Origin of the sequence: Shewanella sp. DAU305 (assembly GCF_026802235.1) — a bacterium.
Classification (GTDB): Bacteria; Pseudomonadota; Gammaproteobacteria; order Enterobacterales; family Shewanellaceae; genus Shewanella; species Shewanella baltica.
In genome coordinates this window covers 2,306,861-2,537,546 of sequence record NZ_CP113808.1, presented here as the reverse complement: position 1 = coordinate 2,537,546, position 230,686 = coordinate 2,306,861, and the positions used below count along the sequence as shown (strand labels likewise).

172 protein-coding genes, 16 tRNA genes, 3 rRNA genes, 3 pseudogenes and 1 other annotated feature (2 of these 195 cut by a window edge) are annotated in these 230,686 nt (G+C 45.8%); of the genes and pseudogenes, 87 read left to right on the top strand and 107 right to left on the bottom strand.

The features are described from left to right. The 4 genes from OX890_RS10810 to OX890_RS10795 form a co-directional block, all read left to right on the top strand. Positions 1 to 1,042, top strand: partial view of a citrate synthase gene (locus tag OX890_RS10810; protein ID WP_071939348.1) — the 3' portion only. The gene continues 245 nt to the left of window position 1, outside the view; the window shows 1,042 of its 1,287 coding nt (coding positions 246-1,287); its start codon lies off the left edge, out of view; the stop codon is at positions 1,040 to 1,042. 299 nt (positions 1,043 to 1,341) lie between these two features. Beyond that, positions 1,342 to 2,406 (top strand): efflux RND transporter periplasmic adaptor subunit, encoded by a 1,065-nt coding sequence (locus OX890_RS10805; RefSeq protein WP_268649199.1) that lies wholly within the window; start codon positions 1,342 to 1,344, stop codon positions 2,404 to 2,406. Positions 2,407 to 2,418: 12 nt separating this feature from the next. Beyond that, positions 2,419 to 5,676: an efflux RND transporter permease subunit gene (locus OX890_RS10800; protein WP_126491764.1), complete on the top strand. Its 3,258-nt coding sequence runs from the start codon at positions 2,419 to 2,421 to the stop codon at positions 5,674 to 5,676. After that, on the top strand, positions 5,673 to 8,720 hold the full coding sequence (locus OX890_RS10795) for an efflux RND transporter permease subunit (RefSeq protein WP_126491763.1): 3,048 nt from the start codon (positions 5,673 to 5,675) through the stop codon (positions 8,718 to 8,720). The genes OX890_RS10800 and OX890_RS10795 overlap by 4 nt, the downstream gene beginning before the upstream one ends. Before the next feature lie 130 nt (positions 8,721 to 8,850). Here OX890_RS10795 and yqfB read toward each other — a convergent pair whose 3' ends face one another. After that, positions 8,851 to 9,168 carry a N(4)-acetylcytidine aminohydrolase gene (gene yqfB / locus OX890_RS10790; protein WP_126491762.1) on the bottom strand — a complete coding sequence of 106 codons (318 nt, stop codon included), beginning with the start codon at positions 9,166 to 9,168 and terminating at the stop codon, positions 8,851 to 8,853. A gap of 362 nt (positions 9,169 to 9,530) precedes the next feature. Between yqfB and OX890_RS10785 the strand changes: the two genes are divergently transcribed. After that, entirely contained in the window at positions 9,531 to 9,728 is a 198-nt protein-coding gene (locus tag OX890_RS10785; protein ID WP_011847029.1) for a DUF2986 domain-containing protein, read from the top strand. 179 nt (positions 9,729 to 9,907) lie between these two features. On the opposite strand, the gene OX890_RS10780 is transcribed toward OX890_RS10785, so the two are convergent. Beyond that, positions 9,908 to 11,455 carry an MATE family efflux transporter gene (locus OX890_RS10780; RefSeq protein WP_126491761.1) on the bottom strand — a complete coding sequence of 516 codons (1,548 nt, stop codon included), beginning with the start codon at positions 11,453 to 11,455 and terminating at the stop codon, positions 9,908 to 9,910. A 47-nt stretch (positions 11,456 to 11,502) separates the two neighbouring features. After that, the gene (locus OX890_RS10775; protein ID WP_126491760.1) at positions 11,503 to 12,357 is read right to left on the bottom strand and encodes an ion transporter; all 855 of its coding nucleotides are present in this window, start codon (positions 12,355 to 12,357) and stop codon (positions 11,503 to 11,505) included. Between the two features lie 172 nt (positions 12,358 to 12,529). On the opposite strand from OX890_RS10775, the gene OX890_RS10770 reads away from it, so the two are divergent. The 3 genes from OX890_RS10770 to OX890_RS10760 all read left to right on the top strand — a co-directional run bounded on the left by OX890_RS10770 (position 12,530) and on the right by OX890_RS10760 (position 14,522). Further along, positions 12,530 to 13,042 carry a L,D-transpeptidase family protein gene (locus OX890_RS10770; protein WP_049765989.1) on the top strand — a complete coding sequence of 171 codons (513 nt, stop codon included), beginning with the start codon at positions 12,530 to 12,532 and terminating at the stop codon, positions 13,040 to 13,042. 176 nt (positions 13,043 to 13,218) lie between these two features. After that, positions 13,219 to 13,884, top strand: coding sequence for a VOC family protein (locus tag OX890_RS10765; RefSeq protein ID WP_126491759.1), 666 nt, complete (start codon positions 13,219 to 13,221; stop codon positions 13,882 to 13,884). A 377-nt stretch (positions 13,885 to 14,261) separates the two neighbouring features. After that, complete coding sequence (locus tag OX890_RS10760; protein WP_006081993.1) at positions 14,262 to 14,522, top strand: DUF5062 family protein; 261 nt, start codon at positions 14,262 to 14,264, stop codon at positions 14,520 to 14,522. A 152-nt stretch (positions 14,523 to 14,674) separates the two neighbouring features. On the opposite strand, the gene OX890_RS10755 is transcribed toward OX890_RS10760, so the two are convergent. Then, positions 14,675 to 15,538: a M23 family metallopeptidase gene (locus OX890_RS10755; RefSeq protein ID WP_126491758.1), complete on the bottom strand. Its 864-nt coding sequence runs from the start codon at positions 15,536 to 15,538 to the stop codon at positions 14,675 to 14,677. Between the two features lie 400 nt (positions 15,539 to 15,938). Further along, complete coding sequence (locus OX890_RS10750; protein ID WP_126491757.1) at positions 15,939 to 16,811, bottom strand: 6-carboxytetrahydropterin synthase; 873 nt, start codon at positions 16,809 to 16,811, stop codon at positions 15,939 to 15,941. A gap of 813 nt (positions 16,812 to 17,624) precedes the next feature. Between OX890_RS10750 and OX890_RS10745 the strand changes: the two genes are divergently transcribed. Continuing rightward, positions 17,625 to 18,659, top strand: coding sequence for a cytochrome-c peroxidase (locus tag OX890_RS10745; RefSeq protein ID WP_126491756.1), 1,035 nt, complete (start codon positions 17,625 to 17,627; stop codon positions 18,657 to 18,659). A gap of 122 nt (positions 18,660 to 18,781) precedes the next feature. Here OX890_RS10745 and yejK read toward each other — a convergent pair whose 3' ends face one another. Next, positions 18,782 to 19,810 (bottom strand): nucleoid-associated protein YejK, encoded by a 1,029-nt coding sequence (gene yejK, locus OX890_RS10740; protein ID WP_126491755.1) that lies wholly within the window; start codon positions 19,808 to 19,810, stop codon positions 18,782 to 18,784. Positions 19,811 to 19,887: 77 nt separating this feature from the next. Here yejK and OX890_RS10735 point away from each other — a divergent pair, with 77 nt between their 5' ends. Beyond that, a complete protein-coding gene (locus tag OX890_RS10735; protein ID WP_011847036.1) occupies positions 19,888 to 20,106 on the top strand; it encodes a YejL family protein in 219 nt (72 codons plus the stop codon). A 66-nt stretch (positions 20,107 to 20,172) separates the two neighbouring features. Beyond that, the gene (locus tag OX890_RS10730; RefSeq protein WP_268649198.1) at positions 20,173 to 21,960 is read left to right on the top strand and encodes a DUF3413 domain-containing protein; all 1,788 of its coding nucleotides are present in this window, start codon (positions 20,173 to 20,175) and stop codon (positions 21,958 to 21,960) included. A gap of 304 nt (positions 21,961 to 22,264) precedes the next feature. Here OX890_RS10730 and OX890_RS10725 read toward each other — a convergent pair whose 3' ends face one another. Continuing rightward, positions 22,265 to 23,371, bottom strand: coding sequence for an NADH:flavin oxidoreductase/NADH oxidase (locus OX890_RS10725; RefSeq protein ID WP_063884047.1), 1,107 nt, complete (start codon positions 23,369 to 23,371; stop codon positions 22,265 to 22,267). Between the two features lie 118 nt (positions 23,372 to 23,489). On the opposite strand from OX890_RS10725, the gene OX890_RS10720 reads away from it, so the two are divergent. Next, positions 23,490 to 24,356: a LysR family transcriptional regulator gene (locus OX890_RS10720; RefSeq protein WP_063884048.1), complete on the top strand. Its 867-nt coding sequence runs from the start codon at positions 23,490 to 23,492 to the stop codon at positions 24,354 to 24,356. A gap of 212 nt (positions 24,357 to 24,568) precedes the next feature. On the opposite strand, the gene trmY is transcribed toward OX890_RS10720, so the two are convergent. Next, positions 24,569 to 25,165 (bottom strand): tRNA (pseudouridine(54)-N(1))-methyltransferase TrmY, encoded by a 597-nt coding sequence (gene trmY, locus OX890_RS10715; protein WP_006086220.1) that lies wholly within the window; start codon positions 25,163 to 25,165, stop codon positions 24,569 to 24,571. 398 nt (positions 25,166 to 25,563) lie between these two features. Between trmY and OX890_RS10710 the strand changes: the two genes are divergently transcribed. From OX890_RS10710 to OX890_RS10690, 5 genes are all read left to right on the top strand, one after another. Then, complete coding sequence (locus OX890_RS10710; RefSeq protein WP_076499596.1) at positions 25,564 to 26,481, top strand: tyrosine-type recombinase/integrase; 918 nt, start codon at positions 25,564 to 25,566, stop codon at positions 26,479 to 26,481. A gap of 324 nt (positions 26,482 to 26,805) precedes the next feature. Next, positions 26,806 to 27,471, top strand: coding sequence for a recombinase family protein (locus OX890_RS10705; RefSeq protein ID WP_263203102.1), 666 nt, complete (start codon positions 26,806 to 26,808; stop codon positions 27,469 to 27,471). A gap of 847 nt (positions 27,472 to 28,318) precedes the next feature. After that, complete coding sequence (locus tag OX890_RS10700) at positions 28,319 to 28,582, top strand: hypothetical protein (protein ID WP_263203100.1); 264 nt, start codon at positions 28,319 to 28,321, stop codon at positions 28,580 to 28,582. A 76-nt stretch (positions 28,583 to 28,658) separates the two neighbouring features. After that, positions 28,659 to 29,450 (top strand): hypothetical protein, encoded by a 792-nt coding sequence (locus tag OX890_RS10695; RefSeq protein WP_268649197.1) that lies wholly within the window; start codon positions 28,659 to 28,661, stop codon positions 29,448 to 29,450. 226 nt (positions 29,451 to 29,676) lie between these two features. Beyond that, positions 29,677 to 30,297, top strand: coding sequence for a hypothetical protein (locus tag OX890_RS10690; RefSeq protein WP_268649196.1), 621 nt, complete (start codon positions 29,677 to 29,679; stop codon positions 30,295 to 30,297). A gap of 176 nt (positions 30,298 to 30,473) precedes the next feature. On the opposite strand, the gene OX890_RS10685 is transcribed toward OX890_RS10690, so the two are convergent. Then, the gene (locus OX890_RS10685) at positions 30,474 to 32,771 is read right to left on the bottom strand and encodes a hypothetical protein (RefSeq protein WP_268649195.1); all 2,298 of its coding nucleotides are present in this window, start codon (positions 32,769 to 32,771) and stop codon (positions 30,474 to 30,476) included. A gap of 466 nt (positions 32,772 to 33,237) precedes the next feature. Next, positions 33,238 to 33,314 (bottom strand) — tRNA-Pro (locus OX890_RS10680). Positions 33,315 to 33,772: 458 nt separating this feature from the next. Between OX890_RS10680 and OX890_RS10675 the strand changes: the two genes are divergently transcribed. Beyond that, positions 33,773 to 36,007, top strand: coding sequence for a sensor domain-containing diguanylate cyclase (locus OX890_RS10675; protein ID WP_012587443.1), 2,235 nt, complete (start codon positions 33,773 to 33,775; stop codon positions 36,005 to 36,007). A gap of 231 nt (positions 36,008 to 36,238) precedes the next feature. Here the strand turns inward: OX890_RS10675 and OX890_RS10670 are convergent, their stop codons facing one another. Next, positions 36,239 to 37,717 carry an alpha/beta hydrolase gene (locus tag OX890_RS10670; RefSeq protein ID WP_126491747.1) on the bottom strand — a complete coding sequence of 493 codons (1,479 nt, stop codon included), beginning with the start codon at positions 37,715 to 37,717 and terminating at the stop codon, positions 36,239 to 36,241. A 350-nt stretch (positions 37,718 to 38,067) separates the two neighbouring features. Between OX890_RS10670 and OX890_RS10665 the strand changes: the two genes are divergently transcribed. Then, entirely contained in the window at positions 38,068 to 38,610 is a 543-nt protein-coding gene (locus OX890_RS10665) for a DUF6942 family protein (protein ID WP_268649194.1), read from the top strand. Positions 38,611 to 38,812: 202 nt separating this feature from the next. Here OX890_RS10665 and nadE read toward each other — a convergent pair whose 3' ends face one another. The 10 genes from nadE to dapA form a co-directional block, all read right to left on the bottom strand. After that, complete coding sequence (gene nadE / locus OX890_RS10660) at positions 38,813 to 39,643, bottom strand: ammonia-dependent NAD(+) synthetase (RefSeq protein WP_006086216.1); 831 nt, start codon at positions 39,641 to 39,643, stop codon at positions 38,813 to 38,815. Positions 39,644 to 39,844: 201 nt separating this feature from the next. Further along, positions 39,845 to 41,149, bottom strand: a complete 1,305-nt coding sequence (locus OX890_RS10655) for an inosine/guanosine kinase (protein ID WP_006086215.1) — start codon at positions 41,147 to 41,149, stop codon at positions 39,845 to 39,847. Positions 41,150 to 41,627: 478 nt separating this feature from the next. Beyond that, a complete protein-coding gene (hemH, locus tag OX890_RS10650; RefSeq protein ID WP_268650583.1) occupies positions 41,628 to 42,647 on the bottom strand; it encodes a ferrochelatase in 1,020 nt (339 codons plus the stop codon). 111 nt (positions 42,648 to 42,758) lie between these two features. Continuing rightward, positions 42,759 to 43,403, bottom strand: a complete 645-nt coding sequence (adk, locus tag OX890_RS10645; RefSeq protein ID WP_006082054.1) for an adenylate kinase — start codon at positions 43,401 to 43,403, stop codon at positions 42,759 to 42,761. A gap of 140 nt (positions 43,404 to 43,543) precedes the next feature. Then, positions 43,544 to 44,407 (bottom strand): co-chaperone YbbN, encoded by an 864-nt coding sequence (locus OX890_RS10640; RefSeq protein WP_126491744.1) that lies wholly within the window; start codon positions 44,405 to 44,407, stop codon positions 43,544 to 43,546. Positions 44,408 to 44,610: 203 nt separating this feature from the next. Further along, positions 44,611 to 46,524, bottom strand: coding sequence for a molecular chaperone HtpG (gene htpG, locus OX890_RS10635; protein WP_006082056.1), 1,914 nt, complete (start codon positions 46,522 to 46,524; stop codon positions 44,611 to 44,613). A gap of 192 nt (positions 46,525 to 46,716) precedes the next feature. Beyond that, the gene (locus tag OX890_RS10630; protein WP_107404358.1) at positions 46,717 to 49,812 is read right to left on the bottom strand and encodes an efflux RND transporter permease subunit; all 3,096 of its coding nucleotides are present in this window, start codon (positions 49,810 to 49,812) and stop codon (positions 46,717 to 46,719) included. Beyond that, on the bottom strand, positions 49,809 to 50,891 hold the full coding sequence (locus OX890_RS10625) for an efflux RND transporter periplasmic adaptor subunit (protein ID WP_006082058.1): 1,083 nt from the start codon (positions 50,889 to 50,891) through the stop codon (positions 49,809 to 49,811). The genes OX890_RS10630 and OX890_RS10625 overlap by 4 nt, the downstream gene beginning before the upstream one ends. Positions 50,892 to 51,260: 369 nt before the next feature. Next, entirely contained in the window at positions 51,261 to 52,358 is a 1,098-nt protein-coding gene (gene bamC / locus OX890_RS10620; protein WP_006082059.1) for an outer membrane protein assembly factor BamC, read from the bottom strand. Between the two features lie 3 nt (positions 52,359 to 52,361). Further along, on the bottom strand, positions 52,362 to 53,246 hold the full coding sequence (gene dapA, locus OX890_RS10615) for a 4-hydroxy-tetrahydrodipicolinate synthase (RefSeq protein WP_126491742.1): 885 nt from the start codon (positions 53,244 to 53,246) through the stop codon (positions 52,362 to 52,364). Positions 53,247 to 53,418: 172 nt separating this feature from the next. Between dapA and OX890_RS10610 the strand changes: the two genes are divergently transcribed. Then, complete coding sequence (locus OX890_RS10610; protein WP_006082061.1) at positions 53,419 to 53,970, top strand: glycine cleavage system protein R; 552 nt, start codon at positions 53,419 to 53,421, stop codon at positions 53,968 to 53,970. Between the two features lie 3 nt (positions 53,971 to 53,973). Further along, positions 53,974 to 54,441 (top strand): thioredoxin-dependent thiol peroxidase, encoded by a 468-nt coding sequence (gene bcp, locus OX890_RS10605; RefSeq protein ID WP_006086208.1) that lies wholly within the window; start codon positions 53,974 to 53,976, stop codon positions 54,439 to 54,441. A gap of 245 nt (positions 54,442 to 54,686) precedes the next feature. Here the strand turns inward: bcp and OX890_RS10600 are convergent, their stop codons facing one another. Beyond that, on the bottom strand, positions 54,687 to 55,304 hold the full coding sequence (locus OX890_RS10600) for a LysE/ArgO family amino acid transporter (RefSeq protein WP_006082063.1): 618 nt from the start codon (positions 55,302 to 55,304) through the stop codon (positions 54,687 to 54,689). Between the two features lie 125 nt (positions 55,305 to 55,429). Between OX890_RS10600 and OX890_RS10595 the strand changes: the two genes are divergently transcribed. Further along, the gene (locus OX890_RS10595) at positions 55,430 to 56,365 is read left to right on the top strand and encodes a LysR family transcriptional regulator ArgP (RefSeq protein WP_107404355.1); all 936 of its coding nucleotides are present in this window, start codon (positions 55,430 to 55,432) and stop codon (positions 56,363 to 56,365) included. Between the two features lie 231 nt (positions 56,366 to 56,596). Here OX890_RS10595 and htpX read toward each other — a convergent pair whose 3' ends face one another. Beyond that, positions 56,597 to 57,460, bottom strand: coding sequence for a protease HtpX (htpX, locus tag OX890_RS10590; RefSeq protein ID WP_012089480.1), 864 nt, complete (start codon positions 57,458 to 57,460; stop codon positions 56,597 to 56,599). Positions 57,461 to 57,746: 286 nt separating this feature from the next. On the opposite strand from htpX, the gene pepE reads away from it, so the two are divergent. Both pepE and OX890_RS10580 read left to right on the top strand, forming a co-directional pair. Next, a complete protein-coding gene (gene pepE, locus OX890_RS10585; protein WP_268650580.1) occupies positions 57,747 to 58,460 on the top strand; it encodes a dipeptidase PepE in 714 nt (237 codons plus the stop codon). A gap of 532 nt (positions 58,461 to 58,992) precedes the next feature. After that, a complete protein-coding gene (locus tag OX890_RS10580; protein WP_268650578.1) occupies positions 58,993 to 60,582 on the top strand; it encodes a glucan biosynthesis protein G in 1,590 nt (529 codons plus the stop codon). A 566-nt stretch (positions 60,583 to 61,148) separates the two neighbouring features. Here OX890_RS10580 and OX890_RS10575 read toward each other — a convergent pair. The 11 genes from OX890_RS10575 to OX890_RS10525 all read right to left on the bottom strand — a co-directional run bounded on the left by OX890_RS10575 (position 61,149) and on the right by OX890_RS10525 (position 69,060). Further along, positions 61,149 to 61,235 (bottom strand) — tRNA-Leu (locus OX890_RS10575). Between the two features lie 140 nt (positions 61,236 to 61,375). Further along, positions 61,376 to 61,462 (bottom strand) — tRNA-Leu (locus OX890_RS10570). Between the two features lie 49 nt (positions 61,463 to 61,511). After that, positions 61,512 to 61,585, bottom strand: a tRNA-Cys gene (locus OX890_RS10565). Positions 61,586 to 61,629: 44 nt separating this feature from the next. Next, positions 61,630 to 61,705 (bottom strand) — tRNA-Gly (locus OX890_RS10560). A 220-nt stretch (positions 61,706 to 61,925) separates the two neighbouring features. After that, positions 61,926 to 62,474 (bottom strand): CDP-diacylglycerol--glycerol-3-phosphate 3-phosphatidyltransferase, encoded by a 549-nt coding sequence (pgsA, locus tag OX890_RS10555; RefSeq protein ID WP_006082068.1) that lies wholly within the window; start codon positions 62,472 to 62,474, stop codon positions 61,926 to 61,928. 47 nt (positions 62,475 to 62,521) lie between these two features. Next, complete coding sequence (uvrC, locus tag OX890_RS10550; RefSeq protein ID WP_268650608.1) at positions 62,522 to 64,351, bottom strand: excinuclease ABC subunit UvrC; 1,830 nt, start codon at positions 64,349 to 64,351, stop codon at positions 62,522 to 62,524. Positions 64,352 to 64,454: 103 nt separating this feature from the next. Beyond that, the gene (uvrY, locus tag OX890_RS10545) at positions 64,455 to 65,099 is read right to left on the bottom strand and encodes a UvrY/SirA/GacA family response regulator transcription factor (RefSeq protein ID WP_006082070.1); all 645 of its coding nucleotides are present in this window, start codon (positions 65,097 to 65,099) and stop codon (positions 64,455 to 64,457) included. A 419-nt stretch (positions 65,100 to 65,518) separates the two neighbouring features. Next, positions 65,519 to 65,609 (bottom strand) — tRNA-Ser (locus OX890_RS10540). Positions 65,610 to 66,167: 558 nt separating this feature from the next. Next, positions 66,168 to 66,258 (bottom strand) — tRNA-Ser (locus OX890_RS10535). Positions 66,259 to 66,438: 180 nt separating this feature from the next. Then, complete coding sequence (locus OX890_RS10530) at positions 66,439 to 68,436, bottom strand: methyl-accepting chemotaxis protein (RefSeq protein WP_126491738.1); 1,998 nt, start codon at positions 68,434 to 68,436, stop codon at positions 66,439 to 66,441. 533 nt (positions 68,437 to 68,969) lie between these two features. Next, positions 68,970 to 69,060, bottom strand: a tRNA-Ser gene (locus tag OX890_RS10525). Positions 69,061 to 69,281: 221 nt separating this feature from the next. On the opposite strand from OX890_RS10525, the gene OX890_RS10520 reads away from it, so the two are divergent. Together OX890_RS10520 and fabA are read left to right on the top strand one after the other, a co-directional pair. Beyond that, positions 69,282 to 71,015, top strand: coding sequence for an AAA family ATPase (locus OX890_RS10520; RefSeq protein ID WP_126491737.1), 1,734 nt, complete (start codon positions 69,282 to 69,284; stop codon positions 71,013 to 71,015). Between the two features lie 74 nt (positions 71,016 to 71,089). Next, positions 71,090 to 71,605 carry a bifunctional 3-hydroxydecanoyl-ACP dehydratase/trans-2-decenoyl-ACP isomerase gene (gene fabA, locus OX890_RS10515; protein WP_006082073.1) on the top strand — a complete coding sequence of 172 codons (516 nt, stop codon included), beginning with the start codon at positions 71,090 to 71,092 and terminating at the stop codon, positions 71,603 to 71,605. Positions 71,606 to 71,728: 123 nt separating this feature from the next. On the opposite strand, the gene rmf is transcribed toward fabA, so the two are convergent. From rmf to rlmKL, 5 genes are all read right to left on the bottom strand, one after another. Continuing rightward, the gene (gene rmf, locus OX890_RS10510) at positions 71,729 to 71,905 is read right to left on the bottom strand and encodes a ribosome modulation factor (RefSeq protein WP_006082074.1); all 177 of its coding nucleotides are present in this window, start codon (positions 71,903 to 71,905) and stop codon (positions 71,729 to 71,731) included. 187 nt (positions 71,906 to 72,092) lie between these two features. Beyond that, complete coding sequence (locus tag OX890_RS10505; RefSeq protein ID WP_268650576.1) at positions 72,093 to 73,919, bottom strand: DUF3466 family protein; 1,827 nt, start codon at positions 73,917 to 73,919, stop codon at positions 72,093 to 72,095. A gap of 28 nt (positions 73,920 to 73,947) precedes the next feature. Next, positions 73,948 to 75,873, bottom strand: a complete 1,926-nt coding sequence (locus tag OX890_RS10500; RefSeq protein ID WP_006082076.1) for an ABC transporter ATP-binding protein — start codon at positions 75,871 to 75,873, stop codon at positions 73,948 to 73,950. Between the two features lies 1 nt (position 75,874). Beyond that, positions 75,875 to 76,129, bottom strand: coding sequence for a glutaredoxin family protein (locus OX890_RS10495; protein WP_268650575.1), 255 nt, complete (start codon positions 76,127 to 76,129; stop codon positions 75,875 to 75,877). After that, on the bottom strand, positions 76,122 to 78,251 hold the full coding sequence (rlmKL, locus tag OX890_RS10490; protein WP_259541595.1) for a bifunctional 23S rRNA (guanine(2069)-N(7))-methyltransferase RlmK/23S rRNA (guanine(2445)-N(2))-methyltransferase RlmL: 2,130 nt from the start codon (positions 78,249 to 78,251) through the stop codon (positions 76,122 to 76,124). The genes OX890_RS10495 and rlmKL overlap by 8 nt, the downstream gene beginning before the upstream one ends. 257 nt (positions 78,252 to 78,508) lie before the next feature. Between rlmKL and OX890_RS10485 the strand changes: the two genes are divergently transcribed. The 6 genes from OX890_RS10485 to OX890_RS10460 all read left to right on the top strand — a co-directional run bounded on the left by OX890_RS10485 (position 78,509) and on the right by OX890_RS10460 (position 79,393). Then, a tRNA-Met gene (locus tag OX890_RS10485) sits at positions 78,509 to 78,585 on the top strand. A gap of 41 nt (positions 78,586 to 78,626) precedes the next feature. After that, positions 78,627 to 78,703: transfer RNA gene (locus tag OX890_RS10480), tRNA-Met, on the top strand. A gap of 144 nt (positions 78,704 to 78,847) precedes the next feature. Beyond that, a tRNA-Met gene (locus OX890_RS10475) sits at positions 78,848 to 78,924 on the top strand. A 47-nt stretch (positions 78,925 to 78,971) separates the two neighbouring features. After that, positions 78,972 to 79,048, top strand: a tRNA-Met gene (locus OX890_RS10470). A gap of 144 nt (positions 79,049 to 79,192) precedes the next feature. Beyond that, positions 79,193 to 79,269 (top strand) — tRNA-Met (locus OX890_RS10465). Positions 79,270 to 79,316: 47 nt separating this feature from the next. Next, positions 79,317 to 79,393 (top strand) — tRNA-Met (locus tag OX890_RS10460). Positions 79,394 to 79,577: 184 nt separating this feature from the next. On the opposite strand, the gene OX890_RS10455 is transcribed toward OX890_RS10460, so the two are convergent. The 10 genes from OX890_RS10455 to OX890_RS10410 all read right to left on the bottom strand — a co-directional run bounded on the left by OX890_RS10455 (position 79,578) and on the right by OX890_RS10410 (position 89,490). Beyond that, on the bottom strand, positions 79,578 to 79,991 hold the full coding sequence (locus OX890_RS10455) for a hypothetical protein (RefSeq protein ID WP_006082079.1): 414 nt from the start codon (positions 79,989 to 79,991) through the stop codon (positions 79,578 to 79,580). Between the two features lie 236 nt (positions 79,992 to 80,227). Then, positions 80,228 to 80,719 carry a GNAT family N-acetyltransferase gene (locus OX890_RS10450; RefSeq protein ID WP_268650574.1) on the bottom strand — a complete coding sequence of 164 codons (492 nt, stop codon included), beginning with the start codon at positions 80,717 to 80,719 and terminating at the stop codon, positions 80,228 to 80,230. A gap of 436 nt (positions 80,720 to 81,155) precedes the next feature. After that, positions 81,156 to 81,755, bottom strand: coding sequence for a recombination mediator RecR (gene recR, locus OX890_RS10445; RefSeq protein WP_006082081.1), 600 nt, complete (start codon positions 81,753 to 81,755; stop codon positions 81,156 to 81,158). A 12-nt stretch (positions 81,756 to 81,767) separates the two neighbouring features. Then, the gene (locus OX890_RS10440) at positions 81,768 to 82,097 is read right to left on the bottom strand and encodes a YbaB/EbfC family nucleoid-associated protein (RefSeq protein WP_006082082.1); all 330 of its coding nucleotides are present in this window, start codon (positions 82,095 to 82,097) and stop codon (positions 81,768 to 81,770) included. 223 nt (positions 82,098 to 82,320) lie between these two features. Beyond that, positions 82,321 to 85,749: a DNA polymerase III subunit gamma/tau gene (gene dnaX / locus OX890_RS10435; RefSeq protein ID WP_268650573.1), complete on the bottom strand. Its 3,429-nt coding sequence runs from the start codon at positions 85,747 to 85,749 to the stop codon at positions 82,321 to 82,323. 37 nt (positions 85,750 to 85,786) lie between these two features. Then, the gene (gene apt / locus OX890_RS10430; protein WP_086010671.1) at positions 85,787 to 86,338 is read right to left on the bottom strand and encodes an adenine phosphoribosyltransferase; all 552 of its coding nucleotides are present in this window, start codon (positions 86,336 to 86,338) and stop codon (positions 85,787 to 85,789) included. A gap of 267 nt (positions 86,339 to 86,605) precedes the next feature. Further along, the gene (locus OX890_RS10425) at positions 86,606 to 86,974 is read right to left on the bottom strand and encodes a YbaN family protein (RefSeq protein WP_126491731.1); all 369 of its coding nucleotides are present in this window, start codon (positions 86,972 to 86,974) and stop codon (positions 86,606 to 86,608) included. 354 nt (positions 86,975 to 87,328) lie between these two features. Then, positions 87,329 to 88,075: an HvfC family RiPP maturation protein gene (locus OX890_RS10420; protein WP_126491730.1), complete on the bottom strand. Its 747-nt coding sequence runs from the start codon at positions 88,073 to 88,075 to the stop codon at positions 87,329 to 87,331. Then, a complete protein-coding gene (locus OX890_RS10415; protein WP_126491729.1) occupies positions 88,075 to 88,944 on the bottom strand; it encodes an HvfB family MNIO-type RiPP peptide maturase in 870 nt (289 codons plus the stop codon). The genes OX890_RS10420 and OX890_RS10415 overlap by 1 nt, the downstream gene beginning before the upstream one ends. Positions 88,945 to 89,058: 114 nt before the next feature. After that, positions 89,059 to 89,490: an HvfA family oxazolone/thioamide-modified RiPP metallophore gene (locus OX890_RS10410; protein ID WP_259580685.1), complete on the bottom strand. Its 432-nt coding sequence runs from the start codon at positions 89,488 to 89,490 to the stop codon at positions 89,059 to 89,061. A 269-nt stretch (positions 89,491 to 89,759) separates the two neighbouring features. Between OX890_RS10410 and OX890_RS10405 the strand changes: the two genes are divergently transcribed. Both OX890_RS10405 and OX890_RS10400 read left to right on the top strand, forming a co-directional pair. Further along, positions 89,760 to 90,713, top strand: a complete 954-nt coding sequence (locus OX890_RS10405; protein WP_011847064.1) for a tRNA-dihydrouridine synthase — start codon at positions 89,760 to 89,762, stop codon at positions 90,711 to 90,713. A gap of 246 nt (positions 90,714 to 90,959) precedes the next feature. Beyond that, positions 90,960 to 91,319, top strand: a complete 360-nt coding sequence (locus OX890_RS10400) for a TraR/DksA C4-type zinc finger protein (protein ID WP_011847065.1) — start codon at positions 90,960 to 90,962, stop codon at positions 91,317 to 91,319. Between the two features lie 105 nt (positions 91,320 to 91,424). Here OX890_RS10400 and OX890_RS10395 read toward each other — a convergent pair whose 3' ends face one another. From OX890_RS10395 to OX890_RS10380, 4 genes are all read right to left on the bottom strand, one after another. Next, positions 91,425 to 94,085 (bottom strand): TonB-dependent receptor, encoded by a 2,661-nt coding sequence (locus tag OX890_RS10395; protein WP_126491726.1) that lies wholly within the window; start codon positions 94,083 to 94,085, stop codon positions 91,425 to 91,427. 432 nt (positions 94,086 to 94,517) lie between these two features. Continuing rightward, positions 94,518 to 96,236 (bottom strand): bifunctional UDP-sugar hydrolase/5'-nucleotidase UshA, encoded by a 1,719-nt coding sequence (gene ushA / locus OX890_RS10390; protein ID WP_006086184.1) that lies wholly within the window; start codon positions 96,234 to 96,236, stop codon positions 94,518 to 94,520. Between the two features lie 363 nt (positions 96,237 to 96,599). Further along, positions 96,600 to 97,271 (bottom strand): alpha/beta hydrolase, encoded by a 672-nt coding sequence (locus OX890_RS10385; protein WP_107404340.1) that lies wholly within the window; start codon positions 97,269 to 97,271, stop codon positions 96,600 to 96,602. A 135-nt stretch (positions 97,272 to 97,406) separates the two neighbouring features. Then, a complete protein-coding gene (locus OX890_RS10380) occupies positions 97,407 to 97,634 on the bottom strand; it encodes a DUF3389 family protein (RefSeq protein ID WP_006082094.1) in 228 nt (75 codons plus the stop codon). A gap of 252 nt (positions 97,635 to 97,886) precedes the next feature. Between OX890_RS10380 and OX890_RS10375 the strand changes: the two genes are divergently transcribed. Then, positions 97,887 to 99,830 (top strand): M1 family metallopeptidase, encoded by a 1,944-nt coding sequence (locus tag OX890_RS10375; protein WP_259580680.1) that lies wholly within the window; start codon positions 97,887 to 97,889, stop codon positions 99,828 to 99,830. Positions 99,831 to 100,025: 195 nt separating this feature from the next. Here the strand turns inward: OX890_RS10375 and OX890_RS10370 are convergent, their stop codons facing one another. Together OX890_RS10370 and OX890_RS10365 are read right to left on the bottom strand one after the other, a co-directional pair. Then, entirely contained in the window at positions 100,026 to 100,514 is a 489-nt protein-coding gene (locus OX890_RS10370) for an FKBP-type peptidyl-prolyl cis-trans isomerase (RefSeq protein ID WP_006082096.1), read from the bottom strand. Positions 100,515 to 100,634: 120 nt separating this feature from the next. Then, positions 100,635 to 101,951 carry a lytic murein transglycosylase gene (locus tag OX890_RS10365; protein WP_172599575.1) on the bottom strand — a complete coding sequence of 439 codons (1,317 nt, stop codon included), beginning with the start codon at positions 101,949 to 101,951 and terminating at the stop codon, positions 100,635 to 100,637. Positions 101,952 to 102,382: 431 nt separating this feature from the next. On the opposite strand from OX890_RS10365, the gene OX890_RS10360 reads away from it, so the two are divergent. Beyond that, positions 102,383 to 102,742, top strand: a complete 360-nt coding sequence (locus OX890_RS10360) for a DUF2750 domain-containing protein (RefSeq protein WP_006082098.1) — start codon at positions 102,383 to 102,385, stop codon at positions 102,740 to 102,742. Between the two features lie 51 nt (positions 102,743 to 102,793). After that, the gene (locus tag OX890_RS10355; protein WP_126491724.1) at positions 102,794 to 103,435 is read left to right on the top strand and encodes a hypothetical protein; all 642 of its coding nucleotides are present in this window, start codon (positions 102,794 to 102,796) and stop codon (positions 103,433 to 103,435) included. Between the two features lie 184 nt (positions 103,436 to 103,619). Here the strand turns inward: OX890_RS10355 and OX890_RS10350 are convergent, their stop codons facing one another. Together OX890_RS10350 and OX890_RS10345 are read right to left on the bottom strand one after the other, a co-directional pair. Further along, positions 103,620 to 104,564: a chemotaxis protein CheV gene (locus OX890_RS10350; protein ID WP_012089505.1), complete on the bottom strand. Its 945-nt coding sequence runs from the start codon at positions 104,562 to 104,564 to the stop codon at positions 103,620 to 103,622. 316 nt (positions 104,565 to 104,880) lie between these two features. Then, on the bottom strand, positions 104,881 to 105,495 hold the full coding sequence (locus tag OX890_RS10345) for a class I SAM-dependent methyltransferase (protein ID WP_012089506.1): 615 nt from the start codon (positions 105,493 to 105,495) through the stop codon (positions 104,881 to 104,883). 101 nt (positions 105,496 to 105,596) lie between these two features. Here OX890_RS10345 and OX890_RS10340 point away from each other — a divergent pair, with 101 nt between their 5' ends. The 5 genes from OX890_RS10340 to OX890_RS10320 all read left to right on the top strand — a co-directional run bounded on the left by OX890_RS10340 (position 105,597) and on the right by OX890_RS10320 (position 109,212). Beyond that, positions 105,597 to 106,148, top strand: coding sequence for an LON peptidase substrate-binding domain-containing protein (locus tag OX890_RS10340; RefSeq protein ID WP_012089507.1), 552 nt, complete (start codon positions 105,597 to 105,599; stop codon positions 106,146 to 106,148). 145 nt (positions 106,149 to 106,293) lie between these two features. Beyond that, positions 106,294 to 106,956, top strand: a complete 663-nt coding sequence (locus tag OX890_RS10335) for a sigma-70 family RNA polymerase sigma factor (protein WP_268650572.1) — start codon at positions 106,294 to 106,296, stop codon at positions 106,954 to 106,956. Then, positions 106,949 to 107,671: a ChrR family anti-sigma-E factor gene (locus tag OX890_RS10330; RefSeq protein WP_268650571.1), complete on the top strand. Its 723-nt coding sequence runs from the start codon at positions 106,949 to 106,951 to the stop codon at positions 107,669 to 107,671. Before OX890_RS10335 ends, OX890_RS10330 begins: the two co-directional genes overlap by 8 nt. 806 nt (positions 107,672 to 108,477) lie before the next feature. After that, positions 108,478 to 108,651, top strand: a complete 174-nt coding sequence (locus tag OX890_RS10325) for a hypothetical protein (RefSeq protein WP_006082106.1) — start codon at positions 108,478 to 108,480, stop codon at positions 108,649 to 108,651. A gap of 300 nt (positions 108,652 to 108,951) precedes the next feature. Next, the gene (locus tag OX890_RS10320; protein WP_259580670.1) at positions 108,952 to 109,212 is read left to right on the top strand and encodes a hypothetical protein; all 261 of its coding nucleotides are present in this window, start codon (positions 108,952 to 108,954) and stop codon (positions 109,210 to 109,212) included. 72 nt (positions 109,213 to 109,284) lie between these two features. On the opposite strand, the gene OX890_RS10315 is transcribed toward OX890_RS10320, so the two are convergent. Beyond that, positions 109,285 to 110,289, bottom strand: a complete 1,005-nt coding sequence (locus OX890_RS10315; protein WP_268650570.1) for a pyridoxal-phosphate dependent enzyme — start codon at positions 110,287 to 110,289, stop codon at positions 109,285 to 109,287. A gap of 285 nt (positions 110,290 to 110,574) precedes the next feature. Between OX890_RS10315 and OX890_RS10310 the strand changes: the two genes are divergently transcribed. Continuing rightward, on the top strand, positions 110,575 to 110,982 hold the full coding sequence (locus OX890_RS10310) for a YccF domain-containing protein (protein ID WP_006086172.1): 408 nt from the start codon (positions 110,575 to 110,577) through the stop codon (positions 110,980 to 110,982). A gap of 4 nt (positions 110,983 to 110,986) precedes the next feature. Here the strand turns inward: OX890_RS10310 and OX890_RS10305 are convergent. From OX890_RS10305 to OX890_RS10295, 3 genes and pseudogenes are all read right to left on the bottom strand, one after another. Next, positions 110,987 to 111,942: pseudogene (locus OX890_RS10305) on the bottom strand (alpha/beta fold hydrolase). Further along, the gene (locus OX890_RS10300) at positions 111,939 to 112,967 is read right to left on the bottom strand and encodes a M14 family zinc carboxypeptidase (protein ID WP_268650568.1); all 1,029 of its coding nucleotides are present in this window, start codon (positions 112,965 to 112,967) and stop codon (positions 111,939 to 111,941) included. Before OX890_RS10300 ends, OX890_RS10305 begins: the two are co-directional and overlap by 4 nt. 171 nt (positions 112,968 to 113,138) lie before the next feature. After that, on the bottom strand, positions 113,139 to 113,885 hold the full coding sequence (locus tag OX890_RS10295) for a substrate-binding periplasmic protein (protein WP_259541514.1): 747 nt from the start codon (positions 113,883 to 113,885) through the stop codon (positions 113,139 to 113,141). A gap of 270 nt (positions 113,886 to 114,155) precedes the next feature. Here OX890_RS10295 and OX890_RS10290 point away from each other — a divergent pair, with 270 nt between their 5' ends. Continuing rightward, the gene (locus tag OX890_RS10290; RefSeq protein WP_071939308.1) at positions 114,156 to 114,428 is read left to right on the top strand and encodes a PGPGW domain-containing protein; all 273 of its coding nucleotides are present in this window, start codon (positions 114,156 to 114,158) and stop codon (positions 114,426 to 114,428) included. A 102-nt stretch (positions 114,429 to 114,530) separates the two neighbouring features. Here OX890_RS10290 and OX890_RS10285 read toward each other — a convergent pair whose 3' ends face one another. Both OX890_RS10285 and OX890_RS10280 read right to left on the bottom strand, forming a co-directional pair. Further along, the gene (locus OX890_RS10285) at positions 114,531 to 116,243 is read right to left on the bottom strand and encodes an AMP-binding protein (protein WP_126491716.1); all 1,713 of its coding nucleotides are present in this window, start codon (positions 116,241 to 116,243) and stop codon (positions 114,531 to 114,533) included. A 139-nt stretch (positions 116,244 to 116,382) separates the two neighbouring features. Further along, a complete protein-coding gene (locus OX890_RS10280) occupies positions 116,383 to 116,763 on the bottom strand; it encodes a DUF6508 domain-containing protein (RefSeq protein WP_006082114.1) in 381 nt (126 codons plus the stop codon). Positions 116,764 to 117,040: 277 nt separating this feature from the next. Between OX890_RS10280 and OX890_RS10275 the strand changes: the two genes are divergently transcribed. The 3 genes from OX890_RS10275 (at position 117,041) to OX890_RS10265 (ending at position 119,751) form a co-directional block, all read left to right on the top strand. Next, positions 117,041 to 117,502: an EVE domain-containing protein gene (locus OX890_RS10275; protein WP_126491715.1), complete on the top strand. Its 462-nt coding sequence runs from the start codon at positions 117,041 to 117,043 to the stop codon at positions 117,500 to 117,502. A gap of 122 nt (positions 117,503 to 117,624) precedes the next feature. Continuing rightward, complete coding sequence (locus OX890_RS10270) at positions 117,625 to 117,969, top strand: hypothetical protein (RefSeq protein WP_011847087.1); 345 nt, start codon at positions 117,625 to 117,627, stop codon at positions 117,967 to 117,969. Between the two features lie 510 nt (positions 117,970 to 118,479). Next, complete coding sequence (locus OX890_RS10265) at positions 118,480 to 119,751, top strand: lipopolysaccharide biosynthesis protein (protein WP_107948031.1); 1,272 nt, start codon at positions 118,480 to 118,482, stop codon at positions 119,749 to 119,751. 127 nt (positions 119,752 to 119,878) lie between these two features. Here OX890_RS10265 and OX890_RS10260 read toward each other — a convergent pair whose 3' ends face one another. Next, positions 119,879 to 120,673: a TIGR00266 family protein gene (locus OX890_RS10260; RefSeq protein WP_126491714.1), complete on the bottom strand. Its 795-nt coding sequence runs from the start codon at positions 120,671 to 120,673 to the stop codon at positions 119,879 to 119,881. A gap of 303 nt (positions 120,674 to 120,976) precedes the next feature. Further along, positions 120,977 to 121,891, bottom strand: coding sequence for a LysR family transcriptional regulator (locus OX890_RS10255; protein ID WP_006082119.1), 915 nt, complete (start codon positions 121,889 to 121,891; stop codon positions 120,977 to 120,979). 214 nt (positions 121,892 to 122,105) lie between these two features. On the opposite strand from OX890_RS10255, the gene OX890_RS10250 reads away from it, so the two are divergent. Both OX890_RS10250 and hppD read left to right on the top strand, forming a co-directional pair. After that, positions 122,106 to 123,266, top strand: coding sequence for a homogentisate 1,2-dioxygenase (locus OX890_RS10250; protein ID WP_126491713.1), 1,161 nt, complete (start codon positions 122,106 to 122,108; stop codon positions 123,264 to 123,266). A 97-nt stretch (positions 123,267 to 123,363) separates the two neighbouring features. Further along, a complete protein-coding gene (gene hppD, locus OX890_RS10245; RefSeq protein WP_259580653.1) occupies positions 123,364 to 124,404 on the top strand; it encodes a 4-hydroxyphenylpyruvate dioxygenase in 1,041 nt (346 codons plus the stop codon). 115 nt (positions 124,405 to 124,519) lie between these two features. Here hppD and OX890_RS10240 read toward each other — a convergent pair whose 3' ends face one another. Then, positions 124,520 to 125,104, bottom strand: a complete 585-nt coding sequence (locus OX890_RS10240; protein ID WP_268650567.1) for a sugar O-acetyltransferase — start codon at positions 125,102 to 125,104, stop codon at positions 124,520 to 124,522. A gap of 357 nt (positions 125,105 to 125,461) precedes the next feature. On the opposite strand from OX890_RS10240, the gene OX890_RS10235 reads away from it, so the two are divergent. After that, a complete protein-coding gene (locus OX890_RS10235) occupies positions 125,462 to 126,085 on the top strand; it encodes a LysE family translocator (RefSeq protein WP_268650607.1) in 624 nt (207 codons plus the stop codon). Positions 126,086 to 126,204: 119 nt separating this feature from the next. Here the strand turns inward: OX890_RS10235 and OX890_RS10230 are convergent, their stop codons facing one another. Next, positions 126,205 to 127,617 (bottom strand): GNAT family N-acetyltransferase, encoded by a 1,413-nt coding sequence (locus OX890_RS10230; RefSeq protein WP_268650566.1) that lies wholly within the window; start codon positions 127,615 to 127,617, stop codon positions 126,205 to 126,207. 108 nt (positions 127,618 to 127,725) lie between these two features. Between OX890_RS10230 and ggt the strand changes: the two genes are divergently transcribed. Further along, complete coding sequence (ggt, locus tag OX890_RS10225; RefSeq protein WP_268650565.1) at positions 127,726 to 129,465, top strand: gamma-glutamyltransferase; 1,740 nt, start codon at positions 127,726 to 127,728, stop codon at positions 129,463 to 129,465. Positions 129,466 to 130,118: 653 nt separating this feature from the next. On the opposite strand, the gene OX890_RS10220 is transcribed toward ggt, so the two are convergent. After that, positions 130,119 to 131,942, bottom strand: coding sequence for an NACHT domain-containing protein (locus OX890_RS10220; RefSeq protein ID WP_126491708.1), 1,824 nt, complete (start codon positions 131,940 to 131,942; stop codon positions 130,119 to 130,121). Positions 131,943 to 132,322: 380 nt separating this feature from the next. Between OX890_RS10220 and OX890_RS10215 the strand changes: the two genes are divergently transcribed. Further along, the gene (locus OX890_RS10215; RefSeq protein WP_172599573.1) at positions 132,323 to 132,466 is read left to right on the top strand and encodes a hypothetical protein; all 144 of its coding nucleotides are present in this window, start codon (positions 132,323 to 132,325) and stop codon (positions 132,464 to 132,466) included. 1,025 nt (positions 132,467 to 133,491) lie between these two features. On the opposite strand, the gene OX890_RS10210 is transcribed toward OX890_RS10215, so the two are convergent. Next, the gene (locus OX890_RS10210) at positions 133,492 to 135,141 is read right to left on the bottom strand and encodes a dipeptidase (RefSeq protein ID WP_268650564.1); all 1,650 of its coding nucleotides are present in this window, start codon (positions 135,139 to 135,141) and stop codon (positions 133,492 to 133,494) included. A gap of 410 nt (positions 135,142 to 135,551) precedes the next feature. On the opposite strand from OX890_RS10210, the gene OX890_RS10205 reads away from it, so the two are divergent. The 4 genes from OX890_RS10205 to OX890_RS10190 all read left to right on the top strand — a co-directional run bounded on the left by OX890_RS10205 (position 135,552) and on the right by OX890_RS10190 (position 139,860). Next, positions 135,552 to 137,756, top strand: coding sequence for a M3 family metallopeptidase (locus OX890_RS10205; RefSeq protein ID WP_268650563.1), 2,205 nt, complete (start codon positions 135,552 to 135,554; stop codon positions 137,754 to 137,756). 482 nt (positions 137,757 to 138,238) lie between these two features. Next, the gene (locus OX890_RS10200) at positions 138,239 to 138,715 is read left to right on the top strand and encodes a hypothetical protein (RefSeq protein WP_041411193.1); all 477 of its coding nucleotides are present in this window, start codon (positions 138,239 to 138,241) and stop codon (positions 138,713 to 138,715) included. Between the two features lie 311 nt (positions 138,716 to 139,026). Continuing rightward, positions 139,027 to 139,476 carry an acetyltransferase gene (locus OX890_RS10195; protein ID WP_107948056.1) on the top strand — a complete coding sequence of 150 codons (450 nt, stop codon included), beginning with the start codon at positions 139,027 to 139,029 and terminating at the stop codon, positions 139,474 to 139,476. Beyond that, on the top strand, positions 139,477 to 139,860 hold the full coding sequence (locus OX890_RS10190; RefSeq protein WP_268650562.1) for a GCN5 family acetyltransferase: 384 nt from the start codon (positions 139,477 to 139,479) through the stop codon (positions 139,858 to 139,860). Positions 139,861 to 139,970: 110 nt separating this feature from the next. On the opposite strand, the gene OX890_RS10185 is transcribed toward OX890_RS10190, so the two are convergent. Further along, a protein-coding gene (locus OX890_RS10185; RefSeq protein WP_268649517.1) for an IS3 family transposase occupies positions 139,971 to 141,130 on the bottom strand; the annotation gives its coding sequence in 2 pieces (ribosomal slippage) (positions 139,971 to 140,881 and positions 140,881 to 141,130; 1,161 coding nt in all). Between the two features lie 180 nt (positions 141,131 to 141,310). Further along, positions 141,311 to 143,455, bottom strand: coding sequence for a M3 family metallopeptidase (locus OX890_RS10180; protein ID WP_268650561.1), 2,145 nt, complete (start codon positions 143,453 to 143,455; stop codon positions 141,311 to 141,313). 708 nt (positions 143,456 to 144,163) lie between these two features. Between OX890_RS10180 and OX890_RS10175 the strand changes: the two genes are divergently transcribed. After that, positions 144,164 to 146,209, top strand: a complete 2,046-nt coding sequence (locus OX890_RS10175) for a bifunctional 2',3'-cyclic-nucleotide 2'-phosphodiesterase/3'-nucleotidase (RefSeq protein ID WP_268650560.1) — start codon at positions 144,164 to 144,166, stop codon at positions 146,207 to 146,209. Between the two features lie 205 nt (positions 146,210 to 146,414). Next, positions 146,415 to 147,164 (top strand): DUF2057 domain-containing protein, encoded by a 750-nt coding sequence (locus OX890_RS10170; protein WP_268650559.1) that lies wholly within the window; start codon positions 146,415 to 146,417, stop codon positions 147,162 to 147,164. 483 nt (positions 147,165 to 147,647) lie between these two features. Here OX890_RS10170 and rrf read toward each other — a convergent pair. The 6 genes from rrf to gmhB form a co-directional block, all read right to left on the bottom strand. Further along, positions 147,648 to 147,763, bottom strand: a 5S ribosomal RNA gene (gene rrf / locus OX890_RS10165). Between the two features lie 189 nt (positions 147,764 to 147,952). After that, positions 147,953 to 150,857, bottom strand: a 23S ribosomal RNA gene (locus OX890_RS10160). A 367-nt stretch (positions 150,858 to 151,224) separates the two neighbouring features. Next, positions 151,225 to 151,300, bottom strand: a tRNA-Ala gene (locus tag OX890_RS10155). Between the two features lie 138 nt (positions 151,301 to 151,438). Continuing rightward, positions 151,439 to 151,515: transfer RNA gene (locus OX890_RS10150), tRNA-Ile, on the bottom strand. Positions 151,516 to 151,663: 148 nt separating this feature from the next. Further along, positions 151,664 to 153,207, bottom strand: a 16S ribosomal RNA gene (locus OX890_RS10145). The 16S, 23S and 5S rRNA genes sit together here with 2 tRNA genes alongside, the layout of an rRNA operon. 598 nt (positions 153,208 to 153,805) lie before the next feature. After that, a complete protein-coding gene (gene gmhB / locus OX890_RS10140) occupies positions 153,806 to 154,354 on the bottom strand; it encodes a D-glycero-beta-D-manno-heptose 1,7-bisphosphate 7-phosphatase (protein ID WP_259566818.1) in 549 nt (182 codons plus the stop codon). 468 nt (positions 154,355 to 154,822) lie between these two features. Between gmhB and OX890_RS10135 the strand changes: the two are divergent. Both OX890_RS10135 and OX890_RS10130 read left to right on the top strand, forming a co-directional pair. After that, positions 154,823 to 155,493: pseudogene (locus OX890_RS10135) on the top strand (GntR family transcriptional regulator). A 91-nt stretch (positions 155,494 to 155,584) separates the two neighbouring features. Next, positions 155,585 to 156,652, top strand: coding sequence for a ketoacyl-ACP synthase III (locus tag OX890_RS10130; protein WP_006082137.1), 1,068 nt, complete (start codon positions 155,585 to 155,587; stop codon positions 156,650 to 156,652). A gap of 87 nt (positions 156,653 to 156,739) precedes the next feature. On the opposite strand, the gene OX890_RS10125 is transcribed toward OX890_RS10130, so the two are convergent. From OX890_RS10125 to OX890_RS10070, 12 genes are all read right to left on the bottom strand, one after another. Beyond that, positions 156,740 to 157,336, bottom strand: coding sequence for a lecithin retinol acyltransferase family protein (locus OX890_RS10125; protein ID WP_268650606.1), 597 nt, complete (start codon positions 157,334 to 157,336; stop codon positions 156,740 to 156,742). A 255-nt stretch (positions 157,337 to 157,591) separates the two neighbouring features. Further along, on the bottom strand, positions 157,592 to 158,278 hold the full coding sequence (locus OX890_RS10120; protein ID WP_012089530.1) for an exonuclease domain-containing protein: 687 nt from the start codon (positions 158,276 to 158,278) through the stop codon (positions 157,592 to 157,594). 1 nt (position 158,279) lies between these two features. Continuing rightward, the gene (locus tag OX890_RS10115; RefSeq protein WP_268650558.1) at positions 158,280 to 160,127 is read right to left on the bottom strand and encodes a DUF294 nucleotidyltransferase-like domain-containing protein; all 1,848 of its coding nucleotides are present in this window, start codon (positions 160,125 to 160,127) and stop codon (positions 158,280 to 158,282) included. Between the two features lie 223 nt (positions 160,128 to 160,350). Continuing rightward, a complete protein-coding gene (locus tag OX890_RS10110) occupies positions 160,351 to 162,087 on the bottom strand; it encodes a sodium:solute symporter family protein (protein WP_268650557.1) in 1,737 nt (578 codons plus the stop codon). 11 nt (positions 162,088 to 162,098) lie between these two features. After that, positions 162,099 to 162,365 (bottom strand): DUF4212 domain-containing protein, encoded by a 267-nt coding sequence (locus tag OX890_RS10105; protein ID WP_106650870.1) that lies wholly within the window; start codon positions 162,363 to 162,365, stop codon positions 162,099 to 162,101. 614 nt (positions 162,366 to 162,979) lie between these two features. Continuing rightward, positions 162,980 to 163,600: a thiol:disulfide interchange protein DsbA/DsbL gene (locus OX890_RS10100; protein WP_268650556.1), complete on the bottom strand. Its 621-nt coding sequence runs from the start codon at positions 163,598 to 163,600 to the stop codon at positions 162,980 to 162,982. Between the two features lie 122 nt (positions 163,601 to 163,722). Beyond that, complete coding sequence (locus tag OX890_RS10095) at positions 163,723 to 164,586, bottom strand: SDR family oxidoreductase (protein ID WP_268650555.1); 864 nt, start codon at positions 164,584 to 164,586, stop codon at positions 163,723 to 163,725. Positions 164,587 to 164,642: 56 nt separating this feature from the next. Further along, positions 164,643 to 165,848, bottom strand: a complete 1,206-nt coding sequence (locus OX890_RS10090; RefSeq protein WP_126491687.1) for an HD-GYP domain-containing protein — start codon at positions 165,846 to 165,848, stop codon at positions 164,643 to 164,645. A 225-nt stretch (positions 165,849 to 166,073) separates the two neighbouring features. Then, positions 166,074 to 166,571 (bottom strand): DUF2919 domain-containing protein, encoded by a 498-nt coding sequence (locus OX890_RS10085; RefSeq protein WP_126491686.1) that lies wholly within the window; start codon positions 166,569 to 166,571, stop codon positions 166,074 to 166,076. A 228-nt stretch (positions 166,572 to 166,799) separates the two neighbouring features. Further along, on the bottom strand, positions 166,800 to 168,857 hold the full coding sequence (ligA, locus tag OX890_RS10080; RefSeq protein ID WP_126491685.1) for an NAD-dependent DNA ligase LigA: 2,058 nt from the start codon (positions 168,855 to 168,857) through the stop codon (positions 166,800 to 166,802). Between the two features lie 103 nt (positions 168,858 to 168,960). Beyond that, on the bottom strand, positions 168,961 to 170,043 hold the full coding sequence (zipA, locus tag OX890_RS10075) for a cell division protein ZipA (protein WP_126491684.1): 1,083 nt from the start codon (positions 170,041 to 170,043) through the stop codon (positions 168,961 to 168,963). Between the two features lie 23 nt (positions 170,044 to 170,066). Then, the gene (locus OX890_RS10070; protein WP_126491683.1) at positions 170,067 to 173,483 is read right to left on the bottom strand and encodes a chromosome segregation protein SMC; all 3,417 of its coding nucleotides are present in this window, start codon (positions 173,481 to 173,483) and stop codon (positions 170,067 to 170,069) included. 221 nt (positions 173,484 to 173,704) lie between these two features. Between OX890_RS10070 and cysZ the strand changes: the two genes are divergently transcribed. Then, entirely contained in the window at positions 173,705 to 174,484 is a 780-nt protein-coding gene (gene cysZ, locus OX890_RS10065) for a sulfate transporter CysZ (RefSeq protein WP_006082150.1), read from the top strand. Between the two features lie 173 nt (positions 174,485 to 174,657). On the opposite strand, the gene OX890_RS10060 is transcribed toward cysZ, so the two are convergent. Both OX890_RS10060 and OX890_RS10055 read right to left on the bottom strand, forming a co-directional pair. Further along, complete coding sequence (locus OX890_RS10060; RefSeq protein ID WP_012089534.1) at positions 174,658 to 175,779, bottom strand: beta-ketoacyl-ACP synthase III; 1,122 nt, start codon at positions 175,777 to 175,779, stop codon at positions 174,658 to 174,660. Continuing rightward, complete coding sequence (locus OX890_RS10055; protein WP_126491682.1) at positions 175,776 to 177,023, bottom strand: RDD family protein; 1,248 nt, start codon at positions 177,021 to 177,023, stop codon at positions 175,776 to 175,778. The genes OX890_RS10060 and OX890_RS10055 overlap by 4 nt, the downstream gene beginning before the upstream one ends. A gap of 251 nt (positions 177,024 to 177,274) precedes the next feature. Here OX890_RS10055 and cysK point away from each other — a divergent pair, with 251 nt between their 5' ends. The 5 genes from cysK to OX890_RS10030 all read left to right on the top strand — a co-directional run bounded on the left by cysK (position 177,275) and on the right by OX890_RS10030 (position 184,851). Then, positions 177,275 to 178,243, top strand: coding sequence for a cysteine synthase A (gene cysK / locus OX890_RS10050; protein WP_006085400.1), 969 nt, complete (start codon positions 177,275 to 177,277; stop codon positions 178,241 to 178,243). Between the two features lie 203 nt (positions 178,244 to 178,446). Continuing rightward, entirely contained in the window at positions 178,447 to 179,520 is a 1,074-nt protein-coding gene (locus OX890_RS10045) for a methyltransferase (protein WP_107404302.1), read from the top strand. A 152-nt stretch (positions 179,521 to 179,672) separates the two neighbouring features. Then, complete coding sequence (locus tag OX890_RS10040) at positions 179,673 to 180,677, top strand: TDT family transporter (RefSeq protein ID WP_126491680.1); 1,005 nt, start codon at positions 179,673 to 179,675, stop codon at positions 180,675 to 180,677. Positions 180,678 to 180,859: 182 nt separating this feature from the next. After that, positions 180,860 to 181,618, top strand: coding sequence for an IS5-like element ISSod6 family transposase (locus tag OX890_RS10035; protein WP_126491679.1), 759 nt, complete (start codon positions 180,860 to 180,862; stop codon positions 181,616 to 181,618). 581 nt (positions 181,619 to 182,199) lie between these two features. Further along, positions 182,200 to 184,851, top strand: coding sequence for a TonB-dependent receptor plug domain-containing protein (locus OX890_RS10030; RefSeq protein ID WP_107404299.1), 2,652 nt, complete (start codon positions 182,200 to 182,202; stop codon positions 184,849 to 184,851). Between the two features lie 153 nt (positions 184,852 to 185,004). Here the strand turns inward: OX890_RS10030 and focA are convergent, their stop codons facing one another. Next, complete coding sequence (focA, locus tag OX890_RS10025; RefSeq protein WP_126491678.1) at positions 185,005 to 185,997, bottom strand: formate transporter FocA; 993 nt, start codon at positions 185,995 to 185,997, stop codon at positions 185,005 to 185,007. Positions 185,998 to 187,261: 1,264 nt separating this feature from the next. Between focA and pflB the strand changes: the two genes are divergently transcribed. After that, entirely contained in the window at positions 187,262 to 189,544 is a 2,283-nt protein-coding gene (gene pflB, locus OX890_RS10020; RefSeq protein WP_006082158.1) for a formate C-acetyltransferase, read from the top strand. 63 nt (positions 189,545 to 189,607) lie between these two features. Beyond that, positions 189,608 to 190,348, top strand: coding sequence for a pyruvate formate lyase 1-activating protein (gene pflA, locus OX890_RS10015; protein ID WP_063884797.1), 741 nt, complete (start codon positions 189,608 to 189,610; stop codon positions 190,346 to 190,348). A gap of 43 nt (positions 190,349 to 190,391) precedes the next feature. Here pflA and yfbV read toward each other — a convergent pair whose 3' ends face one another. Beyond that, positions 190,392 to 190,835 carry a terminus macrodomain insulation protein YfbV gene (yfbV, locus tag OX890_RS10010; protein ID WP_086012247.1) on the bottom strand — a complete coding sequence of 148 codons (444 nt, stop codon included), beginning with the start codon at positions 190,833 to 190,835 and terminating at the stop codon, positions 190,392 to 190,394. A gap of 141 nt (positions 190,836 to 190,976) precedes the next feature. Here yfbV and ackA point away from each other — a divergent pair, with 141 nt between their 5' ends. From ackA to OX890_RS09990, 4 genes are all read left to right on the top strand, one after another. Further along, on the top strand, positions 190,977 to 192,176 hold the full coding sequence (gene ackA, locus OX890_RS10005) for an acetate kinase (protein WP_006082161.1): 1,200 nt from the start codon (positions 190,977 to 190,979) through the stop codon (positions 192,174 to 192,176). 111 nt (positions 192,177 to 192,287) lie between these two features. After that, complete coding sequence (gene pta / locus OX890_RS10000) at positions 192,288 to 194,441, top strand: phosphate acetyltransferase (RefSeq protein ID WP_126491677.1); 2,154 nt, start codon at positions 192,288 to 192,290, stop codon at positions 194,439 to 194,441. A gap of 483 nt (positions 194,442 to 194,924) precedes the next feature. Continuing rightward, positions 194,925 to 195,359 (top strand): hypothetical protein, encoded by a 435-nt coding sequence (locus OX890_RS09995; RefSeq protein ID WP_126491676.1) that lies wholly within the window; start codon positions 194,925 to 194,927, stop codon positions 195,357 to 195,359. Between the two features lie 628 nt (positions 195,360 to 195,987). Next, on the top strand, positions 195,988 to 196,212 hold the full coding sequence (locus OX890_RS09990; protein ID WP_006082164.1) for a hypothetical protein: 225 nt from the start codon (positions 195,988 to 195,990) through the stop codon (positions 196,210 to 196,212). Positions 196,213 to 196,475: 263 nt separating this feature from the next. On the opposite strand, the gene OX890_RS09985 is transcribed toward OX890_RS09990, so the two are convergent. Then, positions 196,476 to 197,393: a class I SAM-dependent methyltransferase gene (locus tag OX890_RS09985; RefSeq protein WP_126491675.1), complete on the bottom strand. Its 918-nt coding sequence runs from the start codon at positions 197,391 to 197,393 to the stop codon at positions 196,476 to 196,478. A 6-nt stretch (positions 197,394 to 197,399) separates the two neighbouring features. Then, positions 197,400 to 198,509, bottom strand: a complete 1,110-nt coding sequence (locus OX890_RS09980) for an AI-2E family transporter (RefSeq protein ID WP_268650554.1) — start codon at positions 198,507 to 198,509, stop codon at positions 197,400 to 197,402. Between the two features lie 98 nt (positions 198,510 to 198,607). On the opposite strand from OX890_RS09980, the gene folX reads away from it, so the two are divergent. The 3 genes from folX to gltS all read left to right on the top strand — a co-directional run bounded on the left by folX (position 198,608) and on the right by gltS (position 201,703). Beyond that, positions 198,608 to 198,970, top strand: a complete 363-nt coding sequence (gene folX, locus OX890_RS09975; RefSeq protein WP_006082167.1) for a dihydroneopterin triphosphate 2'-epimerase — start codon at positions 198,608 to 198,610, stop codon at positions 198,968 to 198,970. An 86-nt stretch (positions 198,971 to 199,056) separates the two neighbouring features. After that, positions 199,057 to 199,950, top strand: coding sequence for a TIGR01777 family oxidoreductase (locus OX890_RS09970; protein ID WP_063884793.1), 894 nt, complete (start codon positions 199,057 to 199,059; stop codon positions 199,948 to 199,950). A gap of 529 nt (positions 199,951 to 200,479) precedes the next feature. Further along, positions 200,480 to 201,703 carry a sodium/glutamate symporter gene (gltS, locus tag OX890_RS09965; RefSeq protein WP_126491673.1) on the top strand — a complete coding sequence of 408 codons (1,224 nt, stop codon included), beginning with the start codon at positions 200,480 to 200,482 and terminating at the stop codon, positions 201,701 to 201,703. Between the two features lie 135 nt (positions 201,704 to 201,838). On the opposite strand, the gene lepB is transcribed toward gltS, so the two are convergent. From lepB to OX890_RS09950, 3 genes are all read right to left on the bottom strand, one after another. After that, a complete protein-coding gene (gene lepB, locus OX890_RS09960) occupies positions 201,839 to 202,501 on the bottom strand; it encodes a signal peptidase I (RefSeq protein WP_268650553.1) in 663 nt (220 codons plus the stop codon). A gap of 289 nt (positions 202,502 to 202,790) precedes the next feature. Continuing rightward, the gene (locus OX890_RS09955; RefSeq protein WP_268650552.1) at positions 202,791 to 205,304 is read right to left on the bottom strand and encodes an ABC transporter permease; all 2,514 of its coding nucleotides are present in this window, start codon (positions 205,302 to 205,304) and stop codon (positions 202,791 to 202,793) included. 2 nt (positions 205,305 to 205,306) lie between these two features. Next, on the bottom strand, positions 205,307 to 206,035 hold the full coding sequence (locus OX890_RS09950; protein ID WP_006082172.1) for an ABC transporter ATP-binding protein: 729 nt from the start codon (positions 206,033 to 206,035) through the stop codon (positions 205,307 to 205,309). A gap of 79 nt (positions 206,036 to 206,114) precedes the next feature. On the opposite strand from OX890_RS09950, the gene OX890_RS09945 reads away from it, so the two are divergent. Both OX890_RS09945 and OX890_RS09940 read left to right on the top strand, forming a co-directional pair. Continuing rightward, positions 206,115 to 206,672 (top strand): arylesterase, encoded by a 558-nt coding sequence (locus OX890_RS09945; RefSeq protein ID WP_259579279.1) that lies wholly within the window; start codon positions 206,115 to 206,117, stop codon positions 206,670 to 206,672. A 145-nt stretch (positions 206,673 to 206,817) separates the two neighbouring features. Then, positions 206,818 to 207,885 carry a DUF3083 family protein gene (locus OX890_RS09940; protein WP_268650550.1) on the top strand — a complete coding sequence of 356 codons (1,068 nt, stop codon included), beginning with the start codon at positions 206,818 to 206,820 and terminating at the stop codon, positions 207,883 to 207,885. A gap of 90 nt (positions 207,886 to 207,975) precedes the next feature. On the opposite strand, the gene OX890_RS09935 is transcribed toward OX890_RS09940, so the two are convergent. The 4 genes and pseudogenes from OX890_RS09935 to OX890_RS09920 form a co-directional block, all read right to left on the bottom strand. Then, a complete protein-coding gene (locus OX890_RS09935; RefSeq protein ID WP_268650549.1) occupies positions 207,976 to 208,701 on the bottom strand; it encodes an AcvB/VirJ family lysyl-phosphatidylglycerol hydrolase in 726 nt (241 codons plus the stop codon). A gap of 7 nt (positions 208,702 to 208,708) precedes the next feature. Then, a complete protein-coding gene (gene mprF / locus OX890_RS09930; RefSeq protein WP_268650548.1) occupies positions 208,709 to 211,261 on the bottom strand; it encodes a bifunctional lysylphosphatidylglycerol flippase/synthetase MprF in 2,553 nt (850 codons plus the stop codon). Between the two features lie 614 nt (positions 211,262 to 211,875). Further along, positions 211,876 to 212,892 carry a protease SohB gene (gene sohB, locus OX890_RS09925; protein ID WP_259505287.1) on the bottom strand — a complete coding sequence of 339 codons (1,017 nt, stop codon included), beginning with the start codon at positions 212,890 to 212,892 and terminating at the stop codon, positions 211,876 to 211,878. A 111-nt stretch (positions 212,893 to 213,003) separates the two neighbouring features. Next, positions 213,004 to 215,486: pseudogene (locus tag OX890_RS09920) on the bottom strand (VolA/Pla-1 family phospholipase). A gap of 262 nt (positions 215,487 to 215,748) precedes the next feature. Between OX890_RS09920 and OX890_RS09915 the strand changes: the two are divergent. After that, positions 215,749 to 216,486, top strand: coding sequence for a YciK family oxidoreductase (locus tag OX890_RS09915; protein ID WP_006085424.1), 738 nt, complete (start codon positions 215,749 to 215,751; stop codon positions 216,484 to 216,486). Positions 216,487 to 216,549: 63 nt separating this feature from the next. On the opposite strand, the gene rluB is transcribed toward OX890_RS09915, so the two are convergent. The 5 genes from rluB to rnm all read right to left on the bottom strand — a co-directional run bounded on the left by rluB (position 216,550) and on the right by rnm (position 220,443). Next, the gene (gene rluB, locus OX890_RS09910; protein ID WP_006082181.1) at positions 216,550 to 217,425 is read right to left on the bottom strand and encodes a 23S rRNA pseudouridine(2605) synthase RluB; all 876 of its coding nucleotides are present in this window, start codon (positions 217,423 to 217,425) and stop codon (positions 216,550 to 216,552) included. After that, positions 217,418 to 218,014, bottom strand: coding sequence for an SMC-Scp complex subunit ScpB (scpB, locus tag OX890_RS09905; protein WP_268650547.1), 597 nt, complete (start codon positions 218,012 to 218,014; stop codon positions 217,418 to 217,420). The genes rluB and scpB overlap by 8 nt, the downstream gene beginning before the upstream one ends. Positions 218,015 to 218,017: 3 nt before the next feature. Further along, positions 218,018 to 218,806: a segregation and condensation protein A gene (locus tag OX890_RS09900; protein WP_268650546.1), complete on the bottom strand. Its 789-nt coding sequence runs from the start codon at positions 218,804 to 218,806 to the stop codon at positions 218,018 to 218,020. Positions 218,807 to 218,965: 159 nt separating this feature from the next. Next, positions 218,966 to 219,586, bottom strand: coding sequence for an L-threonylcarbamoyladenylate synthase (locus tag OX890_RS09895; protein ID WP_006082184.1), 621 nt, complete (start codon positions 219,584 to 219,586; stop codon positions 218,966 to 218,968). Continuing rightward, positions 219,583 to 220,443 carry an RNase RNM gene (rnm, locus tag OX890_RS09890; RefSeq protein WP_268650545.1) on the bottom strand — a complete coding sequence of 287 codons (861 nt, stop codon included), beginning with the start codon at positions 220,441 to 220,443 and terminating at the stop codon, positions 219,583 to 219,585. The genes OX890_RS09895 and rnm overlap by 4 nt, the downstream gene beginning before the upstream one ends. 210 nt (positions 220,444 to 220,653) lie before the next feature. Beyond that, positions 220,654 to 220,761 (top strand) — a sequence feature (Trp leader region). A gap of 98 nt (positions 220,762 to 220,859) precedes the next feature. Here rnm and OX890_RS09885 point away from each other — a divergent pair. From OX890_RS09885 to OX890_RS09845, 9 genes are all read left to right on the top strand, one after another. Beyond that, positions 220,860 to 222,554, top strand: a complete 1,695-nt coding sequence (locus tag OX890_RS09885) for an anthranilate synthase component 1 (RefSeq protein ID WP_268650544.1) — start codon at positions 220,860 to 220,862, stop codon at positions 222,552 to 222,554. A gap of 9 nt (positions 222,555 to 222,563) precedes the next feature. Beyond that, a complete protein-coding gene (locus OX890_RS09880; RefSeq protein WP_268650543.1) occupies positions 222,564 to 223,166 on the top strand; it encodes an aminodeoxychorismate/anthranilate synthase component II in 603 nt (200 codons plus the stop codon). Next, positions 223,163 to 224,236, top strand: coding sequence for an anthranilate phosphoribosyltransferase (trpD, locus tag OX890_RS09875; protein WP_268650542.1), 1,074 nt, complete (start codon positions 223,163 to 223,165; stop codon positions 224,234 to 224,236). Before OX890_RS09880 ends, trpD begins: the two co-directional genes overlap by 4 nt. A 4-nt stretch (positions 224,237 to 224,240) precedes the next feature. After that, positions 224,241 to 225,728: a bifunctional indole-3-glycerol-phosphate synthase TrpC/phosphoribosylanthranilate isomerase TrpF gene (gene trpCF / locus OX890_RS09870; protein WP_268650541.1), complete on the top strand. Its 1,488-nt coding sequence runs from the start codon at positions 224,241 to 224,243 to the stop codon at positions 225,726 to 225,728. A 187-nt stretch (positions 225,729 to 225,915) separates the two neighbouring features. Continuing rightward, positions 225,916 to 227,106 carry a tryptophan synthase subunit beta gene (trpB, locus tag OX890_RS09865; protein WP_012089560.1) on the top strand — a complete coding sequence of 397 codons (1,191 nt, stop codon included), beginning with the start codon at positions 225,916 to 225,918 and terminating at the stop codon, positions 227,104 to 227,106. A 5-nt stretch (positions 227,107 to 227,111) separates the two neighbouring features. Beyond that, complete coding sequence (gene trpA / locus OX890_RS09860) at positions 227,112 to 227,933, top strand: tryptophan synthase subunit alpha (RefSeq protein ID WP_012089561.1); 822 nt, start codon at positions 227,112 to 227,114, stop codon at positions 227,931 to 227,933. 383 nt (positions 227,934 to 228,316) lie between these two features. Continuing rightward, the gene (locus OX890_RS09855) at positions 228,317 to 228,727 is read left to right on the top strand and encodes a glycerate kinase (protein WP_268650540.1); all 411 of its coding nucleotides are present in this window, start codon (positions 228,317 to 228,319) and stop codon (positions 228,725 to 228,727) included. A 236-nt stretch (positions 228,728 to 228,963) separates the two neighbouring features. Then, positions 228,964 to 229,248 carry a DUF2798 domain-containing protein gene (locus OX890_RS09850; protein WP_006082193.1) on the top strand — a complete coding sequence of 95 codons (285 nt, stop codon included), beginning with the start codon at positions 228,964 to 228,966 and terminating at the stop codon, positions 229,246 to 229,248. Positions 229,249 to 230,094: 846 nt separating this feature from the next. Beyond that, a protein-coding gene (locus OX890_RS09845; RefSeq protein ID WP_268650539.1) for a lysine N(6)-hydroxylase/L-ornithine N(5)-oxygenase family protein crosses the window boundary here: on the top strand, positions 230,095 to 230,686 show its 5' portion. The gene runs 914 nt beyond the window's last position; the window shows 592 of its 1,506 coding nt (coding positions 1-592); it begins with the start codon at positions 230,095 to 230,097; its stop codon lies beyond the right edge, outside the window.

Genomic DNA, 230,686 nt, shown 5'->3' with positions numbered 1-230,686 from the left:
TTACCTAGACCTGTGTTATCTGCTGCTTTACGGTGAACTGCCGACAAAAGCGCAATATACTGAGTTTGTACATACAGTTAAAACCCACACTATGGTTCACGAGCAGCTAGCCTTCTTCTTTAGAGGTTTCCGTCGTGATGCTCATCCTATGGCCATGTTATGTGGTGTGACGGGTGCATTATCTGCATTTTACCAAGACTCTCTGGATGTTAACGATCCACGTCACCGTGAAATCGCCGCTTATCGCTTAGTCTCAAAAATGCCTACGATAGCAGCCATGTGCTACAAGTATTCTTCAGGCCAGCCATTCGTGTACCCACGTAATGACTTAAGCTATGCGGGCAACTTCTTAAGCATGATGTTTGCTGTGCCATGTGAAGAATACATAGTTAACCCTATCGTTGAACGTGCAATGGACAGGATCTTCATTTTACATGCGGATCATGAACAAAACGCATCGACTTCAACCGTACGTTTAGCCGGTTCTTCAGGTGCTAACCCATTTGCGTGTATCGCAGCGGGTATCGCGTCTCTTTGGGGCCCTGCACACGGCGGCGCTAACGAAGCCTGTTTGCAAATGTTAGAAGAAATCGGTTCAGTTGACCGCATTCCTGAATTCATTGAACGTGCTAAAGACAAGAACGACCCATTCCGTCTGATGGGCTTTGGACACCGTGTTTACAAAAACTTTGACCCACGTGCCAAAGTTATGCGTGAAACCTGTCACGAAGTGCTGAAAGAACTGAAAGTTAACGATCCACTATTGGATGTGGCAATGGAGCTTGAGCGCATTGCGCTTGAAGACGAATACTTCATTTCTAAGAAGCTGTATCCAAACGTCGACTTCTACTCTGGCATCATCATGAAAGCCATTGGTATTCCAACCAGTATGTTCACTGTGCTGTTCGCACTGGCACGTACTGTTGGCTGGATTGCACACTGGAAAGAAATGTTAGATCAACCAGGCCACAAAATCAGCCGTCCACGTCAGTTATACACTGGCGAAACTGCGCGTGATTTCGTCGCACAAGACAAACGCTAAGTCCCACGACTTACGCATTAAAAAGCGCCTGAGGGCGCTTTTTTCATATCAAACAATCCCCCTTTGACACTCCCCTTGTTAGACAAAATACATTGTTGCAATTGCCTACTTGCGTAACCGCTGTTAACCGCCTTTAGTTATTCTCATCACTTTTTAAACTTTTTAGCTACATTTAGTGAAATCCGCACATTAGCCTTAACTTAAATACAGCTTAACTATATGAAATTAAGCTATATTTAATATTGGCACGGTTTCTGCTATCAAATGGCATCACAATAAAGACAACAGGTAACACACTTATGGAAAAGTCAAACATTGCTAAATTCGCCCTACCCCTGCTAATGATTTCAATGCTAGCAGCCTGTGGTAAGGAAGAAGTGGCTAAAAAAGAAGAAAAATATGCCATTCCCGTCGAAACCACCACAGTGATGCAAGGAAACGTTTCATCTTTCTACAGCACAACAGCCACCTTAGAAGCACCTCAAGAAGCCAATGTCGTCAGCCGCATTTCTGGACTCATTGAATCATTGGCCGTTGAAGAAGGTGACCGCGTGCAGAAGGGTCAAGTGCTCGCCGTTATCGATGCCAAAAGACAGCAATACGATTTAGACCGCTCAGAAGCCGAAGTAAAAATTATCGAGCAGGAATTGAATCGTCTGAAGAAAATGGGCAACAAAGAATTTATCAGCGCAGATTCGATGGCCAAACTTGAATATAACTTGCAAGCCGCCATCGCCAAGAAAGATCTTGCCGAGCTACAAGTCAAAGAAAGCCGCGTACTGTCCCCTATTAGCGGCGTCGTCGCTAAACGTTATGTGAAAGCAGGCAACATGGCGAAGGAATTTGGCGACTTGTTCTACATAGTCAATCAAGATGAACTCCACGGTATAGTCCATCTGCCAGAGCAACAACTTGCCAGCTTAAGACTCGGCCAAGAAGCACAAGTGTTCAGCAATCAACAAAGTAAAAATGCTATCCATGCCAAAGTGCTACGGATAAGCCCGATTGTTGACCCACAAAGTGGCACGTTTAAAGTGACATTAGCCGTACCGAATCAAGAGGCGCGCCTAAAAGCAGGCATGTTTACCCGTGTTGAGCTTAAGTATGACACCCATGAAAACGTGATTACCGTTCCCTACAGCGCTCTGATTAACCAAGATAACAGGCAAGCTCTGTATGTTATCGATGGCACTAATGCTAATCGCCGTGAAGTCGAAATTGGCTACCGTGAAGGTGACTCTGTAGAAGTGATTGCAGGCATTAACCCAGGTGAACAAGTCGTGACCCGTGGCCAGCAAAACTTGAAAGACCAATCCTTAGTCGAAGTGATCACCCCACTCGATCTTGATTCCGCTAAGAACTGATAGGAGCCTTTCATGTCAATTATCAGCACTTCCGTTAAACGGCCAGTCACGGTATGGATGTTCATGCTGGCAGTGATTTTATTCGGTATGGTGGGATTTTCCCGCTTAGCGGTGAAGTTACTGCCAGACTTAAGCTATCCCACATTAACCATCCGCACTATGTATGACGGTGCGGCGCCAGTAGAAGTTGAACAGCTCGTCTCTAAACCGATTGAAGAAGCCGTTGGCGTGGTCAAAGGCTTACGTAAAATCAGCTCTATTTCGCGCTCAGGCATGTCAGATGTAGTGCTCGAGTTTGAATGGGGCACCACAATGGACATGGCGAGTTTAGATGTGCGCGAAAAACTCGACACTATCGCCCTGCCTTTGGACGTTAAAAAGCCATTATTGCTGCGTTTTAACCCCAACCTTGACCCGATCATGCGTCTCGCGTTGTCTGTACCCAATGCCTCAGAAGCCGATCTTAAGCAAATGCGCACCTACGCAGAAGAAGAGCTTAAGCGTCGCTTAGAAGCGCTTTCTGGCGTCGCCGCCGTGCGTTTATCCGGTGGTTTAGAGCAAGAAGTACACATTCAGCTCAATCAAGAAAAACTATCGCAACTTAATCTCAATGCCGACGACATTAAACGTCGTATTAATGAGGAAAACATCAACCTCTCTGCCGGTAAAGTGATCCAAGGTGATCGCGAATACTTAGTGCGCACACTTAACCAATTCAATTCATTGGATGAACTTGGCCAAGTGATCGTCTATCGCGACGAGCAAACCTTAGTACGTTTGTTCGAAGTCGCTACGATTACGGATGCCTATAAAGAGCGCAGCGATATCACCCGTATCGGTAGCCAAGAATCGATTGAACTGGCGATTTATAAAGAAGGTGATGCTAACACTGTCGCCGTCGCCAAAAAACTGCGCGATGAACTCGTCAAAATTAATCAAGATCCTAAGCAAAACAAACTCGAAGTGATTTACGATCAATCCGAGTTTATCGAAAGTGCGGTCAGTGAAGTCACCTCTTCGGCGCTGATGGGCAGTTTATTATCTATGCTGGTGATTTACCTGTTCCTACGTAACATCATCCCGACACTGATTATTTCCATCTCGATTCCCTTTTCAGTCATCGCCACCTTTAACATGATGTATTTTGCCGATATCAGCTTAAACATCATGTCATTAGGCGGTATCGCGCTGGCCATTGGTCTATTAGTCGATAACGCTATTGTGGTATTAGAGAACATTGACCGCTGTCGCAGCGAAGGCATGAGTAAGTTAGACGCCGCAGTCACAGGCACGAAAGAAGTAGCTGGCGCGATTTTCGCCTCCACACTGACGACCCTTGCGGTATTTGTGCCCTTAGTCTTTGTCGATGGGATTGCCGGCGCCCTGTTCTCCGACCAAGCGCTAACAGTCACGTTTGCCCTGTTGGCCTCGCTATTAGTCGCCTTAACCTCTATCCCTATGCTGGCATCACGCGAAGGCTTTAAAACCTTACCCGCACTGATAAAAACCACGCCTAAGGATAAACCCACCACGAAAATGGGTAAGTTTAAACACTATAGCGCGACTGTGTTCTCCTTCCCTATTCTATTAATTTTTAGTTACTTACCAAGTGCATTGTTGACCTTAGTGCTGATTTTAGGCCGCTTCTTCTCCTGGCTAATCGGTCTTATCATGCGTCCTTTGAGTTCAGGATTTAACTTTGTCTATCACAGTATCGAGAAGGTTTATCACAAGCTGCTGGCCTCGGCGCTGCGTCAACAAATGACCACGCTGCTGCTCACCATTGCGATAACGGGCGCGTGTATTAGCCTGTTACCTCGCCTAGGTATGGAGCTTATTCCGCCGATGAATCAGGGCGAGTTTTATGTGGAAATCTTATTGCCTCCGGGTACGGCGGTGAGTGAAACCGACAAGGTTTTACAACAACTCGCGTTGTCTATTAAGGACAGACCCGAAGTCAAACATGCCTATAGCCAAGCCGGTAGCGGTGGTTTGATGACCTCGGATACTGCTCGCGGTGGTGAAAACTGGGGCCGCTTACAAGTGGTGCTGACAGATCACAGTGCCTATAACGCGATCACTCAAGTGCTGCGTGATACCGCGCGCCGCATTCCTGAACTTGAAGCAAAAATCGAGCAACCTGAGTTATTCAGCTTCAAAACGCCACTGGAGATTGAGCTCACTGGCTACGATTTGAACTTGCTCAAGCGCAGTGCCGATAGCCTAGTCAAAGCATTATCCGCATCGGATCGTTTTGCTGACGTGAATACCAGTCTGCGCGATGGTCAACCTGAGCTGAGTATCCGTTTCGATCATGCAAGGTTAGCGGCGCTCGGAATGGATGCGCCAACAGTTGCGAACCGCATTGCACAGCGCGTTGGCGGTACTATTGCCAGCCAATACACGGTACGTGACCGTAAGATTGATATTCTGGTGCGCAGTGAACTCGCCGAGCGCGATCAAATCAGCGATATCGATGCCTTAATCATCAACCCGAACAGCAATCAACCTATTGCTTTAAGTGCGGTTGCCGAAGTGTCATTACAATTAGGCCCCTCGGCGATTAACCGTATCAGCCAGCAACGTGTGGCACTGGTGTCGGCTAACCTCGCCTACGGTGACTTAAGCGATGCGGTGGCACAGGCGCAGCAAATACTGTCGCAACAGGTGCTACCGGCTTCGGTACAAGCCCGCTTTGGGGGTCAAAATGAAGAAATGGAGCACTCATTCCAGTCACTCAAAATTGCCCTTATCTTAGCGATTTTCTTAGTGTATTTAGTGATGGCGAGTCAGTTTGAGTCACTGTTGCATCCCTTGCTTATCCTCTTTGCCGTGCCTATGGCATTGGCGGGTAGCGTGCTGGGCCTGTATATCACCCAAACCCATTTGAGTGTGGTGGTGTTTATTGGCCTTATCATGTTGGCGGGTATCGTGGTGAACAACGCGATTGTGCTTGTGGATCGCATCAACCAACTGCGCAGTGAAGGCGTTGAAAAACTCGATGCTATTCGCGCCGCCGCTAAATCGCGCCTACGCCCCATTATGATGACAACGCTCACCACCACCTTAGGCTTATTGCCGATGGCGCTGGGGTTAGGCGATGGTTCAGAGGTGCGTGCACCTATGGCGATTACAGTGATCTTTGGTCTGAGTTTATCCACTTTACTGACCTTAATTGTGCTGCCAGTGCTCTACGCCCTGTTCGACCGTAAAGTGTATGACGTTGCAGCAACAAATATCGCGCATGACGTTGAGGAGGCTCGCCCATGAACCTCACCCGTTTAGCCATTAAGCGTCCCGTGACCACCAGCATGTTCTTCTTTGCTATCTTGCTGTTTGGTCTCGCCTCGAGTCGTTTGTTACCGCTGGAAATGTTCCCCGGTATCGATATTCCGCAGATTGTGGTGCAAGTGCCCTACAAGGGCTCAACCCCCGCTGAAGTAGAGCGCGATATCACCAAAGTGCTGGAGGAATCCCTCGCCACTATGGGTGGGATTGATGAGCTCGAATCAGAATCTTCCCAAGAAGGTTCTGAAATCGAAATCAACATGAAGTGGGGTGAAAACGTTGCGACTAAGAGCCTAGAAGCGCGGGAAAAAATCGATGCGGTGCGGCATTTACTGCCAAAGGATGTTGAGCGAGTCTTTATCCGCCAATTCTCCACCGCCGACATGCCTGTGCTCACGATACGTATATCGAGCGACCGCGAGCTGTCAGGCGCATTCGATTTACTCGATAAACAGCTTAAACGTCCGCTTGAACGTGTTGAAGGTGTCTCTAAGGTCAGCCTGTACGGCGTTGAACAAAAGCAGATTGAAGTGCGCATCAATGCCGACCGTCTTGCCGCCAGTGGATTTTCAGCCACCGACTTGCAAGCTCGCCTCGGCAGAGAAAACTTTGTGATTAGCGCTGGCACACTCAGGGCCAGTAACATCGTTTATCAAGTGTCGCCCAAGGGCGAGTTTAGAAACCTTGAAGATATCAAAGCACTGGTGCTGATCCCAGGATTGACCTTAGGCGATATTGCAGATGTGCAGTTTGCCTTGCCAGAGCGTATCGAAGGGCGCCATTTAGATCAGCACTATGCTGTCGGTTTAGATGTGTTTAAGGAATCAGGCGCTAACTTAGTCGAAGTGTCTGAACGCGTACTAAAAGTCATAGAACTAGCGAAGCAAGATCAACAGTTCCAAGGTATTCGTTTGTTTATCATGGAAGATCAAGCCTCTGGGGTTAAATCATCCCTGATGGACTTACTGTTTTCGGGTTTAATCGGTGCCCTGCTGTCCTTTGTGGTGCTGTACTTGTTCCTGCGTAATCTGAAAATGACCTTAGTGGTCGTGTCGTCTGTGCCGATTTCAATCGGTATGACGCTCGCCGCCATGTATTTACTCGGTTACAGCTTGAATATCCTGTCTATGATGGGACTCTTGCTCGCCATTGGTATGTTAATTGATAACGCTGTGGTGGTGACCGAGAGCGTGCTGCAGGAGAAACAAGGCAAATCACCCAAGGATAATGAAGAGTCAGTGATGACTGGAGTCGATAAAGTGTCCCTCGCCGTATTGGCGGGCACTATGACCACTGCCATCGTATTTTTACCCAATATTTTTGGCGTGAAAGTGGAGCTGACAATTTTCCTAGAGCATGTTGCCATCGCGATTTGTATCTCGCTTGCGGCATCGCTACTGGTTGCTAAAACCTTGATCCCTTTGATGTTGACTAAGTTCCACTTCGACATCGCGCCCGAAAAGGATGCCGGTAAGTTACAGCGCTTCTACAACAATACGCTTAACTGGGTATTGCTGAGGCCTTGGCGTTCAGGCTTTATTGCGGTGGCCATTCTCGCGTCCACCGCCCTGCCGCTGTCTATGGTCAAACAGGATCAAGAAGACAGCCAGAGCAAGGAGCGGATTTACATCAACTATCAAGTGGAAGGTCGGCATAATCTCAATGTCACTGAGGCAATGGTCAATCAAATGGAAGAGTATCTTTATAAGAATAAAGAGGAATTTCATATTGATTCTGTCTACAGCTACTACTCATCCGACGATGGTTCATCGGTGATATTGCTGAAGAAAGACTTACCTATGCCATTGGATGAGTTGAAAAAGAAAATCCGCAGCGGCTTCCCTAAGTATTCGATCGCCAAACCACAATTTGGTTGGGGCAATGACAACTCTGGTGTGCGCGTGACGCTCACAGGTCGCTCAACCTCTGAGCTGATTAACTTAAGCGAACAAGTGATCCCTTTACTGCAAAATATCAAAGGAATGCAAGATGTTCGCTCTGAGCTTAACGGTGCGCAACAGGAAGTGGTTATCCGCATCGATAGGCAAATGGCGGCGCGGTTAGATTTAAAACTCAATGAAATCGCTTCGAGTATCTCTATGGCACTGCGTGGTTCACCGCTGCGCTCGTTCCGTCACGATCCCAATGGCGAACTGCGCATCGAAATGGCCTATGAGAAAGAGTGGCAAAAGTCGCTTGAAAAACTCAAGCAGTTACCGATAGTGCGCATCGACCAAAGGGTGTACACCTTAGATAACTTAGCGAAGATTGAAATCCAACCTCGCTTCGATACGATTAAGCACTTTAATCGCCAAACCTCTTTGTCGATTGGCGCTAACTTAGAAAACCTCACCACGGAAGAAGCGCAAACTAAGATCAAGCAAGTGATGGAAAATATCCATTTCCCTAATGGTTACGACTATTCATTACGCGGTGGATTCGAGCGTCAAGATGAAGATCAGAATGTGATGGCAACCAATATGCTATTGGCTGTCGCGATGATTTACATCGTTATGGCGGCGCTGTTTGAGTCTCTGTTATTACCGACGGCGATTATCACTTCAATCCTATTTTCTATCACAGGTGTATTCTGGGCGCTGTTCATCACGGGCACGCCTATTTCTGTGATGGCCATGATAGGCATATTGATTTTAATGGGAATTGTGGTGAATAACGGCATAGTTCTGGTGGATCAAATTAACCAGATGACGCCGGATCTCGACAAATTGTCCGCCATCATTCGAGACGTGTGTATCACGCGTTTGCGCCCAGTATTGATGACAGTGGGCACCACAGTGTTGGGCTTAGTTCCACTGGCGATGGGTGAAACCCAAATCGGTGGCGGCGGCCCGCCGTATTCGCCCATGGCAATCGCCATTATTGGTGGCTTGTCGTTCTCGACTTTGACTAGCTTGTACTTAGTGCCCTTGTGCTACCAAGCCTTGTATCGAATGCGCCATCGTGCCGCCATTCGTTTAGGCCAAGCCGACCGCGTAGCTCAAAAGCTACTACCTTGGACAGTGTAGCCAGCTAGCACAACTGAATATGCTTTTGAAGCACATGACATTGAAACAAATGAACAAAAAGGCTGCAGCGCAGCCTTTTTTATTTACGCATTTAGCGAGAATTTCTCACTGCACATTTTACTGTGACAGATTACTGCGACAAAATCCTAAAGCGGATCATAAACAATTGCTCAAGGCCGGGATAAATCTCTGCAATCACATCGCGTAGCTGTGGCAGAGTCATATTCTCTTGTTTGGCATGCATCTCGGTGAGCTCAGTTAACTTTACTGGCGTGACATCGATAATCTGGATATCACAAAACCAGCGGTCAGTTTCGAAGGTGGACACAGGCAGAATTTGCCCCGTTATCACATGGGATTCGGCTTCATCGCGCAGGGTAATGGTCTTCGTGCCACTTAAGATATCGTGTTCAAAACGCTCGAAAAAAGTGATTTTAGTGAGTAACACAGCTTATCCTCGGGTAGTACAGGAGCAATAAAAATGACATTGGCGTCAGTTTATTGCACTAATAATCCGGGGCAATATAATGGCTTTTAACGCCAACTGACAGCATATAGCGCAAAATACTCGACATCGATTGCACTCATCCCTGTACAGCCCTTTGAGTCAAACTCACGTGAAAACGGGCTATTACCAAATTGACCGCCAAATTAGTCGACAAAAAGTTGCAGTTCTTTTCGACAGTTTTCAGTAAAACAATTCAGCAAAACATAGTCAGTTAGCTCAGATTGAGTTAGAATCCGCCCTCAATTGAGCCCTTGGCCTCATATTCCTGCGCATAGCGGGTGCGAAACGAAATTAGAGACGTCATGAACAAGAAACAAAAGATCATCAAGAAAATAGCTAAACGCGCTAAGGCCAGACTGAATAAAGTCGATCCCGTGACTATCGGCTCACCAGCGAAATCAGGTTACATCTCTAAGGCCGATCGCGCAAAAATGGCGGCATTAGAAGCCACGACTGAACAAGTCGAAGGCCAACAAGACGCGCCAAGCATTGAAGAATAAGCAGTACTGAAGAATAGGCGTACCGCAGAATAACGCTTTCTAGCGGCGTATTGTTGTGCATTGTTAACCCGACTAGATTAACTGCAAACGCCGCTTCAAACAAAAATGCCACAAGCAATCTTGTGGCATTTTGTTTTTCTGTATTCAGCCGGCTTTGGCAAACCACATAGCCTCTAAAGTCAGTTCGGCTTTTTACCTTCTTCCAAATACGTTATCGGCAATACCGACTCACTCTCTTGCTCCTCGGTTAATTGCGCCATCTGCACGCAGGAGGATGAAAGCGGATTAGTCGCGCTCGGCAAGTTCTCCGCCACACAGTTAGCGATTTCTTCTTCCTCAGTCAGCGCAACATTGTGGGGAGCGGCATTGACGCCACCGACATTCGCCATCGAGGAGAACTGGGCCTGCGCCGCCACTTTATCCACTAAACGATAAGCAACCCACACACCTAAGGTGCCAAACAAAATAGACCCGAATATTTGCCCAATCAATACGCCGTAAACTCCGCCCCAGAGTGCACCAAAATACACAAAAGGCACTGTGCCTAATGTGGCTTTACCGACGTTAAACAGGGTGGAATATTTAGCCTTGCCGAGGTTATTAAAGGACGCATTTGCCACAAATAAAATCCCCGAAAAGATAAAGAATACCGCTATATAACTGCAGAAGAAGTGGATAAGGTCGGCGCTGTCGCCCTTCATATCAAACACATTGACCAAATGCGACTTAAGCACAAACAGCAACAGAGACATCACCAACACATACACAGTACAAAACTGGATGGCGCGGGTTAAACTCTCGCGCACTCGGTCAAACTGCCCCGCACCAAAGTTTTGCCCAACAATAGGGCCAATCGCGCCCGAGAGCGCAAAGATCATCCCAAAGGTCACTGGGATTAAGCGCCCTAATACCGCCCAGCCAGCCACATAAGCGTCACCGAAATCGGCAATGGCTCGGGTCACAAAGGCATTACCGATAGGCGTCGCCACATTGGTTAACATCGCAGGGCCCGCAATGGCAAAAATGGGTTTTAGATCGGCGACAAAATGCGCCTTATCGAAATGACCTAACAACTTATGCTTCACCACAACGCCGCGGCCAGCAATTAAAAATACCGCCACCCGCGCTAAGACTGATGCCAATGCTGCGCCTTCTATCCCCATGGCGAACATGAAGATAAAAATCGGGTCGAGCACCGCATTGACTCCGCCGCCCGCTAAGGTCGACATCATGGATAACTTTGCATCACCCACGGCGCGCAAAGCCCCGCCGAGCGCCATCGCAAGACAAATAAAGGGCAAGGAAGGCACTAAGATATACAAGTAGCTGGCCGCAAGCTCAGCCGTATGGCCACTTGCGCCCACTAAGGCAACCAACTCAGGGATGAAGGTAGTGACCACGGCGGCCACCAGCACGCTAATCAGCGTTGTCACCACTGCGCTATTGAGCAATAACCGCTTTGCCAGCACCACATCTTTTGCGCCAATCGAGCGAGACACTAAAGCGCCTAAAGCAATTGATAAGCCTATCCCAATGGACGTAGTGAAAAAGGAGATACTGCCCGCATAACCCACAGCCGCAGCAAGCTCATGCTCCCCCAATAAGCTCAGGAAAAAAATATCCAGTAAATCCACCACAAATAAGGCAGAAATCCCCACCGCGGCGGTCGAACTCATCACTAAGATGTGGCGTAATATGGGGCCTTCAACAAACTTGGCTTGCGTCATACGTGTGTTTTACCTGCAAAAATAATAAGTGTCAGCCAACGCAATAACTAAGCGCCTTTTTCAACGGGGGTATCTAGACTATCTAACTCGCATCCGCAACGGCTACAGTACATGGCATCAAGATCGTGACCGGTTTTATGGCATTGATTGCACGAGCGTAAATCTCGATGACGCCCTACTTCTTGGGAGATTTCCGCAGTTAAAATCCCAGTTGGGATCGCGATAATTGAGTAACCAATCAGCATAGTAAAAGCCGCAATCGCCTGTCCTAATCCCGTTTTCGGGGTGATGTCGCCATAACCGACAGTGGTAATCGTCACAATCGTCCAGTAGACAGATTTAGGAATTGAACTAAAACCATTATCAGGCCCTTCAACCACATACATTACCGCACTGAGCACCATAACGATCAAACTGACCGAGAAGAAAAACAAAAATACCTTACGGCTCGACTGCATCATCGCCCTAAGCAGCACATTTCCTTCACTCAAATAACGCAGTAATTTGAGTACGCGGAAAATCCTAAATAACCTCAGTATCCGGATGACTAAGGTAAAGTTGGTGCCAGGGATCAGTAACGCCAGATAACTTGGCAATACCGATAATAAATCGACGACGCCATAAAAACTGCGGGCATATAACACAGGATGAGTCGCACAGTACAAACGTAGACCATATTCAATGGTAAAAATGACAGTAAAGACCCATTCCAAGACGCGAATAATCTGCCCATATTCACGATGGAACATTTCTACCGTATCGAGGAACACCAAACCGACACTCAGCACAATGCACACCATTAAGGCGATATCAAAATAGCGGCCAGCGGGGGTATCAGTGCCAAAAATAATGGTACGTAATTGACGTTTTAATGGGCTTTCGGATTCGATATTTTCAGACATACAAACTTTGACTTCCTTGCAACAAACTAAGTAACACTGGGATTACACCATAAATATCCCACGAGTCTGCCATGCAATTGCACTCAGCTCAAAATTATCTACTCACAGCAGGATAAAATTGCGGTATGATGCCGAAAAAAGCCAACAACTAGTGTTAATTTTCGAGGACTTCATGCGCGCCACCCTACTTTCCACATTGACCTCCCTCACTGTGACTATCGCGGCACTCGTTTCACCCGTATTACATGCCTCTGGCATGGGTAAAGTGGATCTTGTGGTGATCACAAAATCCGAATCCAGTATGGCTTTATTGCGCGATGGCAAAATACTCAAACAATATCGCATTGCTATGGGTGACTTGCCCGCAGGACACAAATTAAAGGAAGGCGATCAACGCACACCACAGGGGCGTTATACCTTAGATTATAAAAAGCCCGACAGTGCCTATTATAAATCGATCCATATTTCCTATCCCAACGAAGAAGATAAACTCAGAGCCAAAGCTTTAGGCATTAGACCCGGTGGCATGATCATGATCCACGGTCAGAACCCTAAGTCGCCGCTGCCGCCAGAACAAGCCCAGCAATACAACTGGACCGACGGCTGTATCGCGATAACCAACGCCGAAATGGATGAAGTGTGGAAAGTTGTCGATGAAGGAACACCGATTGAGATTTGGCCGTAACTTTAGCCAACTTCCCGATGGCGACACGCCAAATAGATAATTGCACGATATCAAACACGCCCAGCTTAATGGGCGTTTTTATTTAACCATTTACATCATATCGTTAGCTGTACTATCCCCGTTATTTTGTGTAAGGGATAAAAACTTACGGCAATAATAAATAACTTGGAGTCTTTATGTCATCATCCAATGAAGCTGCCACGCCGCAGAGCACAAACATCAGCTATGAGCAATTAACCCAAAGCTGGCCCGCCTTCGAAGCACAGATTTTAGCCTTACTTGAAACCTTAGACTTAGCGGATAAAGCACTGGTTTGCGATCATGTCGCGCTGCGTGTCAATTCCATCGCCAGTGCCGATGCCCTGCGCGATGCCTTTAGCTGCGTCGGTAAGATCATTTCAGACAATATCATCAATGGCCGTACGATTCTGATTATCGAACTGGATACCCCACTCACGCTCGGTCAATTCAGCATTGCCTGTGTTGAACTTCCCTACCCCAGCGACAAAGTCTATCCGCAGGAAGGCTGGGAACACATAGAGCTAGTCATTGATTCAAAAGCAACAGAGTGCGATACCCTGAGCCAAGATTTGCTCGCCCTGTGTCCCAAACTCAGCGCTTTACTGCCATCTGAACAGGCTGCTGAGCCAGTTCTGTCAAGCTCACCAGACTTGAGTTCACAAGGCTTAGCATCCCTTGCTGGGATAAAAATTAAGATGAGCTCGCCCAAAGGGGATAAAGAGCGTTTAGCCAATCCGACTATCGCCTTTAAACGCGATGATGTGTGCATTAAAGTGCATCCCCATGGCATAAAAGCGGTGATCGCCAGCGAGCAAACGTAGCTGGAAATATTTTAGGCGAGCTTAAAATCTGAAAGAAGAGAAACTGAGCTTAGATTTCCATTGGCACTTGCCGCACTCGCCTTAGCGAATACCTGAGTTAAAATCTGAATTAAAAACTTAGTTAAAAACTTAGTTAAAAACTTAGTTAAAAACCACAAGAATGCCTAAGTGATGACCTGAGTTGATGACTATTTAATCAGACTCAGTGTTCAGATTATTTTTAGGTCCGTTTTTTGGTGGTTTTGTCAAAAATTGCCAAAATTAAATCTAGAAAACAGCATATTTAGCGTAACTTAGGATGTATAACTCGCAGATGCCATCAGGCACACATTATCGAGTCCACTTAATGGATTCGATGTGCAAACAGAGGATCGCCAATGAAGCCACACAAGAACGAAGCGCAAATATTGAAGTTCGCCATGGAAATCGGTGTTGGATATGCCAAAAAACGCGGATATGCGGACTTCGACAAGGGCATCTCGCCCAAAGACAAAGTGGAATGTATTTACCGTTTATTGGTCACAGACAACTTGATCCAGCCACTGGCCAAAGATAAAGAAGATGGGCCAAACATGAAACACAAACTGATTTTGTGGATCACCCGCCAGCTACCCGCCGATCATCCATTGTTGAAGTAATCTTTTTAAGCTAATCGATTGAAACTCATTATCTGCAAGCGGACAGTTCAAACGAGTCTAGAAAAATCCAACTCACTGAGTGCTAAGGATAAGAATCATAAAAAATGGCGCATCATTGCGCCATTTTAGTGAGCATGAACTGTATATCGTACCTAGCCCTTTTTAGCCGCTTTGTTAGCTTTCTCATTCGCCAGCACAGTTGCCATGGGTGGCACTATGGTCGTGGGATCGAGGCGCATTTGATACCAGTTCACTCGCCAATCTAAGTGCGGGCCATTAGCACGGCCTGTTGCGCCCACCTCAGCCACGGCTTGACCTTGCTTAACCACTTCACCCGCGTTGACGTACAGCTTACTCAAGTGCAAAAAGCTTGAACTCACGCCGTAACCATGATCGATCACCATAGTCCCACCCGAATAAAACATGTCGGGCACAGACAGGCTTATCACACCATCGGCGGGCGCCACCACTACAGTGCCAGTTTTCGCCGCCACATCCACGCCAAAGTGCGGATTACCGGGCACGTCGTTATAAATACGTTGGCTTCCATAAACCCCTGAAATACGCCCCGTCAGCGGCCAAATAAACTCTTGTAAAAAGGCCGTTTGCTCGCTAAATGTTGCCCGTGCCGCTTTGACCTGCGCCGTGTCTTTCGCTGCTCTTTCCTGCGCGACAGGATCGGGCTTCATAATCTTCGAGCTAATGCCCTTCACACTTTGAATGTTGTACTCACGCTTGGCCAAAGTTAAAGGCTTAACCTCAGTCAAACCATCGGGATAAACCAAGGTTAACTGCTGACTCAGTTCGCCATCGCGATCAAAACCAAAGGCAAAATGACCGTCGGGCGTGACCTTAATGGCAGCACCATTTAAACTAATCTGAGTGCCCGCTGGCGCTTGACCACGCATTAATGCGCCTTGCTCTAGCTTGCCTTGCAAACTTACCGCTGCTTGTACCTGAGGCGCCATAAGCACTAAGCCCAAGGTTAACCATGCCGTTAAACGATTTCCCAACATCTTATTTCTTCCCGAAACGTTTCCAAAACCAATAGTTTCCAAAATCTGAGTTCCTAATATTCTACTCTTGGACATCTTCACAAAAATCCTTATCGATGGTCAACTCAGGGCAATGCCAAATGAATGCGTTCTGCACGACACTAACGCATCACCAGCACATCACTGACTCATCGCTAACACTGAATCGCTAAACACTACCAATTAAACATGTGTGCCACGTTAACCTAACCCGCCATAAAAATCGATCTACAGCGGCCTAAATAGCTAATGATGTATTGCATACAATAGCAATCACGCTTTATCTAAGGTTATGAAGACACAAAAAAGCCCCGACAATCTGCCGAGGCTCTTTCAGCAAGTAATTTATATTTACTCGACTCTATTTACCCAAACTTAGCGCTTATCCCTTAGACACAATCGCGCCTTTACCCACACCTTCAAATGCCACCACTTTAAACTGACTACCAGGCACTTTAGCGACGAGTGTCGTGGCAATATAGTCGGCTAACAATTCAACCGTCGTGTCGTGGGGAATTAAATCACAGCCTTCCTTTGGCATCGCCAATTGGAAATCCCCTTGGGGCGCTTGATAGTGAAAACCATAATGGCTGTCGTCGGTGATCCGCGTTTGCGACGATAGATTGAGGGTTTCAACAGAAACCAAATCCTCTTCACTGCCTAAATAAATATCGTGCCAGCGCTTGGCCCAATACTCATCCCACTTTGGTGCTGGGCTGCCATTTTCAAACACATGAATTGGGCTACGATGTCCATGGGCGATACGCTGGCAATTACCATCATGTTTACGTAAACCATGGCTGTAATGATAATAAGGCGTATCGAGGATTTCATGTCTCAAAGTGAGCGTGATCCCTTCGACATTCTTAGGTAAGGCTTCGCGTAACGCTTTCTGTAAAAAGGCATTCACGCTTGGAATATCAATTTGTTCGGTCGGTACTAAGGCAAAGGCTTGGGAAGGACAGGCCAAATGGATTTCACCTAACTGGCTATCAAAATCCATCCACACTCTATCGCCCTGTTGCTGCCAACGCACACTGCTGCACGCCGTAGGCACAAGTAAACGATGATCGGCCACCGCATCTATGGTCTGCTTGATGGTGCGTTTCACCTTAGCAAAATCGAGCACCATGTTTTGCTCGTCTAATCCGCCCTCAAGCAGAACATCGACAATCCAACTCTCTCCCACCATGCCGCGCTTTGGGCACAAATAGGAAAAATCGATCACAGTTAAATCTTTGACAAACAGTTGCATTAACGCTCCTCGGCAGAAAAACAGTCCACCTACTTAATTTGAAAGCACCACTTAGCGATGGCCGAGCGTGCTAACTTGAGTACCCAAAACGAGTAAACTCAACATGAATGGAGATTCTAATCAATTCCGCCGCTTGTCGCGACAAATGAATCAGCTCTGCCGCAAATTTGTATTAGGTTGAGTCTCTATTTTTGTATCAGGTACGCAAAAATCCAGCAATGATACTTAATGCTTAGTTTAGTACCCCTTTCTAGGCTCAAACTCAGATAAACATTCAAGGCCAGAGCTTCTTCGACCCCAGAGTAGTATTCAACCCAGAGCTGTATTGGGATCCCGTTTTATTAAGACCCCACAGTGTATTAAAACGCATTAAAACTTTTGCCCCGCACTCAAGCCAAGTATTGCATTAACTCTAACAAAAAGTGCATTTGCCCAAAAATGAGTCCACCATTTTCAACGCTAACGCTGCCAATATCCCACGCCTTAACACGCCCGCGTCCAGGATTTTGCTTGTTTGGGTTTATCAATACTCTAATCGTGCGATATGTTAATCGAGAAAAAAGGGTAATCATCAGATATTGATAGACAAAAAAGTCACTATGCATCGACCTTGCCGATTAACAGATAAAACCCTAACCGAAACAGGATTCAACCTAGCAAAATAACACAGTCAAAACAGCGAATGAGATCGCAAAAGCTTAATCCGCAACAGCGATAGACCCAATCGAAACAAGGTGTTATCAATTATTAACATTAACCTCTACCATCCCTTTGTAAACCACAATTTAATTAAGGTTATACAGGGAAAACAAGATGACCAAACTCACATCTATTGCTATTTTCATTGCGGGTATTTTCGCCAGTGCCCATGCCATCAGTGCTGAACCCATCGAAGTGATAAAAGCGGTGAAAGTCACCGAACCGGAGAAAGTTGAACTCGGTAAAATGCTGTTCTTCGAACCAAGACTATCCAAATCGGGCTACATCTCCTGTAACTCTTGCCACAATTTAGCCACTGGCGGAGTCGATGCCCTACCAAGCTCTGTTGGCCATAATTGGCAACAAGGCCCGATTAACTCGCCCACAGTGCTCAATGCCAATTATATGCTGGCGCAATTTTGGGATGGCCGCGCCAGTGATTTACAAGCGCAAGCCGCTGGCCCTATCGAGAATCCGAAGGAAATGGGCTATAGCCATGCACTCGCGACACAAACTATTGCCTCTATGCCTGCCTATCGGGCGCATTTTGCCAAAGTCTATGGCGATGAAAACGTCACGATTGATCGCTTAACCGATGCGATTTCCACCTTTGAAAAAACCTTAGTCACGCCAAATAGTCCGTTCGATCAATATTTATTGGGCAAGCAAGATGCGATCAGTGTGGATGCCAAAGCGGGTTACCAACTCTTTAAGAGCAAAGGGTGTGTAAGCTGCCATAACGGTCCAGCCGTCGGTGGCACTATGTATATGAAGATGGGATTGATTAAACCTTTCCACACCAATAATCCCGCCGAAGGTCGTATCGCAGTCACAGGTAAAGAAGCCGATAAGTTTGTCTTTAAAGTGCCGACACTGCGCAATATTGAACTCACCTATCCCTACTTCCACGACGGCAGTGTCTGGACCTTAGAAGAAGCGGTGAACACTATGGCCGATATTCAATTAGGCCAAAAACTGTCGGACAAAGAAAATCTAGAGATGGTCGCCTTTCTCGTCTCGTTGACGGGAGATCAACCTCAGATCACCTTGCCGATTTTGCCACCATCCAACAAGAACACACCGCGACCAGTGCCTTTTAGCCATGATCCAATGAGTAGCAAGCCAGTTAGCAGTGAGTCATTAAAGTAGTAACAATCACTAAATCGACAACGCTATTTAGGACGGGTCAGACCCAACAAAAAGGCCAAGAGTAAACACTCTCGGCCTTTTCACGTTCGTTACCTTGATTAAACCAACAGGTTTATCGTGGCTTATTCGCCTTTAAGACGACGGTCGAGCTGATCTTTTAAGTTTGCAGGTACACCTTTGATTAAAATCGTGTCCGAGATGGGATCGTAAATCACCCGTTGACCTAAGTGGCCGCCATCAAAACTTAAGGTTACGCCGCCGCCAGTACCTGAAAACTTCTTCAATTGGCGCAGGGTCGATTTATCGGCAGGAAACTCTTCATCGAGATCATAACTGCCGCCACGGGCAAAATCGTAGAAAGAATCCATACCTTGGTCGGCTAACTCATCGGCCAAGTCTTTGATCTCAATGTCAGCGCCTTCATCGAAGCGCTCACTGCAATATTCAAACACTTTATTGCGGCACTGCTGACGCTCGTCTTTCGTCAGCTCACTGCTGGCAACAAAATCTTCAACCGCATTCATTAAGGTTTTGTTTTGCGCCTTAGTGTTAACGCCTTCGACGCAGCCCATAAAGTCGAGGAAAAAGTCAGCGACTTTGCGTCCCGCACGGCCACGGATAAAGGAAATATATTTACGCGAGTCTTTATCGGCTTGCCACTCGGTTAAATCGATACGTGCCGCCAGTTGGATATTGTTTAAATCCAAATGATTATTTTGCGACAGTTCCATATCGTCTAGCACAGTCATCGATGACTTAGCATTTAATAAGGCGACAAACAGATAATCGCTGGTGATGCTGGTGTAGCAAGACATCAGCAAAAAACCGCCTTGGCTGAAATCGTACTTCGACAATTCTTCTTGCAGTAATTTACTGGCTTGGCCAGAAAATTCCACAAATCCTAAATCGCCGCTACGGTATTGAGTTAGCGCATTGGCAAAAGCAGGATTGGCCTCACCGTCGTCGCCATGAATCCCAAAATAGCCAAAACCTTTACCGGCCTTTCCCGTATAAGTCTGGTGTAACTCGTCGAGCATCACCTCGACCGCCTGACCGTTCAGCAGAGGTTGAGGACGCAAACGGCAGCGTAATTGCCCCTGACTGTCCTGAGAAATCTCGTGAATAATTGCGTGTTCGATGTTAATACTCATAAGCCCTGATAGTGATACTGGGATAAATCCGCTATTATATGCCGCTAATCCATTCCAAAGTGAAACATTTTTTGATTATGGCAATCCAATCGAAATACTCAAACACCCAAGTTGAATCATTAATCGCCGAAATATTGGCTGTGTTAGAAAAGCATAAAGCACCGACTGACCTGAGCCTGATGGCATTGGGTAACTGCGTGACAAACCTGCTAGAACGTAAAGTGCCAAGCGAATCGCGCCAAGCCGTGGCCGAACAATTTGCAAAAGCACTCGCACAATCGGTTAAATCCCAGTAAGTTAACTGGGTAATAATCATCAAAAGAATATAAGATACAAGGCCTTTTAGGAATAAGCGGATCACTATGGTCGAGCGAAAAAAGCAAATGAGCCGCGATCGGGTTTCCCGGCTCATCAACTGGGGGCATTGGTTCGCCTTCTTCAATGGCTTATTAGCCATGATAGTCGGAAGCCGATACCTTGGCAGCGTGGGTTATCCAGAAACTTGGTATGGCTGGTTTTATCTGAGCGTCAGCACTATTGGTCAGTTTAGCTTTCTCGCCTTTATCGCCTATTTGATCTGCCTATTTCCACTAACCTTGATATTGCCCTATTCAAAGATATTAAGAGGTGTCGCGGCGGTGATCGCGACCTTAAGTCTTTGTATCTTATTGTACGATACCATTGTTTACGCCGATTACGGCATGCACTTGAGCCCCTTCGCCTTCGATTTAGCTTGGGCGGATCTCAATGCCCTGCTCCGTGGTACTTCTTATATCGTCACCCCGTTGGCCATCATCGCCATTGAACTGACCATGGCGAACTTTTTGTGGAAACGCATAGAGAAAATCCAAAAACTCAATTTAGGCAATAAAGTTATCACCTTAGTGTGTATCTGTTTTATCAGCAGCCACTTGATCCACATTTGGGCCGATGCCGCTGATATCACCGAAATTACCCGTTTCGACGATACTTATCCTTTATCTTATCCCGCGACTGCTCGCTCCTTTATGGAAAGTCACGGTATCGATGGTTCATACCAAGGCGATGACGTCAATCACAACACCAGTGTACTCAGTTATCCAGAGCAGCCACTCACCTGCCAAGCCGACACGAACATCAACGTGTTGATGATTACCATCGACAGTTTGCGGGCGGATATGGTCGATGGTAAAAGCATGCCGTTCCTACACCAATACACTGAAAATAATCAATCTTTTACCCAGCATTTCAGCGGCGGCAACCAATTTAGAACGGGCATGTTTTCGCTACTCTACGGCCTGCAAGGCAGTTATGGCGATGCGCGAATTTTTAATAGCACCAGTCCGCTAATGACCAGAAGCTTCCAGCAAGCGGGTTATGAACTGGGGCTTTTCCTGCCTGAAACCAATCTTAATTTGCGTTCTTCACAGGCAATGTTTAATGACTTTAATCCTGTGATTGCCAAAGAAACCAATGGCAGCGCCGATGCCGATTTGCACACAGTGGCCAGTTTTAACGAGTGGCACAGCATCCAAAATAAACCTTGGTTTGCGCTCGTTAACTTAAAAGCGCCAGAAAATTTTGATACTCCCGTGGGTTTTCTGGGTATCGAAACAGTGAAAGCCAATACCGACCTGATGCCAGCGCAAAAAGTACTGTTTAATCAATATCGCCAATCTCTGTATTTTGTCGATCAACAACTCAAGGCAATGCTGGCCAATGTGTCCAACGACACCTTAGTGATTATCACTGGGGTCAATGGCAAAATGTTCACCAGCAATAGTGATGAAGCTAATCGAAACCTGTCACCACAGAGTGTCAAAGTGCCATTAGTGATCCACTGGCCGAATACGGGTGCTTCTAAGGTCAAATACCGCACCAGCCATTACGGCATTGCGCCGACTTTAATGACCCACGTGCTAGGTTGCACCAATAACACGACAGATTACAGCGCTGGCCGCAGCCTATTACAACCTGACAAAGAAACGTGGATCTATATAGGTGATAGCCGTATTTTTGCTATCTATCAAGAAGCGGAAGTGACAGTGATTGACCGCCACGGCAAATACCGTATTTACGATGAAAACTATGAACATAGGCTCAATAAGAAAATGAGTGCGCCTGAGTTGATTGAAGTGATGCGCGAAGGTCGACGTTTCTATAATCACTAATCTCAATCCTCTGCTTGAAGAAGCCCCACTCCCTGCGGATTGGGGCTTTTTTATTCCCCTAGCGACAGAAGAAATGCTTAGAAATCAGAGTTCATCACAAGATGATTAACCGATTCCCCTTCCACCTGAGTTTGCGTATCCCCAAAACAAAAAGCCGCTATCCAGAGATAACGGCTTTTTAGACTAGGGCTAAATATTAAGAACTTAACTTACGCCAATCCACAATAAAACTAAGTCACAATCAAACCAATCAACCATAAAATTAGCTCGCAATGAACTCTCTCACGATCAAGTCTATTCGTAATCAATCGGCTTTAACCGTGGAGTAGCGCTCCAACCAATGGGCGTAGGAAGCGGGTAATACCCAAGATGGGCGCGCAATCTTTAAGGTTTGCGCCGCTTGATATGGCCAATGTGGATTCGCTAAAAAGGCTTTACCTATCATCACTAAATCCATTTGTTCATCTTCAATGGCGGCATTGGCGTGCAGTGGATTATCCATGCCCCAAGACGTCGCAACAGGGAAACCCACTTCTTGTCGAACCCGCGCAGCAATAGGCGCTAAGAATGCAGGGCTCCAAGGAATATTTGCCGTCGGCGTTGAAAAACAAATACTGACGTTTAACATATCGAGCCCAGCTTGCTTAAATTGCTTCACCAAGGCGATTGATTCAGTTAGCGTTTCTTCATCTTTATGGTCGAATTCAATCACGCCAAATCGCGCCGTTAAAGGTAAATGCTGTGGCCAAACGTCTCTTACCGCTGTAACCGTTTCGAGCAAAAAGCGTCCCCGCCCTTCTGCACTACCACCATATTGGTCGGTGCGTTCATTGGCATAGGTTGAAAAGAAACTTTGGGCTAAATAACCGTGGGCGAAATGCAGCTCTAACCATTCAAATCCTGCGGCTAAGGCCCGTTTTGCCGCCGCCACAAAGTCTGCTTTAACGCGCTCAATGTCCTCAATCGTCATAGCAGTTGGCACTTTAGGTAAGTTTGCACCAAAAGCAACAGCAGACGGCGCAATCGGTTGCCAGCCTTGTCCTTCACCATTGGGAATATGATCATCGCCTTCCCACGGGATATTGGCACTCGCTTTACGGCCTGCATGACCAATCTGAATCCCCGCCACTGCGCCGGCATTTTTAATCGCGCTGGCGACCTTAGCTAGGCCTTGGGCTTGTTCGTCATTCCATAGTCCAAGGCATTTGGGGGTAATGCGTCCTTCAGGAGAAACTGCAGTGGCTTCAACTACAACGAGACCCGCTCCGCCACGGGCAAGGCTAGTATAATGCACCTGATGCCAGTCGTTTATGAGTCCGTCCGTGGCTTGATATTGGCACATGGGCGCAACGGCAATACGATTTTTGAGGGTAATGTCTTTAAGTTTGAAGGATGAAAATAGATCGGCCATGGGTGTTTCCTGTGTCAAATAGAATCAAAAAGGAATGGAATACTGAATGACGACAGACTAGCCTTATCGTGTCATAATTAAAAGCACGCACAGATTATAGAGTTGATAAAGTTTGCTTATGATAAATCCACAGTGGTTACACACTTTTGCTGTTCTGGTCGAGAAAGGTAACTTCACCCGAACTGCCGAAGCCATTGGTATCACCCAAGCGGCCGTGAGCCAACATATTAGTCGTTTAGAAGAGGAATACGGCACACTGTTTTTACGCCGCCCCCGTCAACTTGAAATCACTCCGATTGGCGAAAACCTGCTGACCTACGTTAAAGACGTCGAATGCGCGCAAAAACGCTTACAGCAGAAACTGATCCATGATGATGCTGAGGTCGGCGACATTAGCCTTATCACTCCGGGGAGCATTGGTTTAACACTCTTTCCGTTGTTAATCGAACTTCAACAAGCCTTTCCGGCGTTAAACATTCGCCACCGTTTTGCCCCTGACAGTGAGATAGTCGCCTCGGTATTAGCCAATGAACATGAAATCGGCATGGTGACCTTAAAACCTTCCGATCCTCGCATTCACAGCACGCATTTCACCGAAGAGCCGCTTGAGCTCGTCGTACCTGCGTGCCACAAACAAAATGAATGGGTTGATTTACAACGGCTAGGGTTTATCTCCCATCCCGATGGCGAGGCCATGGCAACTCGGTTACTTAGCCGAAAATATCCAAGTAATCCCGGTATTCAAGACATTCCCTGTAAAGGATTTACCAACCAAATCAGCCTGATCCTTGAGCCTGTCGCGAAAGGACTAGGATTTACAGTTATACCGCAATACGCCCGCAAAGCCTTTGAACGACAAAAAGATATCTATGTTGTGGAATGTGGCAGCCAAGTTGTAGACACCATTTGGCTTATCCACCGCGCGGAATGGCCCTTGTCACGCAGAGCCCAAAAAGCGATTACATTTTTAAAGGGGAAGATATAAAAGCCTTATATTACTCTCATCCTTGTATGGATAAAGTCCTCATAAAACCCAAGCCAGTGTCAGTGTCGCAATTTAAAGCAACTCATTAAAAACGCGATGCCAAGGTGTTACCTGTAGCTAAAAAACAAAAAAGCCCCACTCAAAAGTGGGGCTTTATACGAGCTGCAACACGAGAATCGTCAGCGTTAGCGGCGAGACATAAGGCTCAGCGGCTACTGATTGATATCCAATTCATTATGGATCAATACCACGCACTGGGAAGCAAACAGCATCTTAGGCCCAAGGCTGATCTTTTGCGCACCAAGTCGTTTCAAAGTATTAAAACTTTTCTTCGGCATAGGAATATGATCGGTCAGCAAAAAGCACGGATTCCCCACAAACTCCTGCTCACGGATAGAAGTGCCCTTCTTATCCATCATAAACAATTGATAATCCACCGCGAGGTCCTGCACCAGCTTTTCAAAACTGATGGTGCTCACAGTTATGCCCTCATCCACAACGCGAGTTTGCTCTTTCGTCATGCCCCGAGAAATATCTAAGGCCTTGGCAATTTTCGTCAGCAAAGCTTGTTCGTGAAAACCGCCAATATGGCAAATATTTCGGGTATCAAAGCAAATAGTGCGGGAAAAATCATGGGTACTTTCTAACACTAGATAAACGACAACATCGTTTCGATGGGACTGAGCCACAAAGATAGTGTTCATTAGTGTATGAGCCAAAATCTCGGTGTGCGCCTCTTGGCCGACAGAAGCCAAAAACAACTGACTGTCAGTAGGTGCTGATCTTGCTCGTAAAACAAACGCGCGCATAGGTAAATGTCCTACTCAATAATGTCTTAAATGCTAAATGGCGAATGCAAATATCGATGTGAAACGTGTCATTTCACGTTAAGAATTTTTGTCTTAACTGTACCAATGAGGTCGATCACTCGAGCTTAAACGATTAGCGTTAGTCCTCATTACCACAAAAAAGATATAAAAAAACAAAACCCCGTATAGCAATGCTACCACGGGGTTTTGTTTTTACTTAACTGTCACTTATCTTAATAATTAAAACAGCCTAACAATTAAGCATTTAATTTGGTCGGTATGAGAGGATTCGAACCTCCGACCCCTGACACCCCATGAATACAGCTACTTAGCCTACGCTAAGGCCTAAGTATTTGCAAGATAAAAGGAAAGTCTGTGTACACACTAAGGATATGTACATGGCAACTTATCGACTATTACCAAGTGGAAATATCAACGCAATGATTCGCCCAAAAGGTCAAAAGGCAATCACCAAGACCTTTAGAACAAAAGCTGAAGCTGAGGCTTGGGTAAGCCAAGTAGAAGGCCATAGCTTGATCGCAGGCTCACTAGCGCATTGTTCAAACTTATATTTAAATACACTAAAAGGTCGAGGAGGCACAGAGGCAACCACTTACAGGGCGACTAACTTAATCAAGGGGCTTCCACTCCAAGCGAAGGAGATAACGCTTAAACACATTGCGGCCTATACACAAGAAAGGCAGACCTTAGTTAGCGATTCCACAATCCGCTTAGAGCTTCAATTACTCAGCCGTATACTCAAATTTAACCATCTACCTAATATCCTTGAAGGATACAAATTACCTAGAGCTGGCAAGCCTAGAGAACTCGTAATCGACCCTATTCAATACCAGATGATACTTAATGATATAGCGCCTAAGATTGCCCCTCTGGTGGTCTTAAGTTATGAAACAGCTATGAGGCGCAGCGAGTGCCTAAGCATAACCACTGAATGTATTAACTGGCAATCAAAGACCTTGAGACTGACCGATACTAAAAACGGTTTTGACAGGGATGTTCCCTTAAACAGTCGAGCCTTAGCTGTACTCAAGCAGGCTGCTTCATTAGTTCAGGATGGTTATCTATTCAAAAGCAAGCCCTATACAGTTAGCCAAGCATTTAGGCGCTCCTGTGACCGTTTAAAACTACCTAAGGCACTGTGTTTTCATTCATTGAGGCACACGGCCATTACCCGTTATGCAAATCGTAAGCTCAATACACTTCAACTTCAGGCGATTTCAGGACATAGAGATATAAGTATGTTAGCGAGATATACCCACATCAAGGCGAGTGATTTAGTTTGTTTATTAGAGTAATTGCAATCGGTTCACTAAGCCGTTGATATTGGAATTTCAAAAAATGAGGGAAAAATGTACGGCAACTAGTGCATGAGTTGACTTGTCTAGTTTCCCCCATAGGGGGGCTTACTGCCCTCTCAAGGCTATTCGAACCAATTATTAGAGGCTTGCCAGTTTTATTAGCTCCTTACTCTTTAGGATTGAAAGTGTGAATAGCATAACTTGTTACCTCCCCCATAACTTATAACAGAATAAGAATATCTACTTGACCAAATGTATTCAACAAGTATACTTGAATGAACACAGCGTTACCCACCCAATTACCTAGGTTTACGATACCAAATGAATACACCTAAATCAGATAACGATAGATACCACATGCTGAATACACCTAAGCTTATCATTCGAGCTTACCTGAGAGCGTCCACCAGCGAGCAAGATAGCAGTCGGGCTAAGCCTGAGTTGATGGCATTCATCAAGGCTCATGGGATGGCCGTTACAACCTTTTATCAAGAAAACGTATCAGGTACTAGCTCAGACCGTCCAGAGCTTAACAGGCTTATTGAGGAAGCCTCAGGGGGCGACATATTATTGATTGAGAAAATGGACAGACTGAGTCGTTTACCTTGGGAGTTATGGCAATCACTTAAAGCCAAGATAGCCGCTAAGGGGCTAATCATCGTTATCGTTGACCAACCTCAGACACACTCAGCCCTAACCACAACAGATAGTAACTCAGGCTTCATACAACGCGCTCTAACGGCTTTTATGCTAGACCTAGCCGCTGGTATGGCTAGAGACGATTATGAGACCAGAAGGGCTAGACAGGCGCAAGGGATAGCAAAGGCTAAGGCAGAGGGTAAAACTTGGGGTGGACAGAATAAAGACGCTCAGTTACATGAAGCTATCATTACTCACTTGCAGACCATGAGTATTAGGAAAACAGCAGAATTATTAGGTTGTTCTGTATCAACGGTTCAACGAGTAAAGAAGCAATCCGAGGCCTAGATAACCTACTAATACACTCAACGATTAAAGTCAGCCCCGATACTAAACTGTCGGGATCCGCCATGACACTTCTTTATTTATCAATAGCTTAGCAGAATCCAGCTCAAAGTTGGGCCTATTCAAGTACCACTATTGAAGAAAGGCAATAGCCGAGCCTAGTTAGAAATAATTATAGAAATACTTGACACGCATTTGTTAAGAAAAGTCTATAGTTAGCAACTTCAACGTAAGCGGCTGATTTTATTAAATAATCAATTGGTACCACTATTGAAGAAATATTCTAGACACTTAGCCATCTCAAACACCTCATTTAACAGATTAAGATTGCCTCCTCAGGGCATTCGATACTCATCTTCCTGCATTCAATTGCAAACCAGTCAATCCCAGTAACCTAACTAAACACTATCAAGGCCGTAGTGAGCAATTTAGTTAGGTGAAGTGGTTGGCTGGTGGAAGGTCAGTATTTCGCCTACCTATGGCCTTAGGGTTGGCGCTGAGATTATCTTCAAGTTACAGCCCACAAAGTCTTTGATAAGGCCTAAAGCTATTAAACAGAAGGCAAAAAAAAAGGCTCCTATCTACTTACTTATTAACTTCTTTAAAAGAATAAGGCCTTTTTAGTAAGAGATTAAAGAGTAAAGAAAATGGGTAAAAGCAAATCCCCTTTGGCCTACTAAGCCGATTACTTAACTTAACTTAACTTATATTAACTTAGCCTAATGAATGGCCTAGCCTACCTTTTGAGCTACCCGCTAACCTAACCCTAATACCAACTTACCTAACTTAGAAATCAACCAGCCCAATCGAGGGCTAAATTTTAGCTACCCAAAATAAGGAGAAAATCACTATGTCAACTATTGGCGATTCTAATCGCGGCCGAAATAAGGTCGTAGTCACACCTATCAGCACTTTCAAGTTACCACCAGTTATTAGCTTGGAAGACTTAACAAACCCGAATGCCACTCTAAATAAATCCCATTTATCAGGTAAGCAAGACGGTACATGTTTTACCTTAATCACGGGCGACCAGTGGACCATTGTTAGAGCGACTGGTAGCGCCACTAATGCCCCTTGGATAGCCTTAGATGGCACTAAACACACGCCAGAATAGACCTGCATCAAATTAACTTAATCGGCTCTGTAATGGCCTTACAGGTCGCCTAACATAACCCTGAGGAGATATATCAATGACTAAATCAACCACGAAAAAAACCACCTGCCCTACTATGACTAACAGAGAGCTAGCGGGAGTCTTATCAGCATTTTCTGGAGGCAAACTCGAAACTGTGAGATTGCTTCTTAACGAGAAACTATTACCAACTATCACCGAAGAGCAAGCGCTATCCCTGACTGATATTGAAAATATAATGCCTTCTACCTATGAAGATTATTTTATAAACCGCTACACGGCTGAATATGACTTAACTCAAGACTATCAAAACAACCCCATAACTGATATTTCTGAAGGATTAGAGAGTTTTATAAGGAATTCACGGTATGGTATGGCACTCAATAGCGAATACCTAGAGAGTGCGATTAAGTTGATTGAGGGTAACTTAGACGGTTTACGAGAAACCCTAGATAACATCAAGTCATTCAATGCCAAGCCTAAGGCCTTGAGGGACAACCAGAGCCACGTTAAGCAAATCTTAGAGCAAAGGGCTGCCCGTCATGCTCAGTACGTTCGAATGACTGATTTGGAACTCCTACGATTAGAGCTAAGACTAGATGGTGATGAGTTATCAGCAGTTAAGAGCGTCATTGATGCACGTATTGAGGCATCTAAAGCCGCCAGAGAAGCCAGCTTATCATTAAATACAGTAACTTACTCAGGCGATATGGTTGTTATTAATGGCGTTCAGATGTCAGCAGGTGAGGCCAAGGGGCTTATCAATCCGCCCAACCAAACCCCTTCAAATAGTGTAAATAGCTTCAATAACCGAACTGCCACCAATGCCTTTTATGTAAACAAAGACTAATACGTAATACGCCCTTCAATCTTGGAGGGCCTAGGAGGACAATCCATGAAATTACAATGTAACGGATGCAATAAAGAGTTGCCTAGCTCAGAGTTCTACACTAACGGCTTTATCAATGGTAAGCATACTAAGCGTTCAAAGTGTAAACAATGTGAATGCGCTAGGTCGAAGATGAACCATCCCAAGCGGGTAATAAGAGAAAGATTAAAGCGAGAGGCTTGCCTGTATGCCTAAAATCTATGGTGTTGGGATCAATAACCTAAAGGGTGAATCACGAAATGTATCTTATAAAGCATGGATAAGAATGCTATATCGCTGCTACAAACTCAATTTAGGTGCTAAGGTATGTAATCAATGGCTCACCTATTCAAATTTTAAGACTTGGTACGAACTAACAACCAACAGAATACGGGCAATCGGCTACCAAGGCACATTAGAACTTGATAAAGACTTAAATTGTCAGAATGGTCTAATGTATTCTTCACAAGACTGTTCGCTTTTGCCAATGGAAATCAACCGATTTCTTGTAAATATGGGGTGTTCAACAGTCAATAGCACGGGACTTGCTGGAGTTGATAAAGATAATAGAGGAAATTTGAAAAAGCCATATCGAATATCTCACTGTCATCTTGGTAAGAAAGTACATATTTACTTTGAATCAAAGGAGAAAGCTTACTCGGTTAGGCTTACCCTATTGGTTGATCGAATAAAGCACTTTCTTGAAGTATATGAGGATCTACTCAAGGTACAAAGCAGATACGCTAGTTTAGCTCGCTTAAACTCGATAGAAGCCGTAAGGGAATATGAGGCATTAGATCTGATGATTAAAGAAGCAACAAATAATTGAATAATTTTTTAAAAAATGAATAAAATAATTTTCAGAAATATTAAAAATATCAGTTATCCAAATTAAAAGTAGCTTACACGCCTAATAAAACATTATGCACTACTGCGGCTCACATAATTATAGCCAACAATAAACTCCGAGTTATTGCTGTTTTTTGTGAAGCCGCGGCCACTATTTTATACATTTGCCGTAAAGAAAAACCTAACCTTAGACTCTAGCAATTTCCCTTTATCCGATAACTCAACCTCAAAAGGACACTTTTTCCCTATCTGAAATTTGAATAATGGTTCTGATAAAGTTGCACAATAGAAGCTGTTGTATGTATAATTATTTATTGTGAAATAGCTTGATTTAGTTCCGTCCCCCCATACAATATCTTTATCAGTAAAGGTAAATCCAGTCTTACTCAAGTACTCTTGAACACCTGACTTAAGAATAACTATTTTTATGTTTGCCCCCGTTATAGGGAAATTTTTAATTAAACAAATTCCTCGATGTTGAAGGATCATATCGAACTGCCGAGTCAAATGCTGCTTTACCAATAAAGAAGCAGCACCTTTGAAATCAACAGAAGAATTTGTGTCTTTCAAAAATATAGTTCTCGGGAATGTGATATTTAATGTAAATGAACTTTTGCTGACTAGTTTTAAACGCTTAAGTGCAACAGGTACGAGAGAATTATTTTCAATTGCATCCATATAAGCCTGCTTCAAACTTTCAATAGCATCATTATTAAGTGGGCCACGTTCTTCAAGTTCTTCTTTATGTTTAGCCAACTTTTGTATTACATTCTCAAGAAACTCATCTGAGACCCGAAGAACTTTTTCAGCAGTTAAATAATGACCAGTGATAAATTTCGAAACCCCACCAATTTCAAAAATATTTCTGATACCTACTTTCAACCTACCAACTGCAAAGAGTAGGAGATCTAAGTCACTATATCTATACAAATTTATATTGAATGATGGACTAGCCCCTCTAAATTGACATTTAACAATCTCATACAAAAAAAGAACGCAACTAGAATGAATGATACTCTCTTTTGGTGAATCCCAGAACTCCACATACTCTAGCTGTTGAGCGTTGACTATTAAAATTAAGATAGCGTCTATATCGTTAGGCAAAATGCCATCAGAATAACTAATCACGTCTGATTTCAATGGATTAATTGAGTCCCTGAGATATAACAAACAATCTTCTCTTGATTGTAGATAAAAAAGAAATGAATATGACAAACTTTTTACTGCACAGCTAAAGTCTACTTCCCACAAGGTGAAAATAAATTCGTCAATAAGTTTATTAACATCTTCATTAATATCGATACCTACTGACACTAGAATTTCTACAAGTTGTTCTCTTGTAAAATTTTTGTCATCACCTAACAAGAATTTTTCTAATTGCAGTGTTAAATCTGTTTGCCATAAGTTAGCGTTAATTCTATTGTGGAAAAAGTAGCATAAACTTGAACGGCTATCATGTTTATTTAGGTTATAGGCACTACATATTCGTTCGTACAATTCCTTTATTACACTGTAGTGCTCATCCTTAGCTAGACGTATTAACATCTTGATATAATCTACCAACTCATATATATCCATATTATGTAAATTATTTTTAGGCGCAAGTTCAATAAGAAATCTAGCTGACATAAAGGGCTTGTAGCTATCGTTTCTTTTAGTTTCTATCCAGATTACAACCTCTTGTAGACTATTTAAAGATATTGCATATCTTTTATCTCCAAGTAACTGAAATGAAAAGTAGGAAAGTAAATTTGCGACAGTTGTATATTTTTTCTGAGAGGAGTTAGTGGGTAGTCCGTAGAGAATTTTATATAGGCCTGCTATATAGCATTTCATGTGCTCTACCAGTTTACCGCTATCGTCATTTTTTAAAGAATAACCAAGGCTTTTTGCCTGCTCACTCAGACACATTACATCCAAGTTGTTTTTTAGCCTAGCTCCCTCAATATCCATTAACACGACTACTTCTGTAGTTGTCAGTTCACTAAGATTCTTGGTTTTATCCATAATTTTTTCATATATATATGTAGAACTACTTAAGTTTCTAAATACATAAGAGAAATACCTTGCATACATAATCACCACGTATACAAAATAAATTATCACGAATAGTAATATAAACACTTGTAATATTATAGGAAGAGCTTTACTAACCAAATAAAATACCAAAGTGAAAACCATATATATAAGCACTTTAGGCACTATAGAATCAGGGCTTATAGGAGATTTTAGATTCAGGTACTTAACTAAACTTTCAGAACCATACTTATCTTCCATCCATTGCAATGATTGTTGTGTAAGTGGAAGAGCTATAGCTGTCAATGCAACTAATATCGTAGCTATGTACGTTATGATGCTTACAGTGTTTTCAAGGGAGTTTTTGACCACGTATTCAATTGGCCCTCCCATATACAGTTCATTAAGCACTTCTAACGCTTTATAAAGATACTCCATCTAGCAACCCACTACCTGTATTATGAATCACATGCTCGAAGCTGCTATACTAGCTGCTCACCATAACCACTTTAGCTCATAGTACATTGAATATTTTCATTTGGTCAATCAGACACTTAAATATGGCTCGCAATAAGTGTGATAGCTCACCAATATCGCTTCATGTAGAAACTGCAAAGTCTAACTATTAAGCTATCTTATTTCGATTCTTAATAGTGGTTTTAAAAGTTATCTAGAATCAGTAAACATAATTTGAGGCAGGAACTACAATATGATTAGGAAGTCGCAGCGAAACATCATTAGAAGTAGTTGCTTTGTCGAGTCGAAGCACAGGTAGCAAATGGCAAATAACAAGGCCTTAAGCTACCGTGTTTGGCGTGTACATTGTGCTTGTGTACATGTACGAGGATTGTATATAGAATAAGCCAGTTACTATTTTTCAAATAACTGACTTTCCTAGGGAATATGGTCGGTATGAGAGGATTCGAACCTCCGACCCCTGACACCCCATGACAGTGCGCTACCGGGCTGCGCTACATACCGAAATTTTTTAAGTGAATTGTATTATCAGCCTTGATTTAGTCCGTTATAACTTAGTGGCTATTTCAAGCTAATTTCTTCAATCACTCATCACCTAAGATACTGTTTATGGGGTTTATCTTAAGTGAGCCAGAACTGTAGCAATTGCCTTGCAACTGCGCAAGGGCTTCATTACATCTCTTTGATCGACTGCTTAGTTTATGTTCTGAATGACACAATTTTCGTCGATAACTGTTCGGAAATGGCCTCATCTATTGACCCTGCTAATCATCAGTCTGTTACTGACCAGAATTCAGCCTATGTTTACCCAGATAAAGCAGTGGCACTATTCCTTTCTATAATTCGTCTCAATAATTCATTTCTTTAATCCGTTCCCATAATCTGTTCCTACAATTCATTTTTATTATGGCTTTATATTGAGGGCTTCAATTGAAGCTCTGGGATAGAGGTATTGGGTTTATTTGTGCCATAATCACAGACAGTTAACACAAGCAAATTTTCAAAGGGACTTTTCTTTGCATCTACCCGCCTTCCAAACCGCCCATCTCAGACTAGCCATTATTCTGGGTGTATTCGGCTTAGTCCTGAATCTTTTTCCCATCCCTTTATTCGCTAATGTGCAATTGATTCTCGGCAACGTGGCCGTTGTGATAGTGGCAATACTCTTAGGGCCTTGGTATGCATTGATCACCGCCCTATTTACCGCCACGGGACTCATGATCGTGTGGTCGAGCCCGCATGTGTATTTACTGTTTTTACTCGAAGCATTATGGCTTGGTTTTGCAAGGCGCCGAGATATTCAAATACTCTATGCCAGTGTGAGTTATTGGGTGTTATTGGGGATCCCGCTGTTAGCCATTTATGTGGCTGTCATTGCTAAAATGCCCGCCAGCCACATTCCTTTTACTGCGATAAAACAAGCCGTTAATGGCATGATTTACGCTGCAATTGGTGAACTCTGTGTGGTTGCTATTCCAAGCCTATGGTATTTTAAAGGCAAGCTGACCAATCTTAACCGGCGCACTTTTAGCTCGCAGCTCAGTTACTTGTTTACCTTAATCATTACTGTGAGTTTATTAGTTTCGTCCTTAGCCTTTAATCACTTTTTCATTGATAAACAACAGATGATGATTAATCGCAATCTGGACGATACGGCAACCCATTTAAGCCATGCAACCGACAACTATCTCGCTTACAACACCCAAGTCATCGCTAGCACCGCCAAGTTTTTGAGCCTGTCGAATGCAGATATCAATGAGTGGCAGGCATTACTTTCGAGCATACACGATAGTAATCAAGGCTTTAAAACAATGCTGATTGCAAATGAACAAGGCAACTTACTCGCTGCCAGTCCAATGGCCAATATAGTTGAGTTAGATCGCCTAGCAGAAATCCCTTCTGTGATGGATAGGGAATATTTTGTCCAAGCGTTTTATAACCATAAAACCTTTGTATCACCCGCGTTTATCGGCAGAGGTTTTGGTAATGACGTGATCGTTGCCATTAGTGCCCCGATTTTTAGTCAAATTGATCCCAATCAAGCCAGAGGGATAGTCGAAGGCAGCTTAGATTTACGCTATTTTTCCAGCATAGATAAACAAAACCTGCACCATGAGCAGCAATCTATTTTGCTGACAGATGAGAACAATAATCTGATTTATGCCTCCGAAGGGTTAGGACTAGCACCGCTCACCCCCTTGTCATTCAGCAAAGGCAGTGAGATTTATCGCGCCCGGCTTCAACTGATGAACCTGCATAACCTAGATTCAAATACTCCTGAGTACATCTATGCCCAGCATAAGTTAAACAATGGTTGGCAACTCTATGTTTTAGAACCTTTTGTGCCGCTTTTAAAACTGGCTGAACGCCAATATGTCAACACGGTAATTTTGCTGTTTTGCTCCTTAGTCGGTGCCTTTTTTATTACTAAAGCCATCAGTAAGTTACTGACCGAACCTCTGTCGCTTTTAGCGCAGCATTTCGGTCCCGCTAAGCAAGAAAAAGCCAGTGACGAGAAGTTTGAGCATGATCTACTCGATAAAAGCACCCCTAAAGAAATCTATAGCTTGTATGAAAGTTTGGCCTCGAACCAACAAGCCTTACTCGAACACCAACAAGAACTTGAACAAAAAGTACAACAGCGCACCCAAGATTTAGAGGCCGCTAATGTGAAATTAAAGGATTTAGCCGAGCGCGATCCGCTGACGAATCTCTATAATCGCCGCTATACCGAACACCAATTCCCACTTATCCAACAGATGTGCGAACGGGGTCAAGATGCCATGACACTTGCCATATTGGACTTAGACCATTTTAAGCAAATCAATGATACTTATGGCCATTTGGGCGGCGACGAGTGTTTAAAAGTGGTTGCTGAACTCTTAACCTCGCTCTTCAAGCGAGATATTGATTTGATCTCCCGCTACGGCGGCGAGGAATTTTTGCTGATTTTACCTATGTGTAATGCCTTGAAAGTTGAAGCACATCTCAATGAGTTTAAACGGCAGCTCGCAGGTACAGTGATCATCAATCCGCAGGATCATCGAAGCTTCAAGGTCACGGCGAGTATCGGCGCTGTGATTGCCAATGCCACCTATAGCGACTCCTTAGAGTACTGGCTTAAACAGGCCGACAATAACTTGTATCTGGCAAAGGAACAGGGACGTGATCGGGTTGTTTGCAGCCTGATTGTTTAACTGGAACTTGGTTAAGAGAAAGCCGCTGAGGAGACAGTCGTTCAAAGGTAGAAGGTTTAGGTCAGATTAACTGAGTGGCATTCAATCACTATTAGATTGCGCAGGATTGTACTGAATGCTAGCGGGCTAAGTTGCACGGCTCTGCTTGATCCTGAGCGCACATTTACATGGCGTGATCATCATTGAAAGCTCAGGCGTTATGACACTGAGCGGTTAATCAATCACAAAATCCTAGTGCATATGGGCGAGTCGATACTCATCCATGCGCTCAAGTAGATACGGGAAGAAGGGATTCCATTTCTGGCGCAACATTTCCGATGCCGACACACTATACAAACCGCGCTCCCCCCGTGAAGCCGTCGCACCGATTTGGATCCGATGTAAATCAGGCTCAATGATCGCGCCATAGAGGCCATCATCCACACCAAAGGGTAGCGCAACATGGGACAAGGAATACACGCCAGCGGGCCAATACAGATCTAATGCACGCACTTGTTCATTGCCTTCTGTGACCACTTTACCCTGTGCAGCTAAACCAAAGCTGCGCGCTTGAACTTGCGTGGTTTCATGACTGATATTTTCCACCACAGTGCCGCGATAATGCAGCGCAGGACTATTGATACTCGCCAACAAGCCCGCCAGCGGATCATTGGACACCATTTTGGCATTCACATCGAGTCGGTTCATGTCGAACAGCACGAGTTCGTGGCCATTTTCAGGCAATACCTGATAAAGATGATTCACCACAGCCGAGGTTGAAACGGTTGCATCCACTACCGACTGAAAAGTGAGTATCGACGGAACTTGCGCCCTTTGCGGCAAAGTTAATCCAGCCAATAAACCTTGGTTACGTAGCGCTAATTGATACACCACATCGCCAGCATTGACCGCAAAAGAAGTGTATTTAAACGGATCGTACTCCACTTGAATGCTGTTCCACTGCAGTTTATCCAGTTCTAGCAATCGGCCTATCCAACTCTGCCAGCGCGCGGCCGCCGCTAATGGCGCTAACCCTATGGCGGGAGAGATAAAAATCATCCCAGCATAATCTGGGTTCTTATCTTGACTGATACGTTCTAATTCATGGTTAAGCGCTACGGCGGCACCGGTCGAAAAGCCTACAACAAATAGCGGTTTACCCTTCAGAGATTGCCGCATATGCGCTGTGGCTAAGTTCACTGCGGCGGCGAGATCTTGCCAATAAACCTCAGTCAAGCCACTCGGAATCGTGCCATGCCCTGGTAGTCTTAAACCCAGCACATGGGCTTTACCTTTAAAATGCGCTGCCACATTGGATAAGGCATAGGGCGAGTCTGACATGCCATGGAGCAGCAATACCCCAAACTCGGCATCGGCTTCGGGCCATTCATAACTACGATTCCAGTTTTGTGACCAATGGGCAGGATCGGATAAGCTATTTTTGACATAGCGGTTCACGGGAGAAAATTCATTGGTGGGAATCTTTTGGACGACTTTGCGCTCAACTTCGGCGAATAGGCGCTTTTCTAGCGCTAAGTACTCATTAAAATTAGCGAGTTTAGTATTGTAATGGAACTCATTTTCTAGCTCGACCGTATGCCAAAGTGACAATTCAGGACGCGCATTGAGAAAGTAAATCCCGGTCGCGAGTAACGCCAGCGCTATGCCAATGCTCGCATACAATGCGGCTAAGAATAGGTGTTTTGTCGAACCTATGATGATGGCCTTCATGGCTGTTCCTACATAACAATAAGATAAAATGAGCAAGCCAATTATACGGTTAGAAAAAAACATCCTTCAAACTTTTTACCACAATAATATCCACTGCCATAAGCCCACAACTTTGTCACCTCAGCTTAATCACCTGAATAGAGTCACTTAAACTTAATCACCTAAACAGGGTGTGTCACTTAAACTCAGTCACGCTAATTCAATCACTCTTATTCAATTTCAATCCAATGACGTCGCTAGCCAATTCAGTCACTCGCAAGATAGCCGCCGCGCAATTTTATTAGCCGCATAGGCCTTAATCGGGTTAGGATCCATAGCAGTCTTATTCCAACGAAACTTATACGATCTCGATGATTATCGGTAATCCACACGCTACATTTGCCTACTATCTTCCTACAGCGCCGCTGATACCTGACAACTGGCATTACACTCAGCCAGACGCTGTCGCGACTCTCATAGCGTTAAATGGCAATCATTGGCGTAAGATCTTCACTATTATGGCAAAAATCAGCGCGGCCGGAGAAGATTGGCGTGGCTATCGTGACCAAGTGTTACTCAAGCAAAATGAACTGATCTGCATAGGCGGCACTGAGTTGATGGCAAACACGAAGATCCATCTCATCGCGGGGCAAGTGGCTGCAAAGTGTTTAGGACTCACCATGTCTGCAAGCGATACTCGTGCACAGCATTTAACTGCCCAAAACAAATCCATAACCGCGATTACGCTTCCATCTTCGCAGGGGCAGCATTGTTTACTCACGCCCTATTTGGATTATCGCCAGTACCCAAACCAACTGATCGCACTGACACGCCAACACTTAGCCGTTCCATTATCCCTACAACAAGATGCCGCTGCTAAATGTTGCGACCAGATGCCACTGTCACAGGTCTAAGCAACATTCCTCTGCAACATCCCTCTATGAGATGCTTCAGCAAGATAGTCAGCTTCAATGAACAATCGCTACCAGTTTCCTAGCTACAGCGACGCCAACAGCTGTAAAGGCTGCCGCAAGCTCAGTCATACGGTAAGAAAAGGCATAAAAAAGCACTCGTGAACTGAGTTCAAACGAGTGCTTATTCGAAGACGATTCAGCGTTAGTCGTAGATGGTTGGGATAGGCTGACGTTTATGCTGCGTTGCCTTATAAATACCAATCAATTTGTCTTCAACTGCCTTGCCGACATCTTTACCCTCAAGGAAATCATCGATTTGCGCATAGGTTAGCCCAAGTGCGACTTCATCTTCGAGTAGCGGTTTATTGTCTTCTAGATCCGCAGTCGGCGCTTTATGCACTAAAGACTCTGGCGCACCAAGATACGCGGCAAGTTGGCGAACTTGGCGCTTGTTAAGACCAAATAACGGCGCTAAATCGCAGGCACCATCGCCCCACTTAGTGTAAAAGCCTGTGATGTTTTCGGCGCTGTGATCTGTCCCAACCACAAGCCCGCCCACGAGTCCGGCGAGTTCGTATTGCGCTATCATGCGCATACGGGCTTTAACGTTACCCTTCACAAAATCCACTTTTGCCACATCGGGTAAAGGCAATCCGGCTTCGGCTAACGCAGCAACGGTAGCGCTGTGCACACCATCAACCCCTTGATGCACATTCACTGTGACCAATTTAGAAGGTTGAATAAACTGACAGGCTAATTGCGCCTCATGCTCATCTTTTTGGATCTGATAGGGTAAGCGCACGGCGATAAACTGGTAACCGCCTTGGCTATTTTCGTGGTTTAAACTGTCCACCGCCAACTGACACAAACGCCCAGCGGTAGAAGAATCCACCCCACCGCTGATCCCTAATACCAATGCCTTGCTGCGCGCTTCTTTTAGTTTGGTTTTAATAAACGCGACCCGACGTTGCACTTCAAACTCTGGCTCTATGGCCGTGAGTACCTTCATTTCTCTTAAGATTTGCGCTTTCACCGAAAATTCCACCTTAAATAATCGCTGTATTTGGACTATCTGAACCCGACTAACGTTAACATTTATTCGCAACTGCCTGTAGTTAAAATTAGCGCTTAGCGGATTGATTGTTGATAAACGTCATAAAAATAAGGGCAACAACGGTTTGCCGTTATTGCCCTAGCGTAAATCAGTAAGCTTAATACCAATACAGGTACTGGCTTATCTTTCCCAGTAGGATTCTTCTAAGCTATCTTCGCGCTCAGGTAAACCACGGGATAAACGCGGGCTATGCTGGGCTAAGACTTCATAGGCAACGCGGTTAGCGTACTTACATACTTGAGAAAACGAGGAATAACACAGGCCATCGCGCTTATGTTTACTCGAACCCGGCACGTTCGTCTTGTGGAAAGTATTAGCCGCCAGATCGTGCAATAACGCCGATAACGCGCCATCACCTGCCCCATTAGTATTCCCAATTTTTTCTGGACCGCCCATATAAGGTGAAATGTGGGCAAACACTTTAATCGGTGTTTCACAGTCATTCTTAAGCTTTGGACGGGAGAACTCATAACGGTTAAATTCTGGGATCGCGCCCGGCAACAAGGTATGAACGGTTTCGCGCTTTTCAGAATCTTCAGTATAACCCGCAGTATAAAGCCCGATTGGCCCCGCAGTGGTTAATACCATGTCACACCATTCCAAGGCTTTTTCACTGGCGAGCAGAGGATCCCGTGAACCGGTTAAGGCTTCACCTTCATCTTCATTCATCGCCAAAATGGTGACATGTTCTTTGATGAAGTTTTGCCACCATTGCGGATCTTCTTCAATCAAAAAACGCGTGCCTAAGGTCAATACTACAGGCACCTCGGCGGCTTTTGCGTATTCGATGGCGCACATGGCCGCATCGGTAATACGGTCGCCATCGCTGGCGCGCATTAAATATGCGGTCAGCACTAAGGCAGAGCTGCCCTGTATTACATCTTTATCAATATATTCAGGCGTGAGTTTATCCATCGAGCCTTTGCTAATCGCAAATGTCCGCTCGCCACACTCAGAAATCAAGGTAAAACAGCGACCGATAGGGCCATCTACAGGCTGTAGAAAGTTAAGGTCGACTTTAGAAGAGGTATTACATAAATAACGATAGGCGTAACTGCCTACTTCGATATTCTGACTCATCACCCCGAATAACACTGAACGGTCATCGGCCAGAATAGAATAATTGTGCACTGTGTTGCCAATCGTGCCACCAGCAAACTCATCGCTAATCAAGCCATGAATTTTTAACTCAGTGTAGAGTCTGTGGGCCTGTTCATCATTGATCAGGGTCGAGTTGCCTTTTGGTAAGCCATAACGGCTCAGCAATTCGTCCTCCACTTTCGCTTCGATATCCACTAAGGTTTGATCAATACCGCTGATATAGGTCGCAAACGGCTGAGGCTGTTGAGTCAGCTGTTCAAGCAGCGGATCTCGGGTTTTAACCGGAAAATAATGTTTTGATTTACGCTGACCGGGAAACTTCATAGTGGCTCTCTTTTCCTGGCATCCATGCTAATTGGCGTCTGCCGAGGCGGTCAAGCCAAGCAGCATCCTAAAAATATTGAGTCTAGGCTAGCGAGACAAAAAAACCACCCCCTTAGCCGGAAGGGCGCAGATTCTATCACAAAATCAGTTCGAAGCCAGTGCTCCAATACCCAAACAACCTGAAGATGTAGGATTCAGCGGGAATTTAACGGAATGGTTCAGACAAGGCCATTTATTGCTCCTGCATAAATGGCATTCACGCCATCCATGGCGATTGCGGCTATTTGCAGACCTATTAGGCTAAGTTAAAAATAGTCAACACAGTATAAAGTGCGTTACCTCGTGTTTAACATCAGCCGCCGGGACGGAGCGCCTAGGGCACTTCACTTCCGTGTTGCATCAATTCAAAAGGTGGCCGACATTCTGTCATTGATGCGCCTTGAATTGAATCACCCTAGGCGCTCTGAAACTCGACTCTTCAGGTAGCTTGGGTATGGGCCCAAGATACCGCTTGTTCTTGGATTAATTGCCGTAATAATTCAATGTGTAACTCATCGTCGTTCAAACAAGGGATAAACCGATAGTCGCTGCCACCTGCATGTAAAAAGGTTTCCTTAGCGCCGATGGAGATTTCTTCTAAGGTTTCGAGGCAGTCTGTCGCAAACGCTGGGCAAATCACATCGACACTTTTGATTCCTTGCGCAGGTAACTCGGCCAATAATTGATCGGCGTAGGGCGTGAGCCACTCTTCACGGCCAAAGCGCGATTGGAAACACACTTGCCATTGCGACTCGCTAAGCGCCAGTTTTTGCGCTAACAGTTTCGCCGTTACAAAACACTGCTCGCGGTATGGATCGCCCTCTTTCACATAACGCAGGGGAATACCGTGAAATGACAAAAGCAACTTGTCGGCCTGCCCATGGGTTTTCCAGTGACGCGTCACACTATGCGCCAGCGCCGCTATATAAGCATCATGATCAAAATAGTCTTTATTAAATCGAACCTGAGGTATGTCACGCACGGTTTTAAGATAATTGGCAACGGCATCAAACACACTTGCCACAGTCGAGCATGAATACTGGGGATACAAAGGCAGTACAACAATGCGCTCAGCCCCTTGGTCTTTCAGGCGTTCAAATCCCGCATCGATGGAGGGATTGCCGTAACTCATGCCCAGTTCAACCGGGATGGTCTGGTTAAAAGTGGCGCTTAAGTCCACCGCCAGCTTTTGTGCTTGGCGTGCACTTATCACCATCAAGGGCGAGCCTTCTGGCGTCCACACGCTTTGGTAGAGTTTGGCGACTTTAGCCGGACGGGTGTTGAGGATAATGCCGTTCAGCAGCGGTTGCCAAATCCACGGTGATAAATCGACGACACGCGGATCACTTAAAAACTGCCTTAGAAATCGTTTTACAGCCTTAGGGCTAGGTTCATCAGGCGTGCCGAGGTTAACCAATAACACACCAAAAGCAGGGGAAGGATTCAACGTTAGGCTCATGGTTAATGAAGTTCACTTGGAGGCTAACATTCAGATGCCCATAAAAAAAGCCTGCATCGGCAGGCTTTTTTCTAATATGAGAACTCGTTCTCGTAAATTATGCTTTTTCGGTTATTTCAACACGCTGGCAAGCTGCTCACTCACTGCCGCAACCGATTGAGTACCGTCAAACTTGTTGTATTGAGTTTGACCAGCTGCAGCCACTTTACCGTAGTATTCAACCAGCGGCTTAGTTTGCTCGTGGTAAATAGCAAGACGTTTACGCACTGTGCTTTCTTCGTCATCTGGACGAATGGCTAAATCTTCGCCAGTTACGTCGTCTTTACCTTCCACTTTAGGTGGATTGAAAACCACATGGTAAACACGGCCAGAACCTGGGTGAACACGGCGACCGCTCATGCGCTTAACGATTTCTTCGTCTGGCACATCGATTTCAATCACGTGATCAATGCTAATACCGTTTGCCGCCATCGCATCCGCTTGTGGGATAGTACGTGGGAAACCGTCTAACAAGAAACCTTTAACACAGTCTTCCTGTGCGATACGCTCTTTAACCAGACCGATGATCAGATCATCAGAAACCAGTTGACCAGCATCCATCACTTTCTTCGCTTCCAAACCCAGTGGAGTACCGGCTTTTACCGCGGCACGTAACATATCACCAGTGGAAATTTGTGGGATACCATACTGTTCCATAATGAACTGGGCCTGGGTACCTTTACCGGCACCTGGGGCGCCCAATAGGATAATGCGCATCTCAAGAGTCCTCTTTTCGCATTGATATTCTTCTTAGGGCGGCGATCTTCGCACATCTGGCCGCCATTGAGAAGGCTTTTAGCTTCGACTTTAGCCTCAGAAACCGCAAATAAACTGCCGTTCCTTAGGCATTTTTATCATTAATAGAGCAAGGTATAGAGCTTACGGCGGTATTGATTGGCTATGGAATTACCTTGGCCAAGTGCCGTTAATACTTCCATAAACACTTGTTTTACTGTGCCATTTTCAGCACCTAAATCTTTACTGAGCACACCGAATAACAGATCTAATGCTTCATCATCGCGGTGGGCGGCATGCAATGCCTTACTCAGCTCGAGTAATAACACTAAATCTTTTGGATTTTGCTCAAACTTTTGCTGTAAATCGCGAATTTCAGGGGTATCCGCTGCATCCAAGGCAAGTGCGAGCTTAGCTTTTAAACTCTGGTAGTAACCGTCTTGGTCGGCAAGCCCGACTTTCTCAAGCATGGCTTGCGCTAACACTAATTCGCCCTGCATCAGATACACATCGGCAAGCACTAAACTCACCTCACCCGCTTGATTTGAGCCTGCATGCGCGTCTTTAAGCAACACGGCAGCAGTGGCAAGATCCTCTGCGCTCACTTGGCTAAGGGCGAGTAATGCTTTGGCCTGTGCTAACTGTAACTGCCACATAGGCGGTAAATGTTTATCCAGCATGGCTGTGACTTGCGCCGCATCTTGCAGGCCAGCAAAACCATCGACAGGCTGACCTTTATCCAATACTAACGTGGTCGGTAGACTTTGAATGCGAAAGTAATTGGCAATTTCTAATTCTGCTTCACAGTCAACTTTAGCGAGTACGAATCGACCCGCATTTTGCGCGGCAATTTGCTCTAAAGTGTGCAGCATAGCCACACTTTGTTCCTGCGGCTGTGCCCAAAATGCTAACACCACGATCTGCTGCATCGAGGCATCAACCACTTGCTGAATATTGTCTTTAGTCAGGCTGAGGATATTGTCCATAGTATTCCCTTAACGTTTAAGGCCTCAATCATGGGAGGCCTTATGCTTTTAAAACAAAGCGCTAGCACTGAGTGTTAACGCGCTATTTTAAAATCGTTGTCTTAACAGCTTGTATTTGAATTGAGTGACAGGCTAGGCTCAAACCACTCTTCCTGCACTAGAAACAATATCGGGGCCGTTCAAAGAAAGGCCCCGATCATCATTTACTTCATATTAGCCAGCAACATTTGGTTCATCAGCTTGATAAAGGCCGATGGATCCGCAAGGCTACCTTTTTCAGACAATTGTGCCTGTTGCAGCAGCAGATTCGACCAATCCGCGAAGGCGGCTTCATCTTGAAGATCATTTAAGCGCGACACTAATGGGTGCGCTGGGTTGATCTCAAATGTCGGCTTCACTTCTGGCACAGGTTGACCGGCAGCTTGCATCAGCTTGATCATCTGAGTCGACATTTCGCCTTCACCCGCCACTACACAGGCTGGGGTGTCGGTTAAGCGTGACGTGACTTTCACATCAGCAACACTCGAGCCTAATGCCGCTTTAATGCGTTCAACTAAAGCTACCGATTCTTGCTCAAGCTTTTCTTGCGCTTCTTTTTCAGAGGCATCTTCCAGCTCGCCAAGTTCTAAATCACCACGGGTCACTGAGTGCAGTTGTTTCTCTTTGTACTCAGTTAAGTGGTTGATTAGCCACTCGTCGATACGCTCTGACATCAGTAAGACTTCAATGCCTTTCTTACGTAACAACTCTAAATGTGGGCTGTTAGCGGCGGCTTCATGGCTGTCGGCAACGATATAATAAATCTTAGTTTGGCCTTCTTTCATGCGGCTGATGTAGTCATCGAGTGACACAGTCGGCGCAGCACTGCCCGTGTGGGTCGAGGCAAAACGTAATAAGCCAGCAATACGTTCACGGTTGGCGAAATCTTCCGCAGGCCCTTCTTTCAGCACTTGACCAAATTCAGCCCAGAACTGTTGATATTTTTCCGCATCGTCTTTCGCCAGTTTTTCCAGCATGCCAAGCACACGTTTGGTTATACCTGTTCGCATCGCTTTGGTCACGTGGTTATCCTGCAGAATTTCGCGGGATACGTTCAGCGGCAAATCGTTTGAGTCAATTAAGCCCTGCACGAAGCGCAGATAAGATGGCATAAATTGCTCAGCGTCATCCATGATGAACACACGTTGCACAAACAGTTTCAGGCCGTGCTTACGGTCGCGGTTCCACATATCCCAAGGTGCTTTTGCAGGAATATACAATAGGTTAGTGTATTCTTGCTTACCTTCTACCCGATTATGGCTCCACAGTAGCGCGTCGGTATAATCGTGGGAAATGTGTTTGTAAAATTCTTGATACTCTTCGTCACTGATGTCAGCTTTGCTGCGCATCCACAAAGCCGTCGCTTTGTTCATGACTTTCCATTGACCTTCGGTCGCAGGAATTTTTTCGCCATCAGCACCATCACTTTCTGGCGTACCCTCTTGCCACATTTCGACCGGCACAGAAATATGATCTGAGTATTTAGTGATGATCGAGCGCAGGCGCCAATCATCGGCAAATTCTTTTTCTTCATCACGCAGGTGCAGCGTGATTTCAGTACCACGGCTCGCCTTAGTGATGGTATCAACGGTGAAGTTACCCTCGCCTTCTGATTCCCACAATACGGCTTCATCGGCCTTATGACCGGCAGCGCGAGTGCGAACCGTGACTTTCTTGGCCACGATAAAGGCTGAATAGAAACCGACACCGAACTGGCCAATTAACTGTGAATCCTTTGAAGATTCGCCCGATAGATTCTTAAAGAAATCAGCGGTGCCCGACTTAGCAATTGTGCCTAAATGCTCAATCACGCCGTCACGGGTCATACCCACGCCGTTGTCTTCGATGGTCACAGTGCCTTTTTCTTTATCAGCACTGATACGGACTCGCAGTTCACCGTCGCCTTCATACAGAGCGTCATTGGTCAACGCCAGATAACGCAGCTTGTCCGCTGCATCCGCAGCGTTGGAGACCAGTTCACGCAAGAAAATTTCTTTGTTGGAATACAAAGAATGGATCATCAAATGCAACAGCTGTTTGACTTCTGTTTGAAAACCATGAGTTTCTTGTTGTGACATGAAATTTTCCTTTATTTGTTACGTAATTTGGTAAAAGTAACGCTTAGTGTTTACTTAAATGGGGCTCCAAATTTGCTTTTCAAGGGCAAGGGCTAAAACGAGGTTCGAATGGCGAAAAATAAGGCGCTTGATGAATACCAAGCGCCTATATGTGGACTTTAGTGTACTTTCAACATCAGCCTAAGTGAGGCGTTAGTCTTCGGCTAATTCTTTTTCTAACTGTTGGGCTATGGCTTCGGGCGATCCGCTGTTACGGGCGAACAGTCCGTAGGCGGCGGGGATCACGAAGATAGTGAATAGGGTTGCCAATAAAATCCCCGACAACACCACTACACCAATCACGAAACGGGTTTCAGCGCCCGCACCGGCGGCCATAACCAAAGGCACGGCGCCAGCGGCGGTAGTGATGCCTGTCATGAGAATAGGTCGTAAACGCTGCGCAGACGCTTGAATAATGGCCTTGTCAAAATCAACGCCTTTATCCCGCAATTGGTTTGCAAACTCAACAATCAAGATACCGTTTTTGGCCGCCAATCCGACGAGCATAATAATACCTATCTGGCTGTAAATATTAAGACTCTGCCCCGTGAGCCACAAACCAATTAACGCGCCCACGGTCGCCAGCGGTACAGTCAGCATGATCACCATAGGGTGAATGTAACTCTCAAACTGCGCCGCGAGCACGAGGAATACAATCCCCAGCGCGAGCAAGAACACGAAGTACATAGAACTACCCGACTCTTGATAATCGAGGGATTGGCCCTTGTAGCTGATGACCGCTTCTGCTGGTAAATAAGCACGCGCCAATTGATTCATATAATCAAGGGCTTCACCTAGGCTATAACCATCTTCTAAACTGGCTTCTATGGTGATAGCGCGCATACGGTTGTAACGGTTAAGCGAACTGGCATCGGCAAACTCTTCCACCGTCACTAAGTTCGACAGCGGGATAAGTTCTTGAGTCCGCTCGGAACGCACATAGATGTTTTGCAGATCCGCTGCGGTATTTTGATTACCGCGCTCGCCTTCAATGATCACATCGTATTCTTCACCGTCACGCATAAAGGTCGTGACTAAGCGTGAGCCCAGCATGGATTCCAGCGTACGGCCAATATTTGAAATCGATACCCCAAGGCTCGCGGCTCTGTCTCTGTCGATGACGACGCGAAGCTGCGGCTTAGTCTCTTTATAGTCGTGATCTAAGCCGAGTAATTTAGGATTCTGTGCCGCCTTTTGCATCATGATATCGCGCCAGCGGGCCAGCTCTTCGTAGCTTGGGCCGCCAATCACAAACTGCACAGGTTTACCGACGCCACGGCCAAAGGCTTGGCGCATCACAGGAAACGCTTGCACCCCAGCGAGATCGGCAAGACGTTTGTTAATGTCTGCGATCACTTCTTTCACCGGGCGACGTTTACCCCAATCTTCCAGCACGACAATGGCCATACCGTTAGAGAAATCCGCCGAGCGGCCAAAGCCACGGGGAGCACGGATCAGCAGACGTTTGATATCACCCGTGTCGACCAGCGGCATCAAACGGTTTTCCACCTCATTCATGTAGGACTCTATGTATTCGTAACTCGCGCCTTGCGGTCCGTTGACCATCAAGAATAACGAGCCTCGGTCTTCCTGCGGCGCAAATTCCTGCGGTACTTTTTGGACCAAATAAGCGCTAGAGCCTAACGCGATCAACACCAAAACCGACATCAATAACGGGTGAGCCATGGCGGATTTTAACGACAATTGATAGCGGTTTGACACTTTGGTCATGATGCCGTCGACCTTACGCACCAACCAAGAATCCTGCGAGCTCGGCTTGAGTAACTTAGAACACATCATAGGTGTGAGCGTTAGCGCGACTATACTTGAAAACAGCACCGCTGCACTCATGGTCACTGCAAACTCTTTGAATAGTTTACCTAAGTCGCCCTCTAGGAAAGTGATTGGCATAAACACTGCCACCAAGACTAAGGTGGTGGCGATGACCGCAAAGGCCACTTCACGCGCACCGAGAAAAGCGGCTTTGAGCGGTGAGTCCCCTTCTTCGATACGTCTATGGATGTTTTCTAGCATCACAATCGCATCGTCCACCACCATGCCGATGGCGAGGATCATCGCCAACAAGGTCAAGAGGTTAATGGTATAGCCAAGCGCATACAGCACAATAAAGGTGCCGAGCAGGGACACCGGCACAGTGATCGCGGGGATCAACATGGCGCGCACACTGCCAAGGAACAGATAAATCACGATAATCACTAAGACCATCGCAGTGAACAGGGTTTGGTACACTTCTTTAATCGAGGCTTCGATGAACACTGAGCTATCGTAGCTGCGCTTAATGGACATGCCCGCTGGCAAGGTTGGGTTAATTTTATCAACCAGCGCATTCACCGCGCGCGCCACTTCCAAGGTATTGGCGGTTGACTGCTTAGACACGCCTAGCCCTATCATCGCCTCTTTGTTACCACGGAACATAATCCGCTCTTCTTCAGAGCCTATTTCCACCCGCGCGACATCCCCCAGTTTAACTAAATAACCGTCTTCCCCTTGGGTGATCACTAAGTTCGCGAAATCTTCTGCGGTGCGATAACCCCGCTCGAGCCTCACCGTAAAGTGCCGCTCCTTAGATTCAATCGAACCTGCGGGTAACTCGACGTTCTCGGCTCTAAGCGCAGCCTCTACATCGGCAACCGTTAAACTGCGCGATGCCAAGGCTTGTCTGTCGAGCCATATCCGCATCGCATACACTTTACCGCCGCCGATACGCATCCGCGCCACACCATCGACCACAGAAAAGCGGTCGGCTAAATAACGGTTGGTGTAATCGGTCAATTCGAGGGTGGTCATTTGATCCGACACCAAATTGAGCCACATGATCACTTCATCGCCGCCATTGGCTTTTTGCACTTCTGGGGGATCGGCTTCCTCGGGTAAATTGTCGAGTAAGCCAGAAATACGGTCGCGGACATCGTTAGCCGCATCTTCAATATTACGGCTAATATCAAACTCTAAGGTGACGGATGAACGGCCATCACTGCTCGATGAACTCACGTGCCGAATGCCTTCGACGCCGCTGATCCTGTCTTCAATCAATTGGGTAATGCGGCTTTCTACCACGGCGGCACTGGCGCCGCGGTAGTTAGTGTCGATAGACACCACAGGAGGATCGATGTTTGGGTATTCACGCAGGGGCAGCTTATCAAAGGAGACAAGCCCGAAAGCGACCAGCAGCAAGCTGATCACTGAGGCAAATACGGGACGTTTTACCGAGAGATCAGTCAGGATCATACACTTGGCTCCGCGCTCGTATCCGCAAGATAACTAAACTTTTCCGCAAACTCCGTTTGCACTTTATCCCCAGGATGGACTTTCAATAAGCCACGGATCACCACGTTTTCGCCCAAGGCTAAACCGTCTAAAATTTCCACCCAACCACGGGTACGAATCCCGATAGTGACTTGTTTACGCTCAATCACATTGTCGGCATTAACGCTGTAAACAAAGTGATCATTTTGGATTGGGATAATAGCAGATTCTGGCAACATCAAGGCTTCGCGGCTACGTTTGATGAGTTTGACCTTCATCAACATGCCCGGTAATAAACGCAGCTCAGGATTGGGGATTTCGGCACGGACAATCACAGTGCGCGTCGTTGGGTTTACGCGGCTGTCAATCGAGGTCACCACGCCTTTGAAGGTAAAATCAGGAAAGGCCACAGCTTTGGCTTCAACTTTCTTACCTGGGGCTAAATCTTGAATAAAACGCTCAGGCACTGAAAAATCGAGTTTAATCTTAGAGATATCATCCAAGGTGGTGATCGCAGTGCCGGGCGACACTAGGCTGCCGACACTGATTTGGCGTAAACCTAAACGGCCATTAAAAGGCGCCAGAATACTGCGATCATTGAGTGATGCTTGCGCCTGTTCAAGCTCAGCGCGGGTGGTATCAATAAGGGTTTGTAATCTGTCGCGTTCTAACTCTGCCACAGTGCGGCTGGTGACTAACGAACTGATACGATTGAATTCACGTTGATTATCACTGACTTTAACTTGCGCGGCTTTAACCTTAGCGATCTGCTCGGCATTTTGCAGTTGGACTAGCAAGTCACCCTTTTTGACTATGTCGCCATCATCAAACTTAAGCGCTATCACCATGTCGGTGACTTTAGGGGTTATGGTCACAGATTCTGCGGCTTTATTGGTGCCGATGGCTTCCACTTCATCGCGAATAGGTGCCATAGCGGCGGTGGCAATCACCACGTTAGGCATGAGTTTCATTTGCGCGGTGGCAATCTCTTGCGGTTGCATGGCTTGATATCCAAACCATGCCGCGGCCAATAGGGCGATTATTAGAATAATTTTTTTCATCGGGCTTCCAAGGGATGACTCGCATTAATGACGGCTAGTTTACTCACTCACATCATCGCATCAATACGTTTTACTTTTTCTTACAAATTACGCCAATAGCGCAAAATATGTATGATTAAGTGTCTTTGGCGATATACATGGCAGAATAGCCAGAATGCAGTACGATAACGAGGGTGGTTAGTGATTATCTCTAAAAATGATAAATCCAGCGGAACTTATTGCTAAAACCATTTAAAAAATATTGATATGTAGACAATTAAATCCTAAAACACCGTTTGCTTAGATAATCATCAAAACCTGATCCATTGCGCTAAATCGCAGCCAATAAAAAAGGGCGATAATTCGCCCTTCTCTCATCAACCGTTGAAATTAACGCAGTTTGCGTTCTTCTTTCATCAGGTTTGACAGTGACTGATACACATTGGTAACGACTTCATCGCTCAATGGCTGATCTTCAGCATCGCGGAGGAAGATCTTAGTGTCTTCAGGCGTATCGCCATCTTCAAGCAGTAAACGGTAGCTGCCTTCTTTTAGCGCCAACTTATCTTCGCCCCACAATGAACTCCAGAAACCTGAGTTATCGTCAAACTTGATAAAGTACAATCCTTTCGCGCTATCCATATCGGCAATTTCGAAGCCCATTTCTGGCAGCACGATACGCAGACGATCCCACACTTGTTTGTAAGGGGCTTTAGCAGACCAGTAGGCTTTGCCTTCTTCTGGTGTAACTAAATCGACATTGATACCTAAGGTTTGCTTCAAACGATTAGCTTGAATAGATTGGTCACGTTTAACACTGATGTAGGCGATGGCACTGTTCAGCATATCAATCGTGTATCTTTGCTTATCTTCGCCGCTTAGTAACACGTTTTGTGCTTTATCGTCGTAAAACTCTTCGTGTTCAACTAAGTGAATAACGATATTGGCAGTGCGGCCATGTGGACGTGTTTCCACATCGAAACGGTAGCGTTGGCGCAGCAGATAAACTTTATCTGAACCCCACATGTTTGATTCGATTACTTCGCGACTTTCGATCCAATCGGTTTCTATGTTGCCTTTATCAAAATCACGGCTACGAACAGCGATACCTTTTTGGGCCAAGAAACCATCTAAGTTGCTAAAGATTTCTTGTTTCAAGTCCACTGTATTGTCGATAGATTCGACCACGATTTTAATGTTGTCGCTGCCCTCTTCCACGTGAGTACCTTCAGCCATAGGCAGTACTTGCAGTGGCGGACGGATATCCAAATTTTTACCGTAGACTGTAGCATTGGCTTTAGGGCCCAATGCTGGCACATCAAATTCTTTATTGTAGGGCGGTGTTTTTAATCCAGCAGGGATTTTAAGCAAAGGCGCTTGCTCAGCCTGAACATAGTCTTCAGTACCATTCGCTTGACGGCGATCGAGTGGCGAACTACAGGCTGCAACGGCAGCAACTAAGATCAGTGGGGTGACTTTCTTTAACATTAATTATTTAACCTCTATCTGGGCACGAGTCATTGCTTCTATCAACAGACCATGACATTGCTCAGAAAGTTCAGTCAAAGGTAAACGAATATGGCCACATTCAATCAAACCCATGTGATGGGCAGCCCATTTAACTGGGATAGGATTGGCTTCACAAAAGAGTGTGCTGTATAAACCGCGCAGCGGTGTGTCTATGCTCAGCGCAAGCTCAGCATTGCCGGCAAGCGCCGCATCACACATAGCTTTAAAGGCTTGTGGCACTATGTTGTTCGCCACTGAAATTACACCATTGCCGCCTAAGAGTAAGAACTCTCTGGCAGTGGCATCATCGCCGCTATACAAAAGGAAATCGTCGCCGCACAGTTCGCGCAGACGTTTTACACGGGATAAGTCACCGGTCGCTTCTTTCACGCCAATAATGTTGCTAACGCTGACTAACTCGGCAACGGTTTCTGGCAACATATCAACGGCAGTACGGCCAGGGACATTATAAAGAATTTGTGGAATATCTGTGCTGGCAGCAACTGCTTTATAATGCGCAATCAATCCCTTAGGAGTTGGCTTATTATAATATGGCGTTACGCCAAGCATAGCGGCAACACCCACCTTAGATAAGGACTTGGTGAGCTCAACGGCTTCAGATGTGGCATTGGCACCATTGCCACCAATGACAGGAACGCGGCCCGCAGCAAATTTAACGGTTTGTGAAACGACCGTTACATGCTCAGACATAGGCAGAGTCGCTGACTCGCCAGTAGTACCAACGGCCACAATGGCATCTGTGCCTTGGTCAATATGGAATTCGACTAACCTTTCAAGACTTGCAAAATCTACTGAGCCATCACTGTTCATTGGCGTGATTAAGGCTACGATGCTTCCGTTTATCATCTGACTTTCCCCAAGATTTCAGGATTCGCTATGGTACTGATGCCAACCACTAATGACAAGCATTAACGGGGCTCTCAAATTGAATTAGTTATGGTAGCATTACATCCCGCACAAAAACTCAGCTTCAACCCTGAGTTTTCGCTCTATGATATCGAAAAAGTGAGGAAAATTCATGACCAATTTCCTGGTCGTAACAGCGATGGGTCTCGACCGTCCTGGACTCGTAAGTAAACTAGCTCGTCTTGCCAGTGACTGTGACTGCGATATCGTCGACAGCCGTATGGCATTATTTGGTAACGAATTTACCCTTATCATGATGTTGTCAGGCTCGTGGGCATCAATAACGAAAATTGAAAGCATGCTCCCCAGTCTCTGTGTCGAGTTAGAACTGATGACAGTGATGAAACGTACCTCTAAACACACACCACAAAATTACCTTTCTCGCCTTGAAGTTCGCTTCACGGGTAAAGACCAGCGCGGCACGATAAAACGCATTACCCAGTTCCTTGCCGACAGGTCATTAGATCTGGCTGCAGTGCGCTCTTTCTCCGAAGAATTACCTGACAGTGAGCAGACGCAAAACGTGTCGCTGACCATTAATATTCCTGAAAAAGTTGAACTAGAAAAGCTCGAACAGAGTATCTATCAACTCGCCCAAGATATGACCTTAGATTGCACTATTCGTCGTATGGAAGGCACAGCCATTTTAGAGGACAGAGGATAATAGATGAATACCTTAACGGCTGGGGCAAAAGCGCCTCAATTTACCCTGCAGGATCAACATGGCACGTCAGTTTCACTGGCCGACAGCCTCAAGCAAGGTCCTGTTTTAGTGTACTTTTACCCTAAAGCAGCGACTCCGGGTTGTACAGTGCAAGCCTGCGGCCTACGTGACAGCAAAGCCGCGCTCGATAGCCATAATGTGACGGTATTTGGCATCAGCCCAGATCCTGTGGCTAAGCTGGCCAAATTTGCTGAAAAACAAGCGCTCAACTTTACCTTATTGAGCGATGAAGACCACAGTGTCGCCGATGCTTTTGGGGTCTGGGGTGAGAAAAAATTCATGGGTAAAACCTATGATGGCATCCACAGATTAAGCTTCCTTATCAATACCGATGGCACTATTGCCCACGTGTTCGATAAGTTTAAAACCAAAGATCACCATGAAGTCGTACTCGCGCAAATCGCGGGTTAATGGCTGATATGACGACGAATAAGACACGTCAAGCTGCTGCTTTAATCGGCAGCAAAGTGTAAACGTCGTCAGTTGATGTCGGTAGACTGAATAAATAATCGGCAATCGATAACGAAAAGGTCCTGAAATCAGGACCTTTTTCATGAAAAGTTTTCACTTTCATATCACAAAATACTGTCTAACCGAGCAAAAATTCCGCAAATGCATTCAGCCATGCCCACATGTCATGGCATCTCAGCGCCGATTTATCCTGCTACATAGGGCCAAATAATCGCGGCGGCAATACTCCACATGGTTAGCCATATAAAACGGTCAAGGTAACGCCATGCCGCTGGGCGAGTAAAAATAGGCGCCAGCAAACGCGCACCAAAACTTAAGCCGAAGAACCAAATAAACGATGCCAACACGGCGCCTGCGCCAAACCAAGGTCGATGTAAATCATCAAATTGAGTGCTGATACTGCCGAGTAAAACCACAGTGTCGAGGTACAAATGCGGATTAAGCAGACTGATCCCAAGCGTGGTCAACACGGCCTTTTTGAAGGTATCGGCATTATCAGCCTGCTCCATCTCAATGCCCTTGGCCACAAACGATGCCTTAAGCGCATTTGCACCGTACCAAAGCAGAAACGCGGCGCCACCGAAACTCGCCACATGCTTAATCGTCGGGAAAGATTCAATAATGTGCCCCAGCCCCGCCACACCCGCAGTGATCATCAGCGCATCAATCATAGAGCAGAGCAAGGCAATCGGTAACGTGTACGAGCGCTTAATGCCTTGCTTGAGCACAAAGGCATTTTGCGCGCCCACAGCAATAATCAAACTGCCACCAATTCCCATACCTTGTATAAATGCCGCTTGCATAACCACCTCTCATGTTCGAAGAAGGCGCTAGCATAGTCAAAACAACAAAATTAATATAACTAATGTTTTTTATGTATCATAAGTAAAATTAATAACCATCAAACACAGATCGATTAAGGATGATTATGCTGGAATACGCCAATCTCAAAGCCCTCGCCGTTGTCGTCTCGGAAGGCGGTTTCGATCGCGCCGCCAAAGTGCTGCACATCACCCAGTCGGCGGTATCACAACGCATTCGGCAGCTTGAGGAAAAAGTCGGTCAGTCATTACTTATTCGCTCCAATCCCGTGGTCGCCACCCCCACAGGCAAACGCCTGCTGCGCCACTATTCACAGGTGCAATTACTTGAGAGTGAATTAAGAGCCGAGATGGACGCCGACGATCCCAACCATCCAACCACTGTGCGCATCGCTGTGAATGCCGACAGTTTAGCCACTTGGTTTTTACCGGCGCTGGCAGGCATGTTTAGTCGCCACGCTTGGTTATTGGAATTGATTGTCGATGACGAGTCTTACACCCATCATCTATTGAAAAACGGTGAAGCGGTCGGCTGCGTCACCACAACCGAAGTGCCGATGGCGGGTTGTAGCAGTGAGTTTTTAGGCACCATGGAATACCTGTGTGTCGCCACGCCCGAATTTGCCGCGCGCTATTTTGGTGAGCCGAGCGACACTCAGTCACTTAGCAACACTCAGCTGTTTAACGGCATTAGCCAAGCTCAGTTAGCGAAGGCGCCAGCAGTGGTGTTCTCCACCAAAGATAAGCTGCACGAGAAGTTTCTCGCCCAATATTTCAATATGACGCCAGGGCAATGGTGGCAACATACAATCCCCTCTTCAGAAAGTTTTTTAGAAGCGATTAACTTAAGCTTAGGTTATGGACTCGTCGGTCATCTGCAAGCTAAGCCATTAATCGATCGAGGGATACTGATTGAGCTCACGCCAGAGCGGCGCATGCGCGTGCCACTGTTTTGGCAGCATTGGAATATCAAGGCGAAGCAAACGACACTGGTCTATCGCGCCCTTGCAGCAACCGCGCAACACAATTTACTGCAGGTATGATTTGTTGCAGCAATAATGAACGCACAACCCGCATGAATCTTCAGCGATTTACCCGCGATGGTGTTTAACGCGGAGTGATGATTCTCATAGCGGCGCCTTTTTGCTTCATCAAATGTGAGTTAAATGGCAGGCATAAAAAAATCGGGCTCAAACCAAAGTTTGAGCCCGATATTGAGAGTCATAGATCTAATCTCAAGTGAGGCTTAAAACTTAAACCTAACTCTCTCTTTATTAGCTTGCTCTTAACGCTGCAATACGTTTTTCTAATGGAGGATGACTCATCATCATTTCCGCCATTGAACGTTTGCCGTTAATACCAAAGGCAGACATTTGTGCAGGCATTGCCGTGCTTTCTGGACCTTGGCGTAAACGCTCAAGCGCAGCAATCATCTTGCCTTTACCCGCTAAACGGGCCGCGCCTTCATCGGCTTTGTACTCACGAATACGTGAGAAGTAAGCGACGATGATTGAAGCCAAGATACCGAATAGCATATCCAACACGAAAACCACGGCCATGTAAGCAAACATGCCTAAACCTTCGCCTTCTTCATCATTGCTCGACACAAAGTTGTTGATAATGCCTGCAACTACACGGGCCGCGAAGATAACGAAGGTGTTAACCACACCTTGGATCAGTGTCAAGGTCACCATGTCACCGTTAGCAACGTGGCTCACTTCGTGGGCCAATACTCCTTCGATTTCATCTTGGCTCATGCCATATAACAGACCCGTACTCACAGCCACTAATGAATTGTCTTTGCTTGGGCCTGTAGCGAACGCGTTCATGTCGGATGATTGATAAATCGCCACTTCTGGCATTTTAATCCCCGCTTGCTTAGCTTGACGGGCAACCGTCTCTACTAACCAACGTTCGGTACTGTCACGTGGGGTGGTGATCACTTCACAACCCATGGTCTTTTTCGCCATCCATTTTGAAATGGCTAAGCTGATAAAGGCCCCACCGAATCCAAAAATGGCAGCGAACACCAGCAGTCCACCCATAGTAGACGTGTTCACGCCTAGAATAGACATTACAATTGAGGCTACTAGCAACACAGCTAGGTTAGTCGCAATCAATAAAAATATACGCTTCATTTCAGCTCCTTTAGGGCAAGAATGTGCCATTTAACTTTGTTCAAAGACATAATATGTCCAAATCATCGAAATTCAAGTGGTAAAAGAAAAGAGTTTTTAAATTAGGTTATCTTTCTCGTATAAAGGCACTGTCTTTCATGGTTCGAGAGTCTAGGGTCACTATATTAATCGAAACTTAAATCTAGCGGCTATCGGCGCTACAGCGCAATTCTGCTTTATTTCTCTATGTTTATCGGGATTAATCTTTGTTAACATGCCTGCACACTCCGAGATTTCAGGATACAAAATGACAATCAATGCCCTACTACTGAGCAGCTCTCGTGTCGGTGATACACCTTATCTTGCCCACGCGATCCCCTTTATTAAACCGCTTACCACCAACGCACAAAAATGGATTTTTATCCCCTATGCTGGCGTCAGCATGAGTTATGACACTTATTTAGCGTCTGTAGTGACAGGATTAAGTGAGCTTGAACTCGATATCAGTGGCATTCATCAGCATCCCGATCCTCAGCAAGCGATAAAAGATGCCGATGGGATTTTAATCGGCGGCGGCAACACTTTTCATTTGTTGCACCAACTATATCGCTATGATCTGGTTACGCTGATTGGTGAACAAGTCGCCCTTGGCAAACCCTATATCGGCTGGAGTGCGGGTTCTAACGTATCGGGACTGAGCATTCGCACCACGAACGATATGCCCATCATCGAGCCGCCGTCGTTCAATGCATTAAACTTAGTGCCGTTCCAGCTAAATCCGCATTATTCCAATTACCAAGCACCGGGCCACAATGGTGAAACCCGTGCCCAGCGGTTATTAGAGTTCACTAAAGTCGACCCATTAACCCCAGTGGTCGGCATCGTTGAAGGCTCAGCCCTGTGGCGTCAGGGAGACAAACTCTCACTCTTAGGTGGCCAACCAGCATATTTGTTCTGCGGAGAACAGCAAGAAATCCCTATCCCTGTGGGCAGCGATCTGTCGCACTTACTCAAGGCCTAACTTACTCAACAAGCTAGCAACCGCATAGCGCATCTAAATAGGCTCACAGGAAAAACGGTGAGCCTCAGTTATTACTTCCTATAGCTTGAGCTCTAATACGCTTATCTGTTTTCTGAATATCCTGGCGTTTACGGCGCTACGTCTATGTTGCAACGCCACTCAATTGAATCAGTGCTAAATTAACTTAGCCAAGTGCGTCTTTATTACTACTGAGCTATTTATTACCACTGAGCGATTACTACGTGTTACTACCGCTGACTATTACTACCGCCGAGCACATTAGCCATTGCAGTTATTGATAACTAAACAACACAGCAAAGTATTCAGAGCAGCACCTAAATAGCACTAATCATAATTTATGTTACAAATATCCAGCTACACAGGTAAAATTACCGCTCACCTCAGCGAGTCAGATCCCACAACAGAGGATTTTGTAGCAGACAAGTTATTAATATTTAGGGATTAGATAGACTGAAGCATATATTGTGCCTATGAATCAGCGTCATTTTAGTAAGGAGTTTCCATTTTGCGAATGAATCATACGATGAATTACCCTACCGGTTATCCGGCATTACTCAAAAAACTACCTTTTTTCATCTTGACCGCCATCGTCTACGTCGTCGGCATGAATAACGTCAATGCCGCAGCGGCAGAGACAACCGCAGCACCTGCGCCTGTCCCAGAAAAAAAATCTAAAAATTTTACCCACGATACTGTAGTCGAACTCGCGCAACAACTGTCGCAAAAACCATTTAAAGAAGCCAAGAAAGCGCCTCAAGAACTGATCGATCTTGATTTTGCCACCTATGGCAAAATCAATTATCAAGAAAATGCCGCGATTTGGGGCGGTACACCCACTAAATTTTCGGTACAGCTTTTTGCTCCGGGTTTTCTCTATAAAAACCTCGTCGACATCGATGTGGTCGAAAACAGCAAAGCGATACCGATTGAACTCACTGAGGCCTCTTTCGATGTACCCAGTGACGCCATCGAAAAACTCATCACCCAATTGGGTCAATATGCTGGCGTGCGTTTGCATTACCCCATCAATGACGATGAAGTAAAAGATGAATTCATCATGTTTCAAGGCGCAAGCTATTTTCGCGTGCTGTCTAAAGGGCAAACCTATGGCCTGTCGAATCGCGGTTTAGCGATAGATGTCGCCCAACCTAAAGGCGAAGAATACCCATTGTTTAAGCGTTTTTGGGTTGAACGACCATCCAAATACCAAACGGCAATTGTGGTACATGCCCTGCTCGACAGCCAAAGTGTCACGGGTGCCTATCGTTTTGGTATTTACCCTGGCGCACCATCACGTGTCGAAGTGGATGTAACCCTGTTCCCACGCAAAGATATTCAACATGTTGGCCTTGCGCCGCTGACCTCTATGTTCCTGTTTGGTGGATTAGATAACTCGGATAAACCCGATTACCGCCCTGAAGTACACAACTCAGACGGCTTGCAAATCGATCGCGGTAATGGCGAGCGTCTATGGCGCCCCTTAAACAATCCAAACAAACTGCAAGTCAGCGCCTTTGCCGATGAAGATATTAAAGGTTTTGGTCTGATCCAGCGCCATCGTAAGTTTGAAGACTATCAAGATCTGAGTGCAAACTATCAACTTCGCCCTTCAGCGTGGATTGAGCCACTCAATGATTGGGGCAAGGGTCAGCTGGTGTTGATTGAAATCCCATCGAGTGCAGAAACCAACGACAACATAGTCACTTATTGGGAGCCACAAGGCGGCCTGAAGAAAGATCAACCCTATAAATATTCCTATCGTATGACGGCATCAAACGACAGCCCTTCAATCGCGTCTAAGGCACGAGTGGTCCGCAGTTCGAAGGGGCAAGTGCTCAGCAAGGGTAAAGAGTTACTCGTCGACTTCAGTAATATCAAGTCACAAGATATTGATAAGATTAGTATCGATGCCAGCATCAACAAAGGCAAAATCCTGTCTACTCGGATTGTTGCCCACCCTGACATCAATGGTGCACGGGTATTTGTCAGCTTCGAACCAGAAAGTACCAATGTAGCCGAGCTGAGATTACAGTTGAAGAAAGACGACAAACCCCTCGCAGCGACTTGGTTATACCGCTGGAATAGCGACGATTGGCAATAGAGCTTAATTAGTTCCCTTGCTTAGCGAGCATAAACCGACCCTATAGCGTTAATAAAAAGGTAGGGTTAATAAAAGCGTCAGTCTTTACTGGCGCTTTTTTATGCCTAGGATTTTATCGATAGATGTTATTGATAGATTTTTATTGATAGGTTTTCTATTCCTAGGTTTATCTCAAGCATAAATAGGTTAAACCAAGGCAAAAAACTCACGACCTGCGTTTCAGCCGAAATAATCTCACGCCTTATCGCTCTGACTTCTCTGCACAAAGAGTTACATCAACATAGCTACTGGCTTGCTTCAAGCTGATGCTATCAGCTTGAAACGTACCGCTGTTACGTGATGCAATGGTTTTCAGCACTCCGACCCATGACTAGCCCGCAGCAAGAAGTCCTGCTAACTAAAGCAAGCGAGATTAGTTCAACACATTGAGATAATCTCTTATATCGGAAACGGCACACCAAGCGTGTCAGTCAAGTTTGGCCTTAAACCTCTCGCGAACAATACTGACTAAATGTGGGAATCCAGATGCAAAAAAGCCTCAACTTTCGTTGAGGCTTTTTCTTTTTTGGTACCCGAGGCCAGACTTGAACTGGCACGCTGTTACCAGCGAGGGATTTTAAATCCCTTGTGTCTACCGATTCCACCACTCGGGCAAACTCTGAATATCAATGACGGGAATCATGTCATAAATATTATTAACTCTATGTATCTAACGCTTAATACAACAATAAAATCTTTAATAAAAACCTATTGAAGCTTAGGATTTTATTTATACCATTATCATCAAAAATAATGGTACCCGAGGCCAGACTTGAACTGGCACGCTGTTACCAGCGAGGGATTTTAAATCCCTTGTGTCTACCGATTCCACCACTCGGGCAAACTCTTTATATTAAGGACGGGAATCTTGTCATTAATACGTTAATCTATGGAGGCGCGACCCGGAGTCGAACCGAGATCGACGGATTTGCAATCCGCAGCATAGCCATTCTGCCATCGCGCCATAGTTGCTAACTCGGATTAACCAGAATCAGACTTCAAGAATATTGGAGCGACATATCGGGTTCGAACCGATGACCTATACCTTGGCAAGGTATCGCTCTACCAACTGAGCTAATGTCGCATTTTGTTTTACTATTTACTCAAGTAAACAAGGTATCGTATTTCACCTTATAAACTGAGCTAATATCACATTTCAATATTCAGTAGCGTTAAGATTTTGTTTTCACATCGTCTCTTGTCTACGGGGTGGCATTTTACCGATTTACCACCCAGTGTCAACCGCTGTTTTATCGATAACTTACTGCTTGCACACTAAATAATCTCTTTGATTTTTTATTGCACTATTCAGCAGTCAGATCTTTCCAAGCGGCTAAAATGTAACTCATCATTGACCAAAAAGTTAATACTGCGGCGATATATAACAGCACAAACGCGGCATTGGTCATTAAAGGATTGTATTGCCAAATCAGGCCAATAATCGCCACCATTTGCGCGGCAGTCTTATATTTACCAATCCAAGACACGGCGACAGTACCACGTTTACCAATTTCAGCCATCCATTCTCTCAACGCTGAAATGACAATCTCGCGGCCTATCATAAACAGTGCTGGCATCGTTAGCCAGATATTGGCGTATTGATCGACTAACAGCACTAAGGCTGTGATCACCATCAACTTGTCAGCGACTGGATCGAGGAAAGCACCAAAACGGGTTAATTGCTTCAATTTACGGGCAGCATAACCATCTAATGCATCCGTTAACGCCGCGAGCCAAAAGGTAAAGGCGGCAACAAAAGGGGTCCAGTCGTAGGGTAAATAAAACAGCACCACAAAGATGGGCAGTAAAAAAAGCCTGAAAAGAGTTAATGCTATAGGTAAGTTAAACGGCATGATCAAACCAGTTAGTCAAAAGCAGCGCCAATCTTGCCTTAATTTTATCACCCTCGCAATGCATCATGAATGGTTTGTGCCATTTCTATGCTGATCCCTGGTACTTTGACTAATTCCGCCACACTTGCCCCTTTCACTTCTTGCAACCCACCTAAATGCTGTAACAAAGCTTTACGGCGTTTAGGGCCAATTCCTGGAATAGATTCCAATGTGGAAGTATTGCGGGTTTTCTGGCGACGATTACGATGGCCAGCTATCGCGAATCGATGGGACTCATCGCGAATATGTTGAATAAGGTGCAACGCGGGCGAATCACCTTCGAGGGAAAAGCTGGTTTCTGTATCCCCTAAAATCAAGGTTTCGAGCCCAGGTTTACGGCCCTCACCTTTCGCCACTCCAATGAGCTGCGGTGCTTTATCTAAATGGACAAACTTTTCATCCACTATCTTCTGGGCGATACGCAATTGCCCGAGTCCACCATCGATAAACAGAATGTCAGGGATTTTACCGCCCGTCTCAATCTTATCGAAACGGCGACTTACCGCCTGCTTCATCGCCGCGTAATCATCGCCCGGTGTAATACCCTCGATATTATAGCGACGATATTCACCTTTATGCGGCCCTTCCCGATTGAACACCACACAGGAGGCAACCGTGCTCTCCCCCATGGTATGACTGATATCAAAACATTCCATCCGTTGAATAGGCGTACTCAATTCTAGGATTTCTTCGAGTAACACAAATCGCTGTTCGACCGTATTTTTATGGGACAAACGCGTAACTACGGCATTCGTCGCATTGGTCACCGCTAACCGCAAGAAGCTTGCCCTGTCGGCGCGCACATTAGTCTTAATCGAAAACTTTTTATCTAGCGCCTCAGAAACCGCCGCTTCAAGTTCATGTAATTCTTCAAAGTTGTGGCTAATCACCACTTCCTTTGGGATCGTGCGTTGAATATCCGCATTTAAATAAAACTGCAGGATGAAAGAGCGCAGCACTTCGTCCATATCGGTTTGGGCGGGCACGGAAGGATAATAGCTGCGACTACCAAAGATTTTACCCTCGCGGATAAACAGCAAATGGAAACAGGCGATGCCCGACGAATAATGCACACCGATGACATCCATATCGCCTTTATTATTCGATACTTCCTGTTGTTCGGCTACTTTACGCAGCGCCATGATCTGATCGCGAAATCGTGCAGCTTGCTCATAGGCTTGTCGTTCGGCCGCAAGCTCCATTTTGTCAACCAAGGCGCTGATCACTTGCTGATCTTTGCCCTTTAAAAACAGGCTGGCGAGTTTCACTTGCTCGTCGTAATCGGCGTTGCTGACTTTACCCACACAGGGCGCGCTGCAACGGGAAAGTTGATATTGCAAACAGGGGCGTGAGCGAGACTTGTAGTAAAGGTCGTCACATTGACGAATTGGAAACAGCTTCTGCATTAAATGCAGGCTTTCACGCACGGCGCCGCCGTTAGGATAAGGGCCAAAATAGTGGCCTTTTTCCCGCTGCGGACCACGATGATAAGCAAGCCTTGGGTGTTCGTGCTGGCTTAACAGTATGTAAGGATAAGATTTGTCATCACGCAATAACACATTGTATTTGGGCATGTATTGCTTGATGTAATCATTCTCAAGCAACAGAGCATCGGTTTCGCTGTGGGTCAGCGTCACATCAATATGGTGTATATGCGAGACTAAGGCTTGGGTCTTAACATTAGCGAGGTTTTTACGAAAATACGAGGTAAGCCGTTTTTTGAGATCTTTGGCTTTACCCACATAAATGACGTCATTCTTGACGTCATACATGCGATAAACCCCAGCGGAGGATGAAACCGTACGTAAAAAACTTTGGGCGTTAAATTCATTCGACATCATTTACACCCACAGTTTTGGAGACTTAACACAGACAACATAGCAACATTTAACCCACGAACTCACTCGACTCAAGCCATCGACCAACGAAATTCACTTACAATTAAAAATGGCCAGCATCCAACATCTTATAGCGAATAGCTAACCGCGTTAGCTCGACATCACCACTGATCCCAAGTTTGGCAAATAGGCGGTAACGGTAGCTGTTAACGGTTTTAGGGCTTAAGTTCAGCTGCTCAGAAATATCGTTTACCTTCTCGCCGTTGGTGATCATCAACATGATCTGTAACTCACGTTCAGACAAAGACTTAAACGGGTTTTCATCGGCGGGATTAAACTGACTCAGCGCCATCTGTTGGGCAATTTCAGGGGATAAATAACGCTGGCCGCGAGACACCTGACGTATTGCCTGCAATACTTCCGGCGGCGTCGCCCCTTTCGTCAAATAACCCGAAGCGCCAGCCTGCATGACCTTGCTCGGGAATGGATCTTCCGTGTGCACAGTCAACACAATAATTTTAGCATGGGGTTGATAACGTAGAATTTTTCGAGTGGCTTCCAGTCCGCCCATCCCAGGCATATTCATGTCCATTAAGATCACATCGGCTTCGTTTTGGCGAGCCCACTGCACCGCAGTCTCACCATCAGGGGCTTCGCCCACCACTTTGATCCCACGTTCATCTTCCAAGATGCGGCGGATCCCAGTTCTCACAAGCTCATGATCGTCAACCAAATATATCGAAATCAACTTAACCCACCTTTTACAATTTACAGCTCGATCCGCGCGTTAAACAAAGCAACACAGCAGACGGATAACGAGTTCATAAGGCTAATTTAGCCCAACAACCCCATTTCGCAAAGCATAAATTCAACATTGTTAACTAGATGATATTTAAAGAAAGGATTCCAGAATAGCATACTCATAAAAAGCGTTTAAAAACGAAGCAATAACCCAAGCATTATCAGCCTAAAACCCTTGTTGAATCGATAGTAAAGTATTTAGCAAACCGGTTGTTATTTCTTCAAGACAAGCAAAAAAGCCATCGATGCAGATGGCTTTTCCGTGAAATATGGCGGAGGAGTTGTGCCTCGAATCAGGAACCTAGGGTTCAAACTGCACAAATGCAAAAACGCCGCTAATAAATTAGCGGCGTTTTTGACTAAATATGGCGGAGGAGTAGGGATTTGAACCCTAGGTGGGCTATAAACCCACGCCGGTTTTCAAGACCGGTGCATTAAACCACTCTGCCACCCCTCCGAACGAGCGAGATAATAGCGATCTCTACTGCCACTGTAAACTTAAATTTATACTTAATCGTGTTAATTGACTATTTCATATTCACTTAGGTCAAAAGCAGTTAAACAGTAAAGGGCTTAATCAACTTGCCAACTGACTCGAATGGATAAACGACGACTCACATCAAGCTTTATATTTTGCTCAATCACACTGCCTTATAAATAAAGCTGCAGATTTAAGTTAATCAAAAACAAAGCACTCTCAGTACGGATAGTTACCTGCGACAAGTAAAATCCAGTCAGCACACGTCAAAAAGACATACTGATGAGTTCTAGAACAACTAACTTAAATACAAATAGGTAACTAATTTAGGGATCACTGAATAGCGTTAAAAATGAAGTGTTAAGACGAGAAGCCCAAGGTGACAACTGCATAAACAAAAAAGGCCATCATTGCTGATGACCTTTTCCGTGAAATATGGCGCAGGAGTTGTGCCTCGAATATGGAACTCAGGGTTCACACTGCAAAATGCTAAATGCAAAAAAGCCGCTAATGATTAGCGGCTTTTTTGACTAAATATGGCGGAGGAGTAGGGATTTGAACCCTAGGTGGGCTATAAACCCACGCCGGTTTTCAAGACCGGTGCATTAAACCACTCTGCCACCCCTCCGAACGAGCGAGATAATAGCTATCTCCTACTCCGCTGTAAACCCTTAATTTAAAAAAGCAATCTACATGGTCAATCTACATCCAATCCGCTTAAAAATATCGCGAAATTCAACCTATCTTGGAATCCCTTGTCGGTTGAAGCGCCACTTCAAGGTGACCCACAACCCGCCATTTATCAGGATTAAGCTCGATTGATGTTGATTAAACGGTCGGATAATTTTTGCATCTCAAGGCTTAACGCATCGAGCGCGGTCGCATCGAGAGAGTTATCTTCACTGATACTATTAATCCGCACCGCCAACTCATTGATCTCCTGAGTGACTTGGCTTTGTTGCTGAGCGGCTAAAGCAATTTGCTGAGCTCGCTGCGAAATATCATCGAAACTTTGTACAGTACTCGATAAAGAACTGGCCGCTCCCTCAGCCTCAGCAACTGCGTGGACAGTGCGGGACTCACCTGTTTGCATCGCTTGTACCGCAAGCCGCGAAGCCGATTGCAAAGCGTTAATCATGGTACTGATTTCATTGGCGGAATCTTGAGTTCGCCCTGCAAGAGTTCGTACTTCATCGGCAACAACCGCAAAACCACGACCCTGATCCCCCGCCCTTGCTGCTTCTATAGCCGCATTTAACGCTAATAGATTAGTTTGCTCAGAAATCGCCTTGATCACATCTAATACGGCGCCCACTTTCTGGCTATCTTGAGCCAACTGGGATATCACCTTGGTTGCATTGGCGATTTCCCCCGCTAATGCCTCAATGGAAGCATTGCTGGATGCCACTCGGGTTTGCCCTTCTCGCACCACAATTAAAGAAGATTGCGCTGTTGCAGCACAATCATTAGTGTTATTTGCCACTTCCATCGCGCTTGAAGACATTTGTGTTATCGCCGCGGCGAGTTGCGCACTCTCGAGCCGCTGTTGTTCAGCACGTTGGGCTAACCTATGGCTAAGACCACTTAATTGCGTTGCCTCAAACTGAACTTTCTTCGCCTCTTGGGTGATCAAATCTAACATTGCCCTCAGTGTACCCGCATAGGTATTTACTGCTCGACGCAAAGCGCCAATTTCATCATCCCGCTGAATTTGCAGTTCGACATTGGCACCCAAATTACCACTCCCAAGGGAAGCAATTTGATCTGTGGTTTCCTCAAGTTGCGCCAACAGTTTTTTACCCGACAACCAAGCCAAATAAAGTAAAATGGCGAGCAAGGGCAATAAAAACAACAAAATATCAAAGGTCAGCTCACGGGCAAGCCCTGTGACTCGGGTCTTTGGCGTCACGAGACCAATCACCCACCCGGTATCAGGCATCACAAACAGGCTTACCTCGCTCGCCTGATTGAGTCTTCCATCCTTATCTAAACTCACAGAAATAACATTATTGATTGAGGTTTGTTTAAGCGCAGCTTCAACGGGGGCAAGCCAAGGTAACTGCCCGACGAGATCGGTAAAGCGCAGCATAGTGTCGGACTTATTCGCTTCAGGAAAATGTAAGATATTACCCGCTTGATCTAAAGCAAAAGCATAGCCGTCAGTCACATTGCCATGTTCTGTTAGAAATTTTGCTAAATCATCAAGTTTTAAATCTATTGTTGCGACCCCGGCAAATGTCCCCGTCAGACGATATGGCACACTGCATGTCACCATAGCCACTTTCGTAACGGTATCCTGATAGGCTTCAGACCATAAACACTGGGATACAGAACTGGTGCGTGCCCCTGTATACCAAGGATCATTGTGATACCTGGGGCCAGATTGCGCATTATAGTCATCTGAATAAGCTAGTAAATTATCGCTACCACGGGCCCAGAAAAAACTATGGCGGGTGCTTCCAGCGACAAATTTATCCGGCTCAGGCCAGATCCCGCCGCCAGCGATAGTGAGATCGCCATTGTTATCAATTAGATTGGGTAAGGAATTAAGGTAAAGAGCTTGCTCGTGGGGCAGCACTTCAGCGAGGTGTGCAAGACTTAAGGTAATGCCCTCAATGCTTGCAAGCTTGAGCGCGAGTTGCCTCACGATACTGCTACCGGTTTGCTCGATTAACTCTTGACTCGCCGCCACTACTCGAGGTTGCCCCCTAAGTGACATCACACCAAAAACGGCAAGTCCGGTCAGTAAAAGCAGCACTATGCTGCCCATAGTGAGCCGCTGCGAAATACGTGTTGGTAACAACATAGCTTTCTCTACTTAAAATAAGTCACCCAGATGGGAGAATTGCTCGGCCGTATGATCCAAGACAATCGAGAATCATACGTCGCACCATCCTAGTGCAAATTTTAAAGACCATAAAAACCATAAACTTGGCCACTGAGATGAGTGTAGACCATAAACAAGAAGAGCGGACATAAAAGACCCTCTCTGCTTCACAGAAGTAGAACTTAGAATGAGGAACCTTGGTTCAAATTATATAAACAAGAAAGCCATTATGACTGATGGCTTTTATCGTGAATATCGCGGATGAGCTGCACCTCAAATCAAGAACCCAAGGGTTCAAACTGCATAAATGCAAAAAGCCGCTGATTGCTTAGCGGCCGTTTGACTAAATATGACGGAGGAGCTGAGCTTAGAATGAGTAACCTTGGTTCAAATTATACAAACAAAAAAGACCATCATTGCTGATGGCCTTTCTCGTAAAATCAGGAACCCAAGGGTTCAAACTGTATAAATGCAAAATGCCGCTAATTGCTTAGCGGAATTTTGACTAAATATGGCGGAGGAGCAGGGATTTGAACCCTGGGTGGGCTATAAACCCACGCCGGTTTTCAAGACCGGTGCATTAAACCACTCTGCCACCCCTCCGAACGCCGAAAATAATATAAGCATACCGCTAGCTTGTAAACCTCAATTTTTAATTATTGAGCCAAATGCTCAACTTATGTTCACCACGATGTTTTTTACGGCAAATACATCGCTAGTTTCAACGAATAATCGGGCAAACAGACGTAAAAACACCTATACAGTGAGAGACTTGTCGTCTTGGTATGGTAAAATCACTGTAACTTTTCACGGTAAATGCTTATATGAATTCACTCTTGATACCCACGTCTTCACTCGCACCTGAATTTAGCCTGCCAACCCTTTCCGAAACGGCTGCCAATCTAAGCGCATTGCTCTTAGGGCAAGAGCGCACTGTGGACGCGTTTAAACTCCACCAAGCTATTGTCGATCAACACTTGTATCTGGCCGATTTCCCGAGCATTGACCGCCAGTTAATGATCCAAGCCTGTATCGATAGCCTTGCACCTTTGTCCCCTGCGTATTTAGTGGCGACACGTCCGATTGATAAGGTGGTAACATTTCAGTGGCAGTCCGATAAGCCGCAGGAAAATCAAGGAAGTATTGCCGAAAAAACAACTCACTATCGCTACCTCAGTGGCAATATTCGCCGCGCAGATTTAATTGGCCGTATGGCGCAAACAGGGACAACGAGTCAGTATCAAGCTGGTGCCCTAGCCCAATGCCATTATGTGTTTATTTGCGCCGAGTCGCTGTGGAAACGTGAAGGTTTATGGGATTTAGTGATGCAAATCCTCACCCATAAAGAGTATCAAATTAGCAATAACTTAAGTCCTATTCCATTGAACTGTAAGATAGTCCTGGTTGGTGCTGGGATGATTTATAGCCAAGTCAGAACTGAAGATTGGCAATTTCAACGTCACTTTACCCTATTAGCGGAGCTTGCCAGTGAAATCGACTTGGTCCGTTATAAAGAGTCACAATACGTCGCATGGCTGCAAGCAGTTGCCCAAAGTGTGGATGTCACCCTTGAACAATCCAGTTTAGCGCCACTCTTTCGCTATAGTGCACGGTTAACCGAACATCAGCGTCGCCTCAGTTTATCTATGCTCGAGTTCGCCCAACTCATGATGCAAGCTAAAGCCTATCGTGGTAAACCGAGCATCAATGCAAGCAGTATTGAGCACGCGTTAACCCAAGCCAACTATCGTCATAACAGTTCGGAAGAATATTCGGGCCAAAGCTTCGATGACAATTTCATAAATCTGCCAACTTCGGGTGCTATGGTTGGCCAGATCAATGGCTTAACTGTGATTGATGCTATCGATTATAGCTATGGTGAACCAGCGCGTATCACGGCATCTGTTCACTACGGTGATGGTGAAGTAGCCGATATTGAAAGAAAATCTGAACTTGGCGGGAATATACATGCCAAAGGCATGATGATCCTTTCAGCCTGCTTGTACCGTATCTTTGGACGAGATGCGCCATTACACCTGAATGCCAATATCGTTTTCGAACAGTCCTATCAAGAAATTGATGGCGATAGTGCATCACTAGCAGAGTACTGCTGTTTGATGTCAGCGATTGCCGAACAACCCATTATTCAATCACTGGCGATTACCGGCGCATTGGATCAATTTGGTAATGTGCAAGCGATTGGCGGCATCAACGAGAAGATTGAAGGCTTTTTTAATCTGTGTGAACGCCGCGGACTTACGGGAGAACAAGGCGTTATTATGCCGAAGTCAAACGTATTACAACTTAATCTCAATCCCAAAGTGATTACAGCTGTAGGCAAAGGCCTGTTTCACATCTATGCCATTGAACATATGGACCAAGCGGTTGAGCTATTAATGCAAATGCCAGCGGGTGTTGCCGATGAAGATAATGATTTCCCGCATGATTCATTATATGGTCTCGTGCAGGAACGATTAGACAAGCTCGCGGGAAATGGGGAGGAGGAAATCGGCCTAATCACGAGATTACTCGCAAAATTGGGATTTTTTCGCCGCTAATTAGCTGATCGGAGTTGTTTAGCTTACACGTGTTCGCTAACCTTGGCGGCTCTTATTGCTGGAGTAGTAAAACAATGAATAAAGCAAACAGTTTCAATAAAGAAGAACTCATCGCCTGTGGCCATGGGAAATTATTTGGTCCAAACTCACCTCGTCTGCCTGTCGATAACATGCTGATGATGGATAGAATCGTCACTATCAATGATAATGGCGGCGAGTTTGGCAAAGGTGAAATTGTCGCTGAACTCGATATTAATCCAGACTTATGGTTTTTTGACTGCCACTTCATTACCGATCCCGTAATGCCAGGCTGTTTAGGCCTAGATGCCATGTGGCAACTCGTGGGCTTCTATTTAGGCTGGGAAGGCGCTGAAGGTAAAGGACGTGCACTGGGTGTAGGTGAAGTGAAGTTTACCGGCCAAGTATTACCAGGCGCGAAGAAAGTCACTTACAAACTCAATATCAAGCGTACCATTCACCGTAAACTGGTGATGGGTATTGCAGATGCAATCCTTGAGGTGGATGGCCGTCAAATCTACAGTGCAACCGATCTTAAAGTCGGTGTCTTTAGCGATACCTCTACATTCTAATCAGTCTGACGCCAAGATACTGAAGCTATAAGTACTGCAGATATAAAAATGCCCTCATCTGAGGGCAATATGCTGCATTACTTTGCTTGTTCTGGACTATTTAATTAATGAGTTAAAACTCAATTATTTATTAAATAGCCCATTAACTCGGCCATCCACACCTTCACGCCAACCGCCTAACCACTGCGATCGCGAATCAAGATTTGCATAAGGACAGAGCTCCTTAGAGCGCCCACCCACACCAGCTTGGAATCCTTTTGAAAAAGCTCTGTCTAAACGATCTCGTTTTTGTCTTTTCATGCAAGCGTCCTCTGTTCTACATAAAATAGAAGCAAAAGCTTCACCCATAGAAATAGTGCTTTTTGACGCCAAGATCAATCAAAAAATCGGCTATTATACTGACTATTTATTAAACTATTGAGATCCTAGCGAAAAAAAATCGAGGCATTTAGCCTCGATTTTTTTAGTCTGAATTCAAGCTTAAAACTTAGCGAATTCGACGACGGAACCACACTAATGGTAAAGCAAATAACCAAGCTAAGGTTGCAGCACCAGAACGCTCAAAATTACCCGTATCAGTATTATCCTCAACGGTGCAAGCCTCACCACTGCTAGCAGGTTTAAGCACGACCATACGCGGGATATAGGCAGTCACTGGATCGCCACTGCCACTCAACTCAAATAAAGGTAAACCATTTTCACCAATCACTATGTTGCCATCTTTATCAAATTGATAAGAAGGTTTACGGATAAACGCCGTCCCTACAATAGTGCCATCTTCATTAATACTCGAACCTTCAACCACTAAAATATCGGCGTTATATTGAAGGATTTTACCCGAGCCATCTTGAACTTCGACTTGATGACGTGCCCAGCTACCATCACTGGCTTTTTCATAACCCTTAGACTCACAGGTCAACAACTTATTAAGATTGTTAAACTCACCGGTTGATTTCTCATATAGGAAACCCGCTTTAGGACGTGGCTTCTCTTTATCGTATGTTGTCTCAATATAACCAACAACTTGACCTTTATTGTTAATATCTTTTGGCTTACTCGAAAGATCCGTTGTCGTTGAAGCAAAATCATTCGGGGTCACATAGGCAACTTCCGGGGTATTGGTATCAAAGACGAAAAATTTATCACGTAAGTAACCTTGGATATAGCTGCGATAGCTACCAACAAGAATCCCACTGTCGTTAATATCATAGGCGATAGAGCTTGAAATCGAATCACCCATAGGGATCCAGTGGTATTGGTATTTACCTTCAGTATCTTTAGACCAATAAGCTGCATCTTGACGCAGCTTATCAGTGTTGTTATTACGATAAACATGCGAACGACCAACAACGACACCATTGTTATTCAAGCCAAGTGCTTGAGCGGTAAAGGTCAAGGTATTGTCAGTCGCAGGCGTTAATCCTAAAGGCAACTCTGTTCCTGTAGCCGTATCATTATCGATTTGCCATACATAGGCACGAGTTTGATACTGAATATTACGTGTACCTGTACTATTTGGGTATTGCTCACGTTGCACACAAATATCCAACGGCAAGGTATTATCCGTACCTAAACAATAATTAACTCTATCACTACCATATTTACTGATAGCTGTGCTGGCATAACCTGCAGCTAAGTTATTGTTATTAATGGAGGTTGCAGCAGACCATCCGCCCAACTCAACCGTTTTATCATCTTTAACATATTGCGTATAAGGAGGGGGGAGCGGGATCTCTGTGTCACCGGACTTGGCCACACCGCGATATTCATAGTCGCGGTAATACCAATAATCATCAGCGACATCAGTAGTTGCTGTATTCTCTGTTTTCTTTTCAGGCGCAGTCATGCTACCCACTTTGATACCTGCATCGTTAATACCGTAATAAAAGGTATCAACAGAGTTAATCACAGCAGTATCACTTGGGGGTGTAGTACCATTAATGCTGTCGAATGTCGGTAACCAGGCTCCCGCGGCACCATTTTGCGCGGCAACAAAGGCAAAGTTATTGGCAATGATGGCTTTTTCTATCGAATACGTAATGGTTTCTTCCGGTGCGATACCATCAGCAACATCAATGACGCCACCTTCGACATCTGAACTGCTGAGCTTTTTCTTACCTTTTGAAATACCGACTAACTCATCATTGGCATTCACACCTAAGGCATAACCACTACGAGTACCTTCAAGCGTACCTTGCAGATCATAACTATCGATATTAACGATTTCATAGACAGGTGCAGCATGGGCACTGTTTAATACACCAAGGACACCTAAGGCAACCAAGGAAAGGGCTTTATCCAACTGTAACTTCATTAATTCTATTCCCATTTTTATTATTGGTTTACTTCAGTGACTCAAGCTCTTCCCATCGCTCGAAGCAAACTTCCAATTGCTTTTCTTTATCCGCCAACTGGCTCAATACCTGATTGACTTTATCCTGCGCCTGACTATAAAAGTCTGAATGTCCAATGGTGGTCTGCAATGCAAGAATATCGGCCTCTAATTGCTCCATCACAGTGGGTAACGACTCTAACTCACGCTGTAACTTATACGACAGTTTTTTTACCGCTTTCGCAGGTTCCGCAGCCTTAACTTCAACGGCTTTCGTTTCAACCGCTGGAGCTTCGACCGCCTTTTGCGAACTAGGTTCCTCAGAATAAAACTTTGCCCCCTGATTCACTGCGTCTTGATAACCACCAACATACTCGCTCCAATGGCCATTACCCGCATACCACCAACTACTTGTGACGGTATTATCGATAAATGCCCTATCATGGCTCACCAACAAAAGTGTGCCTTGATATTCGGTTAGCAGCGACTCTAACAATTCTAGGGTCTCAATATCAAGATCGTTGGTCGGTTCGTCGAGTATGATTAAGTTTGCTGGGCGAATTAATAGCTTGGCCAGTAACAGACGATTCTTCTCACCACCCGACAGCGCTTTCACTGGTGTTCTGGCGCGCATAGGCGAGAACAAAAAGTCTTGCAAATAACTTAATATGTGGCGGTCTTGGCCATTAATCGTGATGGTCTTTTTACCTTCGCCGACGTTATCTTCAACCGTTTGCTCAGGATCTAAGGCTTCACGATATTGGTCGAAATAAGCAATTTCGAGCTTAGTGCCGACTTTAATTTCGCCCGATTGCGGTTGTAGCTTTTCGATTAATAGTTTGATCAAGGTCGATTTACCACAGCCGTTCGGGCCAATCAGCGCAATGCGGTCACCGCGGATCACTGTGGTATTAAAGTTCTTAACCAAATTTTTATCGGGCAGATTGAAGTTAAGATCTTGAACATCAAATACTAACTTACCAGAACGTTCAGTATCCGATACCGCCATCTTAGCGTTGCCTTGACGATTCAAACGCTCACTGCGCTCATCACGCAGCGCTTTAAGTGCACGCACACGACCTTCGTTACGGGTACGTCTGGCTTTAACACCTTGACGGATCCACACTTCTTCATCGGCGAGACGCTTGTCAAACAAGGCATTTTTCTCAGCTTCAACCCGTAACCATTCTTGCTTACCATCAAGATACATTTGATAGTTGCCCGGCCATGAGGTCACAACACCACGGTCTAAATCGACAATCCGCGTCGCCATACGGGCAATAAAGCCCCTATCGTGACTGATAAAGACGATAGCACCTTGATAATCAAGTAAAAACTTTTCAAGCCATTCAATCGTGTCTATGTCTAAATGGTTGGTAGGCTCATCGAGTAACAACAGATCTGGCTCGCTGACCAGTGCTCTGGCTAACGCCACTTTACGCTGCCAACCACCGGATAACTCGCTCAACGATTTGTCAGGGTCGAGGCCTAACAACTCGCAGTTTTGTTGAATGCGAGAATCGAGCTGCCAACCATTATAGTGATCTAAGGTTTCTTGCAGGCCTTGCATCTCATTTAACATACGATCCATTTGCTCTGGATCGGCATGGGCGACATCGTGGGACAGTTGATGATAACGCTCAAGCGCCTCACCCACTTCCTTTAATCCTGCCGCGATATACGCGTATACCGTTCCTTGCTCAGCTTTTGGCGGATCTTGCTGTAAACGACTAACACTCACATTACCGGCAATATTGAACTCGCCTTCATCCAGCAGCACATCGCCGGATAACACTTTTAATAAACTCGACTTGCCGGCACCATTACGGCCAACAATACAAACGCGCTCGCCGCGTTGAATAGTAAAATCCGCTTTTTGTAACAACGGAGTGTAACCATAGGCTAAAGAGCCACTATTGATACGAACCAGACTCAAACTAAGCTCCTGTAAACTCTTGTAATTGCGTTGCGTTAAATGGCCAATGTAATTCTCTATCATCCCAGGCTTTAAGCACAGGGATCGATACGCCATAACGCTGCGCGAGGTATTCATCGTCACATATATCTATGGCCCGATAGCCAATGTCGGCCGCGGCCAGTAACGCCGCGGCCAGTTCACACAGATGGCAGCCATCTGTGTGATATAGCAGATAAGTCCTGTTATCCCGCTCTGCTTGAGTCAACTCAGGCATGGGTGATAAGCCAGGTATTATGGATATGTGGATTACGTTTGTAGTCCATAGGCAAAGTCATGTCATCAATGTTCGTCACATTAATGTTCATCTTTGTCAGCGTCTCTATGTCCATCTTAAACTTACGTTTATTGTTAGAGAACACTAGCTCTCCCGTTGGGCTGAGCAGTTTCACTAAGGATGCCAGTAAGTTCACATGATCCCGTTGCACATCAAACGAATCTTCCATGCGCTTAGAGTTTGAGAAGGTCGGCGGATCGATAAAAATCAGATCGTACTGTTCATTACAATCCCTAATCCACTGCATGCAGTCAGATTGAACAAACTCATACTGCTTACCTTGCAGGCCATTGAGCGCAAAGTTGTCCTTCGCCCAAGCGATATAGGTATTGGACATATCTACCGTCGTTACCGACTTAGCACCGCCAAGCGCTGCATGCACAGAAGCAGAACCTGTGTAAGAGAACAAGTTCAGTACGCGGCGACCTTTAGACTTTTGACCGACTAAACGACGTGTCAATCTGTGATCGAGGAACAAACCTGTATCCAAATAACCGGTTAAGTTCAACTTGAACTTAGCGCCATATTCGGTAGTGATAAGCTCTAACTTGCGCTCATCCAGCTTTTGATATTGACTCGTGCCCTTTTGACGCTCACGCGTCTTCATGATCATCTTGTTAGGGTTGATGCCAATAGCCGACGGCAGGGCTAATAACACATCGCTTAAACGACGTTTAGTCACGGCTTCAGGTATGGTCGCTGGCGCCATATACTCTTGAATAATCACGTAATCTAAATACTTATCTACTGCGACGTTATATTCAGGAATGTCGGCATCGTAAATACGATAGCTGTCGATGCCTTCTTTCTTCGCCCATTTCTCTAATAACTTGGCATTCTTCTTAATGCGGTTAGCAAAAGCTGGGGCAATATCGGCAATGTCGACGCCATCTGGTAGCACTGGCGTATCACGGCGAGTACTGTTGGCATGTAAGGTATAGATGTTAAAAGCACATTCAAGCGCGCCGTTAAACATCTTCATTTGTTTATCGGCTTTAAGCTTTAGCGATGACACCAGTTCGATATCACTACACAGCATGGCCACTTTCCAGCCGCCAAACTCTTTCTTAAACTTGTCGCCCAGCTGATAGTAAAGCTGCAATAACTCAGACACATTGCCTAAACGCTCACCATAAGGTGGGTTAGTGATCAAATAGCCGCTTTCCGCAGGCGGCGCTATCGTTAAAGCATCCGCAACTTGAAACTCGATTAACTCCAGTACACCGGCATTTTCGGCATTACGTTTCGCCAACGCGACTAAGCGCGAATCGATATCAGAACCGTAGAATTTAATCTCGCAACGTTTCACGCCTAATGAAGCACGCGCTTTCGCTTCTTCAACGATTTCTTGCCACACGGCTTTATCATGGCGACGCCAATGTTCAAAACCAAAACGGCTACGTTGCAGACCAGGGGCAATATCGGCTGCCATTAACGCCGCTTCAATCAGCACTGTACCGCTACCACAGAAAGGATCGAGCAAGGTTGAAGGCGCCGCTTGCCAGCCACTGCGTACGAGCATGTTAGCGGCTAAGTTTTCCTTCAATGGCGCTTCACCTGTGGTCGAACGATAGCCACGTTGATGAAGCGATGGACCCGAGAAGTTCATCGCAATCGTGATCACGCCATTACGGAAATGCGCATCGACTTTAAATTCAGCATCAACGCGAGATACATTCGGACGCTCAATATCATCGTCACGGAAACGATCGACAATCGCATCCTTAATCTTCAAGGCGCCAAACTGGGTATTATTAAGAAAACCACCCGTACCATGGAAATCGATACTAAAAGTACTTTTATTGGAAAAGTGTGCCGGCCAATCGACACAATAGGCTGCATTATAGAGTTGTTCTGCCGACTCGCAGCTTCCTTTATAGATAACCAACACAATGCGGCTGGCTAAACGTGTCCATAAAGTGATGCGATACGCTAAAGCTAAAGAGGCAGTGAAATACACACCAGCAACACTCTCTTTTACTTCAGTCGCACCAAATTCTGTCAGCTCTTGGGCTAAGCTATATTCAAAGCCCTTAGGGGCGGCGGCAAAAAAATTAAGCATGGGATAATCAGTACGCAGTCAAAATCAAAGCGACATTATACCTGCTCGGATACATAAAAGATAAACAGTTATTAGCCCAAGTCCCATTTAGTCACTGTCTTGACCTAAGATAATCGACGAAAAATCCCCAACTTATACGTAAATCGTATGAACCCCCCCCACTCCGCTTTATATTTAAGCGTTCACCACCTTTTTCGATCTTCGTCCTTGCAATGCCAAGGCGCTGCCGTTATAGTCTGCCCCGCTTTGAAGACGGACGCGGGATGGAGCAGCATGGTAGCTCGTCGGGCTCATAACCCGAAGGTCGTAGGTTCAAATCCTGCTCCCGCAACCAATTTAAAGCACAATAGTAAAGTAAAACAGATAGATATCGGACGCGGGATGGAGCAGCATGGTAGCTCGTCGGGCTCATAACCCGAAGGTCGTCGGTTCAAATCCGGCTCCCGCAACCACTTTCTATATGTGTTTATAACGAGAAACAGCTCATCGGGCTCGACTCATTATAAACAACAGGCGAAGGTCGTCGGTTCAAATCCGGCTTCGGCAGAAATTCTTAAATGACAGAATTAAAATAGTTATTCATAGCAACAATCGGACGCGGGATGGAGCAGTATGGTAGCTCGTCGGGCTCATAACCCGAAGGTCGTCGGTTCAAATCCGGCTCCCGCAACCAATTCTTAAATGACAGAATTAAAACAGTTATTAACAGCAACAATCGGACGCGGGATGGAGCAGTATGGTAGCTCGTCGGGCTCATAACCCGAAGGTCGTCGGTTCAAATCCGGCTCCCGCAACCACTTTTTTATGTGTTTATAACGAGAAACAGCTTATCGGGCTCAACCCTTTATAAACAACAGGCGAAAGTCGCAGGTTTAAATCCAGCTTCCGAAGCCAATTCTTAGATGACAGAATTCAAACAGTTATTAACAGCAACAATCTGACGCGGGATGGAGCAGTATGGTAGCTCGTCGGGCTCATAACCCGAAGGTCGTCGGTTCAAATCCGGCTCCCGCAACCAATTCTTAGATGACAGAATTCAAACAGTTATTAACAGCATTAATCGGACGCGGGATGGAGCAGTATGGTAGCTCGTCGGGCTCATAACCCGAAGGTCGTCGGTTCAAATCCGGCTCCCGCAACCAATTTAACCAGCATATGCTGGTTTTTTTGTATCTAAAATCAGTAATAACCTTCTTTAAAATCCTTACCAGATCAAAATTCTCCCTCGTCGGACTCAACTCTCTATAAATAGCGATCGAAGATCGTCAGTTCAAATCCACTTCAGCAACAGCATCCGAACTAAAAATTTAACCTGATTAGCTGACATCAATGCGTTTTTTGGATTTCAAATTTCGCCATGAAGGTGTCGGACAATATGACTCCTGCCATAGCACCAAAGGAAACGGTGAAAATCATGATGAAAGGTAGAGGTTTCAAATAAGCGGAAGTGAGAACACCTTGACCGAACCAGTGCAGCAATAGACCAAGGATCATGACGCCAAAAGCGAGCTTATTCGCAGCAAAAAACATCGGAATTTCGAACGCCCACAACGCTTTATTTTCCTTAAATTGAGCGAAACCGAAATAGAGATAAAGCAGTAATGCCACCATAGCGATCGCACAAACGCTGAGTGTATAGCTTAATTGAGATGTCCCAGCCAAGACTTGATAGCCGATACGAATGGCATAAATACCGACACCCAACCAAAGTATCAGTAGTGGCAATAAAATGAGTCCCATTTTTTATCCTTAAAAGTTGAGATAGACACACACTTAGCACCTAAAGCGAGCTCTAAAAATAGGCGCTTAATGCTATCCCAGACCTCAGTTCGTGAAGTGAGCGCTTGAAGTAAGTTCTTAGATTGAGCACTTAGCGTCAGATCCTATAGAAAGTTAGGACTTGGAATGAGCGCTTAGAGTCCATTCTTAAAGTAAATGCCTTAAGCAACCGTTAAAATAGCGCCAAGACCAGCATGCTACTTTATCCGCGCCATATGATACACACTGACAAACTCACCATTTCTAAAGGCAAAATCCTTCGACTCACCTTCAATCACAAAGCCAAACTTTTTATACAGACCAATGGCGGCATGATTATCAGTATAAACTGTTAATTCAATTCGTTTTATATTCATCCATTTATCGGTAAGCTCAAGCATAGCGTTAATCAAGGTGCTGCCAACACCGCGGCCTTGGTAGCTGTCTTTTACCCCCATTCCAAAGGAGGCAACATGCCTACGACGGGGTTGCTCGTACACCTCAAAACCCAACTCGCCGACAATTTCACCTTCAATCTCTGCGACATAGCGACTAATATGATTCGATGTTGCCGCAAGGCGTGACTCCCATTTATCGGTCGATGGCCAAGGGAGTTGTAAGGTACCCGTATAGGCATTTGGGCAGGCATATACGGCTTGAATGGCTGCGGCGTCACCCGTCTCTGCATGCCTAATCGTAATCTTTTCCAATGAGTCCCCTCCATGGTTTTCTAATAAAAAATACCTGTCCGGTTCAACGTACACAAATCTAAACCCACGAATTAGCTTAGGCACAAAGGCGCGAACACTGTGGTGAATCGTAACTTAGCCCGCTCTTATCAAACCGACTTTACGGATGAAGCTCGCATAAGACAAGTATGAAATTTAAAAAACTATTGATAAACCTAGTTTTTATATGGGTAGATATCAATTGAAATGAGGATTGAAGCACAGCGCTATCTCCACGGCCCTATCACCACAACCCAGCCTCGACATCTAGGTTGAAACACTGAGCAAATAAAAACCCGCTCAAGATAGGTTCTTGGCGGGTTTAAGGGATATCGCGACAATTGAGTCGAGTCGAACAGTTCAGCATTTAAATTAAGCTAATATAATCAAACTAACTAAACTGAGTCACTGTGTTCTGTTAAAGCGGTAAACGGCCATTGAATGACAAGGCTAACGTCGTGCTATCCACATATTCAAGCTCGCCACCAACGGGCACGCCGTGGGCGATGCGACTGATCATCACCTTATGGCGTCTGGCCATATCAGCAATAAAATGCGCTGTTGCCTCGCCTTCTACCGTCGGATTGGTCGCTAAAATCAACTCGGCCACATCACCCGAAGCCAAGTGGCGCTCGAGTAACGCTAAACCTAGCTCTTCTGGCCCAACACCATCGAGTGGCGATAAATGACCTAAAAGAACAAAGTAGCGACCGGTGAAATGTCCACCCGCCTCAATGGCTAACACATCGGCCGGCGTTTCCACCACACAAATGGTGGAAGACGTACCGCGTTTATGGCTAGCACAAATCGGACAGAGGGTTTCTTCAGTGTAGGTTCGGCAAGACTGGCAATGACCGACGTCACTCATCGCACTGGACAGCGCACTGGCTAATTTAAGCCCTGCTTTTCTGTCGCGCTCGAGTAACTGAAACGCCATACGTTGCGCCGATTTAGGCCCAACCCCAGGTAAACAACGCAGGGACTGAATTAACTCATCTAACAGTGGACTAAATTTCATCGGCTATCTCAATTAAAATGGCATTTTCATGCCAGGAGGTAATTGCATACCACCAGTGACTTCGGCCATTTTAGTCTTTTGGTTTTCTTCGATTCGACGGGCAGCGTCATTACAAGCCGCAGCAATCAAATCTTCCAGCATTTCTTTGTCGTCTTCCATCAGGCTTGGGTCGATTTCGACTTTACGCACTGTGTGCGCGCCAGTCATGGTGACTTTCACCAAACCTGCACCAGATTCACCCACCATTTCCATACGGGCGATTTCTTCCTGCACTTTGGCCATTTTTTCTTGCATCATCTGGGCCTGTTTCATCAGATTGCCCATACCGCCTTTTCCAAACATAGTCTTTTCTCTTCTATTAGGGTTAGTCGCAAGCATTAACGCGGCTAATCTTACTTAAATAAATGGGATTGGCAATCAATGCCGTTATCTTGTTAATAAACTTATGATCTCGATGCCGAGTTTCTCAGCAGCATCACTATAAATATGCACTTTGCTCTCAAATTTAAACCACAAGGTTACAAATTAACGACGAACATTTTACCCAAGGGCTCGTCAATCATGGTTAACTTGCTGCCTCAGTTAACTCAGGTAACGCTTGTATTTGCTGACTGCGTAAATTCAACAACTCGGGCGGATACACTAAACTGTCGGCATCGAGTTCGGCGCCCATACGTTGGATCAACCATTGCACATTGTCATCATGGATCAGTGATTGATGCGCCTGTTGCAGCAACTCTTGGTGGAAACGTTTACGTAACTCTAAAGGCGTTTCCCGCTGCGCATCGATTCCTATGACCACTTGTACCCGTCTTGGGTTCCCGAGCGCAGCACTTAAGGCTTGCTCGAGCTGTACTATGGCAACATCGGCCGCAAGATGCTTCTGATTTGGCTTAAGCAGCAGCGGCAAAGGATCGCTCTGGGTTTGGCAAACGGAATTAACCGCCAGTTGCCGCACTCGCCCGCCGACCTCTAAACTCGCCATCAACTTGTACCAATGCAAATCTAAGGGATGACCGCTGATCGGAAGTGTACTAAGCGCGACTTCCCTCTCCTGCGTACGTTCAACAGCGCTAGCCGTCTGAGTCAGTGCAGTCTTGCTAGCTGGCGTTACCGCGGTAGCTTGCACTTTCTCTTGATGCCTTGCTTGAGTTTGAAGCGCTTGTGACTTCGAACCTGAATCCTGTTCGGCACTCTGGGAGTCATTACCATCTACCGCATTATTCTGTCCGTCATTGGCAATGTTGCTAGCCTCTAAAGATCCTTGGCCACTGCTGGCAGAGTCATCATTTATATCAGAGCCTTGAGCCATCACAGCATCAGCGATATTAGTATTGCCGCTATCAACCTGAGTCGTTTCGATAAGCTCAGCTGTTGACGCTACTTCTGGCGCAGCCTCCCAAGGTGGACGATCATATGCTGCCGGTTTGACTGGATCAGCTGGGACAGAACTAGATGCGCTTGCAACCAAAGGCACTGATTGATGCAGAGCAATGGGCTCAAGATCTAAATCAAAATCATCATCGAAATCTATTGTTAAATCGGGGTCTAAATCAGCGGCGGGATCGACAGATAATGACGCACTTGTCTGACTTGCATCACTTTTACTGGCAGGTTTTGATAAATTGATCCCATTGGCTTTACTGTTTGGTGTCTTTAATTTTGAGTCCAGTGACGACTTTTTTTCATCACCGTCCTTAACACTTAAGGCATCAAGATCTGATAACAGTGAATCCCGCGCCGCCAACACCGCCGAGAGAATATCATCATCGGCTAAGGATGCGGAGGCTGGTGTTGGAATTGAAATTGGAGTTGGTGTCTGAGGAGACACTTGAGCCATTACTACTGACTGACTATCAACTGAGCCTTGCATGCCTACAGCACTTTGGATACTTGCTGCGCTTTGAACATCAGCAGAATGTTGAACACTATCTGAGTGTTGAACATTAGCTGAGTGTTGAACATCATCAGGCACAGCATGAGAGTCAAAGCTGTGATGAAAATCATCGTCATTGTAAGAGCCGGAGGAGAATTCAACATAAGCATCTTGATAGGAATCGAGCGGTGCTGACTCTTGGGCATAAGCTCCCATCGCTGGATATGAATGCTCGGCTTCAGTTCCATAGGGACTATGTTCATCAAGCCCATTTTGCTCAAGCGTGTTGTTAGCGGTGGGATTGTTATCCAGTGTGTTCTCAGCTGCGCTGTTGTTAACAGCAGGTGTTGAATCAACAAGCGTTTCAGCCATAGCTGGATTAACAATACTCGACTCGGCAGTTGCCCCAATTAATTCAGGAACTTCACTATTATGAGCATCAAGACTGGCAACCGATGCTTCAATGTCAGCAACGGGTTCAGAAATGTGTATAGAAGGCGCTTGAGCGGTTGATACTGTTTGAGTTTGAGGCTCTACCTCAGCATTAACTGTGTAAGCGTTTAAGCTGTCAGCGTTAAATCCCTGACTCTGCGCCTGACTTAGAATCACCGCCTGTTCGGCAATTAATGCCGCATCCGCTTCGAGCTCAGCATCAAGCGCCTGCTCTACAGTATCTGCTGGCTCAATTGACGCTTCAGCCGTTGTAACGGCGGCCGCTTGCGCGGTTTCAACATGCTGGTTAGCACTAGTTAGCTCAATTAATGCTGTTTTTTTTTCAGCAGGCACTGTTTGAGTGGTATGCGGTTCAGTGCTATGTGGTTCAGCAGTATGTGTTTCAGCAAACTGTTGTTCATTTACATGAGGAGCTTGCACAGCAGCAGTTACCGCAACGGGCGTTTGCCCTTCGGGTAAACGGATCTCTGCGACCGCATCTGGCTGCCAACGCTTTACCGGCTTTTCTGGCACAAATGCGACAGCGCGTAACAGCGCCATCTCAAGACCCGATTTAGGGTCTGGTGCATGGGGTAAATCTTTGCGGCCCGTTAATAAAATCTGATAATAAAGCTGCACTTGCTCCGGCGTAAGCTGCTCGGCAAAGGCGCGAATTTGCGCGCTATACAAAGATTGCTGCGCGGCCGCGGGGGCAAATTGGGTCAAGGTAATTTGATGTAACAGTTCAAGTAAACTGCGCAGTACTTCTTGGGCATCGGCGCCGTACGCAAGCACTTGGGCACACGTATGCATTAACACGCCAATATCGGCATCGGTTAAGGCTTTAAGCAAGGCAACCACATGCTGCTCATCAATACTGCCCAGCATAGTTTGCACTTGAGTGAGCATCACATTGCCGCCACCAAAGGCAATCGCTTGATCGGTCAAACTCAAGGCATCACGCATACTGCCATTGGCGGCTTTGGCAAGAAGCTTTAGGGCTTCAGCCTCAAAGGGAAGCTGCTCTTGGGTCAAGATATGATTGAGCTGAGTGCTAATTTCGCCTTGGGTCAGGCTTTTTAAATTGAATTGCAAACAACGGGATAACACAGTCACGGGCAGTTTCTGTGGATCAGTTGTCGCCAAAAGAAATTTAACGTGTTCGGGGGGTTCTTCTAAGGTTTTGAGCAGTGCGTTAAAACTGCTGCGTGACAGCATATGCACTTCGTCGATGAGATAAACCTTAAAACGGCCACGGGTCGGACGATACTGCACATTGTCTAACAGCTCACGGGTGTCATCGACCTTAGTGCGGGACGCGGCATCGACTTCAATTAAATCGACAAAACGGCCTTGAGCGATTTCCACGCAGCTGCCGCAAGCACCACAGGGAGTCGCTGTCACGCCTTGTTCGCAATTTAAGCCTTTGGCAAAGAGTCGCGCCAAGCTGGTTTTACCGACACCGCGCGTTCCCGTAAACAGGTATGCATGATGTAAGCGCTGCTGGCTTAACGCATTGGTCAAGGCATGCAAAACATGGCTTTGGCCAACCATTTGATCAAATGTGGCAGGGCGCCATTTTCTGGCTAACACCTGATATGACATGGAACTCCCCAGAGTATGTGATACAAGAGCGGGAGCATGCGCCCCGAGAACTTTGAAAGATAACATGCCATGATTTGACATGCCATCAAACTATCCCAAGGCGCCTTTAGCTGCAGATTTATTCGCCTTCAAACTCACAAAGTTTAACCAACTCAAGCCCTAAAGCGGTTAAACGTGCTTCACCACCTAAATCAGGTAATGAGATCACAAAGGCCGCATGTTTAACTTCACCGCCCAGTTGGCGAATGAGTTTAACGGTCGCTTCAATAGTACCGCCAGTCGCGAGTAAATCGTCAACGACTAGCACTTTGTCATTTGGATTAATCGCATCGGTATGAATTTCTAGGCTATCGTGACCGTATTCCAGTTCATAGCTTTGGCTGATAGTCGCACGCGGTAATTTACCCGGTTTACGCACAGGCACAAAACCCACACCCAATTCTAAAGCCAGCGGCGCGCCGAACAAGAAACCACGAGCCTCAGTGCCCACAATTTTGGTAAAGCCTTGGCCACGATAATGTTCAACTAACAAGTCGATGGTCGCTTTATAGGCGGCTGCATTCTCAAGCAAACTGGTGACATCTCGAAATAAAATCCCTTCCTTAGGATAATTAGGAATCGTTTTAATGCTTTGCTTTATCAAGGATAAGGTTTCTGTATTCATAGCCATCATATTTACTTAATAAGTTACTTAATCAATTCACCAACCTAGCGTTGGCGGTATAAAACAAAACGTCCACACTGGGTGGACGCATTGTCGAAAGTCGGACAAAGCTTATGCCGCTTTAGTTTTAGTTGCAACAATCACAACGCACAAGTGATGGAAAGGTTATCAATTTGTGCCTTAGATCAAACCCTGTCGGCACAGTGTTACATCCCCTCACCCATGACGCGGCGAAAACGATTTGCCACACATTGAATCCATAGTGTCGCTCAATCATCCCTCTATTTCAGGGATCCCTTTGAGATACCAGAGTAAGACGAGTGCCATCACGAGCAGCAAACCTTTTACCCAAACGATAGGCACCACAATAATGCTGACACTAAAACTCAGCGCGCTGACGACCATGGCTTTGCGTTTCAACCCCTTACGCATTGCTCGCTGCTCTTGCCACTGGGTTAAGGCATCGGCAAACCAAGGATGAGTCATCAACCAATGGTGTAAACGTTCACTGGAGCGGGCAAAGCAAAAAGCGGCAAGCAAGATAAACGGCACGGTCGGTAGCAAAGGCAGCACAATACCGAGTAAACCCAAGGCTAACGCGGTTAAACCTAACAATAAAAATAATCCGCGCTTTAATACCATCGATTTACTTACCCTTTATCGGAAAAACAAAAGCCACTCTAAGAGTGGCCAATAGTCTATGCGCTCGAGATTAACGCTCGCTTAAATTAGACCTAAGTGCTTTAACCAAGACAGGCTTGCTGGCAGAGTCGGCAACAGTAAAACTAAAATAAAACCAATAAAATACAAAAAATTAAATGGGTCTTTGAACGGCTGACTACTCATTACAGCTCCTCTAGTATGTGCAAGTATAAGTGCGCAGGAATCGTACAGTGATTGAGATCACAAAACGGCCGACATTGTAGCGGTTTGTCAAATTAATAAAAACCCTCTAACTGTAGGGTTATTGCATTTATTTCGGCAAGAATCCCCACCTTAAGACTGACGACCGCGCACTATCCCTTTGGCCACTAATTGCTCGAGTAACTGAGTACAACCTTGCGCAATAATCTCTGGCGCCATTTTAGGGTAAGTGATTGTTAACCAATCAAGTATCTCTTTAAAGCTCGCTTGGCCTTGAGCTTGAAGAAATGCCAGCACCTGTGCACTTAAGGGATTTAACTGTAGGAAACACACTTCGCAATCGGCATCTTGATAGAGACAAAAAAACACTGGCGTATCGAGTTGTTGCTGCGGACGATAATCATGACGAATGTGCTGCACCTCAAAATGATACTGCGCCACCCTCGCCGTCTTCGATAAACATAAGGCCTGCATCGGAATTTGCGCTGGGCTAAGTTGAGATTCATCCCCACTCGCCTGTGCAACCGCAACAGCTAACTCTAGCCATTCATAGTGGGCTAATTCGAGCATAAAAACAGGATCATTTGCCGTGGGCTGATATTCTTGCTGTAAAAAATCTAAAAACTCGCCTGCAATGTCGATAAAAATCGGCGATTGGCAATCATGTTGACTAAAAAAGCTTTGCACTAATGCCAACCACTCTTCCTCAGAATACAAACTTTTCAGCACGGGAAAGCCATTCGACACAAATCCCAGCACATTATTGAAAAATAACTCGCGGTAAACCTGCATGCGCCGGACATCAGTATCCGCGGGCAATGGCCGAGACGGATCGCGGATATAATCGATAAAGGATTGCTGCACTTGCTTAAAATCCATTAGGCGATCCTCTTTACAACATGAGAGCGATTTTGAATATGGAAGCTGGGCGCCGCCGCTTGATAAGCGTGGATTTGATTTAGCTCGAGCAACAATTCAGCAGTTGTAGGCACATTAAAGTCACGCTCAAGCAAAGTCGGCTTTACCCCATGTAAGGCATAGCAACGTTGCAACAGTGCCCAAACGGGATCGTTAATGGCGGCGCCATGGGTGTCGATGAGTAAATCTTCAGCTTGCTTGTAGTGCCCAGCGATATGCAGATAAGCGATACGCTCCGTCGGCATGGCCTGTAAAAAGGTATCTGCATCGTATTGATGATTTATCGAGTTCACATAGATATTGTTCACATCGAGTAGCAGCTTACAATCGGCTTCTTGCAGCACAGCATTGACGAATTCAAGTTCGCTCATGTGCGCGCCGGGGGCGGCATAAAATGACACATTTTCTAAAATGAGTGGCCGCTCTAAAATATCTTCGACTTGCTTCACCCGCGCCGCCACATGTTTTACCGCTGCGTCGGTAAAAGGGATCGGCATGAGATCGTATAAGTGACCTTGGCCTGAGCAATAACTTAAGTGTTCGGAATAGACTTGGATTTGGTGTAAATCCATAAAGGTTTTGATGTTTTTTACAAACGCGAGATCTAAGGGCTCGGGGCTACCAATCGATAAGCTCAAACCGTGGCAATAGAAAGTATGTTGCTCGGTCAGTTCACGAAATTGACGGCCAAACTTACCGCCTAAGGTCATCCAGTTTTCTGGTGCCACTTCAAAAAAATTAATCGCTTCTGGCACCGATTCACAAAACTCACTGAGCATTTCTCGCCGTAAGCCCAGCCCTACCTGTGCCGCATTTTTTTGATCATTCATAGAACCTCACGAACGCTTGCTGTCATCGCTTTAGGATAAAACAAAAGAGACCAGCGCGGGCTGGCCTCTTAAGACTCAATAACCCCCATCACTGCGGGATCAGTACAGTCGGATTTATTTCATTTCTTTTTTAACGGCTTCAGCTTTAGCGTCAACTTTCTCAGCGGTTTTCTTCATATCCGCGCCACATTTCGCTTCACCACACTTACCTTCGTGTGCTTTCGCCATCGCGGCTTTTTTAACATCGGCACCGCATTTCGCTTCGCCACACTTGCCTTCATGGGCTTTATCTGCAGCCGCTTTTTTCATCTCGGCGCCACATTTAGCTTCACCACATTTGCCTTCTTTGGCTTTTTCAGCGGCAGCTTTCTTCATATCTGCGCCGCATTTGGCTTCACCACATTTGCCTTCTGAGCCGACAATTTGATAACCCGCATCCATTGCTTCAAAACCAAACGGGTTGGTTTGGGCATCGACAGCAAAAGCTGAACTCATGACGACTGAACCTAAGGCTACTGCAACTGCTGTTTTTTTAACTGAATTCATAAATAATCCCTTCTTGTTTATTGAGTAATGTTGACCAACAACAGTAGAAGTAGCTGGCTTACTGCAAAAGACCTGCCCTGTTTCAATTCTATTGCAAAAAAATATCACTAAATCACAGAAATGGTCAAAATATCCTGCTAGGACAATCAGTTTAGCGTGGATTTTATTTATGAGTGCGCCTATTAATCCGCATTCACTCAGCCACTTTGTAACTTAAGGCCGATAAGGTAGAATGCTCGCCCTTTGCAAATAGATATGGGTTTACTGCAGTGCGTGTGATTTTGGCTCCAATGGAAGGCGTAGTAGACGCTTTGATGCGTGACATTCTATCGACCATCAATCCCTACGATTTGCTCGTCACCGAATTTGTGCGTGTGGTAGACCAACTGCTGCCTGAAAAAGTCTTTCTCAAACTTTGTCCTGAGCTGCTCAACAACGGCAATACCCCTTCGGGTACGCCAGTGCGAGTGCAGTTACTCGGCCAAGAGCCCCAATGTATGGGCGAAAATGCCCTGCGGGCGATTGAACTCGGTTCACACGGTGTCGATGCCAACTTTGGCTGTCCGGCTAAAATAGTTAACCGCAGTAAAGGTGGCGCCGTATTACTGCAATATCCTGAGAGTGTGCACGATATTGTCAAAGCCATGCGTCAAGCGGTACCGAAAGAACATGCCGTGACCGCTAAAATACGTTTGGGCTACGAAGATAAGTCACTGTTCATGGAAAATGCTATCGCAGTGTATGAAGCCGGAGCAACTGAGCTTGCCATCCATGCGCGCAGTAAAGTCGACGGCTACAGACCGCCCGCCTACTGGGAATACATCACAGAAGTACGCAAACGTTTGCCTATCCCGGTGATCGCCAACGGCGAGATTTGGAACAGCGATGATGCTAAGCGATGTATCGAAGTCACCGGCTGCGACAGTATTATGATCGGCCGCGGGGCGATTTCATTGCCGAACTTGGCCGATACCATCAAGACAGGTGCAACCCCTTATACTTGGGCGCAAACCTTAGGGCTGATGCTCAGTTATACCCAAAGGGAACTCAATGGCCGTAAGAGCGACTATTATCCCGCCCGAATCAAACAGTGGTTTACCTATCTCAATCGTCAATATCCCGAAGCCGATACCTTGTTCAGAGAGCTGCGCGTGTTTAAAACCACAGAAGAAATCGTCGCGGTATTAGAAGCTGCACAGCGAAACTTAGGTAACGAATCATAGAAGAGTGAGCAACCACAGAACGACGGCCAACCATAAAACTGTTAGAAATAGAGATTCAATGCGCGGCAATGTGAGCCATGAAAGGGACTTCGCCATAGCACACATAATGCGATAGGAATGAAGTACTTTTTCGATTTTTAACGGCGAAAAACCTAAAATGTGGCAGATACTTGATCTTTATCATAGTCGTTGGTAGTGGAACTATTAGACTGGACGCCTAGAGTCAAATGAAATAGGCGATTTTACGTGAGCACCACCCATATCAGACATGAATTGTCAGAGCTTGAAGCTAATCTAAGGAAAGAAATCGGCGCGCTCCCTCCGTTCCTCGAAGCCATAGGGGAGCATTATGCTAGCCTGAGTCTGGCAGAATTAATTGATAAATTGGCGCAAACGCCACTGGCCGATCACCCGCTATTTTGCCAGCTGAATAAACTTGATGCCGCCTTTTGTCAGCTCGACTTAGGTCTCTACGGCCTTTGCTCCGACTGCGAAGCGGAAATCGAAACCGAACGCTTAAGCCAAGATCCCACAGAACAACGCTGCGCCTCCTGCGCCGAACATTATCAACACGAACACCGCCACGAGCTGCGCCTCACCCATTGATAGCACTGATTCGATATCCGGTAAACGGCCTGATAAGTAGGCAAAAAATAAGCAAAAAAAACCTCCGCAAGCGGAGGTTTGAGTTATCCAGGGAGGGCGGACAACCTAAAACTTCTGGTTTATTCTCAGGTAATACGTTCTACCTAGCACATCATATAAACCCACATTCACATCGCGATAATCGGCGTAGGTGTAATAGTTTGGTGTTTCAGCATCAAACACATTATTCACCCCTACTGTGATAGAGCCGTTATAAGCATGGGTATAACCAAATTGGATATTGTGTTTAAAGTAATTATCGTAATCGACATAACGGTCGGTTTTTTCTAACTCGTTGAAATAACTTGCTGATTGACTACCAATATAGACGACTGTCCATGCGGCAGAGAAATCATCGTATTTCCAACTTGTCGCAAAATTACCGCGCCAATCGGGTGAGTCTGTTGTTCCTGCGTAATCGATCATCTCTGATTCGGCATTATCCTGCTTCTTAAAATCAAGCACGTGAGTCAAATCCAGTTTGAAATTGAAATCACCAAAACCTGTCTCTAAGTTATAAGCCGTTACAAAATCGATACCTGAGGTCTCAACTGTGGCTAAATTACGTATTCCCGCCTCAATATACTCAATCTTGCCATCTGGACCACGTGTCACATAGGGAGAAGATCCATTCTTGATTTCATCGCGCAGGATATCATCTACATCAATCGACTCAATTTTGTTGTCGTAGGTGATTGAGTAATAAGATAACTCCAAGTTCCATGCATCAGTGACATTCCAAACGCCACCAAAAGTTAACGAGTTACCCTCTTCAGCCTCTAAGTTTGGGTTACCACCAAACCAAGTTTTATGTTGGTTATTGGTGGCGCAATATATGGCATCCACATTACCGGGTTCATTACACCATAAAGAGTCAACGCTCTTCTCAAAACTCAAAGATTGAGACGAGAACATTTCACTCATATTCGGCGCGCGGAATGAGTCACCATAGCTAGCACGCAGTAATATCGTGTCTATAGGACGCCAGCTTAAACCAAACTTAGGCACCACGGCATCGAAGGTCGATGAGTTAACCACCTCCCCTTGAGGCCCTGTGAGGGTTCCTTCCTGCTCATAGCGCTCATAACGTACTGCGGCAGAGAACTCAACGTTGGCAGGTAAGCCAACTTGGAGTTCCAAATAAGCGGCGCTACGGTCACGCGTGGCGTCCACATCATCACCACCCGAACCGCCGGAGATAATACCCGCGGCCGATTCTGGATCACTGGTTTGCTTAAACTTGATCATTTCATATTCAAGACCGCCAACCATAGCGACCGAAAAATCACCGTCATCGAGTAGTAAGGTCGAAGCAAGACCATCCAATTGAGTACTTTCAAATTTACCCTGATAAACCCCAGTATGTGCAGCTTTGCGATACAGATCTGTCATCTGTTGGTCCCACTGCTCATAACTCATGCCAGAGGTATTGAAAATATCATATTGCTCTGAATCTATTTCTTGCTGAATAATATTGTCATTCAGTAAATTGTAGTTAAAACTGTTTGTTGTTGAGGTCGCATGCTGGGCATTTAATTCCCAGTCGATACCATTACCGGAATCTATTGTGCCAACAAAGCCACCAAGAATATCAAAATTGTTGGTTTCAGTTAATGTATCTCGCTCGCCAAGTTGTGCGCCTCGCATAGAAATCACTAATTCTTCACCAACTGGGTTGTACTTATTATCGGCACTCATCACAGGGGTATTAGTTGATACTGGCGTACCGGCATAACGGGTTTCAGTTTCAGCTAATGAAGCAGAAGCTCGGCCTCGGAATTTTATATTTTCTGAAATCTCATAGGAGAAATTAGATAACAGCGAATTACGAGTTTGATCGCCAAATAGCTTAGTGACATTACCATGATTATATAAACAACGACCATCACCTGAGTCTATGGTATTTTCCGTTTTTTCACATATATCTGAATTACTATACCAGCTACCATTGCCTGGTCCATATTTACCGTTTGGTACTGAGCTATATCCGCTATAGGCGTTATAACTTGAATCATCCATTCGCCAAATATCACGGTCCATTACCGCTTTTGTATCATAATATTCATAGGTGAGAGTGATATTGCCTTTATCGGTATTAAAGCCAGTTGCAAGCGATAGACGGTTAGCATCGCCCCCTTCTACGCTTGGTTGCTCTGTACTGTAATCAAGCTGAAAACCTTCAAACTCTTTCTTAGTGATAATGTTTATCACGCCCGCAACCGCATCGGAACCATAGACTGCTGAAGCGCCATCCCGCAGGATTTCAATACGCTCCACGATAGCCATAGGGATAGAAGATGTATCTGCCACTGAGCCAGAGCTCGAACTCGTCCCTGGCATACGGCGTCCGTCTAATAACACTAAGGTCGCAGACGATCCTAGACCGCGTAAATTGACATTGCTGGTTGAGCTTGCACCAGAGCCATAACCTGAAATACCACGCCAAGAACCAAAGCTGTTTATCGCAGAGTTATTCAATACGTCAGCAACGGTCTTTTCACCTGTCATGGCAATATCCGCGGCATTAATGACTGTCACGGGTGAAACAGTTTCCATATCAACTTGTTTAATACGAGAACCCGTTACTTCAATGCGTTCAACTTTCGTATTTTCTTCTGCTGCATTTCCCATTGCAGAAAAGCCTAATCCAGAAAAAACCACACTGCTTGTCGCCACTGTAATTAAACTAGCACGAACGGCTTTGGCCGTTAAACTTAAATAGCGCATTAATCTCTCCTTGAGGTAAACAAAACCTTTGTTTGTTATTTTTATATTTAGCCAGCGAACTCTATTTCGCTGTAGGAATAATGTTAATGCGCAACATTTAAGTCAACCATTAAAACAAGTTAATTCAAAAATAAAACAAATTGATACACGATAAAGACATAATACCTAAAATTATGATATAGAATAATGGATATACATCATGCAGTTAATGGATTTTGACTAGTTAAATATATTAAATAAGCAACTTGATACAATAAAACCCAATTGTTAACTAAAACCACCCTGAGAAATTAAAAGTCACAGATGAATAAAAATGTATCAAAAATAAAACGCTGAATATTAATTTACACTTAATTTAATATTAATTAGTAATAAAAAATGCCACTCAATTGAGTGGCATTTATATTTAAACACTGAGTAGTGATTGATTACTTAAAGTTGACAACCTTCAACACTGTTTGAGTTTTCATAAACGATATCGCCTATCGGACTGTAGTCAGCAGCTTTAATCGCTTGTTTCTCTTTCAAGAAAGAATAGAGTAAATCAGCATCAACAAAACCCGTTTGAATTGGGCTTTCTAGCTTAGGATAACCGTCACCACCTGCAGCGTTAAAGCTAGGTACAGTGAACTTATAAGTTCCTGTTGGGCTGAAGTTCTCACCATTAATCACACTGATATTGGCAGTCTTAGCCGTACAGTCAATGGTCATTTTCACGCCCGTGATTTGTGCATAACCACCTGAACCAATTTGAAGACTAGCTACTGCGCCTAAATAAGCCGCAACTTCAGTGCCTGTCATTTCGTTCAGAGTCACCATGTTACCGAATGGCTGAACAGTCAGCACGTCACGGTAAGTGATATTACCAGGCTGAATAGAGGCACGTACACCGCCCGAGTTCATCACGCCAAAATCGGCTTTGACTTTATCACTTTGTGCCATCGCTAACATACGGCCTAAGTTAGTTTGCTTGTTACGCACGTTTGCACGCTCGCCATCTAACAGGGCATCCGTTGTTGCTATGACTTCGTCTAACTTAGCTTGACCTTTCTCTTGGTAGTAAGACAGCAGCTCTTTTAACTCAGCATCAGGTTCAATCTTAGTACCAGCTAAATCAGCTGTCTTCTTGCCTGCGTCATCCAATTTACGCATATTCACAGGCACAAGCTTGTAGCTTGCTAAATGAAGTTCACCGTTAAAGTATTCAAAATCTGCACGGCCAACATATTTACCCCATTCATGGGCTTGCATGATCCAAGTACCATTTTGTTTATCTGGAGCACATTCATCGCCTGGTTTGAAGTCAGCGTAGGCTTTGTTGTCAGTACCCGGTTCCATACACACTGGGTTTTGTGAATGACCACCAATAACCACTTGCAGATCGCCTTCTTTCAGTGCGCGAGCCATAGCCACGTCACCAGGGGCGTTACTACCGTTATGGCCGTCAGCATAGTGACCCATGTGCGTGGTAGCGAAAATAATATCGGCCGCTTTGGCGTCTTTAATTTCTTTAATCACTTTAGCGACTTCAGTCTTTGGATCGGTGAACTCCAGGCCACTGATGAATTCTGGATTACCAATCTTAGCCGTATCTTCGGTCGTTAAACCTATTACAGCCACTTTCAGACCGTTTATGTCGAATACCTTATAGGCATCAAAGTAACGTTCCCCTAGATTGCCATCTGCATCTTTATGGTAAATATTCGCCGCTAACATAGGGAATTCCGCAAGGCGGCGCTGCATATCAACAACGGATAATGGATTATCAAACTCATGGTTACCAACAGCCATAGCGTCGTAACCAATTTTATTCATACCCGTGAAATCTGGGATCGCATCTTGTAGATCCGATTCTGGCACGCCAGTATTAATGTCGCCACCAGACAGCAATAATGTTTGACCACCATTCTTACTGACTTCTGCACGAATGCTGTCAATTAAGGTTTTACGCGCAGCCATACCATATTCGCCGTCACTGTTTTCCCAGAAACGGCCATGGTTGTCATTGGTGTGTAAAACGGTAAATGTTGTGCAAGCGCTTCCCGCTTCAGCACACGTTGTTGGGACTTTATCGTCATCACTATTATTACAACCCGCAAGCGCAGCGACAACAGCAGTTGCAACTAGTCCTTTAATAAGCATATGTCTCATTACATCAACCCCTTGATTTTAATTATTTTATCATAGAAAGATTGCCGTGAACTCCATCAAGTTCAGCGTCACGGATAATAACAAAGAATAAAGATAAATTGTGTCATTTTTATTAAAAACTTGACATTTATAGGGGAATTCGCGGGCGTTTTAAGACAGATTTGTTTCATATAAAAAATAAGCTGAATGACTGATTTCTATATATTTAGAGAATTAAAAATAAAAATGAAATAAATGAATTTAAATCGTTCAGTATAAATGACTTAGAAAAAATTACAGAAAACAGTGATTGTTCCCATAAAAAAACAAGCATGGGCAATTTTCAATTTACCGCATGCTGTTTTTATCAGCAATTAGACTTCTCTACATTTCAAATCGCTGTAATAACCACTTAGAAATCTCGTTTAACTGCGCAGGGATCACTGAATGCGGCATAGGATAAGTCTGCCACACAACATTATAACCGCCCGTAATTAAGGCTTCTTTGGCTAATGTTCCAGCGGATAGTGGCACTACATCATCCTGTAGACCGTGTTGCTGTAATATGGGTGTATTACGATTCGCTGCGCTTAATTCAGCGGGTAATACATCGCCCGTAGGTAAATAGCAAGACAGCGCCATAATCCCTGCAAGTTGCTCGGGGAAACGCAGTCCAGAGAATAAACTCATGACTCCGCCCTGACTGAATCCTGCTAATACGATACGCTCGCTCGCAATACCCGCCGCGATTTGTTCGTTAATTAATGCAGCAACCCTTTTCTCCGACTCAAGCACGCCTTGCATATCAGCTCTGTCGTGCAAATCCATGCTTTTAATATCGTACCAAGCGCGCATGACGTAGCCGCCATTGATGGTCACGGCTTGCTCCGGTGCATGGGGGAAAATAAACCGGATAGCATGATCGGCAGGTAAGCCTAATGCAGGCACTACGGGGGCAAATCCGGCACCCGAATCCCCTAATCCATGTAACCAAATGACCACGGCGGTAGCAGGTGTCTTAGGTTCGACAACAATACGCTCAAGAGAAACTGACATACTAAAAAATCCCTAATTCGATATTAAACACTCATCAACTAAAAACTGATGATAAATCTATACGTTAACCACTATGCACTATGCACTATGCACTATGCACTATGCACTATGCACTATGCACTATGCAGGCGTACTTTATTCCGCGTCCATTCCCAGCACATCTTGAATCGCCCGTAACTGGGCATTTGAGTCCAACACTAAGCTCCAACGCACACCGCCACCATCGGCGATTAACATAGGTGGCTGACGTCTTAAACCGATATCCTCTGCGCTTGCTTGCAGTACGATACTGGCAACATTGAGCCGCACTTGCACTTCGAACTCAGTGACGATTAACTTACCCTGCGAAAAATCTAACACCATTTTGATAACCGCCCTATGTGAAAACGCCGACATCATAGCAAACTTGTGGTCTTTTACCGATGGCATTTCCTTGCCGGCATCCAAGCCATTAAAGTTTGATTACATTTGAGCTAACAGTGAGATAACAAATCCACTGGATTATCAGGTAAACTTTTGCCCTATATAGATAGAGCCGATAGAAAACCAAGCAGCATTGATGCTGTTATCGGCCCAAACTCGAACTAAAATACTTCATCATTAGGCTGTTAAATAATGCTTTCACTTCGCCGTACCGTCCTGAGCAGTGCCCTACTTTTTGCGCTGCAACTCCTTTCTAGCACTGATGCCAATAGCGCTCCAAATACGTTAGCCGCTGAGCCGACTGCCACTGTTGTACAAGCACTGACGCAGCAGAACCAAGATGCACTGACCTACGCCAATTACACTGAAGTCAGCGTGAGTCATGTGGAGCTAGCCCTTGCTATCGATTTTAAGCAAAACCGCTTATCCGGTGAAGCCACCCTCGATTTAGCTTGGCATAAGCCGGGGAAACAACTCATCTTAGATACCCGAGATCTGACGATTACCAGCGTGACGGCTTTAAATTCAACTGGGAAATGGCAAAGCCTGCCCTTCACCTTAGCCAAAGCGGACGCTGTAAAAGGTGCGGCGCTGACCATCAAACTTGCCGATGAAGATACCCAAAAAGTTAAAATAAAGTACCACACGTCGAATAATCCATCCGGTATTCAATGGTTAACTCCTGAGCAAACCCAAGGTAAACAGTTACCTTTTATGTTCAGTCAGAGTCAGGCGATTCATGCTCGCAGCTGGATCCCACTACAAGATACCCCTGCCGTGCGCCAAACCTATAGCGCAACGATTACTGCCGATAAAGCCATTACTGTGGTCATGAGTGCCGATCGTAAAACCCTGTCGAGCACGCAGACCCAATTCACTATGCCGCAGGCGATCCCAGCTTATTTAATCGCCATCGCAGCCGGGCATTTAAAGTTCGCCCCTTTAGATAACATCTCGGGCATTTGGGCTGAGCCAGAAATCCTCGACAAAGCCAGCAAGGAATTTGCCGACACGCCGGAGATGATCAAAATCGCCGCTAAACGTTACGGCGATTACCGTTGGGGACGTTATGACTTGCTTATTTTGCCGCCAAGCTTCCCCTTCGGCGGGATGGAAAATCCTCGGCTTTCGTTTATTACGCCAACGGTGATCGCGGGTGACAAAAGTTTAGTGAGTCTGATTGCCCACGAACTTGCTCACTCGTGGTCGGGTAACTTGGTGACCAACGCCACTTGGCGCGATCTCTGGCTTAATGAAGGTTTTACTACCTATGTAGAGAACCGCATCATGGAAGATCTCTACGGCCGCGACCGAGCGCTGATGGAGCAAACCATAGGCTATTCAGAGCTGCTTGCCGAGCTTGCAGAGCTCACGCCTGGTGATTCAGTGTTGCATGTGGATCTTGGAAAGCGCTCACCCGACGAGGCCTTCAGCGGTGTCCCTTATGTGAAAGGCCAGTTGTTTTTAATCTTTTTAGAGCAGAAATTTGGCCGCGAACGCTTCGATGCTTTTGTGAAAAGCTACTTCAATCATTTTGCATTTCAAAGCATTACCACGGCGCAGTTCCGTGAGTATTTATCTTTGAATCTATTAAACAAATATCCCAATGTTGTCAGTGAGACCGAAGTGGATACTTGGATTGAAGGTCAAGGTTTGCCGTCATTTTTAGTGCCGCCCAATTCCCACGCCTTCGATGATATCGATGCCCAAAGACAAACTTGGCTCGACGGAAAACTTAGTGCAAGCGAGTTGAAAACCAGCACTTGGACAGTGCACCAGTGGTTAAGGTTTATCAATGAAATGCCAAGAGTTAATCTTGACCAAGCCAAGCTTGCTGAGCTAGACAAGGCGTTCCATTTTACGGGCACTGGCAACAGTGAAATCGCTTTTGCATGGTATTCACTCGCCCTAGACAACGGCTATTACGCGGTACTACCTGCTTTAAAACAGCACTTGACCCATATTGGTCGCATGCGCTTAATCGTGCCGTTATATCAAAAGCTTGCAAGCACAGATCAATACGACTGGGCCAAGAGTGTCTATCTCAAGGCCCGTAACGGCTACCATCCACAGACCCAAGCAAGCCTAGATATGATGTTTGCCGACAAACCACTCGAGCATGAACACAGCCATTAGCCAGATAAAGAGCCATTGGCGGTTACGATAACCATCAAGCCATCTGCACCATAAAAACAAAAAAGCCCAAACCTAGGTTTGGGCTTTTGCTATTCAATCTTTAGCCACGATTCATTCAACTCATACTGAACTTATATTCATCTCACATTGAGTCAGATAAAAGCCAAGTGCGAAGCCGAACCCGAAGCCTAAAGATTAGTGGTGATGACCACCAGCGCCATGGGCATGGCCGTGGGCGATTTCTTCATCACTAGCGTCACGGGCACCCACGACTTCGATATCAAATGTCAGTTCGCGGCCCGCTAATGGATGGTTGACATCCACAGTCGCCATAAACTTACCCACTTTAACGATAGTCACTTGGCGTTGACCTTGGTCAGTATTGACCACAGCAGTCATACCCGGTTTCCACGCAGTCGCGCCCAATAAGTGCTTAACCGACACACGTTGGTGCGCATCAGCATCCGCTACGCGCTCACCGTATGTTTCGGCAGCAGGTAAAGTCACAGTGAACTTTTCACCGATGGCTTTACCATTGATCGCGTTTTCTACACCTGGCATCATGTTGTCATGACCGTGTAAATAGGCAATCGGATCGCGACCTTCGTTCGTCTCGATCACTTCGCCTTTCTCGTCACGCAGCGTGTAGTTAAACTGCACAACCATATCGTCTTTAATGCTCATCGAATATCCTTTGATTTTCTTCGATTTCAATTGTGGGCCGAGCTTAACAAAACTGAGCTTTTCACTCCACTTTTTTATCCGGCCTAAAAGCGCTCAAAACCCGCAGCGAGCGCTCTTTGGCTACAGTGATAACCCTAAAGCGCTAAACACCTCAGGGCTTGGGAAGCCATCGGCAATCATCTGTTTGCTCCGTTGAAAGGCTTGCAGCCCTGCCACAGAGTTACGCCCCAACACACCATCTGGCTTGCCAACATCAAATCCGGCCTCATTCAGTTTTGCTTGCAGTTGCTTAACTTGCTCGCGACTTAAGCGTGGCTGTTCTGGCGGGCTCACTGTCAAAGGTAAGCCACCATTAATGCGATCGGCTAGATGCCCAACTGTGATGGCATAATACTCGGAGCGATTCCAACGCATGATCACATTGAAGTTCTCATAGCCTAAAAAGGCAGGCCCTATATGGCCTGAAGGCAAATACAACGCGGCTTGAATATCCACGGCGGGCAAAGGTTGACCATTCGCTTGCGTGACATTGAGCGCAGCCCATTCCGATAAGGCCAAGGGCTGCTTTGCACCTAAATGGCTGTAACTAAAATCCTTTGGCAATAAGACTTCACGGCCCCAGCGTTCATTTCGCTGCCAGCCTAAGTGCTGTAAAAAGTTCGCGGCGGAAGTCAGCGCGTCAGTGGTGCTATTCCATAAATCGGCTTTACCATCGCCGTCACCGTCGACGGCATATTTGGCATAGGCCGACGGCATAAATTGCGTGTGTCCCATAGCACCAGCCCATGATCCCACCATAGTGTCATCATCAAACTGATACTTTTCTTTCAGCTTTAAGGCTTGCATCAATTCTATAGTAAAATAATTGCTACGGCGTGGCTCACAGGCCAAAGTCGCAAGCGAATTCAATACCGACATCTTGCCTTTATATGAACCGTAGTTAGTTTCAAGCCCCCAAAAAGACAAGATATATTGCGGCGGCACGCCATATTCTTTGGCTAATTGATTGAGTAATACGCTGTGCTTTTGCAGTAAGCGACGGCCTTCATTGACGCGCCATTCGGTGGCGCGCTTACTGAAATAATTATCAAAAGTCTGGCTGAATTCAGGTTGTTGCTGATCGAGCTCAATCACCCGAGGCACAAATTTCAAATTTGCAATGGTCGAGTTAATCGTCGCCTCTGACAGCCCTTCAGTGCGCGCCCGCGCTTGTAGCCCAGTCACACAACTCGGAAATGCCTCGGCATTCGCTTGTACGCTAGCACTGATATCGGGCATTGGGTTGGCTTCAGCGACTATGCCACTTGCGTTGCTACTGCTCGCGTTAGTGCTTGCCTTAGTACTGGCACTCGCCGCTGGCACGCTAGAACAGGCACTCAGACTGACACAGGCGGCAATACTCGCAAACAGATAAGTTAACCCTTTAATTTTAATCAAATCAACAACTCCAATATTTGATTTCACAACAATGACACCGTAATCACACTGCTGTGGCTAAACACGACAATCTTCCTTCTTCGAGAAGGCATTGCCCTAGAGAGATATTCACCTTGGCATAACGAGTTAAAGGTTCTACTACAAAAAAACCTTTAACGGCCAAGGGTATAGAAGACATGTTTCTCCCCCACGGAAAGCCTCTATCTGAGTCACACTTGAACAGTAAAGCACACTGCATCAAGGCTTATCATTGCCAATAATCCTGACCCATAGCGACACGTAACACAATCCTTATCGCCATAAATACCTTGTGGCACCGGCTTATTGCTCAGTTATCCAACACAAGAAAAATCTTAACAAAGAATCCCTTGGTATCGCAGCATGTTACCGTATAATGGATAAGTTAACAGCACACATCAAAGAGACCTATCATGACTGAAATCAATGCGGCTTTGGCTGGCTTTATCAAAAATGTAAAACAACATCAGACGCTTTGGGGTCTAATGGATGAAACTGGCGAAGGCTGGGTCGTTTGTGACTCTTCAGAATTTGAAGACACAGATGTGATGCCATTGTGGTCAAGTGAAGCCACTGCAAAATCCCATTGCAGCGACGAATGGCACGACTACCAACCCGTTGCTATTTCATTAGAAGAATTTCTGGAATATTGGGTGTCGGATCTCAACGACGATGGTGTGTTGATCGGTGTGGATTGGCAGACTGATGAAGATTGCCTTGAACTTGATCCTATTGTTTTAGCAAAAGATTTGGTTGATGTTGAAGAAGTTTAATCCCTTCAATATGCCATTAATGACATCAAGGACTGAGGTGCTCATTCCTTGATGTCTGCTATCCCGCTTATCGATATTCCCTTCGACCAACGCCATACCTGTTGGTTTTGCGGCGAACCGAGCAATCAACACTTCGAATATATTGCCCACACACATACGCCACATCCTTCGTTAGCCGTGCCCGCCTGCAGCGAATGCTTACGATTAGCCAAACAACATCCTTTGAGCTCAATATGGGATTGTCGTATGGCCGTCAAAGATGCACTGATGCGCATTTATGCAAAACACCTCGCGATTGGGATTAATTGGACCGAAGAAGAACTTGCCGGGTCTGAATTTTCCTGCAAAGTGTTTGAAGGCTTTAAGAAAAGTGCTTGGATGATGTACCAGATTGCCCGCGACCGTATCAATGCACCCGGCTGGCCACTGGTATTAGAAGGCGAAGAAATTGACGACCAAGGTTATAACGCAGGTTTCGAATTTGATGGCGTGACCTTTAACTCAGTCAATGCTGCAATCCAGTACTACTCGACGCAATTCACCTTAGATCCTCAGTTTTTTGCCGAACTGGTACGCCTCGTCGGCCGAGCAAGATTCAACTACGCCCTTCGACTCGCCCGCATCCATATTGCCGCCGCCAAAGAAATGAAACGCCAAGTATTACAAGATGTAGAAGCCGAATTCGCCTCGTAATCGAGCGTTAAATGAAAAGGTAATTTGGTAGGATTTGCACAGAAGCGATGGAAAGGTTGCAATTGAAGGGCTGATATTAAAAGTCTGATATAAACAGGCCACATTTAAAAGCGGTTATTAAAAGCGCTGCGCCTACCGATGACCAACACAAGGTCAATCACCGATAGTTCGTATCTCAAACTGCTTAGTGATTAATCACTTGTCTTAATCTTTCTTGTACCACTTCCACCAGCAAATCCGGCTGGAACTTAGAAATAAACTTATCACAGCCCACCTTTTCAACCATGGCATGGTTAAAGCTGCCGCTCAGTGAAGTATTCAAGGTTATATATAGATCTGACATAGCTTTATCACCGCGGACTTCAGACGTCAGCTTGTAACCGTCCATCTCGGGCATTTCGGCATCAGTAATCATCATCAGTAATTCTTTGGAAACTTGCTTGCCTTCATCACGCCATTTTTGCAATAACGTTAGCGCCTGCAAGCCATCAGAAGCCTCAATGATTTCTATGCCTAGTTGGCTTAAAGTCTCACGCACCTGACGCCTTGCGGTCGATGAATCGTCCACAATCAAGATTTTTCTGCCTGGCATTTCATGGACTAAGGTTTCATCGAGCACACCTTCAGATAAACTAATATCGTAGTGAATGATCTCCGCCAGTACTTTCTCTACGTCGATAATCGACACTAATTGCGATTTGCCTTGATGTTCGATGCGGGTAATTGCCGTCAGATAATTATTGCGCCCCGCCGTTTTCGGCGGCGGCATGATATCGCTCCATGTCATGTTGATAATGTGCTCAACCTTGCCGACTAAGAAGCCCTGCACGCTGCGGTTATATTCTGTGATGATCATATTAGCATCATCATCTGGCGGCACAGGTTTAAACCCAATAGCCGAACGTAAATCGATCACAGGGATAGAAATGCCGCGAATATTAGCAACACCATAAATATGAGGATGACTCCCAGGCATGGCATTAAGGGGAGGAAGCTTAACCACTTCTTTGACTTTAAAGACGTTGATGGCAAATAACTGCGTGGAATTAATGCTAAAGAGCAACAACTCGAGGCGGTTCTCACCCACGAGTTTGGTACGCTGATCTACGGTTGCAAGTACGTTTGCCATAATGCTGCTTCTCTACTCTTGAGGAAAATCCTTTCCTCACATGCGACGGATTAGCTCAAATTATAGCGGTAAACTCCCATGAAGAACCATGCCGAGGTGCTATTTTATCTAAAAATTACAACCACTCTCGCAAAATCATGCCGCTAACTTGATTTACTCAACCCCCGAATATCAATGGCGCTGTCGGCTCATGTCTGTGCTCAAGCGGCGAAATAGCCAAAACATTTGGCTTTGGCATAAGTATGAATATTAGTAAAAGCACGAATATTCAATCCATTCACAACGAACATTCAATTTGCGTCAGCGGCGCTGCCACCTAACGCTGCACTTTCTGGGCAAGCACCATGCCCGCAAGATCCAAGGCATTTCTGTCGCAGACTATCTCAAACCCAGCTTGACGCAACACAACTAACCACTCGCGGTGATTAAAGCGATTTTGCTGTGGATGCTCAAATAGGCGTCGACTCAGTGGATTACAAATCGCAGCGCGATATAAATCCTCTACCACAAAGTAACCGTTTGGTTTCAGTACTCGTGCAACGTCCTTGATGGCCGCCTGCCAATCTGGAATATGGTGGAATACGGCAAAATCAAACACCATATCGAACTCGCCATCGGCAAAGGGAAGACAAGAGGCGTCGGCAACCGAGAAACTCAGCCCTTTCAAACCTTGTGGCCGAGCTTGCCAGCGAGATTGCGCCGCTGCGACCATTTCAGGGTCGATATCCACGGCCGTGATATGTCCTGCGCCAAAATGCTCGCGGATCAACTGAATACCATTACCAAACCCACAACCAATTTCTAATGCACGCTCGCAGCGGGCCATAGGTTTAGGCATCATAGACGTAAGCAAAGGCGCTTCGACATGATTTTGTAGCCAAAAACGTATTGGATGCTGAACGAGCTTTTTCTCAAATGGATTTAATTTCATGCCATCCTCTAAATATGGGTAAACTATTGTTGAATAATTTTACTGATCGAACTGCCACTATGGTACGTAATGATAGGAACATAAGTTCACCAGAGGCCACGATGAAATTACCTCTTTTTCCACTACCCATTTGTTTATTGCCCGAAGGTTACACACAACTGCGGGTATTTGAACCTAGATATAAGCGTTTAGTCGCCGAATCGTTAAAGTCAGGCGAAGGCTTTGGCTTATGTATGCTCGAAGAGGATGGCAAAACCATTCAGCCCATAGGTACCTTAGTGCATATTATTGATTTTGAAACCCTACCCGATGGACTATTAGGGATCAGCATTCAAGGTTCAAAGCGCTTTAAAGTCAATGAAATCAGTATCGAAGACGATGGATTAAAGCGCGGTGATGTTAGCTTTATCGACAACTGGCCTGCGACACGTATTGCGACCGATGAGCGTTACTTGAGCCAAATGTTACAAAATATCCTCAAGGAATATCCACAACATCTCAAGCACTATCAAGCGGAACAGTTTGAAGACATTGCTTGGGTCTGCCAACGCTGGCTAGAAATATTGCCCGTGCAAGCCTCTGAAAAGTACAACTGCATTAATACCTTAGATCATATTATGACCCGAGACCTATTGCGGGCCGTGATAAAATAATCCTGTGAATGATCCTTTATTTAAGCCACTCCGTATTGATTGTAAGTTTGACAGTAAAACTGGGCTCAGAAGTGAAACATGCCTCTCAATTTTGTCGTTACTGATCTAAAACTCAGTACTAACGACTGGGATAAGAGCGAAAATAATGCAAAATATTCAATCACAAAGCAGGCAAAATCGGTATCATGGCCCTATCACGTCTCTGACTCATTCGGCTATGGATAACGACATTCCCGCTCTCAAAACCTGCGAGCCTCAAGCGGATACTTTGATCACGTTTATGCTACAAGTAGCAGACAAACGAGACAGAGCCGCATTTGGGCATTTATTCCAGCACTTTATGCCCAAGATCCGCGCCTTTGGTTTACAAAGACTGAATCAACAAGGCTTAGCCATGGATTTAGTTCAAGAAACCATGACTAGCGTGTGGACTAAGGCCCATCTGTACAATGCCGAAAAAGGCTCAGTGACGACTTGGGTGTTTACCATAATGCGTAATCAGTGTTTCGATATGCTGAGACGAGTACAGCACAATAAAGAAGATACCTTTGGCGATGATATTTGGCCGCTGTGCGATGCGACCATGGCTCAAGACACACTCACTGATCATAAATTGACGGCGAAACTCCTCCAACATCTTGATGCCCTTCCCCTAGCACAAAGACAAGTCGTGCAAGGTATCTACATGCAAGAACTCACTCAACAAGAGCTAGCCGATGCCCTCAAGGTGCCAATAGGCACCATAAAGTCACGATTAAGACTCGGGCTAGAAAAGTTGAAAAGTTTCTTGGAGACACACAATGATTAAGCATCATCCCCAACAAGAATTACTCGTGAGCCATGCGAATGGGGTCTTACCTTTATCGATGGCCATTGCAGTATCAGCGCATTGCGCATTATGTGAGACGTGTCGTGAGCAACTAGCCCTATTAACCGAGCAAGCTGCCAATTCGGCATTAAATCCAGATGGAGCTCATGCTGAAAAGCATACACACCAAGAGTCGATTCACACTGCGCATATTAATGCTGGAAACACTCAAGCGACTAATGTACCAGTGATGGATATTGACGCTATGCTGGCGCAAATCATGGCCCAGCCTGCGGCAACGGATGTGCATAGTAATGCTCCTCTGGATGTTCAAGTAAAACAACAGCATTACACAGTGCCGTCGGTGTTTCGCCAGCATTTGGCCCGTCCTTGGCAAATCTTAGGCAAAGTCAGTCGCATGCGTTTTGATCTCGATGAAATGAACACCCGCGCGAGCTTATTGCACATTGATGCGCAAGGTGAAATCCCTCAACATACCCATAAGGGCTATGAATTAACCCTATTGTTAGCGGGAGCGTTTTCGGATCTTAACGGTGACTATGTGCCAGGTGATTTTATTGTGCTCGATAGCCAACATCACCACTCACCTAAAACCGTTGACGGTTGCTTATGCTACACAGTGTTAGATGCGCCGCTGCATTTTACCAAAGGCCTAAGTAAGTTGCTTAATCCCATAGGTGAACTGATTTATTAAGCCTGTAGCCAGTGCGTTTACATGACTTATTTACTCCGATTTTTTAAATGAGTCCGTTGCTAAATTTTCAGTTACTAAATCTTCAGTTACTAAATGACGGCCATTAATCCCATTGAAATAACCTATTTCAATTGGATTTTTTGTCTGTTTGCGTGAGTTTTTTATTCAGTTTGCTAGAATTTTTAATTCAATTGGCTAACAGTAGCCACATCCTATTCGCCTAAAAAGCCGCAATATGGACACTCAGTATTGCCGCACAATACAAGATAAGAACATGATCCATGCCAAGCTTTATGCTTTAAATCAAATGAATAGCCAGAAATAATTCACGTTAACTCAACATCAATCAACAAATAATCACATTGAATAAAAATTAAACTTGCATAAGCTATTTTTATTGATATACTGCACGTCGTTTTGAGAAACACCTTGTTGTTTACCTTTTTAAACCAGCCTGACTATTAGCAATCAGAGTTCGGTCCTCATAAAGAAAGCCTACTACAAGCAAAACCCCATAAGCTCAAGCATTCGATACCACTAAAATCATGTGGTTATGTCTGTGAACTTACTGTTCTCCACACTGTCATAGTATTGTCATTAAGCTATGGTCAACTGGCAGAATCAAGTTAGTCCATTGGCATAATCGACAGCATGTATTATTTATCGATTAAGCATCTCTTGATTAATGAATCAAAGATGGGGTAACCTCGATACTCAATAGAACGAATCTTTCGCAAATTGCTAAGGATATTTTATAGTTATAACTATCTCACCTATGGGTGAATTAACAAAAAGGAGTGTGGCATATGTCATACAAAATTAATGGACATGAAATTACAGTGAACTTCCCTGTAGATTCAATCTCAGTAAATAAAACCTCAATTGCTTTTACCGATCGTCAAGGTAAAAACAGACAGACTTTTTCAAAACGTACAGAAGCCATCAGCTTTATGAAATGGTTATTGTCCGCAAACAAATAAGTCAAAAAATAAATTAGACGATAAGTTAGAAATAAGTACTGTAATACCCCGTTTGCTCAAGTGTATTTAATCGGTTTCCATTATCTTCGCAGTACCGAACACTTAAGTAAACTGATAGCCGAATGTCACGAACACGCTATCCTTTTTTACGTCATCATGACGAACACATTTGGTTCAGGCTGTATCTCTCTCACACAGATACCTGCCGAACCAAATGAGTCAAATCCAACTTAGATCACCTATTTCCACTGCAGCATCCGCTAATATTCGTCCCCATGAATACTGTTCAGCACCTCATCTATGCCAAAACCCAATACCCAAATCGCCATGCAAAGCTTGATAAGCCAGATCAAAGCGACAATTCCGCTCAATTTAGCGGAAGCACAACTGTGCCAAGGACAATGTTTAGGTTGTTCGAAAAAAATGCTGGAAATGTTAGATGCTGAAATCAGCTATTGGCAGTTTAGCGATGTAATACCTAGCCTAAAAGATTTAAAAAACCTCGAGAATATAGGCCAACGTACCTATAAAATCCTTAAGCGAAACCATCTACTATCTTAAGAAACTATCTGCCGTCTTAAAAAAGCGGTCTTAATCTATTGCGCTGGTTATATTACTATTCTTTGAAAATTCTCATACTCCAGAAAATTTACGCTGATAACGCGGCAACATGGTCTCATTCCCTAATATTCCGCCTTGATGCAAATACATCACATGACCTAATTCACTACGCTGTAAGTAATCCTCAAGCACAATAAAACCTAAGGGATCGTAGAGTAGTTCAAATTGAATACCTGAGGCACAAACGCGCTGCCACATGGCATAGAATTCAGGGTAGAGTTTACCAAAGTGATATTTTTTGCCGACATTCACTATCTGTGGATGCTCGAGAGTATTTGGATTAAGCATAGAGAATTGCAAACGTAAATAATCATCGCCGCCCACCACAGCGCAAGTCACAACGCGAATCGCCGTTTGTTGACGAATAAAGTACTGATTTAAAAATAACGCCGTCGTCCCCGTCCCCGACGGTAAAAATACCGTTAAATCGACTAAATCATTCGCCTGCGCAAATTGCACTATTTCTTGCGCTAATACATTTACCCCGTATTCAGCGTAGGAACAACGCCCGCCCTCTGGGATAAAAAGCGCCGTCGGCTCATTCGCGAGTACCTGAGTCTCGATATACTCTTGGCAACTCAGTCGCGCACTACCCGTTTGCAAATCAGGTTCACAACTAACATTGTGGCCAGATAAAACCTGAGGTTCACCCTGCGACTGAGTAAACGCCAGCTTTTGCGCCATTAACTCACTTAAGTCGATAATATTGGCGCCATTTGCCAATGCCGCAGCGTAATTCCCCGTGGGATGCTTAACAATCTGGCTGGCAATATGGTCAACATAAAAATCACACTGCCAGCCTTTCATCTTGGCCAATGTTGATAGGGAATACAAAGAGTTCGCTAAGGGTGAGCCGTGGCCTATCACCTTGTTGATGCCTGCAAACTCATGATCTAAAAAGTAGCCGAATTTACGTGCTTTATTGCCGCTAAACGCTGGATGCAATAAATCATCACGTTTTAGAAATATTTCTCGACCAGCAAAGGCAAAAATATCGACGGGGGAATTTGCAAACATCAGGCTACTCAAAAGATTAAATACTCTGGCTTTTAAGCCATTGGATGGAATGGCTAGTTTAACGCCACCTTTGCTCTTCTGCTCTTAAGAAATTAGCAATTTAGCGAAGAATTAGTGAAAATCACAAATAAAGCTTAAACGGATAGAACTAAGTCATTGATTATTAATAGCCAAATAATTGGCACGTTTCTCGCTTAGTCATTGGTATATATTCAGTTTATCAAAGCTAACAGCATTCATTAGAGCTGACGATAAAGGCGAAAAAAGTAACATAAGGAGTTTTCAATGGCAGTATTACGCTTAATATTCAACATCGCTTGGTTTGTGCTCGGTGGATTTGTGATGGGACTCGCTTGGTGGCTCGCAGGTATCCTGTGTTTTATAAGCATTATTGGTATACCCTTTGGCCGCGCCTGCTTTGTTATCGGCGAAATGACCTTCTGGCCCTTTGGCCAAGAACAAATCAGCCGTCGTCACTTAACCGGACGTGACGATTTAGGCACAGGTGCCCTAGGCATGGTGGGAAATATTATTTGGTTCTTGCTGTTTGGGATCTGGTTAGCCATAGGTCACCTGGTCCATGCCTTAGCCTGTTTTGTGACTATTATCGGTATTCCCTTTGGAATACAGCATCTTAAACTGGCGTTACTCAGCCTAACACCGATAGGCCAAACCGTTGTGGCTAAAGCCTAATCGATTATGAGTTAACCGTCTTAGCGCTGTTCATTGCCGATGATTTACTGTCGATGATTTACTGTGGAGAATGGATAGCACTTTTTCATCCCACACTGAAAATATCGCCTCGTTAAAGGCCATTTCTTCCTCCAGTAAATCGTTGCAATTATATTGAGTATGGGCATATTGCGCATGGGCAGGTTCATCATCCTCTTGAACCTCAGTTTGCGGCTTAGTCGGCGCCACAATTGCCAACAGATAATGTGCCAGTTTTGCAGGGGCATCAATGGCCGCATCATGGCCGCAATACGCTAATACTATCAAATCCGTGTGAAAGTGCTGTGCTAAGGCTTTGCTCGATGCCATGCTCACCAACGCATCACGGTCACCGCAGAGTACACTTATCGGCACTTCCACGGTCAATGGACACTGATATTGAAAAGCCGCCCACAGTTGCCGCCAGGCATTACGGATAGTTGGCGAGGATTCACGGCGAAATTCACTCCATTCGGCAATTAAACCGCAGTCTCGCCGATGACGAAAACTGGTTAAACGCACTATCGTCGACTCAATGGGATGTAAGGCTTTACCCCGAGCCCGCAAGAAAAACGCCTTCAATGCATTCAGTGGATTAAATCTTTGATACCAAACCGATAAATTAGCCGCACTGCTGTTTAGTACAAATACATGCCTTATCTGCCAAGGTCGCTGGCGCGCCATTTCCAGCGCTAACATACCGCCCATAGACAAGCCGAGAAGGTAAATGGCTTCTCCTTCTTGTACCTGCTCATCCAATTGCAGCCACACGGCATGGGCATAGTCAGCAATCTTAAGTGGGCTTAGTTCATGGGATAGCGTCCCATTACCTGGCAAATCCGGTGTCAGTACTCGCAGCCCCTTTTGTCGCAGTCGCTGATCGAAGCCATTCCAGTGGCGCTGATCACGCATTAATCCCCGCAATAACACCCAAGTTGTCATGACTGTGGCTCCCGATACCAATACTGCCGCGCGCACTCAGTGAGTTCAGCCAAACGTTCAGGCGTTAACTGCTCTAACGATTGGGCGTAGGCCGCTTCCATCATAAATTGCATCAGCACTGTGTGCCTGCGTAAAATTCTGTGGTGACGATGTGTTTTCTGCGGATTGAAAAAACCTGCAAAATTAAATATTTGTCTGGGATTTTTCTTTATCCAAGCCCAGGATCCCATCTCTAATGTCAAAGGCAGAAACGGTACCTGTGCATGGGGATCGGCCACTTGATGTTGGCGATAGAGGTAATCCCAAATATCCCCATGGGTGCGATAAAACTGACTCTGGGGTGCGAGCCGATAATGGCCATGATGGGGATAACTCTGTTCAAATAATTGTTTTAGATGAAGAATATAATTGGCATTTTCGAAGGCGGTACGCGTATGGGCGTAGGGGAACCAAATATGATCACTCAAGCCAAAGCCAGAGTGCGCATCGAGGGAAATTAAACTGGTGCTGCGGCTCAGCACTTGCTGTACATAGGCAACTAAGCCGGCAGTTTCAAGCTCCATTCCCCCCATGCCGCGATACCAGGGCAGCCGTGATGATATCCGCTGCCCTCCCACCATAAAGGAGACTTTTTCGCTGGATTCTATCGGGGCGTTACGCATCAAATCCACTTGATTGCCATTACCCCGCGTTCCCATAAATAAACCAACGGGATTCACCACAGGCACAAAAGCTAACCGCACGCCCGTTAGCATCTGTTGTAGATGTTTATCCCACACCAGTCGCTGCAACAAACTGTTCAGCAATGCCAAGATGACTTGAGAGCCAATACGTTCAACCCCATGCACGCCGCCCACAAAGAGTACTGTCGGACAGGGCTTATCTCCTCCGCCCAGCTCAACACTGTAGAGAGGAAAATGTTCGTGACGAAATGGGATGTCGGCAAGAATTTGATACTGCAACTTAAGATGATGAGTATCAATGAGTTGTTGCAGCGTATCTAACTCAAAGGGAAGTTTATTCATGTCACCTTAATCAAAAAATGAGAGAGCAACTCATGCCGTTAAGGTGATGCTAATAGTGAACAAAGACAGAATGATGACAAGCGGAATATCTGATGTAATTTTGAGAGGAATAGTCTGAAAATAGAGCAAAAATAAGGGGGAATTAGAGAGCACACGAACCTAAATCATGCATTAGTCTTCACGATACAGTAGCTCTCCGATGATGGTTTCGACATCAATTTGCGCCAAGCCTTGATCAAAAATATCCCGCCAACGTCGGCCTTCTTCGGTATTACGAAACGCAATATAAAGCTGCTTATTCGCTAAAATTTGGCGGTTGATTTGCAGTTTTTCCGCCAGCGGCTGCAAGGGCTTTTGCTTAAGTAAATAGTGCAGCACGTTGACATCGATTACCGCCGCATCAATACGGCCTGCAGCCACTTTCTTAATATTGTGCTCGTCTGAAGTTACGGCTTCAGTCGGCTGAACGCCTGTGGAAATCATGCGATCTAACGCCTGAGTATTCACATAATCTTTCACCACACCTAAGGTATAGCGATTCAGATCTTCGACATAATTCCAACTCACAGGATGGGCTTTTTGCTCCACCAGCCCCAAAGGACCGTCGCCAATCGATTTAGAAAAAACAAACTTTTCAGTCTCAAAGTAATACTCAGGGAAATAACCCAGATAGTCAGAATTAGGCATACTGGCGAGCTTTACAGCGCGGCTCCATGGGTAAAAATCCACTTCTAATTGGTGCCCCATCACTTTGAGCGCCGCCCGTGCCACAGCAATACTCGCGCCCTGCTCAGCTAATTGCTGCCCAGAATAAGGCGGCCAAAGTAAGGATGTCAGCATTAAGGTATCCGCCTTCGCTGTGCTCAATCCCATGGAGGAAAGGCAACACGCAAGGAGCATTAAACGCCATCGAACCATATGGGACTCCTTAGCCTGCAGAATGGATTGACTACTAAATCATCGACAAATTGAGCTTTAGTTTTTATCTGCCAAGATTTTTTCTCTGGTTTTAGTATAGCCATGAAGCCACTGCGGGGAAGTGAAGTTTTGTTACAATTAGGCTGACGACATAAGCTGCCAATAAATGAGCAAAGGATTAGACTGAAAACTGACATACAGTTAGCACACAACTGATAGTCAGCTGACAGTACAGCTTGATTCGATTAACTCACCATAAGGCCAACTCCTATGCGCAAAGTTACCTTTTTCAATCGCGCGCCGTCCTCCCATGCAAAAGGCGCGATAACTAAAGCAGGGATCACTGTGATTGGCGCAGCTTTAACCTTGCTCGGGCTGGTCTTTTTACTCTTACCCGGCCCAGGTTTACTCTTGATCATCTTAGGGTTAGCGCTGCTCAGCACACAATATGCCTGGGCAAAGCTGGCGCTACGTCGCAGCCAGCGAAAGTTAACTCAAAGTGCGGCTTGGCTTGATGGCATGACTCGTCGACTCTTCCGTTAACTCGTTAACTTGTCGGTTAAACGACACCTATAGACTGAATAAAATTCAAGCCGCATTGCGCGGCTTGAAAGTCAAAAAAGCAGGCTCGCCAAATCACATCACTTAAGCATTAATATCTTCATATAACTCTTGATACATCAGCTCACGCATTTTGAATTTCTGAATTTTCCCCGTTACTGTCATTGGATACTGATCCACAAACTTGATGTAACGCGGCACCTTGAAGTAGGCAAACTTCTCGGTGAGGAAATGACGAATATCTTCCTCGGTAATCGTCGCGCCAGAGCGGACTTTAATCCAAGCACACACTTCCTCCCCGTATTTATCGCTTTGAACACCAAAGACCGCCGCATCCTGCACATCTTTATGGGTGTAAAGTTTCTCTTCAATCTCACGGGGATAGATATTCTCGCCACCACGAATGATCATATCTTTAATGCGACCCACAATTTGCACATAACCTTGCTCATCCATTTGGCCGATATCGCCCGAATGTAGCCAACCCGCACTGTCTATGGTCGCCGCCGTTTTTTCGGGATCGTTCCAATAGCACTGCATAATGCAATATCCACGACTACAGACTTCACCGGGTTGATTAATTGGCAACACTTCACCAAATTCATCGACAATTTTCACTTCGGTATGGGGCAAAGCACGGCCAACAGTGAGCACCCGTTTCTCAACTGGCGAATCGATTTCGGTAATATGATTGAGCGGACTGCACTCAGTCTGACCATAACCAATCAGTACTTCCTTCATATACATGAGATTTTGTACTCGGCGCATCACTTCTTCTGGGCAAGTTGCCCCCGCCATCACCCCAGTTCGTAAAGAACTCAAATCAAAACGCGTAAATTCAGGATGCTCAAGCTCGGCAATAAACATGGTCGGTACGCCATGTAAAGCGGTGCAACGCTCTTGTTCAACTACTTGCAATGTCGTCAAGGGATCGAAGGATTCGCCGGGGAACACAGCCGCGGCGCCTTTGGCTAAGCAAACTAAACTGCCGAGCACCATGCCAAAGCAATGATATAAGGGCACAGGAATACAGAGTTTATCGTGGCAGGTAAACTTCATCGCCTCTGCGACTAAATAGCCATTATTCAAAATGTTATGGTGGGATAAGGTCGCACCTTTCGGGCTGCCCGTCGTGCCAGAGGTAAACTGGATATTAATCGAATCATACGGGCTTAATGCTTTACCGATACTCTCGAGTGCCGCCTTGTCATCGGCGGTCATATCGACGAGCAAGTCATCAAAATTCAACATGCCGACAGATTTTTCAGCGCCCATACGGATCACAAACTCGAGATCAGGAACGGCCTTCGCCTGTAGTTGACCCGCAGGGCAAGAAGTTAGCTCAGGCGCCAATTCGTATAGCATTTCGAGGTAATTACTGGATTTAAACTTGTCGGCACAAATTACCGCGCGGCACCCCACATTACTCAGCGCGTATTGCAACTCTTCCGGTCGATAAGCGGGGTTAATACACACCATGATGGCGCCAATTTTAGCGGTCGCATATTGGGTTAAGCACCATTCAATATTGTTGGGTGACCAAATGCCCACCCTATCGCCGGACTTAATACCGAGTTTTAATAATCCTGTGGCGAGCGCATCGATTTGAGCGAGATATTGGCGATAGTTCCAGCGGATATGTTGATGATGTACGACAACCGCTAATTGGTCGGGATAGGTTGTCGCAACCTCATCAAGATATTGACCTATGGTTTTCTCAACGAGTTTCGGTGATCGCACACCATGAAACTCGCTGACGTTGAGCGGGCTGATAACTTGGCTTGTTGGAACTGACATTAAGGCCTCCGTGCATTTATTATTATGGTTAGCGAGGTCCAAACTAACCAATCCACGGATCATGTCACAAGCAAAAAAGCACTTTATTAGACTAAAGAGTAAGATAATCGATTAAATAACAATCCATTAAAGTGCGGGGTTAGCGACTGATAAATTCAAGATGAGTACTCGACTTAGGCACATTTAAGCTTTGCAAGCGCTCAACAATGGCCAGTAAAATCCCTTGGCGACGCATATTCTCTAACACGCCAGGGCTAAAGACCTCAAGTCGCGTCATGGCGGTCAGCAGCAATTTGCATTGTGCTATGCTCGCTTCACGAATGTAGGCGGGTTTATCGACTAAGTAACTGTTGTTATACCAATAGTCCCAAGTGAAATTTGCCAATAACCAACCTTGGGTTGTCAGGTCATTAATAAATTCCAGCATCCGCTCATGGCTTAGGATCACATCACCCGCTGTAAAATCCTTAAGATATTTAGTGTATAAACCACAGTCGGACGTCATTGTTGAAGTTCCCATCACACACCTCACAGGTTTTGATTGCCACTGCTACCACAACTTGTATGGCACCAATCACAAACCGAGATCGAATTTGACGCTTTGCCTTAGTAACGAGAATCTGCATAAGGCATACCAAATAAGATTGCTGCCCACAGGCTAAGCCACCTTATCTGAACCGAAACTTAATCAAACTCACAATGCTTGATATGAGTGACGAACTGGGGTGTTCGACTAAATTAAGATAAACTCAGGGATATTGAAGCGCTTAACGGCAACTATGAATAAAGGAAACAAGATGAACTACTGGCTTATGAAATCGGAACCCGACGAATTCAGCATAGATGATCTTAAGGCTTGCCCGAACCAAACCGAAGCTTGGCATGGGATACGTAACTATCAGGCGCGTAACTTTATGCGCGATGAGATGCAGATTGGCGATCAGGTATTTTTTTACCATTCAAGCTGCAAAGTACCCGGTATTGTCGGTATCGCTGAAGTCGTGACAAATGCGTATCCCGACAGCACAGCCTTCGATCCCGAATCTAAGTATTTCGACCCTAAGTCAGATCCTACTAAACCAAGATGGCTACGAGTGGATATCCGCTTTGTCGAAAAATTTAACGATATTATTCCCTTAAGCTTGATTAAAAACCTGCCGCAATTGGCCGACATGTATTTAGTGTCTAAGGGCTCAAGGCTGAGTATCCAAGCTGTGACCACCGAACAATGGCAAGCTGTGCTAATGTTAACCCGTTGAGTTTAAGCATCTCGACTCAGTAACGTTCAGCTAAGGTTCATTTAGTATCGCCTATTGTTGGCCGCATCAAGCATTGCCGCTGCACTAACTCAATGCACTCTCAACGCCCCTTTGGAGCACAGATGAATAAATCAACGTCAGTGGTTATCGCAGGACTCGTGCTCAGCTTAATGGCACCTATCTCAGTTTTTGCTAAAGATGGCCATGAGCACGAGCACCACAAAAAAGAGAAAGGCTTACCACCTGGATTACAGAAAAAGGTCGACCACGGTGAACGTTTACCACCCGGTTGGCAGAAAAAACTCCATCGTGGTGATGTGCTTGAGCATGATATTTATGACCGCGGTCGTATCATTGTGCCCTTAGACAGAGATGGCATTATTAGCATCCAAGTTGAAGGTGCATTGATCAAACTCGATAACAACAGCCGTAAAATCCTCGATATCGTCAATATCATTACCGAATAACGCAAGACATTCGTGAGATGGCTAATCACGGCAGTTTTATTAGCACGCCCAGTTCTTATTAGGGCGTGCCATCATCCCAAATCATGATGCTTGCACAACCCTATCCCTTGTCTGTACTTCTATTTATCCCACAATTTCTCGCGAGTGAATGACTACAGTTACAATTAAGCAACATGCTGATATTTATCATATCTTTACTATCCGATGCTTGGTCACCTATCGGCTGAATGCTAGACTCAGCCAGTGCTAATATGCGTATAAACTTAAATGAAATGTCTTCGGCGGTACTCAAGGTTTTAGTCTGGACAGAAGACTAAGCTCCTGACATCAAAGCATTGGTATTAAGTTCTTTGCATAAAGTTATAGCATCGAACCGAATCAGATAAGCGTTATCAAAAGGTACTCACACAGCTAAAGTAACCAAAGCAGCCAAAGCATCGACTAATGCAAAACCTTAACGACACCCATAGCATCCCTATAATGACCGCAGACTAAAGCTGGATTTTGACAATGGAACACACCACATCACTTCAACGGGTTAAGCAGGCGATTATTGCGGGATTCTGGGCATCACTCGCCAGTATTTCTGTGGGTTTTCTCTTTAAGCTTTGGTTAGCACAATGGGTCGCCAAAGCGGATCTAGCGCTCTATCACACGGTTATCGATATTATCTCACTGTCGCTGATCCTGATGACAGGATTTCGCTCCTCTATGGTAGTGACCTACTCCCAGACCAAACAAGATGTGGATATCACCAATATATTCCGCTACAGCTTGATCGCTATGGTGCTGCTGACATGGGGCTTAGTCTTGCCCTATATCAAACACAAGCTTCACCTCAATGTAGAATATTTTCAATTGGTTGGCATTGTTTTGAGCATGGGGCTCAAGGTGTATTTTACCAATCAAATCGCTATGTACCGGCTATATGCCATCTCCAATCGAGTGACTTGGCTGGAACCGATAGCGCAAGTGACCAGCTTTTTCTTGTGTTTCTATGGGCTAAAACAAACGGCCATAGCCTCACTCTTTTATAGCATGACACTGTCATCGCTCATCGTTGCCTTATATATGTACTTAAAACGGCGCAAAGATATCGCCACGCCGCCCTTAAGTGCGGTGCATTTTGATACGGGCTTACGTAGTTTCATGAAAAAAAGCCTGACAGCGTCCATGGAAGCCGGTGCCAGTATCTTGATGATTTACATCACAGTACTGCTGACTATTGCCTATTTCAGCATAGATGAACTGGGTGATTTTCAAGTGGTAGTGCGGCCGATGATCACTTACCTCACCTTGCTGTTTGTCTTCCCCATCTACCGCTTTGTGCTGCCCGAAGTGGCAGTGTGTGTACGAGAAAAGCGCTTTGATGAAGTGCAACAAATCAAGTCATGGCTGACTAAAGTCTCCCTGTGGATCAGCGGGGTGTTTTTCGTCGCTATGATATTCGCGAGCAAGCCATTGGTGGCTTGGTTATTTCCCGAGCAATACATTAAAGCGGCCCCAGTATTAATGCATTTCTCTATGTTTTTTATATTTATGATGCTCAACGGCTATCAGTTGGCCTATATCAAAGCCCACGGCTACTTTACCCAAAGCCTGCTCATTCGCCTCGCAGGTATAGCAGTACTGGTCGGTACTTTCTACGCTTATCGCCTATATACCGAGAATGTCGTCGCAGTGATTTTAGCCTTGGGCACAGGCTATTTGATGATGTATCTGATATCGAAACTGGTGGAAAGACGCATTCAGCAAAGCCTTAACAACGGCGAAAACGCTTAAAACGTTGAAGGAAATGACAGGCTTCAACTAAAAAGGCATCCCAGAGGATTATCTGGAATGCCTTAAGAAGAGACAGCATGATTGCAAAATGGTGCTGTGATTGACTTAAATCGATTGAGCTTAGGGCTTAACGCCCATCAAGCATGCGGCCAAGACCACCAAGCACTGAACCTTCACCGCGATCACTGCCACCCGCAGATGGTGCATGGGCGATAATGCGATCCGCCATTCGTGAGAACGGTAAACTTTGCAGCCAAACCGTGCCGTGGCCTTTTAACGTCGCTAAAAATAAGCCTTCGCCGCCAAATACCATAGACTTTAACGAGCCTGCGCGCTCAATGTCGTAATCTATCCCAGGCGTAAATCCAACCAAACAACCTGTATCAACCCTTAAGGTTTCACCTCGCAGTTCTTTCTTCACTAAGGTGCCGCCCGCATGGATAAAAGTCATGCCATCGCCTTGTAGGCTTTGCAGAATAAACCCTTCGCCGCCGAAAAAGCCCGTACCTAAACGGCGATTAAATTTCATCGTCACCCGTGTACCTAAGGCCGCCGCTAAAAAACTGTCCTTTTGACAGATAAGCTCGCCGCCATATTCGGCTAAGTCGATCGCAAGGATAGTGCCCGGATAAGGGGCAGCAAAGGCGACTTTACGCTTTTGGTTGCCTTGATTGGTAAAGTGAGTCATAAAAATGCTCTCACCCGTCAGCACCCGCTTACCTGCGCCCATCAACTTGCCAAAAAAGCCGGACTCTGGTTCAGAGCCATCGCCCATTTTGGCCTCAAAGCTAATATCTTGCTCTAGGTAGTTCATCGCGCCCGCTTCGGCGACCACGGTTTCGTTAGGATCGAGCTCCACTTCAACCAACTGCATACTGTGGCCGATGATTTCATAATCCACTTCATGACAACGTCTAGACATACTGTTCCCCTTAACTGTCAGTTCCTTGTTACTAGCCTTTAGATTGACCGCGATTGACGACTCTTTACTTATCGCGGCTCAATTTCACTGTTAATCTAGAGCTTAATTTATGCCCTAACTTATGCCTTAATTTTGACCTAAATCTAAGCTAAGTCTGAATCTAGGACTTATTCTAAGTCTCAATCTAAGCTAAGCCTGAATCGAGACCTTAATCAAACCTCGGCATTAATCTATGACATAAAATGTCAAAATGCGATTATTTTATGCGGTAACTTGTATCAAAAGATGACAAACGGCGACTTATCAACCTAAACCCACGCCATTAAACTGCTCAGCCTTAGCAAACTCCTCTAATATCAACTCGGTAAAAAGTTGTCCCGCACGGCCTAATGGCCGCTCTAAGGTCGAGACGAGCTGTGGAATAAAGGTAAAACGGCTGCCACCGACAAAGTCGATTTCAACTAACTCCCCTTTCGCCAACTCTTCTTGCACTAAAAAGTCCGGCAACCAACCAAAACCTAAGCCTTTTAACAAGGCGTTCTTTTTCATGATAAAGCCTGAAAGATAAAACACTTTATCGCCGCCAAATTGCATTTCATCGCGGTAACTTTTATTGGGCGAAGAGTCTTCGATAGTCAATTCCACGTGTTGCTGCAGTTCCGACAAACTAATTTCGCGAATAAAAGACAAAGGATGCGAAGCACTTGCCACCAGCACACTGGTGATGGCTGGCAAAGGTTGCGGATGATAATAGGGGCCAGTGCGATAATCTTTCACTAACATTAAGTCGGCATTATCACGCTCGAATCTGTGTTGTACGCCGCCTAAAAATTCCATATTGAGCTGAATTTTTGTGGGGATTTGATGTTCAGCCATGCGCTTTAAAGCCGTCATAATTGGCTCCATCGGCAAGGCTCCGTCTATCACTAGCTCTAGCTTTGGCTCCCAACCCTCACTAAAACGGCTGGCAAGATGTTCAATGTTTGCAAGGTGTTGCAACAATCTTCGCCCCTCGGCCAAAATCACCCGGCCCTCTTGCGTCAGCTCTGCACGATATTGCTCACGGCTAAAAAGCTGCACGCCTAAGTGCTCTTCTAACTTTTTAACTTGATAACTCACTGCCGATTGCGCCTTGTGTAACCGCTCAGCCGCCTTGGCAAAACTGCCCTCTTCCACCAGCACTTGCAGCACATTAAAAGCATCAATATCGATGCGCATGGTCACTCCTTGGCTCTTATGAACATGTCACGGAAACACTACGATTCGTAAAGATTAGAATACCATCTAATTTTTAGATTGAGATAACGGATTTATTATTCTTTTTTTTGTTCATTCAAGCAACTAAATTGATAACAAGATCACACTAATGCAACTTGCAGCATAACGACCAGCGATGTAGGTAACCCAGCAGCGCAATATTGAAGGAATAACCATGCCATTTTATGTGAAACAAGGCCAGATCCCCCATAAGCGCCATATCGCATTTGAAAAGGAGAACGGCGAGCTTTACCGTGAAGAGTTGTTCTCAACCCATGGTTTTTCCAATATTTATTCCAATAAATATCACCACAACATGCCAACCAAAGCGTTGGAAGTAGCACCTTACAGCCTAGGCCACGGTGCCAATTGGGAAGACTCGCTGGTCCAAAACTATAAACTCGATTCCCGCGATGCCGACCGTGAAGGTAATTTTTTCAGCGCCCGTAACAAGATTTTTTATAACAATGACTTAGCACTTTATACCGCCAAAGTCACCGCCGATACCGACGAGTTTTACCGTAATGCCTATGCCGATGAGGTGGTTTTTGTCCACGAAGGCGAAGGCACACTCTACAGCGAGTACGGCACGATTAAGGTTCAAAAGTGGGACTATCTCGTGATCCCACGCGGCACGACTTATCAGCTTAAATTCAACGATTACAGCAATGTGCGACTTTTCGTCATCGAGTCATTCTCTATGGTGGAAGTGCCTAAGCATTTCCGTAACGAGTATGGTCAGCTATTAGAATCGGCACCTTATTGCGAGCGCGATTTACGCGTACCTACATTGCAAGATGCTGTGGTTGAGCGCGGCGCCTTCCCCTTAGTGTGTAAGTTTGGCGATAAATACCAACTCACCACTCTTGAATGGCATCCCTTTGATTTAGTGGGTTGGGATGGCTGTGTTTACCCTTGGGCATTCAACATTACCGAATACGCGCCAAAGGTGGGCAAAATCCATCTGCCGCCTTCTGATCACTTAGTCTTTACTGCCCATAACTTTGTGATTTGTAACTTCGTGCCGCGCCCCTACGATTTCCACCCGAAATCGATTCCAGCGCCTTATTACCACAACAATATCGATAGCGACGAAGTTTTGTATTACGTCGATGGCGACTTTATGAGCCGCACGGGCATTGAAGCAGGTTACATGACCTTACATCAAAAAGGTGTGGCCCACGGCCCACAACCGGGTCGCACTGAAGCCTCGATTGGCAAGAAAGAAACCTATGAATACGCAGTGATGGTGGACACCTTCGCCCCACTGAGATTAACCGAACATGTACAAAATTGCATGAGCAAAGACTACAACCGCTCTTGGCTAGAAGACTAGCCCTAAGCCACCAGCGCACCGAAACGGTTGCGTATCCCAACGTAATAAAAGGGATAAAGAGTGTCGGCGGTTGAACTAAAATAATGAGGAAAACATCATGGCAAGCGAACTAAATCCACTGGGCTTATTAGGTATCGAATTCACTGAATTCGCCAGCCCTGATACTGATTTTATGCACAAAGTCTTTATCGACTTTGGTTTTTCACTGCTGAAAAAAGCCAAGAACAAAGACATTCTGTACTACAAACAGAATGACATTAATTTTCTGCTCAACACTGGGCGCGAAGGTTTCTCAGCTAAGTTTGCCAAATCCCACGGCCCAGCCATTTGTTCTATGGGCTGGCGGGTAGAAGATGCTGGCTTTGCCTATCGCGTTGCCGTTGAACGTGGTGCAAAACCCGCCGATGATGCCAATAAAGATCTGCCTTATCCTGCGATTTACGGCATTGGCGACAGTTTGATTTATTTCATCGACACCTTCGGCGCAGAAGACAATATCTATGCCGCTGATTTTGAAGACTTAGACGAGCAAGTGATCACCCAAGAGAAAGGCTTTATCGAAGTCGATCACTTAACCAATAACGTCTACAAAGGCACAATGGAACATTGGGCTAACTTCTATAAAAACATTTTTGGTTTTACTGAAGTGCGCTACTTTGACATCAGCGGTGTACAAACCGCACTAGTGTCCTACGCCCTGCGCTCGCCCGATGGCAGCTTCTGTATTCCGATTAACGAAGGTAAAGGCAGCGATAAGAACCAAATCGATGAATACCTGAAGGAATATAACGGCCCAGGTGTGCAACATTTAGCCTTTAGAAGTCGCGATATCGTAAAATCGCTGGATGCGATGGAAGGCAGTTCAATCCAATGCCTAGACATCATCCCTGAATACTACGACACCATATTTGAGAAGTTGCCGCAGGTGACTGAGAATCGTGAGCGCATCAAACATCACCAAATTCTGGTGGATGGCGATGAATCCGGTTATTTACTGCAAATTTTCACTAAAAACCTGTTCGGACCGATTTTTATCGAAATCATCCAACGCAAAAATAACTTAGGTTTTGGCGAAGGCAACTTTACTGCCCTGTTTGAATCGATTGAACGGGATCAAATGCGCCGCGGCGTACTGTAAGTTTTCATCACCCATAAAAAACGGTACGCACTGCGTACCGTTTTTTGTTTCTACGACTATTTAAATCGTCATCTAAATCAGCATTGAGGCTAATCACTCGGCATACTTGCCTGCATTATTCCACATTGATGGGTTTGATAACCTTACAAGGGTTGCCAGCCGCCACACAGTTCGCGGGAATGCTCTTATTCACTACGCTACCGGCACCGATGACACAATTATCGCCAATGGTCACACCGGGCAACACTGAGACATTCCCCCCAAGCCAGACATTATTACCGATTTGAATTGGCGCGCCGTATTCCGTCGTTTGCCGCGCAATGGGATCGATAGGATGCGTTGCGGTAGAAATCATCACATGGGGACCAAACATCACGTTATCGCCAATCGAGACTGAGCAAACGTCTAATATGGTTAGATTATGATTAGCGTAAAATTGTTTACCAATATGAATGTTATAACCGTAGTCACAAAAAAAATTGGGCTCAATATGGGCGCAGTGTTGAATATCGAGCAGGACACGAAGGTGATCCATACGGGCATCAAGCTGAGTCGGTTCGGCCAGATTAAACTGATGGCAAACGGATTTCGCCCGCATCCGCTCAGCTAATAGCTCATCATCCCATGCCTTATAGGGCTGACCCGCTAACATTTTTTGTTTCTCTGTCTGTTTTATTTCAGTCCCTTTACTCTCAACCATAATGCATCCCCTGCAGTTAATTTCATGCAGTCACCCTACCAAACCTCAGCATTCAAGCTCAAGTGACTAAATTAATAAAAGTAACAAAAGTGACAAACAGAAAATATGGTGAGATTAATCTCTCATCTATCGCTAATACGGCACACTTTGTACCGCAAAGATGGGGATCAGCTGGGTAAACTCGATAGATAAATAGCGAGGTCTTATGGTGATAGCAGAGTAAACATCCCCAAAAGATGAATTGTTTACATACTAAGTTACAGTTACGCATCGAAAAAAACGGGACGCAGATTGGCTAAAGCTATGGTTTTCATTACACTATCGGCCTTCCCATCTTCACCCAAGACAGACCAAACCATGCCAGATTTTGCTTTACTTGCAGTGTTTATCCCGACCTTCTTCTTTGTTTCTATCACCCCGGGCATGTGTATGACGCTCGCCATGACCTTGGGCATGAGCATAGGTGTGCGCCGCACCCTGTGGATGATGCTGGGTGAACTGGTAGGCGTAGCGTTAGTGGCGACAGCCGCCGTGATGGGCGTTGCCAGTATCATGCTCAACTATCCCGAAGTCTTTCAAATCTTCAAATGGGTTGGCGGAATTTATTTAGGCTATATCGGCGTACAGATGTGGCGTGCCCGCGGTAAGATGGCCATGTTAAGCGATGACGACACTAACCCCAGAGCCAGCAATGTTACCTTGATCTCCCAAGGCTTTATTACCGCCATTGCCAATCCTAAAGGTTGGGCATTTATGGTGTCGCTACTGCCGCCTTTTATCAATGCCGAGCGCGACGTTGCGCCGCAGCTGCTCGCACTGCTGAGCATTATTATGGTGACCGAGTTTACCTCTATGCTCGCCTACGCCAGCGGCGGCAAAAGCCTACGTATTTTCCTAAGCCGCGGCGATAATATTCGCTGGTTAAACCGCATTGCAGGCAGCCTGATGATAGGCGTGGGCGTGTGGTTAGCCATGAGCTAACATTCATAGCCAATATTCAAAACTAACCTTTTGAATTAACAGCTTAGATAGAACTGCTTAGGTTGAACAAGCACGACATAAATGAGAGCCCAATAAAGTCCCGTTAACTCGATCTTTTATTAGGGCTCTTTTTTGTAGGGCAAAACAGCTCGCATCTGCGCCATATATTGCTGCATTTGCTGTGCTTCTTGCTCAACAAAATCGGCAATCGCCGCCCTAAATCCTAAATGGGCAATATTATGGTAGGAATACATTTCAACAGGTTCGAAGCCGCGCAGCACCTTATGCTCCCCCTGTGCGCCCGCATCAAACATTTGGAATCCATGTTCAATACAGTATTGAATGCCTTGATAATAACAGGCCTCAAAATGCAAGCCGTCGAGCTCAACCGTTGTACCCCAATAACGGCCATATAAGCATTTTTGCCCTTGAGTATTCTCGCCTTTGAGATACAAGGCGCCTGCTACCATCTCGCCCTTGGCATCTTCGACCACCAACAGTAGGACTTGCGCAGCGAGTTGTGCCCGCAACTGCTGAAAAAAGGTTGGCGTTAAATAGCCGCGATGACCGGAGCGCTTAAGGTAAGTTAATTGATAACATTGGATAAACGTCTGCCATTGCGAAGCAGTAATATGCTCCCCTTCAACAAAGTGAAACTTAAGATTAAAAGGCTGTAACTGCGCCCGCTCCTTCAAGATATTCTTACGTTTGCGCGAACTAAAGCCCGCCAGAAAATCATCAAAGTCGCGATAACCGCGATTGTGCCAATGGAACTGAGTGCCTAAGCGTTTTAACAGTGGATTGGGCGAGCCTTCAAATAACGGTGTTTGGCTTGGGGTAACAAATAAGCTATGCCATGAAGAAATTGGGCTGTCGCCCTGATCTTTAACGCTTTGTACTGATCCATCAAGATCAGCATCATCAACAACGGACTGATTAAGCTCTGACTCATCAAAAACCGCATCACCTTGCTCTAACACACAAGGCTCTGACGCAAACAGCTCTGATGTTAGCCGGCGATTCAATGTCAGCAGCAGTAATTGCGCCACGCGCAGTTGCTCAACGCTATCTAATACAGAATGAATGCCCATCCTTCGCCCTTGCACTGGGGTAAAAGGGATTGCATTCACCCATTTGGGATAATAATCGAGTCCATGGCGCTCATAGGCTTCGGCCCACGCCCAATCGAACACATACTCGCCGTAGGAGTGGGACTTTTGATACAAGGGCATCACCGCCACCAGCGATAATGGCTTGAAGTGCTTAGCCGCTTGCCGGCTTATCAGAGCTCCTGCAGCCAAAGGCGACAAGCTTTTATCGGTACTTACAACATCACTTAATGTGTCACCCACATCAAACACGCATAAATGCCGCGGCGTCCAACCCGTTGCAGCGCAGGCCGAATGGCTCTGCTCAAGCGCCAACAGAAACTCATGGCGACAGAAGGGATTCGCCTCCCCCATAACGGCATTCCACGCACTGGCCGATATGTCCGACATTGAGCTCGCAAAGGCCAAGATAAGCTGTCTCATTGGGTAAATTCTCGTCCTTTACGGATCTTAACTAATATACAAGGTTGCAATTAAGCCTAATTCTCGGCACATTGCATAGCCATAATGAAAATAAATTCAGGATTGAGTATGCGTCCAACAAGACCTTTTAGACCTCTTATTCTCGCCATTGCCATGGCGCTTCCCCTACTATCATCACCCAGTCTGCTTGCCGAAGAATCGTCAATTTTCAGCCAGATGGCCACAGCACAACCTGTGTGGGCCAAGCATGGCATGGTTGCCAGCCAAGAAACACTCGCCAGTCGCACTGGCGTTGAGATCCTAAAACAAGGCGGCAATGCCGTTGATGCGGCCGTGGCCGTGGCCTTCAGTTTGGCAGTCACCTTACCACGTGCCGGCAATATCGGTGGCGGCGGTTTTATGCTGGTGCATATTGCTAAAGAAAACAAAACCATCGCAATCGATTACCGTGAAATGGCGCCATCTAAAGCCAAGAAAGATATTTTCCTCGACGAGAATGGCGATGCAGTTGAGAAGCTGAGCCGCGAACACGGCCTTGCCGTAGGCGTCCCTGGTACAGTGATGGGCATGAGCTTAGCCCTTGAAAAATATGGCACTATGACACTCGCTCAAGTCACTGCTCCCGCAATTAAAATGGCGCAGGAAGGCATTAGCGTGACGCCAGATCTTGCCGAATCTCTTGCAGGTCTAAAACGCCGCATGACCCAATGGCCAACCACGGCTGCTATCTTCTACAAAGCCGACGGCAGTGACTATCAAGTTGATGATATTCTTAAACAACCTGAGCTTGCCCATTCATTAAGTCTGATCGCTGAAAAAGGCACCAAAGGATTCTACGAAGGTGAAACCGCCACTAAACTCATCAATGCGGTGAAAGACGCTGGCGGCATTATGACTTTAGACGACCTTAAAAATTATAAGGTTGTAGAACGCGAACCCGTGCGCGGCGAATACCGTGGCTACGAGGTTGTATCTATGCCACCACCATCATCGGGCGGCGTGCACGTCATAGAAATGCTTAATGTGTTGCAACAATTCCCAATTGATAAACTCGGCCACAATACGGCGCAGACGATTCATCTGATGGCAGAAACCATGAAGCACGCCTATGCCGATCGCAGCGAATACTTAGGCGACCCCGACTTTTATAAGGTGCCCGTCAAAGCCTTAACCAGTAAGGACTACGCCCAAAAAATCGCCAGCCAAATCGCGATGAATAAGACAACGCCAAGCGCCGAAATCAAGCCGGGTAAACTCGCGCCCTATGAGAGCGACCAAACCACTCACTTCTCGGTAGTTGATAAATGGGGCAATGCGGTTTCAAACACTTACACCTTAAACTTCAGCTACGGCTCAGGTTTAGTGGCCAAGGGAACTGGCATTTTGCTCAATAACGAGATGGATGATTTCTCGGCCAAACCCGGCGTGCCAAACGGCTACGGTTTAGTTGGCGGTGATGCCAATGCGGTCGAAGGCAATAAGCGCCCATTGAGCTCCATGAGCCCCACTATTGTGATGAAAGATGGCAAGCCCTTCCTCGTCACTGGCAGCCCAGGCGGTTCACGCATTATCACCACCACACTGCAGATCATCATGAATGTGATCGACCATGGATTAAACATCGCCGAAGCCAGTAATGCAGCGCGGGTGCACCATCAATGGCTGCCCGATGAACTACGAGTCGAATCCAGCTTAAACCGCGATACCATTTCTCTGCTCGAAGCCAAAGGCCACAAAGTGAAAGTACAGTCAGCTATGGGCAGTACACAATCAATCATGGTGACCGAACAAGGGATTTTTGGTGCGTCTGATCCACGCCACTCGGGTAGCGAAGCCATCGGCTACTAGCATCTCCATGATGCCAATGTTAGTGAAAGAGATGAGTGAGTGAAATAGGTAAATGAGATAAAAGGATTTATGACCTATTCGAACTAGGTCATAAACTCTGAGTAAAGCTTGTCCTTCCGCTCAGTGAATGCAAACTTTCGATTAAAAAAGCCCAGCTATACATCACTGTATAAGCAGGGCTTTTTATTGTGTGGAAACAAGTAATCATACTGAACATAGCTGACTTTTAGACCTAATAGTTTAGGCAAACTGTACTGGGTGGCCTGTTATTTCAGTCGCCTGTTATTTCAGTCGTTAGGATCGTAGCGTTGGCTGGTATCCACTCATATAGGCTTGCCATGGCATTCACTCTCCGACACGCAGCTAGTCCGTCCTTGGATGCTCGACCGCCCCGTCCATGGGGCGGACGGTCGTCTCGCTAATCACCATGGCTCACCTTTTTGGCACTAATGTAACCTGTCTGTATGAAGGAGATACCCAGCACGCTTTTGGACAAAAGCGTGTTAGAACATTGAATCTAACTAACCTACCGTCGATTATAAAAAGTAGGTTAGTTTATTCGAAAGGACAGACTGCTTTATTTATTATTGTCTTTGCTATCACCTGTTTACATATACCAGATTATAGTACAACTGAAGTATGGCCTACAGTTTCTAAAGATTATATACGTCATCAACATCTTCTTCTGTCTTATTAGAAATTTTATCAAGCTTTCTATCTAATTCAGTCTCAGCATCACTCAGTTCTTCTTCTAACGCCCTACAAACCTTTTGAATAAACTTATCATCGGAATAGTATAATTCGACAATATTTTTTGCTGGATACATATTCAATTGGCGATGGGTAGTATGAGAGGGAACTAGTTTCTCATTTATGATAGACAAGTCGTTTTTGCACAATAATATATCAACCTGTTCAGAAATTTCATCTATAACATCCTCACCAAGCAATAATATGTAGATAAAAAGGTTAGAGTATGACGTTTCAATCAGCCTACCTCCAAGGGCTACACTTTTGGACTCAATAATTATTTCAACTAGATGAGTGAAATTAATCTCCCTTAATGAATAGATGTCGAGATACTTGTACGGTGCTATACATTTATTCTGCAGCAAGTATGGTATAATATAAAATTCATACATATATACTTCATCAATTTCACAAAGAAATTTAATCACTTCTCTCATTCTAAGACCGAAGCTGTTGTCACTTAAACATTTAGAATAGAAGACCTTCTTTTTACTATGATGCAATGAAGTAATATACTTTGCAGCGTAAAACTCTTGAAAACTGCGATGGATATATTTATATTCATCGAAACCATCTTTAACTAGGATGTTGCAAGCACTCTTTAGGCATTTAAAAACTGCGTCTAATTCGCTTGATTCGAAAGATTGGTTCTTTAGCGACTTTAAACACACATCATCAAAATCAAACTTTGTAAAGTTATACTTCTCATCTATTGTCAAGTAATAGGACAGATTGTTAACAACGCTTAGTATTTGAACATCTTCAAGATTTGTTTTTATTTCTCGACGAATTTGCTTACCGGATTTAGTGTTATCGTGAATAGAAAGCAAAGTGTTAAATACACGATTATAAAACTCCGACATTGTTTTAGGGATACTCTTCCATCTTTTGTATGTAAGAGAGACAAGAACAGCTAAAATTGGAGTTTTAATTGCACCAGAGGCAAAACTGCTAGAGAAGATGGCACTAGTCGCATTTATTGCGTCCGCTTTTGATTCACATACTTGTTCCAATATTTTTTTCACCTGCATTCTATCCAGATCAACCATCTGGTAATGATTTCCCAAAGAATTTCGTGAAATCTGCAAGTTTGGCCTTGTTGTAACAATTAGGTTTATGTTTTCATAATTTTGGCAAAACTGAACAATTCTCTGCTCGCAAATATCCATAAGATCTGATGGCAATTCGTCAAAAGCATCAAGCAATACTGTAAATCGTCCCTCTCTAAGCAACTTGGTTACAAAGCTAATATCGACTTGCAGTCCGCACTGATTAAGCCATTCGCATAATTGGATTTCAATCCTATCATCCTTAAAGTACTTTAATTCGAAGAAAATTGGGATTTGTTCGGATAATTCATCAACAATGAGAGTTCTCATTAAGTGACGCAGGAAGGTTGATTTTCCATGTCCAGCTACACCTGAAACCGCACTGAAACCACGCCCCCGACTTAGAAGAGACTCTACTTTGAATTTATTTCCTTGCGCAGTTTCTATATTTATAGGTACATATATATCATCAATATATGTTTTTTGGTCTGGATTATTAATCGTAAAGAAATATAGATATCCAATTATCTTGCTCTGATATTTTATTAGTTCTCTCTCACCTACATGCTCCTGCCACTTATTATTAATTTTTTTCTTTAGAAAGTTTGTTAATGCTTCGGCCTCTTTACCTGCTACATTCTTAATTGCCGCTGCTGTTGCCGTCTCAATGCTATCCATATAATTTCTTTCCTATGACTATTGCGGTCAACAATATAATGGTTTGTGATAAAACAACAGAAATTTTATTAACATTTTAGTTTTTTGTACCATTCGCTAAATTCATGACAAAATCTGAGTTAAAGTTAGTTAGTATTCTTCACGTCATTGGATTTTATTTCTTTGACACAGCCTCTGAGCTGTAGAGCTTTTTTGAAAAAATAATATTGCGTGGTTTCTACGTATTTCATTGAAAATCCTTTGTCATCGTTGTAATCCTTCATATTTTTTTAAGTTTAGCTGATTTAATGAGGATAATATACTCAACTGAGCCTCTTTTGGGCTCCGCGCAGCGGCTTAGTTCTACGTTTGGTTAAGGGGCGGGCTTTAAGCCCGTCCCAATGAGCGAAGCGAATGGTTTGAACCAGTTGTTACAGCATACTGCCCCGGACCTGAAAGATATTGCCTTCGGGATCATGAGCATCACAGACTTTATTGCCTTGAAACTCCCACTCGTGTTCTGGGCTATTCAGCTCGCCACCTAAGACGGGATGCTTAGCTTACATCAACGTCTGAGCACGCTTAATAAAGACACATCTAACACTCAACATCCTCCCTACCAGTAGTCCGCAGGATTTCATTAAGTTTGTGGATCTGTTTTGGATGCAATTTAACATCCAGAGAGAATAACCGCTGTGTCAAAAGCCTTATCACAAGAGCTTCACCGGGGTGACTTCCGGTAAAAGGTTGTCCTTTAAAGGTCAGGCAATGAAACACTCTTGGTTAGAGTGAGTCACCAGTGAGAAGTTAAAATATTTTTTTGGCATCCCTTGAAACCTGATTTCACACCCTCATCTACTAAAGTGAGGATATTCCCTCATTAAAAATAAGGTTAACTATTATGGCTCTTAAACCAGGTCCAAAACCGATTGCTGATTCTACTGGTAAAGTTGATCAACGCAGACGTGACAATAAAAACACCCCCGGCAACAACCCCGATTTAAAACCTAGCAAGTCTTCGAAAAAATGATATGTAACACTGCCGATATAGGCTGCTTTCGAGTAGCCTATATTTTCCAGACTCTATGTTGTTAGCGTTTAAGTACACCTTTCTAAACCCTCAAAATACAGCCTCTCATACTCTGCTGGCGCCAGAATCGCCACAGTCAAAGTAGCCACTTGGTCATCAATCATGACTCGAGAGCTGTCAGCGAACTACGCCGAAACACGGAATGGGGCAATATCTTTTTAGCTAAACGAACAGCAGAAGTGTTAATTAAGATTGGCATTGTTGCAACAGTGACCGTTGGCGGCATGTTAAGTAGAGCCCTCAGGGATACTTCTTATTAAATGAAAGGGGGCGAGTCACTGGGGAAACAATGACAATTCATGCAGCACAACTGACGATATAACTCACAAGCTTTTGAGCATTTCAAGTTGGAATGGTGGAAATCTAAGATTTAACCGCCATTGTTCTATTAACCCTTAATGCTTAGCTTAATACTTGATATCAGACTTTATTGCTACTCAACACTTTTGTGCCATCCCAAAATCACTTTCACAAAGAGCGCTATTTAACCGCCGATAGTTCGATAAATGCTGCGGTGTACATTTTTAGATTCAGCATAAATTGCTTATGGGTGATGAACTCTTTTTCGGTATGGCCAGTGTATTCCACGCCCGGCATGGCTGGGCCAAAGCTTAAGGCATTGGGGAATAATTTACTGTTGGTTGAGCCGCCGATTGCAACGGGTTTAGGGTCGACTATGCCAGTGAAGTGGGCAAACACGTCGAGCAGAGTTTGTTGCTGCGGCGCATCCTTCATCACCATAGGCTCACCCCAATAACTTTCGATATCAGCAAGCTGCACTTGGTGTTTATCCTGCCACAGGGCTAGGGCTTCACGGGCTTGCTTAGCGAGTAACTCTGGTGTTTTGCCGACAGGGCGACGTAAGTTAATGGTCACCTCAGTGCCCTTCTGAGTTTGCACCACCACAGTTGGGGCTAAGGTCAGCGGTCCCATAAAATCATCTTTATAAGCTAAGTCACCAAACTGCTCGGCGTAAATGCCTAAACCCACCAGCTCGTTCATGGCGGCAACGGTTAAGGAGGCGCTGGTTTGCGGCCAAGGTTTATCATTCAACTCGGGACTTAATAATGCCGCCAAATGCGTCACGGCATTCACTCCATCTTCAGGAGTGGATGAATGGGCGGCTTTACCGTCGGCAAAGATATGCAAGTTGCACAGCTTATCGACGCAATGGTTTTCAAAACGGTATTTCATCCCCTGCTGCGCGGCGGCTCTGGTCTGTAACTTTGTTAGTAATGTAGGTGAAACCGCCTTAATTTCTGCTTCAGCCTGCTGCGGTACTTGGCTGGCAAAATAGCCACCAGAGAAAGCCGTTAACGTGGGCGCTTGAGTTGAAGCCTCTGCTTTAGCTTCTATATTGGAGATCGTAATATTGGGCACAGTAAAGGTAATCTTACTCCAACCTTTCTCGGCGGTGACCACTGGGTATTCGGCATCGATAGTAATGTTCATATCCGCTGGCGTGTAGCTGGCTAAAAAGGTTTTCAGTGGTTCCCAGTCGGACTCTTCAGCAAGATAAACTAAGAGTTCAATACGTCTATCTCGATTAATGTGTTTATCTTTAATCGCCTTCATCGCATACATGGCGGTGACAATGGCACCCTTGTCGTCCTCTGTGCCGCGGCCAATCAGTTTGCCCGGTTCCGATTGAGTATCAAGCAGATAAGGGCTCTGCGCCCACAATGCAGGATTAGCTGGTTGCACATCGCCGTGGGTGACTATGCCTAACTTTTTAGATTCATTGTTTACAGCCGAATTGGCATCTAAGCCAATCAACACCACATAGCCATGATCGGCATAATCTAACCCGAGCTCCTGACTGAGTTGTTTCAAACTCGACTTTAAGCCTACAAAGGCGGGATTGGTATCTGGCGTTTGCCCTTCAACCGCTTGGGTATTAAAACTCACCAACTGAGTCAAACTCTGCACCATAGCCGCATCGTATTTTGCGACCGCATAATCGGCGACCTTTAGCGCATTTGGGCTTAACTGAGGAACGATTGTGTTAGCCGCTGTTGTTGCTGGCGCTGGCGCCGCAATGCACTGCGGCATAACCCAGCTGGACGCAGTCAGTAATACCAAGGATAACGCTCGACGTACGCGAGCATGTTGAATACCAGATTGAGACATAGAAGATCCTATTATTGTTATTCGTGTTTTAGGACCGTACTGCAAGAGACGGTTGAAAATGGATTAAGCTGATTTACTGCTTCGTGTTGCTTATGCCAGTCATCTGCGACGTGTTTGCGGCTATTATCTTCGACTACAGCCTTGACCAATGATGTTGCCAAGAAAGCGCACCGAGACGCGATAACATCCGCAGCCAGTTTGCCATATTATTTTGCTTAAAAGCCTGAAACAAAACATTTGTTACAAACTAAACACAAAATCGATGGAACCCCTAGTCCGATACATGTTAAACAGTCACATTAAGATAAATTAATGGTTTTAGCCGCGCGTAGACTTCAATTTTTGCTGAAATCCATGGCCATCATCAAACAATCACCCATAACAATAATCGACCTAACGGGGAACAAATAATGAAGGGACTAACCCTTAAACCGCAAGCCCGCACGGCTAAGCTCACGCTAAGTGCTATCGCTTTAGCCTTAACTTTGGGCGCTTGTAGCACACAACAACCCGAAGCCAGTGTTCAAGCAAACGCAGCACCCAATGCCGTGTCAGCGCAGATTATCAGTCAGAATGCGACCAATCCATTCTTCAAACCCTATAATACGTTTATGGAGATTCCGGCCTTTGATAAGATCAAGCCAGAGCACTTCCTCCCAGCCTTTAAAGCGGGCGTAGCTCAGCAACACGAGCAAATTCAAGCGATTGTTGATAATAAAGCCAAACCCACCTTCGCCAATACCATTGAAGCCATGGAGTTTTCTGGCGATCTAGTGACACGCGTTTCTAACGTCTTCTTTAACCTGACAGGCGCCGATACTACGCCAGCATTGCAAGCACTCTCAAAAGAAGTGTCGCCCATGCTATCGTCGGCCGAAGACGATATCCTGCTCAATGACAAACTGTTTCAAAAAGTCAAAGCCGTTCACGACGCGAAAGACAGCCTAAAACTCAGCACGGCCCAAGCAAAATTGTTGGAAGATACCTATAAATCTTTCACCCGTGGCGGCGCTAACTTAAGCGAACAAGATAAAACCAAACTGCGCGCATTGAACGAAGAAATCGGTAAACTCAATTTAGCCTTTGGTGACAATCTATTAGCCGAAACCAATGCCTTCGAATTAGTGGTTGATAGCAAAGCCGATCTCGCAGGTTTACCCGCTGATGTGATTGCGACCGCTTTTGAAACTGCGAAAAAACGTGGCCATGAAGGCAAGTGGGTATTCACCACTTCTCGCCCTTCTATCACGCCATTTTTAACCTATGCTGATAACCGCCAGTTACGTGAAAAACTCTATAAAGGCTATATCGAGCGCGGTAACAACAATAACGCCAACGATAACAAGATTATCCTCGCGAAGATTGCCGCCCTGCGTGCTGAACGTGCTCAGTTGATGGGCTATAAAACCCATGCCGATTTCGTGTTAGAAGAACGCACGGCTAAAACGCCAGAAAACGTTTACGGCTTGCTCAACAAAGTATGGCCAGCGGCATTGGCCCAAGCCAAAACCGAAGTGGCTGATATGCAAGCCATGATCGACGCGCAAGGTGGCAAATTTAAGCTGCAAGCGTGGGACTGGGATTACTACGCCGACAAAATTCGTGTCGCTAAGTACAGCTTTAACGAGCAACAAACCCGCCCGTATTTCTCCCTCGACAGTACACTAAAAGGTGTGTTCTACACGGCTAACCGTTTGTACGGTTTGACCTTTAAAGAACGTACCGACTTACCCAAATACAATGCAGAAGTCCGTACTTGGGAAGTTTACGATAAAGACGGCAAGCTGATGGCCATCTTTATGGGTGACTATTTCACCCGCGACAGCAAACGTGGCGGCGCTTGGATGAATTCCTTCCGCAAACAATACAATATGAACGGCGTTGATTCTAAACCTATTATTGTTAACGTATTGAACTACCCTCGCCCAGCGGGCAATGAGCCAGCGCTGCTGACCTTCGATGAAGCCAGCACTCTATTCCACGAATTTGGCCACGCCCTACACGGCATGTTATCGAACGTGGAATATCGCTCACAGGGCGGCACCGCCGTACCTCGCGATTACGTTGAGTTCCCATCGCAAGTGAATGAAAACTGGATGACTCAGCCAGAAGTGTTAGCTCAATTTGCCAAACACTACAAAACCGGCGAAGTGATCCCACAAGAATTAGTGAAGAAAATCCAAGCGGCCAGCAAGTTCAACCAAGGCTTTGCCACCGTTGAATACATGGCGGCCACTAAGCTCGATTTAGATTGGCACACACTGACCGACACTACGCCAAAGGATGCGGCCAAGTTTGAAGCAGACTCGTTAGCGGCAATGGGACTGATTGAAGAAATTAGCCCACGCTATCGCAGCACTTACTTCTCGCATATTTTCGCGGGCGGTTATTCAGCAGGCTACTACAGCTACCTGTGGTCGGATATTTTAGGCGCGGATGCTTTCGAAGCCTTTAAAGAAAACGGCATTTTCGACAAGGCCACTGCGGATTCCTTCCGTAACAATATCCTGTCGAAAGGCGGCAGCGATGATCCTATGCTGATGTATAAAAACTTCCGCGGTAAAGAAGCCGGCATAGAGCCGCTACTGCGTAGCCGCGGATTACTGGCCGAGTAACATCACCAATCATCATTTGCCAAAGGCAAGATAAACAACGGGAGCTTCGGCTCCCGTTTTCTTATAATTTTATTCAGCAACTTCTACAATAACCTATTAATTGGCTCAATATTTTAGTACTGTGTTGCCGCATATAAGGATATTTTTAAAATTATCAATGGAAATGATTATGTCTAATGCCCTACTAAGCTCTCCATTTCAAGCAAATAAAGAAAAACTTCTCACACTGCGATGACAGAGCGAACTCAATACCACTCGAATATTCAAAGCTCTGGATGCTTCCCCAAATACAATTGGTGCCGAAGTGGTTTTTATAGACCATGAATATTCCCTATGATTCCTTTATGCCACTAATATCCCATTCGATTAATATTACGAGAATGTAAAGATACAGTAAGTACCAGCTTTAGCCTTAGCAATAAGGCGCACCGGTGGAAAAATCAACAACCTAACAATAGTCAGCTATAAGGAATTCAGAGTCTATGTCAGATAATTTTTTTGAGAAACATGACTTATCTATCGGCGTGTTTGTCGTTGGTATTGCAGTCATCATGTTCCTTATGTTTGGTGCGGGTGCTATCGGCCCTTTACTTTTCCTTACGATTGAAACGCTATTCGGTAAATTAACACACGAAGAGTTTGGTACCCTTTTCGCATCAAGTATAGTGATCATGACCCTGAGTATTGTTATACCAAACGTATTAATTATACGAGGTAGACCTCGAGCAGTTAAAATCAATAAAATAAACGTCTATTTTCAACTCATTTGTTACTTACTATTTTTATTAGTTCTTGAACACAAACAAACCTGGATTTTTCTTTGCTTTGTTATTTTTCCGTTATTAGCGAACTGGTTAATGTCGTCTGCTAAATATCTAACCTTCCTTGCCTTTTACGAAACTCTACGCAAGGATCCAATCGTGTTTAGACAAAGCTTAGCAAAACGAATATTTAAGTAAGCACAGTAAATACAAGCTCTATTATCTGATATTAGTTTAAGTATATTTTTCATTAGAAAACATTAACAACACGCCATAATATAACCCAAAAAATATAATGGGTGACGATGAGCAATTAGGTATCGATGTCAGATAAATTTTGAAAAACATAACTTTTCTATCATAATTGTCGACAAGGTTACTGCGGATCCCATTCGTAATCATATTCTTTTTAAAGGCGGATTCGTAAATGATGGTACGTTTCCGCTTCACATTTTAACCCACTTTAATTCACCGCTTAGGCGACATTAAATCTTCAATAGAGTTATATGATGAATATTGAGATGGTAGAAAAAGCAGATCATCTTAGTCTGCTCGATATTTGGGAAGCATCGGTAAGAGCAACCCATGACTTTTTAGCAGAAGAAGATCTACAACAATTAAAGCCGCTGATCCTCGAACAGTATTTTGATGCCGTTCACTTAAAGTGCGCTAAAAATGACAATGGAGAAATACTCGGATTCTGCGGGGTACATGATGGCAATATTGAAATGCTGTTCATCTCACCTGACGCGCGCGGAAAAGGGATTGGTTCCATGCTAGCGACACATGCCATTAAAGAACTGGGAGCCACAAAGGTGGATGTTAATGAGCAGAATCAACAAGCATTAGGTTTTTACCAACATATTGGTTTTTCAGTAACGGGTCGCTCACCCGTTGATGGACAGGGTAAACCTTATCCGTTGTTGCATATGGCGTTATATTCCATTGAGGAATTGTAGATGTATCCTGATTCAATCGATGAGAATAGGGTTGGAGAGTATCCGGCGGAAACAAAATCAGGCGGCGGTTATTTCTATGATCAAGTCCTAGAATATCGTGTTTGGTGTCGCCCTTGGCAAGGTGCTCCAGATGAATTTGATGGTGAAATCTACTATTACGCATTTCATACTTATAATGAAGCTCTTGAATTTTCGAATGAAACTGACGGGTCTGAAGCGCCTTTAGTACTTGTTAAACAGCTTGAATGGATTGATGAACCTGAAGCTGGAAAATTCATTCATAAAACGGGTGAGCGCCTAACAGAATGGAGGGTTGAGTGGCTATTAGAGAGTCAACGTAAGGAGGACACTATTGCTATCTTTATGCGTGAGAATCAAACATAAACATTTGATTAAAATAATAAAGTGGTTCAATGCTGCCTTTCACCAACATTTCAACAAACTATTTTGGAACTGTGATCAGAGCGTTATCGGTAGATTTCCCCGTGTACTGGTCAACCCAAACTGGACACTTTTACTTGAGAATTTTCAAACTCTACCGGTGACAGATCGTCATTAGCAGAATGCAGCCGCTCCAAGTTGTAATATTTCATGTAAGCAGTCACATCTTGCTTCATAAACTCCCTTGTTGGTTGATTAACTTTAAAAATCCAATCGTGTTTTAAGCTGCCAAAGAATCGCTCAACAACGGCATTATCCCAACACGCTCCCACATCACCCATGCTGGCTCGGATACCATAGCTCAATAGCAGCCTACCGAATTGCTTACTGGTATATTGCGAGCCTCGGTCACTGTGGAATACCAGCCCTCGCGCTGGTTGTCGCAGGTTGTAGGCTTTTATTAATGCCTTAGATATCAAATCTGTGGTCATGCGTTTATCTATGTGCCATCCCACAATCCGGCGTGAATATAAATCCATCACCACAGCTAAATACATCCAGCCTTCACCCGTCTTTAAATAGGTCACGTCACCCGCCCAGACCTGATTAGCCGATACTGGATTAAAGTTCATGTTTAACAGGTTATCTGCCACTGCATCTGAGTGTTTCCGCTGCGTAGTCACCTTGTAAGCACGTCGCTGGGTTGCTTTGAGTCGAAGGCGGTGCATAATTTTACGAACGAGATAGCGACCAACCTGGTAGCCTTCCTTGCGCAATTTTTTCACCATTTCACGATTCCCTAAGCTGCCTCGACTTTGCTTAAATAGCTGTCGAACAAGGCGATAAAGCTTCAGTGTTTCAAGGCTTATCACGTTTGCAGGGCGTTTATGCCAATCGTAATAGCCTGATTTGCTTACACTCATTACTCGACATAACAGTGCTACGGGAAACAGGTTGGATTGCCGTTTGATGAAACGAAATTTTACTTCATTTCTTTCGCAAAGAAGGCGCTGGCCTTTTTTAGAATTTCTTTCTCCATTCGTAATTCTTTGTTTTCTTTACGTAATCGTTTTAGCTCATCACGCTCAGACTCTTCTAAGGTGACACCTTGTTTCAGGGCTTGGTGTTTTTCCTTCCAGTTGTAAAGCAGGCTCGTGCTAACTCCAAGAGACTTTGCCGCATCGGCAACGCTATAACCTTGTTCTAGCACCATCAAGACAGCTTCATCTTTAAATGCCTGGGGATAACTCTTATGTGATTTCTTCAGACTCATATCGACCTCTTAATTTATTGACCATACTGTCTCAAAATTAAGTGTCCGATGGGATTAGACCAGAACACCGTCCTCTAACTTCCTGTCTTGAAAAAATGATGAATAAATCCGCCCCGATATCAATAAAAAGGCTTGCTAGGTTTCCCTAACAAGCCTTTGGGCCTTTTTACAACGAATCGATTAGTCGACTAAACCGCGGCGCTTTAACAGTGCATCGGTTGTCGGCTTTTTACCGGTAAAGTGAATGTAATCTTGCATGAGATCTTCACTGTTACCTTTAGATAAGACTTCCTTACGGAATTTGTCACCATTATCGGCTTTCAATCCACCGTGCTCGCCCATATAAGCAAAGGCATCGGCGGCAAACACTTCGGTCCACAAATACGCGTAATATCCAGCTGAATAACCACCGGAGAAGGCATGGCTAAAGTAGCTCGACTTATAACGCGGTGGTATTGGCGCAAAATCGAGGCCGTGTTTAGCTAACACTTGGTGTTCAAACTTCTCCACATCGCTAATTTGAGTATCGGCGCTGATAGAGTGCCATTCCATATCTAACAAGGCAGCAGACAGATACTCAACGGTATCAAAACCTTGGCCAAACTTATTTGAGGCTAAGATTTTATCAAGCAGTGCCTTAGGAATTGGCTCACCCGTCTTGTAGTGTTTGGCATAGTTAGCAATCACAGCAGGATCGATATTCCAATCTTCGTTAACCTGGGATGGGAACTCAACAAAGTCACGTGCGGTTGATGTGCCAGCCACGCTTGGGTATTTCACCTGCGAGAATAAACCGTGAACCGCATGACCCATTTCATGGAACATAGTGGTCACTTCATCGAAGGTCATTAACGTTGGGCCATCGGCTGGCTTAGGAATATTCAGCGCGTTATAAACAACGGGCTTAGTGCCAAGCAGACCGCTTTGGGTGACGAACTCATCCATCCACGCGCCGCCGCCTTTGCCTTCACGGGCATAAGGGTCAAGGTAGAATAAGCCAATAGAGCTGTTGTCTTTATCGAAGACTTCAAAAGCTAAAACATCGGGATTCCACACGGGTAAATCGGTACGCGCTTTTAAGCTGATGCCATACAGTTTATGCATCGCGAAAAACAGCCCGTCTTGCAGCACAGTATTAAACTCGAAATAAGGCTTGATGCTGCTTTCGTCGAGATCGTATTTCTCTTTACGCACTTTGTCGGCGTAGTAAGCCCAATCCCAAGGTTGCAGTTCGAAATCACCGCCCGCCTTTTTGATTTCAGCTTGAATATCAGCCGCTTCCACTTTGGCACGTGCTAAGGCTTTTGGCGCTAAATCATCGAGGATTTCATACACCGCGGCAGGAGTTTTCGCCATTTGATCGGCAACCGCATAGGATGCCCAAGTATCGAATCCCAATAAGTTAGCTTTTTTAGCCCGAATTTGCGCCATTTTAACAATCAATGGGCCATTAGTTGCGACGGCTCTGTGCGCCGAGGTTTCCCACACTTTTTGGCGCAGTTCACGGTTGCTCAGGCTAGAAAGCACAGGCTGGCGAGTCGTGTTCACTAAGGTAATCAAATAGCCCTCTTTTCCAGCAGCTTTGGCGGCTGCGGCTAAGGTGGCGATTTCGCTGTCAGATAAACCGGCTAACTGGGCTTTATCAGTCACAACAATCACATCATCTTTAAATGATTTTAAGCTGTTTTGTGAAAAGTCCGTCGCTAAGGTTGCAAGCTCGGCGTTAAAGTCGCGCATCTTAGCTTTATCTTCAGCTGACAATTTCGCGCCAGCGCGAACAAACTGCTCATAGTAGTATTCAACTAAACGCTGATCTTCCGCATTTAAGCTGCTCTTTTGTTGATATACGGCTTCAACACGGGCAAATAACGTCGGATCGAGATAAATATTATCGCGATGGGCAGATAGCTTAGGTGCAAGATCTGCTTCGGCTTTCTGGAAATCATCATCAGAAATCAGACCGGCGAGATTAAAAAAGGTCCGCGACACCCGCGTTAATAATTCACCCGAGGTTTCCATCGCCAGAATGGTGTTGTCAAAACTGGCCGCTTGCTTGTTATTCACAATGGCAGCGATTTCAGCATCATGGGCTTTAATGCCTTGCTCGAAGGCAGGAGCATAATCTGCAGTATGGATAAGGTTAAATTGTGGCGCTTGATCCTGCAGTGGACTCTTGCTCAGCAACACATTGGTCGCCTCTGCTTTAGCAGCGGTTTGAGTCGCTACGGCATTTTTGGCTTCATTGGCACTGGCGGCTGGCTTGTCTGAACAAGCGCCAAGTAACAAAGCCGCGGCCACGGCTGTGGTTATAACGGACTTACGCATATTAACTCCCTTGGATGTTGCTGCCCTTTCGTTTGTATTTTTAAGGTGAAAGGTGCGCGCTAACGGATTTTGGCTTTCAGTTTAAAACAGTCTGAGTCAACGAACGCTTGTTGCTACGGTCGTTAATTTCGATGAACTACCTTAACAAGTTACGCGCATTTCAGCCAAGTTTTACCCCACCACTGCGGCGCTAATTTGTATCACTTTATGTGTATTTAGAGTCTATATGTGCTTATGCCAACGCTTAGCTACACCTAAGGCGCAGCAATCAGTGTTAAGCGCTTGCAAGCAGAAATGATGAGGATTTGCTAAAATTCAATGTAAAAAGAATTATTTAAAACAATCCAATTGGATTTTTTAAGCCAAATATTCTCAACATAGAAAGCAGCATAAGCAAATAAAACACCGTTTCTATAACAAATATTAATTCTTCTTAATAAACTTTTTGCTGTGCTTATTTAAACCTCAATGTAACAAATACACAGGCAAAATGGCTCATTATTTAGGCAGGCGCACTCTGGGTCACAATTTGAAACAGCTTTTCTCCGATTAATGTCACATTCAGATCATCAAATGTCTTTATAATTCCCGCTCGTTAACTTAGCGAAAAATTAACCTAACAGTTAAATGACGCTGAATTAACGGGATGATGGGCATGCTCTTGACGGAACATGCGTTGGGGTCAAATAAATATAAATAGAGATAACTATGTTAAATAAGAAAATACTCGCAGTGATGATCACTGCCGCCCTTGGTGTCAGCGCCTGTAATTCTGATGACGACAAAGTCGTTCAAGCCGATTTACGGGTACTCGAAACCACAGATCTGCACACAAATATCATGGATTTCAACTACTACAGTGGTAAAGACGATCCGACTATCGGTCTTGCCCGCACTGCAAGCTTGATCCACGCTGCACGCAACGAAGCCAAGAATAGCGTCCTCGTTGATAACGGCGATCTACTGCAAGGCAGCCCTATGGGCGATTATATGGCCAAAGTTGGCCTGCAAATGGGCGATGTTCACCCTGCTTATAAAGCCATGAACCTATTAGATTATGAAGTCGGCAATATCGGTAATCATGAATTTAACTATGGTTTAGATTTCTTAAATAAATCCATTAGTGGTGCAGATTTCCCTTATATCAACTCGAACGTTTATTGCGCCGACGATAATGGTTGCTGGAAAGAAGTTAAAAAAGGTGAGCATTTATTCACCCCTTATATCATCAAACAAAAAATTATTATCGACAGCGAAGGCAATAATCAAACCATTAACATTGGTTATATTGGTTTTGTGCCACCGCAAATTCTATTGTGGGATAAACAAAATCTGACGGGTAAAGTGACGGTTGAAGATATCGTTACCACCGCGAAAAAATATGTCCCAGAAATGAAAGCCAAAGGGGCCGATATCATTATCGCCATTCCACACTCTGGCATTGGTTCGACGGAAAATCCTGGCGATCCTATGGCTGAAAACGCCACTTACGCTTTGACTTATGTTGACGGTATCGATGCGATTCTATTCGGCCACAGCCACTCTATCTTCCCTGATGCTAAGTATGCTGACTTGCCCAATACTGATGTCACTAAAGGCCTACTGAACGGCGTCCCCGCAGTGATGCCAGGTCGTTGGGGCGATAACTTAGGGGTGGTTGACTTTAAACTCGAACGTAGAGATGACAAGTGGCATGTCCTTAGTGCGAAAACGCAAGCTCGCCCTATCTATGATGGCGCAAATAAAGCCCCATTGGTTGAAGCGGATGCTGCTATTCACGATGCCGTCGCAGCCGAGCACCAAGGTACCCTCGCCTTTGTGGATGAACCTATCGGTGTCGCCGCGGCGGACATGTATAGCTTCCTCACCTTAGTGCAGGACGACCCTACGGTACAAATCGTTTCCGATGCGCAAATCGCTAACGTGAAAGCGAAATTACCTGCAGCATTAAAAGGGCTGCCAGTGCTGTCAGCTTCTGCGCCTTTTAAAGCGGGTGGTCGCCACGGTACAACCAGCGATGCCGATCAATTTGTGCAAGTCGATAAAGGTCCACTGACCTTTAAAAACGCCGCCGATCTGTACCTGTATCCCAATACTATGGTGGCAGTCAAAGCAACGGGCGCCGAATTGAAAGATTGGCTTGAGTGCTCAGCCAACCAGTTCAATCAAATCGACCCAGCAAAAACCACCCCACAAGAGTTAATCAACTGGGATGGCCATCCAACCTATAACTTCGACGTACTCGATGGCTTAACTTACAAAATTGATGTCACTCAACCGAACAAGTTTGACCGCGATTGCGCCGTCGTTAATGCCAACGCAAACCGTATCGTTGATTTAAGCTATAAAGACGAAAACGGTAAAGTCATAACAGGTGAAGAATTTGCCGCGAAAGAGTTTATCGTCGCCTCAAATAACTACCGCGCCTTTGGTGGTAAATTTGCCGGTACGGGTAGCGACCATGTCGTCCTCGAACTGCCCGATACCAACCGTGAGGCGTTAGCGGCTTATATCACAGCGCAATCTCAGTACAACGAAACCACGGGTAAGTACGAAGGTATGGTCAATCCAAGTGCCGATTACAACTGGGATTTCAAAACAATCACGACCAACGTCACATTAGACGTTCGCTTCCAAACCCAAGACAGTGACAAAGCCGCGGCCTTTATCGAAGCCAATAAACAACGTGAAATGAAAAAGATCAGCAAGGATGAACTAGGTTTCGCCGTTTATAGCATCAACCTAACCAAATAAGCGTTCAATCCCGAAATATCACCTCAAAAGGCTCCTCGTGAGCCTTTTTTATTCCCTACCGATTAAATTAACGCTAATCTGCGCGCTATAAACAGTGTGTCGCCATTTAGTTCATCTTGCTCCACACTAAAGGTTAAACCTGCTTTGTGTCGTCAGAAATCTACCTTATTATTTAGCGGCGTCCTCGCAACAACAGAGAAAGCTTATGAAATATCAATCAATCTTATGTGCCACCGCGTTAATACTGGGCGCTGTGCAGCCTGCAACGGCCGATGTTAATCTCAATCTGCCTAAAAATGCTGAAGTATTAACGGTCAATGGCAAGCCAGCCGTAAAAAGTGGCAACCTCGTTTTAGCCGATGGTACCAATCAGATCGCCTTTCGCTATGCCGCGCAATACAGGCAACAAGCTGACTCAGTGCATTATCTATCCGACGTGCTCATCGTCCGTTTTGATGCGTCAGCACAAACACTTACCCTGACACTTCCAGCCATCAACTCAGCCAGAGATGCCAAGAAATTTGATGAGTCACCCAAGCTGACACTATCAAATACTCAAGATGAAGCAGTGAGTTTTACCAGCGATAAATTGATTAAGAATGGGATCCAACTGGGACGGGATTTCGAACACGAGATACTGCAGTACAACCTTAGCAATCATCCGGCTTCATTAAATCTCACTATGAATACCGCGACAACACAACCAAACGACGCCATTGCACCAGTATTGGCAAGCCAACCACAAATACGCCAAACAGCAGTAGTCACATCTACGAACTTGATCGCGCCAGCAGTGGTGTCGTCCTCAGCCGCAGCGGTCAATGACAAGGCTCAACAAACTACTCCTGCGACGACACCTAGCCAAACTGAAATCAGTCAAATGCTTGATTACTGGTACAAACAAGCTAACGACAATACCAAAGCCAGCTTCAAAGCTAAAATAAACAAAGAGTGACCCATACCGCTTCAGTTTATCTATTTAAAACCGCCAACTTAGTACCACATATGAACTGGCGGCTCTATTCAATTCGTAAAATTAGAACTTAGTAAAACTTAAGCTCATTAAAAAAGCGCCCAGTAAACCATTCCCACTTCACAGCTTAATGTCATTTCAAACAATGAAACGGTTTTAAAACGCTAAAACATGTAAATTCCAGACGCAAAAAAGCCAGCTTATTCAGCTGGCTTCGTTACATCTCTACCAGATAATTAGGCGCTTGGCGATGACCTACTTTCTTTTATCCCCGAAGGGGATACATGGGGGCGAGTCATCATTGCCTAAAATGCGCAGCATTTTGATGATGTATCGCGCGGAGCAATGTATTGCGCAGCTGGGGATCCCGCTCAGCGGCGGGTTGACATCGAGATAGGTTTTTGCGAAGCGTATAAACACAAAAGCCCTAGCGGTTTAGGCTAGGGCTTTTGTGTTTATTTGGATGCTTGGCGATGACCTACTCTCACATGGGGAGACCCCACACTACCATCGGCGCGTTTGCGTTTCACTTCTGAGTTCGGGATGGGATCAGGTGGTTCCACAAGGCTATTGTCACCAAGCAAATTCTGTTTATTACCGTGTCCATCTCTGGACCACGTTAATAATAATTCGGAAAGCTGATTTACTTTGTTTGAGTTCACACTTCATCAAGTGTCGATATTCTGTCTAAGGCTTTCGTACGACCTCCATGGAAGGAGGAAGTGCTAGAAAATGTCTGGAACATTTTCAGTAAAACCCATCTGGGTTGTATGGTTAAGCCTCTCGAGTCATTAGTACATGTTAGCTCAACGCCTCACAACGCTTACACACCATGCCTATCAACGTCCTAGTCTCGAACGGCTCTTTAGAGGAATTAAATTCCTAGGGATGACTCATCTTAGGGCTCGCTTCCCGCTTAGATGCTTTCAGCGGTTATCGATTCCGAACGTAGCTACCGGGCAATGCCATTGGCATGACAACCCGAACACCAGCGGTTCGTCCACTCCGGTCCTCTCGTACTAGGAGCAGCTCCCTTCAATCATCCAACGCCCACGGCAGATAGGGACCGAACTGTCTCACGACGTTCTGAACCCAGCTCGCGTACCACTTTAAATGGCGAACAGCCATACCCTTGGGACCGACTTCAGCCCCAGGATGTGATGAGCCGACATCGAGGTGCCAAACACCGCCGTCGATATGAACTCTTGGGCGGTATCAGCCTGTTATCCCCGGAGTACCTTTTATCCGTTGAGCGATGGCCCTTCCATTCAGAACCACCGGATCACTATGACCTACTTTCGTACCTGCTCGACGTGTATGTCTCGCAGTTAAGCTGGCTTATGCCATTGCACTAACCGTACGATGTCCGACCGTACTTAGCCAACCTTCGTGCTCCTCCGTTACTCTTTGGGAGGAGACCGCCCCAGTCAAACTACCCACCAGGCACTGTCCCTAATCCCGATAAGGGACCTAGGTTAGAACATCAAAACTACAAGGGTGGTATTTCAAGGACGACTCCATCATGACTAGCGTCACAACTTCAAAGTCTCCCACCTATCCTACACATGTAGGTTCAATGTTCAGTGCCAAGCTATAGTAAAGGTTCACGGGGTCTTTCCGTCTAGCCGCGGGTATACGGCATCTTCACCGCAATTTCAACTTCACTGAGTCTCGGCTGGAGACAGCGTGGCCATCATTACGCCATTCGTGCAGGTCGGAACTTACCCGACAAGGAATTTCGCTACCTTAGGACCGTTATAGTTACGGCCGCCGTTTACCGGGGCTTCGATCATGAGCTTCTCTTGCGATAACCCAATCAATTAACCTTCCGGCACCGGGCAGGCGTCACACCGTATACTTCCTCTTGCGAGTTTGCACAGTGCTGTGTTTTTGATAAACAGTTGCAGCCACCTGGTATCTGCGACTCCCGTCAGCTTAGAGAGCAAGTCTCATCACCAACAAGAGCGTACCTTCTCCCGAAGTTACGGTACCATTTTGCCTAGTTCCTTCAGCCGAGTTCTCTCAAGCGCCTTGGTATTCTCTACCCGACCACCTGTGTCGGTTTGGGGTACGATTCCCACTAACCTGAAGCTTAGAAGATTTTCCTGGAAGCATGGCATCAACTACTTCAGTCCCTTAGGACCTCGTCATCAGCTCTCAGTCTGCACACTAAAGTGCGATTCCCCGGATTTGCCTAAGAAATCAACCTACCACCTTAAACGCGGACTACCAACGCCGCGCTAGCCTAGCCTTCTCCGTCTCTCCATCGCAGTTAGCGGAAGTACAGAAATATTAATCTGTTTCCCATCGATTACGCCTTTCGGCCTCACCTTAGGGGTCGACTCACCCTGCCCCGATTAACGTTGGACAGGAACCCTTGGTCTTTCGGCGAGGGGGTTTTTCACCCCCTTTATCGTTACTCATGTCAGCATTCGCACTTCTGATACCTCCAGCGTGGGTTACCCCTTCACCTTCAACGGCTTACAGAACGCTCCTCTACCGCGCATCTCTAATGAAATGCACCCGTAGCTTCGGTGACTAGCTTAGCCCCGTTACATCTTCCGCGCAGGCCGACTCGACTAGTGAGCTATTACGCTTTCTTTAAATGATGGCTGCTTCTAAGCCAACATCCTAGCTGTCTAAGCCTTCCCACATCGTTTCCCACTTAGCTAGTACTTTGGGACCTTAGCTGACGGTCTGGGTTGTTTCCCTTTTGACGACGGACGTTAGCACCCGCCGTCTGTCTCCCGAGTAGTACTCATTGGTATTCGGAGTTTGCAAAGGGTTGGTAAGTCGGGATGACCCCCTAGCCTTAACAGTGCTCTACCCCCAATGGTATTCGCTCGAGGCGCTACCTAAATAGCTTTCGAGGAGAACCAGATATCTCCCGGTTTGATTGGCCTTTCACCCCCAGCCACAAGTCATCCGCTAATTTTTCAACATTAGTCGGTTCGGTCCTCCAGTTGATGTTACTCAACCTTCAACCTGCCCATGGCTAGATCACCGGGTTTCGGGTCTACACCTTGCAACTAAACGCGCAGTTAACACTCGGTTTCCCTACGGCTCCGCTATTCGCTTAACCTCGCTACAAAATGTAAGTCGCTGACCCATTATACAAAAGGTACGCAGTCACGGTCTCAAGAACCGCTCCCACTGCTTGTACGTATACGGTTTCAGGTTCTATTTCACTCCCCTCACAGGGGTTCTTTTCGCCTTTCCCTCACGGTACTGGTTCACTATCGGTCAGTCAGGAGTATTTAGCCTTGGAGGATGGTCCCCCCATATTCAAACAGGATGTCACGTGTCCCGCCTTACTCGTTTTCATCAATGGTTAGTTTTCATGTACGGGGCTATCACCCTGTGCCGCTGTGCTTTCCAACACATTCCACTAACACCCCACTGACTTAAGGGCTAATCCCCGTTCGCTCGCCGCTACTAGGGGAATCTCGGTTGATTTCTTTTCCTCCGGGTACTTAGATGTTTCAGTTCCCCGGGTTCGCCTCGCAACACTATGTATTCATGTTGCGATAACAGCTTATGCTGCTGGGTTCCCCCATTCGGACATCGTTAGCTCAAATGCTTGTTACTAGCTCGCCAACGCTTTTCGCAAGTTACTACGTCCTTCATCGCCTCTGACTGCCAAGGCATCCACCGTATACGCTTAGTCGCTTAACCATACAACCCAAATGAGTTTCACTCATCTGAGTCGCATTGCGACCAGCTTGGTTTTACTTGTCTCACTTCTGACCAAAGAAGTGGACGCGCCTTAGACGTAAACTATTCAACTAAGAATAATTTACTTTTGAATATTCAAGACACTTAATAAAGTGTTTGAGAACTCATGATGCAAACGTTTCCACGTTTACATCGGTTTGTAAGTAACATGACGACAGACATCATCACGTTACATACTATCAGCTTTCCAAATTGTTAAAGAGCGGGCTTAAAAAAGCCAAAGATAATTTTTAAGTTTATCTTTGGCATCTCTATCCATAGTGCATATGCCTTATTACTTTGCAATAAAGTCAGAATAAGGTGTAAATGGTGGAGCTATGCGGGATCGAACCGCAGACCTCCTGCGTGCAAGGCAGGCGCTCTCCCAACTGAGCTATAGCCCCATTTACATGCAGTGCGAGTAAGTAAGATGTTCCAAACCTCTAAAAGGATTGGTTTGCCAAATCAAGTTATCCGCGGCAAATTAACGCGACGTTTAGTTCACTAAACGAGTGTTAATTTAACAAAGGATAACGAAGATTTGGTGGGTCAGAGTGGACTTGAACCACCGACCTCACCCTTATCAGGGGTGCGCTCTAACCAGCTGAGCTACAGACCCATCTTTGATAAACCTATTTAACTAGGTCCATCTTTTACTCTTTCTTCTATCAAGCAAATCTGTGTGAACACTCAAAAGGTACACGGATGTACCGAATGTCGAAAATGCAGGAGCATTTTTCGACCAAACATTAAGTTAGTCGTATAGGTAAGGAGGTGATCCAGCCCCAGGTTCCCCTAGGGCTACCTTGTTACGACTTCACCCCAGTCATGAACCACAAAGTGGTGAGCGCCCCCCGAAGGTTAAGCTACCCACTTCTTTTGCAGCCCACTCCCATGGTGTGACGGGCGGTGTGTACAAGGCCCGGGAACGTATTCACCGTGGCATTCTGATCCACGATTACTAGCGATTCCGACTTCATGGAGTCGAGTTGCAGACTCCAATCCGGACTACGACGAGCTTTGTGAGATTAGCTCCACCTCGCGGCTTTGCAACCCTCTGTACTCGCCATTGTAGCACGTGTGTAGCCCTACTCGTAAGGGCCATGATGACTTGACGTCGTCCCCACCTTCCTCCGGTTTATCACCGGCAGTCTCCCTAGAGTTCCCACCATTACGTGCTGGCAAATAAGGATAGGGGTTGCGCTCGTTGCGGGACTTAACCCAACATTTCACAACACGAGCTGACGACAGCCATGCAGCACCTGTCTCACGGTTCCCGAAGGCACTAAGCTATCTCTAGCGAATTCCGTGGATGTCAAGAGTAGGTAAGGTTCTTCGCGTTGCATCGAATTAAACCACATGCTCCACCGCTTGTGCGGGCCCCCGTCAATTCATTTGAGTTTTAACCTTGCGGCCGTACTCCCCAGGCGGTCTACTTAATGCGTTAGCTTGAGAGCCCAGTGTTCAAGACACCAAACTCCGAGTAGACATCGTTTACGGCGTGGACTACCAGGGTATCTAATCCTGTTTGCTCCCCACGCTTTCGTGCCTGAGCGTCAGTCTTTGTCCAGGGGGCCGCCTTCGCCACCGGTATTCCTCCAGATCTCTACGCATTTCACCGCTACACCTGGAATTCTACCCCCCTCTACAAGACTCTAGTTCGCCAGTTCGAAATGCAATTCCCAGGTTGAGCCCGGGGCTTTCACATCTCGCTTAACAAACCGCCTGCGCACGCTTTACGCCCAGTAATTCCGATTAACGCTCGGACCCTCCGTATTACCGCGGCTGCTGGCACGGAGTTAGCCGGTCCTTCTTCTGTAGGTAACGTCACAGCAACAGCGTATTAAGCTGCTACCTTTCCTCCCTACTGAAAGTGCTTTACAACCCGAAGGCCTTCTTCACACACGCGGCATGGCTGCATCAGGGTTTCCCCCATTGTGCAATATTCCCCACTGCTGCCTCCCGTAGGAGTCTGGGCCGTGTCTCAGTCCCAGTGTGGCTGATCATCCTCTCAGAACAGCTAGGGATCGTCGCCTTGGTGAGCCATTACCTCACCAACTAGCTAATCCCACCTAGGTTCATCCAATCGCGGAAGGCCCGAAGGTCCCCTCCTTTCCCCCGTAGGGCGTATGCGGTATTAGCAGTCGTTTCCAACTGTTATCCCCCTCGACTGGGCAGATCCCTAGGCATTACTCACCCGTCCGCCGCTCGCCGGCAAAGATAGCAAGCTATCTTCCCGCTGCCGCTCGACTTGCATGTGTTAGGCCTGCCGCCAGCGTTCAATCTGAGCCATGATCAAACTCTTCAATTAAAGTTTTGTTGTTTGACTTACGTCAAACGGCTCAACGAATTCTGTTCGACTTACTAAGTAAGTCTTTGTACATATTGCTATGAACACTCATCACTCTCGTGAAAGAATTGGTTGATTTAAATTTTTGACTGCCAACCCGAAGGTTAAGCAGTTTCGATTAACTCAACACCTGTGAGTGTCCACACAGATTTGCTTGATAAATTGTTAAAGAGCATGGTTAGCAGCTTATTCAGCGTTTAACCGTTGACCCCGCTGGGTCAGTGGATGCGCATTATAGGGATGTCAGATTTTACCGCAACCCCTTTGGCGCGAATAATTACGAAAAACGATTCAAGCGCACACTTTTTAAACTAAAAGTGTGTTTTAACGCCAATATTCTCGAATTTTTGCTGGATTAAGGCAAAAGATGAGGTTAACCCAGCGCTAGAAATGACAAGAGCCAACCTATTGGTTAGCTCTTTATGCCATGTTGGATCGCTTTAACGCAAACTCTCATCCAACAAGAGCGACAACTCGCGCTACTGGTTACTGTGATAGTTGCTGCTTGAGATGAACTTATCAGCAAATGTTTATCTGCTTATAAGTAGTAGCGTAGCAACTAGACTAGGCTTTTTAAGTAAGCTGGCACATCGGCAATACTGCCCAGTACCACAGTGGCATCGCTGTCATCAGCAATAACCTTACCACTGCGCACTAATATGCGAGTGGTCACGCCCGCCGCTTTCGCTGCCTGCATATCTTCGGCTTTGTCGCCAACCATGACTGAGTGCACTAAGTCGATTTTCAAGAATTGCGCCGCATCATTGAGCATACCCGGCTTAGGTTTACGGCAATCACAGTCGACCTTATATTCCCCTATGCCATTTTCAGCATGGTGCGGGCAATAGTAGATACCATCGAGTTCAACGCCTTTGTCGGCAAAGTTCCAATCCATCCACTCCGTTAAGCTGTGGAATTGATCTTCTGTATACATACCACGGGCAATACCAGATTGATTTGTGACGACAACTAACTTGTAGCCCATTTCCTTCAAAGAGAGGCAAGATTCAAACACACCTTCGATATATTCGAAGTCATCCACTAAGTGGACATAACCATGATCTTTGTTAATCACGCCATCACGGTCTAAAAATACTGCTCGACTCACTGTAATACTCCAAAATCGCCTAAGGCGTTATCGCGCTATTATTCCATTCATTATCAGAAATTGCACCGCGAAGTTGTGCTTTTAACGCTAAATTGAGCGTTAGTGATGCTTATGGCTAGATGCGGATAACACCTTGCCCCGAGAGTCTCAATGTATGAAAAATCTTATCCTGTTAAATCAAAGTCCTTGGGCAACATATTTAACTGTTGTACCTGACTCAACCGACTAGTCGAAGTACTTCATTGCAGTAGATAAACAGCGCACTTAGGAAAATGATGGCTGTCGCATTAAAGATTGTTTCCAAGAAAGGCACATAATTGAGAGAGCTAAAACCATCAAAACCCTCGCCGTTTGGGCATTGTTAATCCCTAAGATACGCCACTCAATCAAGCATTCCCCTTTATTTGTGGTGTTTTTAACGGTAATCTTGGGCAGATAACGAGAAAATACCCGAAATAGACGGAAATAATGAGTCGAACTACGCCTATAGTCCACAAAACCCGCACCCAGTTAGTTGTTGAAGTGCTCAGAGAGAGAATTCTTTCAGGTGACATAGCCGCAGGAGAACCACTCAGACAAAGTGCGTTGGCTGAAGCGTTAAATGTCAGCCGCATTCCGGTGAGAGAAGCCTTATTGCAACTCGAAGCCGAAGGACTCGTTAAGTTTGAGCCCCATAAAGGTGCAACGGCGACCGTTTTATCCGTCGAGCAAGTCACCGAACTTTTTGAATTACGTGCCATGATCGAAACCGATCTGCTCGCTAAAGCGATCCCACTGCTTCAAGAAGCTGATTTAGAAAAAGCAGAACGTGTACTCGAACAATTGGAATCGGCCTTCAAACATGAAGATGCCGTTGCCAGTTGGAGCGAGTTGAATACGCAATTTCACACTTGCTTATATCAGGCGGCTAATCGCCCACACACCCTTGAGGTTGTTCACGGCCTCAATACTAATTGTGATAGATACATTCGTTTGCAGTTATTGCTCGCGGGGGGATTCCTGCTGCAGAGCATGAGCACAGAGCTTTGCTCAACCACTGCAAACTGAGAGAAACAGAAAAAGCGACGGCGCTACTGCGTCATCATATTCTGCATGCCGCAATGACAATTCGAGATCTCGTCGCCAAACAGGTGGTCTAGATCACGGACGGCCATTAGAGTTGCCGATAAGCTTTGTTGTCGATTCAAGGCAGCGCTCAGGTTCTGCCTTTTTTATTTGAGAGAAACCACCATGCAGTACGCCACTATCACAGGTTGGGGCAAATGTGTTCCACCAGCCACGCTGACCAACGATGATCTTGCGACCTTTATCGAGACATCCGATGAATGGATTAAATCTCGCACCGGCATCAGCCAGCGCCATATCAGTCATGTTAACACCTCTGAACTCGCTTCCGTTGCAGCACAACGCGCGCTCGCAGCTGCGGGTATCGATGGCAGTGAAATCGACATGATCATTCTGGCTAGCGCCAGCCCAGACACTTTGATCCCGAATATCGCATCAACTGTACAAGCTAATATTGGCGCCAGTTGTGCCGCGTTCGACATCAATGCAGCCTGCAGTGGCTTCTTATATGGCTTAGGTTTAGCCAGCTCACAAATCAAGAGTGGTCAGAGCAAGAAAGTATTGGTGATTGGTGCCGAGCGTCTCTCTTTCTATTTAGATTGGTCACGCCGCGAAACTGCCGTGTTATTCGGTGATGGCGCAGGTGCTGTTGTCGTTGAAGCAACAGATGTTGCCGGTGGCGTGCTCGGTTATGAGCTGAATAACGATCCTGAAGGTCGTGACATTCTTAAAGCGGGCTTTGGCACGGCGATGGACAGATTCTCTGCCGAGTCATTGGATTTCTTTATTGAATTCGATGGCCAAGAAATCTTCAAACGCGCGATTAACGGCATGAACAAGTTAAGCACTAAAGTGCTGGAAAAATGTGGCGTTGATAAAGATGAAGTGGATCTAGTGATCCCGCACCAAGCCAACGAGCGCATTATCGATACCTTAGTCAGTCGGATGAAAATTCCGAAAGAAAAAGCCTTCGTTAACATTGCCAACTATGGCAATACCTCGGCGGCAACCATTCCGATTGCGATTTGTGATGCGTTAGAGCAAGGCGTGATTAAGCCAAATCAAACCATACTCTCTTGTGCCTTTGGAGCCGGCTTAACCTCTGCTGCACTCTTGCTGCAATGGGGCGATCGCGTGACGCCTATCAATATCAGTGATGCCGAGTTACCGCCTTGCGATAAAACGGGCATAGAGTTAGTTAAACGCGCTGTGGATTATTTTTGTAAGCCGTAAACGGTTTCTGCAAAAAATAACATCTTGTTTTACTAAGACAAAAAGCCATCTTAATCGATGGCTTTTTTAGTTTATAACTCACAGTGTTTATTCATTTAGCTTGCTCATGATCATCTCATCCCAGTAAATACCTTGATTAAAATGCTCGGCGAATTTTTTATTTAACTCATTAAAACCTTTAACCACCTCTTCGCCCCTTTGACTAATACAAGACCAGACAAATCGGTGGCAGTTATTGTCAAATAAATCGTACTCACGATATTGATAAATCGCCTGCTCGGCACGGGTTAACACAGCATCGGCGATGAGCGGTTGATGCTGATGATTACAGGCAAGATAGATTTGGCTGCCCGTTCGCCCCGCCAAGAAACGCTTTACCGATACTGCCCGCACCAACCCTGAACCGTGTAACTCTACTAAGCAATCGTCACCCAGCCAGATACCTGTATGTTCAATTACGCCAAAAACATAACAACAGACGATACTGCCCGGGATTGGCGCAACTTGTTTTAATCCCTTTTGCCATTGACTCGGCGCCGCCACCATAGCGCGATTGGCGACGGGATACTTAGGGGCCTTACCGAGTAATCTGTCGCGCTCAAGTTGCTGACGCTTCTCGCGCTCATCGGCCAACAAAACCGCGCCAATGACAGCACTGCCCATCCAAAGCAAAGGTAACGGCATCATGTTCTCCTACACACTCAGTTTATTAGAGTGAAGTACAAGTTGATTGGATTGCCAAGTTGGCGGCATTGAATTTAAGCTTTAAAGTTAAGCTTAGGATTAGGTTTCAAGTCTAGCCTGTCAGTAATTAACCTAAGATGAAATCAGAGTGAAATCAGAGTGAAATCAGAGTGAGATTAAAGTTAAATCAGCGTAAAGCAGCATCACCTCAACTCGATTAACTCATCCACAAAGAGTGAGTTAAAACTGAAACAGCTAAGTCGATTGCCGCAATAAATCTGCCACAGTAAGTTGCCCCGCCCCGCCCATGGCCGCCATTTGCGCCAATAATAATTCCCCGCAAGCTAAGGCATCGGTCAACGCACTGTGGGCAGTATAAATGGGCAAACCGTAACGTTCGCGGCAAGCGCCAAGGCGCAAACTGCCCTCTTTAATCACTGAGTGTTCCCGTAGCAAACGATGCCTTTCAAGCATGAGTGTATCAATGGCGGGTAGGATGAGGGCTTGATGATAAATGGCCAATAAATCCTGCTGCAGAAAGCGACAATCTAGCGGAGCATGATGCGCGACCAGCACCCGACCATAGGTTTGATTGATAAACCAGCCCATGGCTGCCTCAATCGTTACCGCCTGCACCAGATGATTATCGAGGATCCCGTGGATCGTCGCGCTTTGGCCAACACTACCGCGAATTTGCACTAATTTTTGCTCGGCGCGCGCTAAAGGGATCTCGCCGCGCTCAATCGGCACTAAGCCAATACTGAGGATTTGATCTTGCTGCGGATTGAGACCTGTCATCTCTAAATCCATCGCCACCAAAGGCGCTTCGGATAACGGCATTGCCAGCAGAGGCAACAGCGACTGATAATAGCCCTTAAATAACTGATGTTGGCAACGTAGCGCCCGCCAATTAAGTTTCGTTTTCAGCAACAGTGTATTCATATCAAAAACTTCGCATGAACTTCATCTTCATCCCCGCCTGCGCCTCATGCACCACTTTAAAGGCATCACGTAGCTGATGGCGGACCAGCGAAGATAAATGTGCGGGTAACAGATAATTGCTCACCTCTAGCCCGAGATTATGCTGATAACCTTGGTTCGATAACCGCATATGGGCGATAAACTCGTGGGCATCGGCAAGATTAAGCGCATCTTTACGGTTAAGGATATTCGCGTCCATCAAAGCACGGATACGTTTCGCGGTATTCACTTCTTTAATGCCCGCAGATAAGGCATAAACACGGGCGATATCGTTGATCAAGGCATTGCCCTTATGCTTCAAATCTATGCCTTTGACTTCGCTGCCATCACGTTCGAGGACAAATTTGCGGAAAAAGCCCAGCGGTGGCGACTCCACCAGCGAATTACCTGTCATGCCCGCGAGGAAAATATCGTTATCACGGGTTTGAGCCAAGACTTTATCCTGCAGCGCATCAAATAAGGTTTGTGGGCCGTACACCGAGCGCATGTCGAAGAAGATACTGGCGTGCAGTAACGCCTTAGGCTCGGGCGTTATTACCCATTTTTCAAATACTTGTTGCCACTGTTTAAGCGACATTCGCCACTGTGGGTTTTGCGCCATAATGTTGCCGGGGCAAAACTCATAACCGCATTGGTCAAGCCCAGCGCACACCGCATGAGTTAAGGCATCGAAATAACCTTTGGCAAAATCATCCATCTCTTCTGCGACTAACAGGCCATTATCTTGATCTGAACACGCCGCTTGATCTTGGCGACCTTGTGAGCCAAACGCCAACCAGCAAAAAGCCATGGGCGGCTCGCCGAGCAATTGTTGATTGAGCACGATTAATCGCCGTGTCAGCGCATCGGTGACTGACGTTAATACTCGGCCAATTTCTTCGGCTCTGGCATCGGCACTGATCAAATTTTGCAGTAACAGCGGAATTTGCTTACTGACGCTAATTAAACTGGCAAGATCCTGCTGGCGTTCAATCTCGCCAATCAACAGCAGCGGTTGCGAGCCCTGCCCGCGCAAGATGTCGGTACTGGTCACCATGCCGATAGCTTTATCTTGGTCGATAATGGGTAAGTGATGAATGTTATGCTCGCTCATCAGCAACATGGCTTCAAAAATCAACGCATTGGATGAAATTGAGATAGGCGAAACTGTCATGGCTTGATGCACTGCGATATGGCCGTCGAGCCCCGCCGCTAACACCCGATTACGCAAATCCTTATCGGTTAAAATCCCAACTAGCTTGTGATTATCCGTGACCAACAGGGATGACACTCGGCTGTTTCGCATTAAGAGTGCCGCCTGCGTCACGCTCTCGTGGGCATCAATAACAATAGGCGCGGATGACATTAACGTGCTGATCCGACTAGTGGTCGTCAGATCTTTCGCCTTAAAGCGAGCCTCATGACGTAAACGTTTAGCAAATGCGCGGGTAAAAAATTTATCGAAGTTGCGGCTCTCGCTTCTGAGATTATCGAACAAGCTTTGGGGCAAATGATAAACCAAACCGTCTTCGAGAATAGCGACCTTGTTGACGACTTTCTCCCCCGATAACAAGGTCGAAAAACCAAAAAACTCCCCCTCGCCGACTCTATCGACCAGCACGCCTTCAGGATCGCGCACCTCAAAGGCGCCGCTACGCACCATATACAACTTGGGCGAGTTAGCATCGAAATTGACATAACCAGAGGCTTTACTGTAATACCCGACAGTGACAGCCTTAGCACAGCGCACCACAACATCTTCAGGCAGAGTATCAAAAGGCACTAGCCCTTGTAGAAATTGCACTACGGGTTGTAACTCACTGGCATTCATAGGCAACACCTTCTGTTAGGCGAAACTTTTACTTATATGTCATCACTATAGCCTGCATTGTCGCTTCGCTACATTCGACTAAAGTCAGCCCTAGGTTGAGTGCATTAACTCATCAATACCTTGGCTCACCAACTCACTCAACGACAGGAAAACATTTTCGAACGCAATAAAAAAGAGCGCCGAAGCGCTCTCTTGAGTTGATGCGAATGATTAAGCGATGAGCTTAGTGACCGCTCGCTTCACCCGAACCTTTAGGGAAGCGAATCGATTCAACCATTTCTTGAACATGCTGTGGTGTAGCCGTCGTGACTCGACTGACTAACGCTGCCACACCGAAGTTCACTAACATACCCACCATACCGATACCTTCTGGCGAAATACCAAGGAACCAGTTAGCGGCAACGTTACCCGTTGGGTCAACAAACTTGAAGTAGATGATATAGCTGGCTGTAAACAGTAGACCCGTTAACATACCGGCAATCGCGCCTTCTTTGTTCATTGTCTTAGAGAAGATACCCATGATGATCGCAGGGAACAGTGATGATGCTGCTAACCCGAAGGCGAACGCCACCACCGCGGCCACAAAGCCTGGTGGATTCACCCCAAAGTAACCCGCAATCACAATGCCCACACCCGCCGCTAAACGAGCAAACATCAGCTCTTTTTTATCGGAGATATTTGGCATCAAGTTTTTCTTGAGTAAATCGTGTGAAACCGAGGTTGAAATCACCAACAACAAACCCGCAGAAGTTGACAAGGCCGCCGCTAAACCACCCGCTGCAACCAAGGCGATAACCCAGGCTGGCAAGTTAGCAATTTCTGGCGTAGCTAATACTATGATGTCGTTATCGATCTTCATTTCGTTTTTACTAGCAGCATCTTCCATCTTACCAGCTGCGTAATAAAGTTTGCCGTCGCCGTTTTTGTCGTTCCACTTGATCAAACCGGTTTTTTCCCAGTTTTTAATCCACTGCGGCGCAGACTCATAGGCCACACCTTGCGAATCAGCACCGTTAATGGTTTCAATCATGTTTACGCGAGAGAACGCTGACAACGCTGGCACTGTGGTATACATGATACCGATGAACACTAACGCCCAACCCGCAGAGATACGCGCATCTTTCACTTTAGGTACAGTAAAGAAACGCACGATAACGTGGGGTAAACCCGCAGTACCCATCATTAACGCGCCAGTAATACAGAACACATCGATCATGCTCTTAGAACCGTCAGTGTAAGGGGCAAAGCCAAGTTCAGTTGACACATTGTTGAGTTTTTCAAGCAAGTAAACGCCACTATTATTACCCGCGGCATCGAGCAATTCAGCACCGAAACCCACTTGTGGAATAATGTGGCCTGTCATCATTACAGACAAAAATATGGCTGGCACCATGAAAGCGAAAATCAATACACAGTACTGAGCAACCTGAGTGTAAGTAATCCCTTTCATACCACCGAGTACAGCGTAGAAAAACACGACTGCCATACCGATATACACGCCCGTGTCGACTTCCACTTCTAAGAAGCGCGAGAACACCACGCCCACACCGCGCATTTGCCCTGCAATATAGGTAAAGCAGATAAAGATAGCGCAGATAACCGCCACTGTGCGTGCGGCCTGTGAGTAATAACGCTCACCAACGAAATCTGGCACAGTAAACTTACCAAACTTACGTAGATACGGCGCCATACACAGGGCCAACAATACGTAACCGCCCGTCCAGCCCATCAAGTACACACTGCCGTCATAACCAACAAAAGACACGATACCTGCTAACGAAATAAACGATGCCGCAGACATCCAGTCTGCCGCCGTTGCCATACCGTTCACGACAGGGTGAACGCCACCACCTGCGACATAGAATTCTTTGGTTGATCCCGCTCGTGACCAGATTGCAATCCCAATGTAGAGCGCAAACGAGAGCCCTACGATAATATAAGTTAGTGTTTGAACATCCATCTCAAAGCTCCTTAGTCTTCTTGTACGTTATATTTTTTATCTAAGGCGTTGGCTTTTGCCGCATAGACAAAAATAAGCGCAACGAATACATACATAGATCCCTGCTGTGCAAACCAGAAACCTAATTTAAATCCCATGAAATGAACTTCATTGAGTACATCAACCAATAAAATGCCGCATCCAAATGAGACTGCCGCCCAAATGGCTAATAAGCTCAGTACGAGACGTAAATTCTCGCGCCAATAACCTTTTGCCTTGTCATTGTTTTCAAAACCCATAGTGACTCCCCTGTGCTGTTTTAATTTTAAGTCTTGTTTAATCTAGCAACAGCTGGTGTGAGCACAATCACGACTTTCGTCTAACCCGTGATTCAAAACACTGTCCATAAATAGTGAATAGAAACAAATTCAACGAGTTAACAATGATCTTACATTTGGATACAGTTTCAACTTTTTCAACAGGTTAGACCAATGTCGAACAAGAATGAGTAAAAACAAGGGGAATTGGGCGGCAGGAAAAGTAATAGATAGGAATAACTTGTTGTCTAAAATGGAAAAATCAGAAATTCAAACAGTTTTAATGATGACTATAGACTGACATCATTTATGATTTTAGCGCTGATAATGGATGAGATATCATTTAATCAATAAGCCATTACCAATCACTCATTCAACTTACTTGAGGCCGACCGCACAGCGATTTCACTTAAGAATAGTCATAGCGCAGTTTGGCTTACCAAAGTTGGCCACGAGTTATCTTTTGAGTTTAAGGCAAAAAATAACCCAGCCTAAGCTGGGTTATTAACGTTAGATTGGCCAATGGCGGAATAATGACCTTGCAAGGTCGTTATCCTTTAACAGCGATAAACCAATTTTCCATTTATTAAACGCGGTTACTTTGCGGCTAAAAACTTCACTAAGGCTGCCAGCTCTTCTGGCGTGTGCGCGGTTGAGGTCAGCATATAACGGCCATTAACCAGTAATGACGGTACGCCCTTGATCCCCGCAAGCTCAGCTTGAGAGTCATAATTCATTAGGGTGAATTTGGCATCAACGGAATTCATTGCGGCATCAACATCATCCACCTTAGCGCCTTGGGCGACAAAGAAGGCTTTAACCTGTTCAGGCGCAGTAAATTGCTCACCTTTCTCATGGATTTGCTTGAAAATAGCGCCATGGGTTTGTTTCGTCATTTTTAATTTTTGCGCCACATAGTAGGCAAGCTGACTCAGCTCCCAAGCAGGACGGCCGGCGCCCACAGGGGTACGCTCAAAAGCCACGTCTTTGCCGAGCAGTTGCACTGTCAAGTCCACAAGCGGTTCTTGCTTATAGCAATGTGGGCAGTTATAGGAGAAAAACTCTCGCAGCACTGGCTTTTGTGCTTCGGTAATCCCCGCCACAGTGACGTAATCTTTGCCTTCTTCGAAACTTGCTGCCTGCAGTGCAAAGCTGGCACTCAGCATTAATCCGCACGCCAATGCGGCTATAGGTCGAACTCGATTAAACACGCTCATTATATTGTCTCTTTTTATTCGTCATTGGTTTAAATAAGGATGACACATTCGCTCAAGCAAAACTTGGAACCCAAAGATAACCTAAAAGTTCGGCTTTTACCTTTAACAATAATTAACCTTTCTCAACATGCCGCTAGCATATCCAGCGGAGAAGCATACTGATATCGAAAGCCTAAATCTGTGACAATTGCGTCACCTTGGATGACTTTACTCGGCATGGATTGTTGATTAAATTCGGGCGCGACTAAACCAAGGGACTTGGCGGCGGCTTGATAAAACTCAGCTTTAGTGGGGTGTGTCGGCGCGCAAAGGTTGTAAATCGGTGCCACTGATAATCCTGAACCCGTTGCCGCGAGAATCCGACTTACCGCGCTGACGCAATCACTTAAGTGGACTAAATTCACTGCCACATTGGCACCACTGACATCGGTTTTACCGGCAAGGAAACGTCCAGGATGGCGTTTGGGGCCTACGAGCCCCGCAAAGCGGACAATACAGGCATGTGGCAAGGCTTGAAATAAAGCTTCTGCATCTAATAGCACTTGGCTGTCGCTAGATTCTGCCAAGGCATCGGCTTCGGTCATCACTTTATCTTTGGCCGGATACACGCCCGTAGTGCTGATAAACACAATCTGCTGATATTGCCAGCCTTGGGTTAATGCGATGAGTTGTTGCAGTTCTTCAAGATACGCGGCGTTACCGCGCTTTAATCGGGGAGGAATATTGACCACCAGATAATCGGTTTGAAATAAACCGCTTAACGCCTGAGCATCGGGGGCAGAGGGTGCTTCGCTACCCAATTGCAGCGGATAGGCTTCAATCCCGACCTCAGTTAATGCCGATAATTCTTCGGCGCTGCGCTTACAGCCTGTGACTCTATAGCCCTCATGGACAAGCTGCTTTGCTAAAGCAAAACCAAACCATCCACAACCGACCAAGGCAACACTGGATTTTACTGCGCCATTTTCTGCTTTTACATTCGCCATATTAGCCCTAAGGGAATCATATCAGCGGATAGAATACGGAACTTAGCGCATAAGATTCAAGTTTGTAGCGAACTAAAATAAAAACTAACCCCTTTATCGACTTGCAAGGTACGAATAGCGCCCTCGGACAATTCTTCCGCTTTGATGGCTTTTTGCACTGTCACGCCTTCGTCACTTAAGAAACGCAGCGATGCTTCACTCCCGTCCACTTTGCAAGCCCAGACTTGCGGCTGACTTACTTCTTTGGTGGTCATGATCACTTTCGCAATACTGTCATCGGAGAGCTTTACTATCGTTCCCGGTGGGTAGATGCCGAGAATTTTAACCAACACAGAAATCAGTGATTCTGAATGTTTACTCGCACGGTTTTTAAACAAATAACCTAGTGCCACTTGAGGAGATGTTACTTGCTGACCACTGAGCTGCTGATCGTAATCATTTGCTAAACTCACTATCTGCGTAATGATTGGGATCTTATGCCCCGTCAATCCATCAGGAAACCCTGAACCATCAACAAATTCATGGTGATGCAAAATGACATTCAACACCTCTTTAGGGAATAATCCCGACCGATTCAGCATGTCAAAACCAAAATTAGGATGCATTTGCAAATAGCTGGCTTCGTGTGTCGTCAGCGCGCCACGCTTTCGGCGGATGACATCGGGCACTTTAAGCTTACCGATATCATGCAGCAAACTGCCAAGAGCGATATCACGCAACTCTCTTGGGGTTAAATCCAGTGCATGACCTATCATCATTGCCAACACAGCCACAGAGACGCCATGTTGGGTCACACTCACATCTTTCTCATCCATCCCAACCAGGGTAAGGAACGGTGTTTCAACTTCCTGCAAATGGCTTAGCAAGTCTTCGACCAGTGCCGCCGATAATCGATAGGCGCCTTCAGGATCGCTGACTATTTTACCAAACACATTACGGGAGTTATTCACATTCATTAGAAAACGCTTCTGACTCAAACGCATTGCCTTACGGGTATCGGCCTTGAGATCCCGTTCGGGTTCGACTGCTATCTCGTCTTCAATGTCATCGTCTTCTTCAACAATATCCAGTTCGGCATTCGATTCCGATAACAAAAACACATAGGGGACGCCTAAGCCACGGATCATTTCGATTTGAGCGGCACTGCTGATATCAACGCGGTTAAATAAAAAGGGGTGATTCGTCCATGACAAGGGCAACTTGACTCTCATGCCAAGTTGAATTTCTGATAGTGATAATTTTTTTTGAGGTACTTTTGCCACGCAGTATGACTCCTTTCAAATGTGATGCAGGACATAAACAGATGACCTCATCTGCGTATCCAACAGGGCACATTCAAGCTAAGTACATATAACTATAGATGATTCAAAGCGTTCGATGCAGAGTACAAATGAAAAATCCTTATCAAACTGAGGCATAAGACACATTAATTTGTGCCCTGCGCCTCAGAGTTAAATAAAGAGACTAAATAACAATAGGATAGGATCTTAAGGCTGAAGCTCTTTTTGTTCTATTTTTGGATCTTCTTTTGGCCAGTCACGAAGATAATAACTGAGTCGCTTCGATTTAATGAGATAAATACCCGACCAGAACAAGATCAACGCGTCTAAAGCGAGGCTCCAATGGAATAGGAATTGGCCATGGTTCAGCCGCTGCCCCAGCAAGACACCATCAATCATCAGCAGCAACCACAGACCCCATTTCAAATGCACAAAAATAGGTCTTAACCATTGAGGCGAACGGCGACGTTCGGCAATCACCACAAGATAAATCAAAACCGCGCCAAGTCCCGCCCCGAGTGCTAGCAAAAAATCTGACTTTTCAGGGTAAAAAATCCGCACTAACTCAGAACGGTCACCCATCTGGGTCAGCGAGGCGATAAAAATGCACCAACCGCGCGCAAGATAAGCCAAGAGTGCATATAAAAAGATCGGCGGTTTAATATGGCCTTTATCATCGAGCCAAGTGATGTGACTAAAATTCAAATAGGTTTCCAATTAGCAAAATCTAAAACAGCATATCAAGGAGATGGTGCCAATCGCGGCTAATTCAATAGCCAAAGCAGACTATCTTTCCATGTCGTCATTTTTGCTCGGGCAAATAAAAATAGCGCCTTGGGCAAGGCGCTATTCAATGCTCACGATTCAGTGGCTTTTAAACTGTAGATGCGAAACGCCAGACAAAAGCCAGCGGCCTATTTCAGCCCACAGCAATCAAGCGCTCGCGGCGAGGAGTGCCAATAACTCATCCTCATCCATCACTTTAACGCCAAGCTCCTGCGCTTTCGCAAGTTTTGAACCTGCCGCCTCACCTGCCACTAAGCAATCGGTATTTTTCGACACACTGCCAGCGACTTTTGCCCCCAGCGCCTGCAACTGCGCTTTAGCATCATTACGATTGAGCTGATTTAAGGTACCGGTCAATACCCAAGTTTGGCCTTTAAGCGGCTGCGCCTCTGCACTTGGCGCCTCAATGGCGGGCCAATGCACACCAGCAGCAATTAAGGCATCGATAACCTCAAGGTTATGCGGCTGAGCAAAAAAGTGCGCCACATGCTGGGCCACCACGGCGCCAACATCTTCCACTTCAGTTAACTGCTCCACAGTTGCTACCCGCAGTGCATCTAAACTGGCAAAGTGCGCCGCAAGGTTTGCCGCTGTCGCCTCGCCCACTTCGCGAATGCCCAAGGCATATAAGAAACGCGCAAGTGTTGTGGTTTTGGCCGCTTCAATCGCCGCTGCTAAATTGGTTGCCGACTTCATCCCCATGCGGTCGAGCATAGTCATCATAGAGGCGGTGAGCTTAAACAGATCCGCAGGACTTTGGACGAGTTCTTTATCAATCAATTGCTCGACGACTTTGTCGCCCATGCCATCGATATCCAAAGCCTTGCGGGATGCGAAATGCTTAATCGCTTCTTTACGCTGAGCTTCGCAGAATAAACCACCGCTACAGCGCGCCACTGCCTCACCTTCGAGACGCTCGACTAAACTGCCACACACAGGGCAATTATGCGGAAATACAATGTCAGTCGCCGTTTCAGGACGTCTTTCTGGCACTATGGCAACAATTTGTGGGATCACATCGCCAGCGCGGCGGATGATCACAGTGTCACCGACTTTAATGCCTAAGCGGGCAATTTCATCGGCATTGTGCAGCGTCGCATTCGATACCGTCACGCCACCAACAAATACAGGCTTTAAGCGCGCGACTGGCGTTACTGCGCCGGTGCGGCCCACTTGGAAATCGACGCCTTCAAGTAGAGTCATTTCTTCCTGTGCGGGGAATTTATAGGCAATCGCCCAGCGGGGAGATTTAGCCACAAAACCTAAACGTTGCTGCTGGGCAATATCGTTAACTTTCATCACTACGCCATCGATTTCAAAGGCTAAATCGCCGCGACGAGTGAGAATGTCTTTATAGTAGTCATAAACTTGGCTTAATTCAGCGCAGACTTTGATTTCGCTACTAACGGGTAAGCCCCACGACTTAAGCTGCTGTAACTGCTCGAAATGGGTTTTAGCTAACGGATGAGAATCCGGCTCAACAACCCCTAACGCATAGGCATAAAAAGCCAATGAACGGGCAGCGGTAATTTTACTGTCAAGTTGTCGTAAGCTGCCAGCGGCGGCGTTACGGGGATTAACAAAGAGTTTTTCATCCTTGGCGCGCGCCCTGTCATTCAAAGCCTCAAAAGCCGCTTTAGGCATAAAGGCTTCGCCGCGCACTTCAACGAGTTCAGGGAAATCATTGCCGCGCAGTTTAAGCGGTATCGATTTAATGGTTTTAACGTTTTCAGTGATGTCTTCACCGACAGAACCATCGCCGCGGGTCGCGGCGCGCTCAAGCACGCCATGGCGATACAAGATACTCACGGCAAGGCCATCAAGTTTAGGCTCGCAGCAAAAACTCACCTCACCGACTTTATCGGTGACACGTTTGTGGAAAGCACTGAAATCAGCCTCATCGAAGGCGTTATCCAGACTTAACATAGGCTTAAGATGAGTGATCTGATCAAACTTGGCGAGCGCCAATCCGCCCACCCTTTGAGTCGGTGAATCAGCCACAATCAAATGGGGGTATAACGCCTCAAGCTTGAGTAAACGCTGCATCAACCTGTCGTACTCAGAATCGGTAATGCTCGGCGCATCATCCACATAGTAACGAATGTTGTGCTCGTTCAGTGATTGGCTGAGCGCCTGCATCACCTGCGATGCGTTTTCTGGGGTAACGTCTTCAGACAGAAGTGTATCGAGTTGAATGTCTTGCATATTCTTTATCCAGAATGCTTTAGATCACAAAAAGTAGATCACAAAAAATGAGGCCGCAATTAGCGGCCTCATCAATATATAAACCGCCAAATTGCGGCGTCGGCTAAGCGTTAGCGCGAATGCGGTGTAAATAATCTTGCTTAGTAAACTCACCCCAAGGCAGACGTTGACCGTCGAGCACCACGGCATCGATCTCCTCAGCGAGTTGGCGCGCAGAGTTAAGCATAATCGAGAAGTTCATTAAGGCATCGCCGTAGCAAGGTAACGTCATGAAAAACACCACACCTTGGGTACTGAACTGCTCCATGTTGTCGGGATCAAACACGCCAGGTTTCAACATGTTAGCAATAGAGAACAAGACTTTACCATTGCCTGCGTTATCCACATGGCGATGAAAAATGTTCATATCGCCATATTTAAAGTTCAAAGTTAAGAAACAAGGCAGTAGTTCAGCGCCGTTCAGCTGTTGGCCATCTTTTGCGACCACATGTAAAACCAGCACGTCGCGTGGCTCACCTAATTCATCTTCAGCGGCTTGTTCAACATGCGCTACTTGTTGATGATCTGTTTCATATTCATTTTCTTCAAACAAGGCAGTTTGCTGCGGCGCGGCACGTAGCGCTTGTTCTTGCTCTGCGGCTTTTTGCGCCACAATAGCAGCATGGGATTGACCCATTTGCGGTACTTGCGTGCCCAAGACGGGCTCTTGGCGCGAGACTTTAGGACCACGGTGTTGCTCTTTTGCCACAGGTGGCTGTAAGCTAAAATCTGGCTGAGCTGGAATAGGTTCGTGTTTCGCTTCTACTTTTAGCTCTGGTTTAAGCCCTTGTTTAAGCCCTTGTTTAAGTTCTGCTTTAAATTCTGGCGATGTCAATTCTTGCGGCTTAGTCTCTAGCTTTACTTCTTGTTTCAAATAAGGATTGGCCGCGGGAGTCTCGTTGTTAGGCGCAAGTTCGCCAGCTTTACGCACTCGCACCGCACCAATACCGTCGGCATCAAATCCTTCGGCATCAATTCGCTTAGGGCTCGACTCACCTTTCTCGGCCTGTTTTTTATAAAAATTGCCCATTGGACTATCTTTCAATGACTTAGGTTGTTGTCTTCTGATAGACCAAAATCCATGCACCAGCACAGCAACTATGGCTATGGCGCCTAAAACAAACAATACTAGTTGCAAATCTTCCATTGGTTACCCTGTCTTTGTTCTAGTTATCCAGCGTCAGCCATCGCCACCGCTTGCTCTATGTCTACCGCGACTATACGAGACACACCGGGCTCGTGCATAGTCACGCCTATAAGTTGATCAGCCATTTCCATGGTTATTTTGTTATGGCTGATATAAATAAACTGTACGCTCTGTGACATTTCTTTCAGTAATCGACAGAAACGTTCTACGTTGGCATCGTCTAATGGCGCATCCACTTCGTCTAGCATACAGAAGGGAGCAGGATTCAGCCTAAAAATTGCGAATACCAATGATAAAGCGGTTAAGGCTTTTTCACCACCCGAAAGAAGATGGATTGTGCTGTTCTTCTTACCTGGCGGCTGCGCCATGATAGTGACGCCGGTTTCCAGCAAATCATCGTCCGTTAACGCTAAGTAAGCTCGACCGCCACCAAACACCTTTGGAAATAAGCGTCCGAGATCCTCATTCACTGAGTCAAATGTCGTCTTAAAGCGGCTTCGGGTTTCTTTGTCTATCTTACGGATCGCTTCCTCTAAGGTCGCCAGTCCCTTATTTAAATCGTCATCTTGATGATCAAGATAGGATTTTCGCTCACTTTGCTGTTCAAATTCTTCGATAGCCGCAAGGTTAATCGCGCCTAAGCGAACAATTTTCTGCCGTATTTGATCTAAATCACTCTGCCACTTGTCAGGCATGCCCTTCGCGGGCAGGTTTCCAAGGATTTCAGACAGAACAATTTGCTGTTCCTGTAAGGCTTCCAGCTGACTATTGGCTTGGCCTTTTATTCCTTCACGACGTAACTTTAACGTGCTCAGGCTTTGAGTCAAGCCCTCAAGCTTACCAAGCTCTTGTTTTTGCTTTATTCCTATACTGTTTAATGCCTCTGTGAGCCCACTTTGCTGCTGACGGACGTTTTTTAAGCCCTGTTGTTGCTCATGTTGTTGCTGCAATAACTGCGTTAACTGCTCAGTTAGCTGCACACTATTCTGTACGCCACTTAATTGGGCGACTTTGGCAAGTTCGGCTAACACTGACTCACGGGTGTGGATAAGTTCATTGACACGCACTTGCTGTAATTCAATTTGTTCGGTACTGACGGCCATGCGCATCGTTACAGCTTGTAAGGCAGAAGCAGTGGTCGATAACTGACGTTCAACCTCAGTAATACGCGCTTTCAATGCTTGATGGCACACGCTATCGGCCTGCGTGTCTTGGGTGAGTTGTCGCTGGATATCTAGACTCCCCTGCAACGCATCATCAAGTTCTGTTTCTTGCCCTACCAATACTTCGCATTGCTCGCTCAAGCGTTCAAGGTCAATCAAGCTCGCGCTTAATGCCGCTTCAAGTTTGCTCTGCTGCTCAGCGCGCGCCTTCACTTGCTCAGTTAAGCCACTAAGCTGCATCGATTTTGTCGCTTTATCCAACTGTAATTGATGCAATTTTTGCGCGCCAGCAGTCAATTGTAGTCTTTGCTGCTGCAAGGTAGCCGCAAGTTCCGTCATCTTATCTTGCTGTAGGTGCAAGGATTGCTGCAAATCGAGGATATTTTGCGCTAACTGGGCTTGCTCTTTGCTGAGCTGCACCAGTGACTGAGCACCCTCTGTCTTAGTGATTAAAAAACCTTGCCCGAGGAGATACCCGTCGGCGGTGACAATCCGCTCATCGGTCTTTAACTCTGGCAGTAGTTGTTTTGCGGCGTGAATATCTTTTGCCCACTTAAGCCCCGCTAACCAAGGGGCAAGATTCACCTTAGCCTGTAAATACTCACTCTGGGTGGATTGCGACGCTAAAGCTTGAAACCCCATTTCGGTTTCAGTGACGCCAACGGGCAAGGTCAACAAGCCATTGAGGGCGAGTTCGGCCGCGGTTTCCCAACCATTTTCAACGGTTAGACTCTGCCATAACTGCGGTTTATCACTTTGCTGTTCCTGCTTAGTCAACCACTGCTCAACCAGCTCATGGCGCGCTTTGGTCGCAGTTAATTGCTGCTGAATGTGCTCGGCACTGTGGCGGGCGTCATCTAAAGCTTGCGTGCTTTCACTAACAAGTTGTTCTTGCTGATGATTAATCTCATCTTGTTGTCTGGTAGCGTCTGTAAGAGACGCAATTTCTTGTTGCAGTGGCGTGATGTTTGAGGCGAGATCGCTGTCCACTAAAGCGATGAGCTGCGCTTGCTGCTCACTGCTTTGCTGTTGTTTATGCTGCAATAATTGCTGTTGATGCGCCAACTGACTGCGGCGCAGTTCAAGCTGTAACTTGTGCTGCGACACATCCACGGCCTGTTGGCGCGCCACTTCGGCCTGCTGCTGACTGCGCTCTATGCTCATTTCCCATTGGGATTGCAGCTCATCCATGATTTCTTGCTGTTCATCATGCTGCGGCCCAAGCTTAGCAAGCTCAAGTTCTAACGCGCTAAGACTCGCTTTATAGCCGTTGAGCTTATCGGTGTTTTGTAGGATCTGCTCTTTCACTTGTGCCAACTGGGTTTCAAGCTGGGCATCACGCTGCTTTTGATTCTGTAACTGTTGCTCTAACTTAGCGATGTCGGTGCCAGTCAGATAATAGGCTTCGACCGCGCGTTGTTCTTGCTCCGCTAATTGGGCGAGTTGCACTTGCAGTTCAGTGGTTTGTAATTCATCGGTTTGCGCCAGCGACTGCGCCGCCGCTTGCTGCACTTCGATGGCGCGGATTTGCTCAGACAGACTCGCCATCTGATCTTGCAACTCTTGATAGCGCATCACGAGGAGTTCAGCATGGGTCTTGCGCTCGGCCTGTTTTAGCTCACGATATTGCTTAGCCGCCTTGGCCTGCTGCGCCAGTTTATCTAACTGTTTGCCGAGTTCACTGCGAATATCGCCTAAACGCTCGAGATTTTCGCGGGTATGGCGGATACGGTTTTCAGTTTCGCGGCGACGTTCTTTATAGCGAGAAATCCCTGCGGCTTCTTCAATAAAAGTGCGCAAGTCTTGGGGTTTAGATTCGATAAGGCGGGAAATGGTGCCCTGCTCAATAATGGCGTAGCTGCGCGGACCAAGGCCTGTGCCCATAAATAAATCGGTAATGTCTTTACGGCGACACTTCTGACCATTAAGAAAATACCAAGACTCACCGTCTCGGCTCACCTGACGCTTAACGGCGATTTCTTCGTAACTTGCATACTGACCCGCGAGTCGACCATCTTTATTTTCAAAAATAAGTTCAACACCCGCCACAGACACAGGTTTTCGTGCGCTTGAGCCGTTAAAGATCACGTCGGCCATCGAATCACCGCGCAGATGTTTCGCCGAACTTTCACCCAATACCCAACGCACGGCATCGATCACATTCGATTTACCGCAGCCATTTGGGCCAATAATGGCGGTTAATGCCTGTAAAAAAGGAATTTTAGTGGGATCGACAAACGACTTAAAGCCGGCAAGTTTTATCTGTTTTAATCTCATGGTGCCAGTTAGCGCGTCTCTGAAGTCTGGCCCGAAAATGAGCCCAGTGGTGCAAATGCATTCTGCTGGCAACTTTAACAAAGCAGGCAGCATTTTGTAACGCTTTTTATTGAATTCATGCGGCTTTTAGCTTGTCATCTGCCCATGAGTTGATCACAATCGCAGTTATCTTTATATCAGGCTGTCTCTCAAGCTGTAGCCCAACTTTTTGGAAAGACGATATGACACAGAAGAAAACCTTGCCCTTCCCAGCTAAAAGCGGCGTTAATTATTTTCTCGATGGCTTTGGTTTAATTACACGTAAAGGCCTGCGCACTTTCGTATTTATTCCCTTGATGATCAACCTGCTGCTGTTTGCGGGCGTCATTTATGTAGCAATAGGCCAGTTGGACGCCATGTTCACTTGGATGAACGCCCAGCTGCCTGACTACTTAAGCTGGTTAAACTTTTTACTTTGGCCGCTCGCAGTGACCACTATGCTGGTGATGCTCGCCTTTGTGTTTAGCTCGGTGATGAACTGGCTCGCCGCCCCCTTTAATGGTCTGTTGGCTGAAAAAGTCGAGCAGCTATTAACTGGCAAGCCGCTGAATACCGGTACTGGCATCGATTTAATCAAAGACTTACCGCGTATCCTTGGGCGTGAGTGGATCAAACTCAAGTACTATCTGCCCCGCGCATTGGTGTTTTTATTGCTGTTTTTAGTGCCTATGGTGGGCCAAACGCTGGCGCCAATCTTATGGTTCCTGTTCAGCGCTTGGATGATGGCAATTCAGTACTGCGATTATCCCTTCGATAACCACAAGGTCAGTTTTAAAGATATGCGCTTTGCCTTGAATCAAACCCGTGGCACCAGTTTTAGCTTTGGCGCCACTGTGACGCTATTTTCGATGATCCCCATCGTCAACTTTATCGTGATGCCTGTGGCGATTTGTGGCGCAACGGCGATGTGGGTCGACAAGTATCGTGAAGCCTACCGCAATCATGCAATAGCACCAGAATAATTAACGATACAAATACTTATCTAAAATGATGTGGGTTTGATATTGATTCCTGCAACATAAAAACAGCCTCAATTGAGGCTGTTTTTATTGATAGGCTTTTTATTAAAAAATTTTCTATGGATAGATTTTTTATTGATAAAGATCGCAGAACAATCTGCGATGCCAAGTTCAGCTTAGCACTTCTGCAAAATCACACTGCCGATGGAATATCCCGCGCCAAAGGAGCTTAACAAGCCTAAATCACCCGCTTTAAAGTCGCTAGAATACTTGTGAAATGCAATCACAGAACCCGCGGATGCGGTATTGGCGTACTCGTCTAATACGACAGGCGCTTGTTCCGCTGACACATCATCCCCAAGCAGCTTTCTCACCACGAACTGATTCATGTTGATGTTCGCTTGATGCAACCACAGACGCTTAAAAGACTGCGGCGTTAACGCTTGTTCGGCCAGATGTTCATCCAAATGTTGGTAAATCATCGGTAGCAGCTCTTTAAACACTTTGCGCCCTTGTTGGTGGAACAGTTTATCGGCCTGATGGGCAGCACTGGGATCGCAGCGATTCAAGAAACCAAAATTACTGCGAATATTATTCGAGTAATCAGTAAAACAGCGGCTTGAGAGAATTTTAAACACATTGTCAGATTGAGCTAGGCTTTGCTCTTCCAGTACCAGTGCGGTCGCGACATCACCAAAGATAAAATGGCTGTCACGGTCGCGATAATTCACCTGCGCCGAACAAATCTCAGGGTTGATGACGAGCACTCTTGAAGCTGAGCCCGTAGCAATCGCATTAGCAGCGGCAACTATTGCAAAGGTTGCCGATGAACACGCCACTTGCATGTCGTAACCATAGCCACGCGTACCGAGCGCACGTTGAATTTCAATTGCCATCGCAGGATACGCACGCTGAGTATAAGCACAGGCAACAATCACCAGATCAATCTGTTCGGCTTTGAGATTGGCATTGTTAAGTGCCATCAATGCGGCTTCAACCCCAATTTCAGCCTGCATAGATAACTCGTCGCTACTGCGCTCTGGAATTAACGGCATCATGACTTCGGGATCGAGAATGCCCTCTTTCACCATCACATACCTGTGTTTGATGCCCGAGGCCTTTTCAATAAATTCGCTCGAGGAATAGGACAAAGCCGCGACATGGCCTTGCTCGATTAAGCCTGCATTTTCAAGATTGTAAATATCCACATAAGCATTGAAGCTCTCAACTAAGGCTTCATTAGAAATACTGTGGGGCGGCGTAAATAAGCCACTCCCCGAAATCACGACCTGTTTCATAGGTGCTCCGAACGGGTGCTTGTTGTAAGGTGAGCAGAGGCGGCATCATCACTCGTAAGCGCGGGCGCTAACTCACTTTGCCCCTGTACTTGCTGCTCTAATCGTTGCTTTTTATGCATTTGTGCTAAGTCTATCACGACTGTTGAAGATATTTTATCTTGGATCCCCTGCCGATTGGCATCCCAAAATATTTGCATAAAGCCAAGTAAGCCAGTGGTGAAGCCTGCGGCGTAACCACCATAACGGCCAAAGGCGGCCCATAAACTGATTTTAGCGCCATCGAGCTGGATCACCCGAATGCCAAGCATCTTCTTGCCTAAGGTTTGACCATCAAACCGCGCGGTAAAAACGGTAAAGTAAAACGCCGCCCAACCAAAGCCCAGCCCCATATCACTCATAAAACCTTTGACCCAAGCGATAACACTGTGGGTTGTAGATTCCTCTTCATCATCGGCGCTTTTCACTCTTGTGCTTGGCGAAGGTACTGTTTTGGTTGTGTCTGTCGTTTCGGTTACTTTTGCTGCATTAGCCACAACACCTTGCGCGGGATCAGTTGGTTCACTGGTTCCAATGGCTTGTGTCGACTTGAGCGGCTCAGACTGAGTATCAGGCATTTGCAACTCAGCTTGGGGCGCGATAACTGGCCACAAGGTGCCATCAAGGACTTCCGTCTGGAGCTTTTCGCTGTCTGCGGCAGACAAACTACTGTTGGCGATGGCGCTAAGGACTATCTCCCGTCGCTCAATCTCTGTCATGCCCTTTGATGCTGAAGCGTTTTCTATCACCTCGCGCAGGGATTGAACTTGAGTTTTACCACAAGCGTAATTATCACAAAGGCTCAACGAAATGATGGCTGGAAGCGAGGTAATAATTTGTTTACCCAATGCAGCCCCCTCGACTGCCTGCTCATTATCGGTATTGTTTGAGCCATTAACATTAAGCAGGTTATCGGCGGTCGTGAGCAACATAAAAGCTAACATTGCGGCATAAAGTCCCCATTTGAGTAAACGACCCAATTGATGACTGCGTTTCTCAATATAAATGATACCGACCACCAGCAATACAAACATCCAATCCATCTGCTCCGCTAACACTGTGATCAGTAAACCATCAATCAACATGGCTAAAGCACGTTTTAAGGGCGCCGCCAATGGCGTATAAAGTACAGTGTCTGCAATGGTAAAAGCATGGGGAGTCACCATAGTTTTTGGGTCTTTGCCCAAATCCGTTTGCTGTTGTTTCATGTTTGCGTCTTGTCCGATACGAGTGATAGGCTTGTTTTACGATTGACACATCAAGAAGTTATCCTTGCGAATGCAACAATCTTTTTTATGTTAGCAAGAGGTTAACACAGTTAAACTGGCTGCCAATCAGGGTTTGCGAATAACAGCACATCCTTTAATAACCAAATCGAATAAAGAAGAACAAACAATCACTTCTAAAAGCGCCACAGCAGATTATGATTCAGTAGTGCCAACATAGGAGCAAGCAATCCATGAGCAAAATTTTCGAAGACAATTCATATACTATTGGTAATACCCCGCTAGTACGTTTAAACCGTGTTAGCCAAGGTAAAGTGCTGGCCAAAGTCGAAGCGCGTAACCCAAGTTTCAGTGTTAAATGCCGTATCGGTGCCAATATGATTTGGGATGCCGAGAAAAAGGGTCTACTGACTAAAGACCACGAGCTGATTGAGCCGACGTCTGGCAACACAGGTATTGCGCTGGCGTATGTTGCCGCGGCCCGTGGTTATAAGCTTACCCTAACGATGCCAAATACCATGAGTTTAGAGCGTCGTAAGCTGCTCAAAGCCCTTGGCGCAAATCTCGTGCTAACAGAAGGCGCGAAAGGCATGAAAGGTGCGATTGATAAAGCGGAAGAAATCCGTCAATCGGCTCCTGAAAAATACATTTTATTACAGCAGTTTAATAACCCTGCTAACCCTGAAATCCATGAAAAAACCACAGGTCCAGAAATCTGGAATGATACCGATGGCGAAGTGGATGTGTTTGTTGCAGGTGTAGGTACGGGCGGTACAATTACAGGTGTGAGCCGTTACTTGAAAAAAGTGGCAGGTAAAACCATTACCTCAGTGGCGGTTGAGCCTGCAGATTCTCCTGTGATTGCGCAAACCTTAGCAGGTTTACCGGTACAACCTGGACCACATAAAATCCAAGGTATTGGCGCAGGCTTTATCCCTGGTAACTTAGATTTAGAGTTGATTGACCGCGTAGAAGCTGTCACTAACGATGAAGCCATCGACATGGCCCGCCGCTTAATGCAAGAAGAAGGCATTTTAGTGGGTATTTCATCAGGTGCCGCCGTTGTTGCCGCAAACCGCATCGCTGAATTACCAGAATTTGCGGGTAAAACCATTGTGGTGATTTTGCCATCGGCTGCCGAACGTTACTTATCTTCAGTCTTGTTCCAAGGCCAATTCGGCGACGAAGAAAACATTCAATAATCGACGTTGGATTCCCCTTTAAAATACCCAGCCTTTGCTGGGTATTTTTATTTTTGACATTGCATTAATTAGATCCCGGCTGCAGAGCGTAAACAAGTTCTAGCTCAAGTTTGGATGCAGCTCATAGTTCTCAGTATCACCAGTAGCATTAGCGACTCAGTGAGTTATAAAGAACGGATATTCTCGCCAATTTATTCCTTTTTATGCCTTTTTACCGCACTCCAAGTCATATCAGCGCCTTTAATGCTAAATTTGAAGCGCAAAAAATCGCCTTTGGCCCCATTAGTTTCCAAGTCGCCCACTGCCTGCTCAAATTCGATGTGTTAGCGCAAATAGATAACGCGGCTGAACGTGGGATCACTGCGGCCGAGTTAAGCCAATCGACACCACTGAGCGAGTACGCCCTTGGAGTCTTGCTGGATATGGGGCTCAGCATGGGGCTCGTTTGGCAGCATGAGTCTGGCTATGTACTCGACAAAACGGGGCACTTTTTACTCCATGACGACATGGCCGCCATCAACCTTAACTTTGTGCAGGACGTTTGTTATCAAGGCCTTTTTAGCCTTGATACCGCACTACTCGAAGGAAAGGCCGCAGGACTCAAGGTTTTCGGTGACTGGGATACTATCTACCCTGCCTTGAAGGATTTACCGCCCAAAGCGAAACAGAGCTGGTTTGCCTTCGATCATTACTATTCGGATCATGCCTTTCCACAGCTTCTGCCGTTAGTGTTCGCCCATAAGCCAAGCCATTTAGTGGATATAGGCGGCAACACGGGGAAATGGGCGCTGAGCTGCTGTGACTATGATGCCAACATTGAAGTCACGATCATGGATTACCCAGGACAACTTGAAGTGGCGACGCAAAATGCCATCGCACGGGGCGTTGCCGCGCGAGTCCATACCTTTGCCACCGATCTGCTGGACGACACCCTGCCCTTTGTCGATGGCGCCGATACTTACTGGATGAGCCAGTTTCTAGATTGCTTTTCAACAAGCCAGATCCTGAGCATTTTACAACGCACGGCAAAGGCAATGACGCCAAACAGCCAACTCTTTATCGTCGAAACCTTTTGGGATAGACAGCCATCGGCCGCCTCTGCCTACTGCGTAAATGCCACTAGCCTCTATTTCAGCGCCATGGCCAATGGCAATAGCCGCATGTATCACTCTAAGGATTTATTGGCCCTGCTTCACCAAGCGGGACTGTATGTGGATGAAGATACAGACAATCTTGGCCTAGGGCACACGCTACTGCGCTGTAAACTCAAACCTTAAGTTTAATGGCAACCTTTAAGTAAAGAAAATTTACTTAATGAATAAAATTAATCAAATTTATTTATCATTGATACCCACAGTACACTGAGGACATCAAAACAGCGCCCCAAAAAAGCGATGTTAAGCATTGTCAGTATTGAGAGGTATTCAACATGACTTCAAAACGCAAACGCTGGACATCCCACGCAGCTAAACTTCCCAGCCCTATGGCAGGGCTAGCACTTGCCATTGCCAGCTTAGGTTGGACATGGGAGAACATGACACCTTCACTTAATGGCGCAGGACAACTCACAGGCGCCATCATCGCCTCTGTGTTGCTGTTACTGCTTATGGGTAAGTTTATGCTGCATCCGACTATTCTAAAGGACGAACTCAGCCACCCAGTGATTGGTAGCGTGATCCCCACCTTCGCCATGGGGCTGATGGTCGTGTCTAAAACACTCGGCGATTATTTCCCCCAAGCTGGCTTAACCCTGTGGTTAGTGGCCATAGGTATACATGTGCTCTTCTTAAGCGCGTTTATCTACTACCGCGCCATCGATTTTAAACTCGAGCATATGGTACCAAGCTGGTTCGTGCCACCGATTGGCATCATAGTCGCGGCGGTGTCTTTCCCTGTATCTGACTACCAATGGCTAGCAAACGCCATTTTGGTTTTTGGGATGTTAGCTTACTTAGTCATGCTGCCTTTAATGCTCTATCGCCTCATTTTCTGTCAGGCGATACCTGATGCCGCTAAACCAACCATTGCCATTCTCGCGGCGCCCGCCAGTTTATCACTCGCTGGCTATCTGACCGTTTGCGAGCAGGCGTCAATTCCCTTAGTAGCCTTACTGCTGAGCATCGCCATTTTGATGACCAGCATCATCTACTTGGCCTTCTTTCACCTGTTAAAGCTGCCCTTTAGCCCAGGATACGCCGCCTTTACCTTCCCAATGGTTATCGGTGCTACCGCGCTCTTTAAAACCGCCGCTTGGTTAACCCAGTTCAACAACATGGGTGAATTAGCGGTATGGATAAAATACCTCGCAGAGTTCGAGCTTGTGATCGCCACCTTAGTGGTTGTCTATGTCGCTCTACGCTATTTAGGACACTATTTTCCAGTACGCTTTAAAGCGATAGAACTAATAAACAGAATAGAACCAAGTAAAAATTAATCCTCTATTTTATACACTCTGTACACATTAATTAGAAAAACCTACCAATACTCAAAAGAAGATGAATATCGATTCATCTTCTTTTGAGTAACTAGGGTCTGTTGATCTTTCTAGAGTGATTTTTAGACAGCATGGCAAGACGTTATAATTTGCTTCGCCAAAAGTAACCATAACCTCAAGCCATGCCAAGACTTATACTAACCGATGCACGCTGGGAAAAGCTATTTCATTTAATGAAAAGCACAGGCCGTGTTTATGACAAACCTGAACATAGACAAACATTCGAAGGTATTCTTTACCGCCTTAGAACAGGTATCCCTTGGCGAGATTTACCTAAAGAGTTCGGTCATTGGAGCACGGTCTTTAGACGGTTTCATTTATGGTCTAAGAAAGGCGTTCTAGCACATTTATTCAAGGCCTTAGCCAACCTTGCTGATATAGAATGGGTCTTTATTGATGGCTCGATAGTGCGGGCTCACCAGCACAGTGCAGGTGCAGCGACGCTAAATAATGAGAGTATTGGTAAAAGTCGAGGCGGTAATTCAACCAAAATTCACTTAGCCGTCGACAGCGGAGGATTACCGATTTATTTCGAATTATCAGAAGGCCAAAAACACGATATTACACACGCCCCCAGCTTAATTGAGCACCTGAAGCAGGTTGATACCGTCATTGCAGATAAAGGTTATGACAGCGATGCTTTTCGTGAACTTATCGCAAATAAAGGCGGGAAATCTGTTATTCCAAGGCGCCGCTATAAGAATACACCTCAAGAAAGAGTCGATTGGTGCTTATATCGGTATCGACATTTAGTGGAGAATGCTTTTGGAAGAATTAAACACTATCGAGCAATATCAACAAGGTATGACAAGCTAGCAAGAAATTACGCCAGTATGGTGTCACTGGCGTTTATGTTAATGTGGCTACCGATGTATTGCTGAACAACATTTGTACAGCAAAGATCAACAGACCCTAGAATATTAAAAAAAAACCTCAAAAATCTGTTCAATTTCAAACCAAACCTATCCTAGGTCTTCTAAAAAAGTGCACATTTAAGAGAATAAACCATCTAACTTAAACAGCATGAAATCCTATATATAAAGTTAAGCTGCACAAGCAAACCTGAAGAGATACGGAATGACGAACTAAATAAGCAAAATTTCCTATTTTCTCTATAAAAATAATAAAAAAGTATGATTTAACCAAAATCAAATTAAAACGAAATACAAACAATTGATAAAAACAAATTAACCAAATAAAAACAAATTTAACATAAAAAATCACAACCGGTACTAAGTAGCCATCATTAACGGCATTAATGATGCACAAACCCTTTGAAAAAAAACATTTAGCATCAACATTTACAAATTCCAAACAATTTAAGTAACATTTATAATGTTGCACTTGTTATTTCCTTGTGGTTATATCTTGAACCTAATTAAAAGTGACACTTATTGGTTACAAAAGTGACTTTTAATAAAATAAGAATTAAACAAAAAAACAAATGTTAAGGGAGAATAGAATGCGCGCAAAATCTACATTAGCTAAAGCAGTTCGCTTTGCGTTAATCGGCGGAGCTGCTACAGCGGCATTATCAACTTCAGCAGTATTTGCTGCTGAAGACGGTGCAAAAGTTGAACGTATTGAAGTAACCGGTTCTCGTATTCAAAGAACCGATATGGAATCAGCATTACCTGTTACGGTTTTATCAGCTGAAGATATTGCTAAAACAGGCTTGAGTGACGTTTCTGCAGTATTAGCTCAGATGCCATTTAACACCGCGGGAAGTTTTATTAGTGACGCAGGAAGCTCAGCAAGTAACCATGCAAGTTCAGGCATGCGCGGATTAGGCTCTAACCGTACGTTAACATTAATTAACGGGCGTCGCATCGCTCCATCTGCAACGTTTGGTGGTGATTCAACCAACCTTAACTTAATCCCTATGGATGCAATTGAGCGTATCGAAATTTTACGTGATGGTGCATCAGCCATTTATGGTTCAGACGCTATCGGTGGTGTAATTAACATCATTCTTAAAAAGACATTCGATGGCTTAGCATTCGATGCAAAATTCGGTAGCCCAACACAAGGCGGCCGTGATGAAAAATCTGCATCTATTACATTTGGTAAAACTGATGACAAAGGTAGTAGTTTAGTTGTTATAGAACATAAAGCATTTGATCCTCTGCAAGGTGGACAACGTCCTCATATAACTGCTAACTGGGACAAAAAATATGGTCGCAGTGGTTTGTATGCCCCAGAAGGAACATATCGTCCAGTAGCGTCTCGCCCAGGAAAAGGCGCAGATGGAACATTTGATGACCCTGTTTACACGGGATTACAAGTCCCAGGTAAAGACTGCCCTACTGATAGAGTAATTACCACTAAAGATGGCTCAGCCTGTGGATTTAGTCATTTTGATGGCACAGATTACTTACCTGAGCAAACTAAAGACTCTATTTTCTCAAATATGACTCATCGTATTACTGATGAGCTAGAATGGTTTGGTCAAGCAATTGTAATGCGTGATAAATCAACCACATCTTCAACAGCATTATGGACTCCTAATCTATATATGGCTGCTGATAACAAGTTAAATCCAACATATGGCACAGCTCAAGCGTCAGAGGTTCAAGCCTATCACCGCTTAAAAGGTGTAGCTGATCGCAAAACAGAATTCGACTCAAATGTAGTCGATATCGTTACTGGCTTGAATCTTGAATTAGATGCAGGTTCATTAAGCTGGTATGTTCAATATTCTGACCAAGTCGTTAATATCGAAACGGACTCTTATGTCTTTGAAGATAAATTACAAGAAGCTGTAGATAAAGAACTGTATAACCCTTTTGTGGAAGGTGGAAATGCAACACAGGCAACCTTAGATACATTTTTGCATACAGCAACACGTAAAGCGACATCGAACACAACTGGTACAGGTTTATCTTGGGCAGCCTTAGCACCAATAGCATTACCTGGTGGCGATTTAGGCTATGCCGTCGGTGTTGAATATCAAAAAATGGAGTACAAAGATACTCGTGATGCACAACAAGCAGCAGGCAATGTACTAGGTACTTATGGTGGTGATTCAGCAGGTGACAGAAGCTATAAAGCGGCATTTGTTGAGTTAGAGCTTCCAGTTCTAGAAAATTTAAACGTTAAACTTGCTAGTCGATATGACCAATACAGTCTTCCTGATGTCGGCCAATTATCAAGCTCAATTAACGTGCGCTATGAAGTGCTTGATAACTTAGTATTGCGTGGTTCTTATGGACAAGGCTTTAGAGCACCGTCTTTAGACGACTTACTCGGTGAGCCAGCAACAAGTTACGATTCAATAACTGATACGACTCTGTGCCAGAGCTTGCCTGCTGATCAACAAGCTGGTAACAAAGCATGTGAAGATAACCAGTATTTACGTAAAAGTTCAGGTAATAAAGATTTAGATCCAGAGAAATCTGCTCAATACTCATTCGGTGCAGTATGGAATATCACCGAAAATATTGATTTGGTTGTTGATTACTACAATATTGAAATTACTGACCAAGTAAGTTATATCGATGCTCAAACTATTGTCGACTTAGAAGCGACTGCTGGTTTAGGTGCATACGATCCAAACTATATTTATGTAAAACGTAAAGCTGATGGCACAATCGATCAAATTGGTGCTGGCAACATTAACATGGATGGCGTACAAACCTCAGGTCTTGATGTCTCTTTTACGTCCAAATACGATCTAGGCACTATGGGCGAGCTGAAGTTCGCAGTTGAGGGTACATATGCACTTGAATATTCTGAGCAAGCTAGTCCAATTGCACAACGCTATGATGTTTTAGGTACTAAAGGTTATCCACCACTGCGTTTCAATACTACATTTAGCTACGCTATTGACGATTTCTCAGCGTCTTTAATCGCTAAATATATTGATTCTTATGATGGTGAAACACCACAACAGCAGGAAGCCGGCACTAATAAGCAAGACTTCTCTTCGTTTACAACTTGGGATATGACACTTAACTATGACTTCAACAATTATGGAAAAGTCACTGTAGGTGCACGTAACTTATTTGATGCAATGCCAACTGTAAACTATAGTTTAGGATATCCTGGGTACGACACAGATACACACAACATCTTAGGTCGTGTAGTATTTGCTGGATACAAAGTTAAGTTCTAATATCTCATTTCTCAATTAGAACCTAATCAAAAAACGGCATCTTCGGATGCCGTTTTTATTTGCTTCATTTACGCAGCCCAGTAGATAAGCATAAAAAATGCCCAACTATTTGCTGGGCATTTTCTTATCGTTCAACGGGTCATTTAAAACATTCTAGGAATGCTTCGTCAGCTTAATTTCACTCGCATGTTGAGGTTTTTCGTTATGTGAATGGGGTGCAGAAAAGTGCTCATGGTGAGCTTTGTGTGGATCGCTTGACGTCGTTTTACCCTGCTCTATCCACCAATAACCTAAACCCACAATCACACCGCCGCCGACAATATTGCCAAGGGTGACTGGGATTAAGTTGTTGAATATAAAGTTAGTCACGGTTAAATCGGCAAACTGCTCTTGAGTCACACCTAAAGATGTGAAGAATTCTGGGCTGGCGATAGATTGGATCATCATGCCCATAGGCACCATAAACAGGTTAGCGATACTGTGTTCAAAACCGCTGCTGACGAACATGGCCACGGGTAAGATCAACAGTAGGGATTTAGTCAACACATCACGGCTGGCGAAGGTCATCCACACGCCTAAACACACTAACATGTTACATAAAATGCCTAAGCTAAAAGCTTGGATCCAAGTGTGATGCAGTTTGTGTTGCGCCACTTTAAGGGCATTTAATCCCCAGTTACCACCATCGAGTTCATACATGCCTGCGGCTGTGATCAAGCAAACCATCAGTATAGCGCCGACAAAATTGCCCGCATAAACCCGGCACCAACACTTGAGTAATTCAGCGCCAGAGACTTGTTTTTGTGCCCAGGCGACGGTACTGAGTACTGAACTGGTAAACAGCTCGCCGCCGCAAACAACCACTAAAATCAGGCCTAAACTAAAGGCTATCCCCCCAACGAAGCGAACTAAGCCCCAAGACGCATCGCCAGCACCTGTGGTCACAGTGAGATAAAATACAAAGGCTAAGGCGATGAAGGCGCCAGCAAACACAGCCAGGCCAAAGGATTGCCAAGGCGCTTTAACCACTTTGCTAGTACCGTAAATTTCCGCCTGATTGTAACAACTAAAGTGCGCTGAAACCTGTGGCGCTTCGTGGGCACTGTTAGTCACCGTTGGGGTTGATGATGGATTTGGGCTTTTCATTGCATGACTCCAACTTCAGATAAACAGACTTGAATGCGTAGCATATATCTCTCCTGCAGCGCCGTTGCGCAGATAGCACGAATCAAAACCGAGATGTTGATTTGCTGAAAATGATGATTCACTAAAGTCTCGCTTTGTACCATACAACGCGCTAATGCTGTGAAGTAGATATTGCTAAAGCGTGATGTTATTCACACCAAAAATGTGAAAACTTTGAAGCCAAAAACACAAAAGGTTAATTGGTCTTACCAATGATGATCAATTTTAGCCACCAGAATGACATGCTATTTAGGTTGTCCATAACACCAAAATGGCTCGTATCCAGCTAATTCAACTCTCAAGTACACTCGTTATCAAACTCGCTATCAAACGGTTCACTAAATCAGCTTCAGTAAACTCAGCTCTACTCAGTCGTGAAGCATTGATTAGGCAGTAAAGCATAGATGTGGCAATCGATTGACTCGCACACTTCAATATCCACTGGATTGGCTCCGCCAGCGCCCCACGCCTCAGTATTGGCAGTTTAGCCCAGCAGCAAGCGACAACATGCCTGATGAGTAGTAAAAGCCTTGCTCAGCCACTCTTTTATGATTTTTAGCGGAATTCAGGCGTTACCGTTTGACCAGTGGGGATAACCTTATACCATTCCCTAAAGGTCAACAAGATTAGCGAATAAACTACAATTAATACAAATAGCTAACAAGGAGCTTGTTTCTACGTCACGAACACAACAGCCACTGCCATACCCTGTTTATCCGGCTATCACTCAACCCCAGCAAAAATCAATCGATGCGAGGATAGATTTCTCCCAGATAAAGGGGGACAGTAAATGACAACAACCATAGGTTTATTGATTTAGGAAGTCATAGGTTTGAATGTCACACCAAGTTGAAAAGCGTGCTGTATTCCTAATTGTGGTAAAAAAATGCTACCTAGCTAGCAAATTTGGGATTAAGCGAGCACAAACCAATCCGTTTAAGATGCGATAGCGGCAGACCTATGTTAATATGCTTGTGGGCAATTGGTCTTACCAATTACAAAAGAGATTGATCGGTAGCCGATAATCAAAGTAAGCGAATATTTGTCATCTTATCGGGTATCAATAGACAGACTTTTGGAGTGACAGCACTTCAAAGTCCAGTTCCCATCATAGGGCGTCATCATGAAGGGAGCTTTATTTCAGGAATTAGCTATTGGCTTATACTCAGCATCGCTTCACGCTGATCGCCAATAACCTTTATCTCAACCAGAAGGTATTAGTACGATGACCGAAAAAACTGAACTGTTTGCCAACGCATGGGAAGGCTTTACCCCTGGCGATTGGAAATCTGAAGTCAATGTACGTGACTTTATCCAACAAAACTACGCGCCTTTTGAAGGCGACGAATCATTCCTTGCCGGTGCCACCGAAGCAACCACAACCCTGTGGGATAAAGTCATGGAAGGCATCAAACAGGAAAACCGTACCCACGCGCCTGTTGATTTCGATACTAAGATGGTTTCTACCATCACTTCCCACGACGCTGGCTACATCAACAAAGAATTAGAAACTATCGTTGGCTTACAAACAGATGCACCGCTAAAACGCGCTATGTTGCCTAACGGTGGTATCCGTATGGTGGAAAGCTCATGCGCCGCCTACGACCGCGTGCTAGATGAAGACGTTAAATACATCTATTCAGAACTGCGTAAAACCCATAACCAAGGTGTGTTCGATGTTTACACCCCAGAAATTATGGCTTGCCGTAAATCAGGTATTTTAACCGGTTTACCAGATGCTTATGGCCGTGGCCGTATCATTGGTGACTATCGCCGTGTGGCACTTTACGGTATCGATTACCTGATGAAAGATAAGTTTGCCCAATTCACTTCACTGCAAGCGCAGTTCGAAGCGGGTGAAGAATTATCAAATGTTATCCAATTACGTGAAGAAATCGCTGAGCAACACCGTGCACTAGGTCAAATGAAGAAAATGGCTGCCAAATATGGCTGCGATATTTCTCGCCCAGCAACCACTGCACAAGAAGCAATTCAATGGACTTACTTCGGTTACTTAGCCGCAGTGAAAAGCCAAAACGGCGCGGCGATGTCATTAGGCCGTACCTCTTCATTCCTCGACATCTATATTGAACGCGATCTGAAAAATGGCACCTTAACTGAGCAACAAGCTCAGGAAATGATTGACCATTTCGTGATGAAACTGCGTATGGTACGTTTCCTACGTACTCCAGAATACGATGAATTGTTCTCTGGCGACCCAATTTGGGCGACTGAGTCAATCGGCGGTATGGGCTTAGATGGCCGTACGTTAGTGACTAAATCAAGCTTCCGTTTCTTGAACACCCTTTACACTATGGGTCCAAGTCCAGAGCCAAACATCACAGTATTGTGGTCAGATAAACTGCCCATCGGCTTCAAAAAATATTGCGCCAAAGTGTCTATTGACACTAGCTCAATCCAATATGAAAACGATGACCTAATGCGTCCAGATTTCCAATCAGACGACTATGCTATTGCCTGTTGTGTAAGCCCAATGGTTGTGGGTAAACATATGCAGTTCTTCGGTGCCCGCGCCAACTTAGCTAAAACTATGTTGTATGCGATTAACGGCGGCGTTGACGAAAAGCTGAAAATCCAAGTTGCCCCTAAAGCCGACCCTATCACTGACGCCGTATTAAACTACGACGACGTGATGAATCGCTTAGACGGTTTAATGGATTGGTTAGCGACTCAATATGTCACAGCACTGAACTCAATTCACTTCATGCACGACAAGTACTCCTACGAAGCGGCGCTAATGGCACTGCACGACAGAGACGTACGTCGCACTATGGCTTGTGGTATTGCGGGTCTGTCTATCGCAGCCGACTCACTGTCAGCCATCAAATTCGCCACAGTAAAACCTGTTCGTGATGAAAACGGCATTGCAGTTGATTTCGAAATCAGCGGTGACTATCCAAAATTTGGTAACAACGACCCACGTGTTGATGATATCGCCTGTGACTTAGTTGAACGTTTTATGGCGAAAATTCGCGACCGTAAAATGTATCGCAATGCGATCCCAACTCAGTCAATTCTGACCATCACCTCAAACGTGGTTTATGGTAAGAAAACCGGTAACACACCAGATGGTCGTCGTTCAGGTGCGCCATTTGCACCGGGTGCAAACCCTATGCATGGCCGTGATGAAAAAGGCGCAATCGCTTCTTTAACCTCAGTGGCAAAACTCCCATTTGCCCACGCTCAAGACGGTATCTCTTATACCTTCTCAATCGTGCCAAATGCACTGGGTAAAGATGATGATGCTCGCCGTACCAACTTAGCGGCATTGATGGACGGATACTTCGACCACAATGACAAAAAAGAAGGTGGCCAACACTTGAACGTCAACGTGATGAACCGCGAGATGCTCGAAGATGCCGTTAAGCATCCAGACAAGTATCCACAGCTGACCATCCGTGTTTCTGGCTACGCAGTGCGCTTCAACTCACTGACGCCAGAGCAGCAACAAGATGTGATCACGCGTACATTCACCAAAGGTCTGTAAGCTAAATTAGTCAAGGCTGTAGTACACTGTGCTACAGCCTCACTTATTTTAACAGGAGTCACAATGGCAGTTATCGGTCGGATCCACTCAGTGGAATCCTTTGGCACAGTCGATGGTCCAGGCATACGGTTTATCACCTTTATGCAAGGCTGTTTAATGCGCTGCCAGTATTGCCACAACCGTGACACTTGGGATCTTGATGGCGGAAAAGAAGTGCTGGTCGATGAGTTAATGAGTCAAATCATCAGCTATCGGCCTTTTCTCGATGCCAGCAATGGTGGTGTTACGGCCAGTGGTGGTGAAGCCATTTTACAGGCAGAATTCGTCGCCGAATTATTCACAGCCTGTCAGCAAGAAGGTATTCATACCTGTTTAGATACCAATGGTTTTGTACGTAAGTATACGCCAGTGATTGATGAGTTACTCGACCACACTGACTTGGTCCTGCTCGACATCAAACACATGGACGATGAAAAACATATTGAGTTAACTAAAGTCAGCAACCATAGAACACTGCAATTTGCGCAGTATTTGGCAGAGCGTAATCAAGCAACTTGGATACGGTATGTGGTGGTGGGCGGATTTACCGACGATGAAGCATCGGCATTACAACTGGCCGAGTTTATCAAGCCCATGAAAAACATTGAAAAGGTAGAATTGCTACCCTATCACGAATTAGGTAAACACAAGTGGGAAGCCATGGGCGAAAGCTATCAACTCGATGGTATATCACCACCGAGCCGAGAAACCATGGAAAAGATCAAAGCCGTATTTGTTGGGCAAGGGATTAACGCGATTTATTAATCCACAGTAATAGAAAGCCAACACGGATAACAGCGGCAACGGCCTAAAGTTCTTCCCAATAACTGGCATCTAAACGCTCAAAGGCTATTTTTAAAATCAGTGCCATATCGAGATAACAGGCTTTAGCGCCTAAGGTGTGGCAATTGATACCCATGGACGACAACTTCGCACTCAACTGGTTACTCCAGTCGAACAGCGTTAACGGTAATGGATGGCGCGCTCGCCAACCTAACCACAGCAGCCCCTGTAACGGTAAGCTGATGAAAAATAAACCGAGAGTGACAGCTTGGGGCAGAAATGCCCAACCGTGAATATACAGCTGGCTCATACTCACAAAAAACGCCAACACTGGCATCACCAGAATGGCGAGCTGAGTAGCTCGGACAACCCGATACTCAGGGAAATAAAAACCCAGTTGTCTAACCATAGGCCAAGTCTTCATATATTGATGACCATCACCTAAGGTTTTGAGGATCTTAATGCTCAATTTTAGACACCAACTACAATGGAATACTGCTTTTACCATAGCACAATCTGGCGAATCGCCCCAAGACTGTTATGGTAAAAACACCGCAGGTCCTAATTTTTTTGAATCGTTATATTAAACACAATGGCAAAGGGTTTACACATGTCAAATAATCTGGTTTTAGTTCTCAATTGCGGTAGCTCTTCTCTCAAATTTGCCGTCATTGACGCGCAAACAGGTGACGATCAAATTTCTGGCTTAGCCGAATGTTTTGGTTTAGAAGACTCGCGCATTAAATGGAAAATCAACGGCGAAAAACATGAAGCGGCCTTAGGCGCATTTACGGCTCACCGTGAAGCAGTTGAATACATTGTTAATAAAATCCTTGCGGAACAGCCTGAATTAGCAGCGAAAATTCAAGCCGTTGGCCACCGTATCGTTCACGGCGGTGAAAAGTTCACTCGCTCTGTGATCATCGACGAAAGCGTGATCAAAGGTATCGAAGATTGTGCTTCACTCGCACCCCTGCACAATCCTGCTCACCTTATTGGCATCCGCGCGGCCATTGCCTCTTTCCCTAAATTGCCACAGGTTGCCGTATTCGATACCGCATTCCACCAAAGCATGCCAGACAGAGCTTATGTCTACGCCCTGCCTTACAAGTTATACCGCGAACACGGTATCCGTCGTTATGGCATGCATGGCACGAGTCATTTATTCGTTAGCCGTGAAGCGGCAAAAATGCTCAACAAGCCCATTGAAGAAACTAACGTTATCTGTGCTCACCTAGGCAACGGCGCGTCAGTAACTGCCATCAAAGGCGGCAAAAGTGTCGACACTTCTATGGGTTTAACCCCATTAGAAGGTTTGGTCATGGGCACACGTTGTGGCGATATTGACCCTTCAATCATCTATCACTTAGTTCATCAACTGGGTTACACCTTAGAAGAAGTGAATAACCTGATGAACAAGCAAAGTGGTCTACTGGGTATTTCCGAGCTGACTAACGATTGCCGCGGAATCGAAGAAGGTTACGCCGACGGTCATAAAGGCGCGACCTTAGCCTTAGAAATCTTCTGCTACCGTTTAGCCAAATACATCGCCTCTTACACTGTGCCACTGGGCCGTTTAGATGCCGTCGTCTTCACCGGCGGCATTGGTGAAAACTCAGACTTAATCCGCGAAAAAGTGCTCAACATGCTGGAAATCTTCAATTTCCATGTCGATAGCGAACGCAACAAAGCGGCGCGTTTCGGTAAGAAAGGCATCATCACTCAAGATAAAGGCACGATTGCCATGGTGATCCCAACGAACGAAGAATGGGTTATCGCCGAAGATTCAATTAAACTGATCAACAAATAAAAATGACCTAAGCCGTTTGCTAACCCAAACGGCTTCACGCTTTACACAGCATACTCACAAGCAAATTTGCAGAAACTCTTCTGCCAAAAACCATCGAAACTAGAGGTTTTTATGTCTCGTAATATTATGTTAATCCCCATAGGTACAGGAGTCGGCCTGACCTCCTTAAGCCTTGGGATGGTTCGCGCACTGGAGCGCCACGGAGTTAAAGTTCAGTTCTTTAAGCCGATATCCCAACTTAGACCTAATGATAATGGCCCAGAACGCTCAACCACTATTCTGAGCAAATCGCCGACGGTGAATCCGTTAGAGCCCTTCGACATGGCCCATGCCGAAGCCTTAATTCGTGCTGACCAAACCGACGTACTAATGGAGCAAATCATTGCCCGTGCGTCCGATTGCGCCAGCAACACTGAGACCTTAATTGTTGAAGGTTTAGTGCCAACACGTAACCATCCCTTTGCCGACGATGTGAACTATGCCATCGCTAAAGCCATGGATGCAGACGTGATTTTTATTGCCACGCCAGGTAGCGATACTTCAACTGGGTTGATGAATCGCCTTGAAATCGCCTACAACTCTTGGGGCGGAAAAAAGAACAAACGCCTTATTGGCGCTGTGATCAACAAGATTGGTGCCCCCGTTGACGACGAAGGTCGCGCGCGCCCTGATCTCTCTGAAGTCTTTGATCACCAAAGTGTTCAACGCTCAGATGCGGCCAGCATGTTCCAAATGCCAGGTAAAAGCCCACTGCGTATTTTAGGCAGCGTGCCATACAACCTTGATCTTGTTGCACCACGTGCCTCGGATCTGGCGAAGCATTTAAGCGCACGCATTCTTAATGCCGGCGAAATGCATACTCGTCGTCTGCGTAAAGTAACGTTCTGTGCCCGCAGTATCCCTAATATGGTGACCCATATTAAGACTGATTCACTACTTGTGACCTCAGGCGATCGCTCAGATGTCATCGTTTCAGCCTGTCTTGCGGCCATGAACGGCGTGAAAATTGGTGCCCTGCTGTTGACGGGTAGCTACGAGCCAGAGCCAGAAATTCTTAAGCTGTGTGAGCAGGCCTTTGAAACGGGTTTACCTGTGTTCTTAATCGACAGCAACACTTGGCAAACCTCGCTCAACATTCAACGTTTCGACCATGAAGTCCCCGTAGATGACGCGGTTCGTATTGATCTGGTGCAGGATTATGTGGCCAGCCACATCGACCAAACTTGGATTGAAAGCGTCACTAAAAACTCGCCCCGTGAGCATCGCCTGTCACCACCCGCTTTCCGTTACAAACTCACGGAATTGGCGCGCGCCGCACACAAGACTGTGGTGCTGCCAGAAGGTGATGAGCCGCGTACCATTAAAGCGGCGGCCATTTGCGCCGAACGCGGTATCGCTCGCTGTGTACTTTTAGGTAAAAAAGATGAAATCCTTCGTATCGCCGCACAGCAAGATGTGGTGCTTGGCGAAGGCGTGATCATTATCGATCCAGAAGAGGTGCGCGACCGTTACGTAGAACCTATGTTGGAACTGCGTCGCAGCAAAGGCTTAACGGAAGTCGTTGCCCGTGAACAGTTAGAAGACAACATGGTGCTTGGCACTATGATGCTGGCGCAAAACGAAGTTGACGGTATCGTATCTGGCGCGGTTAACACTACAGCTAATACCATCCGCCCACCACTGCAATTGATCAAAACGGCACCGGGCTCAAGCTTAGTTTCGTCCATCTTCTTTATGTTGATGCCAGATCAAGTGCTTGTTTACGGTGACTGCGCAATTAACCCAGATCCAAATGCAGAGCAATTAGCCGATATCGCCATCCAATCAGCGGAATCAGCAAAAGCCTTCGGTATTGAGCCAAGAGTGGCAATGATCAGCTACTCAACCGGTAACTCAGGCACAGGTTCAGATGTGGATAAAGTGCGTGAAGCGACCCGTATCGCCAAAGAAAAACGCCCAGATCTGATTATTGATGGTCCATTGCAATACGATGCGGCGGTTATGCCAAATGTTGCTCGCTCTAAGGCACCTGATAGTCCTGTCGCTGGCCAAGCCACCGTTTTCGTGTTCCCAGACCTCAATACAGGCAACACGACTTACAAGGCTGTACAGCGAAGCGCGGATCTGATCAGTATCGGTCCTATGCTGCAAGGTATGCGCAAACCTGTGAACGACTTGTCTCGCGGCGCGTTAGTCGATGATATCGTCTACACTATCGCCCTAACGGCAATTCAAGCAGCACAAAACGACGCGGCTAAAGGCTAACACAGCGAAATCTGCATAACGTTACGCACAACAAAGCACTGGTACTTACCGGTGCTTTTTTTATGCTCAAATTTAGCATAAGCAAGGCTTATCGCGCTGTGATAATGGCTCAATAGCAAAGTCAATATGGCAAAAATACGCAAACTAAATACGAGGGAAAACGAATTAAGCGGTGTGAATAAGGTGAGTGAACGGCGAAAAATATCCACAAGTGAAAGTGGAACATGGCGGAAAACTGAAAAGCGTCACTTTTTAACCATCAGATAAAGCAAGACAATATCAGTGACTTACAAAGTATCACTGAAGTCTTCAACATAGTTTTCCACAGTTTCTGTGGATAACCTTTTTATATGCCTCCTAACTATATGCCACACTCAATAGGCTTGAGTCAACGCATTTCCCAGTAGATCGCAAATAACGACAGAACTTGTGCATTAGGGCTAAAATCGCGATACTCAGAACAAATTCCAATAACTAAAATTTATGCGAACTCTATTATTTATCTCCCTGCTGTTCCTCTTTGGTTGTGGCGATCCCTCGACGGAAGATCAACGCCAGTTATCACCCGAAGAAGTGAGCTTAGGCTTTTTTAAAGCGATTTATGTCGATCGCGATGTTGAACAAGCCAAGCAATTTGTCGATGAGCCAATTAAACAAGTGCTCACCCATTACTATATTGCCGCCGCAGTGCAGCGCAATATGCTCGGCCTGTCGATGACCAATGTTGAAATGGAAATTGATGATATCGATATCGACTTTTTCCGTAAATTTACCAAAGACGTCATTGTTGTGGTCAAAATGAAAGGGCTTAAAGGCGGCCAGCCGTGGATTGATGACAGGACCATACGCCTCCACAAGATTGGCAGTAAATGGACTATCGTCGAGCTGATGCCAGAAAAGCGCAAAGTAAACGGTTAATCTCCCTTCTCGCTCGCCTCTTTTATTGCGCATGCCTTGTCATGCGCTCAATCCAAGTACCGATTTCAACCAAAAAAATAGCAACCCTAAGGTTGCTATTTCAATGTGCTTGTTTTGTTACGTCGGACTCATAAGTACCGTCAGTTAATCGCTATCGATTAAGCTTGGATCACTTCTTCTTCGCTTTCAGCAGGTAAAGACGTCAGTACATCGTCTTTCACTTGATAATAAGCATTTTCGTATTCATGAACTTCCATAACAACTCCTGCTTGATTGGGTAAGGTCGCAGAGGCATGTCATTCTATGCTGACATTTTGCCTATGAGGAAAGGGATATATTCCGTGGGCAGGAGTATAACAAAGCCAAAACTATAATTACAGAAAACTTTCAGTTTTGTTTCTTTACCGATGGTACTTAAGGCGTGTTATCACTTATAAAGCTCAAAATCTGTCCGGAAAACTGAAAGCCTTTCATCTTTAGCGATGATATTTAGCCGCCCATGACGCCATTTAAATGCTGCACTATATGCACAAACGCTATTAACAGAAATCGCTTACAAACAATGAATCTAGGGAAGTGTGACGCTAGCTGCTATCAATTAAGTAATGACGCGAGTAGGAGGTAAGATATGAACGCACTTATTGAGCTTGAAGCCACCACACTAACGACATTATTTAGCCACGGCGATGTATTAGGGATCCGCATGTTTATGGAACACATGAATATGCCATTAGATGTTCAGGACAGGCTTTATGATGAAATTTCCGCCCTCAAACACTTAGATCAACATCAAGTAAGTAAAGTGATTGAAACCTTTGGACAATCGCAGCTCTCTGAGCGATTAAGCTACTGACGGAGCGTTTAAGCTAATGATTGGGCGATTATATGACTGAGTGATAATTTTCTGAGTAGCCATTTGCTCAGTAACATTTTGCTCATAAACAAGTGACCGCGTAAAAAGCTAAACACTCAAGCTAGTTTGACAGCAAGGTTGCCTTGAGTTTACACATCCATATTTGTTGCACTTTTAAAATCAGCAATTAAATTTTCCATTTAGCTTCATTAAAAACCGACAAAAAAGGCCAGTTAAAACTGGCCTATTAAGCTAAATCAAGACTAGGTTTGAGTCGATAAACGGTAACGCAGCACCTTAAGCGACTTCTCTTCAGACACATCCATAAACGCTGGCGGATTGGCTAAGCGCTCTATGTATTCGAGTGCTGGCGCCGCATCTGCGACCTGCTGGCGTAGGAAAGTGGTATCGAGCTCGGGTGCATTGAGGCAGAGTAACACTTCACCATTATCGGCAAGTAACTCAGGTAAACGCCTGATTAAACGTACATAATCTTTAGTCGCGACAAAACTGCCCTTTTGATTGCTCGGTGGATCGGCCACAATAATGTCGTAGGGACCAAGCTTTTTCAGTTTGCCCCAAGATTTAAAAATATCATGGCCTAAAAAACGTGCTCCCGCACTAAAGCCATTCAGCAAATGATTCTGTTTGCCTATGCCTAATGCGCCTTTGCTCATGTCCATATTGACCACTTCATCGGCGCCGCCTTGTAATGCCGCGACCGAGAAACCACAGGTATAGGCAAACAAATTAAGCACTTTTTTATAGCGGGCATTTGCTCTCACCCACTCGCGGCCGTTAGCCATATCGAGGAATAAACCGTGGTTTTGTCCGCGCATTAAATGCACCTGAAAGCGTGCGCCATTTTCACTAACAATATGCGGCTCAGGCACTTCGCCTTGCAGCACTTGAGTAAAAGTCTCCCCCGCACTGCGGTATTGGTAGACTAAATTCAGTTGGCTATCAGGACGAATGGCCTGCCAACGTGCCGCAATGGCCTGCTGGCATGTGGCTAAATCGTCATCGGCTAAGGGAGTGAAACTGGTCAGCAATAGCACTGGCGCAAACCAATCTAAACATAGGTGTTCACAACCCGAATAGTGTCCACCGCGGCCGTGAAATAACCGCACTGCATCATCACCTAATTCAATTGTCGCTAGCGCTTGTATAAAACTTTGCATCTTCTATTACTTACTCTCTGTTGTACTTATATCGGCGTCATCGCCATCGGAACTTGAGTTTTCCGTGTTGCTGGCCACGAACTTATCTTCAACATCGTCCGATAATAAAATGGCTAACCAGTTACCACTTTTACTCGATTCGAGGGCAATTTTAACCACCATAGTCAGCGGCACCGACAGCAACATGCCGACAGAACCTAGCAACCAGCCCCAAAAAATTAACGATAAAAACACCACTAAGGTCGATAAGCCCAAGCCGCGGCCCATAAATTTAGGTTCAATCATATTGCCCATCACCATGTTGGCACCGACATATAAAAGTGCAGTACCGCCAGCAGCCGCAGGGCCAAGCTGAATGAAGGCTAATAACACCGCTGGAATGGCAGCTATGATAGAACCGATATTGGGAATGTAATTAAATAGGAAGGCGATCACCGCCCACAGCATGGCGTAATCCACACCAATAATGGTTAAACCAACACCGACGATAATCCCGGTCGCTAAACTCACTAGCGTCTTGATCACCATGTATTGATTAACCGATTGCAAAAAGCGGTCAATCTGCTTGAGGCGCATATCGGGATCGTCCAGCGCCAAATGCAATTTCTTTGGTAGCGATTGGGCTTCAAACAGCATAAATACGATGGTTAAGATGATCAGAAATAAATTCGCCATCACATTGCCGACACCCGACAACATATTCGTTGTCATAGACAAGGCCATGCCAGGGTCAAAATACGCTAATACTTGATCCTTCGAAATCTGAATATTGAAGGAATGTAACTTATTTAATATCCAAGCAAATTGCTCGACTAACTGCACCCGATATTGGGGCAATTGTTTGGAGAACTCATTGACTGAACTGCCGACAACCGAGGCTAACCAGAGGCCCATCAACACAATAAAGCCCATCAAGAGGATCACCGCAAGCCATTTAGGCACACGGAATTTTGTCATTAAACCAATCGCGGGATTACAAATCACCGCCAGAAAACTGGATAGCACAAACGGCACCACAATCGGGCTCGCCGCCTTAATCCCTGCCAAAATAATCACTACAAAGGCCATAACCGCAAAGCCACGGTAAGCAGCGGAGGGCGTATTAGGTCGCGTCATTTATTAAAAATCCTTCTTGATCTTAGATAAAATTGTTAGGCTAACCCGAGAACACACTTAACCTCAGAAACCTTAGCTTAAGATAGCCATTTGCCATTATGAAACCAGAAACCGCGATTATACGCATTAAAAACTTAAGACTTCGTACTTTTATCGGCATTAAAGAAGATGAAATTCAAAATCGCCAAGACGTGATCATCAATGTCGTGATCCATTATTGTGCCGAGCGTGCCCGTAACAGTGATAATGTTGAGGATGCGCTCAATTACCGCACTATCACCAAAAAGATCATTGAACTGATTGAGAATAACCGTTTCTCATTACTCGAAAATCTTACCAGCCAAACGCTAGCCATCGCCAGTGAGCATCCTTGGGTTGAATTTGCCAGTGTCGAAATCGACAAACCCCATGCCTTGCGCTTTGCCGATTCAGTCTCAATGGAGTTGTGTTATCAGAAATAATCTCGCTAGAAATAGCCAGACTAAGTGATCGTTGCACACCGTATTTCGGTATATATCCTCAGAGCTCAACCGATAAGAGAGGTTCCATGAATATACTGATCACTGGCGCAAGCGGCTTTATTGGCCGCCAATTAGTCGAACGATTGGCGCCCCATCATCAACTGACGTTATTAACGCGCTCAGTGCAACAAACGCAGAGAATACTCGGTAATCAGCACCATTACCTTGAGAGCCTCGATGCGCTGAGCGACTTAAATCATATCGACGCCATAGTGAATCTTGCGGGCGAGCCGATCGTCGCTAAGCGCTGGAGCAAAAACCAGAAGCAGCGGATTTGTGATAGCCGTTGGGATATCACGGCAAGATTAACTCAGCTAATACAGCAGAGTAGTAATCCGCCTAAGATCATGGTGAGTGGTTCGGCAGTGGGTTATTACGGTCGACATGATGATAAATTGCTCGATGAATCCAGTGGTGCCCATGTTGAGTTTAGCCATGACATCTGCCGAAAATGGGAGCAAGAAGCGCTTAATGCAAACACTGAGCACACCCGCGTCTGCATTATCCGTATCGGGATTGTGTTAGGAAAAGGCGGCGCATTAGAGAAAATGTTACCGCCCTTTAAGCTCGGACTCGGTGGCCCAATTGGTCATGGACGTCAAGGCATGAGCTGGATCCATGTGCAAGATCTCATCTCCCTTATCGACTTTTTACTCAGCCAAGAACATTGCAAAGGCGTATTCAACGCCACAGCCCCCAACCCAGTCAGTAACGCTGTGTTTACCAAAGCGCTTGGAAAAGCACTCAATCGCCCCGCCCTTATCACGACCCCACCACTTGCGTTACGCTTGGCTATGGGTGAAATGTCAGAGCTGCTGACCGAAGGACAGTTTGTTTATCCTAAACGCGCCCTCGAAGCCGGTTTTCAGTTTCAATTCAGTGACCTCGACAATGCCTTAACCGACGTGTTAGCCAAATAGGCTAGCACGCTGATGCTAACTATCCCGCGGAATCTTGCTGTAAACATCGACATATTCGGGCGCTAATGCGCACGAATTTCGGTGCTAAGGCTTGCTATATGTTGACGTAAGCACAAGCGCCACTTTAGCAACACTAGAAAAACAATATCATAACATCATGATTTGTAATGTGATTTAGCGACAGCGCGACACTTTTCTGCTAAACTCGCCTCCATTCGGTCATAGGAGGCACGCATTAATCGCCTCAACCTTGACCACAGATAGACTCAGCAACACCTCATAAATAGACAGTTATTTATGCTCAAGAACAGGCTATTTAATCTGCTGTTCTTGGCCTGTAAACCATAAAACGATACACACTCGCGCTCACTCATCCTTTAAATTTTTATCGGATTGACACTGATCTGTCCTCGACATCAAGCGCTTAACATCCAGCATTAGCAGGTACTTAATAACAAGATGGGTGACTCCTCAATGGGCATTGTGCTCACTGAAATGCCCACACTAAGACAGTTTGTAAGGAATTTTCATGCACACGACCTATACGATTGGCGAGCTAGAATCATTTTTAATTGCCATTTTCGTGCTGTTTATCGGCCACTCCATCAATCGCCATGTACGTGTCTTTAGGCAATATAATATCCCCGAACCCATAGTGGGTGGCCTCGTTGTCGCCGCGGGTGTCGCATTTCTTCACTTTCAAAATATCAGTCTCGACTTCAGCTTATCGCTGCAAAATACCTTAATGCTGATGTTTTTCAGCACGATTGGCCTCTCGGCAAACTACAAGCTGTTACTCAGCGGTGGTAAAAAAGTCTTTATCTTTCTGGGTGTTGCCTCGATTTATATTATTATCCAAAACGCCGTCGGCGTCAGTTTAGCCAATCTGTTAGGGCTCGACCCGATTATGGGCCTTATCGCAGGGTCAATTACCCTGTCGGGTGGCCATGGAACGGGCGTCGCTTGGTCACAAACCTTTGCGGAAAACTACGGTATCAATACTTTAGAGTTTGCCATGGCCGCGGCGACTTTTGGCTTAATCATGGGCGGGATTATAGGTGGCCCCGTCGCACAGCGATTAATCGGTAAACATAATCTTGTCTCTCGCTATGGGATTGGTCGCAAGCATCACAGTGAACATCCGCATTTAGTGACTTACGATCAGTTAGAAGAAGATCAAGTTACAGCCAAAACCATATTAGAAACCCTGTTTGTACTGCTGCTGTGTGTTGCAGGCTCAAAATGGCTCACGTTGTGGATCAGCCAATCGGGCATAGCTTGGCTCAAAATGCCCGACTTTGTTTATGCTCTCTTCCTTGGCGTTATCATAGCCAATATCACTGAACTCACCCGCGGCTATAAGCCCCATACTGAAAGTATCGATGTCATAGGCACAGTCGCTTTGTCACTGTTCCTTTCTATGGCTTTGATGACCTTAAAGCTATGGGAGATTTTTGATTTAGCCATCCCGCTGCTAGTCATCTTACTGGTGCAAACCGCAGTACTGGCGGTGTTCGCCTATTTTGTGACGTTCAAAGTGATGGGCAGTAATTACGATGCGGCGGTGATCACCGGTGGCCACTGCGGCTTTGGTATGGGCGCAACGCCAACGGCGGTAATGAACATGGGCGCGCTCGTCTCGCGCACAGGGCCGTCACCCCAAGCCTTTATGGTTGTGCCTATCGTCGGCGCTTTCTTTATCGACATCGTTAACTTGATTGTCTTGCAGGGCTATCTGAACTTTATGAAGTAGTTGCTTTAAAGAAGTTCCCTTGAAGAAGTAGTTGCTTTGAAGTAAAGCATTTTGAATCAACCAGCTAACAAAAGGGCGCCTCATTCGGCGCCCTTCTTTATGGTACAACATCACGAATACTAGAATCCACGCATGCTAAAACTCGCGCATGAGACGCTCAGGTCGAGGCAAGTAATGATCAGCATAATCGAGGGAGAAAACCACTGAGCTTGAACGGCCAACAATCTCATTCCGTGGCACAAAACCAATGACCCGAGAGTCTGCGCTATTATCTCGATTATCACCCAGCGCTAGATAATGCGCGTCTGGCACAGTGACAGGTCCAAAATTGGCAAGCCTTGAGGGGACAGGATTAAGGCGAATACTGTGGGCCATACCGAGTAAGTTCTCCTGCATTTCGGTGACATCAGCGGGAGCATAAGGACTCAATGCTTGGTATGTGTAACTAAGGGGTTCGCCATTCAAATACAAACGATTATCCCGCATCATCACAGTATCGCCAGGCACAGCAATCACCCGCTTAATGAGTTTTTTATCGGCCTTTTTCGAATCGAACACCACGATATCACCGCGGGCAGGATCCGCCAGTTTGACTATGGCGATATGGGTAAATGGCACCCTAAGATCGTAGGCCATCTTGTTCACCAGAATGCGATCGCCCTCGACGATAGTCGGCAGCATAGAACCCGATGGCACTGTATTCCAATCAGCCACAGCGCTCCTGAACACTAACATTAAACTGATAAACAGAAAAAAGGAGCGGTTATCCTTAAGCAGTTTTGTTATTCCTTTGAACATATATTCCCTCTCTATGGCATGTATAAGCTAGTCGCTGTTCTCAGTTAGATAGACCCATTGCGTTGCACTAAGTTCTGTTGCTACCAGCTTAGGCACAGATCAATTTGTAAGCCGATGTAAAGACGCATGTTCATGCTCATATTCATATTCATATTCGAGTCATGCTCAAACTCAGCAGAATCAGCAAGACAATAAAAAAGCACTGAGCTTATGCTGCATCAGTGCTTTTTATTGTTAACGCTGTCTACTTAAGTCATAAACTTATAGTGTTAGCCCATGCAAGCAACCACTAGCTGCCCGCCTTTAATAGCTCAGAGCAAGATTGGCTAAGCAATTGTCGGCAACGCCACACCCCAAGTAAGGCCACGATTAAGGCGCCAGAAACAGGGGCGATTCCCCACCAAGGCCAGTGCATATACACATTAAGCTCAAACACTTGCGTCTTAAGTAGATATAACGCAAATTCGGCCACTATGACGGCTAACACGCCTGCAATACCGCCAAGCAAGGCAAACTCTAAACCCGTTGCACTGCGCAATAGCCATCCCGAAGCGCCAAAGGTACGCAGCACCGCCAGTTCCCGCTGCCGAGTTGCCATGCCGGCTTCAGTCTGTGCAATCAAGACTAACGCACTGGCCAGTAAAACTAAGGCCAGCACTAAGGTGAGCGACAGCGACACTTGCTCTATGATCTGCCGTAACTGCCCCACCATAGCGCCCACATCGATGATCGATATGGTCGGGAATTGCTGAATAAGCGCAAGGATCACAGCATCCTTAGGCGTACCATCGGCACTCAGCGCTTGGCCGTTTGTTGACTGGTCATTCGTAGCTTGCTGATCATTCAGATAGAAACTCGCCATCGAGGTATAAGCAAAGGGCGCGAGAGCTTCTTGGGTGAAAATCATAAAGAAGTTCGGCTGTAGCGTTTCCCAGTGCACGGCACGAATACTGGCAACCTTAACTGTGAGCTCTTGATTATCAATCACATAAGTCAACTTATCGCCAATGCCAATACCTAAACGGTCCGCCACGCCAGATTCCACCGACACTTCATCGGCCGCTTGATTAAAATGCCCCTCTAACAGTTCGTTATTGGCTGGTAGCGTATTGCGCCACGTTAGGTTTAACTCGCGGGAAATACCCACTCGGCCCTTTTCACCCGCTTCAGACTGTTCATTCGAAATCAGCGCTTCACCGTTAATTTGAGTTAAACGGCCACGGATCACAGGATAAATGTCCGTCGCAACAATGCCCTTAGCCGTCATAAAATCATTTAAGGGCTTAGCATCGTCGGGGGCGATATTAACGAGGAAGTAGTTAGGTGCATTTTCGGGCAACTGTTTTTGCCACTCGTTGAGCAAATCTTGTCTTAATGCCAGAATCGTCAATAACAATACCAGTGCGGCGCTAAATCCCACCAATTGCACCGCATTTTGCCGCGCACGACGTCTGAGCCCTGCCAGTGCCAACTGTAAGGGATTGGTGGTCTTCATACCGACACTGTGGCCTAAACGTATCATCACAAAGCCAAGCACACTTAACAGCACACCGAGCAGCAACACGGCCGCGACCACAGTCAGGGTCAAAGCCCAACTTTGGGAATACAAATAGCCCAGTAACGCCATCGCCCCTAAGCTCAAAAGTAGATGCAGCCACATCCCTAGCTGTAAGCCTTCTAACTGACGCTGTAGCACTCGTAGTGGCGGAATAGCCAGTAAGCGCATCAGTGGATAAGCCGAAAACATAAAGGCGCTGATAAGTCCTGTGCTTACACCAAGCAGTAATGGCCGAGTGAGTGGCGGCGAATAGGCGGCAATTTCGGGCGGCAATAAATAACTGATCCCAAAATCGAGTAACACACCACCGATAATGCCAAGCACAATCCCCATTAACGTCACTAACAATAAGTGAGTGCCGAACAACAACCGAATTTGCTTTGCTGAGGCGCCAAAGGTTTTCAGCATGGCCACCACATCGTAATGGCGCTGACAATAACGCTGGGCGGCAATGCCTATCGCGGCGCAGGCCAGTGCAATGCCCATCAAACTTGCTAGCAGTAGGAAGCGCTCAGCTCGCTTAACGGCTCCCGCTATCGGCGAATCACCGGATTGCACATCGACCCAGCGCTGGGTGCTATTGAGAAGCGGTTTAACACTTTGCTCAAAGGCCGTAAGCGAGGCTTCATCGCCAGCAAATTGATACAGATAGGTCACGCGGCTGCCCGGTTGAATCACTCCCGTTTTGGCGACATCTTCCATGCGCATCAATACCACGGGCGAGGAAGCAAAAAGATTAAAGCCCGCGTCGGGTAAGCGGCTGATCTCATTGCTGAGCACAAATTCGCTATTACCTAGTTCGATGGATTTGGGATAACCGAGGAGTCCACCTAAGCGAGTTTCAAACCAGATTTCGCCCGCTTGGGGTAAAGCCTTGGTTTTACCGCTGGTGAGTTCAATGTCGCCCTTGAGTGGATAACCCGTTTCAACGGCGCGAACTGTGACTAACTGAAACTTATCACCCGAATAGACCATGGAATTAAATTGCATGTTCGTCACATGCTTAAGCCCAAGATCTTCGGCTTTGGTTAAAATCGCCGCATCAATTTTAACCGGCGAATCGATAATCCGATCGGCGGCAATAAACTGCGAAGCTTGGCCAGTGATCGCCACTTGCAGCCGTTCACTCACCCGCGCCAACCCACTCACAGACAGTACCGCGAGCGTAATAGCGAGGATAATCAATAACAATTGCCCTTGCTGTAACTCGCGCTTAAACAGGCGCCATGCCAGACTTAACTCCATTGTTAAGCCTCCTTAGCATCGGCGAGCGGTGCTGTATGCGCCGTATCTTCCTGTAAATGGCCGTTATCCATCACTAGCTGCCGCTCACAACGCTTGGCCAATAGTAAATCGTGGGTGACGAGGATAAGAGTGGTGTGGCTTTCTTGATTCAGCTCAAACAACATATCGGCAATTTTATGGCCGTTGACGCTGTCCAAGTTACCCGTGGGCTCATCGGCAAACAGCACTGTGGGCTCACAAATAAAGGCACGGGCAATCGCCACCCTTTGCTGTTCTCCGCCCGATAATTGTTTGGGTAAATGGGTCAAACGATGGGATAAACCGACCCGCACCAGCATGGCTTGGGCTTTTTCCTTAGCATTGCTCACGCCCGCAAGCTCGGCGGGTAACATGACGTTCTCCAGCGCAGTTAAGGTATCCACTAACATAAAGGATTGAAAAATAAAGCTGACCTTCTGTTTACGCAGCGCGGCTTTTTGCTCTTCATTCAGTGGGGATAACGCCACGCCATCGAGCCAAATTTCGCCAGAGGTAGGCGTATCAAGCGCCGCAAGCAGCCCGAGCAGGGTAGACTTGCCCGAACCCGACGGGCCAAGAATAGCCACACTCTCACCTTGCTTGACATCTAAGTTAATGCCCTTGAGGATAGTGAGCGTTCCTTCCTGAGTAGTCACTGATTTTTCGAGGTTAACAACATTGATGGCACTGTTTTTTAAGATGACGTTAGACATAGGATCCTTCTTATATAAATCGTTCTGGTATCAATCGAGAGCGAAGACCCTGGGGGCATTCATCCTATTGAGTGTATTCATGGCCACGCCAGCGCACGCGGCAAAGGTGTTGATCCTCGGCGACAGCTTAGGCGCTAGCTATGGCATGGCAGAGCAGTCAGGCTGGGTGGCGCTGCTGCAAAAAAATCTGCCCGAACATCAATTTACTAATGGCTCGGTGAGTGGCGAAACCACAGCGGGCGGCTTACGCCGATTACCCGCCTTACTCAATTCCGTCGCCCCCGACCTTGTGGTCGTTGAACTGGGTGGTAATGATGGTTTACGTGGATTCCCCCCAACGCAACTTGAAAATAATCTAATCCAAATCATTACCCTAGCCAAAGATAGCGGCGCAAAAGTGCTGCTAACCGAGATCATGGTACCGCCTAACTATGGCCCTCGCTACACCCAAAAGTTCACCCAAGTGTATCAAGACATATCCAAAGCACAGGATATCGTGTTGATCCCCTTCTTTATGCAGGATATCGCGCCCCATCCAGAATTAATGCAACGGGATGGCATTCACCCCAACGAAAAGGCGCAGACGCAGATAGCAACTTGGATGCAACCATGGATAGAAGATGCGTTAACCCAATAAAATAGCTGCTATTTTAAGCTGTCGAACCGCTTACTTAGCTAAACTCATGCTCAACGGATAAAAACGTGTTCTAACGCAAGATTAACCCTATAGATAAACAGTAAAATTCGTGTTAGCAAATGGTTAACTCAAACAAGGAGTCAATATGTCCCTTAGCCATCAGCAAAAAGTGTACATACCCAAGGAAGCCCGTACCAATCAATACATCACAGCCGAAATCAAGGTGACGGATGAACTACTGAGTCAATATCCTGATTATCAAAGCTGTTATCAAACCTTAAGCCGTTTGATATTTAATTTGGCAGAACAACACGATCTGCGTAATGTCCACGTGATCACTAACGATAAACTGCCTGTTGTCCGTTACCATACCGAAGCCTATTGCTTCCAAACCACTGAACAAATTCTATTTTTTTATAATCCAGCCTATCACGAAGCCCAAAATTTATTCTCGCAAGAAAACTATCGCGCCCGTAAACTGCGCATTGTCTTCCTTGCCACGGGTGAAGATATCCGCAGTAATTCCGCCAGTTTCCACATCAGAGTGCGTGAATTACTGACAGAATTGATGCCTTTAATGCCGATAAGCGATCTTAAAGTTAAGGTCCGCGACCATCAGCATTTATCCTATGATCTGTTCGCAAAAGCCAAGGGCTATAAAGAAACCTATGGCTATAAACTGCGTGCCATCGGCCCAAGATATAAAGCCAGAAAGTGCGAGTTACCAGAGAACGTCAGCTCTCTCACTTATGTGACAGTAAGCTTGCCACTGAGCCGCAAACTTAAGCAGGTTTTATTACCTGACTCGGCAACCGACTTTACGCCGTTATATCAACATCTTGAAGATTGCTTCCTCAAAGCGGCAGCCAACAGACAACTGACGCGTCTTGCCATGATAGCAAATGGCTTAACCCCGCTGGTGCGTAACAGTAAGTTTGAAAAACTCGACAGCAAAGCCGAAGTACAAATGATAGGGTTCGATCCTAATGCGACTGAGCAGCAAGTGATCCGTCGCTGGAATGCCGATAACTTAGTCGAAGCCGCGCACTTCACCATAGTCGCGGGCACCAAAGACTGTGATGATTCAGGCTTCGGACGCTTTATGAACAATGTCGAAACAGCCCTGAAGGCCTTCGCCGCAGATATCGGTGTAGACCCAGAGCGTGAAGATCTCGTCGTACGCTTCCATCAACATATCAGCTATCAAATCTGATTAACGCGACATTCGATTCGCTAAAACCCAAAGGGCGCATTAAGCGCCCTTTTCTTTCTGAATGTATTCAAGCTGATATCGGGTGATAACCTAGCTTTTCAACCAATGCTTTATGATAGTCACCACTTTATCGTAATCATCATCAAAGCTATGGCCACCGTCTAACTCCATCACAGTCACATTCGGCTGTTTTACTACTGGGCACAAATGCTTAGGGGCATCATCGTCTTTGCCGTATAAGCACAGCATAGGCACTGTCGTCTGCTTATTCACCTCGGGCAACGTCAGATAGCTCGCGGACTCATTGCTAGAAGTAACGATTTCACTCATATGCACTTCAAAATCCGACGTCTGCGACGGTGACAATAACACCCCGCCGAGGATCTTAAGTCGATACTTAAGTGGCAGATCATTAAGTACAAAAGGAATGATTTCAGCGCCAAAAGAATAGCCAACCAATACCACCTTTTGTGTGCCAAATTCGGCCTCGTACTTATCGATAATGGCCATAGTATCTTGAGTCACATCCTTGGGATCTTTTTGTTTCCAGTAGTATTTTAGCGAACTCCACCCCACCACTGGCCAGCCCTGCTGTTGCAATAACTGGCTCACACCTTGATCTAAATTAGCCCAGCCACCATCGCCACTCATAAAGATGACTAAGGGCGGCTTTTTCGCACTCGCTTTGTCATTTGCGCTATTAGCGACCGGCAGAAGTGTCAGGCCGAGTGAGTCAGCAAAGTCATCGGCTAAGACACTAAAGCTACAGCAAAACATCATCATAAGGCTTAGTATTTTCACAAAGGATTTATTCATCGTTCACCTACTTTTTAAATACACCAGTTGCACCACGACTCGTTAATGTCACTAAACTGCCCACCACAATTGGCAGAGATAATCCGCCATAACAAATCAAATACTTGGCCTCCCACGTTGGATTAAACTTATCCTTGTATCTTCTAAGCCCCTGAAAGTTATAAAACTTATTACCCTTCTTATACACAACCTTCGCTAGCTTAGTCCAAAATGGCACTAACGCTCTGTCGGTCAAGCCTGACATCGGCGCCATCCCGAGATTAAACCTCTGATAGCCTTGCTGTTTTCCCCATAGCAATAGTTCAGTAAACAGAAAATCCATGATGTTACTGCTCGATAATTTAGGCTCGTAACGCATTAGATCGACAGAAAATTCAACCTGAGCAGCACTAGCCCAAATATTTGAAAACGCCACGAGCTCACCGTTTGCATACACTAATGCCATAGGTGTCGAGCACAGATAAGCGGCAGAGAAATAGCCGACCGAAAACCCCTTTTCGCGCCCTTGCTTCGCCTTTAACCAAGTCGATGATATGGCTTCTAATTGCGGCAGTATGGCCCTCACTTGACTCGCCTCAATCACAGCAAAACTCAAGCCTTCACGCTGCGCCTTGGCATGACTCTGGCGCAAACTCCGATAGCGACTCGACGGTAAGTCAAATTGGTCGAGCTGAACAATCGCCTCCTCGCCTAATTTATATAAACCTAATCCTTGCTCTAAAAAGCTCGGCAGGTATTTTTGCGTCACTTGATAAAACACCGGCCAACCATCGTAGGCATCGCATAACTCCCTAAACTGCCACAATAAATCATCAAATTTATGTTGATTACCAATTGGATCACCCATTACCACCCAGCAATGTCCAGCCCTTGCATACATAAGAAAGGCGTCTTTATCCTCGTTAAATAGGATTGATTTATCTTGCACTAAGGCTAAATAGCCATGACTGCTCGGCGACTGCGCGACAATCTCCATCGCCTGCTTTAATGAAGGCGTGTCCAGTTGTGGTGATTTAAGCTGAGTACGAGACGAGAAATAGCGCACGGCAAAGGCAAGCACGATAAAGATAGCAATCGCTCCTCCTCGCAATGCTCGCGATACATGGCTATCGGGGGAGAAGGTAAACCAGAGTGAATGATCATAATCAACATCTTGATAGGAGAAAAATAATACCCAAATCATCAAGAATAAGGCGGCAGAAAGTGATAACAGCCAACCCAAAGAGTATTTAATCCCGACGACTGAACCCTTTCGATAAAACAAATTCTCACATGGCAACATCAATGCGTACATTAATCCTATCGCGAGTGATATTTCCCATTCCGCGCCCTTAAGCATAATAAATAACATGCCCACCAACAGCAGTTTTTTCGTTAATTCAAAGGCATTATGGTAGCGTTTAAATAATCCATGGGATAACAACAATAGCAAGACACCACTCACACTCAAAATGATGCTCGATATTTCGATGATAGGCAGCGGTACTAACTCACCTAACCAGTGATACTTATGAATAATTGAAGGGTTAACCACTGACAAGAGTAATAATAAACCTGAGCTAAATACACTGATACTCAGTAGCGGTGGTAACAGTTGGCGGATAAATGCAATTCGAGTATTTAATTTTACAATTTTATCTTTATTTGACAGTGCGATCGTAATAACAAAGTATGCCAAAGAAATTAAAAATGGAATAATGTAATAAATGATCCGATAGACAATAATGGCGCCGAGGATTTGCTCAACCGGTAAATATTGCGATAAGGCCACAGTCACGACGGACTCGAACACCCCAATACCACCCGGCACATGGGCAAGCACCCCAAGCGCATTCGCAACAAAGAAAATACTTAAGACCTGTATATAGCCCAAATTTTCTACCGCGGGCAGTAAGCTATAAAACAAGGTTCCTACGACAATCCAATCAAGTGAAGACACCAACAACTGTCTTAAAGATACAGATAACAGAGGTAGCGTAATTTCAAAGCCTCGAAAATTAAATGGCTTTTTCCGCAGCACACTCATCAGTAAATAGCCCAATACACTGAGCAGCATGCCAATACCGATTACTGTCGTTAATGAAAATAACCATGTTGGCAAAGGTAAGGCTGATAATTGTTCAGAGGGAAAGCATACCAGTGCAATACCACAAATAAAAAAGAGTCCGAGGAAGAATGTCACTGAACATGAAATGACTATTTGAGTGATTTTATTACCACTTAAGCCGAGTTCGGAATAAAACTTATACCTTATCGACGTCCCCGTTAACAGAGAGAACCCAATGGTATTCGAGAAGGTAAAACCCAGAAAGGAAATAGGCACTATTTTACGATAAGGTATCTCCTTGTCGACATTTCGAACGGCAATAAAATCGTACAAGGTTAATAAAGAGTAACTGCCCACTGTGAGTAGTACTGCACATAACAACTCAACAAATGAAAATCCTTTAACCTCTTTAATAATGTCACTTAATTGATATTCTTGCTCTAAATTATAAAGCAAGAGTAATGAGACAGTGAATATTATAAGGCTAATAAACACCCGCACTCGTCTCCCCATGTTAATCTCCAGCACCTAAGACTGATTCAGCTAAGGTTATTTAACGTCAACATTGAAACAGCATTAAAAATTAATTAACTTAGTTTAATACCAGTCACATTAAATATCTAATCAGTTCAGAACCTCACAGGCATCTCAATCCAAGGCGCATTGACGCAGAAATGGTTATTCCCTTTTAAGTCAATGCAACACGGGAGTGGGATGCCTGTGAGGCTCCCGAAGGGCGGCTGATGTTAACGTCATGGCAACGCGCTTTATACTGCGTTCAAGGCTTTCGACAGAGCACCACTATGCCTTCAAGCCTTCGCCTTGTCTAAAGCGCGTTGAACTCCCGCTGAATGAACAGATATTTAATACGATTGGTATTATTTTTAACACCACTTTATCGACGGGATTTTTAACATAGGGATTTTTCATTCGCAATGGATTTACGCATTTACTGCATGACGTTTTATTAATGTGCTTAACAAGCTGATAGCAATAGGGAGTTAATGATTTTAAATTGAGGGGGAAATAATATAAAAGCTAAAAAAATTTGCAATAGATACGCAGCTTTGGGCGTTAAGCGAAACAAAAAAGTGTGAATACTCAAAAAGTATCCACACTAGATTCCGTTACATTGGACGGTTTTTCTCGATAAGACGATTAAAAATGGCATTCACAGATAAAGAGGCGCCATGGGCAATTTTATCGGCAAGTTTCTTTCTCACCTGATAACGCATCTTATACACAGTGCGCTCTGCGGCAAGTGACATAATCACATCATCACTGGTCGAAATCGCATCAACTAACCCTAATTCAATGGCTTGCTGGCCGTACCAATGCTCGCCAGTAGCCACTTTCACTAAATCCAACTCAGGGCGATATTTACCGACAAACGCTTTGAATAAGACGTGGGTTTCTTCGAGTTCTTCTTGAAACTTCTGTCTTCCCTCATCGGAGTTTTCACCAAACACTGTCAAGGTACGTTTAAAATTACCGGCCGTATGTTGCTCATAATCGATTTCATGCTTTTTCAGCAAACGATTGAAGTTCGGCAGTTGAGCAACAACACCAATTGAACCAACAATTGCAAAAGGCGCCGCATAAATTTTATTCGCAACACAGGCCATCATATAACCGCCACTGGCAGCCACTTTATCAACGCAGACTGTTAGCGGAATATTGGCTTGGCGTAAACGGTCAAGCTGGCTGGAGGCTAAACCATAGCCATGCACCATACCGCCACCACTCTCGACATTAACAACCACTTCATCGCCTTTTTCCGCGATAGCTAAAATGGCACTGATTTCTTCGCGCAGTGACGCAACCTCAGCGGCATCGATACTGCCCTTGAAATCGATCACGAACACTTTGCCCGTGCTGGCATCATCAGCAGCTTTGTCTTTCGCCTTTTCTTCGGCCTTTAATTGCTTCTCATAGGCTTTGAATTGCTTCTTTGAAAGGAGTTCTTCTTTTAAGCCATGCTTCAGTTCTTCTAACTCTTCAGACAGGTTAGTGATCCTCAGCTCGCCCTTATCTGACTTATGTTTAACAGTGGAAGCCAACACCACAATAATAACCGCAACGATTGCGACCACTATCGTGACGGCTTTCGCCAAAAACATTCCATACTCGTATAAAAATTCCAAAGTGCTCTCCGTTAGGGCATTACATTAATCAGTCAATTGCGCGCTATTCTAACAGCCTAAAGGCCCATAAAAAAACCCAGCATTCGCTGGGTTTTTCCGATTAAGCGCAGATTAGTTAGGACAAGTCGCAATGACATCGCTGTTTGTCACTAAAATCGTCGCATCACCTTTACCTGCAGTCGCAGCATAGGTTGCTACTTGAGTCTGCATTTCAACGGTAGCAGCGGCAGCCATACCATCTGTAGCGTCCGTTTCACTTGGGCTCACAATCGAACTATGGTGACCTTTAGAGAAACGCACAACGCCATGACCTTTACTCGTACTATCGACACAAGGTAGGCCAATAGCAGAGATCAGCGGCTCAGTGCCCGATAACGGGAAGTTATCTACACGGTTCGGTAACACTTGATCAGGTAAGTTACCGTTGCCATCACCGGCTATTTCAATTAAATGAACAGGTAGACCCGTCGCTTTTAACGTAGCGGCATGGTTAATTGGATCCGCAGAATCCACAGCCGTTTGAACCGCAAAGGCAAACGTTGGAATAAACTGGGCATATACCGCCTGCACCAGTGCCGCATATTCAGGACTCCCCACCTCATACCCTGCAGTATTAGCCTTATCGACCAGCGCTTGGAAAGTCGCAGATGCCTTGATATTGCTAAACAGCACTGGACCAAAGGTTGCTGAACCCGCAAATGTTCCCGCTAACCCCCCGCTGGTGCAGCTAAGGATACAGCCTTGATGCCATATGCATTTGGCAAGGCATCACCCGTTGCTGGGTTCTTCATGCCAGTGCTGGCATAGGTAGCAAAATCGGTGCCGACAATGGCGCCTAAACTCAGACCTTGAGCACTGATTTTAGATACATCAAATACTTGTGGCTGACCTGCTTGTGCTAAGCCCTGTGCTAATCCTGTTAGAGCAAGACGAACACCTAAATGGTCCATCGTCGCTTGACGGAAATTATCACGCACCGACAGAGTGCTAGAGATATTCACGAATACCAACGGATTACCATTTTTAAATGCGTCTGGTGTACCGACTACAGCCCCAAAAGAAGGATCGGTCGCAGAGACTTCATAAACCCCATCGCCGTTAGCATCGAATGAACGCGCCCCATGCAGTGGCATATCGATAGCAATAGTTGCAACGCCCATGGCTGCGTAAGAGCCCGCATAGGCCAGTGACATTTCTTTGCCGCCACCTAAACCGTGCAGTGCGATTGTGGTTGGCCAACCCGCTGTCGGCGGAGTAAAGGGAATACCTTGTTGCTGATAAAAGTCCGCTAATCTTGCCGCATTAGGCATAGAAATCAGTACAGGTACGGTTTCATATCCTTTAATCGCTGGAATTGGGTTGAACTTAGTCAAATGCTTAGTTTTATCTACCGCTGTACCATCGTCTAACAACCAAGTTTTACCCGCCATTAGAGACGGATTGGCTAACGCATCGGCAGGGTTCGCAATACCATTGGCCACGGCTTGCATACCAAAATTATTTTGGCTGAGTGTGTCCGCTTGCAAAGCTAATAGTACCGAGACTGGGCTATCGCCTTGTGCTTTCCAATGACCATTAATTAATGGTTTTCCTTCTGCTGATAAACAACTGACCGAAGAGCAGTCACCGTAAATCGGCAGTTTAATTTTGGCGGTATACACATCGGCTAAACTTGATACCACGTAGGCAGCTCCAGCAGCCGGTGTTAAGCCCGCAGCTTGTGCAACGGTATAACCGGCAGGCGTTGGCATCTGAGCAAAGCTGGGGGCATAAGGCGCGCCCTTTGCCATCAGTAGCTTAGTCGTTTCATAGACGTTAGCGACAGACTGAGTCGTAAACAGCCCAGAGTAACTTATGGTCGAAGGATCGACATTATGGGCCGCAGCAATGCCTTTTTCATAGCTGTTCACTAAGGTTTGCAGCATCAATTGATCGGGTGTTTCTAAAGGTAATGTAGTGATGTCTAGCTTCAACAAACCATAAGTAGTTGAAGGCGCAATGCCACGACCTTCAGAATCTTGAATAAGATTGGTTGTCGCATAAATATACGACTGCCCAGCTTTGAGTGGCTTAAGCGGCACGATCACCACTTTATTGCCTGATGCGGTGGATACAAAGTCAACGCCAAACTGAAGTTCTGCTCCGACTTTACACGCTGAAACTGACGGTTTAGCAGTACATTCAGCATCAGAAGACAATGGACCACCGACAGTGGCCTCAAACATTCTGACTGCGCCAGGTTGTGCAACCGATGCCGCCATTAAGGTCAGCGGTGTGCCGTCGTGTTTTTTTGCTAAATCAATATCAATAGAAATCGGTGATGTTGTCGACCAACCATCTAACGCCCCAAGCGCTATTTGTGGATCAACATAATTGCCTGAGCTTTCACCCGGAATCGATAATGTACCATCCTTGGTACCACTGAATAGCAAATCATTCGGTAATGGTACTTTTGAATTAGCAGGGTCGAACACCATGTGCGATTCAGGGACGAGCGGTTCTGTCTTATCCTTGAGTTCGTTATAACTGTCCTCACCACATCCTGTGAGGCCCAGTGCAGATGCAATCGCAACACCCAAAATGAGTCTTTTCATCTTTTTTCCCCAAATCTTGTTGTAATAGTTTTGTTTTCCCCAAGAAATTAGTCACAATAGCTTTTAAATCTGTGACCAATAGGGCTTATGTTAGCCCCTAACTCATTTCAAGTTAACGTAAAAATATTGAGTTAGCCACAAGTTTGTCACAAACATTTTAGCTATTTATAACAAAGTTTCATTCATTTGTTTGAAACATGCGTTTATCACTTCGGCGACTCTAGAAGTGGCGGGCATTCTCGCCAAGAGGAAAAAGAGACTCATGTTGGAATATCAAGCAGCAAAAGATTTACTCAAAGGCAAAACAATTTTAGTGACAGGCGCTGGCGCAGGCATAGGTCGCACCGCTGCCATTGAGTTTGCAAAGCACGGCGCCACTGTGATTTTACTCGGTAAAACAGTGAAAAAACTAGAAGCGGTTTACGATGTCATCGAACAAGCCGGTTATCCAAAACCTGCCATAGTGCCATTAGATCTTAAGGGCGCGACGGAGCAAAATTATCGCGATATGGCCGATACCATAGCCGAGCAATTCGATCATTTAGACGGCTTATTACATAACGCGAGCCTGCTCGGTGCCCTAGGCCCGTTTGAACACATAGATATTTCATCACTCGAAGACGTACTCAAAGTGAACGTCACGGCCCAAGTAATGCTAACTAAAGCATTACTACCTGTGATGCGCCAAGCACCCAGTGCATCGATTATCTTTACGTCGAGCAGTGTGGGTCGTCAAGGCCGCGCCTACTGGGGACCTTATGCCTTCTCTAAGTTTGCCACCGAAGGCATGATGCAAGTCCTCGCCCATGAGTGCGATGGCACCTCGGTTCGCGTCAACAGTATCAATCCAGGTGCAACCCGCACTGAGATGCGTGCTAAAGCCTACCCTGCTGAGAATCCATTGGATCTCAAAACCGCAGAAGAGATCATGCCGACCTATTTATATCTGATGGGTCAAGATGCTAGTGCAGTGAACGGTCAGCAGTTCAACGCTCAGTAAATTCATTTTTTATACAAAAGCAAAAAGGCCGCTTAGCGGCCTTTTTCATTGGGATAAAACAACTTAGCTGCGCTGACGCGATGGCTTAGGTTTTCCCGAACCTGTCACTTTATGCTTACGCACAGCGCGGCGAATTTTGGCACTCTTCACCTGTGCACGGGCTACGCTGTGTTTATCGGCAGCAAGCATAGTGCGGGTTTCAGGCTCTAAACCTGCCAGTTTACGCAAGTAGTTAACTTGCTCCATTGGCAATTCAACCCAGCCACCCCGTGGCAGTGATTTTGGCAATTCAACCATACCGTAACGAATACGGATCAAACGGCTCACTTGCACTTCTTGGGATTCCCAAAGACGGCGCACTTCGCGGTTACGACCTTCGCGTAAACACACATGCCACCACTGGTTCATGCCTTCGCCGCCCGCTGGCTTGATGCTATCAAACTGCGCAGGGCCGTCCTCTAACATTACGCCAGTACGCAAACGTTGCACTGTCGCTTCAGGGATTTCACCGAAGGTACGCACTGCGTATTCGCGGTCGACTTCGTTCGATGGATGCATTAAGCGGTTCGCTAATTCACCATCTGAGGTAAACAACAATAAACCTGAGGTGTTGATGTCTAAACGACCTACCGCAACCCAGCGCGAATCACGCACTTTAGGTAAGCGATCGAATACCGTTGGACGGCCTTCAGGATCTTTACGACTACAAATTTCGCCTTCGGGTTTATGGTATGCCAATACTCGACAGATCACGTCTTCGGCAGACTTTAACGAAATCGATCTCCCATCGATACGCACTTTGGCATCGGCTTCAATCCGATCCCCAAGGCTAGCAATTTCACCATCAATACTAACTCGGCCTGCAGCAATCCATGCCTCCATCTCACGACGGGAGCCATGGCCTGCACGGGCCAAGACTTTCTGCAATTTTTCACTCATTAGTATTTTGCTCTTCTGACTGTTCCGGCGTTAATTTCACACTTGAAAAAACCGCCTGCAATGACTCAGTATCCGACAGCGGCGGTAAATCCGCTAAGGTGTCTAAGCCAAAATATGCTAAAAATTCTAAGGTAGTGGCATACAACGCGGGTCGCCCCGGTACTTCTTTATGGCCAACTACTTTAATCCAATGTCTATCTGACAAACTTTTTATGATGTGACTACTAATGGCCACACCGCGCACCTGTTCAATATCGCCGCGAGTCACAGGTTGACGATAAGCAATCACCGCCAAGGTTTCTAATGTCGCACGCGAATATTTAGGCGCCTTTTCTTGCCACAGGGACTGCAAAAAAGGACTCAAGACTTCCAAGGTCTGGAAGCGATAACCTCCAGCGACTTTCACAAGTTGTACACCTCTGTCTTGATAATCCTGCTGCAGCTCATCCAATGCAGCTTTTATTTTGTCTCTGGAAACCGTGAAATCCACCAATACAGTGTCTTTCAGCATTTTCGCCGACAAGGGTTTCCCCAATACAAACAAACTCGCTTCAATAAGCTGTTTTAATTGAGTCGGATTTATCTGCATCAATTAATAGGCCTTAACGTAAATAGTTGAAAACGGTTCTGTTTGGTACAATTCAACCAATAATTCTTTGACTAATTCCATCAGTGCTAAGAAGGTCACGACCACGCCTGCACGGCCTTCAGCTACGGTAAATAAACGTTCAAATGCCGTAAAATCTTCCGAGTTCAGCATGGCTAAAATCTGGCTCATGCGCTCACGCGTCGATAACTGTTCACGCTTAACGTGATGATCTTCATTGGCATCGATACGTTTGAGCACATCGCCAAAGGCGCGGGCAATTTCAAACAACGAGACTTCTGGCGGGATCATTAACGGCTTAATGTCAGGTGCTGCCACTGCTTTGGCTTGAAACACATCCCGCTCGAGCCGCGGCACATCGTCGAGTTTTTGCGACGCTTCTTTAATCACTTCATAGGCTTTCAACTGACGGATCAATTGCGCCCGAGGATCTTCCTCAACCTCATCTTCAGCCACCATACGCGGCAGCAGCAAACGGGATTTAATCTCGGCAAGCGTTGCCGCCATCACTAAGTAATCGGCAGCAAGTTCAATTCGAGCCTGAGTCAGCAACGTAATATATTCTAAATACTGCGCGGTGATTTGCTGAATGGGTAAATCGACAACGTCTAATTTTTGCTTACGGATCAAATATAACAGTAAATCCAATGGCCCTTCAAAGGACTCAAGGAACACTTCCAATGCCTCCGGCGGAATAAACAAATCCAGCGGCATTTCGGTCATTGCCTGACCACGAATAACGGCTAAGGGTAAACTCTGTTGCGTGCCCTGCATCCGCTATCTTGCTCCGTTAACGCTGCGCTACCCAACTTAGGCTAACGCCAAACGCGCGATTATACCTGTAAATCTGCGGCGATAAAACTGCCAAATGTTCACAGCCACTCGCCGCATCACTCACTCGTATCCATTAGCGATAAATCTAATGCGGCAGATTTAGAGGAAAGGCGTGATATCACCCGCGCCTTCACGCAAAATTTCGGCGCCATCTTCAGACATATCAATCACAGTCGTCGGCTTTTCGCCTAAATAACCGCCATGGATAATCACATCCACTTGATGCTCGAGCAAATCGCGAATTTGTTCAGGATCTGACTCGGCAAATTCTGCATTCGGCATCACTAAACTGGTCGACATCAGCGGCGCATCTAAGGCTTCAAGCAACGCCAGTGCGATCACATTGTCGGGCACGCGAATACCTATGGTCTTTTTCTTGTCATTTTGCAGACGACGCGGCACTTCTTTGGTCGCTTTAAAAATGAACGTATAAGGCCCAGGCGTGCAACTTTTTAGAATGCGATACGCCTGATTATCCACTTTGGCGTAGGTCGCAAGCTCAGATAAATCGCGGCACATCAATGAAAAGTTATGATCGTTCTCGATTTGACGAATTCTCGCCATCCGCGTCATCGCGTCTTTCTCACCAATCAAGCAGCCTAAGGCATAGCCCGAATCGGTGGGATAAACAATCACACCGCCCGCTTTTAAAGCGGCAACAGCTTGACTGATAAGGCGTGTTTGCGGATTTACTTCATGTACATAAAAAAACTGACTCATGGTCGTTCCACCCAAGATTCCGATTGCCAGACCCAATCAATACCTTGGGGCTGATACAGATTTTTTCCTAATTCGATCCAATTACTTGGAAAGTGAAAATCACTCCCTATCGATGCAAGCAATTGATTTTGTAAGCTCAAGGCCACAAGGTTGGCCCTGTCGTCTAATGTTTGCTGGCCAAGTACCACTTCCATGGCATCTCCACCCGCTTCTTTATATTCGCGCACTAAGCGCTTAAGCCACTTTGCCGATAACTTATAACCACTGGGATGCGCCAACACAGCTAATCCACCCGCGTTATGAATGATATCGATGGCGCTGGCCATATCACCCCAATTATTGGGGACATAACCGGTTTTACCGCGGGCAAGGTAGCGTTTAAACACGCTCGGCATATCCACAGCATGACCATTTTCAGCCATCCAACGGGCGTAATGTCCACGGCTCAATGCCGCTTCACCCGCCAACGCCTTGGCACCTTCGTAAGCACCTTCAATACCGGCCTTAGCTAATCTATGGCTAATTTCTTGAGCGCGTAATTCACGTAACTCACGCTGGTTTTCTAAAAATGCTAATAAGGCAGGATTATCCGCATCGAAGTTAAGCGCAACTATGTGAATATCATAACTGTTCCAGCGAGTAGAGATTTCTACGCCAGAGATCAATTTCAACGGTTCTGCTTGCGATAGATTAAAGGCACGGGCTTCGGGTAAACCTGCTACCGTGTCGTGGTCAGTAATCGCAAATAACTGCACGCCCTTTTCAAGGGCTCTAGCCACCAATTCAGACGGAGTTAACTGACCGTCGGATGCGGTCGTGTGGCTGTGCAGATCAGCCAATATGCTTTGAGTATTCATGGGGCTATTGTACGTGAATTTGTTAATAAATGCGCTGCTATCTCGCATTTTGTGGCTGTGTGACTTAAATTTTCTGCGTCATTAAAGTGAATAAATCGCAGAAAATGAAAAATATTCAATTGACATTCGACCCCGGCTAAGGTTTTCTATACACCAATTACTGAATTAGCGAGACCCTTTTGAATGACACACATTAATGCTTCATTAAACATCATTTGGTGGTGGCACTTCCCAACTTAGCGGGTGGTGTGAAGCTCTGTGCTCATTTGAAAGTGACCAGAATCAACAAGAAGCCCGCAGAAATGCGGGCTTTTTTGTTAGGTGCGAAAAATGTCGGCAGACTCGGGTAACAAGATTAAGAAAGCGAGATAACTCATGATGTTAAAGACATTTTATAAGGTAGCTGGAGTATGAACATGCCCAAACAGACATTCGCACGCTCAAGCACACTCAAGGCGGCATTAACCTACCACAGCGATCCACTGCGCTTGTATCAGCACATTACTCAAGATGCGCCCCATACTATGTTGCTGGAATCGGCCGAAATCGACAGTAAAGATCACTTAAAAAGCATGGTGATGACCCATGCCGCCATGATGATCCGCTGCGACGGTTATCAACTGACCTTTACCGCACTGACCGACAATGGCGCGAGCTTACTTACCCCAATCGAAACCTTCTTCAGCGCGAGCGGCGATCGTGCTGATATGAGTGCCAGTCTAGTCCGTGATAACTTGACCTTAGTGGTGACACTGCAAAAAGACACTAAGTTGCAGGATGAAGATGCACGCTTAAAATCTACCTCGCCACTCGATGGCCTGCGGATGTTTATCCAGCAAATTGATTGTGGCACTCATACTGACAGCCAAAGTAAACCCGCCTTTGAGGATCTGTTTTTAGGTGGCGTACTGGCCTACGACTTGATTGATACCGTCGAACCGCTGCCAGCCGTGCCGAACCGCGATAATGATTGCCCAGACTACTTATTCTACCTCGCAGAAACCTTAATCCTTATCGACCATAAACTGAAACAAGCCGACATCATTACCCATAATTTCAGTCGTGATTCCGCCCAGCATACCGCCATCACCGCAGCGCTGAGCGAGCGAGTTCAGCTGTTAAGTACTCAATGTAAAACCCTCGGTAATTCACCTGCCGATGTGCCGACACTGGTCGCCATCGACGCTACTGAGCAAGTCAATATTTCCGATGAGGTGTTCAAACAAACCGTTATCGATTTGAAAGAACACATTATTGCGGGCGATATTTTCCAAGTGGTGCCATCGCGTAGTTTTAGTTTACCTTGCCCGAATACCTTAGGGGCTTATCGCGCCCTGCGTCTAACTAACCCAAGCCCTTACATGTTTTATTTCAGGGGCCCAGATTTCACGCTTTTTGGTGCTTCACCAGAAAGCGCGCTTAAATACGAAGCCAGCAGCAATCAAGTCGAAGTCTACCCGATTGCCGGCACCCGCAAACGCGGTAAAACCGCCACGGGCGAGATTGATTTTGACTTAGACAGCCGCATTGAACTTGAACTGCGTTTAGATAAAAAAGAACTGTCAGAACACTTAATGTTGGTCGATTTAGCTCGCAACGATATCGCACGCATCAGCCAAAGCGGCAGCCGTAAAGTAGCTGAATTACTGAAAGTTGATCGCTATTCCCACGTGATGCACCTCGTCAGTCGCGTAACGGGTCAACTGCGCCAAGATTTAGATGCGCTGCATGCTTATCAGGCCTGTATGAATATGGGCACTTTAGTCGGCGCCCCAAAAGTGAGTGCATCACAATTGGTTCGCCAAGCGGAAAAAGCCCGCCGTGGCAGCTACGGCGGCGCTGTGGGCTACCTTAATGCCCTTGGTGATATGGACACCTGTATTGTGATCCGCTCCGCCTTTGTCAAAAATGGCACCGCCTTTATTCAAGCGGGCGCGGGTGTCGTGTTCGATTCGGATCCCCAAAGTGAGGCTGACGAAACCCGTCAAAAAGCCCAAGCCGTGATTTCGGCCATCAAAATGGGCGCTGGGCTGCTAGTCAATGAATCGCCAGTAAATGACGCGTCAGCTCAATCCACTTTTGTGAAATCCACTTCAGTACCATCTAAATAGGAGCCAAACATGAAACTCTATCTACTCGATAACTTTGACTCCTTTACCTACAACTTAGTGGATCAATTTCGCAGCCTTGGCTGTGAAGTGGTGATTTACCGCAACGATGTTGCCGCCGACTTTATCGCTGAAAAACTGCTTAACGAACAAGAACCCTCAGCCCTAGTGTTATCACCCGGTCCTGGTGCGCCCCATGAAGCAGGCTCTATGATGGCGCTTATCGCCAAAGTCGCCGGTAAAGTCCCTATGCTGGGCATCTGCCTTGGGCATCAAGCTATGGTGGAATATTACGGCGGCAAAGTGGCGCGCGCGCCTTTTGTGGTGCACGGCAAGGCAAGCCCAACCTTCCATGATGGTACTGGCGTATTTGCCGGTTTGCCCTCTCCCTTGCCCGTTGCCCGTTACCACAGTCTGGTCGCCACTCACGTGCCTGACTGCTTGCAAGTAATCGCAACGACTGACGCTATGCCGATGGCGATTCTGCACCCTGAGCACAGAGCCGTTGGCTTTCAGTTCCACCCTGAATCAATTCTGACGACGTTGGGCAGCACATTGCTCATTCAAACCTTAGCCTTTCTTACCCAAGACATGACAACAGGAGTAACCGCATGAGTACCAACCCTATTCAGCCTTTACTCGACGTTTTATACCAAGGTAAAAGTTTAAGCCGCGAGCAAACCGCCGAACTTTTTGGCGCGTTAATTCGCGGTGAGATGAGTGAAGCAGCGATGGCGGGAATGTTAGTTGCGCTGAAAATGCGCGGCGAGACCATTGATGAGATCAGCGGCGCCGCCGATGCCATGCGCGCCGCCGCCAAACCTTTTCCCTGCCCTGAGCGAAACAACAATCCGCTTTACAATGGCATAGTTGATATTGTTGGCACGGGTGGCGATGGCTTTAATACCATTAATATTTCCACCACTGCGGCCTTTGTTGCCGCGGCGGCAGGTGCTAAGGTCGCCAAACACGGCAATCGTAGCGTATCGAGTAAATCAGGGTCATCGGATCTTTTGGCGCAGTTTGGCATCGACTTAACTATGTCGCCAGAGACTGCCAGTCGTTGCCTCGACGCATTGAATTTGTGCTTTTTGTTTGCGCCCCACTACCATGGCGGGGTAAAACATGCGGTGCCCGTAAGACAAGCACTGAAAACGCGCACCTTATTCAATGTGTTAGGGCCGCTAATTAACCCCGCACGACCTGAATTTATGTTACTTGGCGTGTATAGCCCTGAGTTAGTCTTACCGATAGCGAAAGTATTAAAGGCGCTTGGCACAAAACGCGCTATGGTAGTGCACGGCAGCGGTTTAGATGAAGTCGCGCTGCACGGCAACACCCAAGTTGCTGAGTTAAAAGACGGCGACATCATAGAGTATCAACTCACGCCCGCCGATTTAGGTGTGCCTTTAGCGCAGATAACAGACTTAGAAGGTGGCGAGCCCGCGCAGAATGCCTTGATTACCGAGGCGATTTTAAAAGGCAACGGTACTGAAGCACATGCCAATGCGGTCGCCATCAATGCCGGTTGTGCTTTATATGTCTGTGGAATTGCTGATTCAGTCAAAGCCGGAACCTTACTTGCTCTCGCTACCATTCAAAGCGGCAAAGCCTTTGAATTGTTAAGCCAGCTCGCAAAAGTCAGCGGTGAAGCCCATGTCAACGGTCAAGAAAGAGGAAAATAAGCGAATGTCTCAAGTAGAATTGACTCCAACAGCAATGACTCAAGACCTGCGTACTCAGCCAGAGGCAGCCACAAACGCTATGCCAAAAAGTAATGTGTTAACCCGTATCGTCGATACCAAAGCGGCCCATATTGCCGCCCTGAAGCTGCGTTTCCCTGAGGCGAGCCTATCGCCAAAAATCTCTGACCGCAGTTTATTTGCCGCACTCAAGGCACCCAAGGCGGGTTACATTTTAGAATGCAAAAAAGCCAGTCCATCCAAAGGACTTATCCGCGATGTGTTTAATGTAGAAGCCATTGCCGATATTTACGGTAAATATGCGGCGGGCATTTCGGTATTAACCGACGAGCAATTTTTCCAAGGGGATATGGACTATATCCCTAAGGTGCGCGCTCGGGTCAACCAACCAATTCTGTGCAAAGATTTTTTTGTGGACAAATACCAAATCAAACTCGCCGCCCACCAAGGCGCCGATGCGATTCTGTTGATGCTGTCCGTGCTTGATGATGAACAATATCAAGGTCTAGCGAAAGAAGCCGCTAAGTATCAACTCGATGTACTGACCGAAGTCAGTAACGAAGAAGAACTTAAGCGCGCCATCGCATTAGATGCGCCGATTATTGGCATCAACAACCGTAACTTAAGGGATTTAAGTACCGATCTCGCCACCACAGAAGCCTTAGCGCCACACATTGGCAGCGACCGCGTGGTGATCAGCGAATCTGGCATCTACAACAATGAGCAAGTACGTCGCCTAAGTCCGCTGGTTGATGGCTTCCTTGTCGGCAGCTCGATTATGGCTGAGGCTGATATCGACTTGGCCTGCCGTAAATTGATCTTCGGTCACAATAAAGTCTGCGGCCTCACCCGTGTGGAAGATATTCGCGCCGCGGCAACAGCAGGCGCTGTCTATGGCGGACTGATTTTTGCTGAAAAATCCCCACGCGCGTTAACCCTTAATGCCGCAGAACAACTACTCAAGGAGTACCGTGCATCCGATGCCCCCGCCATTGAATTTGTCGGCGTGTTTGTTAATGCCGCGCCAAGCACCATCACCGATATCGCTGCCAGTTTGCAGTTATCTGCCGTACAGCTGCACGGCACGGAAACTGAACTTGAAATCGCACAGCTCGCCGAGCGACTTGAGCAAGCGGGACTCACCACCCAAATTTGGAAAGCCGTCAGCGTCGATGCGCAAACGGGTGAACTTGGCAACTTGCCTCTGGGAGCATCGCGATATCTCTTTGATAGTAAAACGGCAGGTCAATTTGGCGGCTCAGGCCAAGCCTTTAATTGGCAAAATATTGATGTGAAGTCCTTAGGCCAGCAAAAGGCCCATGCCATATTGGCGGGCGGACTCAACGCCGACAATGCGGCAAGTGCCAATGCCCAAGGATTTTACGGTTTAGATTTTAATTCTGGCCTAGAAACCGCCGCAGGAATTAAATCGGCGCAACTGATCCAAACGGCTTTTACCCATTTACGTCTCTAGCCTATCGCGCTAAGCAAGAAGCCCTAGATGCAGTTGGTGCTCGACAAGCGTGATGCTCAACAAAAAATATGAACCTATTAATGCCAGTGACCAAATAGATAACGGCTCAGTTAACGCGTTTAATACCAAGACGCGGTTAGCCCCATCAAGCCACTGACAAAATGATTGATAAGATAAGGAAAAAGGTATGTCCAAGTTAAAGCTTAACCCTTATTTCGGCGAATACGGCGGCATGTATGTGCCACAGATTTTAGTGCCAGCCCTTAAGCAATTAGAAACTGCCTTTGTGGAAGCGCAGGAAGATGACGACTTTAAAGCCGAATTTACCGATTTACTGAAAAACTACGCGGGTCGCCCAACAGCACTGACCTTAACCCGCAATTTAAGCCCCAATCCTATGGTGAAAATCTACCTTAAACGGGAAGATTTACTCCACGGTGGCGCACATAAAACTAACCAAGTGTTAGGCCAAGCTCTGCTTGCTAAACGCATGGGTAAAAAGGAAATTATTGCAGAAACCGGTGCAGGACAACACGGCGTTGCCACCGCCCTTGCCTGCGCGCTATTAGGCTTGAAATGTAAAGTCTATATGGGCGCGAAAGACGTTGCGCGCCAATCACCTAACGTATTTAGAATGCGGTTGATGGGCGCGGAAGTCATTCCTGTCACCTCAGGTTCTGCCACCTTAAAAGATGCCTGTAATGAAGCGATGCGCGACTGGTCTGGCAGCTACGAAAAGGCCCACTATTTGCTCGGCACGGCCGCGGGGCCACATCCGTTCCCAACCATAGTGCGTGAATTCCAACGCATTATTGGCGAAGAAACCAAAAAGCAAATGCTGGAACGCGAAGGTCGCCTACCTGATGCGGTTATCGCCTGTGTGGGCGGCGGTTCCAACGCCATCGGCATGTTTGCTGACTTTATCGACGAGCCAAGTGTCGAACTGATTGGCGTCGAACCTGCGGGTAAAGGCATAGACACGCCAATGCACGGCGCGCCGCTTAAACACGGTAAGACAGGGATTTTCTTCGGTATGAAAGCGCCTTTGATGCAAGATAGCGAAGGCCAAATCGAAGAATCCTATTCAATTTCAGCTGGATTGGACTTCCCATCCGTTGGCCCGCAGCACGCGCATCTTAATGCCACAGGCCGCGCCCGTTATGAATCCGCCACCGACGATGAAGCGTTAGAAGCCTTCCAACAACTGGCTCGCTGTGAAGGGATTATCCCCGCATTGGAATCGGCACATGCTATCGCCTATGCCGTGAAAATGGCGCGCGAGTGCACTAAGGAAACCATTTTAGTGGTCAATCTTTCCGGTCGTGGCGACAAAGATATTTTCACCGTTTCTGACATTTTGAATGGTAAAGAGGTATAACGAACATGAGTGATACATTGACTAACACTGGCCGTTACCAAGCCACCTTTGCCAAACTCAAAGCCGAAGGCCGTGGTGCTTTTGTCCCCTTCGTCACTCTTGGTGATCCTAGCCCTGAGTTATCGCTGAAAATTATCGATACCTTAGTGCAAAACGGTGCCGATGCCTTAGAACTGGGCTTTCCGTTTTCCGATCCCTTGGCCGATGGCCCTGTGATCCAAGGTGCTAACCTGCGTTCTTTAGCGGCGGGCACGACTCCAACGGCGTGTTTTGAATTACTGGCGCAAGTGCGTGCTAAATATCCTGAACTGCCAATCGGTTTGCTGCTGTATGCGAACTTGGTGTTTGCTAATGGCATAGATGCGTTTTACGCCAAAGCGCAGCAAGCGGGTGTGGATTCAGTGCTTATTGCCGACGTCCCCGTGGAAGAATCGGCGCCCTTTAGCGAAGCGGCTAAAGCCCATGGTATTGCGCCAATTTTTATCGCGCCGCCCAATGCCGACAGTGAAACCCTTGCACTGGTTAGCGCCAGCGGCGAAGGTTACACCTATCTCTTATCCCGCGCAGGGGTGACAGGCACAGACACTAAAGCTGGCGTTCCGGTGGAAGAAATTCTATCCAAATTGAAAACTTTTAACGCGCCGCCACCGCTACTCGGCTTTGGCATTGCCGAACCCGCTCAAGTAACCGCCGCAATCAAAGCAGGCGCAGCAGGGGCAATTTCTGGCTCTGCCGTTGTGAAGATCATCGAAACCCACCAGCACGATGAAGCTAAGCTACTGGCGACACTTGGCGATTTTACTCGCGCCATGAAAGCGGCGACCTAAGTTAATCAAGATTACAATCTCTGAGATAAATCACTGATTGATATTGATAAACTAAATCACTGATTTAAATTGATAACCTTAAGCACTAGCCTAAATAGCTAGTGCTTAAGGCGCAAAGAGATAGAAAAATAAACAAAATAAGTGAGGCACATTCGCAGCCTCACTTATTTTGCTTTAGATTGACCGATTCCTATGTTTACCCTGCCTTGCTCACCTCATTGTTGGTGTTCTTTTACGGCTCTTATCTTTCTCAACAATCACGCCTCAAACACCACACCTACCGTGATAAGAAATCAAACTGATAGCTTAGCTGTTATTTAGTCGCAGTTATTTAGTCACAGTTCCTCGGTAGCATGTCTGTATCGAAATGAAATGGACTTTATATGCAGTATCGGATCTATATACTCGAGCTAACTCCATGTGGCAATGGTGTTGAAGGTGAAGTCGCAGGTAAATGCGACAATGGCGCGCCGATTTGGTTTTATTACCAAGGCAGCGATCAACAGGCAAGAATGCGCTTTCCGGTTAACCAATGGGTGACGGTTGAATTACTCGGCCAACTAGCAAGTGTTCAAGTTGACATCATTGAGCAAGCTCCACGTCTACCAATTCAATTGAACTTTGAAACTTCAGGACAAATCGTCGACATCAGCCAAACACCCGAAGATACGATTTACCTGTCGCAATCAAACCTTGCACTCCCCTTTGATACTGAACTGGGCAAATCCCCTATTTCGCTGGGTCACTGGGTCAATGTGACGGGCGAGCTTTGGGTAATAAATGGAATGAATTAAGAGTTGATCTCTGCGCTAACTGTGAACGTACAGATAGGCTAGCTTGGGCTTTAATGATTGCGCTTTATCGGTGCAATACCTAGAATGTCGCCGCGCGGGCTAAACTTCATCAATCCCTTAAATACCTTGCTTCCGCTATTGAACCCAATTGGGAAAGCAAATGAAGTCGATAGCGGAATTGACAGTGTTAGCCTGTGACAAATCATTCGCCTGATGAATTTCCAATAGAGGATCCGATGACTATTTCTAAATCTTTGCCCGATGACAAACCTCGTACTTTTTTGGGCACGCCTAAATTACCAGCCAAGTACGCCACGGTTGTAATGCCATTTTTTCTTTCTATTCTAATGAGTTGTATCGTTTCTGGGATCAGTACTTTCAATGGCGTTGGCGCTTCACCGCAGTTTATCGAACTCTGGCTCGGTGCTTGGCTGATCTCATGGGTGGTCGCCTTCCCGACACTGCTGATGGTGTTGCCATTAGTGCGTAAAATTACCGGACACTTTGTCGATTTACGCTAGCTTTACGATTTAGCCTTTCGAACTTGCATTCTGAGTTAACAGCCACATTTCAAAGCCGTCTTAGGACGGCTTTAGCTTAAGTTCATGCCCTTAATAAACGCGCACGGCCGCTATCCATGCCGTGATAACCGCCCTATTTACAGCTCCAGCCAATAGCGGTTTTAAGCGAATGGTAGTTTTAAGCGAATAGCTCTGTGAGAAAATACCAAGCTAAGCGAATACATCTGGGGGCAATGCCTCTGAACTCATTCATCAGAGCTAATCCATTTAAACTTAACCCACACCCGACTCATTTACCCAGCGCCTTCAGCGAGGCTCCAGCCTGCGCTTTACAATGGATTTACACTGACTGTTTAGCGGCACCTATCCCCATTGGACTCAGCCGAAATTACCGCCACCTAAATCAATTCCCCTCGATTAACAAACTAACACAAAAATCGATATAACATACTGTATTTATAGATATAAAAGTCAAATCACTCGTAATCAACTCGATTATACACCCCTTAAGTTTAGCCTTTTTGCCAGCCAATTATCTTGCCGGCACATACGTTATTAACCGTACTTTGCTCGCTTATCCGTAAGTTAAAAGTATTAACCCTCACCACCACCCAAATGAGAATGGTTTGCATTTAAATATTTTCACGTGCTAATTTACTCGCCGTTGTCGGGACAGAGGCAGCAGGAAAAATGGCCTAAGGACTGCGCTAAACATAGCGAATTAACCACAGCAAAATAGATAGCCAAACAGGCTATTTTGACAGCCGCATTAACTTGGTTTACGTCCTTAGGTAACTGATTACTGGATCGGCAACACGCAACAGCATGCTGCCAAAGGAGACGTAAGTGACTACACAGCAAAGGGAAATGGATCGCGAAATTTTTGATCTACTCGGTATAGGCATTGGTCCATTCAATCTTGGCCTCGCCGCCTTATCAGAACCTATCGACGGCTTTAACTGTTTATTTTTAGATGCTAAAACCAGCTTTGACTGGCATCCGGGCATGCTACTCAAATCCTCAAGACTGCAAACCCCCTTTATGTCGGATCTGGTGACTATGGCCGATCCCACAAGTCGCTACAGTTACCTTAATTTTGCCAAGCAAACGGGCAGACTTTATCCCTTTTATATTCGTGAGAATTTCTTTTTACCCCGCCACGAATACAACTTGTATTGCCAATGGGTGAGCCAACAACTCAGCAACCTTAAATTTGGTTTTAAGGTTACTCAAGTGGATTACAACGCCGGTGAAGGGATTTATCGCGTCACAGGTTTTGATAGACGCAGTGGCAAAACTCATACCTATCAATGCCGAAAGCTAGTGTTAGGCACAGGAACAGAGCCTTACCTTCCAAAGGATTGCCCCATTCAAGATGCGCGGGTCATCCATACCGCCAGCTATATGCAGCAAAAAACCTACCTGCAGAGTCAGAGTG

Coding starts and splice junctions, on each gene's coding strand:
- OX890_RS09850 (WP_006082193.1), top strand. CDS start 228,964: ATGACTATTTCTAAATCTTTGCCCGATGACAAACCTCGTACTTTTTTG.
- OX890_RS10210 (WP_268650564.1), bottom strand. CDS start 135,141: ATGTCTCAATCTGGTATTCAACATGCTCGCGTACGTCGAGCGTTATCC.
- OX890_RS10095 (WP_268650555.1), bottom strand. CDS start 164,586: ATGGCGAATGTAAAAGCAGAAAATGGCGCAGTAAAATCCAGTGTTGCC.
- OX890_RS10725 (WP_063884047.1), bottom strand. CDS start 23,371: ATGGCCGATCTATTTTCATCCTTCAAACTTAAAGACATTACCCTCAAA.
- OX890_RS10335 (WP_268650572.1), top strand. CDS start 106,294: ATGCAAAATATTCAATCACAAAGCAGGCAAAATCGGTATCATGGCCCT.
- OX890_RS10055 (WP_126491682.1), bottom strand. CDS start 177,023: ATGAAACAACAGCAAACGGATTTGGGCAAAGACCCAAAAACTATGGTG.
- hppD (WP_259580653.1), top strand. CDS start 123,364: ATGGCAAGCGAACTAAATCCACTGGGCTTATTAGGTATCGAATTCACT.
- OX890_RS09935 (WP_268650549.1), bottom strand. CDS start 208,701: ATGAATAAATCCTTTGTGAAAATACTAAGCCTTATGATGATGTTTTGC.
- OX890_RS10125 (WP_268650606.1), bottom strand. CDS start 157,336: ATGCCGTTACCTTTGCTTTGGATGGGCAGTGCTGTCATTGGCGCGGTT.
- OX890_RS10505 (WP_268650576.1), bottom strand. CDS start 73,919: ATGAAGTTACAGTTGGATAAAGCCCTTTCCTTGGTTGCCTTAGGTGTC.
- OX890_RS10720 (WP_063884048.1), top strand. CDS start 23,490: ATGATAAATCCACAGTGGTTACACACTTTTGCTGTTCTGGTCGAGAAA.
- OX890_RS10205 (WP_268650563.1), top strand. CDS start 135,552: ATGAAGGGACTAACCCTTAAACCGCAAGCCCGCACGGCTAAGCTCACG.
- OX890_RS10320 (WP_259580670.1), top strand. CDS start 108,952: ATGCCAAAACCCAATACCCAAATCGCCATGCAAAGCTTGATAAGCCAG.
- OX890_RS10530 (WP_126491738.1), bottom strand. CDS start 68,436: ATGTTGTTACCAACACGTATTTCGCAGCGGCTCACTATGGGCAGCATA.
- OX890_RS09990 (WP_006082164.1), top strand. CDS start 195,988: ATGAACGCACTTATTGAGCTTGAAGCCACCACACTAACGACATTATTT.
- ackA (WP_006082161.1), top strand. CDS start 190,977: ATGTCAAATAATCTGGTTTTAGTTCTCAATTGCGGTAGCTCTTCTCTC.
- OX890_RS10495 (WP_268650575.1), bottom strand. CDS start 76,129: ATGCCTGAGTTGACTCAAGCAGAGCGGGATAACAGGACTTATCTGCTA.
- pflA (WP_063884797.1), top strand. CDS start 189,608: ATGGCAGTTATCGGTCGGATCCACTCAGTGGAATCCTTTGGCACAGTC.
- rmf (WP_006082074.1), bottom strand. CDS start 71,905: ATGAAAAGACAAAAACGAGATCGTTTAGACAGAGCTTTTTCAAAAGGA.
- cysK (WP_006085400.1), top strand. CDS start 177,275: ATGAGCAAAATTTTCGAAGACAATTCATATACTATTGGTAATACCCCG.
- pepE (WP_268650580.1), top strand. CDS start 57,747: ATGACAATCAATGCCCTACTACTGAGCAGCTCTCGTGTCGGTGATACA.
- bamC (WP_006082059.1), bottom strand. CDS start 52,358: ATGTTAAAGAAAGTCACCCCACTGATCTTAGTTGCTGCCGTTGCAGCC.
- scpB (WP_268650547.1), bottom strand. CDS start 218,014: ATGCAGATAAATCCGACTCAATTAAAACAGCTTATTGAAGCGAGTTTG.
- OX890_RS10130 (WP_006082137.1), top strand. CDS start 155,585: ATGCAGTACGCCACTATCACAGGTTGGGGCAAATGTGTTCCACCAGCC.
- OX890_RS10360 (WP_006082098.1), top strand. CDS start 102,383: ATGACTGAAATCAATGCGGCTTTGGCTGGCTTTATCAAAAATGTAAAA.
- OX890_RS10270 (WP_011847087.1), top strand. CDS start 117,625: ATGAATAAATCAACGTCAGTGGTTATCGCAGGACTCGTGCTCAGCTTA.
- OX890_RS10280 (WP_006082114.1), bottom strand. CDS start 116,763: ATGGGAACTTCAACAATGACGTCCGACTGTGGTTTATACACTAAATAT.
- trpB (WP_012089560.1), top strand. CDS start 225,916: ATGTCCAAGTTAAAGCTTAACCCTTATTTCGGCGAATACGGCGGCATG.
- OX890_RS09885 (WP_268650544.1), top strand. CDS start 220,860: ATGCCCAAACAGACATTCGCACGCTCAAGCACACTCAAGGCGGCATTA.
- OX890_RS10255 (WP_006082119.1), bottom strand. CDS start 121,891: ATGCGCATCGATATTGATGCTTTTAATGTGCTGCAAGTGCTGGTGGAA.
- OX890_RS10455 (WP_006082079.1), bottom strand. CDS start 79,991: ATGGGACTCATTTTATTGCCACTACTGATACTTTGGTTGGGTGTCGGT.
- OX890_RS10385 (WP_107404340.1), bottom strand. CDS start 97,271: ATGTCAGTTTCTCTTGAGCGTATTGTTGTCGAACCTAAGACACCTGCT.
- pflB (WP_006082158.1), top strand. CDS start 187,262: ATGACCGAAAAAACTGAACTGTTTGCCAACGCATGGGAAGGCTTTACC.
- OX890_RS10375 (WP_259580680.1), top strand. CDS start 97,887: ATGCTTTCACTTCGCCGTACCGTCCTGAGCAGTGCCCTACTTTTTGCG.
- OX890_RS10040 (WP_126491680.1), top strand. CDS start 179,673: ATGACTTCAAAACGCAAACGCTGGACATCCCACGCAGCTAAACTTCCC.
- OX890_RS10395 (WP_126491726.1), bottom strand. CDS start 94,085: ATGCGCTATTTAAGTTTAACGGCCAAAGCCGTTCGTGCTAGTTTAATT.
- OX890_RS10180 (WP_268650561.1), bottom strand. CDS start 143,455: ATGCGTAAGTCCGTTATAACCACAGCCGTGGCCGCGGCTTTGTTACTT.
- OX890_RS10770 (WP_049765989.1), top strand. CDS start 12,530: ATGCGCGCCACCCTACTTTCCACATTGACCTCCCTCACTGTGACTATC.
- OX890_RS10325 (WP_006082106.1), top strand. CDS start 108,478: ATGTCATACAAAATTAATGGACATGAAATTACAGTGAACTTCCCTGTA.
- adk (WP_006082054.1), bottom strand. CDS start 43,403: ATGCGCATTATCCTATTGGGCGCCCCAGGTGCCGGTAAAGGTACCCAG.
- OX890_RS10215 (WP_172599573.1), top strand. CDS start 132,323: ATGAGCGAAGCGAATGGTTTGAACCAGTTGTTACAGCATACTGCCCCG.
- fabA (WP_006082073.1), top strand. CDS start 71,090: ATGAATAAAGCAAACAGTTTCAATAAAGAAGAACTCATCGCCTGTGGC.
- OX890_RS10580 (WP_268650578.1), top strand. CDS start 58,993: ATGAATCATACGATGAATTACCCTACCGGTTATCCGGCATTACTCAAA.
- apt (WP_086010671.1), bottom strand. CDS start 86,338: ATGGCTATGAATACAGAAACCTTATCCTTGATAAAGCAAAGCATTAAA.
- OX890_RS10110 (WP_268650557.1), bottom strand. CDS start 162,087: ATGGATGTTCAAACACTAACTTATATTATCGTAGGGCTCTCGTTTGCG.
- OX890_RS10425 (WP_126491731.1), bottom strand. CDS start 86,974: ATGGTATTAAAGCGCGGATTATTTTTATTGTTAGGTTTAACCGCGTTA.
- OX890_RS09940 (WP_268650550.1), top strand. CDS start 206,818: ATGTCCCTTAGCCATCAGCAAAAAGTGTACATACCCAAGGAAGCCCGT.
- OX890_RS09900 (WP_268650546.1), bottom strand. CDS start 218,806: ATGCAGGGCACGCAACAGAGTTTACCCTTAGCCGTTATTCGTGGTCAG.
- trpCF (WP_268650541.1), top strand. CDS start 224,241: ATGTCTCAAGTAGAATTGACTCCAACAGCAATGACTCAAGACCTGCGT.
- htpX (WP_012089480.1), bottom strand. CDS start 57,460: ATGAAGCGTATATTTTTATTGATTGCGACTAACCTAGCTGTGTTGCTA.
- OX890_RS10735 (WP_011847036.1), top strand. CDS start 19,888: ATGGCAATCCAATCGAAATACTCAAACACCCAAGTTGAATCATTAATC.
- OX890_RS10745 (WP_126491756.1), top strand. CDS start 17,625: ATGACCAAACTCACATCTATTGCTATTTTCATTGCGGGTATTTTCGCC.
- OX890_RS10120 (WP_012089530.1), bottom strand. CDS start 158,278: ATGAATACACTGTTGCTGAAAACGAAACTTAATTGGCGGGCGCTACGT.
- OX890_RS10240 (WP_268650567.1), bottom strand. CDS start 125,104: ATGGTTGAGAGTAAAGGGACTGAAATAAAACAGACAGAGAAACAAAAA.
- OX890_RS10370 (WP_006082096.1), bottom strand. CDS start 100,514: ATGAGCATTAAAGACGATATGGTTGTGCAGTTTAACTACACGCTGCGT.
- trpD (WP_268650542.1), top strand. CDS start 223,163: ATGAGTACCAACCCTATTCAGCCTTTACTCGACGTTTTATACCAAGGT.
- OX890_RS10665 (WP_268649194.1), top strand. CDS start 38,068: ATGATTATCGGTAATCCACACGCTACATTTGCCTACTATCTTCCTACA.
- OX890_RS10760 (WP_006081993.1), top strand. CDS start 14,262: ATGAAGCCACACAAGAACGAAGCGCAAATATTGAAGTTCGCCATGGAA.
- OX890_RS10520 (WP_126491737.1), top strand. CDS start 69,282: ATGAATTCACTCTTGATACCCACGTCTTCACTCGCACCTGAATTTAGC.
- OX890_RS10030 (WP_107404299.1), top strand. CDS start 182,200: ATGCGCGCAAAATCTACATTAGCTAAAGCAGTTCGCTTTGCGTTAATC.
- OX890_RS10115 (WP_268650558.1), bottom strand. CDS start 160,127: ATGAATGCCAGTGAGTTACAACCCGTAGTGCAATTTCTACAAGGGCTA.
- OX890_RS10175 (WP_268650560.1), top strand. CDS start 144,164: ATGTTAAATAAGAAAATACTCGCAGTGATGATCACTGCCGCCCTTGGT.
- OX890_RS10595 (WP_107404355.1), top strand. CDS start 55,430: ATGCTGGAATACGCCAATCTCAAAGCCCTCGCCGTTGTCGTCTCGGAA.
- OX890_RS10195 (WP_107948056.1), top strand. CDS start 139,027: ATGAATATTGAGATGGTAGAAAAAGCAGATCATCTTAGTCTGCTCGAT.
- OX890_RS10260 (WP_126491714.1), bottom strand. CDS start 120,673: ATGTCTAGACGTTGTCATGAAGTGGATTATGAAATCATCGGCCACAGT.
- OX890_RS10290 (WP_071939308.1), top strand. CDS start 114,156: ATGCGCAAAGTTACCTTTTTCAATCGCGCGCCGTCCTCCCATGCAAAA.
- OX890_RS10410 (WP_259580685.1), bottom strand. CDS start 89,490: ATGAATTCAGTTAAAAAAACAGCAGTTGCAGTAGCCTTAGGTTCAGTC.
- hemH (WP_268650583.1), bottom strand. CDS start 42,647: ATGAGCCTAACGTTGAATCCTTCCCCTGCTTTTGGTGTGTTATTGGTT.
- OX890_RS10750 (WP_126491757.1), bottom strand. CDS start 16,811: ATGCAACTGTTTGTCAAAGATTTAACTGTGATCGATTTTTCCTATTTG.
- OX890_RS09880 (WP_268650543.1), top strand. CDS start 222,564: ATGAAACTCTATCTACTCGATAACTTTGACTCCTTTACCTACAACTTA.
- OX890_RS10685 (WP_268649195.1), bottom strand. CDS start 32,771: ATGGAGTATCTTTATAAAGCGTTAGAAGTGCTTAATGAACTGTATATG.
- rluB (WP_006082181.1), bottom strand. CDS start 217,425: ATGAGTGAAAAATTGCAGAAAGTCTTGGCCCGTGCAGGCCATGGCTCC.
- OX890_RS10600 (WP_006082063.1), bottom strand. CDS start 55,304: ATGCAAGCGGCATTTATACAAGGTATGGGAATTGGTGGCAGTTTGATT.
- OX890_RS10805 (WP_268649199.1), top strand. CDS start 1,342: ATGGAAAAGTCAAACATTGCTAAATTCGCCCTACCCCTGCTAATGATT.
- OX890_RS10200 (WP_041411193.1), top strand. CDS start 138,239: ATGTCAGATAATTTTTTTGAGAAACATGACTTATCTATCGGCGTGTTT.
- OX890_RS09895 (WP_006082184.1), bottom strand. CDS start 219,586: ATGAGTCAGTTTTTTTATGTACATGAAGTAAATCCGCAAACACGCCTT.
- yejK (WP_126491755.1), bottom strand. CDS start 19,810: ATGAGTATTAACATCGAACACGCAATTATTCACGAGATTTCTCAGGAC.
- lepB (WP_268650553.1), bottom strand. CDS start 202,501: ATGTTCAAAGGAATAACAAAACTGCTTAAGGATAACCGCTCCTTTTTT.
- OX890_RS10035 (WP_126491679.1), top strand. CDS start 180,860: ATGCCAAGACTTATACTAACCGATGCACGCTGGGAAAAGCTATTTCAT.
- folX (WP_006082167.1), top strand. CDS start 198,608: ATGAAACCAGAAACCGCGATTATACGCATTAAAAACTTAAGACTTCGT.
- OX890_RS10785 (WP_011847029.1), top strand. CDS start 9,531: ATGAACAAGAAACAAAAGATCATCAAGAAAATAGCTAAACGCGCTAAG.
- dapA (WP_126491742.1), bottom strand. CDS start 53,246: ATGATAAACGGAAGCATCGTAGCCTTAATCACGCCAATGAACAGTGAT.
- OX890_RS09855 (WP_268650540.1), top strand. CDS start 228,317: ATGCAGTATCGGATCTATATACTCGAGCTAACTCCATGTGGCAATGGT.
- OX890_RS10170 (WP_268650559.1), top strand. CDS start 146,415: ATGAAATATCAATCAATCTTATGTGCCACCGCGTTAATACTGGGCGCT.
- OX890_RS10285 (WP_126491716.1), bottom strand. CDS start 116,243: ATGTCAGTTCCAACAAGCCAAGTTATCAGCCCGCTCAACGTCAGCGAG.
- OX890_RS09950 (WP_006082172.1), bottom strand. CDS start 206,035: ATGTCTAACGTCATCTTAAAAAACAGTGCCATCAATGTTGTTAACCTC.
- OX890_RS10380 (WP_006082094.1), bottom strand. CDS start 97,634: ATGGTGTTAGATTTTTCGCAGGGTAAGTTAATCGTCACTGAGTTCGAA.
- OX890_RS10330 (WP_268650571.1), top strand. CDS start 106,949: ATGATTAAGCATCATCCCCAACAAGAATTACTCGTGAGCCATGCGAAT.
- OX890_RS10300 (WP_268650568.1), bottom strand. CDS start 112,967: ATGAATAAACTTCCCTTTGAGTTAGATACGCTGCAACAACTCATTGAT.
- OX890_RS10105 (WP_106650870.1), bottom strand. CDS start 162,365: ATGGGTTTTGAAAACAATGACAAGGCAAAAGGTTATTGGCGCGAGAAT.
- focA (WP_126491678.1), bottom strand. CDS start 185,997: ATGAAAAGCCCAAATCCATCATCAACCCCAACGGTGACTAACAGTGCC.
- OX890_RS10630 (WP_107404358.1), bottom strand. CDS start 49,812: ATGATCCTGACTGATCTCTCGGTAAAACGTCCCGTATTTGCCTCAGTG.
- trmY (WP_006086220.1), bottom strand. CDS start 25,165: ATGCGCGCGTTTGTTTTACGAGCAAGATCAGCACCTACTGACAGTCAG.
- OX890_RS10695 (WP_268649197.1), top strand. CDS start 28,659: ATGACTAAATCAACCACGAAAAAAACCACCTGCCCTACTATGACTAAC.
- mprF (WP_268650548.1), bottom strand. CDS start 211,261: ATGGGGAGACGAGTGCGGGTGTTTATTAGCCTTATAATATTCACTGTC.
- OX890_RS09985 (WP_126491675.1), bottom strand. CDS start 197,393: ATGCAAAGTTTTATACAAGCGCTAGCGACAATTGAATTAGGTGATGAT.
- OX890_RS10420 (WP_126491730.1), bottom strand. CDS start 88,075: ATGGATTTTAAGCAAGTGCAGCAATCCTTTATCGATTATATCCGCGAT.
- trpA (WP_012089561.1), top strand. CDS start 227,112: ATGAGTGATACATTGACTAACACTGGCCGTTACCAAGCCACCTTTGCC.
- OX890_RS10705 (WP_263203102.1), top strand. CDS start 26,806: ATGAATACACCTAAATCAGATAACGATAGATACCACATGCTGAATACA.
- OX890_RS10190 (WP_268650562.1), top strand. CDS start 139,477: ATGTATCCTGATTCAATCGATGAGAATAGGGTTGGAGAGTATCCGGCG.
- OX890_RS10045 (WP_107404302.1), top strand. CDS start 178,447: ATGCCTTTTTACCGCACTCCAAGTCATATCAGCGCCTTTAATGCTAAA.
- OX890_RS10800 (WP_126491764.1), top strand. CDS start 2,419: ATGTCAATTATCAGCACTTCCGTTAAACGGCCAGTCACGGTATGGATG.
- OX890_RS10345 (WP_012089506.1), bottom strand. CDS start 105,495: ATGAAATTAAATCCATTTGAGAAAAAGCTCGTTCAGCATCCAATACGT.
- OX890_RS10415 (WP_126491729.1), bottom strand. CDS start 88,944: ATGAATGATCAAAAAAATGCGGCACAGGTAGGGCTGGGCTTACGGCGA.
- OX890_RS10310 (WP_006086172.1), top strand. CDS start 110,575: ATGGCAGTATTACGCTTAATATTCAACATCGCTTGGTTTGTGCTCGGT.
- ligA (WP_126491685.1), bottom strand. CDS start 168,857: ATGCAAGACATTCAACTCGATACACTTCTGTCTGAAGACGTTACCCCA.
- OX890_RS10690 (WP_268649196.1), top strand. CDS start 29,677: ATGCCTAAAATCTATGGTGTTGGGATCAATAACCTAAAGGGTGAATCA.
- OX890_RS10060 (WP_012089534.1), bottom strand. CDS start 175,779: ATGAAACAGGTCGTGATTTCGGGGAGTGGCTTATTTACGCCGCCCCAC.
- OX890_RS10340 (WP_012089507.1), top strand. CDS start 105,597: ATGAAATTACCTCTTTTTCCACTACCCATTTGTTTATTGCCCGAAGGT.
- OX890_RS10355 (WP_126491724.1), top strand. CDS start 102,794: ATGTCTGCTATCCCGCTTATCGATATTCCCTTCGACCAACGCCATACC.
- OX890_RS10780 (WP_126491761.1), bottom strand. CDS start 11,455: ATGACGCAAGCCAAGTTTGTTGAAGGCCCCATATTACGCCACATCTTA.
- OX890_RS09980 (WP_268650554.1), bottom strand. CDS start 198,509: ATGACGCGACCTAATACGCCCTCCGCTGCTTACCGTGGCTTTGCGGTT.
- OX890_RS10755 (WP_126491758.1), bottom strand. CDS start 15,538: ATGTTGGGAAATCGTTTAACGGCATGGTTAACCTTGGGCTTAGTGCTT.
- OX890_RS10795 (WP_126491763.1), top strand. CDS start 5,673: ATGAACCTCACCCGTTTAGCCATTAAGCGTCCCGTGACCACCAGCATG.
- OX890_RS10730 (WP_268649198.1), top strand. CDS start 20,173: ATGGTCGAGCGAAAAAAGCAAATGAGCCGCGATCGGGTTTCCCGGCTC.
- pta (WP_126491677.1), top strand. CDS start 192,288: ATGTCTCGTAATATTATGTTAATCCCCATAGGTACAGGAGTCGGCCTG.
- OX890_RS10765 (WP_126491759.1), top strand. CDS start 13,219: ATGTCATCATCCAATGAAGCTGCCACGCCGCAGAGCACAAACATCAGC.
- OX890_RS10265 (WP_107948031.1), top strand. CDS start 118,480: ATGGAACACACCACATCACTTCAACGGGTTAAGCAGGCGATTATTGCG.
- OX890_RS10610 (WP_006082061.1), top strand. CDS start 53,419: ATGACCAATTTCCTGGTCGTAACAGCGATGGGTCTCGACCGTCCTGGA.
- OX890_RS10070 (WP_126491683.1), bottom strand. CDS start 173,483: ATGAGATTAAAACAGATAAAACTTGCCGGCTTTAAGTCGTTTGTCGAT.
- OX890_RS10655 (WP_006086215.1), bottom strand. CDS start 41,149: ATGAAGTTTCCCGGTCAGCGTAAATCAAAACATTATTTTCCGGTTAAA.
- zipA (WP_126491684.1), bottom strand. CDS start 170,043: ATGGAAGATTTGCAACTAGTATTGTTTGTTTTAGGCGCCATAGCCATA.
- cysZ (WP_006082150.1), top strand. CDS start 173,705: ATGACACAGAAGAAAACCTTGCCCTTCCCAGCTAAAAGCGGCGTTAAT.
- gltS (WP_126491673.1), top strand. CDS start 200,480: ATGCACACGACCTATACGATTGGCGAGCTAGAATCATTTTTAATTGCC.
- OX890_RS10640 (WP_126491744.1), bottom strand. CDS start 44,407: ATGGACAATATCCTCAGCCTGACTAAAGACAATATTCAGCAAGTGGTT.
- dnaX (WP_268650573.1), bottom strand. CDS start 85,749: ATGTCAAATCATGGCATGTTATCTTTCAAAGTTCTCGGGGCGCATGCT.
- OX890_RS09995 (WP_126491676.1), top strand. CDS start 194,925: ATGCGAACTCTATTATTTATCTCCCTGCTGTTCCTCTTTGGTTGTGGC.
- OX890_RS10710 (WP_076499596.1), top strand. CDS start 25,564: ATGGCAACTTATCGACTATTACCAAGTGGAAATATCAACGCAATGATT.
- rlmKL (WP_259541595.1), bottom strand. CDS start 78,251: ATGCTTAATTTTTTTGCCGCCGCCCCTAAGGGCTTTGAATATAGCTTA.
- OX890_RS09955 (WP_268650552.1), bottom strand. CDS start 205,304: ATGGAGTTAAGTCTGGCATGGCGCCTGTTTAAGCGCGAGTTACAGCAA.
- OX890_RS10220 (WP_126491708.1), bottom strand. CDS start 131,942: ATGGATAGCATTGAGACGGCAACAGCAGCGGCAATTAAGAATGTAGCA.
- uvrC (WP_268650608.1), bottom strand. CDS start 64,351: ATGTCGAATGAATTTAACGCCCAAAGTTTTTTACGTACGGTTTCATCC.
- ggt (WP_268650565.1), top strand. CDS start 127,726: ATGCGTCCAACAAGACCTTTTAGACCTCTTATTCTCGCCATTGCCATG.
- OX890_RS10235 (WP_268650607.1), top strand. CDS start 125,462: ATGCCAGATTTTGCTTTACTTGCAGTGTTTATCCCGACCTTCTTCTTT.
- OX890_RS10625 (WP_006082058.1), bottom strand. CDS start 50,891: ATGAAAAAAATTATTCTAATAATCGCCCTATTGGCCGCGGCATGGTTT.
- OX890_RS09945 (WP_259579279.1), top strand. CDS start 206,115: ATGGCCACGCCAGCGCACGCGGCAAAGGTGTTGATCCTCGGCGACAGC.
- OX890_RS10315 (WP_268650570.1), bottom strand. CDS start 110,289: ATGTTTGCAAATTCCCCCGTCGATATTTTTGCCTTTGCTGGTCGAGAA.
- bcp (WP_006086208.1), top strand. CDS start 53,974: ATGAATACCTTAACGGCTGGGGCAAAAGCGCCTCAATTTACCCTGCAG.
- htpG (WP_006082056.1), bottom strand. CDS start 46,524: ATGTCACAACAAGAAACTCATGGTTTTCAAACAGAAGTCAAACAGCTG.
- OX890_RS10670 (WP_126491747.1), bottom strand. CDS start 37,717: ATGAAGGCCATCATCATAGGTTCGACAAAACACCTATTCTTAGCCGCA.
- OX890_RS09970 (WP_063884793.1), top strand. CDS start 199,057: ATGAATATACTGATCACTGGCGCAAGCGGCTTTATTGGCCGCCAATTA.
- OX890_RS10275 (WP_126491715.1), top strand. CDS start 117,041: ATGAACTACTGGCTTATGAAATCGGAACCCGACGAATTCAGCATAGAT.
- OX890_RS10775 (WP_126491760.1), bottom strand. CDS start 12,357: ATGTCTGAAAATATCGAATCCGAAAGCCCATTAAAACGTCAATTACGT.
- OX890_RS10440 (WP_006082082.1), bottom strand. CDS start 82,097: ATGTTTGGAAAAGGCGGTATGGGCAATCTGATGAAACAGGCCCAGATG.
- OX890_RS10100 (WP_268650556.1), bottom strand. CDS start 163,600: ATGAGCGTGTTTAATCGAGTTCGACCTATAGCCGCATTGGCGTGCGGA.
- recR (WP_006082081.1), bottom strand. CDS start 81,755: ATGAAATTTAGTCCACTGTTAGATGAGTTAATTCAGTCCCTGCGTTGT.
- ushA (WP_006086184.1), bottom strand. CDS start 96,236: ATGAGACATATGCTTATTAAAGGACTAGTTGCAACTGCTGTTGTCGCT.
- OX890_RS10230 (WP_268650566.1), bottom strand. CDS start 127,617: ATGAGACAGCTTATCTTGGCCTTTGCGAGCTCAATGTCGGACATATCG.
- OX890_RS09915 (WP_006085424.1), top strand. CDS start 215,749: ATGTTGGAATATCAAGCAGCAAAAGATTTACTCAAAGGCAAAACAATT.
- rnm (WP_268650545.1), bottom strand. CDS start 220,443: ATGAATACTCAAAGCATATTGGCTGATCTGCACAGCCACACGACCGCA.
- OX890_RS10250 (WP_126491713.1), top strand. CDS start 122,106: ATGCCATTTTATGTGAAACAAGGCCAGATCCCCCATAAGCGCCATATC.
- pgsA (WP_006082068.1), bottom strand. CDS start 62,474: ATGCCGTTTAACTTACCTATAGCATTAACTCTTTTCAGGCTTTTTTTA.
- OX890_RS10700 (WP_263203100.1), top strand. CDS start 28,319: ATGTCAACTATTGGCGATTCTAATCGCGGCCGAAATAAGGTCGTAGTC.
- OX890_RS10295 (WP_259541514.1), bottom strand. CDS start 113,885: ATGGTTCGATGGCGTTTAATGCTCCTTGCGTGTTGCCTTTCCTCCATG.
- OX890_RS10350 (WP_012089505.1), bottom strand. CDS start 104,564: ATGGCAAACGTACTTGCAACCGTAGATCAGCGTACCAAACTCGTGGGT.